The organism is Pseudomonas azotoformans (assembly GCF_900103345.1).
In the GTDB taxonomy this organism is placed as follows: Bacteria; Pseudomonadota; Gammaproteobacteria; order Pseudomonadales; family Pseudomonadaceae; genus Aquipseudomonas; species Aquipseudomonas azotoformans.
The window spans coordinates 5671423-5902108 of record NZ_LT629702.1 but is presented as its reverse complement, the minus strand read 5'-3'; the positions used below and the strand labels follow the sequence as shown (position 1 = coordinate 5902108).

General features: G+C 60.9%; 206 protein-coding genes, 1 tRNA gene, 1 other RNA gene, 3 pseudogenes and 1 riboswitch (2 of these 212 running past the window's edge). Of the genes and pseudogenes, 101 read left to right on the top strand and 110 right to left on the bottom strand.

Features of this window, described 5'->3' with window-relative positions:
* The 5 genes from BLR69_RS26735 to ribD all read left to right on the top strand — a co-directional run.
* Positions 1 to 291: the 3' end of a class I SAM-dependent methyltransferase gene (locus tag BLR69_RS26735; RefSeq protein ID WP_071494067.1), read on the top strand. The gene continues 456 nt to the left of window position 1, outside the view; 291 of the gene's 747 nt are visible here — the last part of the coding sequence; the start codon falls outside the window, past its left edge; the stop codon is at positions 289 to 291.
* Positions 292 to 354: 63 nt separating this feature from the next.
* On the top strand, positions 355 to 1362 hold the full coding sequence (locus BLR69_RS26730; RefSeq protein ID WP_071494068.1) for a formylglycine-generating enzyme family protein: 1008 nt from the start codon (positions 355 to 357) through the stop codon (positions 1360 to 1362).
* A 57-nt stretch (positions 1363 to 1419) separates the two neighbouring features.
* Complete coding sequence (locus BLR69_RS26725) at positions 1420 to 2034, top strand: GTP cyclohydrolase II (protein ID WP_071494069.1); 615 nt, start codon at positions 1420 to 1422, stop codon at positions 2032 to 2034.
* A 40-nt stretch (positions 2035 to 2074) separates the two neighbouring features.
* On the top strand, positions 2075 to 3778 hold the full coding sequence (locus BLR69_RS26720; protein WP_058422909.1) for a WD40 repeat domain-containing protein: 1704 nt from the start codon (positions 2075 to 2077) through the stop codon (positions 3776 to 3778).
* Positions 3775 to 4881: a bifunctional diaminohydroxyphosphoribosylaminopyrimidine deaminase/5-amino-6-(5-phosphoribosylamino)uracil reductase RibD gene (gene ribD / locus BLR69_RS26715; RefSeq protein WP_071494070.1), complete on the top strand. Its 1107-nt coding sequence runs from the start codon at positions 3775 to 3777 to the stop codon at positions 4879 to 4881. Before BLR69_RS26720 ends, ribD begins: the two co-directional genes overlap by 4 nt.
* Here ribD and BLR69_RS26710 read toward each other — a convergent pair.
* Complete coding sequence (locus BLR69_RS26710; RefSeq protein ID WP_058422911.1) at positions 4860 to 5786, bottom strand: LysR family transcriptional regulator; 927 nt, start codon at positions 5784 to 5786, stop codon at positions 4860 to 4862. The two genes, ribD and BLR69_RS26710, sit on opposite strands and share 22 nt — an antisense overlap.
* Before the next feature lie 47 nt (positions 5787 to 5833).
* Here BLR69_RS26710 and BLR69_RS26705 point away from each other — a divergent pair, with 47 nt between their 5' ends.
* Genes BLR69_RS26705 through BLR69_RS26695 form a run of 3 tightly spaced genes read left to right on the top strand, consistent with a single transcriptional unit; the run spans position 5834 to position 10480 of the window.
* Positions 5834 to 6247, top strand: coding sequence for a VOC family protein (locus BLR69_RS26705; RefSeq protein WP_071494071.1), 414 nt, complete (start codon positions 5834 to 5836; stop codon positions 6245 to 6247).
* Between the two features lie 22 nt (positions 6248 to 6269).
* The gene (locus tag BLR69_RS26700) at positions 6270 to 7421 is read left to right on the top strand and encodes an efflux RND transporter periplasmic adaptor subunit (protein ID WP_071494072.1); all 1152 of its coding nucleotides are present in this window, start codon (positions 6270 to 6272) and stop codon (positions 7419 to 7421) included.
* The gene (locus BLR69_RS26695) at positions 7418 to 10480 is read left to right on the top strand and encodes a MexW/MexI family multidrug efflux RND transporter permease subunit (protein WP_071494073.1); all 3063 of its coding nucleotides are present in this window, start codon (positions 7418 to 7420) and stop codon (positions 10478 to 10480) included. Before BLR69_RS26700 ends, BLR69_RS26695 begins: the two co-directional genes overlap by 4 nt.
* A 51-nt stretch (positions 10481 to 10531) precedes the next feature.
* Here the strand turns inward: BLR69_RS26695 and BLR69_RS26690 are convergent, their stop codons facing one another.
* Together BLR69_RS26690 and BLR69_RS26685 are read right to left on the bottom strand one after the other, a co-directional pair.
* Entirely contained in the window at positions 10532 to 11926 is a 1395-nt protein-coding gene (locus tag BLR69_RS26690; RefSeq protein ID WP_071488573.1) for a PhoH family protein, read from the bottom strand.
* A 339-nt stretch (positions 11927 to 12265) separates the two neighbouring features.
* Positions 12266 to 13390, bottom strand: a complete 1125-nt coding sequence (locus BLR69_RS26685) for a polysaccharide deacetylase family protein (RefSeq protein ID WP_071494074.1) — start codon at positions 13388 to 13390, stop codon at positions 12266 to 12268.
* A 241-nt stretch (positions 13391 to 13631) separates the two neighbouring features.
* Between BLR69_RS26685 and yaaA the strand changes: the two genes are divergently transcribed.
* The 15 genes from yaaA (at position 13632) to BLR69_RS26605 (ending at position 33299) form a co-directional block, all read left to right on the top strand.
* A complete protein-coding gene (yaaA, locus tag BLR69_RS26680) occupies positions 13632 to 14411 on the top strand; it encodes a peroxide stress protein YaaA (protein ID WP_071494075.1) in 780 nt (259 codons plus the stop codon).
* 889 nt (positions 14412 to 15300) lie between these two features.
* On the top strand, positions 15301 to 16617 hold the full coding sequence (locus BLR69_RS26675; RefSeq protein WP_071494076.1) for a nucleotide sugar dehydrogenase: 1317 nt from the start codon (positions 15301 to 15303) through the stop codon (positions 16615 to 16617).
* Positions 16618 to 16700: 83 nt separating this feature from the next.
* On the top strand, positions 16701 to 18182 hold the full coding sequence (gene alg8, locus BLR69_RS26670) for a mannuronan synthase (RefSeq protein WP_162276396.1): 1482 nt from the start codon (positions 16701 to 16703) through the stop codon (positions 18180 to 18182).
* 35 nt (positions 18183 to 18217) lie between these two features.
* Complete coding sequence (locus tag BLR69_RS26660) at positions 18218 to 19384, top strand: alginate biosynthesis protein Alg44 (RefSeq protein WP_071494077.1); 1167 nt, start codon at positions 18218 to 18220, stop codon at positions 19382 to 19384.
* Positions 19385 to 19519: 135 nt separating this feature from the next.
* Positions 19520 to 20902: an alginate biosynthesis TPR repeat lipoprotein AlgK gene (gene algK / locus BLR69_RS26655; RefSeq protein ID WP_071494078.1), complete on the top strand. Its 1383-nt coding sequence runs from the start codon at positions 19520 to 19522 to the stop codon at positions 20900 to 20902.
* The gene (locus BLR69_RS26650; protein ID WP_071494079.1) at positions 20899 to 22386 is read left to right on the top strand and encodes an alginate export family protein; all 1488 of its coding nucleotides are present in this window, start codon (positions 20899 to 20901) and stop codon (positions 22384 to 22386) included. The genes algK and BLR69_RS26650 overlap by 4 nt, the downstream gene beginning before the upstream one ends.
* Positions 22386 to 23954, top strand: a complete 1569-nt coding sequence (algG, locus tag BLR69_RS26645) for a mannuronan 5-epimerase AlgG (RefSeq protein ID WP_071494080.1) — start codon at positions 22386 to 22388, stop codon at positions 23952 to 23954. The genes BLR69_RS26650 and algG overlap by 1 nt, the downstream gene beginning before the upstream one ends.
* 11 nt (positions 23955 to 23965) lie before the next feature.
* A complete protein-coding gene (locus BLR69_RS26640; protein ID WP_071494287.1) occupies positions 23966 to 25414 on the top strand; it encodes an alginate O-acetyltransferase in 1449 nt (482 codons plus the stop codon).
* A gap of 8 nt (positions 25415 to 25422) precedes the next feature.
* The gene (locus BLR69_RS26635) at positions 25423 to 26532 is read left to right on the top strand and encodes a mannuronate-specific alginate lyase (RefSeq protein ID WP_122304790.1); all 1110 of its coding nucleotides are present in this window, start codon (positions 25423 to 25425) and stop codon (positions 26530 to 26532) included.
* A 218-nt stretch (positions 26533 to 26750) separates the two neighbouring features.
* Entirely contained in the window at positions 26751 to 28283 is a 1533-nt protein-coding gene (locus tag BLR69_RS26630; RefSeq protein WP_058422924.1) for an MBOAT family O-acyltransferase, read from the top strand.
* An 11-nt stretch (positions 28284 to 28294) separates the two neighbouring features.
* A complete protein-coding gene (locus BLR69_RS26625; protein WP_058422925.1) occupies positions 28295 to 29467 on the top strand; it encodes an alginate O-acetyltransferase in 1173 nt (390 codons plus the stop codon).
* A 16-nt stretch (positions 29468 to 29483) separates the two neighbouring features.
* Positions 29484 to 30140, top strand: coding sequence for an alginate O-acetyltransferase AlgF (locus tag BLR69_RS26620; RefSeq protein ID WP_058422926.1), 657 nt, complete (start codon positions 29484 to 29486; stop codon positions 30138 to 30140).
* 150 nt (positions 30141 to 30290) lie between these two features.
* A complete protein-coding gene (locus BLR69_RS26615) occupies positions 30291 to 31742 on the top strand; it encodes a mannose-1-phosphate guanylyltransferase/mannose-6-phosphate isomerase (protein ID WP_071494081.1) in 1452 nt (483 codons plus the stop codon).
* Between the two features lie 265 nt (positions 31743 to 32007).
* Positions 32008 to 32472, top strand: coding sequence for a multidrug transporter (locus BLR69_RS26610; protein WP_071494082.1), 465 nt, complete (start codon positions 32008 to 32010; stop codon positions 32470 to 32472).
* A 14-nt stretch (positions 32473 to 32486) separates the two neighbouring features.
* Positions 32487 to 33299 carry an SDR family oxidoreductase gene (locus tag BLR69_RS26605; RefSeq protein WP_071494083.1) on the top strand — a complete coding sequence of 271 codons (813 nt, stop codon included), beginning with the start codon at positions 32487 to 32489 and terminating at the stop codon, positions 33297 to 33299.
* On the opposite strand, the gene BLR69_RS26600 is transcribed toward BLR69_RS26605, so the two are convergent.
* Positions 33296 to 34153 carry a LysR family transcriptional regulator gene (locus tag BLR69_RS26600; protein WP_071494084.1) on the bottom strand — a complete coding sequence of 286 codons (858 nt, stop codon included), beginning with the start codon at positions 34151 to 34153 and terminating at the stop codon, positions 33296 to 33298. The genes BLR69_RS26605 and BLR69_RS26600 overlap by 4 nt on opposite strands.
* 111 nt (positions 34154 to 34264) lie before the next feature.
* Here BLR69_RS26600 and BLR69_RS26595 point away from each other — a divergent pair, with 111 nt between their 5' ends.
* The 3 genes from BLR69_RS26595 to BLR69_RS26585 all read left to right on the top strand — a co-directional run bounded on the left by BLR69_RS26595 (position 34265) and on the right by BLR69_RS26585 (position 36880).
* On the top strand, positions 34265 to 35449 hold the full coding sequence (locus tag BLR69_RS26595) for an MFS transporter (RefSeq protein ID WP_071494288.1): 1185 nt from the start codon (positions 34265 to 34267) through the stop codon (positions 35447 to 35449).
* On the top strand, positions 35446 to 35847 hold the full coding sequence (locus BLR69_RS26590) for a DUF4440 domain-containing protein (protein ID WP_071494085.1): 402 nt from the start codon (positions 35446 to 35448) through the stop codon (positions 35845 to 35847). Before BLR69_RS26595 ends, BLR69_RS26590 begins: the two co-directional genes overlap by 4 nt.
* Positions 35848 to 35953: 106 nt before the next feature.
* Complete coding sequence (locus BLR69_RS26585) at positions 35954 to 36880, top strand: NAD synthetase (RefSeq protein WP_071494086.1); 927 nt, start codon at positions 35954 to 35956, stop codon at positions 36878 to 36880.
* Between the two features lie 454 nt (positions 36881 to 37334).
* On the opposite strand, the gene BLR69_RS26575 is transcribed toward BLR69_RS26585, so the two are convergent.
* From BLR69_RS26575 to BLR69_RS26560, 4 genes are read right to left on the bottom strand one after another with little or no spacing between them, the layout of a single operon-like run.
* A complete protein-coding gene (locus BLR69_RS26575; RefSeq protein ID WP_071494087.1) occupies positions 37335 to 38198 on the bottom strand; it encodes an efflux RND transporter periplasmic adaptor subunit in 864 nt (287 codons plus the stop codon).
* Positions 38199 to 38208: 10 nt separating this feature from the next.
* On the bottom strand, positions 38209 to 38409 hold the full coding sequence (locus tag BLR69_RS26570; RefSeq protein WP_058422933.1) for a DUF1656 domain-containing protein: 201 nt from the start codon (positions 38407 to 38409) through the stop codon (positions 38209 to 38211).
* On the bottom strand, positions 38399 to 40576 hold the full coding sequence (locus tag BLR69_RS26565) for an FUSC family protein (protein WP_071494088.1): 2178 nt from the start codon (positions 40574 to 40576) through the stop codon (positions 38399 to 38401). Before BLR69_RS26565 ends, BLR69_RS26570 begins: the two co-directional genes overlap by 11 nt.
* A 10-nt stretch (positions 40577 to 40586) precedes the next feature.
* On the bottom strand, positions 40587 to 42122 hold the full coding sequence (locus BLR69_RS26560) for an efflux transporter outer membrane subunit (protein WP_071494089.1): 1536 nt from the start codon (positions 42120 to 42122) through the stop codon (positions 40587 to 40589).
* 182 nt (positions 42123 to 42304) lie between these two features.
* On the opposite strand from BLR69_RS26560, the gene BLR69_RS26555 reads away from it, so the two are divergent.
* The 5 genes from BLR69_RS26555 (at position 42305) to BLR69_RS26535 (ending at position 46870) form a co-directional block, all read left to right on the top strand.
* Positions 42305 to 43273 carry a LysR family transcriptional regulator gene (locus tag BLR69_RS26555; RefSeq protein WP_058422937.1) on the top strand — a complete coding sequence of 323 codons (969 nt, stop codon included), beginning with the start codon at positions 42305 to 42307 and terminating at the stop codon, positions 43271 to 43273.
* A 213-nt stretch (positions 43274 to 43486) separates the two neighbouring features.
* Positions 43487 to 44461 (top strand): 2-hydroxyacid dehydrogenase, encoded by a 975-nt coding sequence (locus BLR69_RS26550; RefSeq protein ID WP_071494090.1) that lies wholly within the window; start codon positions 43487 to 43489, stop codon positions 44459 to 44461.
* A 175-nt stretch (positions 44462 to 44636) separates the two neighbouring features.
* On the top strand, positions 44637 to 45539 hold the full coding sequence (locus BLR69_RS26545) for a chemotaxis protein CheV (RefSeq protein WP_071494091.1): 903 nt from the start codon (positions 44637 to 44639) through the stop codon (positions 45537 to 45539).
* Positions 45536 to 46018, top strand: a complete 483-nt coding sequence (locus BLR69_RS26540) for a GNAT family N-acetyltransferase (protein WP_071494092.1) — start codon at positions 45536 to 45538, stop codon at positions 46016 to 46018. Before BLR69_RS26545 ends, BLR69_RS26540 begins: the two co-directional genes overlap by 4 nt.
* Before the next feature lie 108 nt (positions 46019 to 46126).
* On the top strand, positions 46127 to 46870 hold the full coding sequence (locus BLR69_RS26535) for a YkgJ family cysteine cluster protein (RefSeq protein ID WP_071494093.1): 744 nt from the start codon (positions 46127 to 46129) through the stop codon (positions 46868 to 46870).
* On the opposite strand, the gene BLR69_RS26530 is transcribed toward BLR69_RS26535, so the two are convergent.
* The 4 genes and pseudogenes from BLR69_RS26530 to BLR69_RS26520 all read right to left on the bottom strand — a co-directional run bounded on the left by BLR69_RS26530 (position 46848) and on the right by BLR69_RS26520 (position 49708).
* Complete coding sequence (locus tag BLR69_RS26530; protein ID WP_371858634.1) at positions 46848 to 47954, bottom strand: methyl-accepting chemotaxis protein; 1107 nt, start codon at positions 47952 to 47954, stop codon at positions 46848 to 46850. The two genes, BLR69_RS26535 and BLR69_RS26530, sit on opposite strands and share 23 nt — an antisense overlap.
* A gap of 195 nt (positions 47955 to 48149) precedes the next feature.
* Positions 48150 to 48431 (bottom strand): annotated as a pseudogene (locus BLR69_RS31620) (PAS domain-containing protein); the annotation flags it as partial.
* 107 nt (positions 48432 to 48538) lie between these two features.
* The gene (locus tag BLR69_RS26525) at positions 48539 to 49309 is read right to left on the bottom strand and encodes a transporter substrate-binding domain-containing protein (protein ID WP_071494095.1); all 771 of its coding nucleotides are present in this window, start codon (positions 49307 to 49309) and stop codon (positions 48539 to 48541) included.
* A 165-nt stretch (positions 49310 to 49474) separates the two neighbouring features.
* Positions 49475 to 49708, bottom strand: a complete 234-nt coding sequence (locus BLR69_RS26520) for a hypothetical protein (protein WP_010213018.1) — start codon at positions 49706 to 49708, stop codon at positions 49475 to 49477.
* A gap of 214 nt (positions 49709 to 49922) precedes the next feature.
* On the opposite strand from BLR69_RS26520, the gene BLR69_RS26515 reads away from it, so the two are divergent.
* The 6 genes from BLR69_RS26515 to BLR69_RS26490 all read left to right on the top strand — a co-directional run bounded on the left by BLR69_RS26515 (position 49923) and on the right by BLR69_RS26490 (position 59464).
* Positions 49923 to 51089: an efflux RND transporter periplasmic adaptor subunit gene (locus BLR69_RS26515; RefSeq protein ID WP_071494096.1), complete on the top strand. Its 1167-nt coding sequence runs from the start codon at positions 49923 to 49925 to the stop codon at positions 51087 to 51089.
* The gene (locus BLR69_RS26510) at positions 51086 to 54175 is read left to right on the top strand and encodes a multidrug efflux RND transporter permease subunit (protein WP_071494097.1); all 3090 of its coding nucleotides are present in this window, start codon (positions 51086 to 51088) and stop codon (positions 54173 to 54175) included. The genes BLR69_RS26515 and BLR69_RS26510 overlap by 4 nt, the downstream gene beginning before the upstream one ends.
* A gap of 25 nt (positions 54176 to 54200) precedes the next feature.
* Positions 54201 to 54878, top strand: coding sequence for a heavy metal response regulator transcription factor (locus tag BLR69_RS26505; RefSeq protein WP_071494098.1), 678 nt, complete (start codon positions 54201 to 54203; stop codon positions 54876 to 54878).
* Positions 54868 to 56232 carry a heavy metal sensor histidine kinase gene (locus BLR69_RS26500; protein ID WP_071494099.1) on the top strand — a complete coding sequence of 455 codons (1365 nt, stop codon included), beginning with the start codon at positions 54868 to 54870 and terminating at the stop codon, positions 56230 to 56232. The genes BLR69_RS26505 and BLR69_RS26500 overlap by 11 nt, the downstream gene beginning before the upstream one ends.
* Before the next feature lie 333 nt (positions 56233 to 56565).
* A complete protein-coding gene (locus tag BLR69_RS26495; protein WP_071494100.1) occupies positions 56566 to 57888 on the top strand; it encodes an OprD family porin in 1323 nt (440 codons plus the stop codon).
* Between the two features lie 82 nt (positions 57889 to 57970).
* Entirely contained in the window at positions 57971 to 59464 is a 1494-nt protein-coding gene (locus BLR69_RS26490) for a sensor domain-containing diguanylate cyclase (protein ID WP_071494101.1), read from the top strand.
* 132 nt (positions 59465 to 59596) lie between these two features.
* Here the strand turns inward: BLR69_RS26490 and lpxC are convergent, their stop codons facing one another.
* The 18 genes from lpxC to rsmI form a co-directional block, all read right to left on the bottom strand.
* Positions 59597 to 60508, bottom strand: coding sequence for a UDP-3-O-acyl-N-acetylglucosamine deacetylase (gene lpxC, locus BLR69_RS26485; protein ID WP_003171886.1), 912 nt, complete (start codon positions 60506 to 60508; stop codon positions 59597 to 59599).
* Between the two features lie 112 nt (positions 60509 to 60620).
* Positions 60621 to 61826, bottom strand: a complete 1206-nt coding sequence (gene ftsZ / locus BLR69_RS26480) for a cell division protein FtsZ (RefSeq protein ID WP_017526184.1) — start codon at positions 61824 to 61826, stop codon at positions 60621 to 60623.
* Positions 61827 to 61899: 73 nt separating this feature from the next.
* The gene (ftsA, locus tag BLR69_RS26475) at positions 61900 to 63162 is read right to left on the bottom strand and encodes a cell division protein FtsA (RefSeq protein WP_010213031.1); all 1263 of its coding nucleotides are present in this window, start codon (positions 63160 to 63162) and stop codon (positions 61900 to 61902) included.
* A gap of 15 nt (positions 63163 to 63177) precedes the next feature.
* Entirely contained in the window at positions 63178 to 64047 is an 870-nt protein-coding gene (locus BLR69_RS26470; protein WP_058422950.1) for a cell division protein FtsQ/DivIB, read from the bottom strand.
* Positions 64048 to 64051: 4 nt separating this feature from the next.
* Positions 64052 to 65008, bottom strand: a complete 957-nt coding sequence (locus tag BLR69_RS26465) for a D-alanine--D-alanine ligase (protein WP_071494102.1) — start codon at positions 65006 to 65008, stop codon at positions 64052 to 64054.
* Positions 65005 to 66450, bottom strand: a complete 1446-nt coding sequence (murC, locus tag BLR69_RS26460) for a UDP-N-acetylmuramate--L-alanine ligase (RefSeq protein ID WP_071491186.1) — start codon at positions 66448 to 66450, stop codon at positions 65005 to 65007. The genes BLR69_RS26465 and murC overlap by 4 nt, the downstream gene beginning before the upstream one ends.
* Positions 66443 to 67513, bottom strand: a complete 1071-nt coding sequence (gene murG / locus BLR69_RS26455) for an undecaprenyldiphospho-muramoylpentapeptide beta-N-acetylglucosaminyltransferase (protein ID WP_071494103.1) — start codon at positions 67511 to 67513, stop codon at positions 66443 to 66445. The genes murC and murG overlap by 8 nt, the downstream gene beginning before the upstream one ends.
* A complete protein-coding gene (gene ftsW, locus BLR69_RS26450; RefSeq protein WP_071494104.1) occupies positions 67503 to 68726 on the bottom strand; it encodes a putative lipid II flippase FtsW in 1224 nt (407 codons plus the stop codon). The genes murG and ftsW overlap by 11 nt, the downstream gene beginning before the upstream one ends.
* The gene (gene murD / locus BLR69_RS26445; protein ID WP_071494105.1) at positions 68723 to 70069 is read right to left on the bottom strand and encodes a UDP-N-acetylmuramoyl-L-alanine--D-glutamate ligase; all 1347 of its coding nucleotides are present in this window, start codon (positions 70067 to 70069) and stop codon (positions 68723 to 68725) included. Before murD ends, ftsW begins: the two co-directional genes overlap by 4 nt.
* 6 nt (positions 70070 to 70075) lie before the next feature.
* A complete protein-coding gene (gene mraY, locus BLR69_RS26440; protein WP_058422956.1) occupies positions 70076 to 71158 on the bottom strand; it encodes a phospho-N-acetylmuramoyl-pentapeptide-transferase in 1083 nt (360 codons plus the stop codon).
* Positions 71158 to 72528 (bottom strand): UDP-N-acetylmuramoyl-tripeptide--D-alanyl-D-alanine ligase, encoded by a 1371-nt coding sequence (locus BLR69_RS26435; RefSeq protein ID WP_071494106.1) that lies wholly within the window; start codon positions 72526 to 72528, stop codon positions 71158 to 71160. The genes mraY and BLR69_RS26435 overlap by 1 nt, the downstream gene beginning before the upstream one ends.
* A complete protein-coding gene (locus BLR69_RS26430; protein WP_071494107.1) occupies positions 72521 to 73984 on the bottom strand; it encodes a UDP-N-acetylmuramoyl-L-alanyl-D-glutamate--2,6-diaminopimelate ligase in 1464 nt (487 codons plus the stop codon). The genes BLR69_RS26435 and BLR69_RS26430 overlap by 8 nt, the downstream gene beginning before the upstream one ends.
* Positions 73984 to 75726, bottom strand: coding sequence for a peptidoglycan D,D-transpeptidase FtsI family protein (locus tag BLR69_RS26425; RefSeq protein WP_166794330.1), 1743 nt, complete (start codon positions 75724 to 75726; stop codon positions 73984 to 73986). Before BLR69_RS26425 ends, BLR69_RS26430 begins: the two co-directional genes overlap by 1 nt.
* Complete coding sequence (ftsL, locus tag BLR69_RS26420) at positions 75726 to 76019, bottom strand: cell division protein FtsL (protein ID WP_010213047.1); 294 nt, start codon at positions 76017 to 76019, stop codon at positions 75726 to 75728. The genes BLR69_RS26425 and ftsL overlap by 1 nt, the downstream gene beginning before the upstream one ends.
* A complete protein-coding gene (gene rsmH / locus BLR69_RS26415; protein WP_071494109.1) occupies positions 76016 to 76963 on the bottom strand; it encodes a 16S rRNA (cytosine(1402)-N(4))-methyltransferase RsmH in 948 nt (315 codons plus the stop codon). The genes ftsL and rsmH overlap by 4 nt, the downstream gene beginning before the upstream one ends.
* Positions 76960 to 77415 carry a division/cell wall cluster transcriptional repressor MraZ gene (gene mraZ, locus BLR69_RS26410; protein ID WP_003171868.1) on the bottom strand — a complete coding sequence of 152 codons (456 nt, stop codon included), beginning with the start codon at positions 77413 to 77415 and terminating at the stop codon, positions 76960 to 76962. Before mraZ ends, rsmH begins: the two co-directional genes overlap by 4 nt.
* Before the next feature lie 354 nt (positions 77416 to 77769).
* Positions 77770 to 78123, bottom strand: an RNA gene (gene rnpB / locus BLR69_RS26405) — RNase P RNA component class A.
* A 96-nt stretch (positions 78124 to 78219) separates the two neighbouring features.
* Entirely contained in the window at positions 78220 to 79125 is a 906-nt protein-coding gene (gene rsmI / locus BLR69_RS26400) for a 16S rRNA (cytidine(1402)-2'-O)-methyltransferase (RefSeq protein ID WP_166794329.1), read from the bottom strand.
* A gap of 176 nt (positions 79126 to 79301) precedes the next feature.
* Between rsmI and BLR69_RS26395 the strand changes: the two genes are divergently transcribed.
* The 4 genes from BLR69_RS26395 to BLR69_RS26380 all read left to right on the top strand — a co-directional run bounded on the left by BLR69_RS26395 (position 79302) and on the right by BLR69_RS26380 (position 82748).
* On the top strand, positions 79302 to 81113 hold the full coding sequence (locus BLR69_RS26395) for a penicillin-binding protein activator (RefSeq protein WP_071494110.1): 1812 nt from the start codon (positions 79302 to 79304) through the stop codon (positions 81111 to 81113).
* On the top strand, positions 81113 to 81484 hold the full coding sequence (locus BLR69_RS26390; protein WP_071494111.1) for a YraN family protein: 372 nt from the start codon (positions 81113 to 81115) through the stop codon (positions 81482 to 81484). Before BLR69_RS26395 ends, BLR69_RS26390 begins: the two co-directional genes overlap by 1 nt.
* A gap of 92 nt (positions 81485 to 81576) precedes the next feature.
* Positions 81577 to 82170, top strand: a complete 594-nt coding sequence (locus BLR69_RS26385) for a phosphoheptose isomerase (protein WP_007904374.1) — start codon at positions 81577 to 81579, stop codon at positions 82168 to 82170.
* On the top strand, positions 82167 to 82748 hold the full coding sequence (locus BLR69_RS26380) for a BON domain-containing protein (protein ID WP_016974948.1): 582 nt from the start codon (positions 82167 to 82169) through the stop codon (positions 82746 to 82748). The genes BLR69_RS26385 and BLR69_RS26380 overlap by 4 nt, the downstream gene beginning before the upstream one ends.
* A gap of 62 nt (positions 82749 to 82810) precedes the next feature.
* On the opposite strand, the gene BLR69_RS26375 is transcribed toward BLR69_RS26380, so the two are convergent.
* From BLR69_RS26375 to BLR69_RS26345, 7 genes are all read right to left on the bottom strand, one after another.
* The gene (locus BLR69_RS26375) at positions 82811 to 83578 is read right to left on the bottom strand and encodes an OmpA family protein (protein ID WP_071494112.1); all 768 of its coding nucleotides are present in this window, start codon (positions 83576 to 83578) and stop codon (positions 82811 to 82813) included.
* 193 nt (positions 83579 to 83771) lie between these two features.
* Positions 83772 to 84416, bottom strand: coding sequence for an MBL fold metallo-hydrolase (locus BLR69_RS26370; RefSeq protein ID WP_071494113.1), 645 nt, complete (start codon positions 84414 to 84416; stop codon positions 83772 to 83774).
* An 86-nt stretch (positions 84417 to 84502) separates the two neighbouring features.
* Positions 84503 to 87232: a LuxR C-terminal-related transcriptional regulator gene (locus BLR69_RS26365; protein ID WP_071494114.1), complete on the bottom strand. Its 2730-nt coding sequence runs from the start codon at positions 87230 to 87232 to the stop codon at positions 84503 to 84505.
* 163 nt (positions 87233 to 87395) lie between these two features.
* Positions 87396 to 88760: a DUF1329 domain-containing protein gene (locus BLR69_RS26360; RefSeq protein WP_071494115.1), complete on the bottom strand. Its 1365-nt coding sequence runs from the start codon at positions 88758 to 88760 to the stop codon at positions 87396 to 87398.
* Between the two features lie 29 nt (positions 88761 to 88789).
* Complete coding sequence (locus tag BLR69_RS26355; RefSeq protein WP_071494116.1) at positions 88790 to 90652, bottom strand: DUF1302 domain-containing protein; 1863 nt, start codon at positions 90650 to 90652, stop codon at positions 88790 to 88792.
* 331 nt (positions 90653 to 90983) lie between these two features.
* Entirely contained in the window at positions 90984 to 92666 is a 1683-nt protein-coding gene (locus tag BLR69_RS26350; protein ID WP_071494117.1) for a fatty acid--CoA ligase, read from the bottom strand.
* A gap of 131 nt (positions 92667 to 92797) precedes the next feature.
* Positions 92798 to 93430 (bottom strand): LysE family translocator, encoded by a 633-nt coding sequence (locus BLR69_RS26345; protein WP_058422966.1) that lies wholly within the window; start codon positions 93428 to 93430, stop codon positions 92798 to 92800.
* A gap of 85 nt (positions 93431 to 93515) precedes the next feature.
* Between BLR69_RS26345 and BLR69_RS26340 the strand changes: the two genes are divergently transcribed.
* The 3 genes from BLR69_RS26340 (at position 93516) to BLR69_RS26330 (ending at position 96355) form a co-directional block, all read left to right on the top strand.
* A complete protein-coding gene (locus tag BLR69_RS26340; RefSeq protein WP_071494118.1) occupies positions 93516 to 94481 on the top strand; it encodes a 2-hydroxyacid dehydrogenase in 966 nt (321 codons plus the stop codon).
* A 30-nt stretch (positions 94482 to 94511) separates the two neighbouring features.
* A complete protein-coding gene (locus tag BLR69_RS26335) occupies positions 94512 to 95510 on the top strand; it encodes a class I SAM-dependent methyltransferase (RefSeq protein ID WP_058422968.1) in 999 nt (332 codons plus the stop codon).
* A 50-nt stretch (positions 95511 to 95560) separates the two neighbouring features.
* Positions 95561 to 95682, top strand: a riboswitch (yybP-ykoY riboswitch).
* 88 nt (positions 95683 to 95770) lie between these two features.
* Positions 95771 to 96355: a TMEM165/GDT1 family protein gene (locus BLR69_RS26330; RefSeq protein WP_004372026.1), complete on the top strand. Its 585-nt coding sequence runs from the start codon at positions 95771 to 95773 to the stop codon at positions 96353 to 96355.
* A gap of 113 nt (positions 96356 to 96468) precedes the next feature.
* On the opposite strand, the gene BLR69_RS26325 is transcribed toward BLR69_RS26330, so the two are convergent.
* A complete protein-coding gene (locus tag BLR69_RS26325) occupies positions 96469 to 97287 on the bottom strand; it encodes a M48 family metallopeptidase (protein ID WP_071494119.1) in 819 nt (272 codons plus the stop codon).
* Positions 97288 to 97467: 180 nt separating this feature from the next.
* Here BLR69_RS26325 and BLR69_RS31615 point away from each other — a divergent pair.
* Both BLR69_RS31615 and BLR69_RS31610 read left to right on the top strand, forming a co-directional pair.
* A pseudogene (locus BLR69_RS31615) lies at positions 97468 to 98811 on the top strand (HAMP domain-containing protein); the annotation flags it as partial.
* 15 nt (positions 98812 to 98826) lie between these two features.
* On the top strand, positions 98827 to 99669 hold the full coding sequence (locus BLR69_RS31610; RefSeq protein WP_371262124.1) for a methyl-accepting chemotaxis protein: 843 nt from the start codon (positions 98827 to 98829) through the stop codon (positions 99667 to 99669).
* Between the two features lie 125 nt (positions 99670 to 99794).
* Here BLR69_RS31610 and BLR69_RS26315 read toward each other — a convergent pair whose 3' ends face one another.
* From BLR69_RS26315 to BLR69_RS26305, 3 genes are read right to left on the bottom strand one after another with little or no spacing between them, the layout of a single operon-like run.
* Positions 99795 to 100415 (bottom strand): SOS response-associated peptidase, encoded by a 621-nt coding sequence (locus tag BLR69_RS26315; RefSeq protein WP_071494121.1) that lies wholly within the window; start codon positions 100413 to 100415, stop codon positions 99795 to 99797.
* A 36-nt stretch (positions 100416 to 100451) separates the two neighbouring features.
* Complete coding sequence (locus BLR69_RS26310) at positions 100452 to 100712, bottom strand: putative signal transducing protein (protein WP_071494122.1); 261 nt, start codon at positions 100710 to 100712, stop codon at positions 100452 to 100454.
* A gap of 11 nt (positions 100713 to 100723) precedes the next feature.
* Positions 100724 to 100906 (bottom strand): CPXCG motif-containing cysteine-rich protein, encoded by a 183-nt coding sequence (locus BLR69_RS26305; RefSeq protein ID WP_071494123.1) that lies wholly within the window; start codon positions 100904 to 100906, stop codon positions 100724 to 100726.
* Positions 100907 to 101038: 132 nt separating this feature from the next.
* On the opposite strand from BLR69_RS26305, the gene BLR69_RS26300 reads away from it, so the two are divergent.
* Positions 101039 to 102202: a 1-acyl-sn-glycerol-3-phosphate acyltransferase gene (locus BLR69_RS26300; RefSeq protein ID WP_172832140.1), complete on the top strand. Its 1164-nt coding sequence runs from the start codon at positions 101039 to 101041 to the stop codon at positions 102200 to 102202.
* 135 nt (positions 102203 to 102337) lie between these two features.
* Here BLR69_RS26300 and BLR69_RS26295 read toward each other — a convergent pair whose 3' ends face one another.
* Positions 102338 to 102595: a hypothetical protein gene (locus BLR69_RS26295; protein WP_071494125.1), complete on the bottom strand. Its 258-nt coding sequence runs from the start codon at positions 102593 to 102595 to the stop codon at positions 102338 to 102340.
* Between the two features lie 183 nt (positions 102596 to 102778).
* On the opposite strand from BLR69_RS26295, the gene BLR69_RS26290 reads away from it, so the two are divergent.
* Complete coding sequence (locus tag BLR69_RS26290; protein ID WP_071494126.1) at positions 102779 to 102988, top strand: hypothetical protein; 210 nt, start codon at positions 102779 to 102781, stop codon at positions 102986 to 102988.
* Positions 102989 to 103047: 59 nt separating this feature from the next.
* Here BLR69_RS26290 and BLR69_RS26285 read toward each other — a convergent pair whose 3' ends face one another.
* Positions 103048 to 103635, bottom strand: a complete 588-nt coding sequence (locus tag BLR69_RS26285) for a YajG family lipoprotein (protein ID WP_071494127.1) — start codon at positions 103633 to 103635, stop codon at positions 103048 to 103050.
* A 194-nt stretch (positions 103636 to 103829) separates the two neighbouring features.
* On the opposite strand from BLR69_RS26285, the gene BLR69_RS26280 reads away from it, so the two are divergent.
* Both BLR69_RS26280 and mqo read left to right on the top strand, forming a co-directional pair.
* Positions 103830 to 104063 carry a hypothetical protein gene (locus BLR69_RS26280; protein ID WP_071494128.1) on the top strand — a complete coding sequence of 78 codons (234 nt, stop codon included), beginning with the start codon at positions 103830 to 103832 and terminating at the stop codon, positions 104061 to 104063.
* A 718-nt stretch (positions 104064 to 104781) separates the two neighbouring features.
* On the top strand, positions 104782 to 106290 hold the full coding sequence (gene mqo, locus BLR69_RS26275) for a malate dehydrogenase (quinone) (protein ID WP_071494129.1): 1509 nt from the start codon (positions 104782 to 104784) through the stop codon (positions 106288 to 106290).
* Positions 106291 to 106353: 63 nt separating this feature from the next.
* On the opposite strand, the gene BLR69_RS26270 is transcribed toward mqo, so the two are convergent.
* The 3 genes from BLR69_RS26270 to BLR69_RS26260 form a co-directional block, all read right to left on the bottom strand.
* Positions 106354 to 106641, bottom strand: a complete 288-nt coding sequence (locus tag BLR69_RS26270) for a PA4642 family protein (protein ID WP_071494130.1) — start codon at positions 106639 to 106641, stop codon at positions 106354 to 106356.
* A gap of 191 nt (positions 106642 to 106832) precedes the next feature.
* A complete protein-coding gene (locus BLR69_RS26265; RefSeq protein WP_071494131.1) occupies positions 106833 to 107318 on the bottom strand; it encodes a hypothetical protein in 486 nt (161 codons plus the stop codon).
* Positions 107319 to 107378: 60 nt separating this feature from the next.
* On the bottom strand, positions 107379 to 107936 hold the full coding sequence (locus tag BLR69_RS26260) for a hypoxanthine-guanine phosphoribosyltransferase (RefSeq protein WP_025856323.1): 558 nt from the start codon (positions 107934 to 107936) through the stop codon (positions 107379 to 107381).
* Between the two features lie 164 nt (positions 107937 to 108100).
* On the opposite strand from BLR69_RS26260, the gene upp reads away from it, so the two are divergent.
* Positions 108101 to 108739: a uracil phosphoribosyltransferase gene (upp, locus tag BLR69_RS26255; protein WP_024073483.1), complete on the top strand. Its 639-nt coding sequence runs from the start codon at positions 108101 to 108103 to the stop codon at positions 108737 to 108739.
* A gap of 2 nt (positions 108740 to 108741) precedes the next feature.
* Positions 108742 to 110016: a uracil-xanthine permease family protein gene (locus BLR69_RS26250; RefSeq protein WP_071494132.1), complete on the top strand. Its 1275-nt coding sequence runs from the start codon at positions 108742 to 108744 to the stop codon at positions 110014 to 110016.
* Positions 110017 to 110142: 126 nt separating this feature from the next.
* Here the strand turns inward: BLR69_RS26250 and hisC are convergent, their stop codons facing one another.
* The 10 genes from hisC to BLR69_RS26200 all read right to left on the bottom strand — a co-directional run bounded on the left by hisC (position 110143) and on the right by BLR69_RS26200 (position 118191).
* On the bottom strand, positions 110143 to 111195 hold the full coding sequence (gene hisC, locus BLR69_RS26245) for a histidinol-phosphate transaminase (RefSeq protein WP_071494133.1): 1053 nt from the start codon (positions 111193 to 111195) through the stop codon (positions 110143 to 110145).
* Positions 111196 to 111198: 3 nt separating this feature from the next.
* Positions 111199 to 112518: a histidinol dehydrogenase gene (gene hisD, locus BLR69_RS26240; protein ID WP_071494134.1), complete on the bottom strand. Its 1320-nt coding sequence runs from the start codon at positions 112516 to 112518 to the stop codon at positions 111199 to 111201.
* 128 nt (positions 112519 to 112646) lie between these two features.
* Positions 112647 to 113282, bottom strand: a complete 636-nt coding sequence (gene hisG, locus BLR69_RS26235) for an ATP phosphoribosyltransferase (protein WP_071494135.1) — start codon at positions 113280 to 113282, stop codon at positions 112647 to 112649.
* A gap of 231 nt (positions 113283 to 113513) precedes the next feature.
* Positions 113514 to 114779 (bottom strand): UDP-N-acetylglucosamine 1-carboxyvinyltransferase, encoded by a 1266-nt coding sequence (gene murA, locus BLR69_RS26230; protein WP_071494136.1) that lies wholly within the window; start codon positions 114777 to 114779, stop codon positions 113514 to 113516.
* A gap of 23 nt (positions 114780 to 114802) precedes the next feature.
* The gene (locus tag BLR69_RS26225; RefSeq protein WP_003188597.1) at positions 114803 to 115042 is read right to left on the bottom strand and encodes a BolA family protein; all 240 of its coding nucleotides are present in this window, start codon (positions 115040 to 115042) and stop codon (positions 114803 to 114805) included.
* A 114-nt stretch (positions 115043 to 115156) separates the two neighbouring features.
* Positions 115157 to 115462, bottom strand: coding sequence for an STAS domain-containing protein (locus BLR69_RS26220; protein ID WP_058422986.1), 306 nt, complete (start codon positions 115460 to 115462; stop codon positions 115157 to 115159).
* Positions 115459 to 116106 (bottom strand): MlaC/ttg2D family ABC transporter substrate-binding protein, encoded by a 648-nt coding sequence (locus tag BLR69_RS26215; protein WP_058422987.1) that lies wholly within the window; start codon positions 116104 to 116106, stop codon positions 115459 to 115461. Before BLR69_RS26215 ends, BLR69_RS26220 begins: the two co-directional genes overlap by 4 nt.
* 11 nt (positions 116107 to 116117) lie before the next feature.
* Positions 116118 to 116585 carry an outer membrane lipid asymmetry maintenance protein MlaD gene (gene mlaD, locus BLR69_RS26210; protein ID WP_003171814.1) on the bottom strand — a complete coding sequence of 156 codons (468 nt, stop codon included), beginning with the start codon at positions 116583 to 116585 and terminating at the stop codon, positions 116118 to 116120.
* Positions 116585 to 117382, bottom strand: a complete 798-nt coding sequence (gene mlaE, locus BLR69_RS26205) for a lipid asymmetry maintenance ABC transporter permease subunit MlaE (protein ID WP_028618862.1) — start codon at positions 117380 to 117382, stop codon at positions 116585 to 116587. The genes mlaD and mlaE overlap by 1 nt, the downstream gene beginning before the upstream one ends.
* On the bottom strand, positions 117382 to 118191 hold the full coding sequence (locus BLR69_RS26200; RefSeq protein ID WP_003171811.1) for an ATP-binding cassette domain-containing protein: 810 nt from the start codon (positions 118189 to 118191) through the stop codon (positions 117382 to 117384). Before BLR69_RS26200 ends, mlaE begins: the two co-directional genes overlap by 1 nt.
* A gap of 298 nt (positions 118192 to 118489) precedes the next feature.
* Here BLR69_RS26200 and BLR69_RS26195 point away from each other — a divergent pair, with 298 nt between their 5' ends.
* The 10 genes from BLR69_RS26195 (at position 118490) to BLR69_RS26150 (ending at position 125500) form a co-directional block, all read left to right on the top strand.
* Positions 118490 to 119464, top strand: a complete 975-nt coding sequence (locus tag BLR69_RS26195) for a KpsF/GutQ family sugar-phosphate isomerase (RefSeq protein ID WP_071494137.1) — start codon at positions 118490 to 118492, stop codon at positions 119462 to 119464.
* A complete protein-coding gene (locus tag BLR69_RS26190) occupies positions 119465 to 119989 on the top strand; it encodes a KdsC family phosphatase (RefSeq protein WP_071494138.1) in 525 nt (174 codons plus the stop codon).
* An 8-nt stretch (positions 119990 to 119997) separates the two neighbouring features.
* Positions 119998 to 120570 carry an LPS export ABC transporter periplasmic protein LptC gene (gene lptC, locus BLR69_RS26185; protein WP_071494139.1) on the top strand — a complete coding sequence of 191 codons (573 nt, stop codon included), beginning with the start codon at positions 119998 to 120000 and terminating at the stop codon, positions 120568 to 120570.
* Positions 120557 to 121090 (top strand): lipopolysaccharide transport periplasmic protein LptA, encoded by a 534-nt coding sequence (gene lptA, locus BLR69_RS26180; RefSeq protein ID WP_032893554.1) that lies wholly within the window; start codon positions 120557 to 120559, stop codon positions 121088 to 121090. The genes lptC and lptA overlap by 14 nt, the downstream gene beginning before the upstream one ends.
* On the top strand, positions 121090 to 121815 hold the full coding sequence (gene lptB / locus BLR69_RS26175) for an LPS export ABC transporter ATP-binding protein (protein ID WP_016974288.1): 726 nt from the start codon (positions 121090 to 121092) through the stop codon (positions 121813 to 121815). Before lptA ends, lptB begins: the two co-directional genes overlap by 1 nt.
* 184 nt (positions 121816 to 121999) lie before the next feature.
* Positions 122000 to 123493, top strand: a complete 1494-nt coding sequence (locus tag BLR69_RS26170) for an RNA polymerase factor sigma-54 (protein ID WP_016974289.1) — start codon at positions 122000 to 122002, stop codon at positions 123491 to 123493.
* A gap of 75 nt (positions 123494 to 123568) precedes the next feature.
* Complete coding sequence (gene hpf / locus BLR69_RS26165; protein ID WP_017138237.1) at positions 123569 to 123874, top strand: ribosome hibernation-promoting factor, HPF/YfiA family; 306 nt, start codon at positions 123569 to 123571, stop codon at positions 123872 to 123874.
* A 12-nt stretch (positions 123875 to 123886) separates the two neighbouring features.
* The gene (ptsN, locus tag BLR69_RS26160; RefSeq protein ID WP_068936525.1) at positions 123887 to 124351 is read left to right on the top strand and encodes a PTS IIA-like nitrogen regulatory protein PtsN; all 465 of its coding nucleotides are present in this window, start codon (positions 123887 to 123889) and stop codon (positions 124349 to 124351) included.
* 2 nt (positions 124352 to 124353) lie between these two features.
* Positions 124354 to 125211: an RNase adapter RapZ gene (gene rapZ / locus BLR69_RS26155; RefSeq protein WP_065900719.1), complete on the top strand. Its 858-nt coding sequence runs from the start codon at positions 124354 to 124356 to the stop codon at positions 125209 to 125211.
* Positions 125212 to 125227: 16 nt separating this feature from the next.
* A complete protein-coding gene (locus tag BLR69_RS26150) occupies positions 125228 to 125500 on the top strand; it encodes an HPr family phosphocarrier protein (RefSeq protein ID WP_058422993.1) in 273 nt (90 codons plus the stop codon).
* 116 nt (positions 125501 to 125616) lie between these two features.
* Here the strand turns inward: BLR69_RS26150 and BLR69_RS26145 are convergent, their stop codons facing one another.
* The 6 genes from BLR69_RS26145 to pmbA all read right to left on the bottom strand — a co-directional run bounded on the left by BLR69_RS26145 (position 125617) and on the right by pmbA (position 130875).
* A complete protein-coding gene (locus BLR69_RS26145) occupies positions 125617 to 126510 on the bottom strand; it encodes a ZIP family metal transporter (protein WP_071494140.1) in 894 nt (297 codons plus the stop codon).
* Between the two features lie 33 nt (positions 126511 to 126543).
* Positions 126544 to 127155 carry a superoxide dismutase gene (locus tag BLR69_RS26140; protein WP_033899365.1) on the bottom strand — a complete coding sequence of 204 codons (612 nt, stop codon included), beginning with the start codon at positions 127153 to 127155 and terminating at the stop codon, positions 126544 to 126546.
* A gap of 1 nt (position 127156) precedes the next feature.
* A complete protein-coding gene (locus BLR69_RS26135; protein ID WP_071494141.1) occupies positions 127157 to 127585 on the bottom strand; it encodes a hypothetical protein in 429 nt (142 codons plus the stop codon).
* A 27-nt stretch (positions 127586 to 127612) separates the two neighbouring features.
* A complete protein-coding gene (locus tag BLR69_RS26130; protein ID WP_071494142.1) occupies positions 127613 to 128989 on the bottom strand; it encodes a class II fumarate hydratase in 1377 nt (458 codons plus the stop codon).
* Entirely contained in the window at positions 128982 to 129377 is a 396-nt protein-coding gene (locus tag BLR69_RS26125) for a FagA protein (RefSeq protein ID WP_071494143.1), read from the bottom strand. Before BLR69_RS26125 ends, BLR69_RS26130 begins: the two co-directional genes overlap by 8 nt.
* Positions 129378 to 129528: 151 nt before the next feature.
* Positions 129529 to 130875: a metalloprotease PmbA gene (gene pmbA / locus BLR69_RS26120; RefSeq protein ID WP_058422999.1), complete on the bottom strand. Its 1347-nt coding sequence runs from the start codon at positions 130873 to 130875 to the stop codon at positions 129529 to 129531.
* A gap of 108 nt (positions 130876 to 130983) precedes the next feature.
* Between pmbA and yjgA the strand changes: the two genes are divergently transcribed.
* On the top strand, positions 130984 to 131505 hold the full coding sequence (gene yjgA / locus BLR69_RS26115; protein WP_058423000.1) for a ribosome biogenesis factor YjgA: 522 nt from the start codon (positions 130984 to 130986) through the stop codon (positions 131503 to 131505).
* Positions 131506 to 131550: 45 nt separating this feature from the next.
* On the opposite strand, the gene tldD is transcribed toward yjgA, so the two are convergent.
* The 8 genes from tldD to mreB all read right to left on the bottom strand — a co-directional run bounded on the left by tldD (position 131551) and on the right by mreB (position 142741).
* Complete coding sequence (gene tldD, locus BLR69_RS26110) at positions 131551 to 132993, bottom strand: metalloprotease TldD (protein WP_071494144.1); 1443 nt, start codon at positions 132991 to 132993, stop codon at positions 131551 to 131553.
* A gap of 16 nt (positions 132994 to 133009) precedes the next feature.
* Positions 133010 to 133858 (bottom strand): carbon-nitrogen hydrolase family protein, encoded by an 849-nt coding sequence (locus BLR69_RS26105; protein ID WP_071494145.1) that lies wholly within the window; start codon positions 133856 to 133858, stop codon positions 133010 to 133012.
* 48 nt (positions 133859 to 133906) lie between these two features.
* A complete protein-coding gene (locus BLR69_RS26100; RefSeq protein ID WP_071494146.1) occupies positions 133907 to 137722 on the bottom strand; it encodes a YhdP family protein in 3816 nt (1271 codons plus the stop codon).
* Between the two features lie 76 nt (positions 137723 to 137798).
* On the bottom strand, positions 137799 to 139256 hold the full coding sequence (rng, locus tag BLR69_RS26095; protein WP_071491141.1) for a ribonuclease G: 1458 nt from the start codon (positions 139254 to 139256) through the stop codon (positions 137799 to 137801).
* 70 nt (positions 139257 to 139326) lie between these two features.
* The gene (locus BLR69_RS26090; protein ID WP_071494147.1) at positions 139327 to 139923 is read right to left on the bottom strand and encodes a Maf family protein; all 597 of its coding nucleotides are present in this window, start codon (positions 139921 to 139923) and stop codon (positions 139327 to 139329) included.
* 51 nt (positions 139924 to 139974) lie between these two features.
* Positions 139975 to 140463: a rod shape-determining protein MreD gene (mreD, locus tag BLR69_RS26085; RefSeq protein ID WP_058423006.1), complete on the bottom strand. Its 489-nt coding sequence runs from the start codon at positions 140461 to 140463 to the stop codon at positions 139975 to 139977.
* The gene (mreC, locus tag BLR69_RS26080; RefSeq protein ID WP_076955285.1) at positions 140463 to 141563 is read right to left on the bottom strand and encodes a rod shape-determining protein MreC; all 1101 of its coding nucleotides are present in this window, start codon (positions 141561 to 141563) and stop codon (positions 140463 to 140465) included. Before mreC ends, mreD begins: the two co-directional genes overlap by 1 nt.
* Positions 141564 to 141703: 140 nt before the next feature.
* Entirely contained in the window at positions 141704 to 142741 is a 1038-nt protein-coding gene (mreB, locus tag BLR69_RS26075) for a rod shape-determining protein MreB (protein WP_002555108.1), read from the bottom strand.
* A 210-nt stretch (positions 142742 to 142951) separates the two neighbouring features.
* Here mreB and gatC point away from each other — a divergent pair, with 210 nt between their 5' ends.
* The 6 genes from gatC to BLR69_RS26045 all read left to right on the top strand — a co-directional run bounded on the left by gatC (position 142952) and on the right by BLR69_RS26045 (position 148192).
* Positions 142952 to 143239 carry an Asp-tRNA(Asn)/Glu-tRNA(Gln) amidotransferase subunit GatC gene (gene gatC, locus BLR69_RS26070; RefSeq protein ID WP_071494149.1) on the top strand — a complete coding sequence of 96 codons (288 nt, stop codon included), beginning with the start codon at positions 142952 to 142954 and terminating at the stop codon, positions 143237 to 143239.
* Positions 143240 to 143255: 16 nt separating this feature from the next.
* Positions 143256 to 144707, top strand: coding sequence for an Asp-tRNA(Asn)/Glu-tRNA(Gln) amidotransferase subunit GatA (gatA, locus tag BLR69_RS26065; RefSeq protein WP_071494150.1), 1452 nt, complete (start codon positions 143256 to 143258; stop codon positions 144705 to 144707).
* A gap of 10 nt (positions 144708 to 144717) precedes the next feature.
* A complete protein-coding gene (gene gatB, locus BLR69_RS26060) occupies positions 144718 to 146163 on the top strand; it encodes an Asp-tRNA(Asn)/Glu-tRNA(Gln) amidotransferase subunit GatB (RefSeq protein WP_071494151.1) in 1446 nt (481 codons plus the stop codon).
* A 172-nt stretch (positions 146164 to 146335) separates the two neighbouring features.
* Complete coding sequence (locus BLR69_RS26055) at positions 146336 to 146707, top strand: septal ring lytic transglycosylase RlpA family protein (protein ID WP_071494152.1); 372 nt, start codon at positions 146336 to 146338, stop codon at positions 146705 to 146707.
* A 58-nt stretch (positions 146708 to 146765) separates the two neighbouring features.
* Positions 146766 to 147812, top strand: coding sequence for a calcium/sodium antiporter (locus BLR69_RS26050; RefSeq protein ID WP_076955286.1), 1047 nt, complete (start codon positions 146766 to 146768; stop codon positions 147810 to 147812).
* Positions 147809 to 148192 (top strand): carboxymuconolactone decarboxylase family protein, encoded by a 384-nt coding sequence (locus BLR69_RS26045; RefSeq protein ID WP_058423012.1) that lies wholly within the window; start codon positions 147809 to 147811, stop codon positions 148190 to 148192. The genes BLR69_RS26050 and BLR69_RS26045 overlap by 4 nt, the downstream gene beginning before the upstream one ends.
* A 57-nt stretch (positions 148193 to 148249) precedes the next feature.
* Here the strand turns inward: BLR69_RS26045 and BLR69_RS26040 are convergent, their stop codons facing one another.
* The 5 genes from BLR69_RS26040 to kdgD form a co-directional block, all read right to left on the bottom strand.
* On the bottom strand, positions 148250 to 149191 hold the full coding sequence (locus BLR69_RS26040; protein WP_071494153.1) for an AEC family transporter: 942 nt from the start codon (positions 149189 to 149191) through the stop codon (positions 148250 to 148252).
* 164 nt (positions 149192 to 149355) lie between these two features.
* Positions 149356 to 150909 carry a galactarate dehydratase gene (gene garD / locus BLR69_RS26035; RefSeq protein WP_071494154.1) on the bottom strand — a complete coding sequence of 518 codons (1554 nt, stop codon included), beginning with the start codon at positions 150907 to 150909 and terminating at the stop codon, positions 149356 to 149358.
* Between the two features lie 11 nt (positions 150910 to 150920).
* Positions 150921 to 152285 carry an MFS transporter gene (locus tag BLR69_RS26030; RefSeq protein WP_071494155.1) on the bottom strand — a complete coding sequence of 455 codons (1365 nt, stop codon included), beginning with the start codon at positions 152283 to 152285 and terminating at the stop codon, positions 150921 to 150923.
* A gap of 196 nt (positions 152286 to 152481) precedes the next feature.
* Positions 152482 to 153927, bottom strand: coding sequence for an aldehyde dehydrogenase family protein (locus tag BLR69_RS26025; RefSeq protein WP_071494156.1), 1446 nt, complete (start codon positions 153925 to 153927; stop codon positions 152482 to 152484).
* 54 nt (positions 153928 to 153981) lie between these two features.
* Entirely contained in the window at positions 153982 to 154893 is a 912-nt protein-coding gene (kdgD, locus tag BLR69_RS26020) for a 5-dehydro-4-deoxyglucarate dehydratase (RefSeq protein WP_016976228.1), read from the bottom strand.
* A gap of 234 nt (positions 154894 to 155127) precedes the next feature.
* Between kdgD and BLR69_RS26015 the strand changes: the two genes are divergently transcribed.
* Positions 155128 to 156285, top strand: a complete 1158-nt coding sequence (locus tag BLR69_RS26015) for a phospholipase (RefSeq protein WP_071494157.1) — start codon at positions 155128 to 155130, stop codon at positions 156283 to 156285.
* 123 nt (positions 156286 to 156408) lie between these two features.
* Here the strand turns inward: BLR69_RS26015 and BLR69_RS26010 are convergent, their stop codons facing one another.
* The 8 genes from BLR69_RS26010 to rplM all read right to left on the bottom strand — a co-directional run bounded on the left by BLR69_RS26010 (position 156409) and on the right by rplM (position 162206).
* Positions 156409 to 157158 carry a FadR/GntR family transcriptional regulator gene (locus BLR69_RS26010; RefSeq protein ID WP_071494158.1) on the bottom strand — a complete coding sequence of 250 codons (750 nt, stop codon included), beginning with the start codon at positions 157156 to 157158 and terminating at the stop codon, positions 156409 to 156411.
* A 158-nt stretch (positions 157159 to 157316) separates the two neighbouring features.
* On the bottom strand, positions 157317 to 157736 hold the full coding sequence (locus BLR69_RS26005) for a ClpXP protease specificity-enhancing factor (protein ID WP_071494159.1): 420 nt from the start codon (positions 157734 to 157736) through the stop codon (positions 157317 to 157319).
* A 17-nt stretch (positions 157737 to 157753) separates the two neighbouring features.
* Positions 157754 to 158371 (bottom strand): glutathione S-transferase N-terminal domain-containing protein, encoded by a 618-nt coding sequence (locus tag BLR69_RS26000; protein ID WP_024073431.1) that lies wholly within the window; start codon positions 158369 to 158371, stop codon positions 157754 to 157756.
* A gap of 149 nt (positions 158372 to 158520) precedes the next feature.
* Positions 158521 to 159300: a cytochrome c1 gene (locus tag BLR69_RS25995; RefSeq protein WP_071494160.1), complete on the bottom strand. Its 780-nt coding sequence runs from the start codon at positions 159298 to 159300 to the stop codon at positions 158521 to 158523.
* Positions 159300 to 160511 (bottom strand): cytochrome b, encoded by a 1212-nt coding sequence (locus tag BLR69_RS25990; RefSeq protein WP_003171746.1) that lies wholly within the window; start codon positions 160509 to 160511, stop codon positions 159300 to 159302. Before BLR69_RS25990 ends, BLR69_RS25995 begins: the two co-directional genes overlap by 1 nt.
* Positions 160511 to 161104 carry a ubiquinol-cytochrome c reductase iron-sulfur subunit gene (gene petA, locus BLR69_RS25985; RefSeq protein ID WP_016976232.1) on the bottom strand — a complete coding sequence of 198 codons (594 nt, stop codon included), beginning with the start codon at positions 161102 to 161104 and terminating at the stop codon, positions 160511 to 160513. The genes BLR69_RS25990 and petA overlap by 1 nt, the downstream gene beginning before the upstream one ends.
* Before the next feature lie 266 nt (positions 161105 to 161370).
* A complete protein-coding gene (rpsI, locus tag BLR69_RS25980; RefSeq protein WP_002555064.1) occupies positions 161371 to 161763 on the bottom strand; it encodes a 30S ribosomal protein S9 in 393 nt (130 codons plus the stop codon).
* A gap of 14 nt (positions 161764 to 161777) precedes the next feature.
* Positions 161778 to 162206 (bottom strand): 50S ribosomal protein L13, encoded by a 429-nt coding sequence (gene rplM, locus BLR69_RS25975; protein WP_003188508.1) that lies wholly within the window; start codon positions 162204 to 162206, stop codon positions 161778 to 161780.
* A gap of 248 nt (positions 162207 to 162454) precedes the next feature.
* Between rplM and BLR69_RS25970 the strand changes: the two genes are divergently transcribed.
* Positions 162455 to 163495 carry an NADP(H)-dependent aldo-keto reductase gene (locus BLR69_RS25970; RefSeq protein WP_058423021.1) on the top strand — a complete coding sequence of 347 codons (1041 nt, stop codon included), beginning with the start codon at positions 162455 to 162457 and terminating at the stop codon, positions 163493 to 163495.
* Positions 163496 to 163608: 113 nt separating this feature from the next.
* On the opposite strand, the gene BLR69_RS25965 is transcribed toward BLR69_RS25970, so the two are convergent.
* Positions 163609 to 164745 (bottom strand): acyl-CoA dehydrogenase family protein, encoded by a 1137-nt coding sequence (locus tag BLR69_RS25965; RefSeq protein ID WP_071494161.1) that lies wholly within the window; start codon positions 164743 to 164745, stop codon positions 163609 to 163611.
* 220 nt (positions 164746 to 164965) lie between these two features.
* Between BLR69_RS25965 and BLR69_RS25960 the strand changes: the two genes are divergently transcribed.
* A complete protein-coding gene (locus BLR69_RS25960) occupies positions 164966 to 165886 on the top strand; it encodes a GlxA family transcriptional regulator (RefSeq protein ID WP_172832166.1) in 921 nt (306 codons plus the stop codon).
* 111 nt (positions 165887 to 165997) lie between these two features.
* On the opposite strand, the gene zapE is transcribed toward BLR69_RS25960, so the two are convergent.
* The 3 genes from zapE to BLR69_RS25945 all read right to left on the bottom strand — a co-directional run bounded on the left by zapE (position 165998) and on the right by BLR69_RS25945 (position 169181).
* On the bottom strand, positions 165998 to 167092 hold the full coding sequence (zapE, locus tag BLR69_RS25955) for a cell division protein ZapE (protein ID WP_071494163.1): 1095 nt from the start codon (positions 167090 to 167092) through the stop codon (positions 165998 to 166000).
* Positions 167093 to 167171: 79 nt separating this feature from the next.
* Positions 167172 to 168527: a tryptophan--tRNA ligase gene (locus BLR69_RS25950; protein ID WP_071494164.1), complete on the bottom strand. Its 1356-nt coding sequence runs from the start codon at positions 168525 to 168527 to the stop codon at positions 167172 to 167174.
* Between the two features lie 24 nt (positions 168528 to 168551).
* Positions 168552 to 169181: an alpha/beta hydrolase gene (locus BLR69_RS25945; protein ID WP_038850899.1), complete on the bottom strand. Its 630-nt coding sequence runs from the start codon at positions 169179 to 169181 to the stop codon at positions 168552 to 168554.
* Positions 169182 to 169328: 147 nt separating this feature from the next.
* Here BLR69_RS25945 and BLR69_RS25940 point away from each other — a divergent pair, with 147 nt between their 5' ends.
* Positions 169329 to 169766: a YhcB family protein gene (locus tag BLR69_RS25940; RefSeq protein WP_003171734.1), complete on the top strand. Its 438-nt coding sequence runs from the start codon at positions 169329 to 169331 to the stop codon at positions 169764 to 169766.
* A gap of 188 nt (positions 169767 to 169954) precedes the next feature.
* Here the strand turns inward: BLR69_RS25940 and BLR69_RS25935 are convergent, their stop codons facing one another.
* The 3 genes from BLR69_RS25935 to BLR69_RS25925 all read right to left on the bottom strand — a co-directional run bounded on the left by BLR69_RS25935 (position 169955) and on the right by BLR69_RS25925 (position 173700).
* Positions 169955 to 171679 (bottom strand): ABC transporter ATP-binding protein/permease, encoded by a 1725-nt coding sequence (locus BLR69_RS25935; RefSeq protein WP_071494165.1) that lies wholly within the window; start codon positions 171677 to 171679, stop codon positions 169955 to 169957.
* A 205-nt stretch (positions 171680 to 171884) separates the two neighbouring features.
* Positions 171885 to 172445 (bottom strand): response regulator transcription factor, encoded by a 561-nt coding sequence (locus BLR69_RS25930; RefSeq protein ID WP_003171731.1) that lies wholly within the window; start codon positions 172443 to 172445, stop codon positions 171885 to 171887.
* The gene (locus tag BLR69_RS25925) at positions 172438 to 173700 is read right to left on the bottom strand and encodes an ATP-binding protein (RefSeq protein ID WP_058423028.1); all 1263 of its coding nucleotides are present in this window, start codon (positions 173698 to 173700) and stop codon (positions 172438 to 172440) included. Before BLR69_RS25925 ends, BLR69_RS25930 begins: the two co-directional genes overlap by 8 nt.
* A gap of 205 nt (positions 173701 to 173905) precedes the next feature.
* Here BLR69_RS25925 and BLR69_RS25920 point away from each other — a divergent pair, with 205 nt between their 5' ends.
* The 11 genes from BLR69_RS25920 (at position 173906) to BLR69_RS25870 (ending at position 190574) form a co-directional block, all read left to right on the top strand.
* Positions 173906 to 174616, top strand: coding sequence for an SIMPL domain-containing protein (locus tag BLR69_RS25920; RefSeq protein ID WP_071494166.1), 711 nt, complete (start codon positions 173906 to 173908; stop codon positions 174614 to 174616).
* A 368-nt stretch (positions 174617 to 174984) separates the two neighbouring features.
* Positions 174985 to 177831: a dermonecrotic toxin domain-containing protein gene (locus BLR69_RS25915; protein WP_134434983.1), complete on the top strand. Its 2847-nt coding sequence runs from the start codon at positions 174985 to 174987 to the stop codon at positions 177829 to 177831.
* A 132-nt stretch (positions 177832 to 177963) separates the two neighbouring features.
* Positions 177964 to 179565: an ABC transporter substrate-binding protein gene (locus BLR69_RS25910; protein ID WP_071494168.1), complete on the top strand. Its 1602-nt coding sequence runs from the start codon at positions 177964 to 177966 to the stop codon at positions 179563 to 179565.
* Positions 179566 to 179823: 258 nt separating this feature from the next.
* Entirely contained in the window at positions 179824 to 181452 is a 1629-nt protein-coding gene (locus BLR69_RS25905; RefSeq protein ID WP_071494169.1) for an ABC transporter substrate-binding protein, read from the top strand.
* A gap of 305 nt (positions 181453 to 181757) precedes the next feature.
* Entirely contained in the window at positions 181758 to 183362 is a 1605-nt protein-coding gene (locus BLR69_RS25900; RefSeq protein ID WP_071494170.1) for an ABC transporter substrate-binding protein, read from the top strand.
* 170 nt (positions 183363 to 183532) lie between these two features.
* Entirely contained in the window at positions 183533 to 184939 is a 1407-nt protein-coding gene (locus tag BLR69_RS25895) for an OprD family porin (RefSeq protein WP_071494171.1), read from the top strand.
* A gap of 80 nt (positions 184940 to 185019) precedes the next feature.
* The gene (locus tag BLR69_RS25890) at positions 185020 to 186615 is read left to right on the top strand and encodes an ABC transporter substrate-binding protein (RefSeq protein ID WP_071494172.1); all 1596 of its coding nucleotides are present in this window, start codon (positions 185020 to 185022) and stop codon (positions 186613 to 186615) included.
* Between the two features lie 76 nt (positions 186616 to 186691).
* Entirely contained in the window at positions 186692 to 187702 is a 1011-nt protein-coding gene (locus BLR69_RS25885; protein ID WP_017739471.1) for an ABC transporter permease subunit, read from the top strand.
* Positions 187703 to 187712: 10 nt separating this feature from the next.
* Positions 187713 to 188624 carry an ABC transporter permease subunit gene (locus BLR69_RS25880; protein ID WP_010213191.1) on the top strand — a complete coding sequence of 304 codons (912 nt, stop codon included), beginning with the start codon at positions 187713 to 187715 and terminating at the stop codon, positions 188622 to 188624.
* Between the two features lie 10 nt (positions 188625 to 188634).
* A complete protein-coding gene (locus BLR69_RS25875) occupies positions 188635 to 189603 on the top strand; it encodes an ABC transporter ATP-binding protein (protein ID WP_017739469.1) in 969 nt (322 codons plus the stop codon).
* The gene (locus tag BLR69_RS25870; protein ID WP_016976250.1) at positions 189603 to 190574 is read left to right on the top strand and encodes a peptide ABC transporter ATP-binding protein; all 972 of its coding nucleotides are present in this window, start codon (positions 189603 to 189605) and stop codon (positions 190572 to 190574) included. The genes BLR69_RS25875 and BLR69_RS25870 overlap by 1 nt, the downstream gene beginning before the upstream one ends.
* Positions 190575 to 190777: 203 nt before the next feature.
* On the opposite strand, the gene BLR69_RS25865 is transcribed toward BLR69_RS25870, so the two are convergent.
* The 3 genes from BLR69_RS25865 to BLR69_RS25855 form a co-directional block, all read right to left on the bottom strand.
* The gene (locus tag BLR69_RS25865; RefSeq protein WP_071494173.1) at positions 190778 to 191023 is read right to left on the bottom strand and encodes a hypothetical protein; all 246 of its coding nucleotides are present in this window, start codon (positions 191021 to 191023) and stop codon (positions 190778 to 190780) included.
* A 97-nt stretch (positions 191024 to 191120) separates the two neighbouring features.
* A complete protein-coding gene (locus BLR69_RS25860; protein ID WP_071494174.1) occupies positions 191121 to 191366 on the bottom strand; it encodes a hypothetical protein in 246 nt (81 codons plus the stop codon).
* Between the two features lie 212 nt (positions 191367 to 191578).
* Entirely contained in the window at positions 191579 to 193162 is a 1584-nt protein-coding gene (locus BLR69_RS25855; RefSeq protein WP_071494175.1) for a peptide chain release factor 3, read from the bottom strand.
* A 331-nt stretch (positions 193163 to 193493) separates the two neighbouring features.
* On the opposite strand from BLR69_RS25855, the gene BLR69_RS25850 reads away from it, so the two are divergent.
* The 5 genes from BLR69_RS25850 to BLR69_RS25830 all read left to right on the top strand — a co-directional run bounded on the left by BLR69_RS25850 (position 193494) and on the right by BLR69_RS25830 (position 198576).
* Positions 193494 to 194210 carry an ABC transporter permease gene (locus tag BLR69_RS25850; protein WP_038850881.1) on the top strand — a complete coding sequence of 239 codons (717 nt, stop codon included), beginning with the start codon at positions 193494 to 193496 and terminating at the stop codon, positions 194208 to 194210.
* Positions 194211 to 194219: 9 nt separating this feature from the next.
* Positions 194220 to 195116 carry a glycine betaine ABC transporter substrate-binding protein gene (locus tag BLR69_RS25845; protein ID WP_071494176.1) on the top strand — a complete coding sequence of 299 codons (897 nt, stop codon included), beginning with the start codon at positions 194220 to 194222 and terminating at the stop codon, positions 195114 to 195116.
* 11 nt (positions 195117 to 195127) lie between these two features.
* Positions 195128 to 195781 (top strand): ABC transporter permease, encoded by a 654-nt coding sequence (locus BLR69_RS25840; RefSeq protein WP_058423040.1) that lies wholly within the window; start codon positions 195128 to 195130, stop codon positions 195779 to 195781.
* Positions 195778 to 196935, top strand: coding sequence for an osmoprotectant ABC transporter ATP-binding protein OsmV (locus BLR69_RS25835; RefSeq protein WP_058423041.1), 1158 nt, complete (start codon positions 195778 to 195780; stop codon positions 196933 to 196935). Before BLR69_RS25840 ends, BLR69_RS25835 begins: the two co-directional genes overlap by 4 nt.
* A gap of 477 nt (positions 196936 to 197412) precedes the next feature.
* The gene (locus BLR69_RS25830) at positions 197413 to 198576 is read left to right on the top strand and encodes a type III PLP-dependent enzyme (protein ID WP_016976256.1); all 1164 of its coding nucleotides are present in this window, start codon (positions 197413 to 197415) and stop codon (positions 198574 to 198576) included.
* Positions 198577 to 198625: 49 nt separating this feature from the next.
* On the opposite strand, the gene BLR69_RS25825 is transcribed toward BLR69_RS25830, so the two are convergent.
* A complete protein-coding gene (locus BLR69_RS25825; protein ID WP_071494177.1) occupies positions 198626 to 199375 on the bottom strand; it encodes a tetratricopeptide repeat protein in 750 nt (249 codons plus the stop codon).
* 1 nt (position 199376) lies between these two features.
* A complete protein-coding gene (locus BLR69_RS25820; RefSeq protein ID WP_071494178.1) occupies positions 199377 to 200057 on the bottom strand; it encodes a Fe2+-dependent dioxygenase in 681 nt (226 codons plus the stop codon).
* 205 nt (positions 200058 to 200262) lie between these two features.
* On the opposite strand from BLR69_RS25820, the gene BLR69_RS25815 reads away from it, so the two are divergent.
* On the top strand, positions 200263 to 202548 hold the full coding sequence (locus tag BLR69_RS25815) for a TonB-dependent receptor (protein ID WP_071494179.1): 2286 nt from the start codon (positions 200263 to 200265) through the stop codon (positions 202546 to 202548).
* Between the two features lie 136 nt (positions 202549 to 202684).
* Positions 202685 to 205210 carry a PepSY domain-containing protein gene (locus tag BLR69_RS25810; RefSeq protein ID WP_071494180.1) on the top strand — a complete coding sequence of 842 codons (2526 nt, stop codon included), beginning with the start codon at positions 202685 to 202687 and terminating at the stop codon, positions 205208 to 205210.
* Positions 205211 to 205333: 123 nt separating this feature from the next.
* Here the strand turns inward: BLR69_RS25810 and BLR69_RS25805 are convergent, their stop codons facing one another.
* From BLR69_RS25805 to ptsP, 4 genes are all read right to left on the bottom strand, one after another.
* A complete protein-coding gene (locus BLR69_RS25805; RefSeq protein ID WP_071494181.1) occupies positions 205334 to 206875 on the bottom strand; it encodes an alkaline phosphatase D family protein in 1542 nt (513 codons plus the stop codon).
* A gap of 183 nt (positions 206876 to 207058) precedes the next feature.
* On the bottom strand, positions 207059 to 208762 hold the full coding sequence (locus BLR69_RS25800; RefSeq protein ID WP_071494182.1) for a PTS fructose-like transporter subunit IIB: 1704 nt from the start codon (positions 208760 to 208762) through the stop codon (positions 207059 to 207061).
* 11 nt (positions 208763 to 208773) lie between these two features.
* Positions 208774 to 209694 (bottom strand): 1-phosphofructokinase, encoded by a 921-nt coding sequence (gene pfkB / locus BLR69_RS25795; RefSeq protein WP_071494183.1) that lies wholly within the window; start codon positions 209692 to 209694, stop codon positions 208774 to 208776.
* Positions 209695 to 212553 (bottom strand): phosphoenolpyruvate--protein phosphotransferase, encoded by a 2859-nt coding sequence (ptsP, locus tag BLR69_RS25790; RefSeq protein ID WP_071494184.1) that lies wholly within the window; start codon positions 212551 to 212553, stop codon positions 209695 to 209697.
* A 294-nt stretch (positions 212554 to 212847) separates the two neighbouring features.
* On the opposite strand from ptsP, the gene cra reads away from it, so the two are divergent.
* Positions 212848 to 213843, top strand: a complete 996-nt coding sequence (cra, locus tag BLR69_RS25785) for a catabolite repressor/activator (RefSeq protein WP_071494185.1) — start codon at positions 212848 to 212850, stop codon at positions 213841 to 213843.
* 2 nt (positions 213844 to 213845) lie between these two features.
* Complete coding sequence (locus BLR69_RS25780; RefSeq protein ID WP_071494186.1) at positions 213846 to 214622, top strand: TatD family hydrolase; 777 nt, start codon at positions 213846 to 213848, stop codon at positions 214620 to 214622.
* On the opposite strand, the gene BLR69_RS25775 is transcribed toward BLR69_RS25780, so the two are convergent.
* The 5 genes from BLR69_RS25775 to BLR69_RS25755 form a co-directional block, all read right to left on the bottom strand.
* Positions 214569 to 215000 carry a hypothetical protein gene (locus BLR69_RS25775; RefSeq protein ID WP_071494187.1) on the bottom strand — a complete coding sequence of 144 codons (432 nt, stop codon included), beginning with the start codon at positions 214998 to 215000 and terminating at the stop codon, positions 214569 to 214571. The genes BLR69_RS25780 and BLR69_RS25775 overlap by 54 nt on opposite strands.
* A gap of 126 nt (positions 215001 to 215126) precedes the next feature.
* Positions 215127 to 217157, bottom strand: coding sequence for a methyl-accepting chemotaxis protein (locus BLR69_RS25770; RefSeq protein WP_071494188.1), 2031 nt, complete (start codon positions 217155 to 217157; stop codon positions 215127 to 215129).
* 156 nt (positions 217158 to 217313) lie between these two features.
* A complete protein-coding gene (ampE, locus tag BLR69_RS25765; protein ID WP_071494189.1) occupies positions 217314 to 218150 on the bottom strand; it encodes a regulatory signaling modulator protein AmpE in 837 nt (278 codons plus the stop codon).
* The gene (ampD, locus tag BLR69_RS25760; RefSeq protein WP_071494190.1) at positions 218147 to 218710 is read right to left on the bottom strand and encodes a 1,6-anhydro-N-acetylmuramyl-L-alanine amidase AmpD; all 564 of its coding nucleotides are present in this window, start codon (positions 218708 to 218710) and stop codon (positions 218147 to 218149) included. Before ampD ends, ampE begins: the two co-directional genes overlap by 4 nt.
* A 61-nt stretch (positions 218711 to 218771) precedes the next feature.
* Positions 218772 to 220922, bottom strand: a complete 2151-nt coding sequence (locus BLR69_RS25755; RefSeq protein ID WP_071494191.1) for a DUF1631 domain-containing protein — start codon at positions 220920 to 220922, stop codon at positions 218772 to 218774.
* A gap of 190 nt (positions 220923 to 221112) precedes the next feature.
* Here BLR69_RS25755 and nadC point away from each other — a divergent pair, with 190 nt between their 5' ends.
* On the top strand, positions 221113 to 221961 hold the full coding sequence (gene nadC / locus BLR69_RS25750; protein WP_071494192.1) for a carboxylating nicotinate-nucleotide diphosphorylase: 849 nt from the start codon (positions 221113 to 221115) through the stop codon (positions 221959 to 221961).
* Positions 221962 to 222080: 119 nt separating this feature from the next.
* Here the strand turns inward: nadC and BLR69_RS25745 are convergent, their stop codons facing one another.
* The 4 genes from BLR69_RS25745 to BLR69_RS25730 form a co-directional block, all read right to left on the bottom strand.
* On the bottom strand, positions 222081 to 222386 hold the full coding sequence (locus BLR69_RS25745; RefSeq protein WP_033903347.1) for a DUF6388 family protein: 306 nt from the start codon (positions 222384 to 222386) through the stop codon (positions 222081 to 222083).
* 144 nt (positions 222387 to 222530) lie between these two features.
* Positions 222531 to 222603 (bottom strand) — tRNA-Thr (locus BLR69_RS25740).
* A 48-nt stretch (positions 222604 to 222651) separates the two neighbouring features.
* The gene (locus BLR69_RS25735) at positions 222652 to 224052 is read right to left on the bottom strand and encodes an O-antigen ligase family protein (RefSeq protein WP_071494193.1); all 1401 of its coding nucleotides are present in this window, start codon (positions 224050 to 224052) and stop codon (positions 222652 to 222654) included.
* A 35-nt stretch (positions 224053 to 224087) separates the two neighbouring features.
* Positions 224088 to 224501, bottom strand: coding sequence for a pilin (locus BLR69_RS25730; protein ID WP_071494292.1), 414 nt, complete (start codon positions 224499 to 224501; stop codon positions 224088 to 224090).
* A gap of 202 nt (positions 224502 to 224703) precedes the next feature.
* Here BLR69_RS25730 and BLR69_RS25725 point away from each other — a divergent pair, with 202 nt between their 5' ends.
* The 4 genes from BLR69_RS25725 to yacG are packed head-to-tail and all read left to right on the top strand — an operon-like array spanning position 224704 to position 227592.
* On the top strand, positions 224704 to 225912 hold the full coding sequence (locus tag BLR69_RS25725) for a type II secretion system F family protein (RefSeq protein ID WP_071494194.1): 1209 nt from the start codon (positions 224704 to 224706) through the stop codon (positions 225910 to 225912).
* On the top strand, positions 225909 to 226775 hold the full coding sequence (locus BLR69_RS25720; protein WP_071494195.1) for a prepilin peptidase: 867 nt from the start codon (positions 225909 to 225911) through the stop codon (positions 226773 to 226775). Before BLR69_RS25725 ends, BLR69_RS25720 begins: the two co-directional genes overlap by 4 nt.
* Positions 226772 to 227395 carry a dephospho-CoA kinase gene (gene coaE / locus BLR69_RS25715; protein WP_071494196.1) on the top strand — a complete coding sequence of 208 codons (624 nt, stop codon included), beginning with the start codon at positions 226772 to 226774 and terminating at the stop codon, positions 227393 to 227395. The genes BLR69_RS25720 and coaE overlap by 4 nt, the downstream gene beginning before the upstream one ends.
* Positions 227392 to 227592, top strand: a complete 201-nt coding sequence (gene yacG, locus BLR69_RS25710; RefSeq protein ID WP_003188437.1) for a DNA gyrase inhibitor YacG — start codon at positions 227392 to 227394, stop codon at positions 227590 to 227592. Before coaE ends, yacG begins: the two co-directional genes overlap by 4 nt.
* On the opposite strand, the gene BLR69_RS25705 is transcribed toward yacG, so the two are convergent.
* A complete protein-coding gene (locus BLR69_RS25705; protein WP_003171680.1) occupies positions 227589 to 227804 on the bottom strand; it encodes a hypothetical protein in 216 nt (71 codons plus the stop codon). The genes yacG and BLR69_RS25705 overlap by 4 nt on opposite strands.
* Before the next feature lie 66 nt (positions 227805 to 227870).
* A pseudogene (locus BLR69_RS25700) lies at positions 227871 to 228559 on the bottom strand (energy-coupling factor ABC transporter permease).
* Between the two features lie 101 nt (positions 228560 to 228660).
* Between BLR69_RS25700 and BLR69_RS25695 the strand changes: the two are divergent.
* The 3 genes in view from BLR69_RS25695 to BLR69_RS25685 are tightly spaced (at most 60 nt apart) and all read left to right on the top strand, a layout consistent with a single transcriptional unit that may run on beyond the window.
* A complete protein-coding gene (locus tag BLR69_RS25695; protein ID WP_010213242.1) occupies positions 228661 to 229290 on the top strand; it encodes a DUF1780 domain-containing protein in 630 nt (209 codons plus the stop codon).
* A 55-nt stretch (positions 229291 to 229345) separates the two neighbouring features.
* Complete coding sequence (locus tag BLR69_RS25690; RefSeq protein ID WP_046034083.1) at positions 229346 to 229519, top strand: DUF3094 family protein; 174 nt, start codon at positions 229346 to 229348, stop codon at positions 229517 to 229519.
* A 60-nt stretch (positions 229520 to 229579) separates the two neighbouring features.
* Positions 229580 to 230686: the 5' portion of an NAD(P)/FAD-dependent oxidoreductase gene (locus BLR69_RS25685; RefSeq protein WP_058423065.1), read on the top strand. It continues 192 nt past the right edge of the window; 1107 of the gene's 1299 nt are visible here — the first part of the coding sequence; it begins with the start codon at positions 229580 to 229582; its stop codon lies beyond the right edge, outside the window.

Sequence of the window (230686 nt, the reverse complement as noted above, 5' to 3'; positions counted from 1 at the left end):
CAATTGAAACGTGGCAACTTCACCAAATACGGCGTGCACGTACTCACCGAAGAACCCCACGAAGGCGGCTTCCGTCACCACGCCGAATTCGTCACCACACCGCCCAGCGCCTTCACCTTCCATCGCTGGAGCCGCGAGCGCTATGAGCTGGCAATCATGAAAGCCGGCTTCTCCCGCCTGCAGTGGCAAAAACCGATTATTTCCGAGGCCGAGCGGGCCAAGCACCCCAAGGGCTACTGGGATGACTTCGAACGCAACTGCCTGCAAACCGGACTGATCTGCACCCTCTGAAGGCCGGGCACGTGCGCCTGGGTGTACGTGCCTTTTCTCCCACGCAGTAGGAAAACGAGCGTTATGACTTCCAAGGGTTTCAACCATTGGCCCGTGTTCGACGGCCCCCTGACCGCCGAAATGACAGACCGTTTCTTGATGGGCCTGCCTGAGCACTTCCACGAAGCCGTCAACCTCAAGTTGCCGCTGGCAGCCTGGCGCCTGGTTTCGGAAGAGACCAGCGAACAGTTGGCCAACCGCGTCGAAAACCCTGTCTCGCCGCTGGCCTGGCGCTATGCCGCCGCCCAACTGCTGGCACTGACCAACGACCCCAGGCTCGATGTACTCAACCCTACGATGATTCACATCAGCGCAGGCACCGTCGAGATCGGTTTGGCCGAATCGGCGGTCGACCAGGTGATGCACGACATGCGCGGCCTGGGCCTGGATCGGGACTGGATCGCCAAGGAAGTCCCTCGTCATCGCGTACACCTGCAGCCCTACGCCATCGGTAAATACCCGGTGACCAACCTCGAATACCGAGCCTTTCTCGAGGCCAACACGCAGGCACGGATCCCCGAAAGCTGGGCCTTCGGACAGTACCCTCACGAACGCGCCAACCATCCGGTCTACGGGATCACTGCCGATGACGCCGACGCCTACGCTGCCTGGCTCAGCGAAGCCAGTGGCCGCACCTTCCGACTGCCCACCGAGGCTGAATGGGAATACGCCGCCGCCGGCCCGGAAAACCTCGAATACCCTTGGGGCGATACCTTCCTGCCCGAGCGTGCCAACACCGCTGAACTGGGTCTGTTCGATACCACTCCGGTCGGCCTTTTGGTCGAGGGTGCATCGCCATTTGGCTGCCTGGACATGGCCGGTAACGTCGAAGAATTCGTCGCTGACGACTACGCCCCCTACCCCGGCGGGACCGCCATCACCGATGACCTCGTCACTGTGGTCGGCACCCACCGCATAGCCCGTGGTGGCAGCTTCACCAGGTTTCGCGACCTGACCCGCAATTGCCGGCGTCACGGCAAGTATCCACGACAGATTTACGTAATGGGTTTTCGCCTCGCACAAACCCTGTAACCCCTCCCTGTACCAAAACAATAACGCGTTGATCATTCAAGCACGGAAGGAACCGCCATGAACCGCCTTAGCGTACGCAACCACGTTGATATCCCCCTGGACGACCATTCCAATCCTGGAACTTTCTACACGTTCAGTGGCTTGGACACAGCACACGAACATATCGTGATAAAGCTTGGCCCCGCCAATCCCATCAGCCCGTTGGTGCGTATTCATTCCGAATGCCTGACCGGCGATGTATTCAGTTCGCAGCGCTGTGACTGCGGCCCGCAATTAAACGAGTCGATCCTGCGCATGCAGGAAGTGGGTGGCTATCTTATTTACCTGCGACAAGAAGGCCGCGGCATCGGCTTATATGCAAAGTTGGACGCCTACCGCCTGCAAGATTCGGGCATGGACACATTCGAAGCCAATACCCACCTGAACTTTCCTGAAGATGACCGCGACTTTTCCATGGCCGCTGGCATGTTAAAAGCGTTGAACATCAAACAGTGCCAATTGATCACCAATAACCCGGACAAAGTTCAGGCCCTGGTGGATAACGGCATTGTGGTGGACAACGTTATTCCGACTGGCGTGTTTGTCACCCGGCACAACACTCATTACCTGCAAGCGAAAGTCGATAAGAAAAATCACGTGATCAACCTGATGAAACAACCGAAGCGCGCCTGAGCACTTTCTTTCGCCCACACTACATTAAGGATGATGACGCATGAGACACTTTGGCCCTATTAGCGGTATTGCAACATTCAACGATACGTACGTTGCAACCGCCGGTTATGACAACCAGGTTATTTTGTGGGATGCAAAAACCAAGACGCCGATCCAGCGCGTGCTCCACGACCACCTGGCCAACCAATGCGCGTTCAACGCCAGCGGCACCCTGCTGGTCAGTGCCAGCAGCGACTACACTGCCCGCGTCTGGGAAATCCCTTCGCTGCGCTTGAAAAGCGTGCTGGTGGGTCACGATGACGACATCGAAATGGCCGCCTTCTCGCCGGATGGCCAGACCATCGCCACCTGCTCGCGGGACCACAGCATCCGCCTGTTCGACCTCAGCGGGCGAACCCTGCGGATCCTCAGCGGTCACGATGCCGACGTGATTTCGGTGTGCTGGGCCGCCGATGGCAAGACCCTGGTTTCCAGCAGCGATGACGGTTCGATCCGCCGTTGGGACGCTGCCAGCGGCGAACAACTGGACCTGATCGACCTGGGCGGCGTGGAAACCGACACCGTGGCCCTGTCCCGTGAGGGCATCATTTTCGCCGGTGACGACGAAGGCAAAATCTCCGTGATCAGCAGCAGCGGCACCTACCTGCAAGCTGCCCATGCCGCCGGAATCAAGCGCATCGTATGGAACGACGCACAGCGCCTGCTGGTTAGCCTCAGCTACGACCGTTGCGTCATGCTGTGGGCGTTGACGCCCGATAACCAACTGGTGAAAACCGCCCAGACTTCACTGCCAAGCATCATCTGGCCACGCAGCTGTGCATTGCTGGGCAACCATCGCATCGCCTTCGTGACCTTCGGCTCAACGTACGCCACCTGGGATTTCACCACTCAGGAATGGGACGTGGGCGGCATCGAGCCGGCCATCAGTTTGAACGCAGTCACGGTGGTCGGTGACGACATCTACAGCATCGGTGATGCCGGCATCCTGCAGATCAATGGCCAACCCAGCACCAAGGCCGGCAGTCTGTGCAACTTCCTGCTGCCCTTCGGTGACAGCGTGTTGACCGGCGGCCAGATGGGCACGGTGTTCGACGCCAAGACCGGCGACGTCATCTACCAGCACCGCTCACCGCTCAACTGCGGCACCACCTTTGAAAAAGATGGCCAGTTGCACGCCGCAATCGGTACGTACACTGGCGAAGCCTTGATCTTCAACCTGGAAAACCAGCAGCCGCGTTTCCTGCGCGAAGTGCGCATGCACGAGAACGCCATCAAGGGCATCGCCGCCGATGAACAGTACCTGTTCAGCGTATGCGCGACTGCGGCTGCGGCGTTCTTCCGGATCGCAGACTTCGAGCTGGAAACCTACCTGGACAAGGCCCACGACCGTATTTCCAACGGCTGCACGCAGATCCAGGGCGGCTTTGCCAGTATCGGGCGCGACCTCAAGCTGCGCCTGTGGCAAGCCGGCAACAGCGAGGTGTATGACACCCCTCACAGCCACTCGATCAAGTGCATTGCCATCTCCAAGGACCGCCAGATGATCGCCACCGGCAGCTACGGCGGCACCGTTGCGGTGTTCGACCTGGCCAAGCGCAAATGGGCAAAGGTGGAGAAGATCACCGCCAGCGGTATTTCATGCCTGACCCATGACGCCGAAGGCAGTGGCTTCCTGGCCAGCGCCTACGACGGGCGTATCTACCCGATCACCGCCCACGCTGTGGCAGGGCAACGCCGCCCATGACCCACTTCAGCGAAATCGACTTTCAACATATGCACCATGCATTGTCGTTGGCCGAGCGCGGCAGTCACTCCACCTGGCCCAATCCACGGGTCGGGTGCGTCATCGCCCACGGTGCACACATCGTGGGCGAGGGCTGGCATCGGCGTGCGGGCGGTCCGCACGCCGAGGTCTTCGCCCTGCGCCAGGCCGGTGCCCTGGCCAAGGGCGCCACGGCCTATGTGACGCTGGAACCCTGCAGCCATGTCGGGCGCACCGGCGCCTGTCACCTGGCGCTGATCGAGGCTGGCGTGGCATGTGTGGTCGTCGCCCATGAAGATCCGTTCGAGCAGGTCGACGGTCGTGGGATCGCCGAACTGCGCGACGTCGGGATCGAGGTGCGCGTGGGCTTGCTCAATGCGGCCGCCCGCGAGTTGAACCGTGGCTTCTTGTCCTCGGTCAAGCGTCAGCGGCCGTGGGTGCAGTTGAAGATGGGCATGAGCCTGGATGGCCGCACCGCGCTGAACAACGGGCGCTCGCAATGGATCACCGGCGCCAGGGCGCGCGCCGATGTGCAGTATTGGCGAGCGCGCAGTGCGGCGATCCTCACCGGCAGCGGCACGGTGCTGGCCGACAACCCCTCGTTGACCGTACGTGAGATGGCGTCTGCCGAAGCCATCGCGCCGCTGCGGGTGATCCTCGACAGCCAGGCGCGGGTGCCCGGTACCGCGAGGGTGTTCGACGACCAGGCGCCAAGCCTGCATGTGGTGCACGAGCAACATCTGCCGCCAGGCGCCAACGCTGAGCGCTTGCTCGGCCTGCCGGGCAACCAGAGTGGCCTCGATCTGCATGCCTTGATGGTCCATCTGAGCCAGCGCGGTTTGCATGATGTGATGGTCGAAGCCGGACCGACCCTGGCAGGCAACCTGCTGCGCGCCGGGCTGGTGGATGAGCTGTTGCTGTACGTCGCGCCGCGCCTGCTCGGCGACCTCGCACGGCCGCTGGTGCATTTGCCGGAGCTGGAAAACCTCACCCATTCCCTGGACTTCACCCTGTACGAAGTGACCCAGTTGGGCCAGGACTTGCGGTTACGCCTGCGCCCCGATCAGTCGACCTGCACGGTATGAGCCACCACTTGCTTGACCTGTTCGCGCAACCACGCATGTGCCGGATCGTCACAGAATCGCTGGTGCCAGATCTGCACAAAGGGAAAGCGCGGAATGCTGAACGGTGGCGGCAACTGCACCAGGTCCGGGTTGAGCAACGTGTCTTCCAGCGTGCGGGTGGCGACGGTAAGGATCAGGTCGGTGTTGTGCAACAGGCTCGGCGCCGTACGCCAGTGCGGCACACTGACGGCGATACGACGGCGCAAGCCTTCGGCACGCAACAGGCTGTCTACTTCACCATTGGCACCACCATCCATGGACACCTGGATATGCGGACGATCCAGGTAGCTCTCCAGATCGAGCATGCCGTCCTTGGACAGGGTCCGCCGGTCGAGGAGGCAGGAAAACGTTTCCTCGAACAACACTTCCATCGACACATCGGGCGTCAGGCTGGGGAACACCCCCAGGGCCAGGTCGATCTTGCCCTGCGCCACTTGCTCGAACATCGCATGCCGGCTGCCCTGGGTCACCACCAGCGTGGTGTTCGGCGCCTCGCTGCGCAGTCGCACCAGCAACTTGGGCAGGATAATCGCCGCGCCGTAGTCCGACATCGCCAATTGGAAGGTTCGTTGGGAACTGGCCGCGTCGAAGTCGATGGACTTGCCGAACAGTGTTTCGATCTGGCTGAGGATGTCGCGCAACGGCACCTGGATATTCTGCGCCAGGGCGCTGAGCACCACTTCATTGCCCTCGCGGATCAGGATCGGATCGTCGAGCAGCACCCGCAACTTACTCAAGGAATGACTGATCGCCGGTTGGCTCAAATGCAGTCGCGCACCGGTGCGGGTGACGTGTTTTTCAGTCAGCAGTGCATCGAGCACCACCAACAGATTCAAATCGATATTGCGCAGTAGGACCGTGACCATGCTGTGAATTCCATCTCAGGGAGCAACCTTCAACAAGGAGCAAAACCATGCCTCAACTCAAACGAATCATTGAGACCGCGCTGTACGTAGACGACCTCGACCGCGCCAAAGCGTTTTACGCCCGGCACCTGGAGCTTGAGACGATGGTCGAGAGCAACGTGCTCGTCGCGTTAAACGTCGGTCAGCAGAATACTCTCTTGCTCTTCAAACGGGGCGCCTCTCTTCAAACCAAATACTTGAGCGGCGGCGAGATCCCGCCCCATGACGCCAACGGGCGCATTCATATCTGCTTTGCCATCGACGCCGACGACCTGCCGACCTGGGAGGCGCGCCTGGGCAACGCGGATATTGCCATCGAGGGGCGCACCCACTGGCCCAAGGGCGGATCGAGCATCTATTTCCGTGATCCGGATGAGAACCTCGTCGAACTACTGACGCCGGGCTGCTGGCCCATCTACTGATTGCCATCAAGGAATGAAGCTTATGTCACACGTCAGTCGATCCGGACGTGCCGTCTCACGAACCACCGTGGCGTTGTCGATTGCCGTGGTCATCCTTATTGCATTGGCGTGGGCATTGTGGCGCTGGAACCATCCGGCTGCCGCTGCCTACGCGCCCGCGCCGATCAAAGTGGCGGTGGCGCCGGTCAGTGACGCCCCCTTTACCCGCTACCTGGAAGCCATCGGTGAGCTGGAAGCCGTGCAACAGGTCAGCGTACCGGCTGAAGTCGGCGGGCGTGTGGTGCAGTTGCCAGTGGAGTCAGGGCAACGCGTCGAGCGCGACCAAGTGCTGGTCAGGCTCAACGATGCGCCCCAACGCGGCAACCTGATGCGCCTGCAGGGTGAATTGGAAAATGCCAAGGTCAAGCTGGAACGCTCGCGCACCCTGGTCAAGGTGAACGCCACATCCCGCGAAGCCTTCGACAATGCCCAGACCGAATACACCACCGCTCAAGGCGCCCTGCAGGAGCTGAAGGCGCAGATCGACCAATTGACCATTCGCGCACCGTTCGCCGGCACCCTCGGGATTCGCAAGGTTCACCTGGGCCAATTTGTGAACCCCGGCGACAGCCTGATCAACTTGGTCGGCGACAAGGGCTTGTACGTGAACTTCAGCGTGCCGGAGCAAGCCCTGGCACAACTGAAGGTCGGCAATACCCTGGATGTACAACTCGACGCCTTGCCGGGGCAAAGCTTCAGCGCACGCATCAGCAGTATCGACCCGTTCCTCGACCGCTCGCGCACCCTGAGTGTCCAGGCGCTGTTGCAGGCCCCCACCGACGGCGCCCTGCCGCGCATGTTCGCCAAAGTGCGCCTGCCACAGTCATTGCCCGGCAACACCTTGAGCGTGCCGGAAACCGCCATCACTTATAACGCCTACGGTGAAGACGTATTCGTGGTACAGCCATCGGCCGATGCCAATACCCCGCCCATCGCCCGCCGCGTATTGGTCAAGACCAGCGAGCGGCGCAATGGCTGCGTGGTGATCGATGCGGGCTTGAATCCGGGTGACCAGGTGGTGATTTCCGGGCAGATCAAGCTCAGTGACGGTGCCGCTATCGAGCCCCTCGAACGCACGGTGTTGACCGACGCCCACCCGCCCTCGGGGATGACCATGGCCGGAGAAAACCCGTGAAATTCACCGACCTGTTCGTACGTCGCCCGGTACTGGCCCTGGTGGTCAGCCTGCTGATCGTACTGGCCGGGCTCAAGGCCTACCTCGACCTGCCTGTGCGCCAATACCCGCTGCTGGAAAGCTCGGTGATCAGCGTGACCACCGACTACCCCGGCGCCCCCGCCGAGCTGATGCAAGGCTTTGTAACCCAACCGATCAACCAGTCCCTGGCCTCGGTGGAAGGCGTGGACTATGTGAGTTCCTCATCGGTGCAGGGCCGCAGCCAGATCACCCTGCGCATGGCACTCAACCAGGACTCGGCCAAGGCGTTGAGCGATGTGATTGCCAAGGTCAACCAGGTCAAATACCGCCTGCCTGAACAGGCCTATGACCCGGTGATCGAGCGTTCCGCCGGCGATGCGACAGCGGTGGCGTACGTGGGGTTTTCCAGTGATGCGCTGTCGGCCTCGGCCTTGAGCGATTACCTGAGCCGCGTGGTACAGCCGTTGTTTTCGACAATCGACGGCGTGGCCAAGGTGGAGACCTTCGGCGGCCAGCGCCTGGCCATGCGCCTGTGGCTCGATCCGCAACGCATGGCAGGCCACGGCATCAGTGCCGCCCAGGTGGAACAGGCGATCCGCGACAACAACTTCCAGGCAGCACCGGGGCAGATCAAGGGCCACTATGTGATCTCCTCGATCCAGGTCAACACCGACCTGAGCAGCCTCGATGAGTTTCGCAACATGGTCATCAGCAACAACGGCGACCACCTGCTGCGCCTGCGCGATATCGCGACCGTCGAGCTGGGTTCGGCAGCCTACGAAACCAGTGCGCTGATGGACGCCAAGCCCGCGGTGCACCTGGGTCTCTATGCAACACCCAAGGGCAACCCGCTGTTGATCGTCGCCGACATCAAGCGCTTGTTGCCGAACATCGAGAAAACCCTGCCGCCAGGGGTCAAGGTGGCGCTGGCGTTCGAGACTGCGCACTTTATCGAAGCCTCGATTATCGAAGTGATCGAAACGCTGATCGAGGCCATCCTGATCGTGGTGGTGATCATCTACCTGTGCCTGGGCTCGGTGCGCAGCGTGATCATCCCCATCGTGAGTATTCCGTTGTCGATGCTGGGTGCCCTGGGCTTGATGACGTTGTTCGGCTTCAGCATCAACCTGCTGACGTTGCTCGCAATGGTGTTGGCGATCGGCCTGGTGGTGGATGACGCCATTGTGGTGATGGAGAACATCCACCGGCATGTCAAGGAAGGACGCAGCGCGCTGCAGGCTGCCTTGTTCGGCGCGCGCGAGATCGCTTCGCCGGTGATCGCCATGACCATCACCCTGGCAGCGGTGTACATGCCCATCGGCCTGATGAACGGTCTGACAGGCGCGCTGTTCAAGGAATTCGCCCTGACCCTCGCCGGCGCCGTGCTGGTCTCCGGGGTGATCGCCCTGACCCTGACCCCGGTCATGTGCGCCAAGCTGCTACCGGGCCAGGAGCACGAAGGCACCATGAGCCGCCTGGCCGAGCGCTTCTTCCACCGCCTTGCACGCCTGTATCAGCGCGCACTGCTGGGCTCGCTGCGCAAGCGCGGGTTGATCCTGTTGTTCGGCGCCCTGGTGCTGCTCAGCCTGCCCTGGCTGTATGGCCATGCCAGCAAGGAACTGGCGCCCAACGAAGACCAGGGCAACCTGCTGCTGGCGATCAAGTCACCGCAGCACGCCAACCTCGATTACGTAGAGCGCTACGCCTATCAGTTGAGCGGGATTCTCGGCCACTTGCCGGAGACCGTGAGCACCTGGATCATCAACGGCAATGACGGCGTCGCCGCGAGTTTTGCCGGGGTGAACTTCACCGAATGGTCGCAGCGTCAGCGCAGTGCCGCGACGATCCAGGCCGAGCTGCAACAAAGCGTCGACGCCGTGGAAGGCAACTCGATCTTCGTGTTCCAGCTGCCGCCACTTCCCGCCTCCACCGGTGGCTTGCCGGTGCAAATGGTGATGCGCAGCACGGAAGACTACCGCTCGCTGTACCAGGCCATGGAAGCGCTGAAAACCCAGGCGCGGGCCAGCGGGCTGTTTGCGGTGGTCGACAGTGACCTGGCGTTCAATAACCCGGTGACCCAAGTGCGCATCGACCGCAGCAAGGCCAACAGCCTGGGGATTCGCATGCAGGACATCGGTAGCACCCTGGCGGTGTTGATCGGTGAGAACTACACCAACCGGTTCGCCCTGCAAGGCCGCTCCTACGATGTGATCCCCCAGAGCCAGGCCTCGCGGCGCCTCACGCCCCAGGACCTGAATGGCTTCTACGTCGACACCGACACCGGCCAGCAGGTGCCGCTGTCCACCGTGGTCAGCCTGCACAACGTGATCGAGCCGAACAAACTCAAACAGTTCAACCAACAGAACAGCGCGACCTTCCAGGGTATTCCGGCACCCGGCGTCAGCCTCGGCCAGGCAGTGGCTTTCTTGCAGGAACAGAGCCGCCAGTTGCCCGCCAGTTTCAGCCATGACTGGCAGGCCGATTCGCGGCAGTTCATCCACGAGGGCAATGCGTTGATGCTGACCTTCCTGTTTGCGCTGATCGTGATCTACATGGTGCTGGCCGCGCAGTATGAAAGCCTGACCGACCCGCTGATCATTCTGATCACGGTGCCGCTGTCGATCTGCGGCGCGTTGATTCCCCTGGCGCTGGGGCTGGCGACCATCAATATCTACACGCAGATCGGCCTCGTCACCCTGATCGGCCTGATCAGCAAGCACGGGATCCTGATGGTCGAGTTCGCCAACGAGCTGCAGGTGCTGTACCGCTGCACGCCGGCCCAGGCGATCATGCGGGCGGCACGCATTCGGCTGCGGCCGATCCTGATGACCACGGCGGCCATGGTGGTGGGCCTGGTGCCGATGCTGTTCTCGTCGGGTGCCGGTGCCAGCAGCCGCTTTGGGTTGGGGCTGGTGATCGTGATCGGCATGCTGGTGGGCACGCTGTTTACCTTGTTTGTACTGCCGTCGGTGTACACCCTGCTGTCCAGGGCACACAAACCGGCGATCGATTGGGCGCTGGTCGAGCGGTCGGCCTGAACACAAAAAACGGGCGTCCCATGGGGCGCCCGTTTTAGTAGGTGCTGACGGTCAGAGATGGGATTCGGCGTATTCGGCCAGGATCGAACGTGGAACACCCTGCAGCGCAATGTGCACGCCGTTCGGGAAGTCTTTGAAGCGTTCAGTCAGGTACGTCAGCCCGGAGCTGGTCGCGGACAGGTAAGGGGTGTCGATCTGTGCCAGGTTGCCCAGGCACACCACTTTGGAACCGGCGCCGGCACGGGTGATGATGGTTTTCATCTGGTGCGGCGTGAGGTTCTGGCATTCATCGATCAGGATCAGGCTCTGCTGGAAGCTGCGACCTCGGATGTAGTTGAGGGATTTGAACTGCAACGGCACTTTGCTGAGGATGTAGTCGACACTGCCATGGGTGTTTTCATCATCCATGTGCAAGGCTTCGAGGTTGTCGGTGATCGCCCCCAGCCAAGGCTCCATTTTTTCCGCTTCGGTACCGGGCAGGAAACCGATCTCCTGGTCCAGGCCCTGCACGCTGCGGGTGGCGATGATGCGGCGATAGCGCTTGGTCACCATGGTCTGCTCGATGGCGGCAGCCAGGGCGAGGATGGTTTTCCCCGAGCCTGCGGCGCCGGTCAGGTTGACCAGGTGGATGTCCGGGTCGAGCAGCGCGTACAGTGCCAGGCTCTGGTAGATATCCCGCGGTTTCAGGCCCCAGGCTTCCTGGTGCAACAGGGGCTCCTGATGCAGGTCGAGGATCAGCAGCTTGTCGACCTGGATCTCTTTGATCCAGCCCACGAAGCCCTGTTCGTCGACGATGAATTCATTGATATGTACGGCCGGCAGGTTTTCGATCAACTGCACCTGGTGCCAGGTACGGCCATGGTCCTGCCGGGTTTCGACCTTGCTGACGCGGTCCCAGAACGAGCCGGTAATCATGTGATAACCACGGGACAGCATCGACACGTCGTCGACCAGTTGGTCAGTGCTGTAGTCCTCGGCCGCGATCCCACACGCTCGGGCCTTGAGGCGCATATTGATGTCTTTGGTCACCAGCACCACGCGCAGGTCCTTGTCACGGGCGTGCAGGTCGATCAATTGGTTGATGATCTTGTTGTCGTTCAGGTTTTCCGGCAGCAGGCTGTTGGGCTCGCTGCGCTTACTCATCAGAATCGACAGCAAGCCCTTGGGTCCGCTTTTGCCGCGCTGGATCGGCACGCCGACTTCAACATCTTCAGGCGAGGCTTCGCCCAATGTCTTGTCGATGAGACGGATGGCCTGGCGGCATTCGGCGGCCACGCTGTGGTGCCCGCTTTTGAGTTTGTCGAGCTCCTCAAGCACGATCATCGGGATGGCGACGTGGTGTTCTTCGAAGTTGAGCAGTGCGTTTGGATCGTGGATCAATACGTTGGTATCAAGCACATAAAGGATTGGCTGGTCGGAAGAAGGGTTACGTCCATGATCATCCATACTCGGTCACCTTTGTGGGAGCCAGTCGACGCAATACCTGGGCGGTGCTGCGCCTCGATTCGACCACCGACTGCACCTGAGTGACGTCAAGCGCAGTGCCCACATGAGGAGTCTTGGAAGACGCCACCTGTGCTGCAGGTTTCGGCGATCTGACTTCGTAATACCGCAAAACGTGTGACAGGAAAAAGCACTTTGACGCTTTTTTGAAGTTTATTTTTCAGGATGACGAATAGCACTAGCCGAGTGCCACATACCCCGCTAAAGTCGGAAGTCCGCCTGCATCGAAATGTCGCACGAAATCACCCCGAAACTGCCAAAAACCCAACAGTTACGGGCACTTCAGCGAAACGCTTCCCGGCAGTCCTGCCAACCCAGACCACTCTGCGCCGTTGCCTGTAACAGCATGGGTAAAGCGACCCGCGCCTTGTCCTGGGTGTCGTGAAACACAATCACGCCTTTGCGCCACAACAGCATCAAGGTCAGCACCCGTTGCGCCGACTCATCGGCCTTGAGCTTGCCCGGTTCATCCTGGGAATCGATATCCCACAACGCCACCTGCAAGCCCTGGGCTTGAAAGAAACCCTGGCTGTCCGCGCGGCGCTGGCCATAGGGCGGACGGAACAGCGGCACGTAGTTTTCCGGCATCAGGTTCTGCGCCAACGACGCGCTGCGGGTGATCGAACTCTGCCAGTCCACCCAATGGCTGTGGGAACGGTACTGCCAACCCTGGGTGCCAACACACTGGCCCTGGTACAACGCCTGCACATCGGCAACCGAGCTGCGCTCGACCCGGGCCTGCAGGCTGCTGCCGAGGGCGAAGAAGGTCGCGTTCATCTTTTGCTTGCGCAGGTAGTCGGCGAGCCAGTCGGTATTGCCGCTGACGGGGGCCGGGCCGCCATCGAACGTCAGCAGGAACAGGCGATCGTTGAACTCGTCGCCATTGCGCTCATGGTCGCCGAAACGCGCGATTTCGCTGCTGATCTGCGGAAACAGCGCCGCCTTGCGCAGCAATTCATCCAGGTAGCGCTCATGGAAAATATGGCTCGGACCGGCCCAGCCTATATAGAAGGAGTTTTCGCTGACCTCGAACTTGCCGGCCTGCTCGCGCAGGTCGTCCATGTTTTCCACCAAATAGCAGAACGACGCGTCTTCCTCACAGCTCTGCTGGGCGAAGGTGTAGTTCTCCAGCAGGCGCTGCCAGAGCTGGCGGCGCAGGTCGTCGATGGCGGCCAGGTTGATGATCTTCAGGCCCAGGCGTTGCTTGAGCGCCGTTTCGTCCTGGTTCTCACTGGCCAGCAGGCTGTGGGCGAACATCAGGATTTCGGCGCGTGAAGCCACATCGAACAGCGCCGGGCTGCCGAGTTTTTCGGGCCAGGTGCCACGGTCCAGGCTGGCCACATCCACGGGCGCGGCCTGGGCATTCAGGCACAGCAGGCATGCCGACAACAAAAGTGCTATTCGCACACGGGGTCTCCCTCTCCAGAGTCACCGGCCATCATAGCGGACTGGCCGCCGATTATTGTAGGAGCGAGCTTGCTCGCGAAGGATGTTAACGATGACGCGGTTCCTCCTGAATGAAAGCGGTGACTGTGCGTTTTTCGCGAGCAAGCTCGCTCCTACAGAAATCGGGCATCTATGGGCTTCATAGGTGGAGTCAAACTGCCCAACCCCCTAGAATCGCCTCACGTTTACAGGAGACGACTTCATGCTGATGGTGATTTCCCCCGCCAAGACCCTCGATTTCGAGACCGCGCCGGCAACCCAGCGCTTTACCCAGCCGCAGTACCTGGACCATTCCCAGGAGCTGATCGAGCAACTGCGTGAGTTGAGCCCGGCGCAAATCAGCGAATTGATGCACGTATCCGACAAGATCGGCGGCCTCAACGCCGCCCGTTTCGGCAGCTGGACCCCGGCGTTCACCCAGGACAATGCCAAGCAGGCGCTGCTGGCGTTCAAGGGCGACGTGTACACCGGCCTGAATGCCGAGACGTTCAGCGATGCCGACTTCACCTACGCCCAGGACCACCTGCGCATGCTCTCGGGCCTGTACGGCCTGCTGCGCCCCCTGGACCTGATGATGCCGTACCGCCTGGAGATGGGCACCAAGCTGCCCAATGCCCGTGGCAAGGACCTGTACGCCTTCTGGGGCACGCGTATCAGTGAATGGCTCAACGAAGCGCTGGCCGCACAAGGCGACGACGTGCTGCTCAACCTGGCCTCCAACGAGTACTTCTCGGCGGTCAAGCGTACGGCGCTGACCGCGCGGATCATCAACACCGAGTTCAAGGACCTGAAGAACGGCCAGTACAAGATCATCAGCTTCTACGCCAAGAAAGCCCGGGGGATGATGAGCCGCTTTGTGATCGAGGAACGCATCAACGACCCGGCGAAGCTCAAGCAGTTTGATGTGCAGGGCTATCGCTTCAATGCCGAGCAGTCCAAGCCGGACAACCTGGTGTTTCTACGCGATCACGCACCGGAATAAAGCCCTAATAAGCGCTGATGTACAAATGTGGGAGGGGGCTTGCCCCCGATGGCAGTGCATCAGTCGATACATTCGTGACTGAACCACCGCGATCGGGGGCAAGCCCCCTCCCACATTTTTGACCGCATTTTAATTCATGAATCGTCATATTTTTGGCGTCAAAAAATATCCTGACGCATCTCTAACAATTCTTTCACTCGACATTCGTCGATTTTTTTCGTAGTGGCACCACTTTTTTCAAACACTAGTGGCACAAAACTATCCCCGCGCGCCAACTCCCTATAACTACTGGCCCAAATAGCAAGTGCTATCAATATACTACCAGTGCCATCTTTCCTAATATTTCAAGAAATTTCAGGAAACAGGATGAGTGGCCCGGAACTTCGCCTAAACCCACGGCTCATACCACCGGTAACGAAATTCTCTGTTTCTGTAAGAGATGACTTACATGACGACCCAAGGAAGTAGCGAAGTTGCCTCATCAACTTTGACTCACGGGTCATATCATCAACTGATATGAGTTGAGGGCGGCGATAAGGATCCATTGCTATCCCCTATAGGCCAAGGCAGCGCTTACCCAAATGTGTCAGTGATGACACCCAAGACGTTGATAAATAAAGGCTAAAAGCCTCTATCAGGGTCTTGCGGCACTGGCGTCGGCACCTTTCCCCAGAAAGGCCGGCTGCATTTCAGGGCAAGCCCCAATAACAAGGCCAAGTTGCGCACAACTTGAGTGCAATAGTTAGTCACTCACTAATTAACATGCCTGTACGCGGTAAGTCGGCGTCTATTCGCCCAACTTCCGTGGCATCAGTGACGCTTGCAAACATGAACTCCGGCCAATTATTGGCATGATTAATACGGTCTTGAAGACGAAGAGGTAAATGCGATGCGCATCAGCATATTTGGTTTAGGTTACGTTGGCGCAGTCTGTGCCGGTTGCCTGTCTGCCCGTGGCCACGACGTGGTCGGCGTAGACATCTCCAAGGACAAGATTGACCTGATCAATGCAGGCAAATCGCCAATCGTTGAGCCCGGTCTGGGTGAGTTGTTGAGCCAGGGTATCGAAACCGGCCGGCTGCGTGGCACCACCAACTTCGCCGACGCCATCCGTGATACTGACCTGTCGATGATCTGCGTCGGCACGCCGAGCAAGAAAAACGGCGACCTGGAACTGGACTACATCGAAGCCGTGTGCCGCGAGATCGGTTTTGTCCTGCGTGACAAAACCACCCGCCACACCGTGGTCGTACGCAGCACCGTACTGCCGGGCACCGTGGCCAACGTGGTGATCCCGATTCTCGAAGACTGCTCCGGCAAAAAAGCCGGCGTCGACTTCGGTGTCGCGGTCAACCCGGAATTCCTGCGTGAATCCACCGCCATCGCCGACTACGACCTGCCACCGATGACTGTCATCGGCGAGTTCGACAAAGCCTCCGGCGATGTCCTGCAGTCGCTGTACGAAGAACTCGACGCACCGATCATCCGCAAGGACATCGCCGTTGCCGAAATGATCAAGTACACCTGCAACGTGTGGCACGCCACCAAAGTGACCTTCGCCAACGAAATCGGCAACATCGCCAAGGCCGTCGGCGTCGACGGTCGCGAAGTGATGGACGTGGTGTGCCAGGACAAGACCCTCAACCTGTCCCAGTACTACATGCGCCCAGGCTTCGCCTTCGGTGGTTCGTGCCTGCCTAAAGACGTGCGTGCCCTCACCTACCGCGCCGGTTCACTGGACGTGGAAGCGCCGCTGCTCAACTCGCTGATGCGCAGCAACGAGTCCCAGGTACAGAACGCCTTCGACATCGTCTCCAGCCACGACAAGCGCAAAGTCGCCCTGCTGGGCCTGAGCTTCAAGGCCGGCACCGACGACCTGCGCGAAAGCCCGCTGGTCGAACTGGCCGAAATGCTGATCGGCAAGGGCTTCGACCTGAGCATCTACGACAGCAACGTCGAGTACGCCCGTGTCCACGGTGCGAACAAGGACTACATCGAAGGCAAGATCCCGCACGTGTCGTCCCTGCTCAATTCGGACTTCGACGCCGTGATCAACAACTCCGACGTGATCATCCTGGGCAACCGCGATGAGAAGTTCCGTGCCCTGGCGCAGAACGCACCGCACGGCAAGCAAGTGATCGACCTGGTGGGCTTCATGTCCAAGGCCACCTGTGCCACAGGTCGCACCGAAGGCATTTGCTGGTAACAGCAACGGCAAGTTCCGGGCTGCAAGCGTTCCCATCCCCAGCGCTTGCAGCCGGGAGCCTTCTTCACCTTCGGATGACGCTTATGTCCAAGTTAAAACACGTACTGCTCCAATCCGCCGGCTGGCTGTTCTTTTTGAGCCTGCTGATGGGACTCGCCCTGCTCTTGCCGGCGAGTACGTTCGACTCCGAGTCGAAGAATTTTATTTTCCTGATTGGCGCCGTCGGCATCTGGCGCTACTCGATGGGTGCTACGCATTTCTTTCGCGGCATGCTGTTCCTGTATGTGGTCTACCCGCACCTGCGCCGCAAAGTGCGCAAGCTGGGCAAGGCTGCCGACCCGTCCCATGTGTTCCTGATGGTCACCAGTTTCCGTATCGATGCGCTGACCACCGCGCAGGTCTACAGCTCGGTGATCCGTGAAGCCATCGAATGTGGCTTCCCCACCACCGTGGTCTGCTCGCTGGTGGAAATGTCCGATGAGCTGCTGGTGAAGAGCCTGTGGGAACGCATGAACCCACCCGAGCATGTGAAGCTCGACTTCGTGCGTATCGCCGGCACCGGCAAACGCGACGGCCTGGCCTTCGGTTTCCGCGCCATCTCCCGCCACCTGCCGGATGACCGCGCCGTGGTTGCGGTGATCGATGGCGACACCGTGCTCGCCGAAGGCGTTGTACGCAAGACCGTGCCGTGGTTCCAACTGTTCGGCAATGTCGGCGGCCTGACCACCAACGAGTTCTGCGAAGTGCGCGGCGGCTACATCATGAGCGAGTGGCACAAACTGCGCTTCGCCCAGCGCCACATCAACATGTGCTCCATGGCCCTGTCCAAGCGCGTGCTGACCATGACCGGCCGCATGTCGGTGTTCCGTGCCAGCGTGGTCACCGACCCGGGCTTTATCGCCGACGTGGAAAGCGACTCGCTGCAACACTGGCGCCTGGGCCGCTTCAAGTTCCTCACCGGTGACGACAAGTCCAGCTGGTTCAGCCTGATGCGCCTGGGCTACGACACCTTCTACGTGCCGGACGCCGCGATCAACACCGTGGAACACCCGCCGGAAAAGAGCTTCATCAAGGCCAGCCGCAAGCTGATGTTCCGCTGGTACGGCAACAACCTGCGCCAGAATTCCCGCGCCCTGGGCCTGGGTGTGCGTCGGCTGGGCCTGTTCACCAGCATCGTGCTGTTCGACCAGCGCGTGTCGATGTGGACCTCCCTGCTCGGCCTGACCGTGGCGATCATCGCCACCTTCAAATACGGCGGCGCCTTCATCCTCGCGTACTTGCTGTGGATCGGCATCACTCGCCTGATTCTCACCCTGCTGCTGTCGTGCTCCGGCCACAAGATCGGCCCCGCGTACCCAGTGATTCTCTATTACAACCAGATCATGGGCGCGCTGGTGAAGATCTACGTGTTCTTCCGCCTCGATCAACAGTCCTGGACCCGCCAGGACACCAAACTGACCCGCGATTTGGCCAGCTTTCAACGTTGGTTCAACACCTGGTCGTCTCGGACCATGACCTTCTCCGCCGGCAGCATCTTCGTTGCCGTGTTGCTGATGATGGTCTGACCCTGCCAAGCCTGAATTAACTAGGAAACCGAACTATGAACAGCCCAGTAAACGCCAACGTTGTCCACGAATCCGAAGCCCAGCGCCAACATGCCCGCGTGAAAATCCCGGCCAAACTGCGCTTTTTCAACACCGACCGCACCCAGACCGAAGCACGGGTGATCGACCTGTCCGCCGGCGGCCTGGCGTTCACCGCCACCCAACCGTTGACCGTCGGCGAAGTGCACAAGGGCCGCCTGCAATTTGTCATCGACAACCTCGGCCTGGCCATGGACGTAGAACTGCAGATTCGCTCCTACGACCGCCAGAGCGGCCGCACCGGTTGCCAGTTCCAGAACCTCGACGCCCAGGACATTTCCACCCTGCGCCACCTGATCACCTCGCACCTGTCCGGCGACATCGTGACCATGGGCGACGTGCTGGCAACCCTGCAACGCGACAACTTCACCAAGGCACGCAAGGTCAAGGATAGCGGCAGCAACATGAGCGCCGCCGGCCGCCTGCGCGCCGTGGTGTTCAGCGCGGGTATCTTCATCGTCGGCCTGGCGGCTTTCGGTTTCATCTTCAAGTCGGTGTACGGCATGTACTTCGTCAGCCATGCCCAGGCCGGCCTGGTGAGCGTGCCCGGCATGAACGTGACCATGCCACGCGACGGCACCGTGCAGAGCCTGCTCAAAGGTGACGCGGTCGCCGCCAAAGGCGCGCCACTGGCGACCTTCAGCACCAGCATGCTCGACGTGCTCAAGGGCCACCTGGACGAAGACCAATTGCAACCGGCCAAGGTCGAAGAGCTGTTCGGCAAGCAAATGACCGGCACCCTGACTTCGCCGTGCGATTGCGTGGTGGCGCAGCAACTGGTGGCCGATGGTCAGTACGCCAGCAAAGGGGACGTGATCTTCCAACTGGTCCCACGTGGCAGCCAGGCCAACGTGGAAGCGCGCTTCACCTATCGCCAGTTCGCTGACGTTCGCCCAGGCACCCCGGTGAGCTTCCAGGTCGCCGACGAAGAACAGATCCGCACCGGCACCATCGTCAGCAGCACCAGCCTGAACAGCGCCGACCTGTCCTCCGACATCCGCGTGCAGATCAAGCCGGACGCACCGCTGGACAGCACCTACGCCGGGCGACCGGTGGAAGTCACCAGCGACCGTGGCCCATCGCTGAACTGGCTGATCGATAAAGCCATGGCCCACGGCCTGTAAGCAGAGGACATGCCTGTGATGACTCTCCCAAACACACCGCGGACCCTGTGGGAGCGGGCTTGCTCGCGAAAGCAGTGTGTCAACCAGCACATTCATCAACTGACAGGGCCCCTTCGCGAGCAAGCCCGCTCCCACATGGGATCTTTGTGCACATTGGCACTGGCCGTCAGCCTCGCCGGTTGCGCCGGCCTGCCCGACCAACGCCTGGCCAATGAAGCGTTCAAGCGCGGCGACACCGTCACCGCGCAGCAGAATTACCAGCAACTGGCAGACCTGGGCTACAGCGAGGCCCAGGTGGGCCTGGCCGACATCCAGGTAGGCACCCGCGATCCGGCGCAAATCAAACAGGCCGAAGCCACCTACCGTGCGGCAGCGGATACCTCGCCCCGCGCCCAGGCGCGCCTCGGTCGCCTGTTGGTGGCCAAGCCTGGCAGCACCGAAGCCGAACACCATGAAGCCGAAGGCCTGCTGAAAAAAGCCTTTGCCAATGGCGAAGGCAACACCCTGATTCCACTGGCGATGCTGTACCTGCAATACCCGCACAGCTTCCCGAATGTGAATGCCCAGCAGCAGATCAGCCAATGGCAGGCCGCCGGTTACCCGGAAGCCGGCCTGGCCCAGGTCCTGCTGTATCGCACCCAAGACACCTACGACCAGCATCTGGATGACGTGGAGCGCATCTGCAAGGCCGCGCTGAATACCACCGACATCTGCTACGTCGAACTGGCCACGGTCTACCAGAAAAAAGCCGAGCCGGAAAAACAGGCCGAGCTGCTCAAGCAAATGGAAGCCGGCTACAGCCGTGGCACCGTCACCGCACAACGTGTTGATAGCGTGGCGCGCGTACTGGGTGACGCAACCCTCGGCCAGCCGGACGAAAAAACCGCCCAGGCCCTGCTGGAAAAAATCGCCCCCGGCTACCCGGTTTCGTGGGTCAGCCTGGCGCAACTGCTCTACGACTTCCCCGAACTCGGCGACGTCGACCAGATGATGAAGTACCTGGACAACGGTCGCGCCGCCGACCAGCCGCGCGCCGAGCTGTTGCTGGGCAAGCTCTACTACGAAGGCAAGTGGGTGCCGGCGGATGCCAAGGCAGCCGAAGCGCACTTCGAAAAAGCCGTGGGCAAGGAAGTGGCCGCCGATTACTACCTCGGCCAGATCTACCGCCGTGGCTACCTGGGCAAGGTCTATCCGCAAAAAGCCCTCGACCACTTGCTGACCGCTGCGCGCAACGGCCAGAACAGCGCCGATTTCGCCATCGCCCAGTTGTTTTCCCAAGGCAAGGGCACCAAGCCCGACCCATTGAACGCCTATGTCTTCAGCCAGTTGGCCAAAGCCCAGGACACCCCGGAAGCCAATGACCTGGCGAACCAGCTCGAAGCGCCCTTGACGCCGGAGCAACGCGCCCAGGGCCAACACCTGGTGCAACAGGAACTGGCCGCCCGCGGCACCCTGGCCCAGAGCACGTTGCAACTGCACGCCCTGGATGAAGAAGACGACGGCGAGGAATCCCTATGAAGCTCAACCCATTCGTCAAGGCCGGCATCGGCCTGACCTTCGCCCTGCTGTGGTCGTGCCCGACCCTGGCCGCGCTGACCGAAGCCAAGAACTTCGGCCTGGAAGTCAAAGCCACCGCACAGTCCGAAGATGACCGCGACCTCGGCACCCAGAAAGGCGGCGACGTCAACGGCGTCGGCCTCGACCTGCGCCCGTGGATCTACGGTGAAAGCGGCGCGTGGAGCGCCTACGCCATGGGCCAGGCGGTGGTCTCCAGCGACATCATCGAGACCGACCCACTGCAACAGTCAGCCGATGACGCGAACCAGCAGACCACCAACAACGACCGCAAGGCCAAGAAAAACTACCTGGCCATGCGCGAGTTCTGGGTCGGCTACAGCGGCTTCACGCCCTACCCCGGCGAGATCCTCAAGCTGGGTCGCCAACGCCTGCGCAACGACGACGGCCAATGGCGCGACACCAATATCGAAGCGCTGAACTGGACTTTCGACACCACCCTGCTCAAGGCCAATGTCGGCGTCGCCGAACGTTTCAGCGAGTACCGCACCGACCTCAAGGAGCTGTCGCCCAAGGACAAGGACCGTCAGCACCTCTACGCCGACGCCGCCTACCAGTGGACGCCCGGCCAGTGGATCGGCCTGCGCGGTCACCACACCCATGACAACGGCAAGCTCGACTACCCGGAACCCGGCGTACCGACCGACTCGTTGGACAAGCGCGAAAACGGCGACCTGAGCTGGCTCGGTATCGAAGCCAACAGCGACGCCTACAACTGGCGCAACACCAACACCGTCAACTACTGGGCCAGCGTCACCGGCATGCGCGGCGACCGTGATTCGGTCAACGCCCTGAACGCCGACGGCACTCGCCCGACCAACGCCAAGCGCAGCGACGATGTCAGTGGCTGGGCCACCGACCTCGGCGTGCGCCTGCGCCTTGACCCGCAGTGGCAAGTGGGTGCGGCCTACTCCCGCGCCAGCGCCGAGTACGAGCAGAACGGCCTGCAAAGCAACCGTTCGAACTGGACCGGCACCCAGTCCCGCGTACACCGCTTCGGTGAAGCCTTCCGTGGTGAGATGAACAACATGCAAGCCATGAGCCTGTTCGGTTCCTGGCAGTTGCGCGAGGACTACGACGCCAGTCTGGTGTACCACAAGTTCTGGCGTGTCGACGGCAACAAGCCGGTGGGCAGCAACGGTATCGATGCGGTGCAGAACAACACCGACGACGTCACCGGCGCGATCCTGTCCAGTACTTCCCTGCCGCTTGAAGATGGCAAGAAAGACCTGGGCCAGGAAATGGACCTGGTGGTCACCAAGTACTTCAAGACCGGGCTGTTGCCGGCTGCGCTCAGCCAGTCGATTGATGAGCCATCGGCGCTGGTGCGTTTCCGTGCCGGCGTATTCAAACCGGGCGATGCCTATGGCAGCAACGTCGACTCGTACATGCATCGCGCGTTTGTCGACGTGATCTGGAGATTCTGATGGGAGCCCGCCCAATGAATGCTCAAAGCCTACTCGTCGCGGCAATGCTGTTGGCCAGTGCCACAGCGTTTGCCGACACGACGGCCAAGGCGCCGACCATCGCCAAGGAACTGCAGCAGGCCAAGACCTACACCATCTCCAGCCCGCCGACCGCGCCGCTGGAAATGGCCAAGCCGGCCCTGCCGGACCTGTCGGGCTACACCGCCGCGGCAATGGAAAAAAAGATCGTAAGGACCAAGCCAGGCAAAATCAGCATCCGCCGCATGATGCAGGAAGACGCCCTCAAGGACTTCATCGGCGGTGACAACAAGATGGCCGAGTGGGTAGTGCGCCAGCACGGTATTCCCCAGGCGATCTTTGTCGACGACGGCTACATGAACCTCAAGGACTTGCTCGGCAAAGTGCCCAAGCAATACCTGAGCGAGACCTCGCCGGGTGTGATCGTGGCCAAATTGCCGATCGTGGTCGGGCGCAAGGGCATCCTGGAAATTGACAAGAAGACCCAGGAGCTGCGCCTGTCCCAGGAAGCCGGTTCGTTCCTGATCAACGACGGCCAGCTGTTTGTGCATGACACCAAGGTCACCGGCTGGAGCGAAAAGGCCAACGGCCCGGCGCTGTTCAAGTCGCCCAAGGAATTTCGCCCGTTCCTGCTGGCCTGGGGCGGCACCGAAACCTACATTTCCAACACTAAGATGGCCAGTTTCGGTTACGCCAACAGTAAGTCGTACGGGGTGAGTATTTCCCAGTACACGCCGAACATGGCCAAGGTGCTCAAGCGTCCGGAGCCGACCGGTTGGATCATCGACTCCGAGTTCTCGGACATGTGGTACGGCTTCTACTGCTACGAGACCACCGGCTTTGTGATCAAGGGCAACACCTACAAAGACAACATCGTCTACGGCATTGACCCCCACGACCGTTCCCACGGCCTGATCATCGCGGACAACACCGTCTACGGCACCAAGAAGAAGCACGGCATCATCATTTCCCGTGAAGTGAACGACAGCTTCATCTTCAACAACCGCAGCTACGACAACAAGCTTTCGGGCCTGGTGATCGACCGTAACAGCGTGAACAACCTGATCGCCGACAACGAGATCTACCGCAACCACACCGACGGCATCACCCTCTATGAGAGCGGCGACAACCTGCTGTGGGGCAACAAGGTGATCAGCAACCGTCGCCACGGCATCCGCGTGCGCAACAGCGTGAACATCAAGCTCTACGAAAACACCGCGATGGCCAACGGCCTGACCGGCGTCTACGGCCACATCAAGGATTTGACCGACACCGACCGCGACATCGCCCTCGACCCGTTCGACGCCAAGGTCTCGCTGATCGTGGTCGGCGGTGAACTGGCGGGTAACGGCAGCGGGCCGCTGTCCATCGACTCGCCGTTGAGTATCGAGCTGTACCGCGTGTCGATGCTGGCGCCGACCAAATCCAGCGGCATCAGCTTCTCCGGCGTGCTTGGCGATCGCCAGGAAGAGATTCTCGACCTGCTGGTGCGCCAGCAGAAAGCCGTGCTGATCGACCCTGTCGAACGCCAGACCGAAATGCAGGACTGAGGATGACCCTTATGCACCCACACATGATCAAACTGCTGAGCCTCTCGGGTCTGACCCTCGGCCTGCTCGCGGCCAGCCAGGGCGTACGCGCCGATGAAGTCAAGGCGCCGACCTTCACCGCCGAGCCATGCTGCAGCCTGTGCCCGGCCGCCCATGATGCGCGCAACTACACCACGCGCTATCAGCAGAACTTCACCACCCTGGTGCAAGCCCAGGGCGACTGGTTGTTCCGGACCCAGGAAGACCTGCGCACCGAGTTCGACACCACCCCGTCCGGCTACAAGCGCATGCAACAACTGCACGACGCGTTCAAGGCCAAGGGCGTGGAACTGGTGGTGGTCTACCAGCCGACCCGTGGCCTGGTGAACCGCAACAAACTCAACCCGGAAGAGAAAGCCAAGTTCGACTTCGACAAGGCCCTGGGTAACTACAAGACCATGCTCGGCCGCTTCGCCAAGATGGGCTACGTGGTACCGGACCTGTCGCCGTTGACCAACGAGCAACTGCCGGATGAACTGCCCGCCCACGACTTCTACTTCCGTGGCGACCAGCACTGGACCCCGTACGGCGCCCAGCGCACCGCGAAAATCGTCGGCGCCAAAGTACGCGCCATGCCTGAGTTCGCCGATATTCCCAAGCGCGAATTCGAAACCAAGCGCTCCGGGCGCATGGGCAAGACCGGCACCCTGCACAACATGGCCGGGCAACTGTGCGGCACCAGCTACGCGATCCAGTACATGGACCAGTTCACCACCGAGCCCAAGGGCGAAGCGGGCGACGGCGACCTGTTCGGCGATTCGGGCAACCCGCAGATCACCCTGGTGGGCACCAGCCACAGCGGCAAGAACTACAACTTTGCCGGCTTCCTGGAACAGGAAATCGGCGCCGACATTCTCAACGTCGCCTTCCCCGGCGGTGGCCTGGAAGGTTCGATGATCCAGTACCTGGGCAGCGACGAATTCCAGAAGAGCCCGCCGAAAATCCTCATCTGGGAGTTCTCGCCGCTGTATCGCCTGGACCAGGAGACCATCTACCGCCAGATGATGGCCCTGCTCGACAACGGCTGCGAAGGCAAGACCGCGCAGATGACCGCGAGCACCACGTTGAAACCCGGCAAGAACGAATTGCTGGTGAACAGTTCGAACAAAGACCTGCGTAATGCCAATCACCAGGTTGATATCCGCTTCGCCGACCCGTCGGTGAAAACCCTGCAAGCCACCCTCTGGTACATGAACGGGCGCCACGAGGACATCAAGATCGAGAAACCCGAAACATCCGATACAGACGGGCGTTTCGCCTTTGAACTGCGCACCGATGAAGACTGGGCCTCGCAGAACTTGCTGGCCGTGGAAGTGCAGGGTCCCGAAGCGGGCGCTGCCGCGCAGAAGGTCGAAGCGAAAATTTGCACACGCAACGTATTCCCAGCTGGTGGTCAGCAGACCGCCTCAACTGGGCAATGAGGTTACCTATGCAGAAGTTACTGATCCCTACGTTACTGGGCCTGGCGATGTTCGCAGGCTCCGTCAACGCCGCCGCACCGCTGCGTCCGCCACAAGGCTATTTCGCACCGATTGAAGCGTTCAAGACCGGCGACTTCAAGGAAAACTGCGACACCATGCCGGCGCCGTACACCGGGCCGTTGCAGTTTCGCAGCAAGTACGAAGGCTCGGACAAAGCCCGGTCCACCCTGAACGTGCAGTCGGAAAAAGCCTTCCGTGACAGCACCGCCGACATCACCAAGCTGGAAAAAGACACCAGCAAGCGCGTGATGCAGTTCATGCGTGACGGTCGCCCCGAACAGCTCGAATGCACCCTGAACTGGCTGGTGTCGTGGGCCAAGGCGGATGCGTTGATGTCCAAGGACTTCAACCACACCGGCAAGTCCATGCGCAAATGGGCGCTGGGCAGCATGGCCTCGGCCTATGTGCGCCTGAAGTTCTCCGACTCGCACCCGCTGGCCAATCACCAGCAGGAATCGCAACTGATCGAGGCCTGGTTCAACAAGCTTGCCGATCAAGTGGTCAGCGACTGGGACAACCTGCCCCTGGAAAAAACCAACAACCACTCCTACTGGGCCGCCTGGTCGGTGATGGCAACGTCCGTCGCCACCAACCGTCGCGACCTGTTTGATTGGGCGGTGAAGGAATACAAGGTCGGCGTGAACCAGGTCGACGACCAAGGGTTCCTGCCCAACGAATTGAAGCGTCAGCAACGCGCCCTGTCGTACCACAACTACGCCCTGCCGCCGCTGTCGATGATCGCCAGTTTTGCCCTGGTCAACGGTGTGGACCTGCGCCAGGAAAACAACAGCGCGCTCAAGCGCCTGGGCGACAAAGTGCTGGCCGGGGTCAAGGATCCCGAGATCTTCGAACAGAAGAACGGCAAGGAACAGGACATGAAGGACTTGAAGCAGGACATGAAATTCGCCTGGCTCGAACCCTTCTGCACCCTCTACACCTGCGCGCCGGACGTGATCGAGCGCAAGCATGGGATGCAACCGTTCAAGACTTTCCGCCTCGGCGGCGACCTGACCAAGGTCTACGACCCGACGCATGAGAAAGGCAATAAAGGTTCTTGACGGAACACGGTGAAAAAATGTGGGAGGGGGCTTGCCCCCGATGGCGGTGTAACAGTCGCCATCTGTGTTGAATGACACACCGCTATCGGGGGCAAGCCCCCTCCCACATTTGATGCCGGTTCCATCAGTAAGAATGTTGTACCGCCCTCCTCCGAAATCGTGGGGGGGTTTGGGGGGGCTCTGGCCCTTGACTGTTGGTTAAACATGGAGAGATCGGGATGGTTTTCTCGTCCAATGTGTTCCTGTTTCTGTTCTTGCCGATCTTTCTCGGCTTGTACTACTTGAGCGGGCAACGCTATCGCAACCTGCTGCTGCTGATTGCCAGCTACGTGTTCTACGCCTGGTGGCGAGTGGACTTCCTGGCGCTGTTCGCCGCCGTGACGCTGTGGAACTACTGGATCGGCCTCAAGGTCGGTGCGGCCGGCGTGCGCACCAAGCCGGCCCAGCGCTGGCTGCTGCTCGGCGTGGCAGTCGACCTATGCATCCTCGGCTACTTCAAGTACGCCAACTTCGGCGTCGACAGCATCAACGTGATGATGAAGTCGGCGGGCCTTGAGCCGTTCATCCTGACCCACGTGCTGTTGCCGATCGGTATCTCGTTCTACATCTTCGAGTCCATCAGCTACATCATCGACGTGTACCGTGGCGATACCCCGGCGACACGCAACCTGATCGACTTTGCGGCGTTCGTGGCGATCTTCCCGCACCTGATTGCCGGCCCGGTGCTGCGTTTTCGCGACCTGGCCGATCAGTTCAACAACCGCACCCACACCCTCGATAAGTTCTCCGAGGGCTGCACGCGGTTCATGCAGGGTTTCATCAAGAAGGTCTTCATCGCCGACACCCTGGCGGTAGTGGCCGACCATTGCTTCGCCCTGCAGAACCCCACCACCGGCGATGCCTGGTTGGGCGCGCTGGCGTACACCGCACAGCTGTACTTCGACTTCTCCGGCTACAGCGACATGGCTATCGGCCTGGGCTTGATGATGGGTTTCCGCTTCATGGAAAACTTCAAGCAGCCGTATATCAGCCAGTCGATCACCGAGTTCTGGCGGCGCTGGCACATCAGCCTGTCCACCTGGCTGCGTGACTACCTGTACATCACCCTGGGCGGCAACCGTAAAGGCACGCTGACCACCTACCGCAACCTGTTCCTGACCATGCTGCTCGGTGGCCTGTGGCATGGTGCGAACATCACCTACATCGTGTGGGGCGCGTGGCACGGCATGTGGCTGGCGATTGAAAAAGCCATCGGCCTCAACACCGCGCCACGCAGCTTCAACGTCGTGCGCTGGGCCTTCACCTTCCTGCTGGTAGTGATGGGCTGGGTGATCTTCCGTGCCGAAAACCTGCACGTCGCCGGCCGTATGTACGGTGCGATGTTCAGCTTTGGCGAGTGGTCGCTGTCGGAACTCAACCGCGCCAACCTCACCGGCCTGCAAGTGGCAACCCTGGTGGTGGCCTACGCAACCCTGGCGTTCTTCGGCTTGCGCGACTTCTACACCAATCGCCCTGCCGAGAAGACCAAGCCGGCCGACCCGAGCCTGATCAAGGCCGTACCGGGCGACAACCCCGGCAGCATCCACCAGCCCGGCTTCACCGTGGGCCAGGATGCCGCTGTGCAACCGGCCTACTGGACCGCTGACTGGCCACGCTACGCCATGCGCGCTGCGGTGCTGCTGCTGTTCGTAGCGTCGATTCTCAAACTGTCGGCGCAGAGTTTCTCGCCGTTCCTTTACTTCCAATTCTGAGGGAGCCGACCATGACCCGTTCATTACGCGTCCTCTATATCGGCCTGTTCCTGGTGGTGCTGCTGGCCCTGGGCGCCTGGTCGCTGCGCAGTTTCTTCGGCTTCAGCACCAATGCCGACGCCACCGTGCTCAACGGTCGCTGGACCAAGGCGGTCGAGACCCACTACGACGACCAGTTCCCGATCAAGCGCCTGGGCACCAACCTGTGGGCGGCGCTGGACTACAAGCTGTTCAATGAAGGCCGCCCCGGCGTGGTGCTGGGCCGCGATCACTGGTTGTACAGCGACGAGGAGTTCAACCCCGCCGTCAACGAAGACCAGAACCTGGAAGGCAACTACGCGCTGGTCGAAGGCGTACGCCAGAAGCTCAAGGCCCAAGGCATCCAACTGGTGATGGCAATCGTGCCGGCCAAGGTGCGCCTGTACCCGGAACACCTGGGTGAAGTGAAACCGGCGAGCATCCACGCCAACCTCTACCAGGACTTCCACGCCCGTGTCGCTGCCGACAAGATCATCGCCCCGGACCTGCTCGGCCCGCTGCAACAGGCCAAGCTCGGCGGCAAGCAGGTGTTCCTGCGCACCGACACTCACTGGACGCCGGACGGTGCCGAGATCGCCGCCAAGCAGTTGGCCAAGACCATTGCCGCCAAGACCCCACTGAGCGGCGAGCCCCAGCGTTTTGTCACCGAGGCCGAGAGCACCACACCGCACAAAGGCGACCTGCGTCTGTTCCTGCCGCTGGACCCGCTGTTCGAAAACCTGATGCCACCGCAAGAGCCGCTGCAAAAACGTGTCACACACCTGGCCGAAACCAAAGGCGACGACGCGCTGTTCAGCGACAGCGAAACCCCGGTGGCCCTGGTGGGCACCAGCTACAGCGCCAACCCCAACTGGAACTTCGTCGGTGCCCTCAAGCAAGCCCTGGGCAGCGACGTGGTCAGCTACGCCGAAGACGGCCACGGCCCGATCCTGCCGATGCTCAGCTACCTGAAAAGCGATGACTTCAAGAACAGCCCGCCCCAGGTGCTGATCTGGGAGTTCCCTGAACGCTATCTGCCCGTAAACAACGAAATCGGTGATGCCGACCCCGCGTGGGTTGCGCAACTTAAACAAGCCGGTTCGCGCCAACAGAACATGGCTTTGAACACTCAAAAATCCGAGACGCCCGACCGGGCGCAAAACTGAAAGAGAGGTAACTCACATGACTTTCACTACAACTCCGCGTCGTCTCGCTAAAACCCTGGCCATTGCAGCCGGTTTGAGCTTCGTATCGATGTCCGCCTTCGCCGGTGGCGACGCCGCCCTGTACGGCCCTACCGCGCCAAAAGGCTCGAGCTTCGTGCGCATCTACAACGCCAGCAACCAGGAAGTCAGCGCTACCGTTGGCGCCACCAACCTGAGCGACGTGGCCCCACTGGCCAGCAGCGACTTCAGCTTCATGCCCGGCGGTGACTACAGCGCCAAGGTCGGCAGCCAGACCGTACCGGTCAAGCTCGCCCCGGACCACTACTACACCCTGGTCAACAGCGGCAGCGGCCAGCCACAGCTGATCGAAGAACCACCGTTCAAGAACAAGCAGAAGTCCCTGGTGCGCGTGCAGAACCTCAGCGACAAGGCCCTGACCCTGAAGACCGCCGATGGCAAGACCGATGTGGTCAAGTCGGTGGCAGCCAAGGGCCGTGGCGAACGTGAGATCAACCCGGTGAAAGTAAGCCTGGCGTTGTATGACGGTGACAAGAAAGTCGGCGATGTGAAGCCGGTTGCGTTGGAACGCGGTGAAGCGGCGGTGCTGTATGTGACGGGCTCCGGTTCGAGCCTCTCGCCAGTCTGGGTCAAACGCCCAGTGTCGACCCGCTGATTAGATTCTGAAATTGACGCTCCCCCTGTAGGAGCGGGCTTGCTCGCGAATGCGGTGGTTCATCAGCAGATGTGCCGACTGACACACCGCTTTCGGGAGCAAGCCCCCTCCCACAGGCTCTGACCCAAATCGATTCAAGGAGAAACCCCCATGATTCCAGTTATCCTTTCCGGTGGTAGCGGCTCACGTCTTTGGCCGCTTTCCCGTAAACAGTTCCCTAAACAATTCCTGGCCCTGACCGGTGAGCACACACTGTTCCAGCAAACCCTGGAGCGCCTGGTGTTCGAAGGCATGGACACCCCGATCGTGGTCTGCAACAAGGACCACCGCTTTATCGTCAACGAGCAACTGGCCGCACGCAAGCTGGAAAGCCAGCGCATCCTGATGGAACCGTTCGGCCGCAACACTGCGCCGGCCGTGGCCCTCACCGCGATGATGCTGGTCAACGAAGGCCGTGACGAGCTGATGTTGGTGCTGCCCGCCGACCACGTGATCGACGACCAGAAAGCCCTGCAACGCGCCCTGGCCCTGGCCACCGTGGCTGCCGAGCGTGGCGAGATGGTGCTGTTTGGCGTGCCGGCCACCCGTCCGGAAACCGGTTATGGCTACATCAAGTCCACCAACGATTCGCTGCTGCCCGAGGGCGTGAGCCGCGTCGAACAGTTCGTGGAAAAACCCAATGAAAAACGCGCCATCGAGTTCGTCAAAAGCGGCGGTTACTTCTGGAACAGCGGCATGTTCCTGTTCCGCGCCAGCCGCTTCCTCGAGGAGCTGAAAAAGCACGATCCGGACATCTACGACACCTGCCTGCTGACCCTGGAACGCAGCGAACAGGATGCCGACACCGTGTCCTTCGACGAAGCCACCTTCGCCTGCTGCCCGGACAATTCCATCGACTACGCCGTGATGGAAAAAACCCAGCGCGCCTGCGTGGTGCCACTGAGTGCCGGTTGGAGCGACGTGGGTTGCTGGGCCTCGCTGTGGGCGGTCAACGATAAAGACATCCACGGCAACGTCAGCAAAGGCGACGTGGTGATCCAGGACAGCCGCAACTGCATGATCCACGGCAACGGCAAACTGGTGTCGGTGATCGGCCTGGACAACATCGTGGTGGTGGAAACCAAGGACGCGATGATGATTGCCCACAAGGACAAGGTCCAGGGCGTCAAGCAGATGGTCAGCACCCTCAACGACCAGGGCCGCAGCGAAACCCAGAACCACTGCGAAGTCTATCGTCCGTGGGGCTCCTACGACTCGGTGGACATGGGCGGCCGCTTCCAGGTCAAGCACATCTCGGTCAAGCCGGGCGCGTGCCTGTCGCTGCAGATGCACCACCACCGCGCCGAACACTGGATCGTGGTCAGCGGCACGGCCGAAGTGACCTGTGACGAGAACGTGTTCCTGCTCACCGAGAACCAGTCCACCTACATCCCGATCGCCTCGGTGCACCGCCTGCGCAACCCGGGCAAGATCCCGCTGGAGATCATCGAAGTGCAATCGGGCAGCTACCTGGGTGAAGACGATATCGAGCGCTTCGAAGATATCTACGGTCGCTCCACACCGGTTGAACGTGGCGTGTCGGTGAAAACTATCGCGCAGTAAAACAGTCGTACAAGAAGCCCTCGCCCAGCCCATTGCGTCCCCTATCCGCAGTGGGTTGGGTGGGGGCTTTTTTCTTTGGGCTTTTGCTATGACTGTGATGGTCTCATCGGGGGCAAGCCCCCTCCCACCCTTGATCTGTGAACACATTCAACTGTGGGAGGGGGCTTGCCCCCGATGAGGCCATCACAGTCACCACAGCACTCAAGGTCGCCAATCCCACCTACGCTTAAGTTAGGATGCTCGTTCCCAATTCGAGGTGGTCTCCATGTTCTTCGGCGTTCTCCTGATCATCACCTGGCTGATCCTGCTGCTGCGCTACCCCGCCAAGGCGCTGCCCGTGTCCCTCGCCGCCGCCGTGGGCCTGGGTTTCGTGGCGATCTGGGTGGTGTGGCTGGACAATCGCGAAGCCTCGCAACTGGCCCGCCTGGAACTGCGCATCAGCTACGCCCCCCAGGAATGCCCCGCCGACCGCCCGCTGAAACTGGTCCTGAACAACGGCAACGATGTGCCCCTCACCGAGTTGCGCTGGCGCGTCGCCGCCTATGCACCGGGCGACACGGTCAACCTGGCCGACAACGTCTACGCCGCCCCCCGCTATCGCGGCCCCGGCGAGTTGCAGGCCGGGGCGACGTGGGATGACTGCTTGCCCACACCGCCGCTTCGCCCTGGCTATCGCCCGCAAACCCTGGAATTTCGTGCCGAGCACCTGCAAGGCAGTTTCTCGGACTGACAAAGGACTGACCCATGCCCAACGTACTCATCACCGGCTGCTCCAGTGGTATTGGCCGTGCCCTTGCTGACGCGTTCAAAGCCGCCGGCTACAGCGTGTGGGCCAGCGCCCGCCGCCCGGAAGATGTCGCCGCCCTTGCCGCTGCGGGCTTCAATGCGGTCGAGCTGGACGTTAACGACAGCACCGCCCTGCAACACCTGGCCGAACAGCTGGGCGATCTGGATGTGCTGGTCAACAACGCCGGATATGGCGCCATGGGGCCATTGCTCGACGGCGGCACCGAGGCGATGCAACGGCAGTTCGAAACCAATGTGTTCTCCCTCGTCGGCGTGACCCAGGCGCTGTTCCCGGCGCTGCGCAAGCGCAAAGGCCTGGTGGTGAATATCGGCAGCGTGTCCGGTGTGCTGGTGACGCCGTTCGCAGGTGCCTACTGCGCATCAAAAGCGGCCGTACATGCCTTGAGCGATGCCCTGCGCATGGAACTCGCGCCGTTTGGCGTGCGGGTCATGGAAGTGCAGCCGGGTGCGATCAACACAAGCTTCGCCAAAAATGCCGGTGCCCAGGCCGAACTGTTGATCAACGAGCAATCGCCCTGGTGGCCATTGCGCGACGGCATTCGCGCACGCAGCCAGGCGTCACAGGACAAGCCGACCCCCGCCAGCGAGTTTGCAGCGGATGTACTCAAAGCCGTGCAACAGTCGCAACCGCCGCGCCTGTTGCGTTCGGGCAACGGCAGCCGCGCGTTGCCGCTGATGGCAGCGCTGTTGCCCAAGGGGTTGCTGGAGAAGGTGTTGATGAAACGTTTTGGTTTGAGCGGCTCACTCTAGGCCTTCATGAAATCAATAAACGCCCGCACCTTCAGCGGCAAATGCCGGGTATCCGGATACATCGCGTAAACCCCTTGCGGGGCGAAACGATGGCCCGGCAACAGGCGCACCAACCTCCCGCTGTCCAGATCGTCCTGCACCAACCACTGCGGCAACACCGCCACGCCATGCCCGCGTATGGCGAAGGCTTGCAGGACCGCCGCGCTATCGGCCACCAGCGAGGCGTTGCCGGGACGGTACTGATGTTGGCCGCCTTCGGGGTCGGTCACGCTTAACTCAGTCAGGCGGCCATGTCCCAATTTGGGCAACGGCTCCAGCGCTTCCAGCGTGTCAGCCCCGGCAAACGCGGGTGCCGCCACGGCGAACACGTCGAACGTCGACAACTGCACCGCGCGGTGATTGGAGTCCAGCAAGCGTCCCAACCGAATCGCCACGTCGAAACGCTCGGAGATCAGGTCCGCGTGAGTGGAGGATGTGGATAAGTGAATGTCCAGGTCCGGATGCAGGCGGCGGAAGGCTTCAACCGCCGGCGCGACCACGGCCAACGCGTATTCGACGGTGGTGGTGATGCGCAACGTACCTTTGAGTTGGGCATGCTCCGAGCGTGCTTCTTCCACCGCTAGCCGGGCTTCTTCGAGCATGCGCGTGCAACGCAGGTAGAAGCGCTCGCCAGCATCGGTCAGCGACAGTTGGCGGGTGTTGCGGGTCAACAGGGTGACGCCGAGCTCCGCCTCCAGGCGCTTGAGGTTAAAACTGACCACGGCACGGGTCTGTCCCAGCAGCTCGGCGGCCGCCGTGAGCGAGCCGGCCTCGACCACGGCCTTGAAGGTGTCGAATCGGTCCAGGCTGACCATCGGTTGCAGACCTCTTTGTCAAAATATTTTTGACAAACTAGCAGGCAAACCCGCGTAGCCCAAATGGTGCGTGCGGCCTACCCTGCCCGCTTCATTCGCAGGATTGCGTTCATGACCTACCGCTCGAAAGTGGCCTGGATCTTTTTGCTGGGCTTCGCCCTGGACCTGGTGAACATGTTTGTCGCCACCGTCGCCTACCCGGACATTGCCCGCGAACTGCACGCCTCGGTCACGCAACTGGCCTGGATCAGCAATGCCTATCTGCTTGGTTTGACGGTGATCATCCCGTTCAGTGTGTGGCTGGCCGCAGTGGTAGGTGAGCGAACACTGATCGCGGCCAGCCTGCTGCTGTTCGCCGGAGCCTCGGTGATGGTGGGCCAGGCGAGTACGATTGAAACGCTGATCGGCTGGCGTGCCTTGCAGGGGCTGGGTGGCGGCTTGCTGATCCCGGTGGGGCAAGCCATGGCTTACCGACACTTCCCTGCGACTGAGCGCAGCCAACTGACAGCGCGGGTCATGTCGGTGGCGTTGCTGGTCCCGGCACTCTCCCCGGCGCTGGGCGGGCTGCTGGTCGACAGCGTGTCGTGGCGCTGGATCTTCCACGCCAACCTGCCCCTGGCGTTGATCACCCTGCTGCTGGCAGTGCTGTGGATAAAACCCGACGCGCCTGCGCCTGTCCGCCCCGCCCTGGACGTGGGGCGTATTTTCAAACAGGCCCACAACCCGATGCTGCGCACTGCGATGCTGATCTACCTGTGCGTTCCCGGTATTTTTATCGGCGCCAGCCTGATCGCCCTTCTCTACCTGCGTGGCCTCGGCTACGACGCGAGCCAGACCGGCGCACTGATGCTGCCCTGGGCGCTGGCGTCGGCGCTGGCGATTTTCCTCAGCAAGAAACTGTTCAATCGCTGTGGGCCGAAGCCGTTGCTGCTGGCGGGGATGGCGCTGCAATGCGTCGGCATCCTGTTGCTCAATACGCCTGCGCTGATCGTGCCAGCCTATCTGCTGATGGGGTTGGGCGGCAGCCTGTGCAGCAGCACCGCGCAGACCCTGGCCTTTCTCGACATCCCTGCTGAACGCATGGGTCACGCCAGCGCCTTGTGGAATATCAATCGCCAAGTCAGCTTCTGCCTGGGCGCCGCTGCACTGAGTGCGCTGTTGTCAGCCTTGGATTCCTTCGCCATAACCTTCACGATGGCGGCAGCCCTGACCCTGCTGCCTCTTTTGGCGGTGCTGCGCCTGGATGCGTCCAGGCTCCGTGCACTGCTTCACCCTGCCAGCGAGCCCGACCGATGATCGACTACAGCGATTTTTTTGAAGAAGTGATCCAGACCCACGTCGAGATCGAGCAATGGTTTGCCGGTGTCGCCCCCGAAGGCACCTTGCAGACGTTGCTCGCCCGCTTTTCGCCGGCGTTCAGCATGATCGCCCCCGCTACCGGCGCCCGGGTGAATGCGGCCGGGGTCAATGCACTGTTCACGCGTTTGGGCGGCATGCGCCCAGGGTTGAAGATCACCTTGAGCGAGATGGCCGGGATCGACCGGCATGCCCGTGGGGCGACAGTGACTTACCGTGAACATCAGGTGGATGCCAGCGGCACGCAGACGGATCGCCGCGCTACGGTGGTGTTTGAGAAGCAGGCCAGTGGCGCGCTGTTGTGGCGCCATTTGCATGAAACGTTTATCGCGCAATGACATAGCGACTCAGGCAGCGTCCTACAAAAAACAGCGAACGGCCTGACATCACTACAAGGAAACAATCCCCAGGCTCTTTCACCTCTGTCGACTCACAGGTGAAAGGATGCCCAGGGATTTTCTACAAAGCGGTGTGCCGCAAGCGCACACCACCACGCGCCAGCGCCTGACCAGCCTGCTGGATCTGCCCAAACTCTATCGAACCCTAGACGCCGACCCGGCCATCGTCGGGGCGGGAGTGGTGCATATCGGCAGTGATTATCAGGTGACGGTGCTGCGTGAGTTTGTACCGCTGTGCAGTATCCGACCCAAGCGCGTGATTTTGCGAGAAATGGCGGGGCCGATCAGGGCGGCAGAAGAATATGCGCAGCTGGCGGCCAGTTCGGCGCGGGAGTCGCAGGTGTGGAAAGAGGCATCGGGAGTCGTGAGTTCCTGCGGCGGGGCTGTAATAGGCATCATAATTGCGAAGGCAGGAATCGCGGCGGCACCGTTCAGCGCAGGTACCAGTCTTGCTTTGTCCTACGTTGCTTTGGCCGGCACGGCTGCCAGCGGCGTGCAGTGCCTCAACAGTCTATGGCGGACCTACAATGAGTTCGTCAACCCCGCCGAGAACGACTACTACGACTCGTTAGGTTGGTACCAGGCAATGACCGTCGCTCTAGACGGAATCTCACTCGTCGGTGCGGGAAGCACTACGTTTGCCACGGTAAAAACGATTATGGCGATCAAACATTCGACGGGGCGCGAAGTCACTGATGTCTTGAGGCATATGAGTCGTCAGGAACGCGCAAAGCTAACCACCGAAGTATTACGCCTGAAAAACCCTCGTCACCCCAGTGCAATGGTTCGCCTGAAACAGTTGTCTGGGCAGCTGCCCAGACGCTTCAGCAATTCCCAGATACGCCTAAGCATCATGACTCAGATCCAAGACCAAATCGGCGCCACTTTGGCTGTCGCGGGCAGCACTCTATCCGGAAACGTCAATCACGTGATCGTTGCACTCTACGAGGAGTTCGACAGCCATGAAATATAGCGTCGACCCCTTTCGGGAGTATCTAATTTGGCGACGTTATGCGTACCGTTTTTTACCGGTATGGGGTGGCGCCTTACTGCTTTGCTTGAATACGATTGCCGGCAACATGACGCATAGCCTCTCGTACTACGCAGCGCTCTATCATCTATCGACCGAGTATTCTTTCGGAACCGGCGTAGCACTCTGCTTGATCGTCTACCTGGGCCAAGCGATGTTGTGGGAAGGATCCCGTCATGCATTTCGAGTACTTTTACCTGTGATCATCGCGAATATCTTGCTCTCGATCGCCTATCTACAAAACAACCCTGTGACATTGCTCAACCTATTGCCGCTATTCTCGGCTCTGCTTTACATCTTGGTTCTCAACTCAAAAAGACATCGCCGGTTTACCAGCATCTTGAGAGTGAAACGCCGTCGCAAAGTGAGGACCAACGCACTCTTTCAATAGCCGACCTCAACCTCCCGACAACTCCCGCACAATCACCGTGCACGTAATCCCCGCCGCCAACAACACCCCATCCGGCACTTCATCAATGTGAATCCGCACCGGCACCCGCTGGGCCAGGCGCACCCAGTTGAAGGTCGGGTTCACATCGGCAATCAACTCGCGGCTCTCGGGGTTGTCGCGGTCGTAGATGCCGCGCGAGATGCTTTCCACATGGCCCTTTAACGTCTCGCCGCTCATCAACTGCATATCGGCTTTGTCACCGACTTTCACACGGGGCAATTTGGTTTCTTCGAAGAAGCCGTAGACCCAGAACGAGTTCATATCCACCACGGCCATCTTCGCCTCGCCAATGCGTGCGTAGTCACCACGGTGCACATTGAGGTTGGTGACATAGCCATCCACCGCCGCTAGCACTTGGGTGCGTTTCAGGTTCAGCTCAGCGGCTTCCAGTTGCGCCTGCGCGTGCTGGTAATCGGCCAATGCCGAGTCGGCGATGTTGCTGGCGTCGTCGCGGTTTTCTTTCGAAATCACCAGCGCATCCAGGTCCGCCCGGCGATGGGCGTTGACCTTGCGCATTTCCCAGGTGGCTTTGCGCGACGCGACCAGGGACTGCGCCTGCTTGACCGCAATGCGGTAGTGCTCGGGGTCGATCTGCATCAGCAGGTCGCCTTTTTTGACAAGTTGGTTGTCACGCACCGGCACGTCGACCACTTCGCCGGTGACGTCGGCCGCCACGTTGATGATGTCGGCGCGCACACGGCCGTCGCGGGTCCACGGGGTTTCCATGTAATGCACCCACAGCGTGCGGCCTATCCAGATCGCCAGGGCCAGTACCAGCAAGGTCGCGAGCAGGCTGAAAAACTTTTTCATCGGGGCATTCTCAACGGTAGACGGTCAGCGCCAGGGCGCCGAACAGGCAGACGAACAGGCTCAGGCGCAGCAACGCCGGGTGCCAGAAAAAACGGTACAGGTCGAACCCGGCCAGGAAGCGATCCACACCCCAGGCCAGCCCCGCCGCGATCAGGAACATCAGGGTCATGGTCGGCATGTAGATGCCGTGGAAGGCGATTTCACGGGGCATGCGCAGCTCCTTTAAAGGCAGCGAGTGGCGATTGCGGGTCGAGCAATGAAGTGCGGATAAAGTGCAGGTAGCTTTTCACCCGGCGCAGGGCCGAGGTGTCGAAGTGCGGGGCGAAGGGTTCGTCGGTGGCCTGCACGCGGCTGATCGCATGGTCGACGGCAATCAGGCCGCGCTCCAGGTTGCTCGCGCTGGGTTGCAGGAACAGCCGCACTAGCGAACGCCCCATCACGCGGATCGCCTGGCGCCACGGCTGGGACTCGGCATACGCCGGGTGCACCGGCAGGATCGCCTGTTCCTTGCGCAACTCGATGATCGCGTGGCCGACTTCCAGCACCACGAACATCCAGCGCAGCAGGTCGCGTTGCACTTGCGGCTGGCCGACGGCAAGGCCGTAGGCCTGGTGCAGCAGGTCGCGGGTGCGGCTTTCGAAGCTCGAAGCCAGGCCCTTGAGCTTGCCGCTGATCGCATACACCACCTGTTCGCGCAGGTCCTGCTCCAGGCGGCGCCACAACCAGCGGCTGTTGGGCGGCAGGATGATCGCCCCGGCCGCCGCGCACACCAGCATGCCGATGATCATGGCGATGTAGTCGTTGATGAAGGTGTAGGGGTTGTAGACCGTGAGGTTGTCCGGCACCGAGCCGGTGCTGAAAAAGATCAACAGGCCCACCCCGACGCCCGCGTATTGCGGGCGTGAGGCGAGGAACGCGCCGAAGATGATCACCGGCGCGAGCATCACGCACAGCAGCGGGAAGCCGTCGATCCAGGGGAACACGAAGAACATTTCGACAAAGCCCACCAACGCACCGATCAAGGTGCCGCAGGCCATCTGGAACGCCATGCGTTTCGGGTTCGGCGTGGCGGCGGACAGGCCCACGGTGGCGGCGGCAATCAAAGTCATGGTGGCGCCGCTGGGCCACGCGGTGGCCACCCAATAGCTGCCGAGCACAATCAAGATAAACGACGCGCGAATCCCCGACGCGGCGCAGGCCAGCCAGTTGGTTTTCGGGATAAAGGTTTCGTCCCACTGCTCACGCGCATGGCTGTGATCGGCCAGGGAGGCATGGGTTTGCGCATAATTGTGCAGGTCGTCGACGAAACGGTAGAGCAACTCGTAGGCGGTGTGGAAATCCAGCTGCTCGGCTTCGGTGGGGTCGCCTTCCTGAAAGGCCGCGCGCAGGCTGCGGACCTTGGCGGGTAAAGCGTCCTTGTAGGCACTCAGTTGATTGACCAGGCTCGCCGCGTCGGGGCTGGTGAGCGCTCGACCCGAGAAACCATCGAGCACTTCGGCGAGGTCTTGCAGGCCGGGTTTGATCGCGGCGACAACGTGGTCGGCGGCATCGGTGCGCAGCCGTTCAAGCAACTGGTGCAAGGCATTGAAGCGCGTGGTGAGGCTCATGAACTCGCTGTTGAGGCGACTGAGCCGACCATTGCGCCGCCGCATGTGCGGGTCTTCAAACACCGTGACACTGCGCAGCCCTTCCAGGCCCACGGCTTCGGCAATAAACCGCACGTTGCTGGCCTCGAATCCTTCGCGCTGGCTGCGCCCGCGCAGGCCATCGGTAACGAACAGCGCGAACACGCCAAAGCGTTGATACAAGGCATTGCGCATGGCGGCGCTGGAGGTTTGCGGCAGGATCGCGGCGCTGACCAGCGTGGCGCACAGGATCCCCAGGGAGATTTCCAACACCCGCCACACCGCCGCCATAAAGGCACCCTCCGGATGCGCCAGCGCAGGCAAACCGACCATCGCCGCCGTGTAGCCGGCCAGCACAAAACCGTAGGCGCGGAAGTTGCGATTGCGCGTGGCACCAGCGGTGCAAATACCTACCCAAATCGCCAAGGCACCGAGGAACAACTCGGTGTTCTGCGCAAACAAGGCGATCAACAGCACCATCACCGCCGACCCCGCCAGGGTGCCGAGGAAGCGATAGAAGCTCTTGGCAAATACCTGGCCGCTCTGCGCTTGCATCACGATAAACACCGTGATCATCGCCGTGCGCGGTTGCGGCAATTCCAGGCGCATGGCCAACCACAGCGTGAGGAACGCGGCGACCAGCACCTTGAAGATATACACCCAGGTCACGCCGTCGCTGCGTACCCAGTCGAAAAAACCACGGCGCCACTCAAGGGCATGCAGCCAGCGCAGCGGTGCAGGCAAGGGAGTCATCAAATCCTACTCAGTGATCGAACACGGCCAATGCCGCTGGGGTCTTGCTCGGGAGGGTCTTGGTGTCTTGCGGTGCGTCGCTGCCGGCACCGAGGCCGCCGCCCAGGGCGGTGACCAGTTCGGCGTGGGCACTCAAGCGGGCGGCCTGCACCTGTTGCTGCACCTGTTGCTGGCGGAACAGCAACGTCTGCGCATTCAGCACATTGAGGTAGTCGGTGAGGCCGCGCTGGTAGGCGATCATCGCGATGTCATAGGTTTTCTGCGCCGAAGCCACCGACTGCGCGGCGAAGGACGCTTGTTTGTCCATGGACGCGCGACGGATCAACTGGTCGCTGATGCCCTTGAGCGCGTTGACCAATGTCTGGTTGTACTTGGCGACCGCGATGTCATAACCGGCGCTGGCTTCACCCAGTTCCGCACGCAGGCGCCCGCCGTCAAAGATCGGCAGAGTGATCGCCGGACCGACGTTGTAATTGAATTTCTTGCCCGCCAGGAACTCCAGCATGCCGCCACCGGTGGCCATGTAGCCGAGGCTGCCGACCAGGTCCACGTTGGGATAAAAACCGGCGTGGGCCACATCGATGCCACGGGCCTGGGCCGCGACTTGCCAGCGGCTGGCGACCACATCCGGGCGCTGGCCGAGCAATTGCGCCGGCAGGCTCGATGGCAGCTTCAAGGGTGCGGCGAGGGACAGGCTCGGGCGTTGCAATTGCGCGCCCTCACCCGGACCTTTGCCCGCCAGGGCCGCCAGTTGGTTACGGCTCAGGGCGATTTCTTCGTCCAAGGCATCCAGTTGGCGGTGGGTTTCCGGCAACGGGGTTTCAGCCTGGCTCACATCGAAGTGGGTGCCGATGCCCGCGTCCAGGCGTTTGTTGGCCAGGTCGAGAATCTGCTGTTGTTGCGCCAGTGTCGCCGCGACGATATCGCGGTTGGCGTACTGCAACGACAGCTGGATATAGGCGCGCACCACATTGTTCTGCAATTCGAGCTGGGCCTGGCGCGCCTCGGCGGCGCTCATGTGCGCCAGGTCAACGGCACGCTCGGTGGCATTGCTTTCACGGCCCCACAGGTCGAGGGCGTAGCTCAGGCCCAGGGACGCATTGTTGTCCCAGGTGTTGGCACCGCTCAGCTCGCCGGGGCCATAGAACTGATCCTTGGGCCAGTTATGGCGCTTGAGGGTGGTGTCGCCGTTGATGTGCAATGACTCGGCCGACTCGGCAACCCCGGCCATGGCCCGCGCTTCACGCACCCGCGCAGCGGCCATGGCCAGGCTCGGGCTGTGTTGGGTCGCGAGGTCGACCCAGCGGTTCAATTGGGGATCGCCGAAGGCTTGCCACCAGTGTGCGGTGGGCCAGTGGGCGTCGTGTGCGGCGCTCTGGATAGCGTCGTCGGTGGCCAGGTTATTGGCGTTCAGGGACTGGCCTTGTGGGGCGATTCCTCCGGTTCCGATGCAGCCGCTGATTGCTAACGATAAGGCCCAAACACTGAGAGCCTTCAGCCCTCTGTCAATGAGAGTCTTCAGCTCTCTGCTGATGCGACGCGGCACGGCAAGCGACTTCCTGAGGTGGTGGTGCGGGGTAGGTGGCGCAATTCTAGGGGGCGATATGAAGGACGATAAGCTGGTATTCCTGTGAATCTTTGTTACCGTTCAGGCGATAATCCGTTGGTAGGGATCACTGGACGGCGTAACTTTCTGTCACAATTTGTTATCTCCCCTGAGAACACTCCATGGACACTTTGCAAAACATGCGCGCCTTCAGTTGCGTGGCCGAAGCCGGCAGCTTCACCGCCGCCGCCGTGCAACTGGATACCACCACTGCCAACGTGTCGCGCGCGGTCTCCAACCTTGAGGCCCATCTGCAAACCCGCTTGCTCAACCGCACCACTCGGCGCATTGCACTGACCGAGGCGGGTAAACGTTACCTGCTGCGCTGCGAACAGATCCTGGCCTACGTCGAAGAAGCCGAAGCCGAGGCCAGTGATGCCCACGCACGCCCCGCCGGGCAGTTGAAAGTGCACACCATGACCGGCATCGGCCAGCATTTCGTCATCGACGCCATCGCCCGCTATCGCCGCACCCATCCGGACGTGACCTTCGACCTGACCCTGGCCAACCGCGTGCCGGACCTGCTCGACGAAGGCTATGACGTGTCCATCGTGCTGGCCAGCGAACTGCCGGACTCGGGCTTTGTGTCCCAGCGCCTGGGCATCACCTACAGCATCGCCTGTGCCTCGCCGGACTACGTCAAGGCCAAGGGCTGCGCCCATCGCCCCAATGACCTGCTCAACCATGCCTGCCTGCGCCTGGTCAGCCCGGTGATCCAGCTCGACAAGTGGACCTTCAACGGCCCCGAAGGCCAGGAAAGCGTGGCGATCAACACTTCGCCGTTCCTGGTGAACTCGGCGGATGCGATGAAAACCGCGATCACCAGCGGCATGGGCATTGGCCTGTTGCCGGTGTACGCGGCGATCGAAGGCCTGCGCAACGGCACCCTGGTGCGGGTCATGCCCAACTACCGCTCCCAGGAGTTGAACCTGTACGCCATCTACCCCTCGCGCCAGTACCTGGATGCGAAGATCAAGACCTGGGTGGAATACCTGCGCGGCTCGTTGCCGGAGATTCTGGCGGCGCACCAGGCGGAGCTGGTGGCGTATGAATTGAGTGGCAGCCTGAGCGGTGCGCGCCTGGCGAACTGATCTCTCCCAGGTGTTACAGATCAAATGTGGGAGGGGGCTTGCCCCCGATAGCGGTGCGTCAGTCACCCGATGTGTTGACCGATCCACTGCCATCGGGGGCAAGCCCCCTCCCACATTTTTCTCTGCCCACTTTAGGTCTGCCGTCCCCTGACAACAGTGGCAAGGAATGTTAGCGTGCTTGGCATTCTCCCGTAGTCGATGAGCCCGCCTGCAATGAAAAAGACTGTCCTCGCCTTCAGCCGCGTCACCCCGGCAATGATCGAACGCCTGCAACAGGATTTCGAAGTGATCGCGCCCAACCCCAAGCTGGGCGACATCAATGCTCAATTCAATGAAGCCCTGCCCCACGCCCACGGCCTGATTGGCGTGGGTCGCAAGCTGGGCCGCGAGCAGTTGCAGGGCGCGAGCAAGCTGGAAGTGGTGTCCAGCGTGTCGGTGGGCTACGACAACTACGACGTGGCGTACTTCAACGAACGCGGGATCATGCTCACCAACACCCCGGATGTACTCACCGAAAGCACCGCCGACCTGGCCTTTGCCCTGCTGATGAGCAGCGCTCGCCGGGTGGCCGAACTGGATGCCTGGACCAAGGCCGGCCAGTGGAAAGCCAGTGTCGGCGCGCCGTTGTTCGGTTGCGATGTGCACGGCAAGACCCTGGGTATCGTCGGCATGGGCAATATCGGCGCGGCGGTGGCGCGGCGCGGACGACTGGGTTTCAACATGCCGATCCTGTACAGCGGCAACAGCCGCAAGCCGGCGCTGGAGCAGGAACTGGGCGCGCAGTTCCGCAGCCTGGACGCGCTGCTGGCCGAGGCTGATTTCGTGTGCCTGGTGGTGCCGTTGAGCGACAAGACCCGGCACCTGATCAGCACCCGCGAGCTGGGGCTGATGAAGTCCAGCGCGATCCTGATCAATATTTCCCGCGGCCCGGTGGTGGATGAACCCGCACTGATCGAAGCCCTGCAAAGCCAGGGTATCCGTGGCGCCGGGCTGGATGTGTATGAACAGGAGCCGCTGGCCGAATCGCCGCTGTTCCAACTGAGCAATGCCGTGACCCTGCCGCATATCGGCTCGGCCACCCATGAAACCCGCGAAGCCATGGCCAACCGCGCCCTGGACAACCTGCGCAGCGCGCTGCTGGGCCAACGCCCGCAGGACCTGGTGAACCCGCAAGTCTGGAAACACTGAACAGCCCCCCTCTGTAGGGGCGAGCTTGCTCGCGAAGAACGTCAACGATAATGCGTGCATCCTGGATACACGCGGCGCCCTTGAGTTTTTCGCGAGCAAGCTCGCTCCTACAGTTTTTGGCGTGCTCGTCGATAACTCTGTATAGATCGTCATCCCTGATCCACAGAAGGTTTTTATGTCCACCACCAAAGCCCGCGCAGACTCACTCTCGCTTCTGCTCTTTACCTTGCGCAGCGGCAAGCTGATGGCGATCAACCTGCTGAAAGTCAGCGAAATCATCCCGTGCCCGCCGCTGACCAAGCTGCCGGAGTCCCACCCGCATGTGAAAGGCATCGCCACCCTGCGCGGCAATTCGCTGGCGGTGATCGACCTGAGCCGCGCCCTCGGCGAAATGCCCCTGGCAGACCCGGACGGCGGCTGCCTGATCGTCACCGACGTGAGCCGTTCCAAGCAGGGTTTGCATGTGCAGGCGGTGAGCAAGATCGTGCATTGCCTGACCACCGACATCCGCCCGCCGCCCTATGGCTCCGGCGGTAACCGCGCGTTCATCACCGGGGTGACCCAGGTGGAAGGCGGGCTGGTGCAGGTGCTGGACATCGAGAAAGTCATCCACGGCATCGCACCGGCACCGATCGAAGCGGCGCCCACCGACTTGACCATGGAAGAGGCCGAAGTGCTGGGCAATGCGCGCATCCTGGTGGTGGACGACAGCCAGGTCGCGCTGCAGCAATCGGTGCATACCCTGCGCAACCTTGGCCTCACGTGCCACACCGCGCGCAGCGCCAAGGAAGCCATCGATGTGCTGCTGGAGCTGCAAGGCACGGCGGAGCAGATCAATGTGGTGGTGTCGGACATCGAGATGTCGGAAATGGACGGCTACGCCCTCACCCGCACCCTGCGCGAAACCCCGGATTTCCAGCACCTCTATATTTTGCTGCACACCTCCCTGGACAGCGCGATGAACAGCGAAAAAGCCCGTCTGGCCGGCGCCGACGCGGTGCTCACCAAGTTCTCTTCGCCCGAGTTGACCAAGTGCCTGGTGGTGGCCGCTCAAAGCGTGGCGCAAAAAGGCCTGTGAGCGAATACTTCCAACTGCTGCGCCGCGACCTCACCGGCAGCCTGCCCGCCCCGCAATGGCCGGCGGGTACACAGTTGGATCATTACCATGACGCGCTTGCACCCGCGATTCATGCGGTGTTGCGCATGACCCAGGACCAGGGCGGCGGCCGCGTCCCCCACCTGGAAACCTGGCAACACCAATTCACCACCGACGCCGAGTTCGACCCCACGCTGTGCCTGGTGGCGAGCAACCACGACGGCATTCTCGCCGTTGCGCAATGCTGGACCAGCGCGTTCATCAAGAACCTCTCCGTTCACCCTTGCGCCCAGGGCCAGGGCTTGGGCCGCGCGTTGTTGCTGCACAGCTTCCACACCTTCAAGCAGCGCGGCGAGCCCTATGTGGACCTCAAGGTATTGGAAAGCAACCTGCGCGCTCGGCAGCTGTATGAGAGCGCAGGCATGAGATTTGTCCTACGCGATGTAGTGACAGAGGACTGACAGGCACTGGCGTGTAACTTGCTTCCAGAGAGACAAAACGGTGAACAGAGGTAAAAACCCGTCACCGTTCTTGCGTGCCCTCTGACCTAGCCTGGTGACAGATCTGCCATGAACACTCAATTTTCCTGCGTAGGTTGCGGCAAATGCTGCTCCGATCATCACGTCCCCCTGACCCTCGAAGAAGCCCGCCAGTGGGCGGCCAACGGCGGCAACGTCATCGTCCTGGTGGAAGGTTTCCTCGGTAACGGCCTGGGCCTGCCGCCGCAACAACGCGAACATGCCGAACGCCGTTCGGTGGTCGTGCCCAGCGGCAACACCGAGGCGTTTGTGGCAATCACCTTTGCCGCCTACAACGCCGGCCCCTGCCGGAATCTTGACGAAGACAACCGCTGCCGTATTTACGAGCGCCGCCCGCTGGTGTGCCGCATCTACCCGATGGAGATCAACCCGCATATCCCGCTGAACCCCGCCGCCAAGGATTGCCCGCCGGAGTCCTGGGAACAGGGGCCGGAGCTGATCGTGGGCGGCCAGTTGATGGACCCGGAACTGGCGCAGTTGATCCAGCGCTCACGCCAGGCCGACCGTGATGATGTGCAGACCAAGGAAGCGGTGTGCGCCTTGCTCGGCATTCGCACCACAGCACTCAAGGGGGATGGGTTTACCGCTTACCTGCCGGACATGGGCGCGTTTGCCCAAGCGATCGAGTTGGCGATGGGTCAGCCGTCCGTGGCCAACGAGTGGGTGTTCCATGTCTCGGGGATGGACATCGCCGAGCAAGTGCTGGATGCCGGGGCGCAGATTGCCACCGAGGTGCCGGCCAACTACGCGTTTATCTCGTTGCGCTCGGCCTAGACCAGAATTCCCGCGCCAGCTGGCGCAGATCCTCCGCCAGTGAGGCCACGTCGCTTGAACTGAGCCGGCTTTGCTGCCCGGCACTGACGGTGGCCTCCCCGGCATCACGGATGCCGACGATGTTGCGATTGATGTCCTCGCTCACCGTGCTCTGTTCTTCCACGGCGGTCGCAATCTGCTGGCTCATGGCAGTGATTTGCGTGACGCGCTGGCTGATGCCATCCAGCGCGGCGGCGGCCCGCTGGGCCTGTTTGACACTGGCGTCGACATGCTCGCCGCTGTGCGCCATGGCCTGCACCGCGTCCCGTGCGCCGCCTTGCAGGGTGCTGATCATGCGCTGGATTTCATCGGTCGATTGCTGTGTACGCTGGGCCAGGCCACGCACTTCATCGGCCACCACCGCAAACCCTCGACCCTGCTCACCGGCCCGAGCCGCTTCGATAGCCGCGTTCAGGGCCAGCAGGTTAGTCTGCTCGGCAATCGTGCGGATCACTTCCAGCACGCCGCTGATTTCACCGCTGTGGTTTTCCAACTGGTGGATGACTTCAGTGGCCCGCGCCAGCTCCTGGGACAAGCGCAACACCGCATCACGACTTTCATCCACACGCAGGTGACCTTCACGGGTTTCGTTGCCGGCCTGCTCGGCCGCCCTGGACGCCTGCTGGGCATGGTTGGCCATTTCGGCCACGCTGACGGCCATCTGGTGAATGGCTGCTGCCACCTGGTCGGTCCGGGTCTGCTGGCCCAGGCTGCTGGCGTGACTGCTGTCGAGGTGCTGCACCAACCGTGCAGCGTGACCAGACAGTCGCTGTGAGGCATCACCGATGCGCCCGACCACCGCGCCCACCTGGGCTTCGAGCATGTGCAGGGCGAACTCGATCTGCCCGCACTCGTCGCGGCGCCCGGTGTAGATCGCCTGGCTCAGCGGGTTGTCGGCCACCCGGCGCGCCCGCTGTTGCAGTTCAGCCAAGGGCCGCAACATCAGCCGCACGCCAGCCGCCCCCACCGCACACCCCGCCACCAACGCCAGTAACTGCCAGACCAGCGCGTAACCCGTCAGGCCCAGGCCCAAGGCCCAGGTCACCGCGCAAGTGGCGATGACCCATGCCGACAGTTTCACGCCCATGCCAACGACCGGCCAGGACAGCCGCTTGCCCGCTCGCAAGCGCGCATACATCCGCTCCGCCACTGCGATCCTGCGCGCGTCCGGCTTGGTACGCACCGACTGATACTCCACCGTCGCGCCCTCTCGGGTCACCGGTGTGGCATACGCGCTGACCCAATAGTGGTCACCGTTTTTGCAGCGGTTTTTCACCATGCCCATCCACGACCGGCCGCTCTTGAGGGTTTGCCACATATGGGCGAACGCCTCGGCTGGCATGTCCGGATGCCGCAGGATGTTGTGCGGCGCACCCAGCAACTCGTCGCGGCTGTAGCCGCTGATATCGATGAAGTCCTGGTTGGCGTAGGAAATCGCGCTGGTCAGGTCGGTGGTCGAAAGGATGTTGGCGTCGGGGGCAAAGTCCACATTCCGACCGGTGACCGGCAGATTGATCTTCATGGAGAAGCGCGCTCGTGATTGTTAGGGGAGTCGGCAGGGCGTCGACTCTAAGCGCACCGAGGGGGCAAATACTGATCCAGCTCATGTTCCGCGCAATTAATTAGCCATCACGGCGCGTCCAGGCGATAAGGCTCGACGATCCGCTGGTACTCGCCGTTGTGCTTGAGCTGCTCAAGCGCACGGTTAAGCTCGACACGCAGCGCCGTGTCGGTATTGCGCAGCGCAATCGCAACACCATTGCCCAACAGCTCGGCACAAACGGCTGGCCCCAGGAAGTCGAAGTCCTGGCCGGCAGCCGTGTCGAGCAGGGCCTCGCGAATTTCCACAGTGCCCTGCAGGGTAGCATCGATATCGCCTGCCACCAGGCTGCGGACCAGTTCGTCGTTGAGCCAGAAACTCTTGATAATCACGCCTTTGCGCGCCCATTGCGAACGAACAAAGGCTTCGCGATTACTGCCCAGCAGTACGCCAACTCGCTTGCCCTTGAGCGAGCCTGGCATCGGCATCAGGCCCGAGCTTCGACGTGCGACCAGGCGCGTGGTGAAGGGGTAGAGGTTCTCGGTGAAACTGACCCTGCGCCGGCGTAGTGGTGTCGGAGCAATGCCCATGATTGCATCGAATTGCCGCGCTTCAAGACGTTCGAAGTTTTCGACCAGCACCTGGTCGACCCAGGTACAGCGCACATTCAACTGCTGGCAAAGGGCGTTGCCCAACTCGATATTCAAGCCGACCAACTGCCCTTGCGGGTTGCGGCTCTGGAAGGGGGGAAATTGCGCGGCAACGGCGAAGCGGATTTCGCGTCGAGGTTGATCAAGGCCTGCAACGGCATCCACCGCCAGCAACAGGACAAACGCTACACAGAGGTGTATCAAGGCCACAGGAAACGTCCTTTTCCGGAAAGAGCGCCCGCCGCTGCTCCCTGTGGAAAAACCAGGGGTGCAGCGGAAGCTGTGCAAGCTTTCAAGAAACGGTCGCGGGCCTACAAGAAGAAATATCGACTGGAGCTGTAGGCAACATCCCGCAAATATTACAGCGGATTAATCTTAACGTTTACCCATGGAACGGCGAGTGCCCGGTGGCGCCATGCCCGGGGTCTTGGTGTGGCCATTCTTGGCACCGTTCTTGTACCAAGGCTGGGCGGCATTCTTGGCCCCGGCCAGCTCACCCGGCTTGAAGGGGAATTTGAACGCCGGGATCTCGGCTTTTTCAACGCCTTCGGCGCTGGCCGGATCGACGAGGTCGGCCGCTTCAACAGGGGGTTGTGTCGGGGAAGTCATGGAAGCTCCGGAGCGTGCAAGAAATGACGCGGGGCCGGCTTGCGGGCCACGCTGGCGCGCAGTATACCTGCCCGCCTCGGATCTTTAACCACCACCTGTACGAATGGTCTGCCTTTACTGACAGCGCCGTCAGTTAGCAGTCACCTTGCTGACCGGGTTGGCAGGCTATAAAGGCCTCACACACTTCCAATCCTTTACCCTGGCGCCTCACCCCATGCACATTCAACGCAAAACCGCCCTGATCGTGGCTGTCCTCGTGGTGTTGGCCGTTGCAGCCTGGGCCTTGACCCGTCCAGCCAAGGCCAGACTGGCGGCGCCCACGGCGATTCCGGTGCGGGTGGTGAGCGTGGCGCAACAGGATGTTCCGCGTTTTGTCAGCGGGATCGGTTCGGTGCTGTCACTGCACAGCGTGGTGATTCGCCCGCAAGTGGACGGCATCCTCACTAAATTGCTGGTCAAGGAAGGCCAACGGGTCAAGGTCGGCGACCTGCTGGCGACCATCGATGACCGCTCGATACGCGCCAGCCTCGACCAGGCCAGGGCGCAACTGGGCGAAAGCCAGGCGCAGTTGCAGGTGGCGCTGGTCAACCTCAAGCGCTACAAGGCATTGAGCGTCGACGACGGCGTGTCCAAGCAGACCTATGACCAACAACAAGCGTTGGTCAACCAGCTCAAGGCCACGGCCCAAGGCAACCAGGCCGCCATCGATTCGGCGCAAGTGCAACTTTCCTACACCCAGATTCGCTCACCGGTCAGCGGCCGCGTGGGTATTCGCACCGTGGATGAAGGCAACTTCCTGCGCACAGCCGATACCCAGGGCCTGTTTTCCGTGACCCAGATCGACCCGATTGCCGTCGAGTTCTCCCTGCCGCAACAGATGCTACCCACCCTGCAAAGCCTGATCGCAGCGCCCACCCCAGCCAGCGTCGACGCCTATCTGGGCGCCAACACCGACGGCCAGACCGGCGATTTGCTCGGCGAAGGCCACTTGAGCCTGATCGACAACCAGATCAGCTCCACCACCGGCACCCTGCGCGCCAAGGCCGAGTTCAACAACGCCTCGCAACGCCTGTGGCCGGGGCAACTGGTGACCATCAAGATCCAGACCGCCCTCGACAAAAACGCGCTGGTGGTGCCGCCGACCGTGGTGCAACGCGGTCTGGATTCGCACTTCGTGTACAGGGTCAACGGTGACAAGGTCGAGGTGGTGCCGGTGCAGGTGACGTACCAGGACAGCGACCTCAACATCATCAAGGGCGTGCAGGCCGGGGATGTGCTGGTCAGTGACGGCCAGTCGCGGCTCAAGGCCGGTGCGCAGGTGGAGGTGCTCAAGGAGCCGCCGCAGGTCATCCAGACCGTCGATGCCAAGGTGCAGCCATGAGCCGTTCGCCATCAGCCTGGTGCGTCGACCACCCGGTCGCCACCCTGCTGCTGACCTTCGCCCTGGTGCTGCTTGGGCTGATTGCCTTCCCGCGCCTGGCCATCGCCCCACTGCCGGAAGCGGAGTTTCCGACAATCCAGGTCACCGCCACCCTGCCCGGCGCCAGCCCGGACACCATGGCCTCGTCCGTGGCCACGCCATTGGAGGTGCAGTTCAGCGCCATTCCCGGCATGACCCAGATGACCTCCAGCAGTGCCTTGGGCTCCAGCCTGCTGACCCTGCAGTTCACCCTGAACAAGAGCATCGACACCGCCGCCCAGGAAGTGCAGGCCGCGATCAACACCGCGTCCGGCAAGCTGCCCAGCGATATGCCGAGCCTGCCGACCTGGAAAAAGGTCAACCCGGCGGACAGCCCGGTACTGATCCTCAGCGTCAGTTCCAACAGCATGCCCAGCACCGAACTGAGCGACTATGTGGAAACCCTGCTGGCCCGGCAGATCAGCCAGATCGACGGCGTTGGCCAGATCAACATCACCGGCCAGCAACGCCCGGCGATCCGCGTGCAGGCCTCGCCGGACAAACTCGCCGCCATTGGCCTGACCCTCGCCGATATCCGCCTGGCCATCCAGCAATCGAGCCTCAACCTGGCCAAGGGCGCGATCTACGGCGAGAACAGCGTGTCGACCCTGTCGACCAACGACCAGTTGTTCCACCCGGAGGACTACGCGCAGTTGATCGTGTCCTACAAGGACGGCGCACCGGTTCAACTGCGCGATATCGCCAAAGTCATCAACGGATCAGAAAACGCCTACGTGCAGGCCTGGTCCGGCGACACGCCCGGGGTCAACCTGGTGATCTCACGCCAACCCGGCGCGAACATCGTCGAGACCGTCGACCGTATTCAAGCCGAACTGCCGCGCCTGCAAGCCATGCTGCCGGCGTCGGTGCAGGTCAGCGTGTTGACCGACCGCACCAAGACTATCCGCGCGTCCCTGCATGAAGTGGAAGTGACCCTGCTGATTGCCATCCTGCTGGTGGTGGCGGTGATGGCGCTGTTCCTGCGCCAGTTGTCGGCGACGATGATTGTGTCCAGTGTGCTCGGCGTGTCGCTGGTCGCCAGTTTTGCGCTGATGTACCTGATGGGCTTCAGCCTGAACAACCTCACGCTGGTGGCAATCGTGATTGCCGTGGGCTTTGTGGTGGACGATGCGATCGTGGTGGTGGAGAACATTCACCGTCATCTGGAGGCGGGCCTCGACAAGCGCGAAGCGGCGATCAAGGGCGCCGGTGAAATCGGCTTTACCGTGGTGTCCATCAGCTTCTCGCTGGTGGCGGCATTCATTCCGCTGCTGTTCATGGGCGGCGTGGTCGGGCGGCTGTTCAAGGAATTCGCGCTGACAGCCACCTCGACCATCCTGATTTCGGTGGTGGTGTCACTGACCCTGGCGCCGACCCTCGCCGCGCTGTTCATGCGCGCCCCCACCCATCACGCTCACGACAAACCAGGTTTCAGCGAGCGCCTTTTGGCCGGCTACGCACGCAACCTGCGCCGCGCCCTGGCCCATCAACGCAGCATGGCGGCGATCTTCGTGGTGACCCTGGCCCTGGCCGTGGTCGGCTATGTGTTTATCCCCAAGGGCTTCTTCCCGGTGCAGGACACCGGCTTTGTACTCGGCACCAGCGAAGCGGCGGCCGACGTGTCGTACCCGGACATGGTCGCCAAGCACAAGGCCCTGGCCGAGATCGTCAAGGCCGACCCGGCGGTGGAAGCGTTTTCGCATTCGGTGGGGGTGACCGGTAGCAACCAGACCATTGCCAACGGTCGTTTCTGGATCGCCCTGAAGGATCGAGGTGATCGCGATGTGTCCGCCAGCCAGTTCATCGACCGCATTCGACCGAAACTGGCCAAGGTGCCGGGCATCGTGCTGTATCTGCGTGCCGGTCAGGACATCAACTTGAGTTCCGGCCCCAGCCGTGCCCAGTACCAGTACGTGCTCAAGAGCAATGACGGCCCGACGCTGAATACCTGGACCCAGCGCCTCACCGAAAAACTGCGCGCCAACCCGGCCTTTCGCGACCTGTCCAACGACCTGCAACTGGGCGGCAGCATCACCCACATCAACATCGACCGCCAGGCCGCCGCACGCTTCGGCCTGACCGCCACCGATGTGGACCAGGCGCTGTACGACGCGTTCGGCCAACGCCAGATCAACGAGTTCCAGACCGAGATCAACCAGTACCAGGTGGTGCTGGAACTGGACACGCAACAACGCGGCAAGGCCGAGAGCCTGAACTATTTCTACCTGCGCTCGCCGTTGACCAACGAGATGGTACCGCTGTCGGCGCTGGCCAAAGTCGACCCACCGACGGTGGGGCCGCTTTCGATCAGCCATGACGGTATGTTCCCGGCCGCCAACCTGTCGTTCAACCTGGCGCCGGGCGTGGCGTTGGGCGACGCGGTGATCATGCTCAACCAGGCCAAGAATGAAATCGGCATGCCGACTACCATCATCGGCAACTTCCAGGGCGCGGCCCAGGCGTTCCAGAGCTCCCTGGCCAGCCAACCGTGGCTGATCCTGGCGGCGCTGGTGGCGGTCTACATTATCCTCGGCGTGCTGTACGAGAGTTTCGTGCACCCGCTGACGATCATCTCGACCTTGCCATCCGCCGGGTTGGGCGCGCTGATCATGCTGTCGCTGATGGGCCAGGATTTTTCGATCATGGCCTTGATCGGCCTGGTGCTGTTGATCGGCATTGTGAAGAAGAACGGCATCCTGATGATCGACTTCGCCCTCGACGCCCAACGCGTGCGCGGGTTGCCGCCCGAGGAGGCGATCTATGAAGCCTGCGTCACGCGGTTCCGGCCGATCATCATGACCACCCTCGCTGCCCTGCTCGGCGCGGTGCCGCTGATGCTCGGCGCCGGTCCCGGTGCGGAAATGCGCCAGCCGCTGGGCATCGCGGTGGTCGGCGGCCTGCTGGTGAGCCAGGCGCTGACGCTGTTCACCACGCCGGTCATATACTTGTACCTCGAGAAGTTTTTCCACCGGCCTAAACCAACGCCTGCGCTGGCGAGCACACACTGAGGCCCGGCCCTGGAGCACAAGACTCATGCGCGTCCTGATTATTGAAGATGAAGAAAAAACCGCGGACTACCTGCATCGAGGCCTGACCGAGCAAGGCTATACGGTCGATGTTGCCCACGAAGGCGTCGAAGGCCTGCACCTGGCGTTGGAAAACGACTACGCGGTGATCGTGCTCGACGTGATGCTGCCCGGCCTCGACGGCTTCGGCGTGTTGCGTGCGCTGCGTGCGCGCAAGCAGACACCGGTGATCATGTTGACCGCCCGTGAGCGCGTGGAAGACCGCATTCGCGGCCTGCGCGAAGGCGCCGACGATTACCTGGGCAAGCCGTTTTCGTTCCTGGAACTGGTGGCGCGCCTGCAAGCCCTGACCCGCCGCAGCGGCGGGCACGAACCGGTGCAAGTCACGGTCGCCGACCTATGGATCGACCTGATCAGCCGCAAGGCCAGCCGCAACGGCCAGCGCCTGGACCTGACTGCGAAGGAGTTCTCGCTGCTCAGCGTGTTGGCACGGCGCCAGGGCGAAATCCTCTCCAAGACGGCGATTGCGGAAATGGTCTGGGACATCAATTTCGACAGCGATGCCAACGTGGTGGAAGTGGCGATCAAGCGCCTGCGCGCCAAGCTCGACGGGCCGTTCGATACCAAGCTGCTGCACACGATCCGCGGCATGGGCTATGTGTTGGAGAGTCGCAGTGTCGGCTAACTCGATTGCCTTGCGCCTGAGCAGCATGTTCAGCCTGGTAGCGCTGCTGATCTTCCTATTGATCGGCGGCGCGCTGTATCAGCAAGTGGACCGCAGCCTCGGCCTGCTGCCGGGCGCCGAACTGGAGGCGCGCTACAGCGTGCTCGAATCATCGGTGAATCGCTTCGGTACACCGGACCATTGGGTAAAGATGCAGGCCAAGCTCAAGTTGCTGAGCGAGGAAGACAAACGCATCCGTTTCTGGGTGGTGAGCAGCGACCCGAACTACGAGTATGGCAACCCCGATGCGCAGATCCGCGCCTTCGCCGAAGGGCGCACAGGTAAGCGCGACTTGCGCCTGGCCGGCCACAAACACCCGTTCAAGGTGCTGGTGAGCCAGTTCCCGGCCAAGGATCAACGCCCGCCGCTGCGCTTCATGATCGCTATCGACACCGAAAACTTCCGCGCCACCCAGCATCATTTGCTGGTGGCGTTGATCAGCCTGGCCATGGTCGGTGTGGTACTGGCGTCGTTGCTGGGGTTCTGGGTCGCGCGTATCGGCCTCAAACCACTGGGCAAACTCTCGGACGAAGCGCAGAAACTCGCGCCGCCGAAGCTCTCCGGGCGCCTGCAACTGTCGCCGCTGCCCCCCGAGTTGAGCCAGTTCGTCAACTCGTTCAACTCCACCCTGGACCGCGTCGAGCAAGCCTATTCGCGCCTGGAGTCGTTCAACGCCGATGTGGCCCATGAACTGCGTTCGCCGCTGACCAACCTGATCGGCCAGACCCAGGTGGCGCTGACCCGAGGACGCTCGGCCGAGCATTATTTTGAAGTGCTGCAATCGAACCTCGAAGAGCTGGAGCGCCTGCGCTCAATCATCAACGACATGCTGTTCCTCGCCAGCGCCGACCAGGGCAGCAAGGCCACCAAGCTGATCGAAAGCGCCCTGGCCGATGAAGTGGCCACTACCCTCGACTACCTCGACTTCATCCTCGAAGACGCCCAGGTCCAGGTGCAGGTCCACGGTGACGCCCTGGTGCAGATCGAGAAGGCCCACCTGCGCCGCGCACTGATCAACCTGCTGAGCAATGCAGTGCAACACACCGCGCCCGGGCAGGTCATCGCCGTGAACATCGAGGTGCATGAGCATCAGGTCTCGATCGGCGTGACCAACCCCGGCGACGCGATTGCCAGCGAGCACCTGCCACGCCTGTTCGAACGTTTTTATCGGGTGGACGCGTCGCGCAGCAACAGCGGCGCGAATCACGGGCTGGGGCTGGCTATCGTCAAGGCGATTGCGTTGATGCATGGCGGGGATGTGTTCGTGCGCAGTGACGGCGGTGGGAATACCTTCGGTATTACCCTGCCCCTCTGAATATCCCGAGAACACGGCAGTCAAGCTGTGGGAGGGGGCTTGCCCCCTCCCACATTGCCCTTCACACCTTCACTGTTGCGATTTGGGCAACAGTAATTATCTTGTTACACTCTGTATCGCACCGCTCGCCTGCGTTAATTTGACGCATCGATGAGCGTGACGGCAAAGACAGCTTTCCCGCTTACCCGAATTTCCCTCGACTTTTTTCCAGGGCTCTACACTGGGAATCTGTCTTAAAGCCGCTGACTTTCAGCGGCTTTTTTTTGCCGTCAAAAAAGGCCAGGCACCCCCAACGACACTGGCTGTTTCCGATTGACCAAAGGAGCTCCACCGGTGAAGAACTCGCTGACGTTCACCCCGTTATTCCTCGCAGTAGCCGCAACGATTTCCCCCCTTGCCCACGCGGCAGACACCACCCCCGCCGACGGTTTCGTCGAAGGCGCGCACCTCAACATCAACACCCGCAACTACTACATGAACCGCGACCGTCGCGACATCCACACCGATGACAGCAAGGAGTGGGGCCAGGGTTTCATCGGCATCTTCGAATCCGGCTACACCCAAGGCACCGTCGGCTTCGGCCTGGACGCCCATGCCATGCTCGGCCTCAAGCTCGACGGCGGTGGCGGCACCGATGGTTCCAGCATCCTTCCGTATGGCGGTGGCAACGGCAAGGCACCCGGCTCGTTCTCCACGGCAGGCGGCACCTTGAAAATGCGCGCATTCGATACCGAGCTGAAGGCCGGCGACCTGTTCCTCAATAACCCGGTGATCGCTGGCGGCGCGACACGCATGCTGCCGCAGACCTTCCGTGGCGTGAGCCTGACCAACCTCAGCCTCGACGGCTGGATGTTCGAAGGCGGCCAGGCCAGTTTCACCAAGCTCTACAACCAGAGCGGCCATCGCCGCATCGGCACCAGCTACGGCGCGCTGCCCAACACTGCCGACAGCCAGCACATGAACTGGGCCGGCGTGTCGTTCAGCGGCATTGATGGGCTGACCAGCAACCTCTACGCCGCCGAACTCAAGGAAGTGTGGAACCAGTACTACTACGACCTGGACTACACCTACGCACTGAATGACCTGGTCAGCCTCAACCCGGGCCTGCACTACTATCACACTCAGGACACCGGCCAGTCGTTGCTCGGCAGCATCGACAACAACACCTACAGCTTGCACTTCACCGTGGGCGTGGGTCACCACAGCGTCACCGCCGCCTACCAGCGGGTCAACGGCAATACGCCGTTCGACTACATCGCCCAAGGTGACAGCGTCTACCTGGACAACTCCCAGCAGTACTCCGACTTCAACGGCCCCAACGAACGCTCGTGGAAGCTCAAGTACGCATACGACTTTGCCGGCCTCGGCCTGCCAGGCCTGACCTCGGCGGTGTCCTACATCAGCGGCAAGACCGACCTCACCAAGGTCGACCCGCAAAGCCGTGGCTACAGCGCCTGGTACAGCGCCGATGGCAAGGACGCCAAGCACTGGGAACGCGACATCGACCTGAAATACGTGGTGCAGGGCGGCAAGGCCAAGGACCTGGCGGTGCGCCTGCAATGGGCGACCAACCGCGGTGGCAATGGTTACGCGGCGGTGGATCGGGACGTGGATGAGTACCGGGTGATCGTCGACTATCCGATCAACGTGTTCTGATCTGCGATTTTTTTTAACCAAGCATTTAATTTTCATCGGGTAGAACTAAACTGCCAGCATCGTCACCGCTGAAGTCTGCCCGATGAGTCAACCCCGTTCTCGCACTCTGCCGGCACGCCCGGAGCTGTTACTGATTCTGGGCAGTGGCCTGACGGTCGCCCTTATCGTGGTGATTATCGCGGCGCTGCTGATCCGCGAACACGCCAGCACCCTCCAGGCCGCCCAGCGCGCCACCAGCAACATCACACAACTGATCAATGCCGATGTACTGCGCAACGTCGAGTTGTACGACTTGGCCCTGCAAGGGCTGATCGCCGCCACCACACGCAAGGACTTGGACCAGGTGTCACCGGACATCCGCCACCTGGTGCAGTTTGATCAATCCACCGCAGCGCCCTTCAAAGGTGAAGTGTTGTTGCTGGATGCCAACGGCGCAGTGATCGCCGACTCGTCAACGCTATGGCCGACGCCACGCAACTTCGCCAAGCGTGATTACTTCCAGATCCATCAACGCACGTCCCAGGCGGGGTTGTTCATCAGCCGGCCGTTCAAGATCCACTGCGCCTGTGACCAGGTGTGGCGCATTGCATTCAGCCGCCGGGTCACCGGGCCCAATGGCGAGTTTGCCGGCGTGGCTGTGGCGACCATGCGCCTGGCTTACTTCGATCAGTTGTTCAACCGCCTGGCGATCGGCAATGGCAGCTCGGTCAACCTGTTGAACACCCACGGCATCCTCCTGGCCCAGCAACCGCTGCTGGAGCGCGACATGATCGACAAAGACCTGAGCGATCGCCCCAACTTCAAACGCATGCTGCGCGAGGGCGCAGGCAGTTTCCGGGCGATTTCCGCCATCACCGGCCAGGAACGGCTGTATACGTTCAGCAACGTCGGCGAGCTGCCGCTGATTGTGGTAGTGGCGTTGGCTGCCGATGACGTGTTCGCCCCCTGGCAACGCGCCGCGCTGCTGACCAGTGGCGCTACCGGCATCCTCTGCATTGGCTTGCTGTGGCTGACCTGGATGCTGCGCCGGGAACTGCGCCGGCGTTACCGTACCGAGCGCGTGCTGTCAGAACTGGCAGCCACCGACGCCCTCACCGGCCTGGCCAACCGCCGCGTGCTGGACGAGCGCCTGCGCCTGGAGTGGGACCGCGCCCAGCGCTCGACCGAGCCGCTGACGGTACTGATGATTGACGTGGACCACTTCAAGGCCTTCAACGACCGCCATGGTCATCACGGCGGCGATGAGGCGCTGCGTAGCGTAGCCCAGGTCATCGGCACCAATATCCGCCGCCCGGCCGACCTGGCGGCGCGATATGGCGGCGAAGAGTTTGCGGTGGTGCTGCCGGTGACCGACGCCAAGGGCGCCTGGGTGATCGCCGAGCATATTCGCAGCGGCGTCGAGCACTTGCCGAGGGTGGCCGGCGATGAGCGGCCGATTACGGTGAGTATCGGCTTGAGTACGTGGGACAAGCGCAGTCGACAATCACTGGAGGCGTTGCTGTTGAGTGCGGACCAGGCGTTGTATGAGGCCAAGCACAGCGGAAGAAACCGAATTGTCGATGCCGCAACCCTCTAAATAATGAACCGGACCTAATGTGGGAGGGGCAAGCCCCCTCCCACACTTGAACAGTGGCAGAGTCAAAAATAGTGGGCATAAAAAAAGGCCACCCGAAGGCAGCCTTTAAAACTAAAGAAAGAGAGTTGTTACTTACACCGCCGCAACGGGACGCATGTAAGAGATCGGTGCGGTGCTGGCATCTTCGAAGGTCACGACTTCCCAAGCGTCTGTCTGCTCAATCAACTTGCGCAGCAGCTGGTTGTTAAGGGCGTGGCCCGACTTGAAGCCTTTGAACTCGCCTATCAGGCTATTGCCCAGCAGGTAGAGGTCACCGATTGCATCGAGGATCTTGTGCTTCACGAATTCGTCTTCGTAGCGAAGGCCGTCTTCGTTCAGTACACCATCCGCGTCGACCACAATGGCGTTTTCAACGCTACCGCCGAGTGCGAGGTTGTGCTTGCGCAGGTACTCGATGTCACTCATGAAGCCAAAGGTACGGGCGCGGCTGACTTCTTTTACGAACGAAGTACTGGAAAAATCCACGCTTGCACTTTGGGTGCGGTCACGGAATACCGGGTGATCGAAATCGATCTCAAAGCTCACTTTAAAGCCTTCGAACGGGACGAAGGTGGCGCGCTTGTCGCCGTCTTCTACTGTCACTTCCCGCAGAATGCGAATGAACTTCTTGGCTGCGTCCTGTTCTTCCAGGCCGGCAGATTGAATCAAGAATACGAAGGGTCCAGCGCTGCCATCCATGATCGGGACTTCGGACGCGGAGAGCTCGACGTAGGCGTTATCGATGCCCAGGCCAGCCATGGCCGAGAGCAAGTGCTCCACCGTGTCCACTTTGACGTCACCGTTGACCAATGTGGTCGACATAGTGGTTTCGCCAACGTTTTCCGCGCGAGCAGGAATCTGCACCACAGGGTCCAGGTCGGCACGCACAAACACGATGCCGGTGTCGACAGGTGCAGGCTTGAGGGTCAGGTATACCTTCTCCCCGGAGTGCAGACCTACACCTGTGGCACGAATAATATTCTTCAGGGTGCGTTGTTTAATCATGGCTTGGACCGCTTCAGCGCAAATTGCGAACTGGTATCAACAAAGGCTGGCGATAATAGCAGACCAGACCTTTGCTGAACACCAATCACCTTCATAGCCCTGATACATTCCATCAATCGGCCTGACGACGCAGGAATGCCGGGATGTCCAGGTAGTCCAGGTCATCTTGCGGATTCGGGCTACGGGACGCCGCAGCACCGGCCTGAGCCTGGTTGCGCATCACGGTCGGACGGTCCAGGTCACGGTAGTTCACCGACGGCAGTTCCTGGCGCGAAGGCGCTGGAGCGGCAGCCGCCTGGCTGGCGTGGCTGGCTTGGCTGTTGTGCAGGGTGTTGTCGATGACCTTCACAGGCTTCTCGATTTTCGCGCCCAGGCCGGTAGCGACCACGGTCACGTGCAGCTCGTCGCGCATGTCCGGATCGATAACGGTACCGACCTTGACCATGGCGTGCTCGGAAGCGAAGGCTTCGATGATGCTACCCACGTCGGAGTACTCACCCAGGGACAGGTCAGGACCGGCGGTGATGTTCACCAGGATGCCGCGTGCGCCTTGCAGGTTCACGTCTTCCAGCAACGGGTTGCGGATGGCTGCTTCAGTGGCTTCACGTGCACGGTTCGGACCGCTGGCGCAGCCAGTGCCCATCATTGCCATGCCCATTTCGCTCATCACGGTACGCACGTCGGCAAAGTCGACGTTGATCATGCCTGGACGCTTGATGATGTCGGAGATACCGCGAACGGCACCGGCCAGTACATCGTCAGCCTTGGCGAAAGCGGACAGCAGGCTCGCGTCCTTGCCCAGGATGGTCAGCAGCTTCTCGTTGGGGATGGTGATCAACGAGTCGACGCTTTCAGACAGCAGACGGATGCCTTCGTCGGCGATCTGCATGCGCTTGCGACCTTCGAACGGGAACGGACGGGTCACCACAGCGACCGTCAGAATGCCCATTTCCTTGGCCACTTCGGCAATGATCGGCGCAGCACCGGTACCGGTACCGCCGCCCATGCCGGTGGTGATGAACACCATGTTGGTGCCTTGCAGCACTTCAGCGATACGCTCGCGGTCTTCCAGCGCGGCTTGACGGCCGACTTCCGGGTTGGCGCCAGCGCCGAGGCCCTTGGTCACCGCAGTGCCCAATTGCAGGATGGTCCGCGCGCCGATGCTTTTCAGCGCCTGGGCATCAGTGTTGGCGCAGATGAATTCAACGCCTTCAATGTTGCTCTTGACCATATGATTGACAGCGTTGCCGCCGCCACCGCCGACACCGATCACTTTGATGACCGGGCTTGCGGGGATGTTGTCTACGAGTTCGAACATGTTCCCTCTCCTTTCATTTCTCTAGTTTTTTCGCCTACTGCTTACAACGGTGTTGCGGTGTCGCGGTAAATCGTTAGAAGTTGCCCTTGACCCATGCCTGCAACCGCTCGAACAACGGCGCCTTGGCCTCGTCGTCGCTGCGGTAGCTGTCACGGTTGCTCGGGCCCGACAGGGAAATGCCGTCGGTCTGCTTTTGCAGCCCGTACAACAGCAAGCCCACACCGGTGGAATAAATCGGGTTGCGTACCACGTCACCCAGGCCTTTCACGCCATGGGGCACGCCCAGACGGACCGGCATGTGGAAGATTTCCTCGGCCAGCTCGACCGCGCCTTCCATTTTCGAGGTACCACCGGTCAGCACGATGCCGGCCGGGATCAAATCTTCGTAGCCGCTGCGGCGCAGTTCAGCCTGGATCAGGGTGAACAGCTCGTCGTAGCGTGGCTCGACCACTTCGGCCAGGGCCTGGCGCGACAGTTCGCGCGGTGGACGATCGCCCACGCTCGGCACCTTGATGGTCTCGCCGGCACCCGCCAGCTTGGCCAAAGCGCAGGCGTAGCGGATCTTGATTTCTTCGGCGTACTGGGTCGGTGTACGCAACGCCATGGCGATGTCGTTGGTCACCTGGTCACCGGCAATCGGGATCACGGCGGTGTGACGGATCGCACCCTCGGTGAAGATCGCGATGTCGGTGGTGCCGCCGCCGATATCGACCAGGCACACGCCCAGTTCTTTTTCGTCGTCGGTCAGTACCGAGTAGGCCGAGGCCAGTTGCTCGAGAATGATGTCGTCGATTTCCAGGCCGCAGCGGCGCACGCATTTTTCAATGTTCTGGGCGGCGTTGACGGCGCAGGTGACCACGTGGACCTTGGCTTCCAGGCGCACGCCCGACATGCCCAGGGGCTCGCGCACGCCTTCCTGGTTGTCGATCACGTAGTCCTGCGGCAGGGTGTGCAGCACGCGCTGGTCAGCCGGGATCGCCACGGCCTGGGCAGCGTCAAGCACGCGCTCGAGGTCGGCCGAGCTGACTTCGCGGTCGCGGATCGCCACGATGCCGTGGGAGTTCAGGCTGCGGATATGGTTACCCGCCACACCGACGAACGCCGAGTGGATCCGGCAACCGGCCATCAGCTGCGCTTCTTCGATGGCGCGCTGGATCGATTGCACGGTGGACTCGATGTTCACCACCACGCCCTTCTTCAGGCCCCGGGACGGATGCGTGCCAATACCGACGATTTCGATTACACCGTCTTCCCCGACCTCGCCCACCAGCGCCACCACCTTGGAGGTGCCGATATCGAGACCGACGATCATTTTGCCGCTTTGCACGTTTGCCATGGGTCCTGCCTCTTCTTAATTCTTCGCGACAGCGGGTTGCGCTGCCGTGGGCGCTGCCGGTTCACGCCAGCCGACGGCAAGGCCGTTGGCGTAACGCAGGTCGACGCTCGCAATGTTCGTAATCTGTTCTTTCAAGGTCTTGTCGTAGATGGCAATGAAGCGGCGCATCTTTTCCACCAAGCGGTCGCGTCCCAGCAACAACTGGATGCCCGGGCCGGAACTGCCTGCCCCGGTCGTCAAAAACCAGCTGCCCCGTTCACGCAGTTCCAGGCGTGCAATGGAGAAGCCCAGCGGCCGCAGCATCTGGCTCAAGGCCTGGTACTGCTGCATCACTTGCTGCTGCGCCCGCTGCGGCCCGAACAACTGCGGCAGGTGTTCGTAGTTGGCCAGCTCACGCGGGGTGAACGCCTGGCCCTGGTTGTTCAACAGCGCTTCGTCACCCCAACGGGCCACGGGCAGTTGTTCTTCCAGGCGGATCGTCACCTGGTCCGGCCATACGCGACGGACTTCGGCGTGGGCGATCCACGGCATCTGTTCCAGCTCCGAGCGCATGCCGGCCAGGTCGATGGTAAAGAAGCTCGCCGCCAGGTACGGGCCGATACGCTGCTGGACCGCTTGCTGGCTGATGTAGCTCAGGTCGCCCTGCACGCTGATCTTGGTGATCGGCCGGTCGGCATACGGCAACAGACGCTGCGCGCCTTCGTAGGTTCCGAAGCCAAGCACCACCAGCAACACCGGCCAGTACAACGCCTTGAGGAAACCAAAGTTGGCTTTCGGCAGGCGCGCCGACATCGGCTCTTTAGCCACCATTCGGCTGGCACCCCGTGGCACCGGCTTGCGGCTCGGTGCTTGTGGGGGCTGATGACGAAGCGATGCGCCTTTCATGTCCTTAGCCTCGTTGCTCGATGCTTGCAGCCAGGATCGCCAGCACCAGTTGCTGGAAGTCCAGGCCCGCAGCGCGAGCGGCCATAGGTACCAGGCTGTGGTCGGTCATGCCCGGTGCGGTATTGACTTCCAGGAACCAGAAATTCCCTTGGTCATCCTGCATCACGTCTGCCCGTGCCCAACCGGCGATACCCAGCGCCTCACAGGCTTTCGCCGTGAGGTCCATCAATTCCTGTTCCTTGGCTGCGTCGAGGCCGCACGGGATCCGGTACTGGGTATCGGAAGCCAGGTACTTGGCGTCGTAGTCGTAAAAGGTGTGGGGCGTGCCTAGTGAAATGGGCGGCAGGATCTGGCCCCGAAGTGTTGCAATAGTGTACTCGGGACCCTGGATCCACTGTTCCACCAACACTTGCGAATCGTAGGTACTTGCCGCTTTCCATGCGTCGATCAATTCGGCGGCCGAGTTCACTTTGGCCATGCCGATACTGGAGCCTTCATGGGCAGGTTTGACGATCAAAGGCAGGCCCAGTTCCTTGGCTGCAGAAATACAATCGTCTTCGCTGCACAGCACACTGTGACGCGGGGTCGGAATACCGAGGCTGTGCCACACCTGCTTGGTGCGCAATTTGTCCATCGCCAGCGCCGAAGCCAGGATGCCGCTGCCGGTGTAAGGAATGCCGGCGCACTCCAGCAGGCCTTGCATGCTGCCGTCTTCACCGCCACGGCCGTGGAGGATGATGAAGGCGCGGTCGATCTTCTCGGCCTGCAGGCGGGCGAGGAAGTCATCGCCCACATCGATGCCGAACGCGTTCACGCCGGCACTTTGCAGCGCTTCGAGCACGGCGTTGCCGGACTTGAGCGAGACTTCGCGCTCGGCGCTCTTGCCGCCGAATAGTACGGCTACGCGACCGAAGTCGGCAGGCGTGATCGTGGAAAACAGGGAGGCGTAGTCAGTGATCATTTCGCCGCTCCCTTTTTTGCCGCAAACAGCGGGCTCGCCAGCAATTTCGGCGCAAGGCCACCGATGTCACCGGCGCCCTGGCACAGCAGGATGTCGCCGGCCCGCAGCAGCGGCTTGACGATTGGCGCCAGGTCCACGCCACGCTCGATGTAGATCGGGTCCAACTGGCCGCGCTGACGGATGCTGTTGCACAGCTTGCGGCTGTCGGCGCCCGGGATCGGCTCTTCGCCGGCCGGGTAGACTTCCATCAACAGCAGCACGTTGGCATCGGCCAGTACATTGACGAAATCGTCGTACAGGTCGCGGGTACGGCTGTAGCGGTGCGGCTGGTACACCATCACCAGGCGGCGCTCCGGCCAGCCACCGCGCACGGCTTTGATGACCGCAGCGACTTCAGTCGGGTGGTGCCCGTAGTCGTCCACCAACATCACGTCACCGCCCTCTACCGGCAGTTGGCCGTAGACCTGGAAGCGACGGCCCACGCCGGCAAAGCGTGACAGGCCTTCGACGATGGCTTCATCGCTGACGCCCTCGTCGGTAGCGATGCAGATGGTCGCCAGGGAATTGAGTACGTTGTGGTTGCCCGGCATGTTCACCGAGACATCCAGCGGTTCACGGTCCGGACGCAGCACGGTGAAGAAGGTTTGCATGCCTTCCTGGCGCACATTGATCGCACGCACGTCGGCGTCTTCGCTGAAGCCGTAGGTCACGGTCGGGCGCTTGACCAGAGGCAGGATTTCGCGCACCACCGGATCGTCCAGGCACACCACCGCCAGACCGTAGAACGGCAGGTTGTGCAGGAACTCGACGAAAGTTTTCTTCAACTTGTTGAAGTCACCGTCGTAGGTCGCCATGTGGTCGGCGTCGATGTTGGTGACCACAGCCACCAACGGTTGCAAATGCAGGAAGCTCGCATCGCTTTCATCGGCTTCGGCGATCAGGTAGCGGCTGGTGCCCAGTTGTGCATTGGTGCCGGCTGCATTCAGGCGGCCACCGATGACGAACGTCGGGTCCAGGCCACCGGCGGCGAACACCGAGGCGATCAGGCTGGTGGTGGTGGTTTTGCCGTGGGTACCGGCGACGGCGATGCCGTGGCGATAGCGCATCAGCTCGGCCAGCATCTCGGCGCGAGGCACCACGGGAATGCGGCGCTCAAGGGCGGTGGCCACTTCCGGGTTGGAGGTGTTCACGGCGCTGGACACCACCAGCACATCGGCCTCGGCGGCGTTCTCGGCACGGTGGCCGATAAAGATCTGCGCGCCGAACGACTTCAGGCGGTCGGTGACCGGCGACTCTTTCAAGTCGGAGCCGGACACCTGGTAGCCCAGGTTCAGCAATACTTCGGCAATGCCGCACATGCCCACGCCGCCGATACCGACGAAGTGGATGCGACGGATGCGGCGCATTTCCGGTTGCGGCATGGCTTTCTGATTCTCAACCATGGGCCACCTCCAGGCAGATATCGACCACGGTGCGGGTTGCGTCAGGTTTGGCCAGGCGGCTTGCGGTGCTCGCCATGCTGTTGAGTCGTTCCGGTTGCATCAATACCTCAGTCAGGCGTGCGGCCAAGTCGGCGGCGCCAGTCGTTCTTTGCGGCAGCAGGAAGGCAGCGCCCTCCCCGGCCAAATATTCAGCGTTGCGAGTCTGGTGATCGTCGATCGCATGGGGCAAAGGCACCAGCAAGGACGGCAGACCGGCGGCGGCCAGTTCACTGACGGTCAGCGCACCAGAGCGGCAGACCACCAGGTCGGCCCAGCCATAGGCATGGGCCATGTCTTTGATGAAGGGCTGTACGTTCGCCTCCACACCGGCCTCGCGATAGCGCGTGGCGGTGACTTCACCGTGGTTCTTGCCGGCCTGGTGGAAGATCTCCGGACGCATCTCCACAGGCAGTTGTGCCAGGGCTTCCGGCAGCAGTTTGTTCAAAGGCTCGGAGCCCAGGCTACCGCCCATGACCAGCAGGTGCGCCTTTCGCCCGGCCAATGCTTCACGGGCGATGCCCATGAACAGTTCGGTACGCACCGGGTTGCCGGTGGTGCGCAGCTTGTCCGATGCAGCAAAAGTCTTCGGGAAGGCCTCGCACACCCGCGCCGCCAGAGGCACCAGCAGGCGGTTGGCGGTGCCGGCGACGGCGTTCTGTTCGTGCACGATCACAGGCACGCCAGCGAGCTTGGCGGCGACGCCACCCGGGCCGGTCACATACCCACCAAAACCGAGCACACACACCGGCTTCAGTTCACGAATGATCTTGCGCGCCTGCCACACCGCCTTGAGCAACACGAACGGCGCCTTGAGCAGGGACAACTTGCCCTTGCCACGCAGGCCGGTGACGTTGATCAGGTGCAGCGGCAAACCAGCATTCGGCACCAGCTCGTTTTCGATGCCGCGCGGCGTGCCCAACCAGTGCACGGTGTAACCACGGTTCTGGAATTCCCGCGCACAGGCCAGGGCCGGGAACACGTGGCCCCCAGTGCCGCCCGCCATGATCAGCACGTTAGCGCCCATGGGTCGGCTCCTCGGCGAAGTCGCTCTCGCTGAACTCCATCTCTTCGCTGCCCAGATGGGTCCGACTCTCCCACTCGATGCGCAGCAACAAGCCCAGGCATGCGCAGCAGATCACCAACGAACTGCCGCCATAACTGAGGAACGGCAAGGTCAAGCCCTTGGTCGGCAGCAGACCGACGTTCACACCGATGTTGATCAGGAACTGGCCGATCCACAGGAACGACAAGCCGTACGCCACATAAGCGGCGAAATACTGTTTGGCCTTCTCGGCCCACAGGCCGATGTACATGCCGCGTACACACACGAACACGAACAGCGCGACCGTGCACAGCGAACCCACCACGCCGAGCTCTTCGGCCAGTACCGAGAACACGAAGTCGGTGTGCGCTTCCGGCAGGTAGAACTGCTTCTGCACACTGTTGCCCAGGCCCACGCCCAGCCACTCGCCGCGACCGAAGGCAATCAGCGCCTGGGTCAACTGGTAGCCGGAACCGAACTGGTCGGCCCAGGGGTCGGTAAAGGTGATCAGACGCGCCATCCGGTAGGGTTGTGCCTGCACCAGGACGGTCACCGCCGCCACGGCCAGCACCACCATCAAGGTGAAGCGGAACAGCCCCACACCGCCAAGGAAAAGCATCGCCGCAGCAGCGCCCATCATCACGACGGTGGCACCGAAGTCGGGCTCCATCAGCAGCAGGCCAGCCATGGGCAGCAGCACGATGAACGGCTTGAAGAAACCCATCCAGCTCTCGCGCACTTCCTTCTGGCGGCGTACCAGGTAGCCGGCCAGGTAGATCACCACGAACACCTTGGCGATTTCCGACGGCTGCACGTTGAACGCGCCAAAGCCGATCCAGCGCATCGAACCGTTCACCTCGCGGCCGATGCCGGGCAGGATCACCATGATCAGCAAGCCGAACGCCCCGATCAGCATCAGCCAGCCCAGGCGTTGCCAGGTGGCGATGGGGATCATCATGGTGACGATGCACGCGCCGAGGCCGATCACCAGGTACACCAGGTGACGGATCATCATGTACAGGGTATTGCCCGACTGCACCGCAGCCACTTCGGACGACGCCGAGGTGATCATCACCAGGCCCAGGCCCAGCAAGGCGAGGCAACCGGCGAGCATCGGGAAATCGAGGTCGATACCGCGCCCGGTAATGATCGGCGACGGGTACGGCTTGATGATGTTTCTAAAGTTGATGCTCATGCCAAGGCCTCCACGGCGCGAGCGAACAGCTGGCCGCGCTCTTCGTAGTTCTTGAACATGTCGAAACTGGCGCAGGCTGGCGACAGCAGCACGGCATCGCCGGACTGGGCCAGGGCCTTGCAGTGGGCGATGGCGTCGTCCAGGGATGTGGCGCGCACTTGCGGCACCGCGTCACCGAGGGCGGCGGCGATCAAATCGGAATCGCGGCCCATCAGCACCACGGCGCGGCAATGTTCAGCCACCGGGCCTTTAAGGTCCTTGAAGTCGGCACCCTTGCCGTCGCCACCGGCGATCAGCACCAGCTTGCCTTCGATATCGGCGCCAAGGCCTTCGATGGCTGCCAGGGCTGCACCGACGTTGGTGGCCTTGGAATCGTTGTAGTAGCTCACGCCGTCGAGGTCGCGCACCCACTGGCAGCGATGTTCAAGACCGCCGAAACTGCGCAACGCCGAGAGCATCGCGTCGAACGGCAGGCCGACCGCATGCCCCAGCGCCAAGGCCGCCAGGGCGTTGGACTGGTTATGGGCGCCACGGATTTTCAGCTCGCGCACCGGCATCAGGTTCTGGAATTCGAAGGCCAGGTATTTCTCGCCGTTCTCTTCGCGGATGCCGAAGGCTTTGAAATCGGGTTTGCCGAGGCCGAAGGTCCAGCAGGGCAGGCCCTCGCCCATCAGCGGACGGCTCAGGGCATCCTGGCGGTTGACCACCACTTGCCGTGCACCGCGGAAAATCCGGTGCTTGGCCAGGTGGTACGCCGGCAGGCCGCTGTAGCGGTCCATGTGGTCCTCGCTCACGTTCAACACGGTCGCCACTTCGGCACCGAGGTCGTGGGTGGTTTCCAGTTGGAAGCTCGACAGCTCCATCACGTACAACTCGATGTCGTCGCTGAGCAGGTCCAGCGCCGGTGTGCCGAGGTTGCCGCCCACGGCCACGCGTTTGCCGGCCGCAGCCGCCATCTCGCCGACCAGGGTCGTCACGGTGCTTTTCGCGTTGGAACCGCTGATGGCCACGATCGGCGCCTTCGCGTTACGCGCAAACAGGTCGATATCGCCGGACAGCTTAACGCCACGCGCAGCGGCGGCTTGCAGGGCCGGAGTCGCCAGGGCCAGGCCGGGGCTCACGTAGAGCTCGTCGGCACGGCACAGAAACTCGACATCCAGCTCGCCACAACGCACTTCCACGTGCGGGTAGTCACGGCGCAGCGTGACCAGCTCCGGTGGATTTTCCCGCGTATCGGCCACGGCAAACGACGTGCCCCGGTTCGCCAGGAAGCGAACCAGGGACATGCCGCTCTTGCCGAGGCCGACAACGATGCGGAAGTGGTCTGAAGCGATCAGGGACACTCGTTTCTACCTCAGTTTCAGGGTGGCAAGGCCGATCAGCACCAGGATCACGGTGATGATCCAGAAGCGGACAATCACGCGTGGCTCGGGCCAGCCCTTGAGTTCAAAGTGGTGGTGAATCGGCGCCATGCGGAACACACGACGCCCGGTCAATTTGAAGGACGCCACCTGGATGACCACCGACAGGGTTTCCATCACGAACACACCGCCCATGATGAACAGCACGATTTCCTGGCGAACGATCACCGCGATGGTGCCCAGGGCCGCGCCCAGCGCCAGTGCGCCGACGTCGCCCATGAACACTTGTGCGGGGTAAGTGTTGAACCACAGGAACCCAAGGCCGGCGCCGATCAGTGCGCCGCAGAACACAATCAACTCACCCGCGCCCGGCACGTAAGGGATCAGCAGGTACTCGGCGAATTTCACGTTACCCGACAGGTAGCAAAAGATGCCGAGCGCGCCGCCCACCATCACCGTCGGCATGATCGCCAGGCCGTCGAGGCCGTCGGTGAGGTTGACCGCGTTGCTGGAGCCGACGATCACGAAATAGGTCAGCACCACGAAGCCGATGCCCAGGGGAATGCTGGCGTCCTTGAGCATCGGGATGATCAGGGTCGTTTCCACTGCGCTTGGCGCAGTGGTGTAGAGGAAAATCGCCGCGGCGAGGCCAAACACCGACTGCCAGAAATACTTCCAGCGGCTTGGCAGGCCCTTGGAGTTCTTCTCGATCACTTTGCGGTAGTCATCCACCCAGCCGATGGCGCCGAACAGCAACGTCACCAACAACACAGTCCACACGTAGCGGTTGTGCAGGTCGGCCCACAGCAACGTGCTGACGCCGATGGAGGACAGTATCAGCGCACCGCCCATGGTCGGGGTGCCGGACTTGGACAGGTGCGACTGCGGGCCGTCATTACGAACCGATTGACCAATTTGCAGGTTCTGCAGGGTGCGGATCATCCACGGTCCCAGGAACAGCGACAAACACAACGCGGTCAGCACACCCAGGATCCCGCGCAGGGTCAGGTACTGAAAGACCGCGAAGCCTTTGTGGAACTGTTGCAGATACTCAGCCAGCAGCAGCAGCATTAATGTTTCTCCGTACTTGAGCCACACAAGGCCGCGACGACGTTTTCCATCACCGCGCTGCGCGATCCCTTGATCAAAATGGTTGTATGTTTGTCGTGTTCAGACGCCGTCAGCGCCTGGATCAGCTCGGCCTGGGTCGCGAAATGACGTGCACCGGGGCCGAACGCATTGACGGCATGGGCCATGTTCGGGCCGACGGCGTACAGCGCGTCGACGTTGCCGGTGGCGTAGGCACCGACCTCACGGTGGGACTGTTCAGCCCAGTCGCCCAGCTCGGCGATATCACCCAGCACCAGTACCTTGCGGCCATCGAAGCCTTTAAGCAGGTCGATTGCGGCGCAGACCGAGGACTGGTTGGCGTTGTAAGTGTCATCGATCACGCGCATGCCGTTGCTCGCCAACTGCGCCACGGTGCGGCCCTTGACCGGCTGCACCGCGCCAAGCCCGGTGGCGATGCCGAACAACGACACGCCCAGGGCGTAGGCGGCAGCGGCGGCGGCCAGGGCATTGGCGACGTTATGGTTGCCCAGCAGGTTCAACTGCACGTGCTCATTGCCCTGCGGGGTGTGCAAGGTAAAGGACGGGCAACCACGGGCGTCGACGGTAATGTCGGACGCATGGAAATCAGCCGCAGCGTTGCGCACGGCAAACGTCAGGACCTTGCGCCCGGCGGCGCGTACACGCCAGGTTTCGAAGGCCTTGTCGTCAAGATTCAGTACAGCAGTGCCGGATGCATCGAGACCTTCGAGGATTTCACCCTTGGCTTCGACGATTTTTTCCGGGCCGCCGAACTCGCCGACGTGGGCAGTTCCGGCATTGTTGATGATCGCCACGTGGGGCTTGGTCAGTGCCACGGTGTAGGCGATTTCACCGATGCGCGACGCGCCCAGCTCGATCACCGCCGCGGTGTGTTCCGGGGCCAGTTCGAGCAGGGTCAGCGGTGCGCCGAAGTCATTGTTCAGGTTGCCACGGGTTGCGAGCACCGGGCCGCGAGTGCGCAACACACCGGCGAGCAGTTCCTTGACCGTGGTCTTGCCGCTGGATCCGGTGATGGCCGCAACGGGGTTGGTGAACGCGGCACGGTTCAACGCACCCAATTGGCCAAGGGCCAGGCGGGTGTCGGCGACCAGCAATTGCGGCAGTGTGGAATCCGCGACTTCGCGTTGCACCAAGGCACCCACGGCGCCTTTGGCGGCGACTTCATTCAGGTAGTCGTGACCATCGAAACGCGGGCCAGCCAGGGCGACAAACAGTTGCCCCGGCTTGATGTTGCGGCTGTCGATACTCACGCCGTCGAAGCGGCAATCGCTGGACAGTACACGGGCCGACAGGGCCTGGGTCAGTTCGCTGAACATCATCGGTTTAAGCATGGGCAACCTCCCAGGCGGTCAAGGCGTGATCGGCCTCGACCAGATCGGAGAAGGCATGGCGCTCGCCGTTGATTTCCTGATAGTCCTCGTGACCTTTACCGGCCAGCACCACCACGTCGTCAGCACTGGCGCTGGCGATCAATTGGGCAATGGCTGCGCCGCGACCGGCGACGAACGTAGCCTTGGACACATCTTTGAAGCCGACGCGGATATCGTCGAAAATCTGGCTCGGGTCTTCGCTGCGTGGGTTGTCGTCGGTGACGAGCACGCCATCGGCCAGGCGCTCGACAATCTCAGCCATCAACGGGCGCTTGCCGCGATCACGATCACCACCGCAGCCAAACAGGCACAGGAGCTTGCCCTTGGCGTGTGGACGCAGGGCCACCAGGACTTTTTCCAGGGCGTCCGGGGTGTGGGCGTAATCGACCACCACCAACGGCTGTTTGCCGCCACCCAGGCGCTGCATGCGACCGACCGGGCCTTCCAGCTTGGGCAGCACACGCAGGATTTCATCGAGAGCGTAATCCAGGCCGAGCAATGCGCCGACGGCCGCCAGGGTGTTGCTCAGGTTGAAACGACCGAGCAAGGTGCTGCGCAGATGATGTTCGCCCTGAGGCGTCACCAACGTCGCGCGCACGCCTTCGTCATTGAATTGGGCATCGCGGCAATACAGGTACGCGCTGGCGTCTTCCAGGCTGTAGCTGATCAGGCGCGACTCACGCTCTTCGGCGGCCAGTTGGCGACCGAATTCGTCGTCCAGGTTCACTACGCGGCACTTCAAGTCATTCCAGGCGAACAGCTTGGCCTTCTCGGCAGCGTAGGCTTCCATGGTGCCGTGGTAGTCGAGGTGATCGCGGGACAGGTTAGTCATCACCGCCACATCGAAGGCCAGGGCAGCAACGCGACCCTGGTGCAGGCCGTGGGACGACACTTCCATCGCAACCGCCTTGGCACCGGCCTTTTTCAGGTCGGCCAGGGTCGCCTGCACGGCAATCGGGTTCGGCGTGGTGTGCAGGCCGCTTTGCAGCGCGCCGTAGAAACCGGTGCCCAAGGTGCCGACAATGCCGCAGTGCTGGCCGAGCAGGTCAAGGGCCTGCGCGACCAGTTGGGTCACGCTGGTCTTGCCATTGGTGCCGGTAACGCCGATCAGGTTGACATGCCGACTTGGCTCGCCATAGAAACGCCCGGCGATGTCCGAGAGCTGTTTGGCCAACCCCTTGACCGGAATCAGCGGAACATCGGTGATCGGCAACACGGTGGCGCCTTCCACTTCGTAGGCCACGGCAGCCGCGCCGCGTTGCAGGGCGTCGGCGATATGTGCACGGCCATCGAACTTGCCGCCAGGCACCGCCAGGAACAGGTCACCGGCGCGCACATTGCGGCTGTCCAGGCTCAACTCGCGGATCAGCAGATCGCGGCCGGCGTGGGCAAAAATCTTGTTCAGGCTAAGAGACATCAGCCGCGCCCTCCATTGGCTTTTGCAGCAGTGGCCGGTGGGCCGGCGTTCGCTTGTTGAGTCGGCGGCAGGTTGTCCGGCGTGATGTTCATCAGGCGCAGGGTGCCGGACATCACTTTGCTGAACACCGGCGCCGAGACCAGGCCACCGAAGTAACCGGCTTTGCTCGGCTCATCGATCACCACCACGATGGCGTAGCGTGGGTCGCTCATCGGGCCGAAGCCAGCGAACAGCGAACGGTAGGAGTTTTCGGCGTAGCCCTTGGTGCCCACGGACGTCTTACGCGCAGTACCCGACTTGCCAGCCACGTGATACGCCGGCACCTGGGCACGAAACACACCGCGTGGCGCTTCGATCACTTGTTGCAGCATGCCTTGCATGGTCTTGGCGACGTTTTCCGGGATCACCTGGGTGGCTTTCGGCGCTTCGTCGACATGGATCAGGCTCAGCGGAACCATGCGGCCGTTATTTGCCAATACAGAGAAAGCATGGGCCAGTTGGATCGCCGTCACCGACAGGCCGTAACCATAGGAAAGCGTGGCGGTCTCGGCCTTTTTCCAGTCGCGGTAGTTCGGCAGGTTGCCCACGCGCTCGCCGGGGAAATCCAGGCCGGTGGGTTGGCCCAAACCGATTTTCTGCGCCAGGTGGTAAATGGTTTCGCCGCCGATATCGAAGGCGACCTTACTCATGCCCACGTTACTGGAGTTAATCAGGATACCTGTCAGATCCAGCACCGGGCCCTCGGTACGGGACACGTCACGAATGGTGTATTTGCCCAGTTGTAACGTACCCGGATACACCTCGACCTTGTCGCTGGGTTTCCAGCGCCCGGTTTCGAGAGCGGCACTCATGGAAATGGCTTTCATGGTCGAACCCGGCTCAAACACGTCGATCATGGCGCGGTTGCGCATCATCGCCGGCTGCAGGTTGCGACGGTTGTTGGGGTTGTAGGTCGGCTGGTTGACCATGGCGAGGATTTCGCCGGTCTTGACGTCCATGATCACCAGGCTGCCGGCCTTGGCGCCGTTCTCGATGATCGCGTTACGCAGCTCGCGGTTGGCCAGGTATTGCAGGCGCAGGTCAATCGACAACGCCAAGGGCTTACCGGCCTTGGCGTTTTTGGTGACTTGGACATCCTTGATCAGTCTGCCGCGCCGATCCTTGATGACTTGTCGTTTGCCGGGAACCCCGGCGAGCCATTCATCGTAGGCGAGCTCCACCCCTTCGCGGCCGTGGTCATCGATATCGGTAAAGCCGACCATATGCGCAGTGGTTTCACCAGCCGGGTAGAAACGACGGAATTCCTCGATGCCGTAGACACCGGGGACTTTAAGGTCGAGCACTTGCTGGCCTTGTTCGGGGGTAAGGCCTCGAACCAGGTAGATGAATTCTTTGTTGGCCTGGGCTTCCAGGCGCTCGGCCAAGGCTTTCGGGTCTTGCCCCAGCGCGGCGGCAAGCGCCGGCCAGCGATCCTTGGCGACCTGCAATTCTTTGGCGTTGGCCCACAAGGTGGTGACCGGCGTACTGACGGCCAGCGGCTCGCCGTTACGGTCGGTGATCAGGCCGCGGTGCGCAGGAATCGGGATGTGGCGCAGGCTACGGGCATCGCCCTGGCCAATCAGGAAGTCACGGTCGACCACTTGCAGGTCGATGATCCGCCAGGCGATCGCCCCCACCATCAATGCCAGCAAACCGAGCATCAGGCGGAAGCGCCATGGATAGAGTGCGCCTTCGAGTTTCATCATGGCGCCACCATGCGAACTTCGGCCGCGCCCGGGATGTGCATTTTCAACTGTTCAGTCGCCAGCACTTCGATGCGGCTGTGGGCTGTCCAAGTGCTTTGCTCCAGGATCAACCGGCCCCATTCCGCCTGGGCTTTGTCACGCACGCTCAATTCCCCGTACAGGGTATTGAGCAGTTGGCGGTTGTAGTGGGCGCTGTAGGACACCGCAATCGCGGATATCAGCACGCCAACAAACAGCAGCAACATAAAGAAGCTGCCGCCCGGGAGGGGCTTGGCGAAAAGCTTGCTCACCGCAACTTCTCCGCGACGCGCATGACGGCGCTACGGGAACGTGGGTTGGCCTTGAGCTCGGCTTCGGAGGCGAACTGCGCTTTGCCATGGATTTTGATTTTCGGCACAAAGGCTTCGAACCGTACCGGCAGGTTGCGCGGCAGGTTGTCGGACTCACCCTTGACCAGGCGGCGCATGAACAGTTTGACGATACGGTCTTCCAGGGAGTGGAAGCTGATCACCACCAGGCGACCGCCCACTTCCAGCGCCTCGAAGGCAGCCTCGAGGCCGGCCTCCAGGTCGCCCAATTCGTTGTTGACGTGAATACGCAGACCTTGGAACGCACGGGTCGCCGGGTTCTTGCCCTTTTCCCACGCAGGGTTGGCGACCTTCAGCACTTCGGCCAGGTCGGCAGTGCGCTCGAACGGCTGGATTTCGCGACGCTCGACCACGGCACGCGCCATGCGGCCGGCGAAGCGTTCTTCACCGTATTCCTTGAACACACGGGCGATTTCTTCCACCGGCGCGGTGGCAATGAACTGTGCGGCGCTGACGCCACGGGTCGGGTCCATGCGCATATCGAGCGGACCGTCGTTCATGAAACTGAAGCCGCGCTCCGGGTCATCGAGTTGCGGCGAGGACACGCCCAGGTCGAGCAAAACCCCGGCCACCTTGCCCGCCATGCCGCGCTCGGCGACTTCGGCACCCAGCTCGGCAAAGCTGCGCTGCACAACGACAAAGCGGCCGTCTTCGGCCGCTAGCGCTTGCCCGGTGGCAATCGCTTGGGGGTCTTTGTCGAATCCGAGGAGTTTGCCGTCGGACCCGAGCTGGCTGAGTATCAACCGGCTATGCCCGCCCCTGCCGAACGTGCCGTCCAGATAGCAGCCATCCGCGCGTACGGCGAGAGCCTCAACGGCTTCGTCAAGCAGTACGGTGATGTGGTTAAAGCCGCTATCAATAGTCACAGGATCAAATCACGCAGTTCATCAGGCATGGCGCCCGGTTGTTGAATAGCAGCCAGGTCAGCTGCAGAAACAGCATCCCAGGCATCTTCGTCCCACAATTGGAACTTGTTCAGTTGGCCAACCAGCATTGCGCGCTTATCCAGCTTGGCGTACTCGCGCAGACGCGGCGGCACCAGGAAACGACCGCTGCCATCCAACTCGAGGTCGACGGCATTACCAATCAGCAAACGCTGAAGGCGACGGTTCTCTTCACGCAATGAAGGCAAGGCGCGCAGTTTGGTTTCAATCAACTCCCACTCATCGAGCGGGTAAACACATAAACAAGGGTCAACGGCATCGATGGTGATGATCAACTGTCCGGAACTTCGCGAAATGAGCTCGTCACGATACCGGCTCGGCATGGCGAGACGGCCTTTTGCATCGAGACTGATAGCGTTAGCTCCGCGAAACACAGATGCGTTTCTCCAAATTTTAGCGTTTTACGTTCAAAAAACCCACTTTGTGCCACTTTCCGCCACTTGCGCACACTATAGGAATGCGCCCACCACACCGTCAAGGCGCGGATTCAAGGAAAAGCCTTACAGAACGGAGATTTAGGAGCGTAAAGGGAGGAGAAACCAGAGTTCGGCGATGTTTTTGGCCCAACAAGCACAAATAGCTCAAAGAGCTATAGGCTGAACTTAAAGTAATTTATTAAGAGTAAGATTTTTTTGGTATTACGAAGATGCATCTGCCAATGATTCGGCAGGGAGGGATTCTTGCGTTACTACCGGGTTTCTGCTCGAGATTCGGACAGAAGGAAAAAGGTGGAGAGTCGATCTATAAGCCGGGTTCTGTCTTGAACAGTCATTCGTCTACGATGGCCATCACTGGACATCTTTAGCAACCTACCCGGTCCCAGCGCGGGCCACGCCTTGGGACCCTATTTGGTCTTGCTCCAAGTGGGGTTTACCTAGCCACGAACTGTTGCCAGTCGTGCGGTGCGCTCTTACCGCACCTTTTCACCCTTACCGGCACCGAAGTGCTTAGGCGGTTATTTTCTGTGGCACTTTCCGTAGGCTCACGCCTCCCAGGCATTACCTGGCACTTCGCCCTATGGAGCCCGGACTTTCCTCCCCCCCCTAATTTTCATAGAGGGCAGCGACTGTCCAATCGACTCTCCGCCGCGCAGGTTAACGGCACGGCGGACTTAGGACAAGTAATAAAAGTTCAGAATTGCCATCACGTTCAGACGGAATACCGGTTCAACCCCGGAACTATTCGGCTTTCTGTTTATCCAGCGCAGCTTGATACAAGAGGTTCTTGCGCACCCCAGTGATTTCCGCCGCCAGGGCGGCCGCACGCTTGAGGGGCATCTCCTTGAGCAGCAGGTCAAGGATGCGCATGGCCTCGCTGCCCACCGCATCTTCGTCCTCAGGCGCGGTCCAGCCTGCCACCAGCACCACACACTCGCCGCGCTGCTGATTGCTGTCACCTTCGACAAACGCACGCAGCTCTTCCAGCGGCAAGCCCTTGAGGGTTTCGAAGGTCTTGGTCAGCTCACGGGCCAGCAGTGCCAGGCGCTCGCCGCCAAACACCAGCTCCATGTCCTGCAGGCATTCGAGGATGCGATGAGGAGCTTCATAGAAGATCAAGGTGCGCGGTTCTTCCTTTAACGCTTGCAGCCGTGCGCGCCGCCCGACGGCCTTGGCCGGCAGGAAACCCTCGAAAATAAAACGATCCGACGGCAGGCCCGCCGCCGACAATGCCGCAATCAGCGCGCACGCGCCCGGAACAGGCACTACATTGATACCAGCGGCCCGCGCTTGGCGCACCAGATGGTAGCCAGGGTCGGAGATCAGTGGCGTGCCCGCGTCGGAGATCAGCGCCACATCGTCGCCGGCCAACAGGCGCACGATAAAACGGCTGCCTTCTTCGCGTTCGTTGTGTTCGTGGCAGGCGGCTAATGGCGTGCTGATACCAAAATGCTGCATCAAACGCTGGGAGTGCCGCGTGTCTTCAGCCGCGATCAATTTAACCTCGCGCAACACTTTCAGTGCCCGCGCACTGATGTCGTCCAGGTTGCCAATGGGCGTCGCCACGACAAAAAGCGAGCCTGCAGTGGAATTCAAAGGACCTGGAGCAGTCAAAACGCACACCTCGATGGTTGGCAAAAGCGACATTGTAGCGCGTAGGCGCCTTGAAAATATGCCATCACGGCCGATGCCTTTTCAGCCGTTTGGAGCCACTTGCAACATTTGCACGACCTAAATCGATGGTTTCACGCCAGTAACATCGCGCCTGGGCCAGTGCTTGGGTACAATTCCACGCTAATTTGATCGGTATCAGGAACACTTACATGATCGCTTGCCTGCGGCTGCTCTCCGCCCTCTGCCTCGCTGCCTTGTTGGCCGCGTGTGCCAGCTCGCCCTCGTCCAGCCTTGGCGACCTTCCACGGACCCCGGACGCCAGTATCGAGCAACTGCTCGAACAGGCCACCACCGCCAAAACGCCAGAAAAGGCCGCGTTGCTGCGCCTGAGTGCGGCAGACATGGCCTACAAGCAGAACAACCCCGGGCGCTCGTCGCAGATTCTTGCGCAAGTGCCCCTGGATGTCCTCAAGCCTGCCGCGCAAGTGTTTGCCAGCACCCTGGCCGCCGAACTGGCCATGGCGCGCAACCAGCCCAAGGCTGCGCTGACCGCATTGAACCACCCGAGCCTGCAAAGCCTGAAGGAGCTACCGCCTGAACAGCAGATCCGTACCGGCAGCGTGCACGCCCGCGCTTATGAGGCCGACGGACAGACCCTGGCTGCCGCCCGGGAACGTGTCGCCATGGCCCCACTGCTCACGGGTGATGCCGCCAAAAGCAACCACGAAGCCATCTGGGCCTTGATTGCCGCCGTGCCGGCCGAACAGCTGCAAGCCAGCGGCAATCCGGTGCTGGACGGTTGGATCACCCTGGCCCAAGCGGTCAAGGGCGCCGGTACGCTGGAGCAGCAACAGGCTGCCATCGACACCTGGCGCGCCCAGAATCCAGGTCATCCGGCTGCCGTGCAATTGCCCACGCCGCTGACCAAGCTCAAGGAACTGGCCAGCCAGCCCCTGAACAAGATCGCCCTGCTGCTGCCACAGGACGGCCCGCTGGCGTCCGTCGGCAAGGCGCTGCGCGAAGGTTTCATGGCGGCGCACTACCAGGCCGAACAAGCCGGGCAGAAGCCACCAGTCATCGAGTTCTATGACAGCTCGCGCCTGACCTCCCTCGACGACTTCTACGCCAAGGCCCAGGCCGCCGGTGTGCAACTGGTGGTCGGCCCGCTGGAGAAGCCGCTGGTCAAGCAGCTCAGTGCCCGCCCGCAGTTGCCTATCACCACCCTGGCTTTGAACTACAGCGAGACTGATCGCAGCCCGGCGCAACTGTTCCAGTTCGGCCTGGCCGCTGAAGACGAAGCCCGCGAAGTATCGCGCCGCGCCCGTGCCGACGGCCTGCATCGTGCCGCTGCCATGGTCCCGCGTGGCGAGTGGGGCGAGCGTGTGTACAAAGCTTTCCGCCAGGATTGGGAAGCCAATGGCGGCACCGTTGTTGGCGTCGAGTACGTCGACCAACCGGTCGCCCTTGCCCAACAAATTGCCGACATGTTCCAGCTGCGCAAAAGTGAAGGTCGCGCCAAGAGCCTGCAAAGCACCGTCGGCACCGATGTAGCCGCGCAGCCTTCGCGCCGCCAGGACATCGAGTTCATTTTCCTGGCTGTAACCCCGCAACTGGCCCAGCAGATCAAGCCGACCCTTAACTTCCAATATGCCGGCGACGTGCCCGTATACGCCACGTCCCACGTGTTCAGCGCCAGCGGCGACAAAAACCAGTACCTGGACATGACCAACGTGATGTTCTGCGAAACGCCTTGGCTGCTCAATACCACCGACCCGCTGCGCAACCAGGTAGCCGCACAATGGCCACAAGCCAACGGCAGCCTCGGCCGCCTGTATGCGATGGGCGTCGACGCCTACCGCCTGGCGCCGCGCCTGGGGCAACTCAAGGCACTGCCGGATACCCGTGTTGACGGTCTGTCGGGCAACCTGGGTATCAGCGCCAACCAGCGCGTTGATCGCCAGATGCCATGGGCCAAGTTTGTCGGTGGCGAGATCCAGCGCCTGCCGGACACTCCGCGCTGATGCCCGAGCGGTCCAGCGCACAAAGCGGCAAGGACGCCGAACTGCAAGCCCTGAAGTACCTGCAACAACAAGGTCTGCGCCTGTTGGCGCAGAACTGGTTATGTAAACGCGGTGAGCTTGATCTGGTCATGCTTGACGGCGATACAGTAGTATTCGTCGAAGTCCGCTACAGAAAACACGCACAATGGGGTGGCGCGCTCGCCAGTATCGACGGGCGCAAGCGTCAGAAGCTGATACTCGCCTCGCAGTTCTTCCTGCAAAAAGAGCATCGCTGGGCCGACGCCCCCTGCCGTTTCGATGTGGTTGCCATAGAAAGCACACCGTCTGGTCAGGCTGATCTGAACTGGCTCAAGAATGCCTTCGACAGCTGATTCGCCGGACATCTTCACCACACACTTTTGCTCTTTGCTTTGCGGGCTGCACATTCCTGTGCCATACAGCCGCGCTACTTAAGGTCACACAGATGGACATGCAATCCCGAATTCGCCAGCTTTTCCAGGCCAGTATCGACACCAAGCAACAGGCGATGGACGTACTTGCACCGCACATCGAGCAAGCCAGTCAGGTCATGGTCAACGCCTTGCTCAACGAGGGCAAAATGCTGTCGTGCGGCAACGGCGGTTCGGCTGGCGATGCCCAGCATTTCTCTTCCGAGTTGCTCAACCGCTTCGAGCGTGAGCGCCCGAGCTTGCCGGCCATTGCCTTGACCACCGATTCGTCGACGATCACCTCGATTGCCAACGACTACAGCTATAACGAAATCTTCTCCAAGCAGATTCGCGCCCTGGGCCAACCAGGTGACGTGCTGCTGGCGATTTCCACCAGCGGCAACTCGGCGAATATTATTCAGGCGATCCAGGCCGCACATGATCGCGAAATGATTGTCGTAGCATTGACCGGGCGCGATGGCGGCGGCATGGCCTCATTGCTGTTGCCTGAAGACGTGGAGATTCGCGTCCCGGCCAATGTCACCGCACGTATCCAGGAAGTCCACCTGCTGGCGATCCACTGCCTGTGCGATCTGATCGACAGCCAACTGTTTGGGAGTGAAGAATGACCGTTAACCGCCTCAGCCTTTTGGCCATCACCCTGTGCCTCGCTATCAGCGGCTGCAGCACGGCCATCACTGCAACACGCGACACCCCTATCCAGGATGACAAGGGCACCCGTACCTTCGGCAGCAAAATCGATGACTCGCTGATCGAAACCAAGGTTGAAGTCAACGTCGCCAAGGCCGCGACCGACCTGGGCAACGGTGCATCGCGCATCGTCGTGACCAGCTTCAACGGCGTTGTTTTGCTCGCCGGCCAGACACCACGCGCCGACCTCAAGGCCCAGGCCGAGCAAGCCGCCGCTGCCGTACAGCGCGTGAAGAAAGTGCATAACGAATTGCAGGTGATGGACCCGATCACCCTGCTGGCCATCAGCAATGACGCCCTGCTGACCACCAAGATCAAGGCTCAGATGCTCACCGATAATGCGATCCCTGGTTCGCGCATCAAGGTCGTGACCGACAATGGCATCGTCTACCTGATGGGTCTGCTGACCCAGGCCGAAGCCACGCGTGCAGCCAATCTGGTGCAAGGCGTGTCTGGCGTGCAGAAGATCGTGAAGGTGTTCGAATACATCGACTGATGTAATCACGCAGCCACAAAAAAGGGCGCCTTACACAGGCGCCCTTTTTTATCAGCGAATGTTTACTGGTACTGCGAGTACGGGTTGCCCTGGAACTGGTTGTTCTGCTGCGGTGCCTGTGCGCCGGGCTGGCCGTACTGCTGGCCAGGAATCGGGCCGAGGTTGACTTCTACACGACGGTTCTGGGCACGGCCATTGACGTCAGCGTTGCTGGCAATCGGGTTATCCGGGCCGGCACCGCGTGCGCTCAGGTTGGCACCGTTGACGCCCTGGGACGTCAGGTAGTTGGCCACGCTCTGCGCGCGACGCTGGGACAGGTCCATGTTCAACTGGCGGCTGCCCGTGCTGTCGGTATAACCAACGATCTGGATCGTGTTCTGGTTGAACTGCTTGAGCGAGTTGGCCAGGTTGTTCAGCGGCTGGTAGAAGCTGCTGGAGATCGCATCCGAGTTGGTCGCGAAGGTGATGTTGCCCGGCATGATCAGCTTGATCTGGTCGCCCTGGCGCTGAACTTCAACACCGGTATTGGCCATGCTTTCGCGCAGTTTCTTTTCCTGCTGGTCGGCGTAGTAGCCGTAACCGGCTGCGCCGGCACCTGCAACGACCGCACCGATCAATGCGCCCTTGCCACGGTTGTTATGGTCGATGGCTGCACCCGCCAGTGCACCGGCCAGGGCACCCAGGCCGCCGTACTTGGCGGTCTTGCTCATACCGCCGGATTCATTACTCGCCTGTCCCTGGCTGCTGCCGTCATAAGGGTTAGGGGATGCGCAGCCGGATAACAGGGCTACGACGGTAGCGACAACAAGCAGACGACGCGAAGTGAACATGAAGGAAGCTCCTACTTTTGCATTCTAAGGTGCAAAGGACATTGGCAATGGACCTGTGCCGAGTTTGGAACACGACAAACGGCAAAAATTCCGTCACTACAGAAACCGTAGCAGACACACGCTGAACCCGACCTGAGTTTTTTGCTACAACGCTTGCCTGTTATAGAACAGCTTCTGTCCGGCAATTATTCCTTCACGCCCGTACAAATGGGTTCTCACGCATTTCATCGCCCAATCGGGTATCCGGGCCGTGACCGGTCACCACGGTCGCGCCCTCATCCAGCGTGTATAACCGCTGCTTGATCGAACGCACGATGGTCGCCTGATCTCCACCCCACAAATCCGTACGCCCGATACCGCGGCGAAACAGCGTGTCGCCAGCAATCAGCAGCTTGGCATCGGCAAACCAGAAGCTCATCGACCCCGGCGTGTGGCCTGGTGTGTGCAATGCCACGCCACATCCGCAGGCCAATTCCTCATCATGTTCCAGCCAGCGGTCTGGCGAAGGCACCGGGGTATAGGGCACACGAAACATCTGGCATTGCATTTCCAGATTGTCCCAGAGGAATTGATCCTCTTTGTGCAGGTGCAGCGTGGCGCCGGTCTTCTCCTTCAACTGGCCGGACGCCAGAAAATGATCCAGATGGGCATGAGTGTGGATGATGCTGACCACCTTGAGGCCTAGAGCATCGAGCCGCGCCAGGATCAGCTCATGGTTGCCGCCAGGGTCGACCACGACGGCCTTTTTGCTGATGGGGTCGCCGATGATGGTGCAGTTGCACTGCAAGGGGCCGACGGGGAAGGTTTCGCGGATAAAGGTCGGCTGGGCGGTTTCCATTCAGGGGTCCTGTCGTGCAAATGAAATGTCGTTTCCGGGCGAATACCGCCAGAATAATTGCACTATTAAAACAGACTGGGACATCCCTAGCCGATCAACCTCAGCTCCTGCGCCCGTGCCACCGCCTGAGTGCGCCGCTCGACGCCCAGCTTGCTGTTGATGTGGCTGGCGTGGGTCTTCACCGTATGCAGGGAGATGAACAGCCGATTGCTGATCTCCTGATTGGAACAGCCCTGAGCGATCAGTTGCAGCACGGCCAGCTCCCGTGCACTCAAGGTTTCGTGGGTCGACACCGCCTCCACCACCAAGGCGGCAGGTAACAGCGCCAGCAGGCTCTCGTTCAAAAGGCCATGGGGATCTTTGGCGAGTTGCTCGCGCATCCAGTCCGGGTGGTTTTCCAGCAGACGCTGGAAGGGTTGCAGCGCGCCACCGCCACCCGCCTCCAGCGCCTGGGCCAGCACCGGACGCGCCTTGGCCTCCTCACTGTTCTCCAGCAGCAACTGCGCCTGCTGGGTCAGCGCCATGAGGGCGATCATCTGTCGCCCACTGTGATGCGCCTGCTGCGCCAGTTCATCAAGGCGTTGCAGCGCCGCAGCCGATTGGTGGCGCGTGGCATCCAGTGCAGCCTGTTGCAACTCGATATGCTGCGGCAGGTGCGGGTGGAATTCCGGCGCGGCGGCGGCGTGTTCGCCGTTGTAGGTCTGCCCCAGGCGGGTCAGCCAGGCGTCGGCCAGGTCGGTACGGCCCTGGGCCAACCACAGCTCGCACTTGATCAGGGTAATCATCGCCAGATAGTAGATCGGCGGCACATCCCAGATATGCATCAAGCGCTCGGCCTCGGCAAGTTCGGCGAAGGCCTTGGCGAAGTCACCCCGGCGCCCCTCGAAATTGGCGATCACGCAATGACCGATCAACACACTGATATCGCGGCAAGCACGGGCCTCGGCGAGACCGGCGCGCAAGCGAGCGAGACCGGCTTCAGGCTGGAGCCGCACCAGCAGCAAAAAACCTTCGTAGAGCGACAACCGCGCACGCACCGCGTACAAGCGCTGCGGCGCCAGGCCATGCAGGCGCTGCAATCCCTGGCGCACTTCATCCAGGGAGCGCAGGATCTCGCCGCGCGCCTGCAACACCCGCGCACGGTCGTAATGGGCCAAGGCTTCGAACAAGGGGTTGCCGACGCGCTGCGCCAGTTCCAGGGATTCGCGATTCAAGCCACGTGCACGCCACAGGTCGGCATCGACAATGGCCAGGTTGGAGAGCGTCGACAGACACATCAACCGCTGGCCGTAACGCCGTTGCGGCAGACTTTCCAACGCCTCGCTGCAATAGCGCTGGGTCAACTCGCGATCGCCCCGGCCCCGGGCGATGATCCCGCTCAACGCCAGCCACTGGGCCAACATCGATTTTTGCGCGGTAGCCGAGGGCGCCGGCAGGAAGCGGCTGAGGTAGCTGGACAGTTCCTCGGCCGCATCCAACTGGCAGGCCAGGCCCAAGGCCCAGCTGTAGAGCACGATCAAACGCGGTGTGCTGATCAACAGGCTGTCGGGCAAGTCCATTTTCCAGCGCAGCAACATGCCGACATTCTGTTCGGCGAGCAGCTGTTCTTCGGACAGGTTCTGTACCAGGTTCGCCGCCACATCCAGATGACCGGCGCGCAACGCCTGCTCCACCGCCTCGTCGATCAACCCCTGGGCATTGAACCAGCGACAGGCGCGCAAGTGCAGGCTGGCCGCCGGCAACACGTTGCTGCTGGCGCGCCGTGTACGCAGCAGATCCGAAAACAGATGGTGATAACGATACCAATGCCCCTGTTCGTCCAGGGGCACGAGGAACACTTGGTGCGCCTGCAGGTAACGCAGGATTTCGGTGCTGTCGTGGGCTTCACGCACCGCATCGCAAAGTTCGCTGCAAAATCGGTCCTGAGGGGCGGTGTCGTACAAAAACGCCTGCACTTCGGTCGGCAGGCAGTCGATGACCTCTTCCAGCAGGTAATCGCGGATCAACCCTTCACCGCCGTGCAGGCTCTGTGGCAAGGCGCCGTCGCTGCCGGCCTCGGAGGCGGCCAGCAACCAGAAGCGCAGGCCGGCGACCCAGCCTTCGCTGCGGCGGATCAAATTGTCGAGCGCTTCACCGCGCAGGGAACTGCTGTGGCGATCCAGCACTGCCAGTGATTCGTCGTGCGTCAGGCGCAAATCCTGTTCGTGCAGTTCCAGCAGATGACGCGACAGCCGCAGCCGCGCCAGATGCCAGTCCGGACGCTGCCGGCTGGTGACCAGTACCACCAAGCCATCGGGTAAATGGTTGAGGAAAAACTGCAGGCAACGGTCGAGCACAGGCCCTTGGGCCAGATGGTAGTCATCCAGCACCAGCAACAGCGGCGCACGCATGGACAGGTGCGCAGCCAGCTCGTCGAGCAGGCCATCGAGCCATTCTTCAAAGGCAAAGGGCTGGTGACGCTGGCGCATTTTCAGCAGGCCCAGGGACTGGGCGCCGAGTTGCGGGAAGAATTGCTGCAGACCGTCGAGCAGGCGCTCGAGGAAACGCCCGGGATCGTTGTCCCGTGGACTCAGGCCCAGCCACAGGCTATGCCAATGGGTCGGCAGGCTCTGGCAGAACTCCACCGCCAGCGAACTCTTGCCGAACCCGGCCGGCGCGCTGACCAGCAACAATCGCCCGTCCAGCCCGGCACTCAGGCGTTCGCACAGGCGCGGCCGCAGCACATAGCCGTCAGGCAGCGGTGGCCTGTAGAAGCGACCTTCCAGGGTCGGGATTACCGCACTGGCAGGCCCTTGGATTCGGGACAGATCAGTCATCGCCGGGCTCTTGTAGAAGGCTGTTGTCGGCATTGCAGATGTCCGCAGACTAGCGGTAAAAGCGGCAGGGTTGTAGATCTTTGCAACATTTGCCTGAAAAAGAACTGCGACAAAAAATGTGAGAGGGGGCTTGCCCCCTCCCACATTGAGTTACGCGTGCAGCTTAGCGAACACCATCCTGGCGCAGGGCTGCCGGAGTGAAGTCGCTGGTGGTGGCGGTGAAGCCGAAGTCATACGCCTGCTTCTCTTCGTTCTTCATGCCCAGTGCCAGGTAGCGGCCGGACTGCAAGTCGTAGAGGGTCTCCAGGGCGTACCACGGCACTTGCTTGTCGTAGTAGTTCTCGGCATGGGCCTCCGCTACGCGCCACAGTTGGCCACGACCGTCGTAGTGGTCGATCACTGCCGCTTGCCAGGTGTCTTCATCGATGAAGAAGTCACGCTTGGCGTAGATGTGGCGTTGGCCTTCCTTCAAGGTGGCGACCACATGCCAGACACGGCGCAGCTCGTAGCGAGCCAGGTCCTGGTTGATGTGGCCAGCCTTGATGATGTCGGCGTACTTGAGCTTCGGATCGTCGATCTTGTAGCTGTTGGAGGCGATGTAGATTTCCTTCTTGCCCTCCAGCTTCCAGTCGTAGCGATCCGGTGCGCCGTTGTACATGTCGAGGTTGTCGGATGTACGCAGGCCATCGGCCGCAGTACCTGGGCCGTCATAAGACACTTGCGGCGCCCGGCGCACACGGCGCTGGCCGGCGTTGTAGACCCAAGCCGAACGCGGTTCCTTCACTTGGTCCAGGGTTTCGTGCACCAGCAGCACACCACCGGCCAGACGCGCCGGCGCGGTCACTTGCTGTTTGAAGTAGAACAGCACGTTGCCCGGGTTTTTCGGATCGTAATCCTTCATCTTGTCGCGGAACACGAACTGATCGCGGAAGTACACCAGGCTGTAGGAACCGTTGGTTTGCGGCGTGGCCTGGGTCACCAGGCGAGTCACGCTGCCGCCGCGATAGCGGGTGATGTGGTTCCAGATGACTTCAACGCCGCTTTTCGGAATCGGGAACGGGATAGCGGTCTCGAAGTTCTCCAGGCCGTTGCCGCCGGACACCAGGTTGGTGTTGGTGGCGTTCTTCTTGATGGCCGCAAACACATCAGCCGGCACGGTGGCACCGCGATGGGTCGGATAGACCGGCATCTTGAAGGTGTCCGGGTAGCGCTTGAACATCGCGTACTGACCCGGCGCCAGCTTGTCCTTGTACTGCTCGACGTTCGCCGCCGTGATGGTGAACTGTGGTTGTTCGCTGGCATAGGGGTTGGCCAGGAAACCACGGGCGTCAACGGCGCCGGCGTTGGTGGGCAGTGGCGACCATTTTGGAATGGTGCCTGCGGCGTTGCCGGCCATTTCGGCGCCCATCGGGGTCAGGGTCGTGCCCAGCTTGGCGGCTTCATCCGCCGGCACTGCCGCCATGACGTTGCTCGCCAGGATCGACAGCCCAAGCACACCCACGTGCAACAGATTTTTAGTTATTTTCATGCTCTGGTTCTTCCTAGAAATACATTCGCTTAGAAGTTGGCGCCGACACTGAGCGCGATGAAATCGCGGTCATCAACGGTGGAATACTTGCCGCCGAAGAAGTTGGTGTAGGCCAAGCTCGCGGTGTAGGTATTCTGGTATTCCGCATCCAACCCAAGGCTGACCGCCTTGCGACCTTCTTCAAAGTTGCCGCCAGGGCCAGGCGAATAACCACTGACGTCATGGGACCAGGCTACGTTGGGCTTGAGGTTCACACCGGCAAAGACGTCCGGGTACTCCCAGATAGCCCGGCCACGGTAGCCCCAGGAGTTGGCCGTGGTGAAACCGTCATTGTTGCAGTTGGTAGTCAAGTTGCTGCGGTCGGTGCCCGGGCCGGCACCGTTGAACGTACCGGTGTTAAGCGCCGTACACATTGGCCCGCGACCCGGACCAAATACCGGGTCGCGCCCGTAACGTGCCTTGTCACTGCTTTCCAGGCCGCCTACGTGAGTCAGCCCGATCTCACCGACCAGCGTCAGGCGGCTTGCGCCCATGACCTGGTCGAAGAAGTGCGTGAAGGTCGTCTGGATCTGGGTAATTTCCTTGCGGTTATACCCGTGCAAGTCCTGACCCTCGACGCCTTTGAGCGGAGAGGCATTGGCATAAGCAGCTAGAGGGGTTACACCTGCGTAAAGAATATCGGTGGTATTGAGCTGCACCGGCGCATTGGGCCGGTAACTGATCTCCCCGCTCCATGCGGTACCGGTAGGCAGCGTCGTGGAGAAGCTCAAACCATAAAGGCGAATATCTTCCGGGTACTCGATGAAGTATTTGGAATTACCTGCCACCGCGAGCGGTTGCAGGGTGGCCGGCAAACCTGCCCGAGCCGCCGCATAGATCGAAGGTGGAGCCCCAGTCGCGCTGAAGATCGGAGCACGGCTGTGGTAATTCATGAAGTAGGCGCCAAACTCTGTGTCCAGCGGCTCATAGTTGTAGTGGAACGCCACACCGAACTGGCCGCCGTCACGCGCCTCACGATCCTTGCTGCGCTGAACCAGCACGCCTTCCTCGTTGATGTTGACCCCGAATCGGTTCAACGCAGGCAAAGCACCTGCACCCGCCATCACTGAACGCTTGCTGAGCAACCGAAGGTTGTCATCGCACCCTTTGGAGATCACATCCGCCTGTGAGAAGAACGTTCCGCAGTTGTCGGTAACCGTCTGCTGCCAATCCAACTGATAGAAGGCTTCCGCCGACAAGTTATCGGTGAGCGTCTGTGATACGTAGAACATGTTGACCGGAATCAAGCCTTCCTTGATCTCAGCACCAGGACGGCGGAACGCAGCCACATCGATCGGGTTGATGGAGTTGACACCACCACCGATGAAGGTACTTTCACCCCAGCTCACTACTTGCTTGCCGAACCGCACAGACCCCGGCTCATCCGCGATCGAATAGTTGTGGTAAATGAATGCGTCGAGTATCTGCCCGCCGGAAGACCGTGCGCCTTCTTGGCGGCCTTTGTCGCTGATGTCCTTGAACTGACGGCTTTCATCCTTCAGTTCAAAGTCGTACCAATACTTGCCTCGCACGAACACACCGGTGTCGCCGTACTTCAGTTCCAGGTCATGGATGCCCTTGAAGATCTTCGAGAAGGTCTCCCCACGCTTGAAGTTCAAGTGACCGTCATCGGAGGTCTGCGACAACCCTTTGCCACCGTTGTTGACGCCGATCAGGTCGCGATTGGGTTTAGCTGTGCCCCAACTGGCCCCCACGGAAAGCGACGAGTCAAAACTCCCTTCGATTTCACCAATGTTGAAACTGACGCCGAATGCGGGCCCGGCGAGCGTAGAAGCGAGACTGACGGCCAGGGGCAGTCTTGCCCGGCGCCAGAACTGGTTTACTGAGGTCATCGACGCTACTCCATGTGCATTATTGTTATGGCAGTGAGTTTTTTCCTACAGATGCATGTAACGGCCGGAATACAACGATTCCAATGCCGCTCGGCAGCCGAGCCCCCATGGCCCGAAGCGGAACATCTGTGAAAACTCTGGGAGGGACTATAGCCAGCAGGGGGTAGTGCTTGATCCCTCTAAAGTGTGATTTGCATCACCGACCCGTCTGCCACGACCCTTTCGCCATGTCGGCGAAGGCCGACGCGGCAAGGATGGCTGATAATCGGAAAATCACAAGTAAAGGCGCGAGATAGAGCATTGCCGTGCCACAACGGCACGGCGAATCAGCTCACAGAGTGGACAGGAACGTACTGTTGTTGGCTTGCCATTCGATGATGTCGATACGGATACGTTTTTTGTCGAGTTTTCCTACACTCGTCTTGGGAATTTCAGTAACAACGGCAATCTGGCTCGGAATCGCCCACTTGCTCAGATGGCCCAGTTCCACGAACGGCTTGAGGTGTTCCTTGAGCTCGCGAGCGCCTATCACATGGCCATCACGCACCACCAGCAGGGCAAATGGGCGTTCGCCCCACTGCGGGTCGGCAATGCCCACCACCGCTACTTCGCGTACCGCCGGGTGACGGCTGACCAGGTCTTCGAGGGCCAGGGACGAGATCCATTCGCCGCCGGTCTTGATCACGTCCTTGATGCGGTCGCGAATGTCGATGACGCCAAACGCATCCAGGGTCGCCACGTCGCCGGTGTGCATCCAACCGCCGGCCCACAGCTCGGCGCCCTTCTGTGGTTCGTTGAAATAACCTTCGCTGAGCCACGGCGCACGCAACACCAGCTCGCCCTGGGACTCGCCATCGGCGGGCAGGAAGTTGCCGTCGCCGTCGATGATCGCCGCCTCCACCAACGGGCCAGGCACGCCGGCCTTGATGCGGTAAGTGGTGCGCTCATCCTCGGTGCCGGCCATCAGTTCTTCATTGAGGTGGGCGCAGGACACCAGCGGCCCGGTCTCAGACATCCCATAGGCCGCAGTCAACTGAATGCCACGGGCCTTGGACGCTTCGTACAACGAACGGTTAAGCGCACTGCCGCCGATGACGATTTTCCACCCTTCAAAATCCACACCCTGGGCGGCCTTGGCGTTGAGCACCATCTGCAGGATGGTCGGCACGCAGTGGGAGAAGGTGACCTTTTCCTTGCGCCACAGCTCCACCAGGTATTCCGGGTCGTAGCGACCTGGGTAGACCTGTTTCAGACCGAGCATAGTCGCCACATACGGCAGGCCCCAGGCGTGTACGTGGAACATCGGCGTAATCGGCATGTACACATCGTTGGTGCCCAGCAGGCGCACGCTGTCGACGCTGCCCATGATGGTCGCCACGCCCATGGTGTGCAGCACCAGTTGGCGATGGGTGAAGTACACGCCCTTGGGATTACCGGTGGTACCGGTGGTGTAGAAGGTGGTGGCGACGGAATTTTCGTCGAAGTCCTGGAAGTCGTACTTCGGACTGGCGGCGGCCAGCAGGCTTTCGTACTCGCCCACCAGGTTGGGCAGCTCGGCGGTCTTGGCCTCGCCATCGGTGAGCAACAGGGTCTTGTCTACGGTGGTGAGGTGCCCGGCAATCGCCTGGTAAAGCCCCACGAACTCACTGTTGACCAGCACGAAGCGGTCCTCGGCGTGGTTCATGGTGTACAGAATCTGTTCTGGCGACAGGCGCACGTTGATGGTGTGGATCACCGCACCGATCATCGGGATGGCGAACATGCATTCCAGGTAACGGTGGCTGTCCCAGTCCATTACCGCCACCGTGTCACCGGCCTTGACCCCGGCCTCGGTCAGTACATTGGCCAGGCGGGCGACGCGCTCGATCAGGGTCGGGTAGGTGTAGCGCAGTTGATCACGGTAGACGATTTCCCGGGTCTTTTCATAGCGGGTGCCGGACATCAACAGGCGTTTGATCAACAGTGGGTATTGGTACGCACCTTCGGCGGGCGGGATAACACGGGTCTGCAACATACGAATCCCTTTTCTGACTGCACGGTCTTGGCTTGAAGACCTGCACTTTAGAGACCTTATGTTTCAGCCAAATCAGCCAAAGGAATGATTTGCAGCCCCCAGTGAATGCTAGCTTTGCGCCAGCATCCAGCTTATTTCATGCTGGTGAAGGCCAGCTTGACCCCAATGGCGATCAGCACCGCGCCCATGGTGCGGTCAAACCAATGCCCCATCCGCGCAAACCCCGCACGCACGCGCTGCTGGCTGAACAACATCGCTACCAGGCAGAACCACAGCGCCGTCGCCACCGCCAGGTACACACCGTAACCGGCCTGGATCGCCAGCGGCGTGTGCGGGTTGATCACCACGGTGAACAACGACAGGAAGAACAGCGTGGCCTTGGGGTTCAAGCCGTTGGTCACAAAACCGGCAGTGAACGCCCCACGCGGGGTGCGTTCGCCCGCTTCGCGATGCAACTCACCTTCAACGGGTGGCTTGGCCGGTTGCGCGCGCAGGGCCTTGAAGCCGATGTACAGCAGGTAGGCCGCTGCCGCCCACTTGAGTGCGTTGAACAACACGATGGACTGGGACACGATCAAGCCGATCCCTAGCAACGAGTAACCCACGTGCAGGAAAATCGCCGAGCCCACGCCCAGTGCGGTCCAGGTGCCAGCGCGGCGGCCGTGGGTCACGCTTTCACGCACCACTACGGCGAAATCCGGGCCGGGACTGGCCACCGCCAACAAGTGAATCAGGGCTACGGTCAAGAACTCGGCGGCGTACATGCTCACTCCCATTAAGTAACGGATTATTTCATCTGATAGGCTCGGCAGATTACGCCTTCGAACCCTGTCGCAAAAGGTACAGTTGATGACGAACAATCGCCGCGCCGTCTTCCTTGATCACCCGTCCCTGGACCTGGGGGACCTTGACCTCAGTGAACTGCGCAACAGCTTCAGCGAGTTGCAGTTGTTTACGGACACCACACCGCAGAACGTGGTTGAACGCGTGCAAGGCGCCCACGTGGTGATCAGTAACAAAATCGCCCTCAACACCGCAACCCTGGCGGCCTGCCCGGAGCTCAAGCTGATTCTGGTGTCGGCCACCGGCACCAACAACGTCGACCTCGACGCCGCCCGCGCCCACGGCATCACCGTGAGCAACTGCCAGGGCTACGGCACGCCGTCGGTGGCCCAGCACACGATCATGCTGCTGCTCAACCTGGCGACGCGCTTGAAGGATTATCAACGGGACGTCAGCGCCGGCCAGTGGCAGCAGGCCAAGCAGTTCTGCCTGCTGGACCACCCGATTGTCGAGCTGGAAGGCAAGACCCTGGGCCTGCTCGGCCACGGTGAACTGGGCGGCGCGGTGGCGCGCCTGGCCGAAGCCTTCGGCATGCGTGTGCTGCTCGGTGCGATTCCGGGACGCCCTGCCCGCGCCGACCGCGTGCCATTGGATGAACTGCTGGCGCAGGTCGACGCGCTCACCCTGCACTGCCCGCTCAACGAACACACCCGCGACTTTATCGGCGCCCGCGAACTGGCGTTGCTCAAGCCCGGCGCGTTTGTGGTCAACACCGCGCGCGGCGGTTTGATCAACGAACAGGCCCTGGCCGATGCGTTGCGTAGCGGCCACTTGGGTGGCGCGGCTACCGATGTGCTGAGCGTGGAACCGCCGGTGAATGGCAACCCACTGCTCGCCGGCGATATCCCGCGGCTGATCGTCACCCCGCACAACGCCTGGGGCAGTCGCGAAGCGCGGCAACGCATCGTCGGCCAACTGGCGGAAAACGCCCGGGGCTTTTTCAGCGGCGCCCCGCTGCGCGTCGTCAGTTGATAAACTGCGCCCCTTTTCAAGGAGCAGACCATGGATCCGCGCAGTGAAGTACTGCTTCGCCAGGCCGAACTTTTTCAAGGCAACCTGCTGTTGGTGGGCTTGCCCGCCGACGACCTGCTCGGTCGCCTGCCCAACGCCCACGGCTGGAGCTGGCATGCCGGCGACCAGGCGGCGCTCGATGCACGTTTTGCCGAGCGCAGCCAGTTCGGTGTGAATGTGCCCGAGCGGGCGTTCGATGCGGCGGTGATCTTCCTGCCCAAATCCAAGGACCTGACCGACTACCTGCTCAACGCCGTGGCTGCACGCCTGCCCGGCGCCGAGCTGTTCCTGGTTGGCGAGAAAAAGGCCGGTATCGAAAGCGCGGCCAAGCAGATGATCCCCTTTGGCAAGCCGCGCAAGCTCGACAACGCACGGCATTGCCAGCTGTGGCAGGTCACCGTGGCCAATGCGCCGCAAGCGGTAGAACTGGAAAGCCTGGCGCAGGTCTTCGAGGTGCCATTGGCCGAAGGCCCGCTGAAGGTGGTGAGCTTGCCTGGGGTGTTCAGCCACGGTCGCCTGGATCGCGGCACCGAGCTGTTGCTGGAGCACCTGGACAAACTGCCGAGTGGGCATCTGCTGGATTTTGGCTGCGGTGCCGGTGTACTGGGGGCTGCGGTCAAACGTCGCTACCCGCATAACAGCGTGACGATGCTGGACGTGGACGCCTTTGCCGCTGCCAGCAGCCGCCTGACCCTGGCTGCCAACGGTCTGGAAGCCGAAGTATTGACCGGTGACGGTATCGACGCGGCGCCGATGGGTTTGAACGCGATTCTGAGCAACCCGCCGTTCCATGTCGGGGTGCATACCGATTATTTCGCCACCGAGAACCTGCTGCGAAAAGCGGCGAAACACCTGGCAAAAGGTGGCGAACTTCGTCTAGTCGCCAACAGCTTCCTGAAGTACCAGCCGCTGATCGAAGAGCACCTGGGCGTGTGTGCAGTGAAGGCTGAAGGCAACGGTTTTCGCATCTACCGTGCCAAGCGCGGCTGACGGCCGTTTGAAAAAGAAGGCTTGCCGAATGGATTTTGCCTAGGCAGAATCCGCTCCGTCCTAGGGGAGTAGTCTCCCACGAGCGCCACGCTCGTCCGGCATACGTCAACATACTTGGTCAGCAGACCATGGCGTATGCGACCCAGGAGTCCGCACAGACGGACCGGGGTTTGACAAGACCTATGACACGCACACCTTACCCGGGGCGGGAAGGCTGTACGTGTCATAGCCGTGTCGACCCGCCCCTGGAAACCTACCTGATGCTGGATTCATTGCTCGTTCCTACCGCAATCGTTGCCTTGGCCGAAATCGGCGACAAGACGCAACTGCTCGCGCTCATCCTTGCCGCACGTTTTCGCAAACCCTGGCCGATCATCGCCGGCATCGTGGCTGCGACCCTGGCCAACCATGCGGCCGCCGGTGCGGTGGGCGCATGGTTCGGAAGTTTCTTCTCGGACGCAGTGCTGCACTGGATTCTTGCGGCAAGCTTCTGCGCCACGGCGCTGTGGACCCTGGTGCCGGACAAACTCGACGATGACGAAGCCAGCACCACACGCAAGTTCGGGCCGTTCCTGACCACGCTGATCGCGTTCTTCCTCGCGGAAATCGGTGACAAGACGCAAATCGCCACGGTGATGCTGGCGGCGCAGTACCCGGAGTTGTGGCTGGTGATTATCGGCACCACCTTGGGCATGCTGATTGCCAACGTGCCGGTGGTATTGGCGGGGAATTTCGCGGCGGAGAAACTGCCGTTGACGTTGATTCGTCGGTTGGCGGCGACGGCGTTTTTCATTCTGGCCATTGTCGCCGTGTACAAAGCCATGCAAAGCAGCGGCTGGATCTAAAGGGGCCCTGTGGGAGGGGGCTTGCCCCCGATGGCGGAGTGTCAGTAGGCATCTAATGGGCTGACCCAGCGCATCGGGGGCAAGCCCCCTCCTACACTTAGATCTTCACAACGTCAGGACTTTTTGGCCTGCTGGTAAAGCGGCATCACCTTCGGAATCGCCGCCTGCAACGAGGCGATTCGGCTGTCGGAGGCCGGGTGAGTACTCATGAACTCCGGCGGTGCACCTTCCGACGCCTTGGCCATCTTGTTCCACAGCGTAATGGCCGCGTTCGGGTTGTAGCCGGCACGGGCCGACAGTTCCAGGCCGATCAGGTCCGCTTCGTTTTCATTGCTGCGGCTGTTGGGCAAGGTCATGCCATAGTTGGCCACGGTATCAGCCAGCGCCAGGCTGTCCTGGCCGAGGCCGAACAACGCGCCGGCACCCTGCTTGGCCATCTCGATCCCGTAGGCCTTGGACATGGCTTCGCGCCCATGCTCACGCAAGGCGTGGGCAATTTCATGGCCCATCACCGCAGCCAGCTCGTCATCGGTCAGCTTGAGATTGTCGATCAACGCGCTGTACACGAAGATCTTGCCGCCAGGCCCGCAGTTGGCGTTCATCTCGTCGCTCTTGATCAGGTTCACTTCCCACTTCCACTGCGCCGCATCCGCACGGAACGTCGGCGCCTGGGCGATCAAGCGGTTGGCAATGGCCTGCACGCGCTTGGCGTTGGCGCTGGTCTTGTCCACCAGGCCCTTGCCACTGGCTTCACCCAACGTCTGCTGGTAGGACTGCGCATACATCTGGTCGACTTCCTGACTCGACAGCATGCTGAACATGTACTGCTTGCGCTCTACCCCAACGGCGCCGCCGCTGGTGGTGTTGACCGACTGACACCCAGCCAGCAGCATCGCCGCAACCAACCCGCTTATCACCAATGACTTCTTCATCAACACTCTCCCTGAAAACACGCCCTTAAAACATGGCGCGTATCGTAGGCGCACATTTGTATCGACGCCAGATACACCAGACGTGTAACCACTCAATTTCAGATACATCCCACCTGCCCCAACAACGGCGGCGGGCATTCCATTCGCGACATACCGAACAATTTTGCAGAACAACCCCTAATGCCCCGCGCGCCGGTGGCCGATACAAAAAGGCGGACTCTCTCCCCTGCGCCCGGAGCTTTCATGAAATTCAAGTCGATTCAATTTTCTGTCGCGGCACTGGCCGGGGCCATTGTCCTGAGCGTAGTGGCGGTGTTGGTGCTCTACGCCTTGTTTGCCGGCGCACGCACCCAGGAAATGGTGCAGGAGCGCACCCAAGTGCAGTTCGAACAGATTATCGAACAGCGCCTCACCGCCCTGGCGCAAACCCAGGCCACCTTGATCCAGCGCGAACTGGAAGCGCCACTGGTGACCGCCAAGAGCCTGGCCACTGCCAACGCCCTGCTCGGCATGAAAGACGCGAAGGGTGAACCCGCCCTGCAGCTCGGCCGCGAGCAACTGATCAACCTGCTGCACGAAACCGTGGTGCGCAACCCCAAAATCCTCGGTGCCTATATCGGCTGGGAACCCAACGCCATCGATCACAACGACGCGGCCTACGTGAACAGCCCGATTGTCGGCATGGGCGCCGACGGACGTTTCCTGCCGTGGTGGTACCGCAACGCAGATGGCAGCCTGGGCCTGGATAAGCTGGCGGACGTGGCCGACCAGAAAATCCTCTCTACGGGCGTGCGCGCCAGCGAGTACTACCTGTGCTCCAAGGAAAGCAAAAAGGCCTGCGCCATCGATCCGGCCCCTTACAAGGTGGGCAACGCGATGGTGATGCTGGCGTCGTTTATCGAGCCGATCATGATCGACGGCACGTTCCAGGGCATCGTCGGTGCCGACCTGTCGGTGAACTTCATCCAGGACATGCTCACCAGCGCCGACCAGAAACTCTACAACGGTGCCGGTGAACTGGCGCTGATCTCCAGCAACGGGCGTTTGGTGGCTTATACCAAGGACCCCAGCAAGCTCGGCGAAAAGGCCAGCGACCTGCTCGATGGCAACGAACTGACCAACCTGGGCCAACTGAAAATCGGCGAAGTGCGCTACGACATCGACAAGGAACACGGGCATATCGAGTTGTTCCTGCCGTTCAACATCGGCCAGACCGATGCACGCTGGACCCTGATGATGCAGCTGCCTTTGAGTGCGGTAATGGCGGACTCGCAGAAACTGCAAAGTGACCTGGAAACCCAGCGCAAGACCGACATCTTCGGCATGACCATCGCCGGCCTGCTGATCGCCGGTATCGGCCTGCTGGTGATCTGGCTGGTGGGCCACGGCATCGCCCGGCCACTCAAGCAAATGGTCGCGATGCTCAATGACATCGCCCAGGGCGAAGGTGACCTGACACGACGCCTGACCAGTGATCGCGCCGACGAACTGGGCGCGATTGCCAACGGCTTCAACACCTTCCTGATCAAGCTGCAAGGCATGATCACCCAGGTGGTGAGTTCGGTGCAGAAGGTCAGCGACTCGTCGGAGCACACCGCTGATATCGCGATCCGTACCAACCAGGGTGTACATAAACAGATGGTGGAGATCGACCAGGTCGCCACCGCCGTGCATGAGATGACCGCCACTGCGCAAGACGTTGCACGCAACGCCACCCAAGCCGCACAGGCCGCCAGCCATGCCGACCAGGCCGCGAGCCAGGGCATGCGCATCGTGCGTGACACCTCCACCTCCATCGGCGCGCTCGCCGAGGAAATCGGCAAGGCCGTCGGTGTGGTGCAAACCCTGGCCAAGGACAGCGAGAACATCAACGCTATCCTCACGGCAATTCGCGGGATTGCCGAACAGACCAACCTGCTGGCGCTCAACGCCGCCATCGAAGCTGCGCGGGCCGGCGAGCAAGGCCGTGGTTTTGCCGTGGTTGCCGACGAAGTGCGCAACCTGGCGCAGAAAACCCAGAAGGCCACCGAAGAAATCCAGACCATGATCCAGCAACTGCAACAAGGCACGCGGGATGTGGTGCGGGTGATGGAGGACAGCCAGAACCGCACCGATGAAAGCGTGCAACACGCGGCCAAGGCGGCCGAAGCGCTGGAAACCATCACCCAGGCAGTCTCGGTGATCAACGACATGAACACCCAGATCGCCAGTGCCGCCGAGGAACAGAGCGCGGTGGCCGAGGACATCAATCGCAACGTGATCAATATCGGCCAGGTGGCCAATGAAGTGGCGGGCGGCGCGGATGAATCCAGCGCGGCCAGTGCGGACTTGACCAAGTTGGCCGAGCAGCAGCGCCGATTGATCAATCAGTTCAAAGTTTAAAGAGCTGCGGCGTTCATCAGGCCGCCTTCGCGAGCAAGCCCGCTCCCACATTTTGATCTGTGAATGCCTTCAAAATGTGGGAGCGGGCTTGCTCGCGAAGAGGCCAGAACAGACAACAGAGAGATTCAAGCCGGGGTCAGGCACTCCGGCCCATTGAGCTTGGGATCATTGACCATGTTGGCCAGGACCCGCTCGCGCAACGCGGTCGGCTCACTGGCCAGCAGGCCTTGCAACACATGCAACGGCGTCTCGGGGTCGAGCCAGGCTGCCTGCCCGGCCTCATCCAGAATCAATGGCCGACGCTGGGCCTGCGCGGCCTGGGTCACTACCGCCGTGCTCAGCCACACCTGTTCCTGCACCGGGTAGGCTTCCCAGATCGCGGCAAAAAACACCGTGGAGCCCTCCCCCGGTGTCAGCCAATACGGACGTTTGCGTTGCGTGCCACGCCATTCGTAGAACCCATTGGCCGGTAACAGGCAACGGCGCTGGCGGAATGCTTCACGGAACATCGGCTGTTCGGCCAGGGTTTCGGCACGGGCGTGAGCGGGGGTGCGGGAAAGATCGGTCAACCAGGGCGGGGTGAGGCCCCAGCGGGCGCGGGCCAAAGTGCGCTGGCCGTCGGCGGCGCGCTGGATCAGCACCGAATCATTCGGGGAGATGTTCCACTGGGCCTGCTGGTCGGCCGGAAAGCCCGGCAGGGCAGCAAAAGCGGGGGTCCAGCGAAACAGGGCATAACGTCCACACATGGGGCAACACGACTCTTGGGTAAACCGACCGACAGCCTAACAGACCAGCACGTCGGGGAAGCTGTCAGGTTCATCGCCGGGCAGCGGTTGTGCACCGATATAGGCAGTGATCAGCTCGCGGGCGTCCATGGCCCGGTCATTGTCCACTTCCAGGCCCAGCAGGCCGAAGATCGGCAACTCGCCGGTGCCACCGAGCAAATGACGGCCCACCAAGTGCGCCTCGATACCCTCGCTGGCGAGCATCTGTTGCAGCAACTCGCCTTCCATCAGGTTTTCCGGTTCGTAGATTCGCAGCATCGGCGTACCCGTTATTCGTTTTCGCTCCGGGTTTCGAGCATCCACTCTTCCCCATGCACCTGCAGGTCGAAAATGATCGGCCTGCAACACACCTGGCAGTCTTCTATATAGGTCTGGTCACCGCCAGACAAATCCACCGTTGTTTCGACCGCTTCACCACAATAAGGACAATCGTACGTCGCGTTTTCCAGCATCGCAGCCTCCAAGGTGACTTGTGCGTATAATCGCCGGTCTATTTACAGGGCCATTTTCGGCTGAGGCCATTACTCAGTCCGCCCCCTGGTACTTCCTTTACTTACCCTAGCCGTTTCTAACAAGAGAGCATGATGGGCGAATTCGATACCATCCGACCTTACAACGACAGCGAAGTCCCGGCAGTGCTGGCACGTCTGTTCAGTGACAAGGCCTTTCTGGACATCCTGACCCACTTCCGCTTCCCGCGCTTTGCCGGCGCCCTGGGCTGGCTGCTAAAGCCGATGATCGCCCGCAAACTACGCCGTGAATTCGCCGGCGTCACCACCGTGGCCACGCTGCAGGATAAAGTCGAGTACTACGTCGACCACACCATTGACCGGGCGACCGACGGCGTGACCTACACCGGGGTCGAACAGCTCAAGTCCGGCACCGCCTACCTGTTCCTGGCCAACCACCGCGATATCGTGATGGACCCGGCCTTCGTCAACTATGCGGTGTACCACGCCGGCCTGCCGACACCACGCATCGCCATTGGCGACAACCTGCTGCAAAAGCCGTTTGTCAGCGACCTGATGCGCCTGAACAAGAGTTTCATCGTGCACCGCTCGATCACCGGGCGCAAAGAGAAGATGGCGGCGTATCAGCTGCTGTCGGCCTACATCAACCATTCGATCCGCAACGACGGTGCGTCGATCTGGATCGCCCAGGCCGAAGGGCGCGCCAAGGATGGGGATGACCGCACCGAGTCGGCAATCCTCAAGATGTTTCACGTCAGCCGCAAGGACGAGCCGTTCGCCGAGGTGATCCAGTCGCTGAACCTGACGCCGGTGTCCATCAGCTACGAATACGACCCGTGTGATTCAGCCAAGGCCCGTGAGCTGTACATCCGCGCGACCACCGGCACCTACGTCAAGGCGCAGGGCGAAGACGATGTGAGCATTGCCCTGGGCATCACCGGTTACAAGGGACGCGTGCACATTAACTTCGCGCCGCCGATTACCGAGCGTTTCGAAGACACCAAGTTGCTGGCCGCAGAAATGGACCGGCAGATTCTGGGGGGTTACCGGTTGTTCCCGGTGCATTACCTGGCCTACGCCCAGTGGAGCGACGCCGACCCGCAATTGCAGGTGCCGACGGCGGCCGAAGTGTTCCCGGCCGATGAACTGGCCAAGGCGAAGGCGGAGTGGGAGCGGCGTTTGAGTGAATGCCCGGTGGAGCACCGGCCATTCCTGGTGGTGCAATATGCGACGCCGGTGCGTAATCAGTATCGGGTCAAGGCCGGCATCCCTCTGTAAAACACCGATCCAAATGTGGGAGGGGCGGTGCGACGATTCGACTTGCCCCCGATGACAGAGCTTCAGTCGACATCCGATTGACTGATACACCGCTATCGGGGGCAAGCCCCCTCCCACATTTGTTTTGTGGTGTTCTTAAAGGCGGGTGCTGAGCCAGGAGATGGTCAGCGCCACGCCCAGACAGGCAAACCCGATGCGGTAAGCCAGACGATGCGCCCGTTCGGTGCGCACATCCAGAAACAACATCGGTTGGTCGATCGCGCGATCTTCGCTTTGCGCGGTCAGGTCGGCCATTGCGCGCTGTTCGCGCAAGCGGGTAATGAACAGCAGCGCCGCACCCGGGCAGGCCACCGCCAAAGCAACAACATTGATCACTAGTGCGGGCAGCGCCATCGCAGACCTCGGTAGAACAGTATTTTGGTATCGGTTCAGATACAAACCTGAACGATAGTGGCCTCCGGCGCCTGAAATGCTCCCTCCCCCATTGACGGCTAATGTATCCAGTAATTTACGGCGTCACCTGAACGTCACCTTAACAAGCCACTCTGTTGCCCTTCGACGCTTTAGGAGCTTGTCATGCTGCACGCGAACAACCAGGATCGGCTGTACCTGATCGCCCAGAGCGATGAGCAGGAAGCGCTGATCGGCGGCCTGGCCTTCAACGTCCAGGACCGCCACTGGCTGGTGTATTGCGCCCTTGGCGGACACCAGCATGCCGACCTGCCGGAGGCCGATCTGTTGACTGGCGTGAGCCTGCTGGATTTCTGTATCGACATGGCTGCCTGAAACGGAAGACGAAAAAAAACCGGGCTCATCACTGAGCCCGGTTTTTTGTAGAGAATCGGTTATTGCGCGCTGAGCAACGAACCGATGCTTGGGTCCTTGAACAGACGGGTCAGGGCGTCACTGAGGACATCGCTGACCAGCTTGGTGTTGGTTTCCTGGTTCGGCGCCATGCCGAAGCGCTGGTTCAGGGAAGCACCGTAGCGGCCGCTGTAGCGACGGGTGCCGGCGCTGACATCGGACTTGAAGGTCGCGCCGATGGACGCTTCGGTCACGTACAGGCCGTCTTTAGGCGACTGGTACTTCAATTCGGCCAGGGTGATCGTCAACTGCGGAGCGCCCGGCGCGTTGGCGCTCGGGGTGAAACCCAACAGGCGCACGGCCGCTTCGGCCTGGGCCTGCAGCTTGGGCAGTACGTCTTGCGCATTCACCGAGACCAGGGCGGTTTCCGGATACAGGCCGCCGCGCGAACCGAGCGTAGGCGACGGACGACCATCCACCACACGCACCGACACCGGCTGGCCGTGGCCCACTGGCGCCAGTTGCGTGGTGATTTTCGGTTCCGGGGTCAGTTGTTGCGGGCTGTTGGCGCAGCCAACCAGGGTCAAACTGGTCACAGTGATCAAACCGAACAACAGGCGTTGCAACATGCTCTTCTCTCCAGAAATCAGGTACCGACAGGCCGGCAGTATAGCGGGGCGCCACTGCCGGGAACTAGCATCAGTTACAACCTGAGACCCCTTGCCTGGAACGCGGTTCGATGTCACTGAGATGTCACACCCGTTACACAGGCTCGTCATCCCGGGCAGGCATGCTTGGCCTCAATCTCAGGAGGTTGATCGCCATGCATTTTCTCTGGTCGTTGTTCACGCGCAAACCCGCCCTTCGCCAGTTCGCCCTGCTCGATGTGCAAGGTCGCTGCCAGGCCTTCAAAGAGTGCTGCCAGCCTCCCGTCGGCGATGGCTGGGTGGAAATCGAGGAAATCCGCCTGAGCTGGATGCACCACCCGCTGCCGGCCAGCGCCCGTGTCAGCCCGCGTGCAGCGCAGTCGCCCCGTCACCAACCGTTGGCCGCCTGACCGAACACCTAATAAAAGTCATAAAACACGCCCATTTCCCTGGCGTTCTTCGCTACAATCTCCCCCCGATTATAAGGACGTCTCCTGATCGGGCCTCGCAGCATCGTTAATGCCTCGGCATTAACCCCCAAATCGCCCACAGAGAGCCGCCCACACAGATCGAGTGAAGCTGGCGTGCTTGCTGTCTTGGTTGCAAACCACCCGCCTTTACCGAATCTGCCAGAGCTGCCATTGCGCTCGGCCACTTGAGTTGTTTGCCCGTTTTGCCGCGTGTCGGCTAGGGGCCAGGTGCCAGGCTGGGGCAGCCCTTTTTTGAGGTTCACGTCTTCAAAAGAGCGTGAAAAAACGGGTTTTCACAACTTCACAAGAGTGTGGCGAGCAAATGAATAGTTTGGCGTTTGTACAAGCACCATCAGCGTCTGGAACAGCCCAACCACACAGGACCGAGCACGCCTTAAAAACCGGAGCTTGAGCCTGTCCGCTACGGATTGGTTGCACGAATCGCACGCTTTGACCATAAGTCGAATTGCCACAGGTGCCCATGAATGCGTTCATAGGCAGATTAGCCCGGCAGGAAGCGTGCGCTGAACATGCAAAGAATTGCGAATCGGACATGGCGATCCTGGCCATGGGTAACCTGGGGCAACACGTGAATCGCCCCGTCACTCCTGGCAGCCATGCCGTCAATTTGGTGCTGCAGATTTTGGAGACGCGTTAAATGGCGCATAACGAAGCAGTCGATGTAGTACTGGTAGGGGCCGGCATCATGAGTGCCACCCTGGCCGTACTGCTCAAAGAGCTCGACCCCGGCCTGAAGCTGGAAGTCGTTGAGCTGATGGACTCGGGTGCCGCGGAAAGTTCCAACCCGTGGAACAACGCCGGTACCGGCCACGCCGGGCTGTGTGAGCTGAACTACACGCCGCAGGCCGCCGATGGCTCCATCGACATCAAGAAAGCCGTGCACATCAACACCCAGTTCGAGGTGTCGAAGCAGTTCTGGGCGTACCTGACCAAAAAGGGCACCTTCGGCTCGTCCAAGTCCTTTATCAGCCCGGTGCCGCACCTGAGCTTCGTGCAGGGCGAAAAAGGCGTGTCCTTCCTCAAGAAGCGCTTTGAAAGCCTCAGCCAGCACCATGCGTTCTCGGACATGCACTACACCGAAGACCGCAGTGAGATGGCCGAGTGGATGCCGCTGATGATGCCGGGCCGTCCGCTCGACGAAAAAATCGCGGCCACCCGTGTGATGAACGGCACGGACGTGAACTTCGGCGCCCTGACCAACCAACTGCTCAGCCACCTGACCAGCTCGGCAGACGCCCAGGTCAAGTACAGCAAGCGTGTCACCGGCCTCAAGCGCAACGGCGCCGGCTGGACCGTGAGCATCAAGGACGTCAACAGCGGCAACAGCCGTGAAGTCGATGCCAAGTTCGTCTTCCTCGGCGCCGGCGGCGCGGCCCTGCCGCTGCTGCAGGCCTCGGGCATCGAAGAAAGCAAAGGCTTTGGCGGCTTCCCGGTCAGCGGCCAGTGGCTGCGTTGCGACAACCCGGAAGTGGTCAAGCATCACCAGGCCAAGGTCTACAGCCAGGCCGCCGTGGGTTCGCCACCGATGTCCGTGCCGCACCTGGACACCCGCGTGGTCGATGGCAAGAAGTCCCTGTTGTTCGGGCCTTACGCCGGTTTCACCACCAAGTTCCTCAAGCACGGCTCGTTCCTCGACTTGCCGCTGTCGGTTCGCGCCGGCAACATCGGCCCGATGCTGGCCGTGGCCCGCGACAACATGGACCTGACCAAGTACCTGGTCAGCGAAGTGATGCAGTCCATGGAACAGCGCCTGGAATCCCTGCGCCGCTTCTACCCTGAGGCGAAAGCCGAAGACTGGCGCCTGGAAGTGGCCGGCCAACGGGTGCAGATCATCAAGAAAGACCCGAAAAAAGGCGGCGTGCTGCAATTCGGCACCGAACTGGTCGCGGCCAAAGACGGCTCGCTCGCGGCGCTGCTGGGCGCGTCCCCGGGTGCTTCGGTGACCGTTTCGATCATGCTGGAACTGATCGAGAAGTGCTTCCCGGAAAAAGCCGCCGGTGAGTGGGCTGCCAAGTTGCACGAGATCTTCCCGGCCCGTGAAAAGGTCCTGGAAACGGATGCCGAGTTGTATCGCAAGATCAACGCGCAGAACAACATCAGCCTGGAACTGGTTGAACCTGCCGCCGAGACCGAAAGCTACGCTTGAGGCGCCATGAAAAACGCCCCGCTCTCAACCGGAGGACGGGGCGTTTTTTTGTGTCTCGGATAATCAGCCGCGAGCTTTTTCCATCAGTTCGATGTACTCGTCCGCGTTGCGCTGGTCCTTGATCAGATCGACGAAGGTCTGGCCATGCTCATCCTTGCCGTCGAGGTCCAGGCCGGCTTCCTTGAAGAAGCCCAGGAACCGCTCGAAATCGTCGATACGCAGGCCACGGTAGGCCTTGATCAGCTTGTGCAGGGACGGGGAAGTCGCGTCGACCGGCTCGAAGTCCAGGAACAACTTGATTTGATCGTCGCCGATCTCGTCACCAATCACCTGTTTCTTATCTTTACGCATTACCGACTCCAGCCTGCAGACATTTACACGGGGTTTGAAGTCTACCTGTGCGACGCAGGCTTCGAAAGCGCTGGAGATTCAATGCGGGAGGGGGCTTGCCCCCGATGGCGGAGTGTCAGGCGACATCAAATTGACCGACCCACCGTAACCGGGAGCAAGCCCCCTCCCACATTATCTTTTCAGTGTTCTTGCTATTGGGTACGCACCGCACCAGTGTGCAAATCCGCCCAGATATGCCCGTTGGCATAACTGAGGAACTGCACATACACCGTGTCATTGCGCAACAGGTCAACAATCACACGGTATTGGGCCACCGGGTAGGACAAGGTCAAAGTCTTGCTCTTGTCATCGTAGGCCGGCTTTTTCAAGCTTTTGCTTTCGGCGTCGAAATTGAGCACCACCTGGGCAATGGTCGCGCCTTTGTTCAGCGACTTGCCCTTCAGGCGAATCATCAACGGCGCAGTCACCGGGATCGGTTGTTGGTTGGACTGGCGCTGGTTGCCTACCACCACCGCGTACTCGGTGACTTGCAGCAACTGCTGCTGGTCCGGCGCTTCAGCGCGCAGAGTCAGGTCGTCCGAAGGCAGGAATTGGCTGTGCATCGGCGCAGGCGCGGCGGCCAGCGGCAAACTGACGATCAGCGCCAGGGCGGCGCAGGTGCGTATCAACAGGCTCATGAAAGGCTCCAGACGCAGGGCCAGGCACTCTAGCATGCCGGCCCTGCACCTCAAGCGCGTTTACATGCCTTTGACGGCGAAAATCCCATTGGCGTTGCGCCAGTAGCCTTTGTAGTCCATGCCGTAACCGAAGATGTAACGGTCGATGCATGGCAGGCCGACGTAATCGGCTTTCAGATCCGGACGCGCCTTGCGGTCGTGGTCCTTGTCGATCAGTACGGCGGTGTGCACTTTGCGCGCGCCGGCGTGTTTGCAGAAGTCGATGATCGCACCCAGCGTGTGACCTTCGTCCAGGATGTCATCGATGATCAGCACGTCGCGGTCGATGAACGAGACTTCCGGCTTGGCCTTCCAGAACAGGTCGCCGCCGCTGGTTTCGTTGCGATAACGGGTGGCGTGCAGGTAGGACGCTTCCAACGGGAATTGCAGGTGGGTCAGCAATTTGCCGGCGAAGATCAGACCACCGTTCATCACGCAGAAAACCACCGGGTTGGTGTCGGCCATTTCGCGGGTGATGTGTGCGCCGACCTTGGCGATCGCTTCTTCGACTTGCGCTTCGGTGTACAGGCAGTCAGCCTCGCGCATGATTTGACGGATATGCTCGAGATCAGCGGACATGGCGCTCTCCAAGGGGGTGCTGTGGCAAGAAAAGCGGGCGAAGGTACGCTTCTCGTGCGCTCCGAGCAAGCCTTAATGGACTAACGTACTAGATGTCTATAGGACAACACCCTCGGATAGATTAATCTAGGCCGGTTTTTTTGCCCGCCGCCGGAGCCTTTCCCATGCCCACTCGCGAGATCCGCCACCCGCTGATCCGACACAAGCTCGGCCTTATGCGCCGCGCCGACATTAGCACGAAGAACTTCCGTGAGCTCGCTCAGGAAGTCGGAGCGTTGCTCACCTACGAAGCGACCAAGGATTTACCCTTGGAGAGCTATGAAATCCCTGGTTGGGCCGGTCCCGTCCAGGTCGAGAAAATCGCCGGTAAGAAAATCACCGTGGTGCCGATCCTGCGCGCCGGTATCGGCATGCTCGAAGGCGTGCTCAGCCTGATCCCGGGCGCCAAGGTCAGCGCCGTAGGCGTGGCCCGCAACGAAGAAACCTTGCAGGCCCACACCTACCTGGAAAAACTCGTCCCGGAAATCAACGAGCGCCTGGCGATGATCATCGACCCGATGCTCGCCACCGGCAGTTCCATGGTTGCCACCATCGACCTGCTGAAAAAAGCCGGCTGCAAGGACATCCGCGCCATGGTGCTGGTGGCTGCGCCCGAAGGCATCGCTGCCGTCGAGAAGGCTCACCCGGATGTGCAGATCTACACCGCCTCCATCGACGAGCGCCTGAACGAACACGGCTACATCATCCCAGGCCTGGGCGATGCCGGTGACAAGATCTTCGGCACCAAGCAGAAGGACGCGTGAGCATGCAGGATGAATTCAACGACCCGCTTTGGCGCCAGATCCTGTCTGGCGCACAAATGCTCTTCGTGGCATTTGGCGCGCTGGTGTTGATGCCGCTGATCACAGGTCTTGATCCAAACGTTGCACTGTTCACCGCGGGCCTGGGCACGTTGCTGTTCCAGGTGGTGACGGGGCGGCAGGTGCCGGTCTTCCTGGCGTCGAGCTTTGCCTTCATTACCCCGATCATTCTCGCCAAGGGCCAGTTCGGCCTCGCGGCGACCATGGGCGGGGTGATGGCGGCCGGTTTCGTTTATACCTTCCTGGGCCTGGCGGTGAAGATCAAAGGCACCGGGTTTATCGACCGGTTGCTGCCGCCCGTGGTGATCGGGCCGGTGATTATTTCCATCGGCCTGGCCATGGCGCCGATTGCCGCGAACATGGCAATGGGCAAAGCCGGTGATGGCAGCGAGCTGATCCATTACCAGACCGCGATGATGATCTCGATGCCGGCACTGCTGACTACCTTGATCGTGGCGGTGTTCGGCAAGGGCATTTTCCGCCTGGTGCCGATCATCTCCGGCGTACTGGTGGGCTTTGCCATGTCGTTCTACTTTGGCGTGGTCGACACGGCGAAGATTGCGGCGGCCCCCTGGTTCGCCCTGCCCCACTTCACCGCGCCGGAATTCAACTGGCAGGCGATCCTGTTCATCGTCCCGGTGGCCCTGGCCCCGGCGATCGAACATATCGGCGGTGTAATTGCGGTGGGCAGCGTGACCGGTCGCGACTACCTGAAGAAGCCCGGCCTGCACCGCACCTTGCTGGGTGACGGCATTGCCACCACGGCTGCCGGTCTGTTCGGCGGCCCGCCAAACACCACCTACGCCGAAGTGACCGGAGCGGTGATGCTGACCAAGAACTACAACCCGAAGATCATGACCTGGGCGGCGGCGTTTGCCATCAGCCTGGCGTTTATCGGCAAGTTTGGCGCATTGCTGCAAAGCATTCCGGTGCCGGTGATGGGCGGGATTCTGTGCCTGCTGTTCGGCTCGATTGCCGCGGTGGGGATGAACACGCTGATCCGCCACAAGATCGACCTGGGCGAAGCGCGCAACCTGGTGATTGTGTCGGTGACGTTGGTGTTCGGGATTGGCGGTGTGCTGGTCGGTACCGGCACCGGCCCGGATGACTTCGGCCTCAAGGGCATCGCCCTGTGTGCGGTGGTGGCGATTGGGTTGAACCTGCTGCTGCCGGGTAATGATGGCTGGAAGAACAAGAAGTCTGACGAGCCGTTGATCTAACCAACACTGCAAAACCGAATGTGGGAGGGGGCTTGCCCCCGATAGCAGTGTGTCAGTCAATGCATTAGCTGGCTGATACACCGCAATCGGGGGCAAGCCCCCTCCCACATTTGATTTCAGCGTTTGTTAGAGCTGGCCCAGCCCATCGATCAACGCCTGGTTCTGCTCAGGCGTGCCGACACTGATCCGCAGGAACTGGGCAATCCGTTCCTGCTTGAAGTGCCGCACGATCACCCCTTGCTCACGCAGCTTGGCCGCCAGGCCAGCGGCGTCGTGCCGTGGGTGACGGGCAAAGATGAAGTTGGCAGCCGACGGCAGCACCTCAAAGCCTTTCTCCTCCAGTTGCGCAACCATCTTGTCGCGACTGTCGATCACCAACCGGCAAGTCTTCTCGAAGTACTCGCGGTCCTCGAACGCCGCCGCCGCGCCAACAATCGCCAGGCGATCCAACGGGTAGGAGTTGAAGCTGTTCTTGACCCGCTCCAGCGCCTCGATCAGGTCCGGCTGCCCCACGGCCAGGCCCACACGCAAACCGGCCAGTGAGCGCGACTTGGACAGGGTCTGGGTCACCAGCAGGTTCGGATAGCGATCCACCAGGCTGATGGCGGTTTCGCCGCCGAAGTCGATATAGGCTTCATCGACCACCACCACCGAATCCGGGCTGGCCTTAAGAATCTGCTCCACCGCGTCCAGCGCCAGCACGCAACCGGTCGGCGCGTTCGGGTTGGGAAAGATGATCCCGCCGTTGGGCTTGGCGTAGTCCGCCACGCGAATCTGGAACCGGTCATCCAGTGGCAGCGGGTCGGATTTGATGCCATAAAGGCCGCAGTACACCGGATAGAAGCTGTAGCTGATGTCCGGGAACAGCAGCGGCAGGTCGTGCTGGAACAAGCCATGGAAGATGTGCGCCAGGACTTCGTCGGAACCGTTGCCGAGGAACACGGTGTTGGCGTCGATCCCGTAGTACTTGGCCACAGCCTGCTTGAGCAGGTCGCTGTTGGGGTCCGGGTACAGGCGCAGGTTGTCGTTCAACTCGGCCTGCATCGCCGCCAAGGCTTTGGGCGATGGGCCGTAGGGGTTTTCATTGGTATTGAGCTTGACCAGTTTGGTCAGCTTTGGCTGCTCGCCGGGCACGTAAGGCACGAGGTCCTTGACGAAAGGGCTCCAGAATTTGCTCATGTCTCACTTCCCCTCTTCAAGGATGCGGTATTCGGCGCTGCGGGCGTGCGCGCTCAAGGATTCACCACGGGCCAGCACCGATGCGGTCTTGCCCAACTCGGAAGCACCCTGCGGCGAGCAGAAAATGATCGACGAACGCTTCTGGAAGTCATAAACCCCCAGCGGCGACGAGAAACGCGCGGTGCCGGAGGTCGGCAGTACATGGTTCGGGCCCGCGCAGTAGTCGCCCAGGGCTTCGCTGGTGTGGCGGCCCATGAAGATCGCACCGGCGTGGCGAATCGATGGCAGCCAGGCTTGCGGGTCGGCCACGGACAACTCCAGGTGCTCCGGCGCGATGCGGTTGGCCACCTCGATAGCCTGCTCCATGTCGCGCACCAGGATCAACGCACCACGGCCATTGATCGACTTCTCGATGATCTCGGCGCGGTCCATGGTCGGCAGCAGTTTATTGATGCTGGCGGCGACTTTGTCGAGGAACCCGGCGTCCGGGCTGACCAGGATCGCCTGGGCGTCTTCGTCGTGCTCAGCCTGGGAGAACAGGTCCATGGCGATCCAGTCCGGGTCGGTTTGGCCGTCGCACACCACGAGGATTTCCGAAGGGCCGGCGATCATGTCGATACCGACCTGGCCGAACACATGGCGCTTGGCAGTGGCGACGTAGATGTTGCCGGGGCCGACCACTTTGTCGACCTTCGGTACGCTTTCAGTGCCATAGGCCAAGGCCGCTACCGCTTGCGCGCCACCGATAGTGAACACGCGATCTACACCGGCAATACAGGCAGCGGCCAGCACCAGTTCGTTGATGTCACCACGCGGCGTCGGCACCACCATGACCACCTCGGTCACGCCCGCCACTTTGGCCGGAATCGCGTTCATCAGCACGGATGAAGGGTACGAAGCCTTGCCGCCCGGCACGTACAAACCGGCGCGGTCCAGCGGCGTGACCTTCTGCCCCAGCACGGTGCCGTCGGCCTCGGTGTAGCTCCAGGAGTCCTGTTTCTGTTTTTCGTGGTAGCTGCGCACACGCGCCGCCGCCACTTCGAGGGCTTCGCGTTGCGGCGCGGTGATGCGCGTCAGGGCCAGTTCCAGGCGTTCGCGGGGCAGGATCAGGTCGGCCATGGACTTGACGTCCAGACCGTCGAACTGGCGGGTGAAGTCCACCAGCGCCGCATCGCCGCGCTCGCGCACGGCCTTGATGATGTCGAGCACCCGCTGGTTGACCGAATCGTCGGACACGCTTTCCCAGCTCAGCAGATGATCCAGATGATGGGCGAAATCCGGGTCGGCAGCGTTGAGTCGGGCAATTGCAGTGGACGTGGTCATAGCGAGGGCCTCAATAGAATTGGCAAAAACTCAGGCGCCCTAAACTAGCAGTCGTTTCCGCTTGGGCACCTGAGAATTCTGGCTATGAGGCGGATAGACGGGCGCAGCTTTTCAGCTACGCAGGTAGGTCAACCGCGGTGTCGCGACTCCACTGCCGTGCGCAGGGTGTCGATCAACGCCTGGATACGGGCGTGCTGCATCTTCATCGATGCCTTGTTGACGATCAGGCGCGAGCTGATGTCGGCAATGAATTCTTGCGGCTCAAGACCGTTGGCGCGCAGGGTGTTGCCGGTGTCGACCACGTCGATGATCTTGTCAGCCAGGCCGATCAGCGGCGCCAGCTCCATCGAGCCGTAAAGCTTGATGATGTCGACCTGGCGGCCTTGCTCGGCGTAGTAGCGCTTGGCGACGTTGACGAACTTGGTCGCCACGCGCAGGCGGCCCTTCGGCTCCACATCACCGACACGGCCGGCGGTCATCAACTTGCACAGGGCGATACGCAGGTCCAACGGCTCGTACAGGCCCTGGCCACCGTATTCCATCAGCACGTCTTTACCGGCGACGCCGAGGTCGGCCGCACCATGTTCAACGTAGGTCGGCACGTCGGTAGCCCGTACGATCAACAGGCGCACGTCGTCCTGGGTCGTGGGGATGATCAGCTTGCGGCTCTTGTCCGGATTCTCGGTCGGCACGATGCCCGCTTCAGCCAGAAGCGGCAATGTGTCGTCAAGGATGCGGCCCTTGGACAGTGCGATGGTCAACATGGGAAACGTCAGTCCTTCATCAGGCTATTGCGGCCCGGTCGCAAACGGCGCCGGACACAGATCGAGGCCATTACAGCCTCGATTTTAAACAAGTTCAGCATACTGCTTATTCAACGGCAGGCACCTTCTTGTGGTGAGCGGGCTTGCCCCGCGCTGGGTTGCGTAGCGACCCCAAAAAAGGGACGGCTGCGCAGTCCAGCGCGGGGCAAGCCCGCTCACTACAAGCAGCAACTAGCCCGGTACGCGGCGGATTTTCGCGCCGAGCATCTGCAGTTTTTCTTCGATGCACTCGTAACCACGGTCTATGTGGTAGATGCGGTCGATCAGGGTGTCGCCTTCGGCGATCAGCGCCGAGATCACCAGGCTGGCCGAAGCCCGCAGGTCGGTGGCCATGACTGGCGCGCCCTTGAGTTTCTCGGTGCCGGTGACAATGGCAGTGTTGCCTTCAACCTGAATCTTCGCGCCCATGCGGTGCAGTTCGTACACGTGCATGAAGCGGTTTTCGAAGATGGTCTCGATCACGGCACCGGTGCCTTCGGCAATCGCGTTCAGGGAGATGAACTGCGCCTGCATGTCGGTCGGGAACGCCGGGTACGGAGCGGTACGCACGTTGACGGCCTTGGGACGCTTGCCGTGCATGTTCAGTTCGATCCAGTCTTCACCGGTGGTGATTTCCGCACCGGCTTCACGCAGTTTTTCCAGGACCGCTTCCAGGATGGTCGGATCGGTATCCTTGACCTTGACGCGGCCACCGGTGACGGCGGCGGCAACCAGGTAGGTGCCGGTCTCGATGCGGTCAGGCATCACCTTGTAGGTGGCGGTGTGTAGACGCTCTACGCCATCGATGGTGATGGTGTCGGTGCCGGCACCGGAAACCTTCGCGCCCATGGCGTTCAGGAAGTTGGCCAGGTCGACCACTTCCGGTTCGCGCGCGGCGTTTTGCAGGACGCTACGGCCTTTGGCCAGGGCAGCGGCCATCATGATGTTCTCGGTACCGGTCACGCTGACGGTATCGAAGAAGAAGTTGGCACCACGCAGGCCGCCTTCCGGCGCCTTGGCCTTGATGTAGCCGCCTTCGACGTCGATAACGGCGCCCATGGCTTCGAGGCCACGGATGTGCAGGTCAACCGGACGCGAGCCAATGGCGCAACCGCCAGGCAGGGCAACTTCGGCTTCGCCGAAACGGGCAACCATCGGGCCGAGCACCAGGATCGACGCACGCATGGTTTTCACCAGTTCGTACGGGGCGATCAGGGTCTTGATGGTGCGCGGGTCGATTTCGACGGACAGCTTCTCATCGATCACCGGCTCGATACCCATGCGACCGAACAGCTCGATCATGGTGGTGATGTCGTGCAGGTGCGGCAGGTTGGCCACGGTAACCGGGCCATCGCACAGCAGGGTCGCTGCCAGGATCGGCAAGGCGGAGTTTTTTGCACCGGAGATGCGAATCTCGCCATCAAGGCGGGCACCGCCGGTAATAATCAATTTATCCATAAGAATCTCGACGCCTTGGGGGCTCAGGTGCGCTCGGCCCAGGCCGCGCGGCTGAAAAATTTCATAGTGACCGCATGGATGCTGCCATCGGTGATCCACGGGTTCAAATGGGCATAGATCTGCTGCTGACGCTTGACCGGGCTGAGTGCCGCCAGTTCATCGCTAATCACGTTCAGCTGGAAGTTGCAGCCTTCGCCTTCAACTTCAACGGTCGTTTCCGGCAGCTTTCCTTCAAGAAAGCTCTTAACTTCTAGGGCCTGCATGCTCAACCTCTATCGGCGCCCAGTGCGCGCGGGTCGCACATCATACAAAAAAGCCCCGCGCCTGCGAACCCCGCATAGCAGGACTCTGACGGGGGGCTTCTCTAATAATGTGTATTAAGGATGCGCCAGTAGCTCGGTCAAACCGGAAACTTCGGCGATTTCGCGCATGTCTTCGGGCAATGCCCGAATGCTGACCGGTTTTTTTGCCGCTTCGGCGTCACGCATGAAGCACAGCAGCAGCGACAAGCCGACGCTGCTGGACTTGGTCACGGCCGAACAATCCAGCACCAGCGCGGGCGCAGTGCTGGTCTTGATCAGCGCCTGACCCTGCTTGCGCAGCTCAGGCCCGGTGCGGTAATCCAGCACGCCGCTGAGAAACAACTCACCGGCGTCGCCAAGACGAACAGCCGACTCGGTCATTGCGCAGACTTCCCGGCTTCTTTATCGGATGTTTCCTTGGCTTTGGCGACTTCACCGGCCCAACCGTTGATGGTTTTGTCCAGGTCGTTGCCATTACGCTGCATCGCATCAGCGAACTGGTCACGGAACAGCTTGCCGATGTTGATGCCGTTGATGATCACGTTGCGCAGCTTCCACTCGCCATTGACCTTCTCCAGCGTGTACTGCACAGGGTAAACGGCACCGTTATTACCCTTGACGCTCATGTTGACGCTGGTGCGATCACCCGACTCGTCACCGGCAGGCGCTACGGTAATGCCCTGGTTGTTGTACTCGAGCAGCGCGTTACCGTAGAACTGGAACAGGCCTTTCTTGAAGTTTTCCTGGAAGGTCTGCATCTGCGCAGGGGTCGCCTTGCGCGAATACTTGACCGTCATGATGCTACGGGAAATGCCTTCAGCATCGACCACCGGGCCGACAATGGTGTTGAGCGCGTTGTAAAACTTACTCGGATCTTGCTTGTACTGCTCTTTATTGGCAGTCAGGTCAGCCAGCATTTTGCTGGTCGTGTCCTGCACCAGATCGTGCGCAGAACCTGCCGCGTTAGCCATCAGCGGCAGCGCTGCCAACAGCACCAGCAGGCCACGTCGCAAGGTAGAGATCATGAACAGATTCCTCATTTGGCGTCTTTATTGACCGTATTAAGCAGGAATTTACCGATCAGGTCCTCAAGTACCAGCGACGACTGTGTGTCGTGGATTGTCGAGCCATCCTTGAGCAGGGCTGTTTCCCCACCCACGCTGACACCGATGTATTTCTCGCCCAGCAGACCCGCAGTGAGGATAGATGCAGTTGAGTCAGTCGGCAGATTATCTACCTTCTTGTCCAGCTGCATCGTCACTCGGCCGGTGAAGCTGTCGCGATCCAGATCGATTGCCGTGACCTTGCCGATGGTCACACCGGCCATGGTCACTTTAGCTCTGACAGTCAAACCGGCGATATTGTCGAAGTACGCGTAAAGTTTATAAGTGTCGGCGGTGGGGCTGGCCGACAGGCCGCTGACGCGCAGGGCCAACAAGAGTAAAGCCAGGATGCCAGCCAGCAAGAAAAGGCCGACACCGATTTCCACAGTGCGGTTTTGCATCAGAAATCTCCAAACATCAAGGCGGTCAAAATAAAGTCAAGGCCCAGTACCGCCAGCGAGGCGTACACAACGGTCTTGGTGGTGGCGCGACTGATCCCTTCTGAAGTGGGCTCACAGTCGTAGCCTTGGAATACGGCGATCCAGGTCACCACAAAGGCGAAGACGATGCTCTTTATGATGCCGTTGAGCACGTCACCGCTGAAGGTCACGCTGTTTTGCATGTTGGCCCAGTAGGAGCCGTCGTAGACGCCCAGCCAGTCCACCGCCACCCACGAACCGCCCCAGATCCCGACCACGCTGAAGATCATCGCCAGCAGTGGCAGGGAAATGAAGCCGGCCCACAGGCGCGGGGCAACAATGTACTTGAGCGGGTCCACGCCGATCATTTCGAGGCTGGACAGTTGCTCGGTGGACTTCATGTTGCCGATTTCGGCGGTCAGCGCGGAACCCGCGCGCCCGGCGAACAGCAAGGCGGTCACTACCGGCCCCAACTCGCGCAATAGCGTCAGGGCGACCATCTGCCCCACTGCCTGCTCCGAACCGTAGCTGGAAAGAATATTGAAGCCCTGCAACGCCAGCACCATGCCGATGAACACCCCGGAGACCACAATGATCACCAGGGACATCACGCCCACCGAATGCAGCTGCTTCACCAGCAGGCCGAACCCGCCGCCAATACCGCCGCGGCCGAGCAAGGCGTGGAACAGGAAAATCGTCGAACGACCCAGCACTTCGACGATGTCGATGCCCGAGCGACCGAAAAGGCGAACCTTCTCGATAAGAGATGTCTTGCGCATCAGCGCTTCCCCAGAAGATCTGAGCGGTAATCCGCTGCCGGAAAGTGAAAAGGCACCGGGCCATCAGGATCGCCGGTCATGAATTGGCGAATGCGCGGGTTGTCGGCGTTCATCAGCTCTTCGGGCGTGCCCTGCCCCAGCACCTGGCCATCGCCCACTACATAGAGGTAATCGGCAATGCTCGCGGTTTCTGCAAGATCGTGGGAGACCACGATGCTGGTGATGCCCAGTGCATCGTTTAGCAGGCGGATCAGACGCACCAGCACGCCCATGGCGATGGGGTCCTGGCCGACAAAGGGCTCGTCATACATGAGAATCTGCGGGTCGAGGGCAATGGCGCGGGCCAGCGCTACGCGGCGCTTCATGCCGCCGGACAGCTCGTCAGGCATCAGGTCGATGGCGCCGCGAAGGCCTACGGCCTGCAGTTTCAGCAACACAATGTCACGAATCATCTCATCGGACAGTTGGGTGTGCACCCGCAGCGGAAAGGCCACGTTCTCGAAAACATCAAGGTCGGTGAACAGCGCACCGCTCTGGAACAGCACGCCCATGTGCTTGCGTGCATCAAACAGATCGCTGCGCGACAGCGTCGGCAGGTTCTGGCCGTTGACCCACACCTCTCCCGCACTGGGGCGCAATTGCATGCCCATCAGGCGCAGCAGGGTAGTCTTGCCGCAACCGGAAGGCCCCATGATGCCCGTGACCTTGCCGCGCGGAATGCGGATATCGACGTTATTGAAGATGCTGCGCGTCCCGCGCTTGAAGGTCAGTCCCTTCAGCTCGACCGCGTAGGCGTTATCGGCACTCATCTAAACTCCTTGGGATGCAGCCTCTCACTCAGACACCACGCTTGCGACAAACGTTTGCAACCGTTGCGCAATAGTTGGCCACGTGGGCTGGGCGGACCGAACTGGCGGCGAACTATATCACTGCTGGTACAAGGCGCCCAAGGCCGGAACAGCGCTTGTTCAGATTGGAGACAGGGAAAAATCGTGGCTTGGGTTGAATCTCAGGCGCATTGCGAACAAACCCTGACGAACTAGCGTGAGGGAATTGATCATTACCGCTATAATCGCCGACTTTTCGTCAGGCTATACGATTTCAGACATGAGCCAATCCAGCGACCTTATTCAATCCGCACAACGCACCATCCGCCTCGAGCTTGAAGCCGTAGAAGGCTTGCTAGCGCATATTGACGCGGATTTCGTACGCGCCTGCGAAATGATTCTGGCCAGCAAGGGCCGCGTTGTGGTGGTCGGCATGGGCAAGTCCGGCCACGTCGGTAACAAGATCGCCGCCACCCTGGCCAGCACCGGAACCACCGCGTTTTTCGTGCACCCGGCCGAAGCAAGCCACGGCGACATGGGCATGATCACCAAGGATGACATCATCCTTGCGCTGTCCAACTCCGGCACGACCAACGAGATCGTGACCCTGTTGCCACTGATCAAACGCCTGGGCATCAAGATGATCAGCGTCACCGGCAACCCGGAGTCGACGTTGGCCAAGGCTGCCGAGGTGAACCTGAACGTTCACGTGGACCACGAGGCCTGCCCGCTGAACCTGGCGCCGACCTCCTCCACCACAGCCGCACTGGTCATGGGCGATGCCCTGTCCGTGGCACTGCTGGAAGCCCGGGGATTTACCGCTGAAGACTTCGCATTTTCCCATCCGGGTGGCGCCCTGGGCCGCCGCCTGTTGCTTAAAGTGGAAAACGTCATGCACTCGGGCGATGAACTGCCCCACGTCCAACGCGGCACCCTGCTGAAGGACGCGTTGATGGAAATGACCCGCAAGGGCCTGGGCATGACGGTGATCCTGGAAGCCGATGGCCGTCTGGCCGGGGTCTTCACCGACGGCGACCTGCGCCGCACCCTGGACCGCACGATTGATATCCACACCGCCACCATCGATGCGGTGATGACGCCCCACGGCAAGACCGCGCGCCCAGAAATGCTCGCTGCAGAAGCCCTGAAGATCATGGAAGACCACAAGATCGGCGCACTGGTGGTAGTTGATGGCGACGACCGCCCGATTGGCGCCCTGAACATGCACGACTTGCTGCGTGCAGGAGTGATGTAGATGACCAGCGACCTGCTGCAACGCGGCAAAAATATCAAACTCGCGATTTTCGACGTTGACGGTGTGCTGACCGACGGCCGCCTGTACTTCCTCGAAGACGGCAGCGAATTCAAGACATTCAACACGCTGGACGGCCAGGGCATCAAGATGCTGATGGCGTCGGGCGTGCAAACGGCGATTATCAGCGGCAGAAAAACCCCCGTTGTGGAACGTCGCGCACAAAACCTGGGGATTCCTCACCTGTATCAGGGCCGCGAGGATAAACTGGTGGTTCTGGACGAGCTTCTTGGCCAACTCAACCTAAGCTATGAGCAGGTCGCCTACTTGGGCGATGACCTGCCAGACCTGCCGGTGATTCGTCGAGTAGGCCTGGGCATGGCGGTCGCCAACGCGGCAGCCTTTGTTCGCGAGCACGCCCATGGCATCACCAGTGCCCGTGGTGGCGAAGGTGCCGCCCGCGAGTTCTGCGAGCTGATCCTGCGAGCCCAGGGTAGCCTTGAAGCGGCCCACGCCGCCTACTTATAGAGCGTTTTATGCTGAGCAAAAAGATTCGCAACTTCCTGTTATTCGGAGTCATCGCCGCGCTGTTCCTGGCGGTGGGCTACTGGAATATCAGCCCGGAGCGCTTTCTCGACCAGCCTGCTGCGCAGGTTGACGAAGGCGCTATCGACTATTACGCCATCAATGCCAAAAGCGTGCAGTTCCTGCCTGACGGCAAGGTGCAGTACGAAATGACCTCGGACAAGGTCGAGCATGTGAAGACGACCGAAGTCACCCTGTTGACCAACCCGGACATGAACATTTACCGCGGCACCGAGTTCCCATGGCACGTCACCAGCAAGCGTGGCGAAGTCAACCCGGACGGTACCGAGGTGGAACTGATCGACTCGGTGCGCATTGCGCGCACTGACGATAAAAGCCGTGAGACCGTGATTACCAGCAGTCGCATGACCGTATTCCCGCAGAAGCAATATGCGCAGACCGAGCAAGACGTTAGAATCGACGGCGCTGGCGGTGTATCGACTGGCAAGGGAATGAAAGCGTATTTGAAAGAAAGCAGGATACACCTGCTATCGAACGTAAGAGGACAGTATGAGGCTCGTTAAAACTCTCCCTATTTTGCTCGGTCTGGGCGCAGCACTGGGAAGCGTGAGCGCCTGGGCTCTGCCGAACGATAGCCAGCAACCGATCCACATTTCAGCTGACGATGCGCAACTGGATGACAAGCAAGGCGTCGCAACCTACACCGGTGGCGTGATCATCACTCAGGGCTCGATGAAAATCACCGGTAATACCGTGACGCTAACGCGCACCAAAACCGGCGACATCGATGTCGTGACCTCGGTGGGCAACCTGGCTTACTTCGAACAGAAGCAGTCCGCGACCGACACCGGCCCGATGAAGGGCTACGGCAAGACCATCCAGTACCACGCCCAGCAGAACCGCATCGTACTGATTGACCAGGCCAAGGTACTCAGCCCCGATGGCAACTCCACGGAAGGTGAGAAGATCACCTATGACACCGTGAAACAGATCGCTAATGCCGGTCGTGCCAATGGCAACAAGGTCACCGCGCCTCGTCCACGCATCGACATGGTTATCCAGCCGAAGAAGAAGGCCGAGTAATGGCAACCCTGAAAGCCCAGCATCTGGCCAAGGCCTATAAAAGCCGTCAGGTCGTGCGCGACGTCAGCCTGTCGATCGACAGCGGCCAGATCGTCGGCTTGCTCGGCCCCAACGGCGCCGGCAAGACCACTTGCTTCTACATGATCGTCGGTCTGGTCCAGGCGGATCAGGGCCGTGTCCTGATCGATGACCTGGACGTGAGTCACCAGCCAATGCATGGCCGCGCCCGTGCCGGTATCGGCTATCTCCCGCAGGAAGCGTCGATCTTCCGCAAACTGTCGGTGTCGGACAACATCATGGCGATCCTCGAGACCCGCAAGGAACTCGACCGTGACGGCCGTCGCAAAGAGTTGGAAAGCCTGCTGCAGGAGTTCCACATCAACCATATCCGCGACAACCTCGGCATGAGCCTGTCCGGTGGTGAGCGCCGCCGCGTGGAAATCGCCCGCGCCCTGGCCACTGCGCCCAAGTTCATCCTGCTGGACGAACCGTTTGCCGGCGTCGACCCGATCTCGGTCGGCGACATCAAGCAGATCATCCATCACCTCAAGGCCAAGGGCATTGGCGTGCTGATCACCGACCACAACGTCCGTGAGACGCTCGATATCTGCGAAACCGCCTATATCGTCAATGACGGCCAACTGATTGCCGAAGGTGATTCCGCGACTATCCTGGCCAATGAACTGGTCAAGGAAGTGTACCTGGGTCACGAGTTCCGCCTGTAAACACCGTGGTGTCACGGCGTTCGCCAAGGTGCGCGGGAGTCAATGAAAACCTCCGGATTTTTATTGTTACCGCGCTCTAGGCAAAGCACCCGACATCAGGCATATAATTTGCTTATGTTTGGCGCTCACGCGCCCTGTCGTGGATGGCGCATTGCGCCGGCGAATAAGGTGTTAAGCCCCTGCCATGAAACCATCGCTAGTCCTGAGAATGGGCCAGCAGCTGACGATGACACCGCAGCTGCAACAGGCCATCCGCCTGCTCCAATTGTCGACCCTGGACCTGCAACAGGAAATCCAGGAGGCCCTGGAGTCCAATCCGATGCTCGAACGCCAGGAAGAAGGCGACGACTTCGATAATGCAGACCCGCTGGCCGATAACATCGAGCAAAAACCCAATTCCGACGTGCAGGAACCCTCCTACCAGGAAACCGCCCCCACGGTGGACAACCTCGAGGAAGGCGAATGGAACGAACGCATTCCCAACGAGCTTCCGGTCGACACCGCCTGGGAAGATGTCTACCAGACCAGCGCCAGCAGCCTGCCGAGCAATGACGATGACGAGTGGGACTTCACCACCCGCACCTCCGCTGGCGAGAGCCTGCAGAGCCATCTGCTGTGGCAACTGAACCTGGCACCGATGTCGGATACCGATCGCCTGATCGCCGTAACCCTGATCGACTGCATCAACAATCAGGGTTACCTGGACGAGACGCTTGAAGAAATTCTTGAAGCCTTCGATCCCGAACTGGATATCGAACTGGACGAGATCGAAGCCGTCCTGCACCGCATCCAGCAGTTCGAGCCTGCCGGTATAGGCGCGCGCACCCTCAGCGAATGCCTGCTGCTGCAATTGCGCCAGCTGCCGGCCAAGACCCCATGGCTTGCCGAGGCCCAGCGCCTGGTCACCGACTACATCGACCTGCTGGGCAGCCGCGACTACAGCCAGTTGATGCGCCGCATGAAGCTCAAGGAAGACGACCTGCGCCAGGTCATCGAGCTGGTGCAGAGCCTTAACCCGCGCCCCGGCTCGCAAATCGAGTCCAGCGAAGCCGAATACGTCGTCCCCGACGTGATCGTGCGCAAGGACAACGAGCGCTGGCTGGTGGAGCTGAACCAGGAGTCGGTGCCACGCCTGCGGGTCAACCCGCAATACGCTGGGTTCGTGCGCCGCGCCGACACCAGCGCCGATAACACCTTCATGCGCAACCAGTTGCAGGAAGCCCGCTGGTTCATCAAGAGCCTGCAAAGCCGCAACGAAACCCTGATGAAAGTCGCCACCCAGATCGTCGAGCACCAGCGCGGCTTCCTGGAATATGGCGACGAAGCAATGAAACCGTTGGTGCTGCATGACATCGCCGAAGCGGTGGGCATGCATGAATCGACGATTTCGCGGGTGACTACGCAGAAATTCATGCATACCCCACGGGGTATTTATGAACTGAAATACTTTTTCTCCAGCCACGTCAGTACCTCCGAAGGCGGTGAATGCTCGTCCACGGCGATCCGCGCGATCATCAAAAAACTGGTTGCTGCGGAAAATCAGAAAAAGCCATTGAGTGACAGTAAGATCGCTGGTTTACTGGAGGCACAAGGCATTCAGGTCGCCCGTCGAACCGTCGCCAAGTACCGCGAGTCCCTCGGGATCGCGCCTTCCAGCGAGCGTAAGCGTTTGATGTGACGGGCGGGCCATAGCGTTCCAGTGGTGGGTATTTCTGCCCACCGCTTTATGCACTGGCAACGAAGGAGAAGCTGTATGCAAGTCAACATCAGTGGACACCATGTAGAAGTCACCCCTCCCCTGCGCGAATACGTCGAGCAGAAGCTGAAACGGCTTGAGGGTCATTTTGACAAGATCACCAATGTGCAAGTGATCATGAAGGTCGACAAGCTTCAGCAGAAAATCGAAGCGACCCTACAGATTCCCGGTGGCGAAGTAGTCGCCAATGCCGAGCATGAAGACATGTATGCATCAATCGATGCCTTGACTGACAAGCTTGACCGCCAACTTAAAAAGCATAAGGAAAAGCAGCAGAGCCTTCTCCAGGGCACAGGCCGCTAACACTCCCCACCCATGATTCGACTTGAAACCATCCTGACCCCCGGCCGTTCCCTCGTGAACGCGCCGGGCGGCAGTAAAAAGAAAGCCCTCGAACAAATTGCCAACCTGATCAGCAGCCAGGTGCCTGATCTGGAGATGCAGGATGTCTTCGAGGCTCTGATTGCCCGTGAAAAACTCGGTTCGACCGGTTTTGGTAACGGCATCGCCATCCCTCACTGCCGCCTCAAAGGCTGCGAGACACCTGTCAGCGCCTTGCTACACCTGGAAAAACCCATTGATTTCGATGCTATCGATGGTGCACCGGTCGACCTCCTGTTCGTACTGCTGGTCCCGGAAGCCGCCACCGATGCGCACCTGGAACTGCTCCGGCAGATCGCCAGCATGCTCGACCGCAAGGAAGTACGCGACAAACTGCGCAGCGCCAGCAGCAATGAGGCGTTGTACCAGGTTGTCCTGGATGAACAGAACGGGCAGTAATCATGCGTTTGATCATCGTCAGCGGCCGTTCCGGCTCGGGTAAAAGCACCGCCCTCAACGTTCTTGAGGACAACGGTTTCTATTGCATCGACAACTTGCCTGCTGGCCTGCTGCCGGAATTGGCGGAACGCGCGTTGATCCATACCGAATTGGCGCAACCGCTGGTCGCCGTTTCGATTGATGCCCGCAACCTGCCCAGCCACCTTGAGCGATTCCCACAATTACTCGAGGAAGTGCGGGCCAAGCACATTCACTGTGATGTGCTGTACCTGGACGCTGACGAAGAGACCCTGCTCAAGCGTTTCTCCGAAACCCGCCGACGTCACCCCCTCAGCAGCCCCCATCGCTCACTGGCCGAAGCCATCGAAGACGAAACCAAGCTGCTGGGCCCGATCATTGACCTCGCCGACCTCAAGATAAACACCACCAGCCTCAACCTGTACCAGTTGCGCGATGCCATCAAGCTGCGCCTGCTGAACCAGCCGGAGCCGGGCACGGCGTTCCTCGTGGAGTCGTTTGGGTTCAAACGCGGCATGCCAGTCGACGCCGACCTGGTGTTCGATGTGCGCTGCCTGCCTAACCCTTACTGGAAACCGGAACTGCGTGACCAGTCCGGGCTGGATCAGCCCGTGGCCGATTACCTGGCCGCTCAACCGGATGTGGAAGAGATGTTCCAGGACATTTCCAGTTACTTGCTCAAATGGCTGCCGCGCTTTGCTGCAAGCAACCGCGCCTATGTCACCATTGCTATCGGCTGCACCGGCGGCCACCACCGCTCCGTCTACCTGACCGAGCGCCTGGGCCAGGTGCTGCAACAAACCCTCAAGAACGTCCAGGTCCGCCACCGCGACCTTAGCTGAAAGGAACACCCCCGCGATGCCCGCTCTGGAAATTGAAATCATCAACAAGCTGGGCTTGCATGCCCGGGCGTCTGCCAAGTTCGTGGGTGTGGCCGGGCAGTTCCCTTGCCAGATCCGTGCCGGGCGTACACCGGAATCCATGGTCGACGGCAAGAGCATCATGGCCATGATGATGCTGGCGGCCGGCAAGGGCACCAGGATTCACTTGAAGACGGAAGGCGAGCAGGAAGACGAAGCGATGGCAGCGCTGGTGGCGCTAATCAACAATTACTTCGACGAAGGTGAATAACCCCCTGTAGGAGCGAGCTTGCTCGCGAAGGTTGCATCGGCAACGCGTCAAACCAGACTGCCCGCGTTATCGTTTACCTTCTTCGCGAGCAAGCTCGCTCCTACAGTAGACTTTATCTACCCCAAAGCGGTGTCCATCACCATCATCAAGCAAAAACCGATGCACAGGCCCAGGCTGGCAAGCTTTTCGTAACCATTGCGTCGCGACTCGGGGATGACTTCGTGGGTCACCACTAACAGCATCGCGCCAGCAGCCAGGGCCAACCCCAAAGGCAACAGCACTTCGGCCAGGCTGACCAGCCAGGCGCAGAGTACAGCGAATACGGGCTCCACCAGGCCTGATGCAGCACCGATCAGGAACGCCTTGACCCGCGACATCCCCGCCCCGGCCAACACCAACGCAATCACCAGGCCTTCGGGTACGTCCTGTAACGCAATGCCCATGGCCAAGCTGTCAGCATCCGGCATACCGCCGCCGGCGGAGACGCCAACCGCCATGCCTTCAGGAATGTTGTGGGCGATGATGGCAAACACAAACAGCCAGATGCGCGGCGGGATCACCGGTTTATCTGGCGTCCCCATCAGCATTTCCGGGCTGGCACCGGAGACCTTGCGGTCAACCAGGTACAACCCGAATGCCCCCAGCATGATGCCAAAGCTGATCAAGCCGCTGGCACCCCACGGCGAAAGCCCGAGGCTTTCAGCCGCGGCGATGCCCGGCACGATCAGCGAAAACGCCGTCGCCGCCAGCATCACCCCGGCACCAAAACCCAACAATGTGTCGCTCAGCGCCAGCGGCATGCGTCGGATCACCAGTACAGGGACCGCGCCCAGCGCCGTACCCAGCGCGCAAATGGAGCCGCCTTGCAGGGCCCGCAGGATGCGTGGCTCCAGGTTCAGCCAGGCCAGCCCGTGGGCCACCAGCAAGGCAGTACCTGCCAGTAGCAGCAGCGAGCCAAACGCATAACGAAACATTCGTCCGCTGCTGATCGCCAGTATTTCAGTGCCCATAGTCGGCCTTAGATCTTGTTATGAAGGTGAATGTCAGGCCACCGCAGCCTGATAGCGGGCAGCAACTTCCGGCCAGTTAATGACGCTGTAGAAAGCGTTGATGTACTCCGGGCGACGGTTCTGGTACAGCAGGTAGTAGGCGTGCTCCCAGACGTCTAGGCCGAGGATCGGGGTATTGCCGTTCATCAATGGACTGTCCTGATTTCCACTGCTTTCAACCACCAGGGTCTTTTGCGGGGTAACGCTCAACCAGGCCCAGCCGCTGCCGAAGCGAGTCAACGCAGCCTTGGTGAAAGCTTCCTTGAAGCTGTCGAAACCACCCAGCTGTTCGTCGATGGCTTTACCCAGCACGCCTTCGGGCTTGCCACCTCCCTTGGGCGACATCACCGCCCAGAACAACGAATGGTTGGCATGGCCGCCGCCTTGATTGATCACCGCTGCGCGCAGTTTTTCCGGCAGTTGCTGCACGCTGGACACCAGTTTCTCGACCGGCCAGCCCGCGAACTCGGTGCCTTCGACCGCTGCGTTGAGGTTATTGATGTAGGTCTGGTGGTGCTTGGTGTAGTGAATCTCCATGGTTTGCGCATCGATATGCGGTTCCAGGGCGTCATACGCGTAAGGCAAGGCAGGCAGGGTGTAAGTCATATCAATGGGCTCCGTAGTGGGGCGTGGCGGGCTGCACTGCAGTACTGCCCAGCAAGCGATGAGTGCGAGGGTATTCGCCGTGATCGCTGATGAAATTCAACAGTTCGACGTAAGTCTTGCTGCTCTGGCGCAGCGCCGCCTCCCGCAACTGCGGGCTCAGGCGCGGGTCCTGCATGGTCTGCAAAAGACGCTGGTGGATAGCGCAAAGGTATTCCGCGCTTTCTTCCGGCTGGTTCAGCCGCAGGTGCAGGTCCGCCAGGTTGTGATGGGAAATGACGCAAGCCGCCACCGCTTCGTCGGCATCCGCCCAGCGCTCGAACAGCACTAGGGCCAGGGCCAGGGCTTGCAAGTAAGCCTCGCGAGCGTCAACCAATTCACCCGCCATAAAGCAGCGATTGGCCCGTTCGATCGTACGTTTCCAGTGCTCCATGGTGAGCCTCCAAAGCAGGGTCGGTGATTACACGCCACCAGCCGTAAGCTTTTCCGGATCCAGCAGGATCTCCAGTTGGCTGCGCGGCAAGTCGGTGTGCTCAAGGGCAACATCAATCACCGGACGGCCCTGTTGATAGGCCTTCTTGGCGATTTCAGCGGCCTTCTGGTAACCGATGATCGGGTTGAGTGCGGTCACCAGGATCGGGTTGCGCGACAGCGCTTCCTTGAGCTTGGCTTCATTGACCTTGAAGCTGGCGATGGCTTTATCGGCCAGCAGACGGCTGGAATTGGCCAGCAACTCAAGGCTGCTGAGCAGGTTCTGCGCAATGATCGGCAGCATCACGTTCAGTTCGAAGTTGCCCGACTGGCCGGCGACGGTGATGACTGTGTCATTACCGATGACTTGCGCTGCCACCATCGCAGTCGCTTCAGGGATAACCGGGTTGACCTTGCCGGGCATGATCGACGAACCAGGCTGCAAGCCTTCCAGCTCAATTTCACCGAGGCCGGCGAGCGGGCCGGAATTCATCCAGCGCAGGTCATTGGCGATTTTCATCAGCGACACGGCGGTGGCTTTCAACTGGCCGGAGACAGCGACGGCGGTGTCCTGGGAGCCAATCAGGGCGAACAGGTTCTTGCCCGGAGTGAATTTCACACCGGTCAGGCTGCTCAACTGCTGGCTGAAACGCACCGCGAATTCCGGGTGAGCGTTGATTCCGGTGCCGACCGCAGTACCGCCCTGGGCCAACGCCTGCAAACTCGGCAGAAGGTCCTGCAAATGCCCGATATTGGCCTTTAGCTGCTGCGCCCAACCGCTGAGCACCTGGCTCATGCGCACCGGCATGGCGTCCATCAGGTGCGTGCGACCGGTCTTGATGAACGGGTGAACCTCTTGCGCCTTCTGCTCGATGACTTGCACCAGATGCAGCAGGGCCGGCAGTGTTTGCTCATGCAGGACCAACGCGGCGCTGACGTGAATGGTGGTCGGGATGATGTCGTTGCTGCTCTGACCGCAGTTCACGTGATCGTTGGGGTTGACCGGTTCGCCGAGCAAGCGGGTGGCCAGGGTGGCAATCACTTCGTTGGCGTTCATGTTGGAACTGGTGCCGGAACCGGTCTGGAAGATATCCACCGGGAAATGCTGCATGAAGTCGCCTTCCAGCAAGCCTTGGGCGGCATCGACAATCGCCTTGCCCTGCCCTTCGCTGATCTGTTTGAGGTCGACGTTGACCTTGGCCGCCGCAGTTTTGGCCAGGATCAGGGCACGAATGAATTGCGCCGGCATGCGTTGGTGGCTGATCGGGAAATTGTTCACCGCGCGCTGGGTCTGTGCGCCATACAAGGCCTCGGCAGGCACCTGCAGTTCGCCCATGCTGTCGCGTTCGATACGGGTGTTACTCATCGGAAGATCCTTGCACCAGGTCAGAAACAGAAATGGAAGGCAGCAATTCGCAGGTCGCCAATTGCCAGGCAAAGCTCTGCCAGCGCTTGAGGCGGCAGGCACAGTGGGAGAGTTTTTCCAGGTCACGCAGCGGGCGCCAGGCCTGGTCCAGGCACAGGGAGCGCCAATGCCAGGGCAGCGCGATATCGCTGGCGGTGTCGAGCAAGAGGCGGAATGAGGTTTCAGCGATCGTCCACGGATGGGTCGCGGTGCAGCACGCCAGGTATCGACCCTCGTTGAGGTAGTGTTCGATCAGGCGCGGCTCGTTAGGGTCGAGGCCGCAACGAATCTGGCGACTCATCCAGCGCCAGCTCTCCAGATAAGGATCCTCATGCAGGACAGAACTCATGATCCACACTCATTCGGTAATGATATTTATTATTAAATGATATTGAGAATCAAAACAAGAGTGGCACGATAATCCTCCTGAAACACGGCCACAAAAAAGGCGCGCCATCTTTATAGATGGCGCGCCTTTTTGTTGAAGCGCGTTTGAAGAATCAGCTGCCGGCGACGGTCATCCGTTCGATCAACACCGAACCTGTGCGGATATTGCTGCGCAACTCCAAGTCATTTCCGACGGCAACGATCTGCTTGAACATGTCGCGCATGTTGCCGGCAATCGTCACCTCTTGAACGGCAAACTGAATCTCGCCGTTTTCCACCCAGAAACCCGCCGCGCCACGAGAGTAATCACCAGTGACCATGTTCAGGCCATGGCCCATCAACTCGGTCACCAGCAGGCCACGCCCCATGCGCCGCAACAACGCCGCCTGGTCTTCGTCGCCGTGGGTAACGAACAAGTTGTGCACGCCACCGGAGTTTGCGGTGCTTGGCAGGCCCAATTTACGACCGGCGTAAGTACCCAATACGTAGGACACCAACTCACCCTTCTCGACAAACGGCTTGGCATAGGTGGCCAGGCCATCACCGTCGAACGCCGAACTGCCCATGGCGCGCATCAGGTGCGGACGCTCGTCGATGGTCAGCCATTCGGGGAACAGCTTCTGGCCGATCGCACCTTCAAGGAACGACGACTTGCGATACAGGTTGCCGCCGGAAATCGCTCCAAGGAAACTGCCGAACAAGCCTCCGGCCAACTCCGCCGAAAACAACACCGGCACCTCGCAGGTCGGTACCGGGCGCGCGCCCAGGCGGCTCGCCGCCCGCTGCGCCGCACGCTGGCCAATACTGACCGGGTCGGCCAGCAAATCGCCCTGGCGGTTCACGTCATACCAGTAATCGCGCTGCATCTGGCCATTCGCTTCGGCAATCATCACGCAGCTAAGGCTATGCCGCGTGGACGCGTAGCCACCGATGAAACCATGGCTGTTGCCGTATACCCGGCAGCCCTGATGCGTGCTCAACGTGGTGCCATCCGCGTTCTTGATGCGGGCATCAGCGTCAAATGCGGCGGCTTCGCAGGTCAGCGCCTGCTCGATGGCCTGTTCCGGTGTGATGTCCCAGGCATGGAACAGATCAAAGTCTTTCAAGTCCTTGGCCATCAACGCCTTGTCGGCCAGGCCCGAGCTTTCATCCTCGGAGGTGTGCTTGGCAATCGCCAACGCAGCCGCGACCGTCTCGCGAATCGCTTCCGGACCACTGGCCGAAGTACTGGCCGAACCTTTGCGCTGCCCCACATACAAGGTGATGCCAAAGCCCTGGTCGCGATTGAACTCAACAGTTTCCACTTCTCGCTGGCGCACCGACGTCGACAGCCCCTGCTCCAGCGATACCGCCACTTCACAGGCACTGGCCCCCTGGCGCTTGGCCTCGGCAAGGATCTGCTCGACTTGTTCCTGCAGTGCCGGTAACGCTTGCGGACCGACGCTTTGGGCTGCACTCATGGTTTTCTCCACTCAAATTCTGCTTTCGGTTAAGGCCATCGAGCGACCGGGCCGGACAAGCGGCCCCCGACTGGTTATCATGGCGGCGTTTCTTTGCGGACTGCCACCATGGTTGATTCTTACGACGACTCCCTCGATGGGGAGAAAAGCAAAACCCAGGTCAAACGCGAGCTGCATGCGCTGGTTGACCTCGGCGAGCGCCTTACAACGCTCAAAAAAGATTTGATTGCAAAACTGCCTTTGACCGACGAAATGCGCCGGGCCCTGGCCGATGCGCCCAAGCACACCGCGAATATCGCGCGCAAACGGCACATCATGTTTATCGGCAAGCTGATGCGCGACCAGGACATCGACGCCATTCTGACTTTGCTTGATCAAACCGATGCCTCCACTCGCCAGTACAACGAACGTTTCCATAACCTGGAACGTTGGCGTGACCGCCTGATCTCGGGCGATGACGCGGTGTTGGAGAAATTCGTGCTGGACTACCCGGACGCGGACCGCCAGCAACTGCGCTCCCTGATCCGTCAGGCCCAGCACGAGCTGGCGCATAACAAGGCACCGGCCACCAGCCGTAAAATCTTCAAGTACATCCGTGAGCTGGACGAGACCCAACGCGGCCTGCGTTGATCCTCTTCCCCGGGTGGCGACCCTCGCCACCCGAAGCTCCAGCGCTTACGACCCCGTGCCACCCACGGTGATCGCATCAATCTTCAGCGTTGGCTGGCCGACACCCACCGGCACCGACTGCCCATCTTTCCCGCATGTACCCACGCCGCTGTCCAGCGACAGGTCGTTACCGACCATCGACACCTTACTCATGGCTTCCGGACCGTTACCGATCAAGGTTGCGCCTTTGACCGGCGCGGTGATCTTGCCGTCTTCGATCAGGTACGCCTCGCTGGTGGAGAACACGAACTTGCCGCTGGTGATATCCACCTGGCCGCCACCGAGGTTGGCGCAGTAGATACCGCGCTTCACCGAGGCGATGATTTCAGCAGGATCGCTTTCGCCACCCAGCATGTAGGTGTTGGTCATGCGTGGCATCGGCAGGTGCGCATAGGATTCACGACGGCCATTACCGGTACGCGCGACACCCATCAGACGGGCGTTGAGCTTGTCTTGCATGTAGCCCTTGAGCACACCGTTTTCGATCAGGGTGGTGCACTCGGTCGGGGTGCCTTCGTCGTCGACGCTCAGCGAGCCACGCCGTCCGGCCAGGGTGCCGTCATCGACGATGGTGCAGAGCTTGGACGCAACCATCTCGCCCATGCGCCCGCTGTAGGCCGAACTGCCCTTGCGGTTGAAGTCACCTTCCAGGCCGTGGCCGACCGCTTCGTGCAGTAACACGCCGGACCAGCCCGAACCCAGCACCACCGGCAATGTACCCGCCGGTGCCGGAATGGCTTCCAGGTTGACCAGCGCCTGGCGCAGCGCTTCACGCGCATAGCCCATGGCACGGTCGTCGGTGAGGAAATAGCGGTAGTCGGTACGCCCGCCGCCACCATGGCCACCGCGCTCGCGACGGCCGTTCTGCTCGACGATCACACTCACGTTGAAACGCACCAGCGGCCGCACATCCGCAGCCAGGCCGCCGTCGGTGGACGCCACCAGGATGCGCTCCCACACGCCGGCCATGCTTACGGTGACCTGCTGGATACGCGGGTCCAATGCACGGGTCGCGGCATCGACACGCTTGAGCAAGTCGACTTTTTCGGCACGGGTCATCACTTCCAACGGGTTATCCGGCCCGTACAACTGGGTCACGTCCTGCGTGCTGAACGCCTGCACCGTGCCGTTCTGCCCGGCGCGGGAAATCGAGCGTGCGGCACGTGCGGCCAGGCCCAAAGCCTCCAGGGTGATCGCGTTGCTGTAGGCAAAACCGGTTTTCTCACCGGATTGCGCCCGCACGCCCACACCCTGGTCAAGGTTGAAACTGCCTTCCTTGACGATGCCGTCTTCCAGGGCCCAGGACTCGGAAATCTGCCCCTGGAAATACAGGTCGGCCGCGTCGATGCCCGGCCCGGCGAGGTCGCCCAGCACGGTTTGCAAGCTTTCGATGGTCACGCCACCGGGTGCCAGGAGGTGTTCACTGACTGAGGACAACAACTCGCTCATAGGTATGGCCTTAAATTCATCGTTCCGAAGCAGGCCGCTGTGCGCCCTGCGAGAAAAAGCGCCGATGGCTGACCACCGGCATGCGCGCCCTAATCGACGCCTGTTCACTGCTATCACGTTCGGCCAGCAACACCGCTTCGCCTTGATCCTGTTGTGTCAGCACGCGCCCCCAAGGGTCGATAATTGCCGCGTGACCGTAGGTTTCCCGTGGCCCCGGATGCACACCACCTTGGGCGGCCGCCAGCAGGTAGCACTGGGTCTCGATGGCCCGTGCGCGAATCAGCACGTCCCAGTGCGCGGCACCGGTCACTGCCGTAAACGCCGACGGCGCCGTAATCAATTCAGCCCCCGCAGCACGCAATTCGCTGTACAGCTCGGGGAAGCGCAGGTCGTAGCACACCGTGAGGCCCAAGCGGCCGACCGGCGTGTCCGCCACCACCACGTTACCTCCGAAAGCATAGTCGTCGGATTCGCGATAACGACCGCGAGCATCGGCGACATCCACATCGAACAGGTGCAGCTTGTCGTAGCGGGCGACGATTTCGCCCTGATCATCGATCAGCAGCGAACAGGCGTTGGACTTGGCGTGCGGTTGGTCCTTAGGCGGCAACGGCAAAGTGCCAGCCACTATCCATAAGGTGAGGTCGCGAGCGGTCTGTTTCAACCACGGCAGGATCGGGCCTTCGCCCAGCGCTTCGGCGCGGCCGATATCGGCAATGTCACGACGGCCCATGGCGGCAAAGTTTTCCGGCAACACTGCCAGTTTCGCACCACCGGCCGCGGCTTCTTCCAGCAAGCGACGGGCCTGGGCCAGGTTGGCCAGCACGTCACTCTGGCTGACCATTTGAATTACCGCAAAGGACATGGGCCAACACTCCATAAAGGGCATGGCACCATGCTACTCCACAGCCTCTCAGTTTGGCTTTTCAAATGGCTTGTCGAAGGTGATTTTCGGGTCTTTCCACGGGCCTTCGACCTTGTATTGGACACTGGCGAAGCGTGAAACACGGTCACCGATCAACTTGTCGATCAGGAACAACGCACCACCAATGGCCGGCGCACCCACAATCAACGCCGCAATCGGCAGGTTATTCGTCACCGGCAGCGTCACCAGCAACTTGGCATCGACACGATCTGCCACCAGGTCCAGGGTGCCGTTGAGCTCGAGGTTGCTCGAAGGCCCCGTCATAGTGATCGGCTCGCGGGTCACGAACACGCCATTGCTGGCGGCCAGCAGGCCTTTGACCCGGTCATAGCTCAAGCCCTTGCCGAGCAGGTCGGAGAAGTCCAGACGCAACCGCCGCCCGATGGAGTTGAAGTTCAGCAGGCCGAATACCCGCAGGGCCTGGGCGCCCCCTTCCACTTCGACGAACTGGCCGTTGCGGAACGCTGCATCCAGGCTGCCGGAGAAACGCTTGGGTCCTACATAAGCCGGAGAACCAGGCCAACGCCCGTCCACATCCAGATGGAAATCCTGGCTGGTGACGGTAGGCGCATACCCCCACCCCTTGAGTACATCGCCAATATTCTTGCCGTCCAGGCGCCCCTTGTACCAACTGCTGCTGTCACCTGCCGCGCCTTCCCAGCCCCCCGCGCCCTTGAGCTGCATGCCCTTGAGGCCCAGGTCCAGGCTGCTGAAGGCGAGGCCCTTGGCGGTGGGGCGGAGTTTCAGCGACCAGGCGCCTATCAGGTCCGGGCCCTGGAACAACTGGTCGATGGCGATATCCAGCGCTGGAATATCCTTGGGGTCGATGTTCGCCAACGGGTCCGGCGCGTTTTCATCCGCCTGCACCGTGGGGTCCACCGCCGGCAGCTTCACGTATTGCAGGTTGATCGCAATCGGTGCGCCCTTGGCGTCCGGCAGGTTGACCGTGCCCTTGGCCTGCTGGCTGTCGAGCTGCAAGGCCCACGCGGCTGGCTTGCGGTCCAGTTGCAAATTGACTTGATCGAACTGCGTGCCAAAACCGGTCAGCTTGCCTATCTTGAAGTCGGCGCCGCTGAGCAATTGCTTGGCACTGCCGCCCGGGTCATTACCCGCATAGCGATCCACCAGTTTTTTCCACGGATCAATATCCAGCTCCGACAACACCCCACGAATGCGCAAGCCCTTGGCACCCGGCAGCACGGCATCGCCATCACCGAGGAACAACTCACCACGGCCATCATTGAACTTGTCCGGGGGCGCGGCAAACGTGAAGTTGGCCAGCTCGCCATAATCAAACCAGTATCGGCGTTCGGCGCCCTGCAAGGTCATGCGGAACACACTGTCACGCCCCTGGCTGGCCGGCATGCCGAACGGCGCCGGCAGGTCAACGGCCACGCCCTTGAGGTTGGAGCTGACCATCAGTTGGCTGTCGGCGCCATCCAGGGTCAGTTGCAACTGGTACGGAATATCGCCGGACACCGGTAACGGCTGGCTGATTTTCAACCAGTCCGTCAGCCGCTTGACCGTAACCTGGCCCTTGGCATTCACACGGGTGCTGATATTGCCCGGCTTGCCATCGGCAACGATCTGCGCAGTGATCGGCCGATCAAACGCCTGGGCGGTGATGTTCTGGCCACTGAGGCCCTTGGCGCTGTCGAAACGGAACTCGCCCTTGAGCTGGGTCAGGTCCAGTGGCGGCTCGGCCAATTGCAGGCGCGCCTTGTCGGTCTTGAAGTCCACCACGATTTTCGGTTCGGTGCCCTTGGCCAACGGAATATCCAGGTCAAGGCTGCCTTGCAGGTCGCCCTCACCCTTCCAGCCGGCAAAGGTCGATGCAGTGCCGATCGGCGCTTCCTGGAGAATTTTCAGGCCATCGCCCAAGCCTCCGGCAAAACCGCCCGTGAGCAACAGATGGCTGTCTTTGCCCGCAGGTGCGTGGGGAATATTGACGTAGATGTCCTTGACCTTGGTGTCGAGCAACTGGCCCTTGCTGGCCAGGATGCGCACGCCACTCTCCTCGACAAACACTTCGCCGTTGACCTTGCTCACATGGGGCCAGCCCGGCTGGAACGCCAGCTCGGCATCGTGCACCTTGAAGAACAGGCTGATATTGCGTGCAGCCGGCAGCGCATCGTGGTTCAACGACCCCTGATACTGGAAGAAGCCTTGGTCCACCGCCCCCTTGAGGATCGCGGTGCGCAGCCACTCATCCAAAGCGGGGCTCAACACCGCCGGCAGGTACTTGGGGGTGAAGCGTCCATCGCCATCAACCATGCCGACCCGCAGGTCCATGTAGTCTTCCTGGTTGTGGTCAAAATGCAGGCGAATCAGGAAGTCGGCGGCAATCTTGCCCTCCTCGCCCAGCACCTTGATATACGGGGCGATCAGGGTGAAACCTTCTTTGTCCAACTTCCACGTCAGGCGTGCATTGGCCTGGAGGTACTGCCAGGGCTTGGCGAAGATCGGGTCCAGGTGCAGGGAAAAGTCCTTGCTGTCCATGCGCAACTCGCCCTGGCCCAGGTCACCGCTGATGCTGCCGGATACATTACGCGCAGCCGGTGCGCCGAAGTAGGCATCGAAGCCGATACGTTCGAGGTTGGCGGCAAAGCTGACTTTTTTATCGGTCGTGTCCTGGGGGCGGAAATCCACCAGCACGTTGCGCAGCAGCCCAGTGGCCTTAAGGTGCTCGACGGTCTTGGCAAAGCCTTCCGGCAGCGGCGCCAGGGCGTTGAGCAGTGGCGTGATCGGCGTCAGGTCCAGGCGGTCGGCCTGGAGCTTCCAGACTTCCAGGTCCTTGTCGGTGGCCAGGGTCTGCTGCAATTGCAGACGAGATTCCCAGCGGGTCTCGCCCAGGTTCATCGCCAGCGAGTCGAACAGCACGCCAAGGCCGGTGTCGCTGCGTTGCAGGTAGGCCGTAAGCGCGAGGTTTTCAATGTGCACCGGCTTGCGCTCGGCATAGCGGCCCTTCAACTGTGGCGAGTTGAGGCGCACTACTGCGCTTTGCACAGTGCCTTTGGCCCAGGTCAGCCAGAACTCACCGCCCGCCTTGAACTGCGTGAGCTTCCACTGTTGAGTCAGTTTTGCGGGGATCCACTTGGCCCAATCACTCTGGGGCAGGCTCAGATAAGCCTGGACTTCACCGTCCTTCCACTGGCTGGCGCGAATGCGGGTGCGCAGGCTCATGGCGAGGGGCTGGCCGTCAGGCAGGGTCAGGCGTGCATCCAGGCGTTGGCGGGTGACGCCGGTGTGCAGGCTCAAGCCGACGTACGTCATGGTCACCGGCGCCTGGTCGAACGGTTGCAGCGTCACTTGGCTGTCGAGCAGCGACACGCGCTTGACCTTCTGCATGTGCGTGAGCAACTGCTCCGGGTCCAGCGGCTGGTCGTCCTGCACCGGCAGGCCTTGCAAGGCCCACTTGCCGTCCTTGTCTTCCTTGATGCTGAGTTGCAGGCCACTGACTTGCAGGTGGGCAATGCGCACTTCGCGGGCCATCAGGCTGGCCCAGACATCGGGCACCACTTCGACCTGGTCCAGGCGCAAGGCACTGCTGCCCTCGCCCAGCATCACATCATGGGCCAGCAATACCGGCGCAAAGCCGCTCCAGCGGCCTTCGAGGCTGCCGATATGCAAAGGCATTTCCACGGCTGCCTGGGCCTTGGCCTCGACTTCGGCGCGGTACTCGGCCACCAACGGGGTCAATTCACGCCCCAGGCTCACGTACACCGCCGCCAGCACCAGCAACAAGGCACAGAGGCCCAGCCCCCAACGGGTCAAAGCGGCAAAAAAGCGTATCAGACGCTCCATGTCAGGCGACCCTCAAGGCAGTAGTCGGACGGCAGATCAAGGCCTGCCTGTCTTTTAAAAAGAAAGCGAATGGGGATCAGAGCAGCACCACGTCGTATTGTTCCTGGGAATACATGGTTTCAACCTGGAAGCGTATCGTGCGTCCGATAAAACCCTCCAGTTCGGCAACGTTGCCGGACTCTTCGTCCAGCAGCCGGTCGACCACTTTCTGGTTGGCGAGCACTCTATAACCTTCGGCCTGGTAGGCACGCGCCTCGCGCAGGATTTCGCGGAAAATCTCGTAGCAAACCGTTTCCGGGGTCTTCAACTTACCGCGTCCCTGGCAACTGCTGCACGGCTCGCACAGCACTTGCTCAAGGCTTTCGCGGGTGCGTTTGCGGGTCATCTGCACCAGGCCCAACTCGGTAATGCCGATGATGTTGGTCTTGGCGTGATCACGCTCCAGCTGTTTCTCGAGGGTCCGCAGCACCTGGCGCTGGTGCTCTTCGTCTTCCATGTCGATGAAGTCGATGATGATGATGCCACCCAGGTTGCGCAGGCGCAGTTGGCGAGCAATCGCAGTCGCGGCTTCGAGGTTGGTCTTGAAGATGGTTTCTTCGAGGTTGCGATGGCCCACGAACGCGCCGGTGTTGACGTCGATGGTGGTCATGGCTTCCGCCGGGTCCACTACCAGGTAGCCGCCGGACTTGAGCGGCACCTTGCGTTCCAGGGCTTTCTGGATTTCATCTTCGACGCCATACAGGTCGAAGATCGGCCGCTCGCCGGGGTAGTGCTCCAGGCGGTCGGCAATTTCCGGCATCAGTTCGGCAACAAATTGTGTGGTGCGCTGGAAGGTTTCCCGCGAGTCGATGCGAATTTTCTCAATCTTCGGGCTGACCAGGTCGCGCAGTGTGCGCAAGGCCAGGCCCAGGTCTTCATAGATGACGCTGGGCGCACCGATGGTCTTGATCTGGGCGTCGATCTGGTCCCACAGACGTCGCAGGTAGCGGATGTCCATGAGGATTTCATCGGCGCCGGCGCCCTCGGCAGCGGTGCGCAGGATAAAGCCGCCCGCCTCCTTGATGCCTTCAGCTGCCACGCAATCACTGACCACCTTCTTCAGGCGCTCGCGCTCGGCTTCGTCTTCGATCTTCAAGGAGATGCCGACATGCGCGGTACGCGGCATATACACCAGGTATCGCGAAGGAATCGACAACTGCGTGGTCAGGCGCGCGCCCTTGGAGCCGATAGGGTCCTTGGTGACTTGCACCACCAGGCTCTGCCCTTCATGCACCAGCGCGCTGATGCTTTCCACTGCTGGGCCTTCACGCAGGGAAATTTCCGAAGCATGGATAAATGCCGCACGATCCAGGCCGATATCGACGAATGCCGCTTGCATCCCCGGCAATACGCGCACCACCTTGCCTTTGTAGATATTGCCGACGATCCCGCGCTTCTGGGTACGCTCAACGTGCACTTCTTGCAGAACACCGTTCTCTACCACCGCCACGCGCGATTCCATCGGCGTGATATTGATCAGAATCTCTTCACTCATGGCTGGGTCTCGTTCAGGCGTTTTCACAATAGTGACCGATCGCTTAAGGCTGGGCGCTGGGGAACGGCGATCAGCGCGCGGTAAGATTTTGCCAACAGGGTATGCCGAATTGGTGGAGCAGTTGTGCGGTTTCGCACACCGGCAGGCCGACTACCGCCGAATAACTGCCATTGAGCCCGGCCACAAACACCGAGCCCAGGCCTTGGATAGCATAGCCGCCCGCCTTGTCCTGGGGTTCGCCACTGTGCCAGTAGGTTGTAGCCTCCTCGACAGAAATATCGCGAAAACGTACACGACTGCTTACACAAACAATCTCGCAGTGCTGGCCGTCGGTGAGGGCAATGGCGGTGAGCACCTCGTGCTCACGCCCCGCCAGGGCCATCAGCATCGCCAAGGCATCGGCCTGGTCAACGGGCTTACCGAGGATCTGACCATCAACGATCACAGCCGTATCAGCCCCCAGCACACAGGCGCCAGACGTATTTGAGAGCACAGCAAAACCCGCCGCAGCCTTGCCCCGCGCCAGGCGCTCGACGTAGGAAACGGCGGATTCATTTGTAAGAGGGGTTTCATCAATAGCGGCGCTGACCACGGTGAAGGGCACACCGATCTGGGTCAACAGTTCACGCCGCCTCGGAGAACCCGAGGCCAGGTAAAGCGAATTCATTGCAGACTCTCCCTGTAGGGCTCGATAACCAGGCAGAGCCTCGCAATCCATTCAATTGATTTTGTAGCGACGACGCAACCCACGCAGACCGAAGCTGATCCATGGCCACAGCAACGCACTGACCAGGGCCGGCAAGACCAACGCCAGGGTCGGTTGGCGATTACCGGTCAAGGCACTGAGCCACAGCTGAACCAGCTGTGCCAGGCCGAAGATCACCAGGATCACCAGGCACTGTTGCCACATCGGGAACATGCGCAAACGTTGCTGCAACGACAGCACCAGGAAGGTGATCAGGGTCAGGATCAACGCGTTCTGACCCAGCAAGGTGCCATAGAGCACATCTTCCGCCAAGCCCAGGAACATCGCCGTGACCATGCCGACTTTGTGCGGCAGGTTCAGCGCCCAGAACGCCAGCAACAACGCCAGCCAGAGCGGACGCAGGATTTCCATGAACTGCGGCAGCGGCGATACGCTGAGCAACAAACCGATGGCAAAGGTCAGCCAGACGATCCAACCATTACGCGAATGAGTACCGGCCATTATTCTTCCCTCTGCCGCGTGGTGGCCGTGGCGGCCGCTGGAGGCTTGGCCGCAGGCGTGGCAGCCGGTGGCTTGGTCGCCGTCGGCTTGGCCGGGCGAGCGTTGTGGGCGGCCGGCTTGACCGGCGTGGCCACGGGTGCGGCCTGCGCAGCGGCGGGTGCGGGCGGCCCCACGAATGCAGGCTTGGGCACCGTTGCAGGAACGACCGGTGCTGTACCGTTTTGCTTATCTTCCGCTTCCTGGGCCTGGGCGGCGTCGTTGGCGCGCTCTTCCGGGGTACGGTTGTCGCTGAATACCAATAGCAGGTAGCGGCTGCGATTCAGGGCGGCGGTCGGCACGGCACGTACAATGGCGAACGGCTGGCCGGAATCGTGGATCACTTCCTTGACCGTCGCCACCGGGTAGCCGGCCGGGAAACGCTGACCGAGGCCGGAGCTGACCAGCAGGTCGCCCTCCTTGATGTCGGCAGTGTCGGCCACATGGCGCAATTCCAGGCGCTCAGGATTGCCGGTGCCGCTGGCAATCGCGCGCAGGCCGTTGCGGTTCACCTGCACCGGGATGCTGTGGGTGGTGTCCGTCAGCAACAACACCCGTGAGGTGTAGGGCATCAGCTCGACCACTTGGCCCATCAGCCCACGGGCATCGAGCACCGGCTGGCCGAGGACCACACCGTCGCGTTCACCCTTGTTGATGATGATGCGATGAGTGAAGGGGTTGGGGTCCATGCCGATCAACTCGGCCACTTCGACCTTTTCATTGACCAGTGCGGAAGAATTGAGCAACTCGCGCAGCCGAACGTTCTGCTCGGTCAGGGCCGCCAGCTTCTGCATGCGCCCCTGCAACAGCAGGTTTTCGGTCTTGAGTTTTTCGTTCTCGGCGACGAGCTCGGTGCGGCTGCCGAACTGGCTGGCCACGCCCTGGAACAGACGTTGCGGCAGGTCGGTGATCCAGTAGGTCTGCATCAACACCAGCGACATCTGGCTGCGCACGGGCTTGAGTAGTGCAAAGCGGGCATCGACCACCATCAGCGCGACCGAAAGCACGACCAGCACCAACAGGCGCACGCCCAATGAGGGGCCTTTGGCGAAAAGCGGTTTAATAAGCCGCTCCTCCCAGGCAAATGTTCTCTTTATTCATACGGCATCTAACCGGCCTGGATGCAGATTGAAGAAGATAAACGCCAACAGGCAGCACTGCAAAGTGCTGCCTGCGGGCGAAACATGGGCTCACCAGCAAAGGCTTATTCGCTGGAAAGCAGGTCCATGGTGTGTTTATCCATCATTTCCAGTGCACGACCACCGCCACGGGCAACGCAGGTCAGCGGGTCTTCGGCGACGATCACCGGCAGGCCAGTCTCTTGGGCCAGCAGCTTGTCGAGGTCACGCAGCAAGGCGCCACCACCGGTCAGCACCAGGCCACGCTCGGCGATGTCGGAAGCCAGTTCCGGCGGCGATTGCTCCAGGGCACTCTTCACGGCCTGAACGATGGTGGCCAGGGACTCTTGCAGAGCTTCCAGCACTTCATTGGAGTTCAGGGTAAAGGCACGTGGCACGCCTTCGGCCAGGTTGCGACCGCGCACATCGACTTCGCGTACTTCGCCGCCCGGGTAGGCGGTGCCGATTTCCTGCTTGATGCGCTCTGCGGTGGATTCACCGATCAGGCTGCCGTAGTTACGGCGTACATAAGTGATGATCGCCTCGTCGAAGCGGTCGCCGCCTACGCGGACGGATTCGGCATACACCACACCGTTCAGGGAAATCAGGGCGATTTCAGTGGTACCACCACCGATATCCACCACCATCGAACCGCGCGCTTCTTCTACCGGCAGGCCGGCACCGATCGCAGCCGCCATCGGCTCTTCGATCAGGAACACTTCACGAGCACCGGCACCGAGTGCCGATTCACGGATGGCGCGACGCTCAACCTGGGTGGATTTGCATGGAACACAGATCAGCACACGAGGGCTGGGCTGCAGGAAACTGTTTTCGTGAACCTTGTTGATGAAGTACTGCAGCATCTTCTCGCAGACACTGAAGTCGGCGATCACGCCGTCTTTCATCGGACGAATGGCAGCAATATTGCCTGGTGTACGGCCGAGCATGCGCTTGGCCTCGGTGCCGACGGCAACGACACTTTTCTGATTACCATGGGTCCGAATGGCCACAACCGATGGCTCATTCAGGACGATACCGCGCTCGCGCACGTAAATAAGGGTGTTGGCAGTGCCCAGGTCAATGGAAAGATCGCTGGAAAACATGCCACGCAGTTTCTTGAACATGGGAAAGGGACCCTAGGCAACGCGTGGGTAAAAAAGTGCGGCAAACTCTAACAACGACAGGGATTTTGGGCAAGGCGCCAATGTGCTAAATTGGCCGACTTTCTGTGCACCTAACCCCACAATCGCGGCCGTAAGACCGTAGAAATGCGGTAGTGTTCCGACAATCTAACACACGGACAGCCTCCGTTCTGTTTTCCACTGGAGATTCCCATGACGCTTGAACGCTCCGACGTGGAAAAAATCGCTCATTTGGCCTGCCTGGGCCTCAATGAAGGCGATCTTCCACAGACCACCGCCGCCCTGAACAGCATTCTCGGGCTGGTCGACCAAATGCAAGCCGTGAATACCGACGGCATCGAGCCCCTGGCTCACCCGCTGGAAGCCAGCCAGCGCCTGCGCGCAGACGTCGTGACCGAGAGTAATAATCGCGAGGCCTACCAGTCCATCGCGCCAGCGGTCGAAAACGGCCTGTACCTGGTTCCGAAAGTCATCGACTAAAGGGAAAGAGCCTGCAATGCATCACATGACTCTGGCCGAGATCGCCCGCGGTCTCGCCGACAAAAAGTTTTCTTCCGAAGAGCTGACCAAGACCCTGCTGGCGCGTATCGCCGAGCACGACTCGAAGGTCAACAGCTTCATCAGCCTCACCGAAGAGCTGGCCTTGAGCCAGGCCAAGGCCGCCGACGCACGTCGCGCCAACGGTGAAAATGGCCCACTGCTGGGCGCGCCGATTGCCCACAAAGACCTGTTCTGCACCCAGGGCATTCGCACCAGCTGCGGCTCGAAGATGCTCGACAACTTCAAGGCACCCTACGACGCCACCGTGGTGTCCAAGCTGGCTGCCGCTGGGGCCGTGACCCTGGGCAAGACCAACATGGACGAATTCGCCATGGGTTCGGCCAACGAGTCGAGCTACTACGGCGCGGTGAAAAACCCGTGGAACCTGGAGCACGTGCCCGGCGGTTCGTCCGGTGGTTCGGCTGCAGCTGTTGCTGCGCGCTTCCTGCCGGCCGCCACGGCCACCGATACCGGTGGTTCGATCCGCCAGCCTGCCGCGTTCACCAACCTCACCGGCCTGAAGCCGACCTACGGTCGCGTTTCCCGCTGGGGCATGATCGCCTACGCGTCAAGCCTCGATCAGGGCGGCCCACTGGCCCGCACCGCTGAAGACTGCGCGATTTTGTTACAAGGTATGGCCGGCTTCGATAAACAGGACTCCACCAGCATCGATGAGCCGGTGCCGGACTACAGCGCCAGCCTGAACACCTCGCTCAAGGGCCTGCGCATCGGCGTGCCGAAGGAATACTTCAGCGCCGGTCTGGACCCCCGCATCGCCGAACTGGTGCATAACAGCGTCAAGGAGCTGGAAAAGCTCGGCGCCGTGATCAAGGAAATCAGCCTGCCGAACAACGGGCACGCGATTCCTGCGTACTACGTGATCGCCCCGGCTGAAGCGTCCTCCAACCTGTCGCGTTTCGACGGCGTGCGTTTCGGCTACCGCTGCGAAAACCCGAAAGACCTCACCGACCTTTATAAGCGCTCCCGTGGCGAAGGTTTCGGTGCCGAAGTACAGCGCCGCATCATGGTCGGCGCCTACGCCCTCTCGGCCGGTTACTACGACGCGTACTACCTCAAGGCGCAGAAAATCCGCCGCCTGGTGAAGAACGACTTCATGGCCGCCTTTGAACAAGTTGACGTGATCCTCGGCCCGACCACGCCGAACCCGGCCTGGAAACTCGGCGCCAAGAACGGCGACCCGGTGGCTGCGTACCTCGAGGACCTGTACACCATCACCGCCAACCTCGCGGGCCTGCCGGGCTTGTCCATGCCTGCCGGTTTCGTCGATGGCCTGCCGGTCGGCGTGCAATTGCTTGCCCCGTATTTCCAGGAAGGCCGCCTGCTCAATGTGGCGCACCAGTACCAGTTGAACACTGACTGGCACACTCGCACCCCTACCGGCTTCTGAGGAGAACACTATGCAATGGGAAGTCGTGATCGGGCTGGAGATTCATACCCAGCTCGCCACCCAATCGAAGATTTTCTCCGGTAGCGCCACCACGTTCGGCTCCGAGCCCAACACCCAGGCCAGCCTGGTCGACCTGGGCATGCCCGGCGTATTGCCGGTGCTGAACCAGGAAGCGGTGCGCATGGCGGTGATGTTCGGCCTGGCGATTGACGCCGAGATCGGCCAGCACAACGTGTTCGCGCGCAAGAACTACTTCTACCCGGACCTGCCCAAAGGCTACCAGATCAGCCAGATGGAATTGCCGATCGTCGGCAAGGGCCACCTGGACATCCCGCTGGAAGACGGCACCATCAAGCGCGTCGGCGTAACCCGTGCGCACCTGGAAGAAGACGCCGGCAAGAGCCTGCACGAAGAATTCCCGGGCGCGACCGGTATCGACCTGAACCGTGCCGGCACACCGCTGCTGGAAATCGTCTCCGAACCGGACATGCGCAGCGCCAAGGAAGCCGTAGCCTACGTCAAGACCATTCACGCGCTGGTGCGCTACCTGGGTATTTGCGACGGCAACATGGCCGAAGGCTCGCTGCGTTGTGACTGCAACGTATCGATCCGTCCAAAAGGCCAGGTCGAGTTCGGCACCCGCTGCGAGATCAAGAACGTCAACTCGTTCCGATTCATCGAGAAGGCGATCAACAGCGAAGTGCGTCGCCAGATCGAACTGATCGAAGACGGCGGCAAGGTCATCCAGCAAACCCGCCTGTACGACCCGAACAAAGACGAAACCCGCGCCATGCGCAGCAAGGAGGAAGCCAACGACTACCGTTACTTCCCCGATCCGGACCTGCTGCCGGTAGTGCTGGAGGACGCGTTCCTCAACGATATCCGCGCCACCCTGCCGGAACTGCCGCAGCAGAAACGCGAGCGCTTCCAGGAACAGTTCGGCCTGTCGGTCTACGATGCCAGCGTCCTGGCGTCCAGCCGTGAGCAAGCCAACTACTTCGAAAAAGTCGTGAGCATTGCCGGTGACGCCAAGCTGGCGGCCAACTGGGTCATGGTCGAGCTGGGCAGCCTGTTGAACAAGCAAGGCCTGGAAATCGACGAAGCCCCGGTCAGCGCCGAGCAGCTGGGTGGCATGCTGCTGCGCATCAAGGACAACACCATCTCCGGCAAAATCGCCAAGACCGTGTTCGAAGCCATGGCCAGTGGCGAAGGCAGTGCCGACGAGATCATCGAGAAGCGCGGCCTCAAGCAAGTCACCGACAGCGGCGCGATCTCGGCCGTGCTGGATGAAATGCTCGCAGCCAACGCCGAGCAGGTCGAGCAGTACCGCGCGGCAGACGAAGCCAAGCGCGGCAAGATGTTCGGCTTCTTTGTCGGCCAGGCGATGAAAGCCTCCAAAGGCAAGGCCAACCCGCAACAGGTGAACGAACTGCTGAAAAGCAAGCTCGAAGGCTGATAGCGATGAAGGGTCCGAGTCAGGTTTCATGCTCGGCTCGGACCAATGTGCGAGGGGGCTTGCCCCCGATTGCAGAGTGTCAGCTGACGAATGTCTGGCTGATGCACCGCTATCGGGGGCAAGCCCCCCTCCCACATAAGTTCATTCTACCTTTGACATGGGGAAACCTTGCATGAAGCGTCTACTCGGCCTCCTGGCCCTGTTCTCCCTGTTGGCCGGCTGCGCCAGCGGCCTCATCGACCCCAACGGCTACGACGAAACCGGCACCGCCTCCTATTACGGCGCAAAGCACCACGGCAAGAAGACTGCCAGCGGTGAACCCTTCAACCAGAACGCCCTGACCGCTGCCCACCGGCGCCTGCCCTTCGGCACCCAGGTCAAGGTCACCAATCTCGACAACGACAGATCCGTGGTTGTCCGCATCAATGATCGCGGCCCGCATACCCGTGGGCGCTTGATCGATCTTTCACGCAAGGCTGCCGAACAGCTGGGTATGATCGGCAGCGGTACGGCGCGAGTTCGCGTGCAAGCCCTGAACAATTGAAGACGGAGCCCTGGCCATTTTCGGATTAACCGCCCTCTCGCCCTGGAGCCTGCTGGAATTGGTCAGCGGCCTGGTGCTGCTGATCCTCGGTGCCGAAATCCTGGTGCGCGCCTCCGTGCGCCTGGCCGCGAGCCTCAAAGTGCGGCCACTGATCATAGGCCTGACCATCGTCGCCTTCGGCAGCAGCGCGCCGCAGATGACCGTCAGCCTGCAAGCCACCCTGGCCGGTAATACCGATATCGCCGTGGGCAGCGTGATCGGCAGCAGCATCTTCAACATCCTGGTGACCCTGGGCCTGTCGGCGTTGATTGTTCCGTTGCGGGTCTCACGCCAATTGGTACGCCTGGACATCCCCGTGATGATCCTGGCCGGGCTGCTGGTGTTCACCCTGGCGGCCAACGAAGAACTCACGCCCAGCGACGGCCTGATGCTGCTCGTTGCCCTGCTCGCTTACCTCGGCGTATTGCATTACCAGACGCGCCACTCCCGCCGCCCGCGCACCCTGGACACGGTGGCCAGGGCTCCCTGGCTGAGCAGCGTGCTGCTGATGCTCGGTGGTTTTCTGATCCTGGTGCTGGCCGGGCATTTGCTATTGGGCGCGGCAGTGGACGTGGCGAGCGACCTGGGCCTGTCAGAACGTGTGATCGGGCTGACCCTGATCGGTGTCGGCACCTCCCTGCCCTGCCTGGCGACGTCGCTGATCGCCGCCTTGCGCGGCGAGCGGGACATTGCCGTGGGCAACGTGATCGGCAGCAACCTGTTCAATCTGCTCGGCGTGTTGGGGCTGACTGCCCTGCTTGCCCCTTCTCCGCTGTCAGTATCGCCCAATGCCCTGGATTTCGACCTGCCGGTGATGCTCGGCGTGGTGGTGCTGTGCCTGCCGGTGTTCTACACCGGTTACCGCGTGACCCGCGCCGAAGGCCTGGTGCTGCTGGGCCTGTACCTGGCGTATGGGCTGCACGTGATGGCGTTCACCACGGGCATGCCGCTGGCCACCAAGCTTGAACACCTGATGCTGTATTACGTCCTGCCAGTGCTGGTGGCTTTTCTGTTGTTCAGCACGCTGCGAGCCTGGCGCCGCCAACACAAGAGGGAACCGCAATGACCGATCAGAAGAAGCCCGGGGTGGAAATGCGTCGCCAGGTCATGGGCGACGCGTTCGTCGACCGCGCCCTGGGCAATGCGACCGAGTTCAGCCAGCCGTTGCAGGACTTCGTCAACGAACATGCCTGGGGCAGCGTGTGGAACCGCGAAGGGTTGCCGCTGAAGACCCGCAGCCTGATCACCCTCGCCGCCCTGACCGCGCTCAAGTGCCCACAGGAACTGAAGGGCCACGTGCGCGGCGCACTGAACAACGGTTGCACCGTGGAGGAAATCCGCGAAGCACTGCTGCATTGCGCGGTGTATGCCGGTGTGCCGGCGGCGATTGATGCGTTCCGTGCCGCCCAGGAAGTGATCGACGCGTATCAGACAGATCAGCAGTGACGGTCAGATAGCTATCGGGGGCAAGCCCCCGATTGGCCCTCACAGGCACCCGAGCGTTCAGATCCAACCACCCGCCTGCAACACAAAGATCCCGATATTCGTGGTCACCGCCGCCATCAAGGTGGTGATCACGATAATCGCCGCCGCCAGTTCATGATTGCCCTCGGCAGCCCTGGCCATCACGAAGCTCGCAGCGGCCGTCGGTGCGCCGAAGTACAGGAACAGAATCCCCAACTCCGGCCCGCGAAAGCCCAGCAGCCACGCGCCCAGGGTGGCGATCACCGGCAGCCAGACCATCTTCATCAGGCTCGCGCTCAACGCCATGTTGCCGCTCTTGCGCAAAGCCGCCAGTGACAAGGTGCCGCCGATGCAGATCAACGCCAGCGGCAAGGTGGTGTCCGCCAGGTACTGCATGGACTTTTCCAGCCAGCCGGGCAGGCCGATCTGGAAATAGGCGAACGGCGCCGCCGCGATCACACTGATGATCAACGGGTTGGCCAGCACACTCTTGCAGATGCTCCATGGGTCGGACTTGATCACCGGGCTGTACACCGCCAGCACAATGGTCGACAGCGTGTTGTAGAACAGGATCACCAGCGCCGCGAGGATCGCGCCGAGGGAGATGCCGTAGTCGCCGTACATGCTGGCGGCCAGCGCCAGGCCGATCACACCGTTATTACCGCGAAACGCCCCCTGGGTGTAGATGCCCCGGTCTTCACGCGGGCAACGAAAGATCGCCCAACCCCAGGCCAGGGCAAAGCTGAGCAAGGTGGCGACGGCAAAATAGATCAGCAAGCCCGGCTTGAGTGCCGAGTGCAGGTCGGCATGCAGAATGCCGAGAAACAGCAACGCCGGCATGGTGACGTTGAACACCAGGGACGAGGCCGTGTGGATAAAGTTATCGTTGATCCAGTGGATGCGCTTGAGCAACACACCCAGGAACAGCATGGCAAACACCGGCGCGGTGATGGTGAGGGTGGAGAGGAAAATTGCCAGCATGCCGGGGAGAACCTTGGTGAGCGTCGTTAGGTGGCTAATGATAAGCCAGTGTAGGCCGCTTCGTCTGGTCTACCGCCATCGGGGGCAAGCCCCCTCCCACCTCTGACGGTGCTCACCGTTCAAAATGTGGGAGGGGGCTTGCCCCCGATGCAGGCGACTCGGTCTCAGGTAATGGGCGCCGGGTTGAACAAGGTAATGTCGTTGTGCAGCTTGTGGTGCTCCGCCCACGTCTGCTTCTTGCCGCTGGCCACATCCAGATAGAAGTGGAACAGCTCCCAACCCAGCTCCTCGATGGTCGCACGCCCGGTGGCAATGCGCCCGGCGTCGATATCGATCAGGTCCGGCCAGCGCTGCGCCAGTTCCGTACGCGTCGACACCTTCACCACCGGCGCCATCGCCAACCCGTAAGGCGTGCCACGCCCGGTGGTGAACACATGCAGGTTCATCCCCGCCGCCAGTTGCAAGGTGCCACACACAAAGTCACTGGCCGGCGTCGCGCAAAAAATCAGGCCTTTGCCCTTGAAACGCTCACCCGGCCCAAGCACGCCGTTGATCGCGCTGCTGCCGGACTTGACGATCGAGCCCAGGGACTTCTCGACGATATTCGACAACCCGCCCTTCTTGTTACCCGGCGTGGTGTTGGCACTGCGATCCGCCTCGCCCTTGGCCAGGTAACGGTCGTACCAATCCATTTCCCGAACCAGCTCCTGGGCAACTTCCTTCGTCTCTGCACGCGAAGTCAGCAAGTAGATGGCATCCCGTACTTCAGTGACCTCGGAAAACATCACCGTCGCCCCGGCCCGCAGCAACAAGTCCGAGGCATAACCCAGCGCCGGGTTGGCGGTGATGCCGGAAAACGCATCACTGCCGCCGCACTGCATGCCCAGGATCAACTCGGACGCCGGCACGGTTTCGCGGCGGCGCTGGTCGAGTTTCTTCAAGCGCGTCTCGGCCAGTTCCATGATCTGCTCGATCATTTCGGTAAACCCATGGCTGGAGTCCTGCAAGCGATACAGCCAGGGCTCACTCAGGTCGACCGAGCTGTCGTTGTCGTGCATCACCTGCCCGGCCTGCAATTTCTCACAGCCCAGGCTGATCACCAGGGCTTCACCGCCCAGGTTCGGGTTGCGCGCCAGGTTGCGCACGGTGCGGATCGGGATGTAGGCGTCCGTCGCGGTGATCGCCACGCCGCAGCCATAGCTGTGGGTCAGCGCCACCACGTCATCGACGTGCGGGTACTTGGGCAGCAATTCATCCTTGATGCGCTTGACCGCATGGTCCAGCACGCCCGTGACGCACTGCACCGTGGTGGTGATCCCGAGGATGTTGCGCGTACCCACGGTGCCGTCGGCGTTGCGATACCCCTCGAAGGTAAAGCCCTCCAGCGGCGCCTGGGTCTCAGGCACCTCGGTGGACAGCGGCAAGCTGTCCAGTGGCGGCGCGGTGGGCATGCGCAGTTGATCTTCCTGCACCCAGCTGCCGCGTGGAATCGGCGCCAGGGCGTAACCGATGGTCTGGCCGTAACGAATGATCTGGCCGCCTTCGGGGATATCTTCCAGGGTCACTTTGTGGCTCTGGGGGATGAAATCCACGGTCACCAGGCCATCCGGGAACTCGGTCCCGGCCGGGACGCCCTGGTCATTGACCACGATCACTACGTTGTCGCGCTCGTGCAAACGAATCGAGCGCGGCGAGTCGGCATGTTCAATCAACTGCATTACATCGCCCCTCAGGAATGCGCTTCGGTTAGGTTGGTCAACTCAGGCCCCTTGCTTGGTGGCTCTTTGAGTACTACGCGCTTGATCGGGCCGACGATAACCAGGTAGCTGAACACTGCCACCAGGGCGTTGGCACCCACAAACACCAAGGCCCACTTGAACGAGCCGGTGGTGCTGATGATGTAGCCGATGACGATTGGCGTGGTGATCGACGCCAGGTTACCGAAGGTGTTGAACAAGCCGCCACTGAGGCCGGCGATTTGTTTCGGCGAGGTGTCGGACACCACCGCCCAACCCAGTGCGCCAACGCCCTTGCCGAAGAAGGCCAGGGCCATGAAGCCCACCACCATCCATTCGATATCCACGTAGTTGCAGGCCACGATGCTGCTGGAGATCAGCAGGCCACCGATGATAGGCGCCTTGCGCGCGAAGGTCAGGGAATGGCCCTTGCGCAGCAGGTAATCGGAAATCACCCCGCCGAGCACGCCACCGATAAACCCGCAGATCGCCGGCAACGAGGCAATGAAACCGGCCTTGAGGATGGTCATGCCACGGTCCTGCACCAGGTACACCGGGAACCAGGTGAGGAAGAAGTAGGTGATGCCGTTGATGCAGTACTGGCCCAGATAGACGCCGAGCATCATACGGTTGGTCAGCAACTGGCGGATGTAATCCCACTTCGGGCCGTCGGTTTTCTTGCCCTTGCCTTTGTCCTGGTCCATATCGACCATGGCGCCATTGGCCGCGATGTGGTTGAACTCGGCTTCGTTGATCATCGGGTGCTGGCGCGGGCTGTGGATAACTTTCAGCCAGATCAGCGAGAAAATGATGCCGATCACGCCCATCACGATAAACACGTGCTGCCAGCCGAAGCGGTAGACGATCCAGCCCATCAGCGGCGCAAACAATACGGTGGCAAAGTATTGCGCCGAGTTGAAGATCGCCGACGCCGTACCGCGCTCGGCGGTCGGGAACCAGGCGGCCACAATCCGAGCGTTGCCGGGGAAGGACGGCGCTTCGGCCAGGCCCACCATGAAGCGCAGCATGAACAGTGCAACCACGGCGGTGGAGACCCCGAATTCACCGACATAGCCTTGCAGCACGGTGAACAGGGACCAGGTGAAGATGCTCAGGGCATAGACTTTTTTCGAGCCGAACCGGTCCAGCAGCCAGCCACCGGGGATTTGCCCGGCCACGTAGGCCCAACCGAATGCGGAGAAGATATAACCGAGGGTGACCGCGTCGATGCCGAGGTCTTTTTGCAGGCTGGAGCCCGCGATGGCGATGGTGGCCCGGTCGGCGTAGTTGATCGTGGTCACCAGGAACAGCATGAGCAGGATCAAATAGCGGACGTGGGTCGGCTTGGTCGCTTGCATGTAGAAGTACTCCCACTAATTATTTTTTTTGCGGGTAATTGTCATGTTGTGTGTGGGGCTGCCCCCTGTAGGAGCGAGCTTGCTCGCGAAAAACTTCTGGGCAACGCGTTCCGCCTGGATGCGTGCGTTATCGTTGACGTTCTTCGCGAGCAAGCTCGCTCCTACATAGAGCGGTCAGGCCCACAGGTACCGCGTGTTACGAACCGATGTAACTGGTCTTCACCACGGTGTAGAACTCTTGCGCATAGCGACCTTGCTCACGCGAACCATAGGATGAGCCTTTACGGCCACCGAAAGGAACGTGGTAATCCACACCGGCAGTCGGCAGGTTGACCATCACCATCCCGGCCTGGGAGTGGCGCTTGAAGTGGTTGGCGTACTTGAGCGAGGTGGTGGCAATGCCCGCCGACAGCCCGAACTCGGTGTCGTTGGCCATGGCCAGCGCCGCTTCGTAGTCCGCCACGCGCACCACGTTGGCCACCGGGCCGAAGATCTCTTCACGGCTGATACGCATCGCAGCTTCGCTGTCGGCAAACAGCGTCGGTGCCAGGTAGTAGCCTTCGGTGTCGCAGGTCACCAGGCCGCCACCGCTGACCAGCCGCGCACCTTCGCTTTGGCCGATGTCGATGTACTTGAGGTCCTGGTCCAACTGGGCCTGGGAAACCACTGGGCCGATGTCCGTGCCGCTCTTGAGGGCGTGGCCGACCTTGATCGACTTCATACGCTCCGCCATGGCCGCGACGAACTGGTCGTGGATACCCGCGGTAACGATCAGGCGGCTGGAAGCAGTGCAACGCTGGCCGGTGGAGTAGAACGCGCTCTGTACCGACAGCTCGACGGCCTGCTTGAGGTCGGCGTCGTCGAGGATGATCTGCGGGTTCTTGCCGCCCATTTCCAACTGCACTTTGGCCTGGCGCGAGACGCAGCTGACGGCGATCTGACGACCCACACCAACGGAACCAGTGAAGCTGATGCCATCGACCTTCGGGCTGTTGACCAGCACATCGCCAACCACGCGACCGCTGCCCATCACTAGGTTGAACACACCAGCGGGGAAACCGGCGCGGGAAATGATTTCGGCCAAGGCCCAGGCACAGCCCGGCACCAACTCGGCGGGCTTGATCACCACGCAGTTACCGTAGGCCAGGGCCGGGGCGATCTTCCAGGCGGGGATGGCGATCGGGAAGTTCCACGGCGTGATCAGCCCAACCACACCCAGGGCTTCACGGGTGACTTCAACGTTGACGCCCGGGCGTACCGACGGCACGTAGTCGCCGGACAGGCGCAGGCATTCGCCGGCGAAGAACTTGAAGATGTTACCGGCGCGGGTCACTTCGCCGATGGCTTCGGGCAGGGTCTTGCCCTCTTCACGGGCCAGCAGGGTGCCGAGTTCTTCACGACGAGCGAGGATTTCGCTGCCGACTTTATCCAGGGCGTCATGACGCGCCTGGATGCCGGACGTCGACCAGGCCGGAAATGCAGCACGGGCAGCATCGATGGCAGCGTTGACCTGGGCAACATCAGCCTTGGCATATTCGCCAATGACATCGGACAACTCCGACGGATTGAGGTTGACGCAATAGTCGGCACCGGCCACCCACTGGCCATTGATGTAGTTATCGAAACGTTGGGCTTTGGACACAAATCTTCTCCTGACGCAAAAGGCCGCTGATTGCTCAGCGGCCTTGTAGATAGGTTATTGCGCGCCTTGCTTGTCGATCAGCGCGGCCAGGGCTTCGTATTCTTCCGGCAGCAGGTCGGTCAGCGGCGTGCGCACCGGGCCTGCGTCGTAGCCGGCGATTTTTGCACCGGCCTTGACGATGCTCACCGCGTAACCGGCCTTGCGGTTACGGATGTCCAGGTACGGCAGGAAGAAGTCGTCGATGATCTTGGAAACAGTGGCGTGATCGTCCTTGGCAATCGCGTGGTAGAAGTCCATCGCGGTCTTGGGGATGAAGTTGAACACCGCCGAGGAGTACACCGGCACGCCCAGGGCCTTGTAGGCAGCGGCGTAAACCTCTGCCGTCGGCAGGCCGCCGAGGTAGCTGAAACGGTCACCCAGGCGACGGCGGATCGACACCATCAACTCGATGTCACCCAGGCCATCCTTGTAACCGATCAGGTTCGGGCAGCGCTCGGCCAGGCGTTCCAGCAGCGGCGCAGTCAGGCGGCAGACGTTGCGGTTATAGACCACCACACCGATCTTGACCGACTTGCACACCGCTTCAACGTGGGCAGCAACGCCGTCCTGGCTGGCTTCGGTGAGGTAGTGCGGCAGCAGCAGCAGGCCCTTGGCGCCGAGGCGTTCGGCTTCCTGGGCGTACTCGATGGCCTGACGGGTCGAACCGCCGACACCGGCGAGGATCGGCACGCTGGTGGCGCAGGTATCAACAGCGGTTTTCACCACCTGGGAATATTCGCTGGCTGCGAGGGAGAAAAACTCACCGGTGCCGCCAGCAGCGAACAAGGCAGTGGCGCCGTAAGGGGCGAGCCATTCCAGGCGCTTGATGTAGCCCGCCTGGTGGAAGTCACCCTGGGCATTGAAATCGGTCACCGGGAAAGACAGCAGACCGTGGGAGAGGATGGACTTCAGTTCTTGTGGATTCATTATTCGAACACCCTGGGCGAAGACTTTCTATCGAAAGGTTGTTGTTGGTTTTGATGATGTCGTACGTCATCGTACAACTATAAAAAGATTCGTCAACTGCAATTCATCAGACTTCATTCGGTCACCTGTTTAGAGGTGCGTTCTTGACGTAGAAAGTTTTTCCTCTATGCTCGCCATAACTGTATATACATACAGTTATTAAGGAAGATTCCTACGACATAGCAAGGAGCTAACATGTCAGATCTTGATCTCGCAGTATCCGAAAAAAAACCAACTGTCCTGCGTTTCGAAGGGGGTGAACACACCGCCATCGGCGACGACACGCTACTGCGCTTCGCCAAGGACGCCCCGGCGATTCCCGCCCGCCAAGTCGAGCTGCACCTGCCCAACGGGCTGGCGCTGACCTATGGCCAGGTCATTGCCTTGGGCGGCGACTTCTATGGCATCCCCGGCCAGCCCATCAGCGATGGCGCCTCCCCGGTCGAACGCGTGCAACGCTTTACCGCTGCTTTCAACACGCTCGCCACGCTACCCGCCTCGCGGGAAGAAGCGCACAAGATCCTCGCGGTGATGCAAAAGGAGATCAATGCAGTCAAGCAAGCGATCAAGGATGGCAAGCAGGCCCATGAAGCCTATGACGCCTTGGGTGATACGTTGTCTGAGGAATGGAACCGCATCACCGGCGGTGGCAGTGCGGTGTCAGCACTGATCCCACTGGGCCGCTACCTGAAACTGGCGGCGGACAACGCCGACCACTTCGGCGAGTGGGCGCTGTCCGCCTACCTGGCCGGGCATACAGCGGCACTGCAACAAGCGGTAGTCGCCCACCAGACCGGCACCGACCAGGCGCTGGAGCTGGCCTATGCCATGAACAGTTTCGCTGATCACTTTTTGACCGATCTGTTTTCCGCAGGCCACCTGCGGGTCCCGCGCAAACAACTGGCGGCGGTGGTGACGCCCGGAGAACTGGGCTCGCTGATCAGCCGTTTCATGCACGACGAAGACAGCAAATTCGGGCTCAAGGTGCGCAATGCCATGGGCGATCAATGGCACGCCTATGGCGACAAGCGCTACTTCGACGCTATCGATGCGGACAATCGACTGCAGGTCAAACGCGCGGTGCAAGCCTCGGCCGATGAGATCTTCGATACCTTTATCAGCGGTGTTGTGCCCTCCCCGGCCAACTTCAAGGCACCGTTGTATGTGCCGGACCTGAATGCGGCCCAGAACCCGGCGAATAACTTCTCGCCGCTGTTCAAAATGGAGGGAGACAAGGTGCTGCGCCGCAAGGATGTGAATGACCTGAACGACAAGCACTGGACCAACGATTGGTGGGGGTGGAGTACATATTTGCTGCTTAAGGACTACAAGCCAAACACCCCGACAAACTGACAACTGCGCCAGTTTGTAGGAGCGAGCTTGCTCGCGAAGAGCCTGAGATCAACGCGTACATTCTGAATACACGCGGTGTTCTTGAGTCTTTCGCGAGCAAGCTCGCTCCTACAGACGCCACGTCTAGTTGCGCTGCGCCTCCGCCTCTTCATGGGCATGGCGCAGCCGCTCCCGGCTATTGGTCAGGTGCAAGCGCATCGCCGCCCGCGCCGCATCCGAATCCTGGCGGGCAATCGCTTCGTAGATTTCTTCGTGTTCACGGCTCAGACGGCTCATGTAGTGCTGCTGGTCATCATGAGCCAGGCGCGCCGAATTCAGGCGGGTGCGCGGAATGATGCTGGTGCCCAGGTGGGTCATGATGTCGGTGAAGTAGCGGTTGCCAGTGGACAGCGCGATTTCCAGGTGGAAGGCAAAGTCAGAAGCCACCGCATCGCCGGCGTGGGCCGCGCTTTCATTCAGGGCGTCTAACGCCGCACGCATGGCGGCCAGTTGTTCATCGCTGCGGCGCAAGGCGGCCAGGCCGGCGGATTCCACTTCCAGACTGATCCGCAATTCCAGAATCGCCAGCACGTCACGCAGGGTCACCACGGTAGCCGGGTCGATGCGAAAGCCGCTCGGGCTCGGCGTGTCCAGCACAAAGGTGCCGATACCATGACGGGTTTCCACCTGCCCTGCCGCCTGCAAGCGTGAGATGGCTTCACGCACCACCGTGCGGCTGACGCCATGGGCGTCCATGATCGCCGACTCGGTGGGCAGCTTGTCGCCGCGCTTGAGCTGGCCGTCGCGGATCTGCTCGGACAACACCGTGACCAATTCCTGGGCAAGGCTGCGGCGCTTGCGGGGAAGACGAGGGGCGGTGTTGGCGTTTTCCATGATGAATCATCTTTCTCGGTGAGCTTGAGCACGCATCATAGCCCATGGTGGTTGTACGATCACCGTCCGGGTGCGACTTTCATCTATATCCTTCGCGCAAAAAAATGCCCCGACACAGGTCGAGGCATTGTTTCGGCTAACCCCGAGGGGAATGCCGGTTATTTCACCACTTTCAGGCTCGGCCGGCCGCTGGGACGCGGTGGCTCGGAGTCCGGTGGCGGCTGATCATCGCCCTCTTCGCTTTCGATCGATTCGTCCTCCTCGAAAGGCGACTCCAGATCGAACACCATGCCTTGGCCGTTCTCCCGGGCATAGATGCCGAGGATGGCGCCAATCGGCACGTACAGCGTATGCGGCACACCGCCGAAACGCCCTTCGAAGCTGACCGCTTCATTGTCCATGTGCAGGTGGCGCACGGCACTGGGTGATACGTTCAGCACAATCTGCCCGTCGCTGGCAAAACCCTGCGGTACCTGAACCGCAGGAAATTCGGAATTGACCAGCATGTGCGGGGTGCAATCGTTGTCCACAATCCACTCATAGAGCGCGCGGACCAGGTAGGGTCGACTGGAGTTCATCAGCGGCTCCTTAAGCCTTAGCGCATATCGCGTTCGACACCAGACAGACTCGCCTGGAAAGCCTCACGCGCAAACTGGCGCTCCATGTAATCAAGCAGCGGCTTGGCCGGCCGCGGCAGTTCAATACCGAGAATCGGCAAACGCCAGAGTATCGGTAATAGGCAGCAATCCACCAAACTTTGTTCCTCACTGAGGAAAAAAGGCTTATCGGCGAACAGCGGCGAAACGCCGGTCAGGCTCTCGCGCAATTCCTTACGCGCCTGTACACGTGCCGCTTCTTTGCTGCGGGTATCCAGGATCACATCCACCAGCCCGCACCAGTCACGCTGGATCCGATGGATCAGCAGGCGGCTGTTGGCACGCGCCACCGGGTACACCGGCAGCAAGGGTGGATGCGGGTAACGCTCATCCAGGTATTCCATCACGACGGTCGACTCCCACAACGCCAGGTCACGATCGACCAGGGTGGGCAAGCTGCCGTAGGGGTTCACTTCGATCAGTTTGGGTGGATGACGACCTGCTTCCACACTGATGATCTCGGCGCTGACACCCTTCTCTGCGAGCACGATACGTACTCGGTGGGAATAGTGGTCGGCGGGGTCGGAGTAACAGGCCAACCGGTTGGTCACGCCCATGGCGGTCCTCCTCGCTTGTTGAAATTATCGAAAGCTCAAAAACGAGCGCGCCCAGAGAGCATCTCTGTAACGCCTGGTACAACCAGACCGCTACGTATTCAGAGATGCCGCTGGGCGCGCAAGATTAACAGCAATTGCTTACGGTTGGATCAATGCACATCCTTCCAGTATTCGCGTTTGAGCAGATAGGCGAATACGAAGAAGAACGCCAGGTACAGCAACACATAGGTACCGATGCGCTGATGCTGCAGTTTGACCGGGTTGGCCGAGTAGGCCAGGAAGGTCACGAGGTTCTTGACCTTCTCGTCGAACTGCTCGTCTGTCAACGAACCTGGGGTTTCTATCTTCAGTTGATCGCACGCTTCATGAGTCAAAGGTGTGCCGGTCAACGGATCGTATTGCTTCTTGCCGTCTTCAACGACCTGAATCTGCTTGCATCCTACCACTTGCTTGCCTTGCAGGCCGACCAGAACGTTAGGCATGCCGACGTTCGGGAACACACGGTTGTTCACGCCATAAGGGCGCGCCGGGTCTTCGTAGAAGGATTTCAGGTAGCCGTAGAGCCAATCGGTGCCGCGTACACGTGCCACCAGGGTCAGGTCGGGCGGTGCCGCGCCGAACCAGGTCTTGGCGTCGGCGGGCTTCATTCCGATGGTCATGTGGTCGCCAATCTTGGCACCGGTGAATACCAGCTTCTCCAGCATCATTTCATGGGGGATACCGAGGTCATCGGCCACCCGCTCGTAGCGCTGGAACTTGGCGCTGTGGCAACCCATGCAGTAGTTGGCGAACGTACGCGCGCCGTCTTGCATGGCTGCCTTGTCAGACACGTCGATATCGACTTTTTCCAGCGCCGGGCCACCGTGCTCGGCGGCCAATGACAGGAGCGGCAGGGCCGCAAGCATCAAAGCAACAAATAACTTTTTCATCAGCCAGTCACCCTTTCCGGAACCGGTTTGGTCTTCTCGAGCCGGGTGTAGAACGGCATCAGAATGAAGTAGGCGAAGTACAGGAAGGTGCAGACCTGCGACAGCAACGTACGCTCAGGGGTCGGCGCCAATACGCCCAGTACACCCAGGATCACGAACGCAATGCAGAACACCCACAGCCAGATCTTGCTCAGCCAGCCCTTGTAGCGCATGGACTTGACCGGGCTTCGGTCGAGCCAGGGCAACACGAACAGCACAGCAATGGCCGCGCCCATGGCGATCACGCCCATGAGTTTGTCGGGGATCGCGCGCAAGATCGCGTAGAACGGCGTGAAGTACCAGACCGGGGCAATATGCTCAGGCGTCTTGAAGGCGTTGGCCTGTTCGAAGTTGGGCTTCTCCAGGAAATAACCGCCCATCTCCGGGAAAAAGAACACGATCGAGCAGAACACGAACAGGAACACCACCACGCCGACAATGTCTTTCACGGTGTAGTAAGGGTGGAACGGAATGCCATCCAGCGGGATGCCGTTCTCGTCCTTGTGCTTCTTGATGTCCACTCCATCCGGGTTGTTGGAGCCGACTTCGTGCAACGCCAGGATGTGCAGCACCACCAGGCCCAGGATCACGATCGGCAAGGCCACCACGTGCAGGGCGAAGAAGCGGTTCAGGGTGATGCCGGAGATCAGATAGTCACCCCGGATCCATTGGGTCAGGTCGTTGCCGATCACCGGGATCGCACCGAACAGCGAGATGATCACCTGGGCACCCCAGTACGACATCTGGCCCCACGGCAGCAGGTAGCCCATGAAGGCTTCGGCCATCAGCGCCAGGTAGATCAGCATGCCGAACACCCACACCAGCTCGCGAGGCTTCTGGTACGAGCCGTAGAGCAGGCCACGGAACATGTGCAGGTAGACGACGATAAAGAACGCCGAGGCGCCGGTGGAGTGCAGCAGGCGCAGGATCGAGCCGTACTCGACGTCACGCATGATGTACTCGACGGAAGCGAACGCCTCTTCCGCCGACGGGGTGTAGCTCATCGTCAGCCAGACGCCGGTGACGATCTGGTTGACCAGCACCAGCAGGGCCAGGGAGCCGAAGAAGTAGAAGAAGTTGAAGTTTTTCGGCGCGTAATACTTGCTGAGATGGTCTTCCCACATTTTAGTGGCGGGGAAGCGAGCATCCACCCAATCCATGAACTTGCTCATCACGCGTTCTCCTTATCGAGGCCAATGACAATGAGGTCGTCAGTTTCGTAGGTATGCGGTGGCACGGGCAGGTTCAGCGGAGCAGGCTGGGATTTGTAGACACGGCCAGCGAGGTCGTAGTGGGAGCCGTGGCAGGGGCAGAAATAACCGCCAACCCAATCCTTGCCCAGATCGACAGGGGCCACTTCCGGGCGGAAGGTCGGCGAGCAACCCAGGTGGGTACAGAGACCGACCAGCAGCAGGATCTCTGGCTTGATCGAACGCACTTCGTTCTTGGCGTAGGCGGGTTGGTCGGACTTCTCGGATTTGGGGTCAGACAACTGGCCTTCGATCTTTTTGAGATTCCCCAGGATTTCCTCGGTACGACGAACAATGAAAACCGGCTGGCCGCGCCACTCAGCAATCATCTGCTGGCCTGGCTCGATCTTGCTGATATTCACCTTCACCGGTGCACCTGCGGCTTTCGCCTTGGCACTGGGAAACCATGACCCCACGAACGGGACCGCAGCCCCCACCGCTCCTGCAGCACCCACCACGGATGTGGCTGCTACCAAGAAGCGACGCCGGCCTGCATTCACGCCGTCATTGCTCATTCAGTCCTCTCCCATCAGCTTTTTGGCCTGTTAAATCAGGCGTCTACTAAGTGTTGAATCTTTACTTATAAAAATTTTGCCGAATGGTAATGAAAAGCCCCACGTATGACAAGGGAATTGCCCGGGGCTCAGCCTCCAGGCCTTGTAGTATAGGGGGTCTACGGATGTGGCAAGTTGTCACGGCGATTTTTCTGCATAAATCGCAGGCAATAAAAAACGCCCAGCTCCGTGAGGAGGCTGGGCGTTTTTGTGGAACGTAAAGCGAATTAACGCTTCGAGTACTGCGGACGCTTACGCGCTTTACGCAGACCGACTTTCTTACGTTCAACTTCACGAGCATCGCGAGTCACGAAGCCAGCTTTGCGCAGAGCGCCACGCAGGGTTTCGTCGTACTGCATCAGAGCGCGAGTGATACCGTGGCGGATTGCGCCAGCTTGACCACTTACACCGCCACCGATAACGGTGACGTAGATGTCGAACTTTTCAACGGTCTCGGTCAGTTCCAGCGGCTGACGAACTACCATGCGGGCAGTTTCGCGGCCGAAGAAGTTGTCCAGGGAGCGGTTGTTGATCGAGATGTTACCAGTACCCGGACGCAGGAAAACGCGAGCGGTTGCGGTTTTGCGACGGCCAGTGCCGTAATTTTGAGTCGCCGACATAATGAACTATTCCGTTAAAACTTCAGTTCTTGGGGCTGCTGAGCAGCATGAGGGTGTACAGCGCCCGCATAGACTTTCAGCTTGCGAAACATATCGCGACCCAGTGGGCCCTTAGGCAGCATGCCTTTGACCGCGATTTCGATCGGGGCTTCAGGCTTCTTGGCAATCAGGCCTTCGAAGTTGGAAGACTTGATACCGCCTGGGAAACCGGAGTGACGGTAGTACATTTTGTCGCTTGCTTTGTTGCCGGTTACACGAACCTGCTCAGCGTTGATGATCACGATGTAGTCACCGGTGTCAACGTGAGGGGTGTACTCAGGCTTGTGCTTGCCACGCAGACGGCTGGCGACTTCAGTGGCCAGACGACCCAGGGTCTGACCAGCGGCGTCGACGACAAACCAGTCGCGCTGAACTGTTTCCGGTTTTGCAGTAAAAGTTGTCATTCTTTAATAGCCTCAGGGGCCGCCCTGTAAATTAGACGGCGGATCTTACTGAATAGTGCGTACTTTGACAAGTCAAAGGCAGCCGGATACAGACGCTATCGGGGGCTCGGGTCGGCGCGTCCGTTCAACGGCAAGATTCTTCGGCAGGCGGCGCATCACTTCCACTGCAGAAAGAGGTGGGCAATTATGCAGATTGCGAAAAAAAATTCAACCTGCTTTTATGATTGTTTTCCCTGAAGGAGTACCCGATGGATTATCGACAGCTGGGCCGTACGGATCTGAACGTGAGCGCGATAGCCTTGGGCACCATGACCTGGGGCGAGCAGAACAGCGAGGCAGAGGCCTTCGCGCAGATCGAGCGAGCCAAAGGCGCGGGGATCAACTTCCTCGACACCGCCGAAATGTACCCGGTGCCACCCAAGGCCGACACCTATGCCACCACCGAACGCTACATCGGTAATTACTTCAAGAGCCGTGGCGACCGCGCCGACTGGATCCTCGCCAGCAAGATCGCCGGCCCCGGCAACACCATCGACTACATCCGCGACGGCCACCTGCGCCACAACCGCAAGCACATCGTCGAAGCCCTGGATGCCAGCCTCAAACGCCTGCAGACCGACTGGATCGACCTCTACCAGTTGCATTGGCCGGAGCGCAGCACCAACTTTTTCGGCCAACTGAGCTACAAGCACAAGGACGAAGACAACCTCACCCCGCTGGAGGAAACCCTCGAAGCGCTGGACGAGCAAGTGAAGGCCGGCAAGATCCGCCACATCGGCCTGTCCAATGAAACGCCATGGGGCACCATGAAATTTCTGGCCCTGGCCGAAGCCCGTGGCTGGCCGCGTGCGGTGTCGATCCAGAACCCCTACAACCTGCTCAACCGCAGCTTTGAAGTGGGCCTGGCGGAAGTCGCGATTCGCGAGCAATGCGGCCTGCTGGCGTACTCGCCCCTGGCGTTCGGCATGCTCAGCGGCAAATATGAGAATGGCGCCCGCCCAGCGAAAGCGCGACTGACGGAATACAGCCGCTTCAGCCGTTACTTCAACCCGCAGTCGGAGGCGGCATGCAGCCGTTACGTTGCACTGGCGCGGGAACATGGGCTGGACCCGGCGCAGATGGCGCTGGCGTTTGTGACACAGCAGCCGTTTGTGACCAGCAACATCATTGGCGCCACATCGCTGGAGCAGCTGGATAGCAACATTGCCAGTGCTGACCTGAAGCTGTCGAAAGAGGTGTTGGAGGGGATTGAGGCGATTCAGAAGGATCACCCGAACCCAGCGCCTTGATTGATCTTAAGACCGCTATCGGGGGCAAGCCCCCTCCCACATTTTGATCTGTGAATACATTCAAGTGTGGGAGGGGGCTTGCCCCCGATTTGGCCATCAGCAGAACCGCCCAATCAAAGCGCCCGCGCAATGATCTCCTTCATGATCTCGTTGGTCCCCGCATAAATCCGCTGCACCCGCGCATCCGCCCACGCCCGTGCGATCGGGTACTCCCACATGAAACCGTAGCCGCCATGCAACTGCACGCACTCATCGAGCACCTTGCATTGCAGGTCCGTGGCCCAGTACTTGGCCATCGCCGCCGTGGGCACGTCCAGTTTGCCTTCCAGGTGCAACGCCATGCACTTGTCGACAAATACGCGGCCGATCTGAATCTCGGTGGCCATCTCCGCCAGCTTGAAGCGGGTGTTCTGGAAATCCGCAATCGCCTTGCCGAACGCCTTGCGCTCGCGGGTGTATTCCAAGGTCCACTCAAGCGCCGCCTCAGCTGACGACAAGGCGCCAATCGCCACGGTCAGCCGTTCCTGAGGCAGCTCCTGCATCAAGTAGGCGAAGCCCATGCCAGCCTGGCCCAGCAGGTTTTCCTTGGGCACCCGCACATCCTGGAAGAACAGCTCCGAGGTGTCCTGGGCCTTCATGCCGACCTTCTCCAGGCGCTTGCCCTTGTCGAAGCCCGGCGTGTCGGCCTCCACCAGGAACAGGCTGGTGCCCTTGGCGCCGGCCTTGGGATCGGTCTTGGCGACCACGATCACCAGCTCGGCCAGGTAACCATTGGTGATAAAGGTCTTGGAGCCGTTGATCACATACTCATCGCCGTCCAGCACCGCGGTGGTCTTCACACCTTGCAGGTCGGAACCAGCCCCCGGCTCGGTCATGGCAATCGCCGTGACCATCTCGCCGGAGATCAACTTGGGCAGGTATTTGTGTTTCAGCGCTTCACTGCCGTAATGCAGGATGTAAGGCGCAACAATGTCCGAATGCAGGGAAAAACCGATGCCGGTCAGGCCCAGCCGGCTGATCTCTTCGATTACCACCGCGCTGTATAGAAAGTCCGCACCCAGCCCGCCATATTCCTCCGGCAGGTGAGAACACAACATGCCCGCCTCCCCCGCCTTGCTCCACAAATTGCGATCGATATAGCCCTGTTTCTCCCATTGCCCATGGAACGGCGCGGCGTCCTTTTCGAGGAAGGTGCGCACGCTCTCGCGGAAGAGTTCGTGTTCCGGGCTGAACAAGGTGCTGGGAATCATGGGTCACCTGCGTGGATTGTCGGACAAGGGCGAGCCCACAGAGACTATGCCGCGAAAGCAGCACGGGACACTGGACACATGCGACAAAAAATAAGACGATCCAGCCGTCTGGTGACCACTTTCCCCTATAAGAATAAATGAAATTATGTCTAACCAAATCTCCACGCCCTTGCGGCGCGTCAGCATTTTGGCCATTGATCGGGTATTCGCTTCCACCCTCATGCAAGCCAAGGATTTCTTCCACCTCGCCAGCCTGCGTTACGGCAAGCAACAAGGCCTGGGCCTGACGCCCGGGTTTGAAACACGCCTGGTCAGCCCCGATGGACAATCGGTGTGCAGTTTCAGTGATGTGATCATGCCGGTGGACGGCGGCCTTGAAGACGCCGACATCATTGTGCTGCCGGCCTTCTGGGATGACTTCGACACCTTGTGCACCCGCTACCCGCAAGTGTTGCCGTGGCTGCGCGAACAGCACGCACGCGGCGCAGTGTTATGCGGCGAAGCCACCGGGGTGTTCTGGCTGGCCGAAGCCAGCCTGCTTGATGGCAAGGAAGCGACCACCTACTGGCGCTTCTTCAATGCCTTCAGCGAACGCTTCCCCAAGGTCCAGCTCAACCAGGACAAGCACCTCACCGACGCCGACAATCTGTATTGCGCCGGCGGCACTACCTCGGCGTGCGACCTCTACATCTACCTGATCGAACGCTTCTGCGGCGCCAACATCGCCCAAGCCGTAGCCCGCGACATTCTTTACGAAGTGCAGCGCAGCTATTCGCCGGGACGTATCGGGTTTGGTGGGCAGAAGCTGCACCAGGACGTGATCATCCTGCAGATCCAGCACTGGCTCGAAGAGCATTTCGCCGACAAGTTCCGCTTCGAAGACGTCGCCCGGGAACACGGCATGAGCATCCGCAACTTCATGCGCCGCTTCCAGACCGCCACCGGCGACAAGCCGCTGCATTACCTGCAACGCCTGCGGATCGAGACGGCCAAAGGCCTGCTCTCGGGCAGCCGCAAGAGCATCAAGACCATCAGTTATGAGGTGGGTTACGACGATGCGAGTTTCTTTGCGCGGTTGTTCAGGCAACACACGGAGCTGTCACCGAACCAGTACCGCCAACAGTTCCAACAGGCTGCGTAAGCAAATGTGGGAGTGGGCTTGCTCCCGATAGCAGTGTGTCAGTGAGTACATCTTGCACTGATAGACCGCTATCGGGGGCAAGCCCCCTCCCACCCTTGATTTGTGTTGCTGCTAAGGTTTGTGGCCGCGCGAGAGGAATTCGTGGGACTGCATCTCCAGCAAGCGGCTCAACGTGCGCTGGAACTCGAAGTTCAAGCGCCCGCCGGTGTACAGGTCCTTGAGCTCGACTTCCGCCGAGATGATCAGCTTCACGTTACGGTCGTAGAACTCGTCGACCATGTTGATAAAGCGTCGCGCGATGTCGTCGGTGGTGACGCTCATCTGCTCCACGCCGCTGAGGATCACCGCGTGGAAGATCTTGCCCAGCTCGATGTAGTCGTTCTGGCTGCGTGGGCCGTCGCACAGCTGGCGGAACTCGAACCAGGCCACGTCATCGCAAGTGCGCAGCGCGATGATTTCGCGGTTCTCGATCATCAGCTTGTCGTTTTCCACCGCCTGGGTGCATTCCGGCGTGAGGGCGCGGAAGCTCTTTTTCAGGCTGTCGTGGGCCGCCTCATTGAGCGGAAAGTGGAACAGCTCCGCTTGCTCCAGGTGACGCAGGCGGTAGTCGACGCCGCTGTCGACGTTGACGATCTCGGTGTGCTGTTTGATCAGCGCAATGGCCGGCAAAAAGCGCGCACGTTGCAGGCCGTCCTTGTAGAGGCCGTCGGGCACGATATTCGAGGTCGCGACGAGGGTCACGCCATTCTTGAACAGCTCTTCCATCAGGGTGCCGAGGATCATCGCGTCGGTGATGTCGGAGACGAAGAATTCATCGAAGCAGATCACCCGCGCTTCTTCGGAGAAACGCTTGGCGATGATAGTCAGCGGGTTTTTCTCGCCCGGCAGGGTCTTCATCTCTTCGTGCACGCGCTTCATGAAGCGGTGGAAGTGCGTCCGTACCTTTTCCTTGAACGGCAGCGCTTCGAAGAAGGTGTCCACCAGGTAAGTCTTGCCACGCCCCACGCCGCCCCAGAAGTACAGGCCTTTGACCGGCGTGTGGTCTTTCTTGCCAAACAGCTTGCTGAACATCCCTGGCTTGCTTTGCGAGGCCGCGAGCAGATCGTCGTACAGGCGCTGCAAATGACGCACCGCATTTTCCTGGGCCGCGTCATGGAAGAATTCAGGGCGTTTCAGATCAGCTTGATATCGTTCTAGGGGCGTCATAATTTCGTTAGCAAGGCAACAAAAACGGGCCGTCACTGTAACGACGGCCCTGGATAATGGCAATCAACCCTTGGTCGGGTTAATCCTCGAGAGGGGTCAACGCAACGCGCAGGGCGGCGATGGCGGCATCGCGCGACGCTTCGTCGGCGAATTCGGCGCTGTCGGCCACAGGGGCACCGTCCAGCCATACGCTGAAGCCCAGGGCCTCGGTGCGCAGGTCCAGCGCGTCGCCGCTTTGCAATTGCTTGGTCACCGCGCCAGCCGCTTTACCGTCAGCGAAGTTGCGCGACAACAGCAGTTGCTCGCCATCTGCGGCCAACAGGCGGAAGCGGAAACTGCCATCGTCTTCACGGAAGCTCACGAAGCGTGCAGCCTTCGCCGCTTTCTTCTTGGTCGCGACCGGCGCCGCAGCCTGGTTGACGAACGAACGCAGGCCCACCGCCTCACGCAGCTCGGCCAGGAACGGCGCCGCCACGGCACGGGCCTTGTTGGCGCCGACCAGCAGCAGGTCTTCCATGTCCGATGGGCGCGACATCAGTTGATGGTAACGCTCGCGGGCTTCAGCCAACTGGCCGTCCAGCAGTTGGAACAGACGGTTCTTCGCCTCGCCCCAGCCCAGGCCTTGCAGCAATTCGGCACGGAATTCTTCTTCCTGCGCCTTGGTTGCAAACGCCTGGTACAGGGTGAACAGGTGCGAATTGTCCGGGTCCTTGGCTTCGCCCGGCGCGCGGGAGTCGGTGACGATCCGCGAGATCGCGTCCTTCATGTCCTTGGCGCTGGTGAACAACGGGATGGTGTTGTCGTAGCTTTTCGACATCTTGCGGCCATCAAGGCCCGGCAAGGTGGCGACGCTTTCTTCGATCAAGGCCTCGGGCATGGTGAAGAATTCTTTACCGTTGCCGAACAGGTGGTTGAAGCGCTGGCCGATATCACGGGCCATTTCCACATGCTGGATCTGGTCGCGCCCCACCGGCACTTTGTGTGCGTTGAACATCAGGATGTCCGCCGCCATCAGCACCGGGTAGCTGTACAGGCCCATGCTGATACCCGCATCAGGGTCTTCGCCGGCTTCCACGTTCTTGTCCACCGAGGCCTTGTACGCGTGGGCGCGGTTGAGCAGGCCCTTGGCGGCCACGCAGGTCAGCAGCCAGGTCAGCTCGGGGATTTCCGGGATGTCCGACTGGCGATAGAACGTCACCCGGTTCACATCCAGGCCACCGGCCAGCCAGGTCGCGGCGATTTCCATGCGCGAGCGCTGGATGCGCTGCGGGTCATCGCATTTGATCAGGGCGTGGTAGTCGGCCAGGAAGTAGAAGGAGTCGGCATTCGCGTCCTGGCTGGCGAGGATGGCCGGGCGGATCGCACCGGCGTAGTTGCCCAGGTGCGGCGTGCCGGTGGTGGTGATGCCGGTGAGGATACGGGTACGAGTCGTCATGGGTAATCGCTTATCAGACTGCTATCAATTCGAGAGGCGCGGCAGCACCAGATCCTTCAGATCGGTGAGCTTGCCGTGAAAAAAGTGTCCGCATTCTGCCACTTTCAGCAGCTCATGGGGGCGATTCAAGGCCGCGGACCAGTCGTAGACGGTCTGCGGGTCGACCACTTCGTCGGTTTCCGGCTGGATCAGGGTCAATGGGCAGCCTTGTGGCAACGCATCGGTATCGCGAAGGCGCATCACCGCCGCAGCGACCATGAACAGGTGCGAGAGTTTTTCGCCCTTGGCCTCAAGGCGCCCACCCAGGCTGGCGGCCACGTAGCCACCGAAGGAGAACCCGAGCAAGGTGATCGGCAGGTCGGGGTGTTTTTCCCGCAGCCAGGTGGCGGCCGCTTCGGCATCGTCCACTTCACCGGTGCTCATGTCGTGGGTGCCGGCACTCGCGCCGACGCCACGGTAATTGAAACGCAAGGTGATCAAACCGGCATCGCGGGCGGTGCGTTGCAGGGTAGATACAACTTTATTGAGCATGGTCCCGCCCTGCACCGGGTTAGGGTGACAGATCAGCGCCAGGCCACGTGGCTCGGGGTGATCCAGATACAGGGCTTCCAATTGACCTACCGGGCCATCGATCAAAACGGGGGTTTCACGCATGAGCAAGGAATGAACTCCGTGACCTCTCAAAGGGTCGACTCGTCTAGCTAAAAGTCTGTGCATGGCATCATTGCGAGCTTAATCGCGGTATACAGCGCAGGTTTGAGCCGTTAACGTAAAGCAAAGCCGTTTATAGAGGAAGGACTCGTGGAACACTCGCTCTTAGTTTGGTTGTTGCCGACTCTTGCCCTGGTTGCCGGTGTCGCCATTGGTTTCCTGGTTGCTCGCTTGCTGCCGAATGCCGCGCCTAACCGCACGCAACGTCAGCTGGACGACATTCAGGAACGTTTTGACAGTTATCAGAACGAGGTTGTTACCCACTTCAACAGCACCGCGACCCTGGTCAAGAAGCTCACCCAGAGCTACCAGGAAGTACAGGATCACCTCGCCGATGGCGCCAACCGCCTCGCCCTCGACGACATCACCCGCCAGCGCCTGCTGGCCGCGCTGCATTCCGATGCACCGCAAACCCCACGGGAGCGCCTGACCCCACCCCGGGAAAACCAGGAGCCACCACGGGACTACGCGCCAAAAACGCCGAACGCCCCCGGCATGCTGGATGAGCATTACGGTTTGAAGAAGTAATTTAATCTTCAAACGCTAAAAAGCCCGGCTGATCGATGATCAGCCGGGCTTTTTGTTGGGTCTTACAAACCACATCAATCAAATGTGGGAGCGGGCTTGCTCGCGAAGGCGGTGGGTCAGTCTGCACATCGGTAACTGATAGTCCGTATTCGCGAGCAAGCCCGCTCCCACAGTGACCGAGTCTGAACTTAAGCCAATTGTTGTTCCTGCAACATCCCACCCTCGATCCGCACATGCCGCCCATGGAAACGCTTGAGGCTACTGCGATGCCCGACGCTGACGATGCTCAGCCCCGGCAACTGATCGATCAACGCTTGATACAGCGTTGCCTCATCCTCTTCATCCATCGCCGACGTCGCTTCGTCCATGTACAGCCATTGCGGCGCAAACAACAAGGCGCGGGCAAAGGCCAGGCGTTGCTGTTCGCCCGGCGAGAGCATGCGCTGCCAGTGGTTCGCTTCGTCCAGTCGCCCGATCAGATGGGGCAGGCGGCAGGTTTCCAGGACCTGAGCATAACGTTCTGCCGGGTAGACGCTGTCGTCCTGCGGATAACTCAGCACCGCCTTCAGGGTGCCAATCGGCAAGTAGGGTTTCTGCGGCAGGAACAAGTAACGCTCGGCCGGCAGGCGGATATTGCCGTGACCGTTGGGCCACAGGTTGCCCATGGCCCGCAGCAAGGTCGACTTGCCGCTGCCGGAACGACCGCTGAGCATCAGGCGCTCGCCCTCGGCAACGGTCAGGTCGGCGCCTTGCAGCAGGTGACGGCCGTCGGCCAGGTCCAGGTTCAGATCCCTGACCTGCAAGTCAGCGCCCTGATGCTGCAGGCCAATGCCCATGGTGCGCGTTTCGTTGTCTTGCATGGCCTGACCGAAACTCAGCAGACGATCACAGGTGGCGCGCCAACTGGCCAGCAACGTATAGGCGTCGACAAACCAACTGAGGCTGCCCTGCACGCTGCCAAACGCCTGGGCCACCTGCATCAGCACACCCAGTTCGATCTTGCCGGCGAAGTAACGCGGCGCCGCGACGACAAAGGGGAAGATGATCGCGATCTGCGAGTAACCACTGGTGAAGAAATTCAGGCGCTTCTTGAGCTGCATGATGCTCCAGAAGTTGCTCCACACTCGCCCGAAGCGCGCGCTCAATTGCTGGCGCTCGTTGGGCTCGCCGTTGAACAGCGCGATACTTTCCGCGTTCTCCCGTACCCGCACCAGGCTGAAACGCAGGTCCGCCTCAAACCGTTGTTGACGGTTGCTCAGGCCGATCAGTTTTCGACCAATCAAGTGCGTCAGCCAACTGCCGATCACCGCGTACACCAGCGCGGCCCAGAACATATAGCCGGGAATCGTGATGCCCCATACCTCGATGCTGCCGGACACGCCCCACAGGATCACCGAGAACGACACCAGGCTCACCAGGTTGCTGATAAGGCCCAGCCCCAGGGTCAGGGTGCTGGCGGTAAAGGCGTTGAGGTCTTCGGAGATACGCTGGTCGGGGTTATCGGTGTAGCCGCCGTATTCCAGGTGGTAATAATTTTTGTGGCCCAGCCATTGGGCGAAGTAGGTTTCCGTCAGCCAACGGCGCCAGCGGATGGTCAGCATCTGCTGCAGATAGGAGGTGAACACACCGGTCACAATTGCCACCACCGCAATCACGCTGAAGTACATCAGCAGGTGGGTAAAAGCGTCGTAGTCTTTATGCTCCAGCGCATTGTAGAAATCGCGGTTCCAGCTGTTGAACCACACCGACACGGCGACACTGAACAGCGACAGCCCCAACACCACCAACAGCAGCAGCCAGGCCATGCCCTTTTCTTCACTGCGCCAGTAGGGCGTAATCAACCCCCACACCCGCCGTAGAAATTGCCCACGCACCGCGTCGTTGACCGCGGAATACTCAGCGTTCTGATTCATTGTTCAGGCTCGGTAGGGAAAAGAGGGTGCCCCCCATTGTAGGAGCGAGCTTGCTCGCGAAAAACCTGAGAGCGCCGCAGGCATCCAGCGCACCCCGTCATCGTTGACGATTTTCGCGAGCAAGCTCGCTCCTACAGGGGTTGAGTTGATCATAGGGGATCAGCCCAGGCTTGGTGCGCCCTGCCGCAGATTGTTCAGCCGGCGTTCAGCGACGTACCGGGCGCTTCTGCAGCTTGCGCTGCAAGGTACGGCGGTGCATGCCCAGGGCCCGCGCCGTGGCGGAGATATTGCCTTCGTGCTCGGTCAGCACGCGCTGGATGTGTTCCCACTGCAGGCGGTCCACCGACATCGGGTTTTCCGGCACCAGGGTGTCGAGGTCGGCGTGTTCGGAGAGCAGGGCGGCCAGCACATCGTCGGCGTCCGCCGGCTTGCACAGGTAGTTGCAGGCGCCGCGCTTGATCGCCTCGACGGCCGTGGCAATGCTGGAGTAACCGGTGAGGATCACCACGCGCATTTCCGGGTCGAGTTCCAGCAGCTTGGGCAACAGCACCAGGCCGGAGTCGCCGTCCATCTTCAGGTCGAGCGCGGCGTAGTCCGGCAGGTCGGCCTGGGCGATGGTCAGGCCCTCTTCGGCGGAACCAGCGGTGCTGACGCGGAAACCGCGCCGGCTCATGGCACGCGCCATCACGCGGGTAAAGGTGGCGTCGTCATCTACCAGCAGCAGGTGCGGCAGTTCTTCGCCTTCGACTTGGATCTCGTCACTCATCGATATCTCCTCGTGCGACACGGGGCAGGCGCAGCTCGGTGAGCGTGCCACCTTCCTCATGACTATAGAGCTTCACTGAGCCGCCCGCGCGGGTCACGCTGGCCTTGCTCAAAAACAGGCCCAGGCCGAAGCCTTTGCCCTTGGTGGTAAAGAACGGCTTGCCGATCTGCTCGGCAATGGCCAGCGGCACGCCCGCGCCGTGGTCGCGAATGCTGATCGTCACGTCTTCGGCATCCCAGTCCAACTGCACGCCCAGGCCTTCAGGGCAGGCGTCGGCGGCGTTGTTCAGCAGGTTGAGCAAGGCCTGGGTCAGATCCGGCGGCGGCGCCATGCGCGGCACCGTGCCCTGCCCTAATAGATGAAAACGGTAACTGGCTTCGGGACGCATCAGGTGCCAGCGGTTCAGGGCTTCGTCGAGCCACTGGGTCACATCCTGCATCTCCACCGCCAGGCGGCGATTGGCCTCGGCGGCGCGTACCAGTTGTTGCAAGGTCTGCTTGCACTGCTTGACCTGCTCGCGCAGCACGCCGAGGTCTTCCTGCAACGCCGGGTCGTGATGGTCCTGGGTCATCTCATTGAGCAGCACGCTCATGGTGGCCAACGGCGTACCCAGCTCATGGGCGGCGCCGGCGGCCTGGGTGGCGACAGCCAGCAGTTGCTGATCGCGCAAGCCTTCTTCACGGCGAATGGCGCGCAGTTCTTCCTGGCGGCGCAGTTCTTCGGCCATGCGTGCGGCGAAGAAGGTGATGACGGCGGCGGACAGCGCAAAACTCAACCACATCCCGTAAATCTGTAGGTTTTCCCGGGCGATGGGGAAGGTTTGCAGCGGGTAGAAGCGCGCCAGCAGCAGGGTGTAGAGGGTCAGGGCGATGCCCGACAGCACCACCGAATAACGCCATGGCAGGGTCACGGCGGCGATGGTCAAGGGCACCAGGTAATAAGAAACGAACGGATTGGTGGAACCGCCGGAGAAATACAGCAACACACTGTGGATAAACAGGTCGCAAGCCAATTGCAGGGCATATTCCAGCTCGGTCACCGGCCACGTGGTGCGCAACCGGATAGCGGTGAACACACACAACACGATGGAGAAACCCAGGGTCACGCCCAGTTGCAGCCACGGCAGCGGCAGCAGATCGAACCAATAGGCGAGCCCGACGGAGCCAGCCTGTGCGGCCAGCACCAGCGTGCGGATGAACGTCAGGCGCCAGAGGTTCTGGCGGGTGGCGGAAGTCAGTTTTACGGCGGCGAGCATGAGCTCTCCCGGTGAGCGCTGCAGGCGGATCGGCAGGAGTATAAACGAAGCGGACCCACCGGCACGGCGCGTGTGGCTCTTTGCCGCAGGCCGGGCAAATGACCGTTCGTCGGCATCGCTACAACATGTAGGTAATGTGTAAACCCGAAGAACCTGGTGCCACCGTCTACAGTCATACCGAACACGATCACCTCAAGGAGCTTTCATGTCTCGTTTCACTCGCAGTGCACTCGTTCTCACCCTTGGCGCCAGTACCCTGGCCAGCCTCCCTGCCCTGGCCGCCGATGCGCTGAACTACAACCAGATTTCCCTGCGCGCCGAGGTCAGCCAGGAAGTGGCCCGCGACAAGATGATCGTCACCCTGTACACCGAATCCCAGAACAGCGACCCGGCCAAGCTCGCCGCCGAAATCACCACCACCATGAACAAGGCCCTGGGCCAGGCCCGCGAAGTCAAAGGCGTGACCCTGCGCCAGGGCAGCCGCAACAGCTACCCGATCTACGACAACAAGAACCAGAAGATCACCGGCTGGCGTGAACGCGCCGAGCTTCGCCTGGAAAGCGCGGACTTCCCTGCGCTGTCCAAGCTCACCGGTGAACTGCTGAATACCCTGAAAATGGACAGCATGGACTTCGCCATCGCCGACGCCACGCGCAAGGCAAGCGAAGATGCATTGCTCAAGGAAGCCGTCGCCGCGTTCAGGGCTCGCGCACAACTGGCCACCGACGCGTTGGGTGGCAAGGGCTACAAGATCGTCAACCTGAACTTCAACACCAATGGTTATCCACAACCCTATGCCCGTGGCGGGATGATGATGAAGGCCGCGATGGCGGACTCGGCTCCCACGCCCGAAGTGGAAGCCGGCACCAGCCAGGTCAGCATGAGTGCCGATGGCGTGATCGAAGTGCTGCAGTAAGGCGCTGAACGGGGCAAACGGGGCTGTAACCACTGAATCAGCACTCATTTTGCCACCTGACGCTATGGCATCTGGCGCGTCCTTAATGGACGCGCCTTTTTTATGGATGCAATTGTAATTATATAGAGCCGCACTCTTCTCGCGTTATAACGCTATCGCTTCCCCCGTCCCTCCCTCTAGTGCGATTGAAACGCGTCCTAGCTCATCGCAGCAAAGTTGCTATCCAAGAGTTTTATTCAAAACATGTACGTTGTAATAACAATGTGAAAAGAACAAAACGCAAGGCCGGAACGTCCCCACGATCATTTCCCACGCATCTATCTGAAAAATAGCTGCCAGGGAGGCTCACTTGAAAAGAGCGAGATCAAATGATAAAGACATCCTTAAGCCCTGCCTCGACATCTGTGCCCGAGTCACCCAGCAACTCGGCAAACCTTGCCACACCGCCTGCTCCCGGCGCTGAGCATGAGCCCCGCCAGAAAAGCGCCAAACGCCGCAACCATCACGAAACACTCATTCCGGGCCTGCCCTATAACCCTGGGGTTGAAAGGTACATCTGGAAAGCCGCCGAAGGGTTCAAGACTCCAAGCCAGAGTACCGCTGAGATTATCAAGGCCGACTTGAAGAAGCGCTGGGGCAAGGATATTGATCCGGATAACACGTTTATCGTGACGTTGAACTATGACCCCAAGCGACCAAAACCCAAGAATGGCAAAGTCTTAAATAAAATATCACTGACTCAGGCCGCGCTGCATAACGTCCAGAGCGCTAATAAGGAAGACGAGCACCAGACGTCGTCCGAAAAGCTGCGATCAACCCTGCACACCTGGCTAGAGCGCATCGCGCCCGCGCTCCCTTTGCCCGCGGTGGTTGATAAGGTTGCTTCGATCGCACACCCGCAGAAGACCTACGAAGGCATATACGTGGGGCCGCAGCCCGGCCAACCAGAGGTATACAACGGTACAAACCTGCTACCCCAAACACCTGAGGGATTTCGTAGCATCGTATGGAACACCGACTTCAGCAAACCGTATACGCAATTCCTGAATGAGTTCTGGCCCGCGCATGAGCGCCAGTACGAACAAATGAGCAAAGCATCCTTCGTGGGAGGTGCTTTGCGTCAATTTGAAAACGACAGCTTGAGCGAAAGTGATACGGACTTGGCCATGCGCGCCGCCGGCCTGCCGCTGAGCACGACCTGGGAGAAGCTTAAACTTGATGATCTTTCGCCCGCTATCATCAAGGATCCCAACATAGAAGTTGGCCTGCTGAGCATCAATGGCTACAAGTCGACAGACCTGCTTTACATCACCGACAAGACAACACGCGTCGATGCCGAAGGTAAACCTTTCAACCGTACGTTGCTGTATATCCCCGGCAACTCCTCGCCGATTCATTCGTTCAACAGCCAGGCCGAGATGAAGAACTGGCTGGCTGAACAGGCGGCTGATCCGGTCAAGCGTGAAGCCCTGTCGATGCACTTTCCGTTACGTGACCAGGCCAATCGCTTTTTCTCTGACGGCGTCAATCAAACGCTGGCCGGGCTCGGCGGCTGGTCGAAAAAAGACGCACCCGATGCCGGCCCTCTGGAACGTCTCAATGAATTTGACCCACAACGGTTCATTACTACCGAACCGCTGTCCGATGACCCATTCACAACCATGACCCGGCGGCAGAAAGAGCGCTCATACGCCGATGCCGAAACCGAAATAACCACCGATGGAGATGTCACCAAAGCCACGATCCTTGAAGTGTTGGAAACCACCACAAAGATCGCCTTGATGATGACCCCGCTGGCTATCGTCATGCCCGAGGTCGCAGTGGGACTGGAGGTATTTTATGCCGCTGCCGGTGCGTTGGAAGCAGGGATAGGCGCGGACCAACTCAAGCATGGCAAGCCAGGTGGCGCGGACCATATTGTGTTTGGCGTATTGAATGCGGTGCCCGTTGTCGCTGGTGAGGCGAGCAAATTAATAAAAGGCGAGCAAGGGGCCGTCACCACGGTCAGCGAGAGCATAGAGGACACCGTCAAAGAGCCAGTGGTGCCAGACACCGACGCACCGACAACGCCCATCGTCGAAGAGCCCTCCGTCAATCGACTCAAGCCGACTCAGGCAGCCAATATCAGTCAGCACGCAGTGCCCAACGGCGAGCAACTGATCGAAGGCGCGACCCGCAATTCAAAAGGGATCTATCAAATCAAAACCCCCGATGGCACGGACCAATGGTTTATCCGCTATACCGATGCTACCGGCACGCCTCAGGTGTACGAGATCAAAAGCGATTTCAAACTGAGCAACGATTATGTACAGATCATTGATCGTGCAACACGCAAGCCGGTGATGACCGCTCATTCCACGCTGGACGGCGAATGGGCCCGTGAAATCGGCCCAGGAGGCGCACGCAAGTGGCCATGGCAACGTACGCCATCGCCAGCCCCCAGTGACGAATCAAGCATACCGCCTAAGTTCTCCGATCAGTTCGTGACACTTGACGGCTCAAAAATGCAGGGGACCGAATCGTTTGATAACTACTTTGATTTCGGCAAAAACACGGACTATGTCTTGTCCACGAGCAACTTCGAAGAAAACGGTGCAATCAAGCACAAACTCAACGTTTCCTGGACGCTGGAAGAACCAAACTTTGAGCTTCTGCCAGAAGAAAAAGCCACGCATTGGGAAGGTGACAACGACTACTCCAAAAACTTTGTGCTCGATATCAATCGCGGAAACTACAACCTGAGAACAACCACGCCCGACGGAATCACTGAACAGACCTTACACAGTACAGGGAGCAATGGTCAGGAAATACAGGCTGAAAAAATCAAACAGTTTGAACAAATCATTCCCGATCCAGAATTGCGCGCCCGTATTTCCGAAGTGGCTCACCAAGGTTCAATGGGACCTGCCATGGAATCTTTTCTCCTGCACCGAACACCCTCTGGCGAATTGAAGGAAGGCGTATTGGTCGAGGGCGTATCGATCTCCAATAATGACTCGACCTATCACATCGACTACGACCCGTCGAAAAACATTACCCGTGTATCGGCCACCGGCGACTATCGCCTCAGACACGTAGAAGAGGGATACCTGGACAACATCAACGTCAAAATCAGACGCACGTTTACCATTCACCACTCCAGCTCAGCGGGCAGCCGCTTTACTATCGACAAAAATGCGCCAACCTACGTGGAAGTATCGGTCAAAACGCCGTAACCATCGATCAACAATGAGGCCGTGACCAGCACCACCAGCCTTCCACCTACCTGAAAATGCTTAACGGCGGTAACCTCGGTAACCGCCGTTTTTTCGTTCGGACAGTGATCAACTGCCACTTCAGGGGTCTCCATGGAAAGAATTGCCTTAAAACCGCTCCTCCTCGCCGCAGGCCTGCTCGGCTTCATGCCAATGGCCCAGGCAGCCAGCACCCTGGTCTACTGCTCCGAAGCCAGCCCTGCCGGCTTCGACCCCAGCCAGTACACCAGCGGCACCGATTTCGATGCGTCGGCCGAGACCGTGTTCAACCGCCTCACGCAGTTCAAGCGTGGCGGCACCGAAGTCGAACCTGGCCTGGCGACAAGCTGGGACATCTCCAAAGACGGCCTGACCTACACCTTCCATCTGCGCGATGGCGTCAAGTTCCACACCACCGATTTCTTCACGCCTACCCGCGATTTCAACGCGGATGATGTGTTGTTTACCTTCAATCGCCTGCTGGATGCCGACAGTCCATTCCGCAAGGCGTACCCATCCGAGTCGCCGTACTTCACCGACATGGGTTTGAACACCACGATCAAGAGCGTCGACAAACTCGACGACCACACCGTGCGCTTCAACCTGAACAACGTCGATGCGTCGTTTGTGCAAAACCTGGCCATGAGCTTTGCCTCGGTGCAATCGGCCGAGTACGCGGCGCAACTGCTCAAGCAGGGCAAGGCCGAAGAGATCAACCAGAAACCCGTAGGCACCGGGCCGTTTGTGTTCAAGCGCTACCAGAAGGATTCGCAGATCCGCTACGTGGCCAATAAACAGTACTGGAAACCCGAGGATGTGAAACTCGACAACCTGGTGTTCGCCATCACCCCGGATGCCGCGTCACGCCTACAGAAGCTCAAGGCCGGCGAATGCCAGGTCAGCGGCTACCCGCGCCCTGCCGATATCGAAGTGATGAAACAGGACCCGAACTTGCGCGTGCTGCAGCAGGCTGGTTTCAACCTGGGCTTCCTGGCCTACAACGTGACCCACCCGCCGCTGGATCAGCTCAAGGTGCGCCAGGCCCTGGACATGGCGATCGACAAGCCGGCGATTATCAAGGCGGTGTACCAGAGTGCCGGACAATTGGCGCAGAACGCCCTGCCTCCGGCGCAGTGGTCTTATGACCCCACCATCAAGGACGCGCCCTACGATCCGACCAAAGCCAAGGCGCTACTAAAAGAAGCAGGGGTTGCACCAGGAACTGCCATCAACCTGTGGGCAATGACCGTGCAGCGTGCTTCAAACCCGAACGCGCGCATGTCGGCGCAAATGATCCAGCAGGATTGGGAAAATATCGGGATCAAGGCCAATATCGTCAGCTACGAATGGGGCGAGTACATCAAGCGCGCCAAAAACGGCGAGCATGACGCGATGATTTATGGCTGGACCGGCGACAACGGCGACCCGGATAACTGGCTGGGCGTGCTCTACAGTTGTGCCGCGGTCAAGGGCAGCAACTACGCGAAATGGTGTAACCCGGCCTACGACAAACTGGTGCAGCAGGCCAAGGTCAGCAACGACCGTGAACAGCGCATCAAGTGGTATCAACAGGCACAAAAAATCCTTAAGGAACAAGTACCTATAACGCCTATTGCGAACTCGACGGTTTTCCAGCCCCTGCGCAAGGAAGTACGCGACTTCAAGATCAGCCCCTTTGGCCTGACACCGTTCTACGGCGTGAGTCTAGATAAGTAACAGCAACGCCCCAACCGAGTGCGCCAGACGCCTCGGCTGGGCTTTTTTGGTGCGACGAATGCACCGAAAAAACCCTCGAAATATGCGCAAATATGTCAAAACTTTCATAATTGCGACATTCCTGTACGTTCGTACCACTGTTTCACCCTCCCAACGGTTCAGCATCTTGCAATGGGTATGGCGCCTGCGTAAGTATCCGCAGGCCGACTCACGAGGTCGCCCTCACCACCAAAAATGACAACAAATCATGAGGCCAACATGCTTAAACACGCAGTCATTCCGTTAATTGTTAGCGCTGGCCTTATGGCCGCAGCTCCTTTCGCCCAAGCGGCGACTAACCTGGTGTTCTGCTCCGAAGGGAGCCCGGCCGGTTTCGACCCAGGCCAGTACACCACCGGAACAGACTTCGATGCCTCGGCCGAAACCATGTTCAACCGCCTGACCCAGTTCGAACGCGGCGGCACCGCCGTGATTCCTGGGCTGGCCACCAGCTGGGACGTGTCCCCGGATGGCTTGACCTATACCTTCCACCTGCGGGATGGCGTCAAGTTCCACACCACCTCGTACTTCAAGCCGACCCGTACCTTCAATGCCGATGACGTGCTGTTCACGTTCAACCGCATGATCAACAAGGACGATCCGTTCCGCAAAGCCTACCCCACCGAGTTCCCGTACTTCACGGACATGGGGATGGACACCAACATCAAGAACATCGAGAAAGTCGATGACCATACCGTCAAGTTCACCCTTGGCACTGTGGACGCCGCCTTCATCCAGAACCTGGCGATGAGCTTCGCTTCGATCCAGTCGGCTGAATACGCCGCCCAACTGTTGAAAGAAGGCAAGGCCGCGGACATCAACCAGAAGCCAATCGGCACTGGCCCGTTCGTGTTCAAGAGCTACCAGAAAGACTCGAACATCCGTTACACCGGCAACAAGGACTACTGGAAACCTGAAGACGTGAAGATCGACAACCTGATCTTCGCCATCACCACCGACCCGTCGGTGCGCATCCAGAAGCTGAAGAAAAACGAATGCCAGATCACCCTGTTCCCACGTCCGGCCGACCTCAAGGCGCTGGGCGATGACAAGGACCTGAAACTGCCGCATCAAGCCGGTTTCAACCTGGGCTACGTTGCCTACAACGTCATGGACAAGATCAAGGGCAGCGATCAGCCTAACCCGCTGGCTGACCTGCGCGTACGCCAGGCGCTGGACATGTCGGTGAACAAGCAGCAGATCATCGACTCCGTGTACCAGGGCGCCGGCCAACTGGCCGTCAACGCCATGCCACCGACCCAATGGTCGTATGACACCACCATCAAGGATGCCAAGTACGATCCGGAGAAAGCCAAGGCGCTGCTCAAGGAAGCCGGCGTCAAGGAAGGTACCGAAATCGTTCTGTGGGCCATGCCGGTTCAGCGTCCGTACAACCCGAACGCCAAGCTGATGGCTGAAATGCTGCAGAACGACTGGTCCAAGATCGGCCTGAAGGTCAAGATCACCAGCTACGAATGGGGCGAGTACATCAAGCGTTCCAAAGGCGGCGAGAACCAGGCCATGATCATTGGCTGGAGCGGCGACAATGGTGACCCGGACAACTGGCTGAACGTGCTGTTCGGCTGCGACTCGCTGGCCGGCAACAACTTCTCCAAGTGGTGCGACAAGAAATTCGACGGCATCGTGAAAGAAGCCAAGGCAACGTCGGACGTCGCCAAACGCACCGAGCTGTACAAGCAGGCGCAACATATCCTCAAAGATGCAGTCCCGATGACACCTATCGCGCACTCGACGGTGTATCAACCCATGCGCAACACCGTGCAGGACTTCAAGATCAGCCCGTTTGGCTTGAACTCCTTCTACGGCGTGAGCGTCAGCGGCAAGTAAGGATCACTGGCGGCGACGTTGCATAAACGTCGCCGTTATTGCATCCGCCTTGGCCGTAGGACATGGACCACACTCGAAACCGTTGCTTCCTACAGCAATGAACTGCGAGGTGCGACTCCATTGCCTACAAGGTCAGTCCGATTTGGCGCATTTACTGCGAAGTCCGCGACCCATAACGTCGTAGGACAGCAGAGGCTCCCAATTCGGAAAGGCACTTGCTGCGTGTGGGATCAGTGATGTCCCCCTGGCTGAACGCCGGGGTGATTGCTCGCTGATGACAACTACAAACAAGGATCGGGATCGTCATGCGCCATACCACCGTTCTATCCGCAATTTTTGGCACCAGCCTGCTGGCTGCGGCCACGATGGGTCACGCCGCCGACAAGCAGAGCCTGGTGTTCTGCTCGGAAGGCAGCCCGGCCGGCTTCGACACCGCGCAGTACACCACCGCCACCGACAACGATGCAGCCGAGCCGCTGTACAACCGCCTGGTTGAATTTGAAAAGGGCGAAACCGGTGTCGTGCCTGCGCTGGCAACCAAGTGGGATATTTCGCCAGACGGCCTGACCTACACCTTTCACCTGCGTGAAGGGGTGAAATTCCACAGCAACAAGGAATTCAAGCCGACCCGGGACTTCAACGCCGACGACGTGCTGTTCACCTTCAACCGCATGCTTGACCCCGACCATCCGTTTCGCAAGGCCTACCCCACCGAGTTTCCGTACTTCAACGGGATGAGCCTGAACAAGAACATTGCCAAGGTCGCCAAAACCGACCCGCACACCGTGGTGATCACCCTGAACACGGTGGACGCCGCGTTCATCCAGAACATCGCCATGAGCTTCGCCGCGATCCTGTCGGCCGAATATGCCGAGCAACTGCTCAAGGCCGGCAAACCCAGCGACATCAACCAGAAGCCGATTGGCACTGGCCCCTTCGTGTTCCAGCGTTACCAGAAGGATTCGCAGATCCGCTATGTGGCCAACAAACAGTACTGGGACCCGAGCAAGGTCAAGCTCGACCAGCTGATTTTCGCCATCAACACCGACGCCTCGGTGCGCGTGCAAAAGCTCAAGGCCGGCGAATGCCAGGTGACCCTGCATCCGCGCCCGGCTGACGTCGACGCCCTCAAGGCCGACCCGAACCTGCAACTGCTCACCAAGCCCGGTTTCAATCTGGGCTACATCGCCTACAACGTGCGCCACAAGCCGTTCGACCAGCTCGAAGTGCGCCAGGCGCTGGACATGGCGGTGAACAAGCCGAGCATCCTGAACGCCGTGTACCAGGGCGCGGGGCAACTGGCGGTCAACGCCATGCCGCCGACGCAGTGGTCCTACGACGACAGCATCAAAGACGCCGCCTACAACCCGGAAAAAGCCAAGGAACTGCTCAAGGCCGCCGGCGTGAAGGAAGGCACCGAAATCACCCTGTGGGCGATGCCGGTGCAACGGCCGTACAACCCCAACGCCAAGCTGATGGCCGAGATGCTGCAAAGCGACTGGGCCAAGATCGGACTCAAGGTCAAGATCGTCAGCTACGAATGGGGCGAATACATCAAGCGCACCAAGAACGGTGAGCACGATGTGAGCCTGATCGGTTGGACCGGCGACAACGGCGACCCGGACAACTGGCTGGGCACCCTCTACAGCTGCGACGCCATCGGCGGGAACAACTACTCCATGTGGTGTGACCCGGCGTACGACAAGCTGATCAAGCAAGCCAAGGTCGTGACCGACCGCGAACAACGGACTGTTCTGTACAAACAGGCGCAGCAACTGCTCAAGCAGCAGGTGCCGATCACGCCAGTCGCCCACTCGACGGTCAACCAGCCGTTAAGCGCCAAAGTCGAAGGGTTCAAGGTAAGCCCCTTCGGCCGCAACGTGTTCTCGGGCGTCAGTATCACCCCATAAGAAAATAACCGGATTGCGCAGGGCGGCCCCCGCCTTGCTGCAAACGCGCGGCCTTTTGTTGGGAATTTTCCTACGCCAAACGTTTGCAATGGCTTGAACGAGTTACACACCCAATAGCCGGATCACCAAAAAAGACCGGCATTAAAAAGAGAACCAAAGGAGCTTCATCCATGAAACTGAGCAGCAAAGCGCTTCTGGCCCTGGCCATCAGCAGCATCACGGCCACCGCCTACGCTGAAACCCAAAGCCAGGACTTCGTTCCGACCACACTGGCCGGCACCAGCGCCCAAAGCGAGGCCAAGGGCTTTATCGACGGCCAGAGCCTGGGCGGTACCACGCGTAACTGGTACTCCAACGAAATGAAGTTCCGTGGCGACCGTTTCGGCTACTTTAAAAACGAAGGCGACAAGGTCAAGACCACCACCTCCCGTCGTTACAACTGGGCTCAGGGCACCATCCTCAACTACACCTCGGGCTTTACCCAAGGCACTGTAGGTGTCTCGACTGAAGTCGCGGCATACAACGCCATTGCACTGATCCGCGGTCAAAAAGACATCGCCGGCGGCTCCAACCGCACCCTGGCCCATTCCTACGGCGACGCCGTGGACCAGTGGAGCAAACTGGGCCTGGCCAACGTCAAGTTCCGTGTGTCGAACACCACGTTGACCGCCGGTCGCCAAAACTTCAGCAGCGGCATCGTCGACACCATCGGCAACCGTGCATTGCCTTCGAGCTTCGAAGGTGTGAGTTTCAACAGCGAAGAATTCAGCAACCTGTCGTTCCAGGGTGGCGTGTTTGACCGCGTTTCGCCACGTACCGAACAGAGCCTGTCGAAATTCCGCACTGAATACGGCAATGGCAAGCAGGAGACCGACAAGGTCAGTACCCTCGGCGTCAACTACCAGCCATTCAAGAGCCTGAAGACCAGCCTGTTCGCCGCCAACGTGGAAGACTTCTGGAACCAGTACTACTTCGGCGCTACCCATGAGCTGGGTGACAGCCAGGTACTGAGCCTGACCACCGGCCTGAACTACTACAAGACCGTCGACGAAGGCAAAAAGTTGATGGGCAAGATCGACAACGACACTTACTCGCTGTCGTTCGGCCTGACCCACCAGGCTCATAGCCTGACCTTCTCGTACCAGGAAGTGAACGGCAACGAGTACTTCGACTACCTGCACGAAACCAACGGCATCTACCTGGCCAACTCCCTGACTTCCGACTTCAACGGTCCGAACGAGAAGTCCTTCCAGGTTGCCTACGGCATCAACATGGCCGAATACGGCATTCCAGGCCTGAAGTTCAACATCTACTCGGCTCGCGGCTGGGGTATCGACGGTACTCACTACCGTGGCGACAACGGTGTGAAAGACTTCGCCTACAACGGCATTCAGGCCCAGAACGGCGAGCACCACCAGGAATACGGCATTGGTACTTCCTACGCCGTCCAGAGCGGCCCTCTGAAAGCCTCCACCGTTCGCGCCACCTACGTGACGCACCGCGCCAGTGAGAACCAGGCTGACGGCAACCTGCGCGAATTCCGCCTGGTCACCACCATCCCGTTCAACATTCTTTAATCAGCGCCAAGTAAGCGGCGGGCTCAGGACGAGCCCGCCGTCTACGCTTGTCTGGTCCCATCGATTGCAGAGGGCTCCGAATGAAATTGCTCCCACTACAAGCCGCCGTGGCTGCCGCGCTGTTGAGCGTGGCCATCGGCGTTTCGGCCAAACCACTGGTGGTCTGCACCGAAGCCAGCCCGGAAGGTTTCGACCCGGTCCTGTACACCACGGCCGTGACCGCTGACGCCGCTGCTGAAACCATGTTCAACCGTTTGGTGGACTTCAAGCCAGGCACCACTGAAATCGTTCCCGCGCTCGCCAAGAGCTGGGAAATCAGTGACGACGGCCTGACCTATACGTTCCACCTGCGCGATGACGTCAAGTTCCACACCACCGACTATTTCAAACCCACGCGTAACTTGAATGCCGATGACGTGCTCTGGAGCTTCCAGCGCCAGTTGGACCCGAAACACCCTTGGCATAACAAATCCACCACGGGTTTCCCCTATTTCGAAAGCATGGGCTTCAAGGAACTGCTCAAAAGTGTCGAGAAGACTGATGACCACACGGTGGTCTTCACCCTGACGCGCCCTGAAGCACCGTTCCTGGCCGATGTTGCGATGCCGTTTACCGCCATCCACTCCGCTGAATACGCCGACAAACTGCTCGCCGCCGGTAAGACCGATGAGCTCAATAGCAAGCCGATCGGTACCGGCCCGTTCATCTTCATCCGCTACCAGAAAGATGCCCAGGTGCGCTTCAAGGCCAACCCGGAGTACTTCCGTGGCAAGCCGCCGGCCGATCCGTTGATCCTGGCCATTGCGGTCGACAACAACGTGCGCCTGCAGAAGCTCAAGGCCAACGAATGCCAGGTCGCGCTATATCCCAAGCCCGATGACCTGCCCAGCATCAAGAAAGACCCGAACCTGAAGGTCGATGAACTGGCGGCGATGACCACCGCCTACACCGCACTGAACACCACCCACAAGTACATGAGCGACGCGCGGGTACGTCACGCGATCAACATCGCGTTCGACAAAAAAGGCTACAACGAATCGCTGTACGGCAAAGGCAACGCTGTCGATGCCACCGGACCTTTTCCCCCCACGCTGCTGGGCTTCAACGACAAGCTGAAAAACCCACCGCGCGACCTCGACAAGGCCCGTGCCCTGCTCAAGGAAGCGGGAGTGCCGGAAGGCACCGAGTTCACCCTGTTCACCCGTAACGGCGGCGGCCCGACCAACCCTAACCCGATGCTCGGCGCCCAGCGCATGCAGGCGGATCTGGCGCAGATTGGCCTGAAGGTGAATATCAAAGTCATGGAATGGGGTGAAATGCTCAAGCGTGCTAAAAACGGTGAGCACGACATGGTATCCGCCGGATGGGCGGGGGATAACGGCGACCCGGACAACTTCCTCACGCCGAACCTGAGTTGCGATGCAGCGAAAAACGGCGAAAACTACGCGCGCTGGTGTAACAAAGAGTTTCAAGACTTGATCGACAAGGCGCGCGCTGTGGCTGAACCCGCACAACGCGCTGCACTCTATGAACAAGCCATGGACGTTTTCGACAAGGACCAACCATGGATCCCCATGGCTTACCCGAAAATGTTCACCGCTATGCGCAAGAACGTCGAGGGTTATACCCAAAGCCCTCTGACGAACAATAACTTCGCCACCACCCAGGTGAAGTAAATAAGAAAAACGCTCGGCGCCGTCGACATTGACGGCGCCGGACCTGCCTAACCGGCTGATTGAGGTACACGACAAGATGTTTAGTTTTATTGCCCGCCGACTGGGGTTATTGATCCCCACGTTCTTCGGCATCACGTTGCTCACGTTTGCGTTGATTCGCATGATCCCTGGCGACCCCGTCGAAGTCATGATGGGCGAGCGGCGCGTCGACCCCGAGATGCACGCACAGGCAATGGAACGCCTTGGCCTTAACAAGCCGCTGTATGCGCAATACCTGGATTACGTCGGCAAGCTTGCCCAGGGTGACCTTGGCGAATCGCTGCGTACCCGTACCAGCGTGTGGACCGAGTTCACCGCCCTCTTCCCCGCGACCCTGGAACTGTCCATGGCCGCCCTGTTGTTCGCCGGTATTCTGGGCCTGTTGGCCGGGGTGATCGCGGCATTGAAGCGAGGATCCCTGTTCGACCATGGGGTGATGGGCATCTCCCTGGCGGGATACTCGATGCCAATCTTCTGGTGGGGCCTGATCCTGATCATGTTCTTCTCGGTCAGCCTGGGCTGGACCCCGGTTTCCGGGCGTATCGACCTGCTCTACGACATTGAGCCGCGCACCGGCTTCATGCTGATCGACACGCTGCTGGCTGACGAGCCGGACGCGTTCTTCGACGCCCTGCACCACCTGATCCTGCCGGCCATCGTGCTCGGCACCATTCCGCTGGCGGTGATCGCGCGGATGACCCGTTCGTCGATGCTCGAAGTGCTGCGCGAAGACTACATCCGTACCGCCAAGGCCAAAGGCCTGTCGCCGGCGCGCGTGGTGTTCGTGCACGGCCTGCGTAACGCGCTGATCCCGGTACTGACCGTGGTCGGCCTGCAAGTCGGTACCCTGCTGGCCGGTGCGGTCCTGACCGAAACCATCTTCTCGTGGCCCGGCATCGGCAAATGGCTGATCGAAGCCATTGGCGCGCGGGACTACCCGGTGGTGCAGAACGGCATCCTGCTGATCGCCTGCCTGGTGATCCTGGTGAACTTCGTGGTGGATATCCTCTACGGCTTCGCCAACCCACGCATCCGTCACCAGCGCTGAGATCATGACCATGACCACACCTACTCCAGTGTCAGCAGTCGATCAAAGCCTGCTGTACCCGTCCCCGTACAAAGAATTCTGGCAAGCCTTCTCCAAGAACAAAGGCGCGGTTGCCGGCCTGCTGTTCATGTTGCTGATCGTGTTCTGCGCGATCTTCGCTCCGTGGGTTGCGCCGCATAACCCGAGCGAGCAATACCGCGACTTCCTGCTGACCCCACCGGCCTGGTTGGAAGGTGGGCAGATGCAATTCCTGCTTGGCACCGACGAACTGGGCCGTGACCTGCTGTCGCGCCTGATCCAGGGCTCGCGCCTGTCCTTGCTGATCGGCTTGTCGTCGGTGGTGATGTCGCTGATCCCGGGGATCCTGCTGGGTCTGTTCGCCGGGTTCTTCCCGCGCTTGCTCGGCCCGACCATCATGCGTCTGATGGACATCATGCTGGCCCTGCCGTCGCTGCTGCTGGCTGTCGCCATTGTGGCAATCCTCGGCCCAGGCCTGATCAACACCGTGATCGCCATCGCCATCGTCTCGCTGCCGTCCTACGTGCGTCTGACCCGTGCTGCGGTGATGGGCGAACTGAACCGCGACTACGTGACCGCCGCGCGCCTCGCCGGTGCCGGCCTGCCGCGCCTGATGTTCATCACCGTGCTGCCCAACTGCATGGCACCGCTGATCGTCCAGGCCACCCTGAGTTTCTCTTCGGCGATCCTCGATGCCGCGGCCCTCGGCTTCCTCGGCCTTGGCGTACAACCGCCAACCCCTGAGTGGGGCACCATGCTGGCTTCGGCCCGTGACTACATCGAACGCGCCTGGTGGGTGGTGAGCCTGCCTGGTTTGACCATTTTGCTCAGCGTGCTGGCAATCAACTTGATGGGCGACGGCCTGCGCGATGCGCTGGACCCGAAACTCAAGAACGCCGCCTGAGGAGATTCCCATGTCACTGTTAGAAATCAAGAATCTCAACGTGCGCTTCGGCGACAAGACTGCCGTACCGGTGGTCGATGGCCTCGACATTTCCGTCGACAAAGGCGAAGTACTGGCCATCGTTGGCGAGTCGGGCTCGGGTAAATCCGTGACCATGATGGCGCTGATGGGCCTGATCGAGCACCCCGGCATCGTTACTGCCGACGCCCTTAACTTCGACGGTAAGGACATGCTCAAGTTGAGCAACCGCCAGCGCCGTCAGATCGTCGGCAAAGACCTGGCGATGGTGTTCCAGGACCCGATGACCGCGCTGAACCCCAGCTACACCGTGGGCTTCCAGATTGAAGAAGTGCTGCGCCTGCACCTGAAAATGTCCGGCAAACAAGCGCGCAAACGCGCCATCGAACTGTTGGAAAAGGTGGAAATCCCGGGCGCTGCCAGCCGTATGGATGCCTACCCGCACCAACTGTCCGGCGGTATGAGCCAGCGTGTGGCCATCGCCATGGCGATTGCCGGCGAGCCGAAACTGCTGATCGCGGACGAACCGACCACGGCGTTGGACGTGACCATCCAGGCGCAGATCATGGAACTGCTGCTGGCCCTGCAGAAAGAGCAGAACATGGGCCTGGTGCTGATCACTCACGACCTTGCTGTCGTGGCGGAAACCGCTCAGCGCGTGTGCGTGATGTACGCCGGCCAAGCCGTGGAAGTCGGCCAGGTGCCGCAGTTGTTCGACATCCCGGCGCACCCCTACAGCGAAGCGCTGCTCAAGGCGATCCCCGAGCACAGCCTCGGCGCCACTCGCCTGGCCACGCTGCCGGGTATCGTTCCAGGTCGTTATGACCGCCCGCAGGGTTGCCTGCTGTCGCCGCGCTGCCCGTACGTGCAGGAAAGCTGCCGTGCCCAGCGTCCGGGGCTTGATCCAAAAACCAACAGCCTTGCGCGCTGCTTCTACCCCTTGAACCAGGAGGTGGCGTAATGGCCGTCGTTCTTACCGCCCGCGACCTGACCCGTCACTACGAAGTGTCCCGTGGCCTGTTCAAGGGCCACGCGCTGGTGCGCGCCCTCAATGGCGTGTCCTTTGAATTGGAAGCCGGCAAGACCCTCGCCGTCGTGGGCGAGTCGGGTTGCGGCAAATCCACCCTGGCCCGCGCCCTCACGCTGATTGAAGAGCCGTCGTCGGGCTCCCTGAAAATCGCCGGCCAGGAAGTCGCCGGTGCCGACAAGGCCCAGCGCAAGCAATTGCGCAAAGACGTGCAGATGGTGTTCCAGAGCCCGTATGCGTCGCTCAACCCACGCCAGAAAGTCGGTGATCAACTCGGCGAGCCGCTGTTGATCAACACCAACCTGTCCGCCGCCGAACGCCGCGAAAAAGTGCAGGCGATGATGAAGCAAGTGGGCCTGCGCCCCGAGCATTATCAGCGCTACCCGCACATGTTCTCCGGCGGTCAGCGCCAGCGCATCGCCCTGGCCCGCGCGATGATGCTGCAACCGAAGGTGCTGGTGGCGGATGAACCGACCTCGGCACTCGACGTGTCGATCCAGGCCCAGGTGCTCAACCTGTTCATGGACCTGCAGCAGGAATTCAACACGGCCTACGTGTTCATCTCCCACAACCTGGCGGTGGTGCAGCATGTCGCCGATGACGTGATGGTGATGTACCTCGGCCGCCCGGTGGAAGTCGGCCCCAAGGAAGACATCTACGCCCGCCCGCTGCACCCGTACACCCAGGCGCTGCTGTCGGCCACCCCGACCATCCACCCGGACCCGAACAAGCCGAAGATCAAGATCGTCGGCGAGTTGCCCAACCCGCTGAACCCGCCACCTGGCTGCGCCTTCCACAAGCGCTGCCCGTATGCGACGGCGCGGTGCAGCACCGAGGAACCGCAACTGCGTGCCCTGGATAACCGTCAGGTGGCATGCCATTACGCGGAGCAATTCGTGGCTTGAGGCCGGCACCGCGCCCTGTAGGAGCGAGCTTGCTCGCGAAAAACGTCAACGCTGACGCGGGCATCCTGGTCTAACCCAGTGGCCTTGCGTTCTTCGCGAGCAAGCTCGTTCCTACAAGGGGTCAGCAGCGGTAATGTGTTTTACAGCCCTTCCCACCCGGTTGCGCATCAGCCGGGTGGGAGGGGCTTTCTTTTGGCTAAGACCTACGTTTGGCTGTCGCCTTCATCGCCGTCCGGGTCGTCGGTGTCTGGCTCCTGGCTGGTGGAGTCATCGTCCTCCTTGTCTTCACCCTGCGCCTCAGACTTAGCCAGTAACAGCCCATTGTCATGCGACGCCGAAAAGCCCGCCTGACCGCTGTGCACCGGGTTATGCGCCCAGGCCGCCGACATACCCAAAGACATCAGCACCAGCACTTTTATCAACAGCACGACTCGTTGAAAAATACTCATGGTCGATTTCCGTCCAGTCAGTAAATGAATCCGTACGACAGCGATTTACCGTCGCCAGTCCTTGAAGCTAGTTGTGATAGAGGGTTTGCGCCAGCTATCAGGTGTCACCGTCATCATAGGTTTCGCTGTCTTCCCCTTCGTTGTAGGGGTTTTCGGCGTCTTCCTTGGGCGCAGGCTGCGCCTGGGGTTGCCAACTGCCAGAGTTGACCTCCTGCTGCTTCTTCTTGGTAACAGGGCCCGTGTCCTTCCATTGGGGCGTTCCGGCGCCAGCCAGCGCCAATGAGGCGGACAACCCCAAAGCCCCGAGCAGCACCAGTTGAAAGGCGCGTTGAGTTATACGCACGGTGGCCTCCTATTCCGTCGATGGGTGAGTGAAATACCTGAAACGCTAGACGGGATGTGGGTTTCTCGCCAATGGCCCTGATCGATGAAGATCAAAATGTGGGAGGTGCGGTGCGACGATTCGACTTGCCCCCTCCCACATTTTAATTTGTGTTTGGCCAATAAAAAGGGTGAAGCCATCACAGCTTCACCCTTCTATTTACCGCTCAGCCCTTAATGGTGCTCGCGGGTCGCGCGGAATTTCACATCCGGCCAGCGCTCTTCCATCAGCGCCAGGTTCACTCGGGTCGGCGCCAGGTAGGTCAAGTGACCGCCACCGTCCACCGCCAGGTTTTCCACGGCCTTGTTGGAGAATTCTTCCAACTTCTTCTTATCGCTGCACTCGATCCACCGCGCGGAGTACACGGTGATCGGCTCATACGAGCACTCCACCTTGTATTCCTCTTTCAGGCGGCTGGCGACCACATCGAACTGCAGCACACCCACAGCGCCGAGGATGATGTCGTTGCTGCGCTCGGGGAAGAACACCTGGGTGGCGCCCTCTTCCGCGAGTTGTTGCAGGCCTTGGCGCAGTTGCTTGGATTTGAGCGGGTCACGCAGGCGCACGCGGCGGAACAGTTCCGGGGCGAAGTGCGGGATGCCGGTGAAGCCCAGGGTTTCGCCTTCGGTGAAGGTGTCGCCGATCTGGATGGTGCCGTGGTTGTGCAGGCCGATGATGTCGCCGGCAAACGCCTCTTCCAGCTGTTCACGCTCGGAGGAGAAGAACGTCAGGGCGTCGCCGATGCGCACGTCCTTGCCGGTGCGCACGTGGCGCATCTTCATGCCTTTTTCGTACTTGCCGGAGCAGATGCGCATGAAGGCGATACGGTCGCGGTGCTTGGGGTCCATGTTCGCCTGGATCTTGAACACGAAGCCCGAGAACTTCTCTTCCACCGGTTCCACGGTGCGTTCGTTGGCCACCCGTGCCAATGGGCGCGGGGCCCAATCCACCACGGCGTCGAGGACATGGTCGACACCGAAGTTGCCCAGGGCGGTCCCGAAGAACACCGGAGTCAGTTGGCCGTCGAGGAATTCCTGCTGGTTGAACTCGTGGCAGGCGCCCTGCACCAGTTCCAGCTGATCGACAAAGCGGTCGTACTCGTCACCCAGGTGGGCGCGGGCTTCGTCGGAGTCGAGCTTCTCGATGATCTTGGTTTCGGTGCGCTCGTGACCGTGGCCGGCGGTGTAGACAATGATGTAGTCGTCGGCCAGGTGGTACACGCCCTTGAAGTCGCGGTAGCAACCGATCGGCCAGGTGATCGGCGCGGCCTTGATCTTCAGGACGGCTTCGATTTCATCCAGCAGCTCGATGGGGTCGCGGATATCGCGGTCGAGTTTGTTGATGAAGCTGACGATCGGCGTGTCACGCAGACGGCACACGTCCATCAGCGCGATGGTGCGTGGCTCGACGCCTTTACCGCCGTCGAGGACCATCAACGCCGAGTCCACCGCGGTCAGGGTGCGGTAGGTGTCTTCAGAGAAGTCTTCGTGGCCCGGGGTGTCGAGCAGGTTGACCATGTGGTCGCGATACGGGAACTGCATGACCGACGTGGTAATCGAGATACCCCGTTGTTTTTCCATTTCCATCCAGTCGGAGGTGGCATGGCGGTCGGATTTGCGGGATTTCACCGTGCCGGCCACTGCGATTGCCTTGCCCATCAGCAAGAGCTTCTCGGTGATGGTGGTTTTACCGGCATCGGGGTGGGAAATAATGGCGAAAGTGCGGCGTTTCGCGACTTCGGCGGCCTGGTGGGTCATGGGAAATCGCCTGGCAGGTGAGTCAAAAAAGGGCGGCGAGTATAGCGCAAACCCCAGGTTCCGGACCACTGTTCACCCGATTGGGGGTGGCTAAATGCTGCCAAGTGTGGAACCTTTTAAAAGGTCGAGACGTCCACTCCCCTGCTACCGCACTCGGAACAGGGGCTGATAAATCAGCAAGTTAGCCTGACGAGGCTGCGCTCATGGCTCGGATTTTTACCGCGTTGCCGGTATCGACGAGCTGCATTTCGCGACCACATTCAGAGGCAGCCAGGAATGGCATTGCCGCTCGGAAATGTGTTCGCCGACAAAAGAAAAAAGGAGTCCGCCTGTGGCTATTCGCTATGGCAAAGGGCTGATAGGAGGCGCGGTTGTCGTCGCGCTCCTGGCCCTGCTGGTCCACTGGATCGGCATCAACACGATCGAACTGTACCGCGACGATTTGTTGTTTTACCTGCAAGCACACCTGATCCTCGTTCTAGTCTCCATGCTGGCCGCCCTGATTGTGGGCATCCCCGCCGGTATCCTGCTCAGCCGACCGCACATGGTCGGGCGCGCAGAACGCTTCATGCAGATCTTCAACATCGGCAACACCGTCCCGCCCCTGGCCGTACTGGCCATCGCCCTCGGCGTTCTTGGCATCGGCAGCGGCCCGGCCATCTTCGCGCTGTTCCTCGCCTCCCTCCTGCCCATCGTGCGCAACACCTACGAAGGCCTCAAAAACGTCCAGGGTTCCCTGAAAGAAGCCGCCACCGGCATCGGCATGACGCCGCGCCAGGTGCTGTTTCGCGTGGAATTGCCCAACGCCGTGCCGATCATCATCGGCGGTGTGCGCGTGGCCCTGGCGATCAACGTCGGCACCGCGCCGCTGGCGTTCCTGATCGGTGCCAACAGCCTGGGCAGCCTGATCTTCCCCGGCATCGCCCTGAACAATCAGCCGCAATTGCTGCTCGGCGCTGCGTGCACCGCGCTGCTGGCGTTGTTGCTCGACGGCCTGGTGACCCTGGCCAGCCGCCTCTGGCTGGAACGCGGGTTGCGTGCGTCTTAAGGAACCGACATGAAAAAACTGACCTTGATACTGAGCTGCGTCCTGCTCTTGGCAGGCGTTGCACAAGCCGCCGAAAAACCGGTAATCCGCATCGGCGCCCGGGTGTTCACCGAACAGACCCTGCTCGCCGAAATCACTTCCCAATACCTGCGCACCAAGGGCTATGACACCCGCGTGACCGGCGGATTGGGTAGCAACCTGGCGCGCAGCGCCCAGGAAAGCGGGCAACTGGACCTGATCTGGGAGTACACCGGCGTGTCGCTGGTGGCCTACAACCATGTCGACGAGAAGCTCGACAGCGAACAGTCCTACGCACGGGTGAAAGAACTCGACGCGAAAAAGGGCCTGGTCTGGCTCTCCCCGTCGCGTTTCAGCAACACCTACGCCCTGGCGCTGCCAGAGAAAGTTGCCGCTGAGCATCCCGAGATCAGCACGATCAGCGACCTGACCAAGGCCGTGGCGCAAGATGCCAAGAGCAACCGCCTGGTCGCCCTGGACACCGAGTTCGCCAACCGCTCCGACGGCCTGGCTGGCATGGTCAAGCTGTACGACATGAACCTGACCCGCAAGAACACCCGGCAGATGGACGCAGGCCTGGTCTATACCGCCTTGCGCAACGGCCAGGTGTTTGCCGGCCTGGTCTACACCACCGACGGCCGCCTGAACGCCTTCAAGCTCAAGCTGCTGGAAGACGACAAGCACTACTTCCCGGACTACACCGCCGCACCGGTGATCCGCCAGGAATACCTCGACCAGCACCCAACCCTCGCAGCTGAACTCAAACCGTTGGCTGAACTGTTCGACGACGAAACCATGCGCCAGCTGAATGCGCGGGTCGACGTCGACCATGAAAGCCCTTCCGCTGTTGCCGCCGATTTCCTGCGCCAACATCCGATCAATCAATAAGAGGAGAAGACATGGAATTCCTGAACGCCTTTTCCCATCTTGATTGGGCCCAAGTCCTGCACCTGACCGGGCAGCACATCACCCTGGTCGGTATCGCCGTGATCCTCGCGATCCTGATCGGCGTGCCCCTGGGCATTCTGATGACGCGTTTCCCGACCCTCGCCGGCCCATTGCAGGCCAGCGCCACGGTGCTGCTGACCGTGCCGTCCATCGCGCTGTTCGGCCTGTTGCTGCCGTTCTACTCCAAATTCGGCCAGGGCCTGGGGCCGATGCCGGCGATCACCGCCGTGTTCCTCTACTCCCTGTTGCCGATCATGCGTAACACCTACCTCGCCCTCACTGGCGTGGAGCCGGGCATTCGCGAAGCCGCCAAAGGCATCGGCATGACCTTCGGCCAGCGCCTGCGCATGGTCGAGTTGCCCATCGCCGTGCCGGTGATCCTCGCCGGCGTGCGCACCGCCGTGGTGATGAACATTGGTGTGATGACCATCGCCGCCACCATCGGCGCCGGTGGCCTGGGTGTACTTATTCTGGCTTCCATCAGCCGCAGCGACATGTCGATGCTGATCGTCGGCGCCGTGCTGGTCAGTCTCCTGGCCATCTTCGCCGACCTGCTTCTGCAATGGCTGCAACGCTCGCTGACTCCAAAAGGACTGCTCAAATGATCGAACTTCAAAACCTGTCCAAGACCTTCCAAAGCAACGGCAAGACTGTAACGGCCGTGAACGATGTAAGCCTGACCGTCAACGAAGGCGAGATTTGCGTATTCCTCGGCCCCTCGGGTTGCGGCAAAAGCACCACGCTGAAAATGATCAACCGCCTGATCAAACCCACCTCGGGCAAGATCCTGATCAACGGTGAAGACACCACCGACCTCGACGAAGTGACCCTGCGCCGCAACATCGGCTATGTGATCCAGCAGATCGGCCTGTTCCCCAACATGACCATCGAGGAAAACATCGTGGTGGTGCCCAAGCTGCTCGGCTGGGACAAGCAGAAATGCCACGACCGCGCCCGCGAGTTGATGAGCATGATCAAGCTGGAGCCCAAGCAGTACCTGCATCGCTACCCGCGTGAGCTGTCCGGTGGTCAGCAACAGCGCATCGGCGTGATCCGCGCACTGGCGGCCGATGCGCCGCTGCTGCTGATGGACGAGCCGTTCGGCGCAGTCGACCCGATCAACCGCGAGATGATCCAGAACGAGTTCTTCGAGATGCAGCGCGCGCTGAACAAGACCGTGATCATGGTCAGCCACGACATCGACGAGGCCATCAAGCTGGGTGACAAGATCGCCATCTTCCGCGCTGGCAAGCTGCTGCAGATCGACCACCCGGACACGCTGCTGGCGCACCCGGCCGACGAGTTCGTGAGCAACTTCGTGGGCCAGGACAGCACCCTCAAGCGTCTGCTGCTGGTGAAGGCCGAGGACGCTGCGGACAACGCGCCGTCGGTGAGCCCGGAAACCCCGGTGGCCGATGCCCTGGAATTGATGGATGAGCATGACCGCCGCTATGTGGTGGTCACCTGCTCCGAGAACAAGGCGCTGGGTTATGTACGCCGTCGCGACCTGCACCGTCAGACCGGTACGTGCGGCCAGTACCTGCGCGAGTTCAACGCCACGGCGGCGTACGACGAGCATTTGCGCATCCTGCTGTCGCGCATGTACGAGTTCAACCGCTCGTGGTTGCCGGTGATGGATGCGGAACGGGTGTTCCTGGGGGAAGTGACCCAGGAGTCGATTGCCGAGTACCTGAGTTCCGGTAAGTCCCGTGGCGGCAAGACCAGTATTGTCTCGCCGGCTGAAACCGCGTTGGCTTGATCTGACACTGCTCGGTTAAAAATGTGGGAGGGGGCTTGCTCCCGATAGCAGGGTGTCAGTCAGCCTATGTATGGCTGACACTCCGACATCGGGGGCAAGCCCCCTCCCACATTTGCCCTCTGGGGTGTCAGGGAAATCCCGCCAATTTGCCCCATCCAGGGAACATCAATCCGTCACACCGGTCGGTTACATAAGTAGCTGCACGCGGCTGTGCGACGAGCGCGTGCAAAAACGCGACATTTTTAGTTGATCTATGGCCCCTCACGTCCTAAAGTTCGCGCCGAACGTCCATGCTGGAAACGATCCATCCGGCTCAAGTACTGACGACGAGACAGCAAGGCCAAGGGAAGCGGTTGATCCCATGGCCTTTTTGCTTTCGGCGACATGCCTTGGGAAGTAGGCGAACCAAAGTGGGGATACGGAGGACGTTCATTTGCACCCATTGACTAAATCAGTTTGCCCTTAGGAGTTCCCAGCATGTCGATCAACGTCGAAGATTATTTCGCGCGCGCCACTTTTGACAAAATGAAGGCGTTCGCCGACAAGCAAGAAACCCCGTTCGTGGTGATCGACACCGCGATGATCAGCCAGGCCTACGATGACCTGCGCGCCGGTTTCGAATTCGCCAAGGTCTATTACGCCGTCAAGGCCAACCCGGCCGTCGAGATCATCGACCTGCTCAAGGACAAGGGCTCGAGCTTCGACATCGCCTCGATCTACGAGCTGGACAAGGTACTGGGCCGTGGCGTCAGCGCCGACCGTATCAGCTACGGCAACACCATCAAGAAGTCCAAGGACATCCGCTACTTCTACGAGAAGGGCGTACGCCTGTTCTCCACCGACTCCGAAGCCGACCTGCGCAACATCGCCAAGGCCGCTCCGGGTTCTAAAGTGTATGTACGTATCCTCACCGAAGGCTCGACCACGGCTGACTGGCCGCTGTCGCGCAAATTCGGCTGCCAGACCGACATGGCCATGGACCTGCTGATCCTCGCCCGTGACCTGGGCCTGGTGCCGTACGGCATCTCATTCCACGTGGGCTCGCAACAGCGCGACATCAGCGTGTGGGACGCGGCGATCGCCAAGGTCAAAGTGATCTTCGAACGCCTGAAAGAAGAAGACGGTATTCACCTGAAGCTGATCAACATGGGCGGCGGCTTCCCGGCCAACTACATCACCCGCACCAACAGCCTGGAAACCTACGCTGAAGAAATCATCCGCTTCCTCAAGGAAGATTTCGGCGACGACCTGCCGGAAATCATCCTGGAGCCGGGCCGTTCGTTGATCGCCAACGCCGGTATCCTGGTCAGTGAAGTGGTATTGGTTGCACGTAAATCCCGTACCGCCGTCGAGCGCTGGGTGTACACGGACGTGGGCAAGTTCTCCGGCCTGATCGAAACCATGGACGAAGCCATCAAGTTCCCGATCTGGACCGAGAAGAAAGGCGAGATGGAAGAAGTGGTCATCGCAGGTCCCACCTGCGACAGCGCCGACATCATGTACGAAAACTACAAATACGGCCTGCCGCTGAACCTGGCGATTGGTGACCGCTTGTACTGGCTGTCGACCGGTGCGTACACCACCAGCTACAGCGCGGTTGAGTTCAATGGCTTTCCGCCACTGAAATCGTTCTACGTGTAAAACGGCTGCACATAAAAAACCCATGACATGTCATGGGTTTTTTTACGCCTCAAGAAAGGCTTACCGCGCGTTGTTGATAGGCATCGGCCATCGCCCGGATCCGCGGATCATTCGCCGCTACCAGGGCCTTGTGCGCCACCCGTAAGAACTTCAGGTTCCCGCCCGCCAACGCCTTGCGCAACCATTCCAGCGCCGCGTCGATCTCACCTCTGTCGGCCAGCACCGCCGCATAGCTGAACTGCCCGCGAAAATCACCGGCCTCGGCTGAGCGTCGATACCAGTCCACAGCAGCGTCCAGGTCCTGTGGGCAGAACCGGCCATCTTCCAGGTAACGCCCCAGCAGGTTCATCGACTTGGCATGCCCCTGCTCGGCCGCCCGGCGATAACAGGCCAATGCTTGTGGTTGGTCCTCGGCGACACCGCGCCCCGTGGCCAGCAGATTGGCGTAGTTGTACTGCCCCCAATCCAACCCTGCCTCGGCAGCCACCCGGTATTCCCGTGCAGCCGTCGCCTCGTCGACATCACATCCCCAGCCATGCTCGCGGCAACGCCCAGCCATGTTGCGGGCCATCAAATGCCCGCTGTGCGCAGCGATCTGGAACCAGCGCAAGGCCAATGCTTCATCGCGTGCAATGCCGCGCCCTTCGAGCAGGATTTGCCCAAGCAGCGCCTGGGCATCGACCACGCCCTCCTTCGCCGCCATCAGGATCGCCTGGGCCGCGCGTACGGGGGAATCGTCGAGCATCGCTTGCAGTTGCTCGACGTTGAGCAGCTCTTCCCGGCGCAATAAAAAGCCCATGTCAGACCTCGACCCAGCGGCGCAGCAGATTGTGATACGTGCCGGTGAGTTGGATCAGCGCGGGGTGGTCGGGGACGTCGCGGGTCAGTTGCTGGATCGCACCGTCCATTTCAAACAGCAGGGTGCGCTGGCTGTCTTCGCGCACCAGGCTCTGGGTCCAGAAGAATGAGGCATAGCGTGCGCCACGGGTCACTGCGTTGACTTTGTGCAGGCTGGAGCCGGGGTACAGCACCATGTCGCCAGCCGGCAACTTTACGCGCTGCAGGCCGAAGGTGTCCTGGATCTCCAGTTCGCCGCCGTCGTATTCGTTCGGGTCGCTGAAGAACAGCGTCGATGACAGGTCGGTGCGCACACGCTCGTGGCTGCCCTTGCATTGGCGCACGGCGTTGTCGATATGAAAGTCGAAACTGCCGCCCGCCGTGTAGCAATTGAGCAGCGGCGGAAACACCTTATGCGGTAACGCCGCTGACATAAACAACGGGTTCTGCCACAGCCGTTCAAGCATCGCCGCGCCAATTTCCTTGGCCAGTGGGTGGCCCTCGGGCAATTGCAGGTTGTGCTTGGCCTTGGCGGACTGGTGCCCGGCGGTGATTTTACCGTCGGCCCAATCGGCGTTTTCCAGGGCCTGGCGAATGCGCTGCACCTCCTCACGAGAGAACAGGCCGGGGATGTGCAGCAGCATGGGGCAGTACCTGAGTTCAGAGAGGCGCCAATGGTATTGATTCTTATCCGCCCTGTAAAACGCCAAGACGAACGAGTTCGTAAAAACCGTAAGCCAAAAGTGTAAAGAATGTAAATTCAGTGCAATTAGCAATGTATCGCAATTGATAGAAAGTCTTGTTCGCCCTATATTCCGCGGCCTCACATCCTTGGGGAAAGGACACGTCATGTCGCGCACCACTACAAAAATACCTGCCGGTTCACCACGCATGCTGGCTTCAGCCATCGGCGTTGCCCTCAGCGCCAGCTCTGTCGCCCATCTGGCACAGGCCGCCGAAGAGACTGAACAAAAAGGCCAGCGCAACAGCATTTCCCTGGGCGCCACCAGCATCACCGGGGAAGCGCAGGACAACACCTCCTACCAGGTCGAAAAAGCCTCGTCGCAGAAATACACCGCACCGCTGGTGGATACCCCGCGCTCGGTCACCGTGGTGCCGCAACAAGTACTCAAGGACACCGCCGCCACCTCGTTGCAGGATGCCTTGCGCACCGTGCCGGGCATCACCTTTGGTGCGGGCGAAGGCGGTAACCCCCAAGGCGACCGCCCGTTCATCCGCGGTTTTGACGCCCAGGGCGACACCTACCTGGATGGCGTGCGCGACACCGGTGGCCAGAGCCGTGAGATCTTCGACATCGAGTCGATTGAAGTCAGCAAAGGCCCGAACTCTTCGTTCGGCGGTCGTGGTTCTGCCGGTGGCAGCCTCAACCTGATGAGCAAGACCCCACAAGCGCGAGACTTCACCAACGGCGGCTTCACCTACGGCTCCGACCAGACCCGCCGCTACGTGCTCGACGTGAACCGCCAGTTCCTCGACGACAGCGCCGCGTTCCGCCTGAACCTGATGAGCCATGAACAGAACGTCGCCGGACGCGACGCGGTCAATTACGACCGTTGGGGTGTAGCGCCGTCGCTGACCTTCGGCCTGGGCACCCCGACCCGCGTCAACCTCAGCTACTACCACCTGGAAAGCAACGACCTGCCGGATTCGGGGATTCCCTACGGCTATGGTTCGTCGACCGCCACCGCCCATGTGCATGACAAACCCACCGACGGCGGCGACAGCAACAACTTCTACGGCCTCAAGGATCGCGACTTCCGCAAGACCCGCGCCGATATCAGTACGTTCTCCATCGAGCACGACCTGAACGACACCATGACGCTGAAAAACACCCTGCGCCATGGCAGCACCGGCCAGGACTATGTGCTCACCCAGCCGGATGACAGCAAGTTCAACGTCAACCGCTATGGCACCGTATGGCGTCGCGCCAACACCCGGGTCTCGACCACGACCACCACCACCAACCAGACCGACCTGTTCGGCAGCTTCCAGGCGCTGGGCTTCAAGAACACCTACTCCACCGGCCTGGAATTCACCGGTGAAGAAACCCGCGTCAGCAGCTACACCGTCAGCCCCAACGCCAACCCGACCTGCACCGTGGCCAAGGGCAGCCTTGGCGGCCAATGCACCTCGCTGAGCAATCCGAACCCGGATGACGCCTGGACCGGCAGCATTGCGCGCAACTACTACGGCACCAACACCAAGGCCACCAGCCGCGCCGCGTATGTGTTCGACACCATCGAACTGGACCCGAAATGGCTGCTGAACGTCGGCTTGCGCTACGACACCTTCGACACCGTCGCCAACACCGATTCCGCGACTGGCCGTAGCAAAATCAAAGAAGACAGCCAGTTCTTCAACTGGCAGGCCGGCCTGGTCTGGAAGCCACTGGATAACGGCAGCATCTATGCCTCCTACGCGACCTCCGCATCGCCAGCCGGTGGCCTGGTGGGTGAAGGCGCCGATGGCAACCCGCTGTCCGCCGGCGCTGCGTCCAGCGACCTGCAGCCGGAAGAAACCGTCAACTACGAACTCGGCACCAAGTGGGACCTGTTCCACGACCGCCTGTCCCTGACCGCCGCGGTGTTCCGCACCGAGAAGAAAAACACCCGCATCCTCGTGGACGCGCTCACCTACCAGAACGCCGGCGAATCCCAGGTCGACGGCCTGGAACTGTCCGCCAGCGGCAAGCTCACCGATCAATGGCAGGTGTTCGCCGGCTACAGCTACCTCGACAGCGAACTGGTCAAATCCGGCCTGAACGGCCGCAACGGTGTGGTCAGCGCAGGCTCCAGCAAAGGCAACCAAATGCCGAACACGCCGAAGAACACCTTCAGCCTGTGGACCACCTACGACATCACTTCGAAGCTGACTGTTGGCGGCGGCGCGTTCTATGTCGACGACGTGTACGGGGACGCCGGCAACACCGTGTACGTGCCGTCCTACACCCGCTACGACGCCATGGCCAGCTACAAGCTGACCAAGAACGTCGACCTGCAACTGAACGTGCAGAACCTGACCGACAAGACCTACTACGACAAGGCCTACGCCTCACACTTCGCCAACCAGGCGGCCGGTCGTACGGCGCTGTTGACCACCAGCTTCCACTTCTAAACAGCAGCGTCACGCAGCAAAGAGCCCCACGCATCGGATGCGTGGGGCTTTTGCGTGTAAAACAGAATGTTTCTCGACAAGCCACGGCATAATGCGCGCCGTGCCCTACATATCCGGATAGACGAGGCGGTCAGACGTGTTGAAGAAAACCCTGTTCCAGTTGCACTGGTTCTTCGGCATTACAGCCGGGCTGGTGCTGGCCTTGATGGGGATCAGCGGGGCTGCGGTCTCGTTTCAGGATGAAATACTGCGGGCGCTCAACCCCAGCGTGCTGACCGTGGAAAAACGCGAAGCCGGTGTGCTGCCGCCCGCCGAGCTGGTGCGCAAGCTGGAGGCCACCGAAGGCCAGACCGTGGCCATGCTGTTCGTCGAAAGCGAAAGCGGCAACGCCGCCCGCGTGTTCTTCACCCCGCCACCCGGCGAGCGCCGTGGCCAGTTGCGCTATTTCGATCCCTACACCGGCGACTACATGGGCGACGTGGTCGGCCAGGACGTCTTCGGCTTCCTGCTGCAGTTCCACCGCTTCCTGGTGATGGGCGACACCGGGCGCAACATCACCGGCGCATGCACGCTGATCCTGGTGTTCTTCTGCCTCTCCGGCCTGTACCTGCGCTGGCCGCGCCAAGTGGCGAGCTGGCGCGCCTGGCTGACGCTGGACTGGCGCAAAAAAGGCCGGGCCTTCAACTGGGACCTGCACTCGGTGTTCGGCACCTGGTGCTTGTTGGCCTACCTGCTGTCGGCGCTGACCGGCTTGTATTGGTCCTACGATTGGTACAGCCAGGGCCTGACCAAACTGCTGTCCGACGCCCCGCAAAACGAACGGGTGCGCAAGCGCGGCCCGGCGCCCGAGGGTGCGGCGCCGGTGGCCAACTACGACGCGATCTGGAGCAGCATCTACAGCAACGCCGGCCCCGGCTTGAGCGCCTATAACATCCGCATGCCAGCGGTCGCCGGGCAGCCGGCTACCGTCTATTACCTGCTGAAAAACTCGCCCCATGACCGGGCACTGAACCAGATCAACCTCGACCCGGCCACCGGCGAGGTCAAGTCCCACGATCAGTACGCCAGCAAAAGCCTCGGTTCCAGACTGCTGACCAGCGTCTATGCGCTGCACACCGGCAGTTACTTCGGCTTGATCGGACGGATTGTCCTCACGCTCAGCTCGGTGCTGATGCCGCTGTTTTTCATCACCGGCTGGCTGCTGTACCTGGACCGCCGGCGCAAAAAACGCCAGGTGCGTGAGGCGCGCAAGGGTCTTACAGACAACCGCAGTGACGCCCCGGCCTGGCTGATCGGCTTCGCCAGCCAGAGCGGTTTCGCTGAGCAGCTGGCCTGGCAAACGGCTGGGCAATTGCAGGCGGCCGGCCTGCCGGTGAAGGTGCAGCCCCTGGGCAGCGTCAGCCAGGACGACCTGCGCCAGTCGGAAAACGCGCTGTTTGTGGTCAGCACCTTCGGCGACGGCGAAGCCCCCGACAGTGCCCGTGGTTTCGAGCGCAGCGTGCTCGGCCAGGACCTGCCCCTCAAGGGCCTGAACTACTCGGTGCTGGCCCTGGGTGATCGCCAGTACGAACATTTCTGCGGCTTTGCCCGCCGCCTGCATTTCTGGCTGACCCACCAGGGCGGCAACCCACTGTTTGCGCCCGTGGAAGTCGACAGCGGCGACACCACCGCCCTGCTTCACTGGCAGCAGCAACTCGGCCAACTGACCGGCCACGCCCCAGCATCCGCCTGGCCAACGGCCCAGTATGAAAACTGGACGCTCAGCCAGCGCTCATTGCTCAACCGTGACAGCAGCGGCTCGAACGTCTATCTGCTGGGCCTCACCTCGCCGTCGCCACAAAGCTGGCAAGCCGGCGACCTGGTGGAAGTGCTGCCGCGCAATTGCCCCTGGGCGATCGAGCACTTCCTCGAAGGCCTGGGCCTGGCCGGCAGCGACGGCGTGTTGATCGACGGCATGGCGCATACGCTCGACCAGGCCCTGGCCACCCGCCAACTGCCGACCCATCGCGCACACCTGGTCGGCCTGCACGCCCAGGCACTGGTGGACGCGCTGGTGCCGCTGGGCATGCGCGAGTACTCCATCGCCTCGATTGCCAGCGATGGTGTGCTGGAGTTGATCGTGCGCCAGGAACGCCACCCCGATGGCAGCCTGGGCCTGGGCTCAGGCTGGCTGACCGAGTACGCCGCCCTCGGTTCGAACATCAGCCTGCGCCTGCGCCGCAACAGCGCGTTCCACCTGCCGCAGGCGCCGGTGCCGCTGATCCTGCTGGGCAACGGCACCGGCCTGGCGGGCCTGCGCAGTCTGCTCAAGGCCCGCATCGCCGATGGCCAGCAACGCAACTGGCTGCTGTTTGGCGAGCGCAATATCAAGCATGACTTCCTCTGCCAGGACGAGCTGCAAGGTTGGCTGGCCAGTGGTGATCTGGCGTTGCTGGACCTGGCGTTTTCCCGCGATCAGGAGGAGAAGATCTACGTGCAGGACCGCCTGCGCGAGTCGGCGGATGTGCTGCGCAAATGGCTGGCCGACGGCGCGGCGATTTATGTGTGCGGGAGTCTGCAGGGGATGGCCACGGGGGTGGATCAGGCGCTGGTGGATATACTCGGCAGTGAAGCGGTGGAGCGGTTGATTGAGCAGGGCCGCTATCGCCGCGACGTCTACTGAATGCAACAATCAAACTGTGGGAGGGGGCTTGCCCCCGATGAGGGCGTGTCAGTCAAGTAATGAGCCACTGATACACCGCTATCGGGGGCAAGCCCCCTCCCACAATTTCTAATACATTCCAAGTCAGGTGGGCTGGAGTTTTTGTTCGAACACCGAGACGCCATCCAGGTCCCGCAGCACCACAGTCAACTCCGCCGTCTGCCCATCGATGTTCACCTCCCCAAAAAACTGAAACCCCGCCAGCGGCGAAGTGTTCTGCGCCGGTGGTGCCTTCTCGAACACCACCTCAGGCCCAAAGGTCTTGTCCAGCGGATTAGGCCCGAAACTCCCGGCGTTCAACGGCCCGGCGACAAACTCCCAGAACGGTTCGAAGTCCTGGAACGCCGCCCGATCCGGGTGGTAGTGGTGCGCCGCGCAGTAGTGCACATCGGCGGTCAGCCATACGTGGTTGCGCACGTTTTGTGCCCGTAGAAAGCCCAGCAGCTCGGCGATTTCCAACTCGCGACCTTGCGGCGCACCGGGGTCGTTGTTGGCGATGGCTTCCCAACGCGGCACGCCGGGGCTGACTTCACCGTCGGGCACGCCGAGGCCGATGGGCATGTCGGCAGCGATGACTTTCCACTGCGCCTGGGAGCCCTTGAGTTCACGCTTGAGCCAGTCCAATTGCTCACGCCCGAGGAAGGGTTTTTCGCCGCCCAGGTTGTCATCGTTGGGCCCGCGATAACTGCGCATGTCCAGCACGAATACATCCAGCAGCGGACCATAGCTGAGCTTGCGATAGATCCGCCCGCCGCCGTCCGCCGCCTGCCGGCGCATCGGTGAGTATTCCAGCCAGGCCTGGCGCGCACGGCCGACCAGGGTATTGATGTCCTTGACCCGATAGCGCTCATCCAACTGCTTGCTCGGCGACCAGTTGTTCACCACTTCGTGGTCGTCCCACTGCCAGATCTGCGGCACCTCGGCGTTGAAGCGGCGCACGTTTTCATCCATCAGGTTATAGCGGTAATTACCGCGATACTCGTCGAGGGTTTCGGCGACTTTGCTCTTGGCCTCCGTGGTGATATTGCGCCAGATGCGCCCGTCTTCCACGGTGAGCTGCGCGGGCACCGGGCCGTCGGCGTAGATGGTGTCGCCGCTGTGGATAAAGAAGTCCGGCAGGCGCAGGCGCATGGCTTCGTAGATGCGCATGCCGCCGATGTCCGGGTTGATGCCGAAGCCTTGGCCCACGGTGTCGCCGCTCCACACAAAACGAATGTCGCGGCGCTGTTGCGGCACGCTGCGCAGATGGCCGAACCACGGCTCGCTGGCGACGCCGGTCTGGGCATCCTCGAAGTGCACGCGGTAGAAGATCGCCTGGTCGACGGGCAGCCCGGTGAGTTCGACGCGGGCGGTGAAGTCGCTGCGCTGGTCGGCCAGCGGGGATACAAACCGACGAGGGTTGCTGAACACACTGCGGGTGTCCCACTCCACCACCATCCTGGCCGGGCGGTCGCTGCGGCTCCAGATCATGGCGCGGTCGCCGAGCAGGTCGCCGGACTGCACGCCATCGGTGAGTTGCGGCCGATCCTTGACCGAAGCGATCACCGCCGGGGCCAGGCCCGGCAACAACAGGCCGGCGCCGACGGCTTGCATCACGCGGCGGCGGCCGAGATCGAAGTGGCTCATGCAGGTGCCCTCTTGAGTATCAAAAGGGCCACTAAAGCACGCCCCGATGAAGCAGAGATGACACCTATACAGCGATCAACGGTGGGAGGGGGCTTGCCCCCGATGGCAGAGTGTCAGCCAGCACATTTATGGCTGACCCACCGCTATCGGGGGCAAGCCTCCTCCCACATTTTCTGCACCGCGTCAGACCGTCACAGTCAGCTCTTGCGCTTCGGGGCGCTTGATCAACGCGTAGACCAGGCCGGTCAACAGGCTGCCGGCGACAATTGCCAACAGGTACAGCAGCGCATGGTTCATCGCATTCGGGATCACCAGCACAAACAGGCCACCATGGGGCGCAGCGAGCACGCAGCCGAAGTACATGGACAGGGCACCGGTCAATGCACCGCCGGCGATACTGGACGGGATCACGCGCAACGGGTCTTTCGCGGCAAACGGGATCGCGCCTTCGGAAATGAAGCACAAGCCGAGGATCATCGCCGCCTTGCCCGCTTCGCGTTCGGTCTGGGCGAACTTGCGGCGTGCCAGGAACGTGGCGATGCCCATGCCGATCGGTGGCACCATGCCGGCCGCCATGGTCGCGGCCATCGGCGCGCCGCTGTGGGCCGCCAGCAGGCCGACAGAAAATGCATAGGCCGCCTTGTTGATCGGTCCACCGAGGTCGACACACATCATGCCGCCCAGCAAGATGCCCAGCAGTACCGCATTGGTCGTGCCCATGGTGCTGAGAAAATCCGTCAGCCCCACCAGCATGCGCGCGACCGGCGGCCCCACCAGGTAGATCATCGCCAGGCCGGTGAACAGACTCGCCAGCAACGGGATGATCAGGATCGGCTTGAGCGCCTCCAGGCTCTGCGGCAACTTCACTGCGCGGGTGATCAACTTAACGCAGTAGCCGGCGAGGAAACCGGCGAAGATGCCGCCGATAAAACCTGCACCCAGGGTGCCGGCCAACAGGCCGCCAATCATGCCCGGCGCGATGCCCGGACGGTCGGCAATCGAGTAGGCGATGTAGCCCGCCAGCAGCGGCACCATCAACATGAAGGCGCGGTCGCCGACGGTTTTCAGCGCGGCGGCCAGGGTGCCCTCCTGTTCAAAGGCGTGAATGCCGAATACGAACGACAAGGCGATCAACAACCCACCCGCCACCACCATCGGCAACATGAACGACACACCGGTGAGCAGGTGTTTGTACACGCCGGTTTTTTCCGGCTTGGCCACCGCACCGCTGGCCGCGCTTTCCACCGCACCTTCGGCAAGGGCCTTGTTGAGGGTGGCTTCGGACTGCTTGAGGGCAATGCCGGTGCCACACCGGTAGATCTTCTTGCCGGCGAAGCGCTCGGTGGCGACTTCGATATCGGCGGCCAGCAACACCACATCGGCATTGGCGATCGCTTCGGCGCTCAATGGCGTACGTGCCCCCACCGAACCCTGGGTCTCGACCTGCAAGTCATAGCCCAGGCGTTTGGCCGTCTGCTGCAACGCTTCGGCGGCCATGAAGGTATGGGCGACGCCAGTCGGGCAGGCGGTGATCGCGACGATGCGCGGCGCGTTCCTGGCCGGGGCCTCAGCCGCGACATACACCTGCGCCTCTTCGGCGCCACGGCGCAATACGGCGTCGACATCCGCCAGCGCCTGGGCCGGTGTGCTCTGGAACACGCGCTTGCCGACAAAGCGCTGCATGTCCACCGGGGTGCTGCTGACCAGCAACACCCATTCGGCATCGTCGATGATCGCCTGGGACAATTGGCGCTCCGGGCGCTGTACGTCCACCACTTCGACACTGGTGCTCCAGCCCTGGCGCTGCGCGGCGGCGTCCAACAAGCGGGCGCACAGCACACTGGTGACCATGCCGTTCGGGCAGGCAGTAACAATGGCTAACTTCATCACAAACCCTCTTATTGTTCTGTCAGCGTGCGTACGTGGACGCCGCTTTCGAGGCGCGCCAACTGCGCGTCATCGCTGATGCCAAAACCGATCTGCGTCACCGCCATGGCGGCAATCGCCGTGGCACGGCGCAAGGTCTGTTCCGGGGTATCGCCGCTGAGCAGACCGTGCAGCATGCCGGCCAGCAGCGAGTCGCCGGCGCCGACGGTACTGGCCACCGTCACCTTCGGCGGCGTGGCCTGCAGCGCCGCACCTGAGCGGTACCAGGTGACGCCGGCAGCGCCATCGGAAACCACCACATGTTCCACGCCTTGCCGATGCAGTTGGCTGATTGCATCCGTGACGTTATCCAGGACTTCAGCCAGCTCTTCGGTATTGGGCTTGACCATCCACGGCCCCGCTTTCAAACCGGCGCGCAGCGCTTCACCGCTGGTGTCCAGGGCGACTTTCAACCCGAGGTTTTTCAGTTGATCCAACAGCCCCTGGAACCACTGCGGGCTGATGCCACGCGGCAAACTGCCGGCGACCACCACCGCATCGAATTGCGCGCCGATGTCAGCGATGCGCGTGAGCAGCGCGGCTTGTGCCGCGTCACTGACCACCGGCCCCGGCGCATTGATATCGGTGACCCGGCCGTCCTGTTCGGCAATCTTGATATTGCTGCGGGTTTCGCCCGGCACGCGAATGAACGCGTCACCAAACCCACGGCGGGCGATCAGTGCCTCGAAGGCCTGGGGGTTTGCCTCGCCGAGGAAACCGCCCACGCTCACCTGATGGCCCAAATCCGCCAGCACCTGCGCCACATTCACACCCTTGCCGGCTGCATGGGTCAGCAGGGTTTCGCTGCGGTTCACTTCACCCGGTTCCAGGTGCGCCAGGCGCACCGTCAGGTCCAACGCCGGGTTCAGCGTCAGGGTCAGAATCCTTGCCATCTACACGGCCTCCACTAGGGCACGCACTTCGGCGGGCGAACCCACCGCCAGTGCTTGTTGCGCCAGGCCCTGGGCCTCGCTCAGACTGAATTCACGCACCCGCGCCTTCACTTCCGGAATGCTGCGGGCCGACACGCTCAACTCATCCACACCCAGGCCGATCAGCACCGGCACCGCCAGCGGGTCCGCCGCCAACTCGCCGCACACCCCCACCCATTTGCCATGGGCATGGGCGGCGCGCACGGTGATGTCGATCAGTTGCAGCACCGCCGGGTGCAGGCCATCGGCCTGGGCGGACAACGTCGGGTGGCCGCGGTCGATGGCCAGGGTGTACTGGGTCAGGTCGTTGGTGCCGACGCTGAAGAAGTCCACTTCCTTGGCCAGCACCGGCGCGAGCAAGGCCGCCGACGGCACTTCGATCATGATGCCCAGTTGCAGGTCCGCCACCGGGATTTCCAGGCGCAGGCGCTCGGTCATGTCGCGGGCGGCGCGCCATTCATCGACGCTGCCGACCATGGGGAACATGATGCGCAGCGGGCGGCTGTCCGCAGAACGCAACAGCGCGCGCAGTTGCGCTTCCATGATCTGCGGGCGTTGCAGGGTAAGACGGATACCGCGCACACCGAGGAAGGGGTTTTCTTCTTCGGCAATCGGCCAATACGGCAGCGGTTTGTCGCCGCCTACATCAAGGGTGCGCACCACCAACGGACGACCATCGAGGCCGTCGAGCACGCGGCGGTATTCGGCTTCCTGGGTGGCTTCGTCCGGCGCTTGCGGGTGGGCCATGAAAATCAGTTCGGTGCGCAGCAGGCCAATGCCTTCGGCGCCCTGCTCCACCGCGCCGGCGACACCGGCGCTTTCACCGATATTGGCGAACACTTCCACGGCATGGCCGTCGCGGGTCAGCGCCGGTTCATGGCGTTGCGCCGAGGCGGCTTGCAGGCGTTGTTCGCGGGTGTCGCGCTCGACTGTAGCGCGTTGCAGGGTGGCGGCGTCGGGGTCGACATGCAGGCGACCGCGCTGGCCATCCAGCAACAGGGGGGTGCCGGAGGCCAGCAGCAATACCGCCGGGCCAGCGCCGACCAGCGCCGGGATACCCAGGGCACGGGCGACGATGGCGCTGTGGGCCGTCGCGCCGCCACGGGCGGTGAGGATGCCGGCGACGCGCGCGGGATCAAGACGCGCCACGTCCGACGGCCCGACCTCGTCCATCACCAGAATGTAGGGCTCGCTCGGCTCCTGGGCGGTTTCGACGCCGCACAGTTGCGCCAATACACGGCGGCCGATGTCACGCAGGTCGGCAGCGCGCTCGGCGAGCAAGGCGTCCTGCAACGACTCCTGCTGCTTGGCAGCGGCTTCGATCACACTCATCCACGCGGCTTCGGCGCTCTCGCCTTGCTTGAGGCGGGTGTCGACTTCGTCGGTGAGCTCCGGGTCGTCGAGCATCTCCTGATGGGTGATGAAAATCTCGCGGATCGCCTTGGATGGGCTGCGCTCGATCAGGCCCTGGATGTCACGGCGCACTTCGCCCAGGGCGCTGTGCAGGCGCTGGCGCTCAATAGCGGAGGACTCGCCGCGCAGGGGGTAATCGAACGTTTGCTGAACCTGGATATGCGCGGGGCCAATAGCGATGCCCGGTGCGGCGGCGATAGCCTGGATCTGGCTGCCGCTGGTCGGCGCACTGACAACCGGCTTGATATCCAGGGCGGCAGGTTGGGGGCTGATCGTCGGCAGCGGCTCGACTTCCTCGCCCAGGCCTTCCTCTACAGCGGCGAGCAACGCGGGCAATGCATCGCCGGCAATCGTCGGCTCGGCGACGAACTCCAGCACCTGGCCACGCCGTGCGCCGAGGCTCAACAGCTTGCTCAGGCTTTTCACCGACACGGCGCCGACCGGGCCATCGACGATGCGTACACGGATGTCGCCGTCAAAACTTTTCGCCAACTGCGCGAGGATCTTCGCCGGGCGCGCATGCAAGCCGTGGGCGTTGGCCAGGGTGATGCGGGCGCTGGGCCAGTCCGGGGGCAGTTCGCCGCCAAGGACTTCGAGCACCGCACGGCTGCTGGTGGCGCGACCCAGTTCCTGGCCGCGACCTTCGATGAGCAAGGCACACAGGCGCTCCAACAGCGTTTGGTGGGCTTCACCCAGGCTGGCCAGGCAGAACAGGCCATGGAGCGGCTGGCCGAGGTAGCGCATGGGTTTGTCCGGAGTGACAAACGCCAGGCCCGGGCGCTTGACGGTCTGTTCACTGTGCAACCACCACAGGCCATCGCCCAGGGGCAGCGCGTCAACCTGCTGCAACACGGCGGCGAAACCATTGCTCACACAATCGGCCTGGCGCAACAGGCGTGCGCCGCGCCAGACCAACTCTTCGAAGTCGTCGGCGGACACACCCAGGCTGATCATCTGTGCATCCAACGCCAGTTCCTGCGGCGCACCTTGCAGCAGTTTCAGCAGGGCTTCGGCGCTGCCGGCACGGCGCAACGCCTGGCCCAGGTCGGTTTCGCCGAGGGCACGGGTGAGCAGTTGCAACAGGCGCAGGTGTTCGTCGGATTTGGCGGCAATGCCGATGGCCAGGTACACGATCTGGCCGTCGCCCCAGTCCACCCCTTCGGGGAACTGCAGCAGGCGCACGCCGGTGGAGAACACCTGGTCGCGGGTTTCGGGGGTGCCGTGGGGGATGGCAATACCTTGGCCGAGAAAGGTCGAGCCCTGGGCCTCACGGGCTTGCAAGCCACTGAGATAACCCTCGGCGACCAGGCCGTCGGCCACCAGTTTGTCAGCGAGCAGGTGCAAGGCAGCAGATTTATCCACAGCCACCTGGCCCATGGAAATCTGCTCTACAGTGAGCTCAAGCATGCCGTTCTCCTAGTTAGTGCGGTGGCCGCACTAGGTATTGTTTTAAACAAACAGTGTAATGGTTGTGCATCAATAGCTGACTGAGCAGTCAATTGGCAGTAGTTACTCAGTCGCGAACGTCGTAAAAATACGCTGGCTGAAACGTTTAATCTAGAATTTATGGCAGATTACGCGTTAATTGCGCATCCTTGAACAACCGCTCGGCACTTGAGCTGAGACATTGGTCGAGTCCTGGAATCGGTTACGATTGGACAAAATGTCGGGGCAAGCTCCAGAAAACAAGGAAATCCCGGTTTGAAACTCAGTGATATCGCCCGCCTGGCCGGTGTGTCCGTGACCACCGCCAGCTACGTCATCAATGGCAAGGCCGAACAGCAACGCATCAGCAACGCCACCGTCGAACGGGTGCGGGCTGTCGTCGAAGCCCATGGCTTTACTCCTAACCCACAGGCCGCCGGGCTGCGCAGTCGGCACACGCGTACCTTGGGTTTCATCCTGCCTGATCTGGAAAACCCCAGTTACGCACGCATCGCCAAGCTGCTGGAACAAGGCGCACGGGCGCGCGGCTATCAGTTGCTGATCGCCAGCTCCGACGACGACGCCGACAGCGAACGCCAGTTGCTGCAACTGTTCCGCGCACGACGTTGTGATGCGCTGTTCGTCGCCAGTTGCCTGCCCGCCAGCGATGACAGTTACCGTGAGCTGCAAGCCAAGGGGTTGCCGGTGATTGCCATTGACCGGGTGATGGGCGCGGATCAGTTCTGTTCGGTGGTCAGCGATGACCGCCAGGCGTGCCAGCAGTTGACCAGCAGCCTGCTGCAACCGCTGCCAAAGCAGATCGTGCTGATCGGCGCACGACCCGAACTGAGCATCAGCCAGGAACGCGCCGCCGGTTTCCGTGAAGCCCTTGCGGGGTTCACCGGCGAGGTGATCGTCGAACACGCAGAAGCCTTCAGTCGCGACTGCGGCCGACAGCTGATGGAGCAACTTCTACAGCAACTGGGGCATTTGCCTGACGCGCTGGTGACCACGTCCTACGTGCTGCTGCAAGGCGTGTTCGACGCGCTGCATGACTTCCCGCTCAAGTCGCGCCCGCTGCGCCTGGGCACCTTTGGTGATACCCAGTTGCTGGACTTCCTGCCGTTGCCGGTCAACGCCATGGCCCAGCAACACCAACTGATCGCCGATACCGCCCTGCGCCTGGCCCTGGCCGCGATCGAAGAAGAACAGTATCAACCCGGCGTGCACGCCATCGGCCGGACGTTCAAGCAGCGTATTCACGAGGCTTGAGCGTGGAGCTGATCGACACCCATACGCATCTGGACTTCCCGGATTTCGATGATGATCGCCGGGAAGTCCTCACCCAGAGCCGAGCGCTGGGCGTGCGGCGCATGGTGGTGTTGGGGGTGTATCAGCAGAATTGGCAAAGGCTGTGGGACCTGGTGCAAGCGGACGAAGGTTTGTTCGCCGCCTTTGGCCTGCACCCGGTGTACCTCGATGACCACCGTCCCCCCGACCTGACGGCGTTGGGCGACTGGTTGACGCGCCTGCGTGGCCATCGGCAACTGTGTGCAGTGGGCGAGATCGGCCTGGATTACTTCCTCGAACAGTTGGACCGCGAGCGCCAGCAAAGCCTGTTTGAAGCCCAGCTCAAACTGGCCGTGGAGTTCCAACTGCCAGCATTGCTGCACGTGCGCCGCAGTCACGCCGCCGTGATCGCCACCCTCAAGCGCATCCGCCTGCCCCGCGGCGGCATCATCCATGCGTTTGCCGGCAGCCACGAAGAGGCTCGCGAGTACATCAAGCTCGGCTTCAAACTGGGGTTGGGCGGCGCCCCCACCTGGCCCCAGGCCTTGCGCATGCACAAGGTGCTGGCGCAACTGCCGTTGGAATCGGTGGTGCTGGAAACCGATTCACCGGATATGGCGCCTGCCATGTTTCCCGGCCAACGCAACAGCCCCGAACACCTGCCGGCCATCTGCACCGCCCTGGCCGAGCGCATGGGCATCAGCCCGCTATCGTTGGCTGAGGCGAGCACACGCAATGCGTGCGAGCTGTTCAATTGGTAACACTGGCGTGACCACTTGCAGGTCCAACGTGATCCGCTGCCGGTAACGGGCATAACGCAGCGCCAGAAAATGCACCAGCAGCACCACCAGTGACACGTTGAACTGCCCGATCACCGTGATCAGCCCCACCCATTCCGTGACCAGAGCCACGATCAGCACCATGCAGGTGAACACCGCCATGCTCGGCTGCACCAGCGCCCAGTGACCCAACACCTTGAGCGCCCGTAATTGCCGAGGGCAACTCAATTGCAAGAACTGCTGGCAATACGGGCAATCGAAGGGCTCTTCGATGGCGATGGCATTCAACTGCCAGGGCTTGAGTTCAAACCTGATATCACAATGGGCGCAATGCCCTTTGATGCCGACTGCAATGGTCATCGTCGTGCTCCCCTGAACGTGAATTTGTCTGAAACAAATTCTCACCCATTCACGCCGCCAGAAAAGACACGCGGGGAAATCAGGACAAGCACTACAGCCGCAAGCAAGACAACCTACACACAATTCCTACACTCGAAACGCACCGATCAATTGCTTCAACTCAATCACCTGCATAGACAGCTGCCGGCTCGCCGCTTCGGTCTGGTGTGCGCCCTGGGCCGCATGCTCGCCGGCGCGGTTGATTTCGACGATGTTCTGGTCGATGTCATGGGCGACAGCGGTCTGTTGCTCCACGGCGGCAGCGATCTGCTGGTTCTGGTCGACGATCATTCCCACGGCGCCAAGAATGTTTTCCAGTGCCTGCTGGACCTTTTCCGATTGCCCTACCGTGCCATTCGCCATGGCATGGCTGGTACCCATGGCCTTCACGGCGGCGGCCACACCGCTGTGCAAACGGCTGATCATCTGTTCGATTTCTTCGGTGGAATGCTGAGTACGCCTGGCCAGGGTGCGCACCTCGTCGGCCACCACTGCAAAACCGCGCCCCTGCTCACCGGCCCGGGCAGCTTCGATGGCGGCATTGAGTGCCAGCAGGTTGGTTTGCTCGGCGATGCTTTTGATCACCTCCAGCACGCTGCTGATGGACTGGCTGTCGGTGGCCAACTGGTTGATCACCTGCACCGACTGATCGATTTCCGAGGCCAGCCGCGCAATGCTGCCCTGCTGGGATTGCACCAGGCCGCGTCCACTGACGGTTTCGTCATTGACGCTGTGGGCACTGCTGACGGCCGCTGCCGCACTGCGTGCGACTTCCTGGGCGGTGGACGACATCTGATTCATGGCCGTCGCCACCTGCTCGATCTGGCTACGCTGCCCGGACACCGCCTGGTTGCTCTGGGCCGAGACCGTTTCCACCTGGCCGGCCTGGAGTTCGACCTGGCTGACGGTGTGCCCGACGCGCTCGATCAAGTCATGGATCTTCGCCACGGTGCCGTTGAACACCTGGCCCAGGTCACCCAACTCGTCGCGACTATGGGCAACAAAGGTGACGGTCATGTCACCGGCCGCCACTTTGTCCATCATCGCACCCAGACGTCGCAGCGTGGTGCGGGTGGACGCGTAGAAACCGGCGTACAAATAGAAGATCAGCAAAAACACCGCGCTCAGGGCCGAGACCAGCACCACCATGTGCGTGCGGTTCTGCGCCAGGCGTTGCTCCAACTGCTGCCCGAGGAAGGCCAGGGTGGCGTCATCCAACTGATAAGTCTGGGCCATGAGTTGGCTGACGCTGTCGTAGAAACCCTGCCAGGGCGCGTCGAGGGTTTCGGCCATCACCACCTGTTCTTCAAACAACTCACTGCCATGCTTGAGGCTGGCATTGCTGGCTTTGGCCAGGGTGTCGAGTGCCGCGTGCGCCGCTGCGCTGGAACCCAGGGCATCCTGCAACTTCAGGCCATATTCGGCCTGGAGTTTTTCCAATTGCTGCAACAGCTCGTCAAACCGCGTGCTGGACGAAGAATTGAGAAACCCCTGGCCCAGGGAATACGCGCCCATCGCCCGGCCTTCACCCAGAGCCTGGGTGACTTGTGGGGTGACGCTGGTGATCAGCTCGCTGAGTTGACGCAGGTCGCTCTGAGAGTCGCGGCTCAGCCCGGATTGGCTGGCGATGATCTGGCTGAGCATCTGCGATTTGTTGAGCAACTTGCCGATCAGTGCACTTTTGCTCAGCAGCGACGTTTCCTGTTGCTGGGCCTGGAAGGCCGCGATCATCTCGTCGCGCTTGGCGTCAAAAGCCGCAATCTGCTCAGGCTCGGTAGCCATGGCGTCGAGGCCTTGCAGGCGGCTGAGCACACTGGCTTCAAGGGCACTGATCTTGCCTTCAAGGTCGCCGGCTTTGCCGGACTGGCCGAGGGTGGCGTTGATCTGCACCTGGTTATTGAGGGTTTCCAGGTCGCGGCGCAGGGTCAGGCTGCTGCCGAGTAAATCGAGGCTTTGCAGTTCCACGCGGGTGCCTTGGAATTCACGCCACGAATCACGTACCAGGTAATAGTTGGTCGCCAGCATCGGCAGCAGGAACAACACACTGATCAGGCTGAACTTCATGCCGAAGCTCAGGCGATTCATCAGGGCGACGGCGGGATAGAGCAAGCTCTTCACAGGTGAACTCCCTTTCTTTTATTTTTATTGAGGTGCAGGGCGGCAGTTAGCCAGCATCTGTATAGCTCAATTTGAAAGGGAGTTTTGTAACTTAAGGTTAATGGGCAGGGGGGCTGCGTTGCAGCCCGGCGCGGGGCAAGCCCGCTCGCTACAAGGTCAGGGGAGGACGGTCCAGATGGCGAAGCCGGCGTACCACAACACCGCTGCGCGCAGCAGCAGTTCCCAGAGTCGGTCCAGGCTGTTGATGCCCTCGGGGCCGACCGCCGGTGGCGGGATTTCGGCGGCGACCAGGCCGACTTTTTCCACCAGTTGGGCGGCGCTGATATCCCAGCTCAGCAACTCATGGAGCATTACACGGCTGACGGCGACGAAGTTGCCGACCAAGGCAAAGCTGGCCGCCAGCAGGCGAACCGGCAGCCAATCGAACGCGTGGCGCAGTTGGCTGGCGCGCTCGGCTACCAAAGGGTTCTTGCTGTGCTCGCTGGCCAGTGCGAGCAGGCGATAAGCCAGGGCGGCAACCGGGCCGAGCAGAAAGTACCAGAAAATCACTGCGAAAAAGCTCTGGTAGGCCTGCCACAACAGATGGCCCTGGACGCGCTCGAGCAATTGCTCGCCGCTGTCGGCGCTCAGGCTAAGGTCACGTTCGGCCACATGCTCAGCGGCCTGCAGGTCACCGCGTCGCCAGGCATCGCGGAACGGACCCAGCCCGGCGAGCAGATCACCACGGCCCAGGCTGTAGATCACCACCAGCAAGTGCACCGGTAACGCCAAGAGTCCGTAGGCCACCGGCTCCAGCACCAGCAGCAACAGCGCCAGCAAGGCCACCGGCAACAACACCAGCAACGTCAGAATCAGCCAGGGCTGCTTGCCCATGCGCGGGCTCGATTCCAGCTTGGCCAGTTCGCGCAACCAACCGCCATCTCGCTGCAACCGCTGGCGCAGGGCCGAAAACTTCTCGATCCATACGGCCAGCACCAATACCAGGAAACTCATCGTGCGTGTCCTCCATCCTGCAGGGCGCTGCGAAAGCGCGTCCAATCAAAAGCGGGGCCGGGGTCGGTCTTGCGTCCCGGAGCAATATCGCTGTGGCCACAAATGCGCTGGGGGGTGATGCCCGGGTAAGCCACCAGCAACTGGCGGGTCAGGTCGATCAGTGCGGCATATTGAGCGTCGGTGAACGGCAGGTCATCCGTGCCCTCCAGCTCTATCCCCAGGGAAAAATCATTGCAGGTGTCGCGCCCCTCGAAATACGACACCCCGGCGTGCCAGGCGCGGTCAATGCAGGATACAAACTGCGTCAATGCGCCATCACGTTCAATCAGAAAATGCGCAGACACCCGTAGGTCGGCAATCCCTTCAAAGTAGGGATGTTCCGTGACATCCAGGCGATTCTGGAAAAATTCCTGCACTTTGCCGGTGGCGAACTGCGCCGGTGGCAGGCTGATGTTATGCACCACCAACAGTGAGATTTCGCCGGCGGGGCGCTCGTTGAAGTTGGGCGAAGGGCAATGACGGATGCCCTGGCACCAACCGCTGGTGGGGTCCAACTGCATATAGGTTCCTTGAGCGATACAAAGTGTGACCAGTATGCCGCGTTCGACCCTCCGGTTGCGATCACTTGCCGCAGTCGAGTTGACGCAGCTTGCCCACCACGGCCATCAGGGCGCGCTCGAACAATGGCCCGTCTTCCAGCGTATGCAGTGCGCCACACTTGAACGCCATTGCCAATTGACCGGCACTTTTCTCCAATACCTTGAGCCCCGTGCGGCTGATGAACACATAAGTGTTGGCCGGTGCCATGATCGCTGTCAGCTTGCAGCGCAGCGTGCTGGCCTGGCCTTCCTGGAATACTACCCAGTCGCCCACTTTAAGTTGGAGAGCCTTGTACAGGTCAGGGTCGTCACCCGGCAGCTCGGTGACCGGGTCGGGTGACCCCGTACTCAGCACAAATGGCTCACGCACCTCGATCAGCTCATCAACACCTTCAGGCGCCTGGATATGCAACGCCTGCAAGCGCACAAAAAATTCGCGGGTGCTGAAGGGGTCGAACGCGGCACTGGTCAAGCCGTCGCGCAAGGCCTTGAGCAAGCCTGGTAGCTGGTCCAGCAAACGCCGCCCGGCCTCGGTGTCCTGCTGCAGGCCGACGCTCCAGATCAGTTCGTCCATGGTGCGCAGCCCAGCTTGCCATTGCACCGACTGCTCGCCGTGCTTGAGGCTCGCCAACAGCAACACCTGGCTCCAGGCCTGTTGCAGGAACTGCACCACAGGACGGGGCAGGACTTTGCCCAACAGCCGTTTATTCAGCACATCGGCCACGCGCTGACGGGCGGCTTCAGTGCGCACGCGCCCGGCTTCGGCATCCCGGGTGTGTTGTTCGAGCAAGTCGCTGCGCCGCCGCTCATCAGCGGTAAACGCGCTGAACTCAGCGAGTAACTGGGAAAAAATCACCGGATCTTCGACATATTCGTTGAGCAAGCGCTGCACCACCTGCTCGATGCGCAGGTAAAGATGGTCGCGTTGGTAGTCATCCAGCGGGCTGCAGCCCATGGCGGCGGCCGAGATTTCATTGAGCAGACCCCGCGCCGGGTGGCCATTGCGACTGAAAACACTCTTGTCCAGCAACGCCACTTTCAGCAGGGGAATCTGCAAGCGGCCGATCAAGGCCTTGAAGGCATCGGGCACGCTCCGGTCATTGAGGATGAACTCAAACAGCAGCGCGACCAGATTGATCACGTCTTCGTCCGCGTCCTCCACCACCCGCGACTTACCACTTTTGACGCTGACGCGGGTGAGCAACTGCTCAAGCTGGCTGCGCAGGTCGAAATCGTCCTCAGACTCAGGCTCCGGCACGTACTGCTGCAAATGGGAGAGCAGGCGCAGCAGGTCCTGGGTGGAAATGGGCAGCGGCTCGGCGCTGGCCTCAAGCGTCGGCGCCACGCTGCCACGTACCGCCGTCAGCAACGGCTGCAGCGCGGCGAAGGCTTCCTGGCCATTTTCGTCACCGGACCGGTCGGCGACTGGCGAAGTTGCTTCGCGCGGATGCTCAGGTGCCGCACGCCCATCGATGCGCCGTGATGGTACGGCCTTGAGTTCAGGCAAGACGCCGGTTGCGACCAGCAGCTGATTGGCTTCACCGTATAGCTGATCGGCATCACTGAGCACGTATTTTTCAAAGAGCTTGAGCATGACCAGTTTGACGCGGATCTCCACGCCCAGGCTGCGCCCCGCCCGCAGGAAAAACTCACACAGCAGCGCCGGCCCCAGCGGGTTCTCACGATCATCCAGGCGGTTGCCCAGTAAAGCGCTCAAGCGTGCCGTAAGTTGTGCGAGAGCCAGGCCGTCACGGTGGCGTACCCGACCCAGCATGGCTTCAAGCGCCACGGCTTTTTCCAGGTCGTCCCTGGTTGAACCCGGCACCCCGTCGTAGGAAACCACCGGCACCAATTGCAGCTCGCCCCGCCCTGCCTGGCCCAGACCGGCGAAGGCATCGAAAAGACGCTCCATGAACACACGCTCGAAATTCTTGCGCTTGAGGCGCAGATCACGCATGGCTTCAAAGAAAATGTGGTGGTCAAGATTGTTTCGCGCCTTATCGGCCATTTCGAACAGCGTGTCGTCGGCGTTATCGAACAGCTCCTGCAACCCTTGCTGCAACTGTTGCGCCGCTTTGTCGCGAACCTGCAGCAACACCACCGGCAGTCGGGCGAGCGGCGATGGCGTGGCATGCGCCTTCTTGATTGGCACCACCTTTCCGTCATTGTGCATCCTGGCCTCCTGAAACGGCGGTATTTAGCGAGACGTCAAAGCTATGACGCCAATTGCAAGGCGCGAGATTATCTTGCAAACAAGGGGGTTTGCGCTAGCACACTCTGTCATTTGCCGGTAAATGAGCAGGTCGCTGGGTTCAGACGCGCACTGCCCCTATAATCGGGTCACTTTGTCTGTGGAGCCTGTTATGCCGAATCTCCGTCTTGCCGACCTCACCGCCGAAATCGAAGCCAACGTGCGCCGCGCACTGCTGGAAGACATCGGCAGCGGCGACATCACTGCGCAGTTGATCCCGGCCGAACGGCTGGCCACGGCCACCATCATTACCCGCGATGCAGCAGTGATCGCCGGCACCGCCTGGGTGGATGCGGTGTTCCGCCAGCTGGACCCACGGGTCGCCGTGCATTGGCAGGTGGCCGACGGGGAGCGCGTCAGCCCCAACCAAGTGCTATTTCACCTTGAAGGGCCGGCACGTTCGCTGCTCAGCGGCGAACGCTGCGCACTGAATTTCCTGCAATTGCTGTCCGGCGTCGCTACGCGTGCCCAATTTCTGGCGGACTTTGTTTCCAGCACCCAAGTCAAGCTGCTGGATACCCGCAAAACCCTGCCGGGCCTGCGCCTGGCGCAGAAGTACGCAGTGACCTGCGGCGGCTGCCACAACCACCGTATCGGTTTGTATGATGCGTTCCTGATCAAGGAAAACCATATTGCCGCCAGCGGTGGCATTGCCCAGGCGATTGCGGCCGCGCACCGGATAGCTCCCGGCAAGCCGGTGGAAATCGAAGTGGAAAGCCTGGATGAACTGCGCGAAGCCCTGGCCGCAGGTGCGGACATCATCATGCTGGATGAGTTGAGCCTGGAAGACATGCGTGAAGCCGTACGCCTGAACGGCGGCAAGGCCAAGCTGGAAGCCAGCGGCGGGATCAACGAAAACACCCTGTTGCCGATCGCTGAGACCGGGGTGGACTACATCTCGATTGGTGCGATGACCAAGGATGTGAAGGCGGTGGATTTGTCGATGCGCCTGAGTATCTAAGGATTCTTGACTGTAGGAGCGAGCTTGCTCGCGAAAAGCGTTAACGATAACGCGTGAACGCTAACTGCACGCGGTGCCCTTGAGTTCTTCGCGAGCAAGCTCGCTCCTACAGACTGCTTCTAAACTACCAGGTCATTCATCTCGCAGTACTCTTCCCATTCGACACCCAGCACTTCGGCCGCCTCTTTGTGCAAGGCCAGTCGTGCCGCTTCGAATTCTTCCGGTGTCGAGGTGTACTTGAGGGTCAGCTCCCAAGGCTGATAGCCCTGGCTCTCGGCCTCGTCCTCGAATGCCCACTGAATCTGGTCGCGCTGATCATCGGCGCTCAGGTCCTTGATCTCTTCTTTAAGCTGCGGCGATTCCTCGAGGTATTTTTCGAGGGCTGCTTGATGCCGAACTTCCTGGGTCATTTCAGTCGTGGTCATGTTGTTCTCTTAGATCGAGGAATGGGGATGCATCTGGGTCATCAAGGTTGCGCAGATACAAGAGAGCAGGCTCAAATGCCGGCTCGTCTGGCCTTAAGAACCATTCTGGGATCATCTGAAAACGGTGTTGCCATGGTGCCTTTTTGCCCGAGACAGGAATCGAACCTGCGACCTTCGCGTTACGAGTGCGCTGCTCTACCGGCTGAGCTACACGGGCGGTGGGCTAAAGCTAGCACCGCATTGTGAGTCCGGCAACTTGCGACCTTCAGCGTGCAATCACTCCCTGGGCCCAGAAACGTGGTTGCAGCAGGCCATCATGAGTATCCAGGTACTGCTGCTGGGCTTGCTTGATGTGAGGCACATCGCGAGCAGCGATAAAAACCAGCAGACCGACGGCCAGCAAACTCAGCACGTTCCAGGCAGCCCAGGCCATTGGCAGCCCGACGATTTTCGGAGTTTTCCACATATGCAGCGCCATCAGCCAGCCCACCACCAGCGCCAGCCAGACCTGGGAGTTGGGCATCACCATCACACCGTCGACCATGGACTGCACCAACACCCCTAACAAAGCCGCAAACAGGCATAGCCGCAACAGATCAGCGCGAGTGTTCGAGAGCGCTCGTTCGCGCAACACGCCGAACGTCGCCCAGCCGCCACGCCACGCCAGAGCCATCACGCACACGGCCGATGGCACCCCCCATTCACTGGCCCATTGCAGGATGGCCTGGTGCGGATGAGCGGCGATTTCATTGGCAATATCGGCGAAATGCATCGGCCCGAAGCCCAACCATGGACGCTCGACGAGCATATGCCAAGCCTGCCACCAGATCGGGCCACGCCCCGACAGGGTGGTGGTGAGGCGGTCACTGGCACCCTTGGATATCTCGATCCCCAAGTAACCCGCCCCGACCGTAAACACCAGCCAGTACAACAGCACCCCGCCAAACACTGCCGCCAGTTGCCAACCCAGCCATCGTCGCCCCAAGGGACCCAGTACCGCCAGCCCACCACCGGCCACGCACATGCCAAGCCAGGTACCGCGCGTACCGCCGGCGATCACGATCATCCACCACACGCACAGCAACGCAAACACCGCACCCTTGAGCGGACGCGAAATAGCAGGAATCAACAAAGGAAGCGCCAACAGCGGCAGAGTGAACGTCTGGAATTGCCCGTAGAAGCGCTTGTTGGAAAAGCCGGACAGCAGCAGGTCAGGGTCCAGCGTGTGTTCAGCGCTGATGAACACTTGTGCGCCCGCATACAGGTACTGAATCGACTTGATCAGGCATAGCAGCAGCACCACCATGATCAAAGCGCGATCCAAAGGCTCACCGCCATGACGACGCAGCAAAGCGAACGCCACGGCAATCGCCCCACAACTGACAAACAGCGCCATTTCGGCAAGTGCCCAGAGCGGCTGATGGGCCAACGCTGATGACACCAGACCCAGTACGATAACCAGCACCAGGCCCAGGGCGGTCGGCCGATCGACCAGTCGGCCAACAGGGGCGACCGACAACCCGTACAGCACGGCGCAAGCCCCGATGGCAATCTGCATTACCCGCTGAAAATCATGCCCACTGAACGGCGCACAAATGCCGACCACCATCAGACACACCACTGCCACCAGGAAAACATTGCCACGCTGCTGTATGGATACCGCCATCGGCCACCTCAACTTCCCTGTGGATGGTGTAGCAGCTACGCCCCGTCGGCGCCGCAGCCCTTGGCAACATACTTCGCGTCGGCGGTGGTGGTGCATTTCCAACCGGTGGTGGCGTTGCGCGTCAGGCTGATGATCTTGCCCAGCACCGGCGCAGGGGCGTCGAGTATGTCGCAACTGATGGTGCCCGCACCCGTTGCCACATCCCCTGTCACGTTGATCGTGCAATTGGCGGTGGGGCTGGCGCCACCGACCAATGCCAAGGTCGGCACGGTGCCCTGGTTGAGGGTGTCTTCATACCCAGGCTTCAACGCGGTGATTTCAGCCAGGCCGGCGGTGAACTTGGCCTTGGCCTGATGAGTGGTGTACATGGGCAGGCCGATGGTGGCCAAAATGCCGATGATTGCCACGACGATCAACAGCTCGATCAGGGTAAAACCTTTTTGACGTATCACATTCACTCTCCAGGATAGATCTCATGACAAGGCGCTTCCTGCGCCCCGTGTTGTGCAGCGGCGCCAGTGTACTCATCCGCAGGCGGTCAATCGCGCACAGGACGCACATTCTGACATTTTATCCGCCGCCGCCAGCCTGTCCGAATCCGTCACCTGACTAAGCTATAAATCTTCAACGACCTCTGTGCGGAACGGTGACATGGACAACGCTTCAACGATCTACGCCTGGGAAGGCATCAACCGCAAAGGGCGCAGGGTGTCCGGGCACAGCACCGGGCACAACCCTGCCCTGGTCAAGGCTCAGTTGCGTCGGCAAGGCATCAGCCCAGGGCTTGTGCGCAAGCATTCTCCGGCGCTGGCGGGCCTCAAGCCGTCTGTCAAATCAGCGGACATCACCCTGCTCACGCGGCAACTGGCCACCTTGCTGAAGGCCGGGATTCCTCTGCTGCAAGCCTTCGACATCATCGGCGAAGGCTTTGACAACCGCACGCTGCGTGAATTGATAGAGGGGTTGAAACAGTCCATCGCCGCAGGCGCCGGCCTTGCCGACACGTTGCGCAAGCATCCACGCTATTTCGATGAGCTGTATTGCAACCTGGTGGCGGCTGGCGAACAGGCCGGGGCCCTTGAAACCTTGCTGGAACGCGTTGCGATTCATCGGGAAAAGAGCGAGCAGTTAAAAGCCAGGATCAAAAAAGCCATGACCTATCCGATCACCGTACTGATGGTCGCCAGCCTGGTCACCGGCGTGCTGCTGGTCCACGTAGTGCCGCAGTTCCAAAGCCTGTTCGCCGGGGTCGACGGCGAACTGCCCGGCTTCACCTTGCAGGTGATCGCTTTGTCCGAGTTCATGCAGCGAGCCTGGTGGGGCGTGGCACTGGGCCTGCTTGCCGCAGGTTTTGGGTTGCGCCACGCCTACCATGCCTTACCGGCTTTTCGGCTGTGGCTGGACGCTGGTTTGTTGAAAGCGCCCGTGGCAGGCAAACTGCTGAGAAAATCAGCCGTGGCCCGTTACGCCCGTACGCTGTCCACTACCTTCGCCGCCGGTGTTCCGTTGGTGCAGGCGCTGGACTCGGTGGCCGGGGCCGCCGGTTCTGGGCCGTTCAGACAGGCAATCGAGCATATGCGACACGATGTATCCACTGGCATGCAACTGAATCAATCCATGGCCGTCAGCGGCCTGTTTCCCGGCATGGCCATCCAGATGACGGCCATCGGCGAAGAGTCGGGCACGCTTGACCGCATGCTGGAGAAGGTCGCCAACCATTACGAGGCCGATGTGGACAACCTGGTCGATCACCTCACCAGCCTGATGGAACCTCTGATCATGGTGGTACTGGGCGGCATCGTCGGTGCGCTGGTGATCGCCATGTACCTGCCAGTGTTCCAGCTGGGTAGCGCATTTTGAGCCTGCTGCTGGAGGAACACCCCTGGGCGTTTATTGCGATGGCATCGGTGCTGGGGCTGATCGTCGGCAGTTTTCTCAACGTGCTGGTGTGGCGCCTGCCGAAAATGCTCGAGCGGGAATGGCGCGCCCAGGCCCATGAAGTGCTCGGCTTGCCCGCGGCACCCGCCGGGCCGACCTACAACCTGATGCAGCCCAACTCTTGCTGCCCGCACTGCAACCATCCCATACGCCCATGGGAAAATATCCCGCTGCTCAGCTACCTGTTTCTGCGCGGTCGCTGCGCGCATTGCCAAGGGGCGATCAGCATCCGCTACCCCCTCACGGAACTGGCGTGCGCTTTGATCTCGGCCTGGGTGGCCTGGCATTTCGGCTTTGGCTGGCAGGCGGGAACGGTGATGGTGCTGAGCTGGGGATTGTTGGCGATGAGCCTGATCGACGCCGACCATCAACTGCTGCCGGATGTGCTGGTAATGCCGCTGCTGTGGCTGGGACTGATCGTCAACAGTTTCGGCCTGCTGACGACATTGGCCGACGCCCTGTGGGGCGCCGTGATCGGGTACATGAGCCTGTGGAGCGTGTTCTGGCTGTTCAAGCTGGTCACCGGCAAGGACGGCATGGGCCACGGCGACTTCAAGTTGCTGGCGCTGCTCGGTGCCTGGGGTGGCTGGCAGATCCTGCCGATGACGCTGTTGATGTCGTCACTGGTCGGGGTATTCGTCGGCTTGATCCTGATGCGTCTGCGCAAGCCCAAGGCGTCGGCACCGATGCCATTTGGTCCGTATCTGGCGATTGCCGGCTGGATTGCATTGCTCTGGGGTGGTCAAATAACCGACTTCTATTTGCAGTCTGTCGGTTTCAGATGACCACTCGTGTTGCAACACCCTGGATTCTCGGCCTTACCGGCGGCATCGGCAGTGGCAAAAGCGCGGCGGCCCAGCACTTTATCGACCTGGGTATCGACCTGGTGGACGCCGATCACGCCGCCCGCTGGGTGGTCGAGCCTGGTCGGCCAGCATTGGCGCGCATCGCCGAGCACTTTGGTGCCGGCGTGCTGCAACCTGACGGCCAGTTGGATCGCGCCGCATTGCGCAAGCTGATCTTTGAAGTCCCCGAAGAGCGCCGCTGGCTCGAAGCCCTGCTGCATCCGTTGATTGGCGAAGAGATCCGCAGCCACCTGGCGCGCGCGACGTCACCTTACGCGATCCTGGTGTCGCCACTGCTGATCGAGTCCGGCCAGCACAGCATGACCCAGCGCATCTTGGTGATCGACGTGCCGCAATCGCTGCAGATTCAGCGTACCCTGCAGCGCGACGGCATCAACGAGCAACAGGTGCAGGCGATCCTCAAGGCCCAATCCAGCCGCGAAGACCGCCTGAAACATGCCGATGACGTACTGGTCAATGACCAGGACCTTGCCTGGCTGCACAGCGAGGTCGAGCGACTGCACCACTTTTACCTTACTTTGCGTGGAGGCCGATCATGAGCCAACCCTTGACCGTCGACTGCCCAACCTGCGGTGCACCCGTGGAATGGAAAGCGACCAACCTCAACCGGCCGTTCTGCTCGGACCGCTGCAAACTCATCGACCTGGGCGCCTGGGCCGCTGAAGAACACAAGATCCCCGTAGCGCCGGATGCTGAAGACGAGCTGTTTTCCGAAGACCTGCCGCCGCGCCACTAAGGGCGCATGAAGGCGTATTCCTGCTGGTCGTCGAGGTTTTCTGCGAGGTATTGCAGCTCGTCGGCCAGGTCTTCGAAACTGCGCACGCCTTTGCTCTGTTGCACCACCGCGCTGAGCATGGCGCGCAGGGTCAGGCCTGGGTCAAAACCGATTTCCTGCGCCGCATCCTGGCTTCTGCGTAACTCCTGCCGTGCCCATTCGTACACACTCATGATCCGCGCTCCTGGAAAAATTTCGCAGAGCATGGGCCTGCTCGGCGACGCGGGATTTGATCCAGGTCAACGCTGCGAATCGTCGTCCTTCCAGGGCGCCGAGAGGTAGCGCGTGCGGTTGAAGGTCTCCAGCCATTCAGGGCAAAACACCACCAGGGCACTGATGACCATGCCGTTGATAAAGGCCTCGGGGAAGATGATCAGCCACAGGTAGCCGACAAAATCCGCCAGCCATTCCGGCATGGCGAAACGCCCGTCGAACCACAACAGCCCCAGCCCAAACAGCAGGCACAACAGTGCCGACATGGCTGCCGCGAAAAAACCGGAACAGAAGATATACACAAAGGGATTGCGCGGTTGCGCACGCTCGACCAGCAGCGCGCAGGCTTCAGTGACCAGCACCGGCAGCCCGATAAGCAACAGGCCATTGACGCCCAGGGCAGCGAGGTCCTGGCGCCCCAACAGCTCAAGCCCAACTGGGCGGCAAAACCGCCGACGATTGCCAGAGGCCAGTCCAGTAACAGGGTCACGGCCGTCATACCGATGAAGTGGTAGGACACGCCGGTATCAAAATCCCGCCGCACCAGCCACAGCATGAACAACGCGAACACGGTGCCGAACAGCAAATGCTGGCGGCGCCGGTCGGCGAACAACTCGACCCACGGCGAACGCAGGATCGCCCACAGTACCACCGGCGCGTACAAGAGCCAGCCGATGCCCATGGTTGTCGGCGCCAACGGGGCGGCACTGATCACGGCGATAATCCCCGGGTCGAATTGAGTCGGATGATCAGTCTACACCGACGTTTCGCAGGGGTACTTCCTGCGGTCATCATTTGGGCGCTAAGCTGCTAGCTATGGATGACTCAGATTACTTGCGCCTGCTCACCGTAGCGGCCGAACAAGCCAACGCGTTTTTGTCCAATGCCCGCAAATGGGAGCGTGAGCGTTGGGTCTGCCAGCGCCTGCTGCAAGGCTTGAACGTGCCCTACCGTGCCGAAGAATTCCACGCCGCCGGGCAAGAGCCGCCGGACGTGCTGTTTCGCGACGCCAGCTTCGAGGTATTTTTTGTGCTGGACGAGGGCCGTCGCCTGAATGACGAATGGCGCGACGAGTTGCTGCGCCGGCGCAGTGCGTTTTCCCTGAGCCAACTGGTACGACGCGAAGCCAAGCCGCGACGGATCCCGGCCCACGAGTTTCTGCTGCGCCTGGCGCCCACGCTGCGCAAGAAGGCGCACAACTATAAAGAACGCGGGATGGACCTGGGTGAGTTGGATATCGTCGCCTTCACCAGCCTCAAGCGCGAAGTGCTCGACCTCAACAGCCATTTTCCGCCGCCGACCGAATACCTGCGCCAGGGCTGGCGCTCGCTGTCGCTGGTAGGGCCGACCTTTGCACGGGTGCTGTTCGCTCACCCGGACGCACCGGATTTCTTGCGCAACAACCTGGGCCGCAGCATAGTGTTCGACGTGGGTATCAGCCTCTAAGCCCCCCGGACTGTAACGTGGCGCCCTTTTGCAACGTCTACCTGACGAGGCCTTTATGACCAGCCGCCTGAACCCCGATGACCAACAGCATGTCGAAGAGTACCTGCAACTCTCCCAGAACCGAGTCGAGCGCAAGCCTTTCCGGCCGTGGCTGCTCCTCGGCGTGGTGCTTGCCGTGGTCATCGGCCTCGGCTTGCTGAGTCGCCTTTTGAGTTACCTGACGCTATGAGCTGCCTGGCGCTCGCGGGGGTAACTGCTCCGATTTCTTTTAGCCTTGCGAGATATTCCCATGACCCATCGTATTATTATCGTCGGCGGCGGCGCCGGCGGCCTGGAGTTGGCTACCCGCCTGGGTAAGACTCTGGGCAAGCGCGGCACCGCCAGCATCACGCTGGTGGACGCCAACCTGACCCATATCTGGAAACCGCTGCTGCACGAAGTCGCGGCCGGTTCGCTGAATTCTTCGGAAGACGAACTCAATTATGTCGCCCAGGCCAAATGGAACCACTTCGAGTTCCAACTGGGGCGCATGAGCGGGCTTGATCGTGAACAGAAGAAGATCCAGCTGGCCGCCACCCTCGACGAAGAAGGCCGTGAACTGGTGCCCGCGCGCGTGCTGGGCTATGACAGCCTGGTGATTGCGGTCGGCAGCACCACCAATGACTTCGGCACCGAAGGTGCAGCGCAGCATTGCCTGTTCCTCGACACCCGCAAGCAGGCCGAGCGCTTCCACCAGCAGTTGCTCAACCACTACCTGCGCGCCCATGCCGGGCAGACCGATGTGGTGGAAAAGATCAGCGTCGCCATCGTCGGTGCCGGTGCTACCGGGGTCGAGCTGGCCGCCGAGCTGCATAACGCCGCCCACGAGCTTGCCGCCTATGGTCTGGACCGCATCAAGCCGGAAAATATGCACATCACCCTGATCGAAGCCGGCCCACGGGTACTGCCGGCCCTGCCGGAGCGTATCGGCGGGCCTGTGCATAAAACCCTGGAGAAGCTCGGGGTGACGGTGCTGACCAACTCGGCAGTCAGCGAAGTGACGGCCGATGCGCTGATCACCAGCAGTGGCCAGGTGATCCCGGCCAGCCTCAAGGTATGGGCCGCCGGCATTCGCGCGCCGGGCTTCCTCAAGGACATTGATGGGCTGGAAACCAACCGCATCAACCAGTTGCAGGTTTTGCCGACGCTGCAAACCACCCGCGACGAGAACATCTTTGCCTTCGGCGACTGCGCCGCGTGCCCGCAACCGGGCACCGACCGCAACGTGCCTCCACGGGCCCAGGCGGCTCACCAACAGGCCTCGTTGCTGGCCAAGTCGCTGAAGCTGCGTATCGAAGGCAAGGACCTGCCTTCTTACAAATACACTGACTACGGCTCGTTGATCTCGCTGTCGCGA

Excerpts from the sequence above, each read along its gene's own strand:
- BLR69_RS26730 (WP_071494068.1), top strand. The coding sequence starts at position 355 with ATGACTTCCAAGGGTTTCAACCATTGGCCCGTGTTCGACGGCCCCCTG.
- BLR69_RS26725 (WP_071494069.1), top strand. The coding sequence starts at position 1,420 with ATGAACCGCCTTAGCGTACGCAACCACGTTGATATCCCCCTGGACGAC.
- BLR69_RS26720 (WP_058422909.1), top strand. The coding sequence starts at position 2,075 with ATGAGACACTTTGGCCCTATTAGCGGTATTGCAACATTCAACGATACG.
- ribD (WP_071494070.1), top strand. The coding sequence starts at position 3,775 with ATGACCCACTTCAGCGAAATCGACTTTCAACATATGCACCATGCATTG.
- BLR69_RS26710 (WP_058422911.1), bottom strand. The coding sequence starts at position 5,786 with ATGGTCACGGTCCTACTGCGCAATATCGATTTGAATCTGTTGGTGGTG.
- BLR69_RS26705 (WP_071494071.1), top strand. The coding sequence starts at position 5,834 with ATGCCTCAACTCAAACGAATCATTGAGACCGCGCTGTACGTAGACGAC.
- BLR69_RS26700 (WP_071494072.1), top strand. The coding sequence starts at position 6,270 with ATGTCACACGTCAGTCGATCCGGACGTGCCGTCTCACGAACCACCGTG.
- BLR69_RS26690 (WP_071488573.1), bottom strand. The coding sequence starts at position 11,926 with ATGGATGATCATGGACGTAACCCTTCTTCCGACCAGCCAATCCTTTAT.
- yaaA (WP_071494075.1), top strand. The coding sequence starts at position 13,632 with ATGCTGATGGTGATTTCCCCCGCCAAGACCCTCGATTTCGAGACCGCG.
- BLR69_RS26675 (WP_071494076.1), top strand. The coding sequence starts at position 15,301 with ATGCGCATCAGCATATTTGGTTTAGGTTACGTTGGCGCAGTCTGTGCC.
- alg8 (WP_162276396.1), top strand. The coding sequence starts at position 16,701 with ATGTCCAAGTTAAAACACGTACTGCTCCAATCCGCCGGCTGGCTGTTC.
- BLR69_RS26660 (WP_071494077.1), top strand. The coding sequence starts at position 18,218 with ATGAACAGCCCAGTAAACGCCAACGTTGTCCACGAATCCGAAGCCCAG.
- algK (WP_071494078.1), top strand. The coding sequence starts at position 19,520 with ATGGGATCTTTGTGCACATTGGCACTGGCCGTCAGCCTCGCCGGTTGC.
- BLR69_RS26650 (WP_071494079.1), top strand. The coding sequence starts at position 20,899 with ATGAAGCTCAACCCATTCGTCAAGGCCGGCATCGGCCTGACCTTCGCC.
- algG (WP_071494080.1), top strand. The coding sequence starts at position 22,386 with ATGGGAGCCCGCCCAATGAATGCTCAAAGCCTACTCGTCGCGGCAATG.
- BLR69_RS26640 (WP_071494287.1), top strand. The coding sequence starts at position 23,966 with ATGCACCCACACATGATCAAACTGCTGAGCCTCTCGGGTCTGACCCTC.
- BLR69_RS26635 (WP_122304790.1), top strand. The coding sequence starts at position 25,423 with ATGCAGAAGTTACTGATCCCTACGTTACTGGGCCTGGCGATGTTCGCA.
- BLR69_RS26630 (WP_058422924.1), top strand. The coding sequence starts at position 26,751 with ATGGTTTTCTCGTCCAATGTGTTCCTGTTTCTGTTCTTGCCGATCTTT.
- BLR69_RS26625 (WP_058422925.1), top strand. The coding sequence starts at position 28,295 with ATGACCCGTTCATTACGCGTCCTCTATATCGGCCTGTTCCTGGTGGTG.
- BLR69_RS26620 (WP_058422926.1), top strand. The coding sequence starts at position 29,484 with ATGACTTTCACTACAACTCCGCGTCGTCTCGCTAAAACCCTGGCCATT.
- BLR69_RS26615 (WP_071494081.1), top strand. The coding sequence starts at position 30,291 with ATGATTCCAGTTATCCTTTCCGGTGGTAGCGGCTCACGTCTTTGGCCG.
- BLR69_RS26610 (WP_071494082.1), top strand. The coding sequence starts at position 32,008 with ATGTTCTTCGGCGTTCTCCTGATCATCACCTGGCTGATCCTGCTGCTG.
- BLR69_RS26605 (WP_071494083.1), top strand. The coding sequence starts at position 32,487 with ATGCCCAACGTACTCATCACCGGCTGCTCCAGTGGTATTGGCCGTGCC.
- BLR69_RS26600 (WP_071494084.1), bottom strand. The coding sequence starts at position 34,153 with ATGGTCAGCCTGGACCGATTCGACACCTTCAAGGCCGTGGTCGAGGCC.
- BLR69_RS26595 (WP_071494288.1), top strand. The coding sequence starts at position 34,265 with ATGACCTACCGCTCGAAAGTGGCCTGGATCTTTTTGCTGGGCTTCGCC.
- BLR69_RS26590 (WP_071494085.1), top strand. The coding sequence starts at position 35,446 with ATGATCGACTACAGCGATTTTTTTGAAGAAGTGATCCAGACCCACGTC.
- BLR69_RS26585 (WP_071494086.1), top strand. The coding sequence starts at position 35,954 with ATGCCCAGGGATTTTCTACAAAGCGGTGTGCCGCAAGCGCACACCACC.
- BLR69_RS26575 (WP_071494087.1), bottom strand. The coding sequence starts at position 38,198 with ATGAAAAAGTTTTTCAGCCTGCTCGCGACCTTGCTGGTACTGGCCCTG.
- BLR69_RS26570 (WP_058422933.1), bottom strand. The coding sequence starts at position 38,409 with ATGCCCCGTGAAATCGCCTTCCACGGCATCTACATGCCGACCATGACC.
- BLR69_RS26565 (WP_071494088.1), bottom strand. The coding sequence starts at position 40,576 with ATGACTCCCTTGCCTGCACCGCTGCGCTGGCTGCATGCCCTTGAGTGG.
- BLR69_RS26555 (WP_058422937.1), top strand. The coding sequence starts at position 42,305 with ATGGACACTTTGCAAAACATGCGCGCCTTCAGTTGCGTGGCCGAAGCC.
- BLR69_RS26550 (WP_071494090.1), top strand. The coding sequence starts at position 43,487 with ATGAAAAAGACTGTCCTCGCCTTCAGCCGCGTCACCCCGGCAATGATC.
- BLR69_RS26545 (WP_071494091.1), top strand. The coding sequence starts at position 44,637 with ATGTCCACCACCAAAGCCCGCGCAGACTCACTCTCGCTTCTGCTCTTT.
- BLR69_RS26535 (WP_071494093.1), top strand. The coding sequence starts at position 46,127 with ATGAACACTCAATTTTCCTGCGTAGGTTGCGGCAAATGCTGCTCCGAT.
- BLR69_RS26520 (WP_010213018.1), bottom strand. The coding sequence starts at position 49,708 with ATGACTTCCCCGACACAACCCCCTGTTGAAGCGGCCGACCTCGTCGAT.
- BLR69_RS26515 (WP_071494096.1), top strand. The coding sequence starts at position 49,923 with ATGCACATTCAACGCAAAACCGCCCTGATCGTGGCTGTCCTCGTGGTG.
- BLR69_RS26510 (WP_071494097.1), top strand. The coding sequence starts at position 51,086 with ATGAGCCGTTCGCCATCAGCCTGGTGCGTCGACCACCCGGTCGCCACC.
- BLR69_RS26505 (WP_071494098.1), top strand. The coding sequence starts at position 54,201 with ATGCGCGTCCTGATTATTGAAGATGAAGAAAAAACCGCGGACTACCTG.
- BLR69_RS26490 (WP_071494101.1), top strand. The coding sequence starts at position 57,971 with ATGAGTCAACCCCGTTCTCGCACTCTGCCGGCACGCCCGGAGCTGTTA.
- lpxC (WP_003171886.1), bottom strand. The coding sequence starts at position 60,508 with ATGATTAAACAACGCACCCTGAAGAATATTATTCGTGCCACAGGTGTA.
- ftsZ (WP_017526184.1), bottom strand. The coding sequence starts at position 61,826 with ATGTTCGAACTCGTAGACAACATCCCCGCAAGCCCGGTCATCAAAGTG.
- ftsA (WP_010213031.1), bottom strand. The coding sequence starts at position 63,162 with ATGGCAAACGTGCAAAGCGGCAAAATGATCGTCGGTCTCGATATCGGC.
- BLR69_RS26470 (WP_058422950.1), bottom strand. The coding sequence starts at position 64,047 with ATGAAAGGCGCATCGCTTCGTCATCAGCCCCCACAAGCACCGAGCCGC.
- BLR69_RS26465 (WP_071494102.1), bottom strand. The coding sequence starts at position 65,008 with ATGATCACTGACTACGCCTCCCTGTTTTCCACGATCACGCCTGCCGAC.
- murC (WP_071491186.1), bottom strand. The coding sequence starts at position 66,450 with ATGGTTGAGAATCAGAAAGCCATGCCGCAACCGGAAATGCGCCGCATC.
- murG (WP_071494103.1), bottom strand. The coding sequence starts at position 67,513 with ATGGGCGCTAACGTGCTGATCATGGCGGGCGGCACTGGGGGCCACGTG.
- ftsW (WP_071494104.1), bottom strand. The coding sequence starts at position 68,726 with ATGAGCATCAACTTTAGAAACATCATCAAGCCGTACCCGTCGCCGATC.
- mraY (WP_058422956.1), bottom strand. The coding sequence starts at position 71,158 with ATGCTGCTGCTGCTGGCTGAGTATCTGCAACAGTTCCACAAAGGCTTC.
- BLR69_RS26435 (WP_071494106.1), bottom strand. The coding sequence starts at position 72,528 with ATGCTTAAACCGATGATGTTCAGCGAACTGACCCAGGCCCTGTCGGCC.
- BLR69_RS26430 (WP_071494107.1), bottom strand. The coding sequence starts at position 73,984 with ATGTCTCTTAGCCTGAACAAGATTTTTGCCCACGCCGGCCGCGATCTG.
- BLR69_RS26425 (WP_166794330.1), bottom strand. The coding sequence starts at position 75,726 with ATGAAACTCGAAGGCGCACTCTATCCATGGCGCTTCCGCCTGATGCTC.
- rsmI (WP_166794329.1), bottom strand. The coding sequence starts at position 79,125 with ATGTCGCTTTTGCCAACCATCGAGGTGTGCGTTTTGACTGCTCCAGGT.
- BLR69_RS26395 (WP_071494110.1), top strand. The coding sequence starts at position 79,302 with ATGATCGCTTGCCTGCGGCTGCTCTCCGCCCTCTGCCTCGCTGCCTTG.
- BLR69_RS26390 (WP_071494111.1), top strand. The coding sequence starts at position 81,113 with ATGCCCGAGCGGTCCAGCGCACAAAGCGGCAAGGACGCCGAACTGCAA.
- BLR69_RS26385 (WP_007904374.1), top strand. The coding sequence starts at position 81,577 with ATGGACATGCAATCCCGAATTCGCCAGCTTTTCCAGGCCAGTATCGAC.
- BLR69_RS26380 (WP_016974948.1), top strand. The coding sequence starts at position 82,167 with ATGACCGTTAACCGCCTCAGCCTTTTGGCCATCACCCTGTGCCTCGCT.
- BLR69_RS26375 (WP_071494112.1), bottom strand. The coding sequence starts at position 83,578 with ATGTTCACTTCGCGTCGTCTGCTTGTTGTCGCTACCGTCGTAGCCCTG.
- BLR69_RS26370 (WP_071494113.1), bottom strand. The coding sequence starts at position 84,416 with ATGGAAACCGCCCAGCCGACCTTTATCCGCGAAACCTTCCCCGTCGGC.
- BLR69_RS26365 (WP_071494114.1), bottom strand. The coding sequence starts at position 87,232 with ATGACTGATCTGTCCCGAATCCAAGGGCCTGCCAGTGCGGTAATCCCG.
- BLR69_RS26360 (WP_071494115.1), bottom strand. The coding sequence starts at position 88,760 with ATGAAAATAACTAAAAATCTGTTGCACGTGGGTGTGCTTGGGCTGTCG.
- BLR69_RS26355 (WP_071494116.1), bottom strand. The coding sequence starts at position 90,652 with ATGACCTCAGTAAACCAGTTCTGGCGCCGGGCAAGACTGCCCCTGGCC.
- BLR69_RS26350 (WP_071494117.1), bottom strand. The coding sequence starts at position 92,666 with ATGTTGCAGACCCGTGTTATCCCGCCCGCCGAAGGTGCGTACCAATAC.
- BLR69_RS26345 (WP_058422966.1), bottom strand. The coding sequence starts at position 93,430 with ATGTACGCCGCCGAGTTCTTGACCGTAGCCCTGATTCACTTGTTGGCG.
- BLR69_RS26340 (WP_071494118.1), top strand. The coding sequence starts at position 93,516 with ATGACGAACAATCGCCGCGCCGTCTTCCTTGATCACCCGTCCCTGGAC.
- BLR69_RS26335 (WP_058422968.1), top strand. The coding sequence starts at position 94,512 with ATGGATCCGCGCAGTGAAGTACTGCTTCGCCAGGCCGAACTTTTTCAA.
- BLR69_RS26330 (WP_004372026.1), top strand. The coding sequence starts at position 95,771 with ATGCTGGATTCATTGCTCGTTCCTACCGCAATCGTTGCCTTGGCCGAA.
- BLR69_RS26325 (WP_071494119.1), bottom strand. The coding sequence starts at position 97,287 with ATGAAGAAGTCATTGGTGATAAGCGGGTTGGTTGCGGCGATGCTGCTG.
- BLR69_RS31610 (WP_371262124.1), top strand. The coding sequence starts at position 98,827 with ATGATCACCCAGGTGGTGAGTTCGGTGCAGAAGGTCAGCGACTCGTCG.
- BLR69_RS26315 (WP_071494121.1), bottom strand. The coding sequence starts at position 100,415 with ATGTGTGGACGTTATGCCCTGTTTCGCTGGACCCCCGCTTTTGCTGCC.
- BLR69_RS26310 (WP_071494122.1), bottom strand. The coding sequence starts at position 100,712 with ATGCTGCGAATCTACGAACCGGAAAACCTGATGGAAGGCGAGTTGCTG.
- BLR69_RS26305 (WP_071494123.1), bottom strand. The coding sequence starts at position 100,906 with ATGCTGGAAAACGCGACGTACGATTGTCCTTATTGTGGTGAAGCGGTC.
- BLR69_RS26300 (WP_172832140.1), top strand. The coding sequence starts at position 101,039 with ATGGGCGAATTCGATACCATCCGACCTTACAACGACAGCGAAGTCCCG.
- BLR69_RS26295 (WP_071494125.1), bottom strand. The coding sequence starts at position 102,595 with ATGGCGCTGCCCGCACTAGTGATCAATGTTGTTGCTTTGGCGGTGGCC.
- BLR69_RS26290 (WP_071494126.1), top strand. The coding sequence starts at position 102,779 with ATGCTGCACGCGAACAACCAGGATCGGCTGTACCTGATCGCCCAGAGC.
- BLR69_RS26285 (WP_071494127.1), bottom strand. The coding sequence starts at position 103,635 with ATGTTGCAACGCCTGTTGTTCGGTTTGATCACTGTGACCAGTTTGACC.
- BLR69_RS26280 (WP_071494128.1), top strand. The coding sequence starts at position 103,830 with ATGCATTTTCTCTGGTCGTTGTTCACGCGCAAACCCGCCCTTCGCCAG.
- mqo (WP_071494129.1), top strand. The coding sequence starts at position 104,782 with ATGGCGCATAACGAAGCAGTCGATGTAGTACTGGTAGGGGCCGGCATC.
- BLR69_RS26270 (WP_071494130.1), bottom strand. The coding sequence starts at position 106,641 with ATGCGTAAAGATAAGAAACAGGTGATTGGTGACGAGATCGGCGACGAT.
- BLR69_RS26265 (WP_071494131.1), bottom strand. The coding sequence starts at position 107,318 with ATGAGCCTGTTGATACGCACCTGCGCCGCCCTGGCGCTGATCGTCAGT.
- BLR69_RS26260 (WP_025856323.1), bottom strand. The coding sequence starts at position 107,936 with ATGTCCGCTGATCTCGAGCATATCCGTCAAATCATGCGCGAGGCTGAC.
- upp (WP_024073483.1), top strand. The coding sequence starts at position 108,101 with ATGCCCACTCGCGAGATCCGCCACCCGCTGATCCGACACAAGCTCGGC.
- BLR69_RS26250 (WP_071494132.1), top strand. The coding sequence starts at position 108,742 with ATGCAGGATGAATTCAACGACCCGCTTTGGCGCCAGATCCTGTCTGGC.
- hisC (WP_071494133.1), bottom strand. The coding sequence starts at position 111,195 with ATGAGCAAATTCTGGAGCCCTTTCGTCAAGGACCTCGTGCCTTACGTG.
- hisD (WP_071494134.1), bottom strand. The coding sequence starts at position 112,518 with ATGACCACGTCCACTGCAATTGCCCGACTCAACGCTGCCGACCCGGAT.
- hisG (WP_071494135.1), bottom strand. The coding sequence starts at position 113,282 with ATGTTGACCATCGCACTGTCCAAGGGCCGCATCCTTGACGACACATTG.
- murA (WP_071494136.1), bottom strand. The coding sequence starts at position 114,779 with ATGGATAAATTGATTATTACCGGCGGTGCCCGCCTTGATGGCGAGATT.
- BLR69_RS26225 (WP_003188597.1), bottom strand. The coding sequence starts at position 115,042 with ATGCAGGCCCTAGAAGTTAAGAGCTTTCTTGAAGGAAAGCTGCCGGAA.
- BLR69_RS26220 (WP_058422986.1), bottom strand. The coding sequence starts at position 115,462 with ATGACCGAGTCGGCTGTTCGTCTTGGCGACGCCGGTGAGTTGTTTCTC.
- BLR69_RS26215 (WP_058422987.1), bottom strand. The coding sequence starts at position 116,106 with ATGATCTCTACCTTGCGACGTGGCCTGCTGGTGCTGTTGGCAGCGCTG.
- mlaD (WP_003171814.1), bottom strand. The coding sequence starts at position 116,585 with ATGCAAAACCGCACTGTGGAAATCGGTGTCGGCCTTTTCTTGCTGGCT.
- mlaE (WP_028618862.1), bottom strand. The coding sequence starts at position 117,382 with ATGCGCAAGACATCTCTTATCGAGAAGGTTCGCCTTTTCGGTCGCTCG.
- BLR69_RS26200 (WP_003171811.1), bottom strand. The coding sequence starts at position 118,191 with ATGAGTGCCGATAACGCCTACGCGGTCGAGCTGAAGGGACTGACCTTC.
- BLR69_RS26195 (WP_071494137.1), top strand. The coding sequence starts at position 118,490 with ATGAGCCAATCCAGCGACCTTATTCAATCCGCACAACGCACCATCCGC.
- BLR69_RS26190 (WP_071494138.1), top strand. The coding sequence starts at position 119,465 with ATGACCAGCGACCTGCTGCAACGCGGCAAAAATATCAAACTCGCGATT.
- lptC (WP_071494139.1), top strand. The coding sequence starts at position 119,998 with ATGCTGAGCAAAAAGATTCGCAACTTCCTGTTATTCGGAGTCATCGCC.
- lptA (WP_032893554.1), top strand. The coding sequence starts at position 120,557 with ATGAGGCTCGTTAAAACTCTCCCTATTTTGCTCGGTCTGGGCGCAGCA.
- lptB (WP_016974288.1), top strand. The coding sequence starts at position 121,090 with ATGGCAACCCTGAAAGCCCAGCATCTGGCCAAGGCCTATAAAAGCCGT.
- BLR69_RS26170 (WP_016974289.1), top strand. The coding sequence starts at position 122,000 with ATGAAACCATCGCTAGTCCTGAGAATGGGCCAGCAGCTGACGATGACA.
- hpf (WP_017138237.1), top strand. The coding sequence starts at position 123,569 with ATGCAAGTCAACATCAGTGGACACCATGTAGAAGTCACCCCTCCCCTG.
- ptsN (WP_068936525.1), top strand. The coding sequence starts at position 123,887 with ATGATTCGACTTGAAACCATCCTGACCCCCGGCCGTTCCCTCGTGAAC.
- rapZ (WP_065900719.1), top strand. The coding sequence starts at position 124,354 with ATGCGTTTGATCATCGTCAGCGGCCGTTCCGGCTCGGGTAAAAGCACC.
- BLR69_RS26150 (WP_058422993.1), top strand. The coding sequence starts at position 125,228 with ATGCCCGCTCTGGAAATTGAAATCATCAACAAGCTGGGCTTGCATGCC.
- BLR69_RS26145 (WP_071494140.1), bottom strand. The coding sequence starts at position 126,510 with ATGGGCACTGAAATACTGGCGATCAGCAGCGGACGAATGTTTCGTTAT.
- BLR69_RS26140 (WP_033899365.1), bottom strand. The coding sequence starts at position 127,155 with ATGACTTACACCCTGCCTGCCTTGCCTTACGCGTATGACGCCCTGGAA.
- BLR69_RS26135 (WP_071494141.1), bottom strand. The coding sequence starts at position 127,585 with ATGGAGCACTGGAAACGTACGATCGAACGGGCCAATCGCTGCTTTATG.
- BLR69_RS26130 (WP_071494142.1), bottom strand. The coding sequence starts at position 128,989 with ATGAGTAACACCCGTATCGAACGCGACAGCATGGGCGAACTGCAGGTG.
- BLR69_RS26125 (WP_071494143.1), bottom strand. The coding sequence starts at position 129,377 with ATGAGTTCTGTCCTGCATGAGGATCCTTATCTGGAGAGCTGGCGCTGG.
- pmbA (WP_058422999.1), bottom strand. The coding sequence starts at position 130,875 with ATGAGTGCAGCCCAAAGCGTCGGTCCGCAAGCGTTACCGGCACTGCAG.
- yjgA (WP_058423000.1), top strand. The coding sequence starts at position 130,984 with ATGGTTGATTCTTACGACGACTCCCTCGATGGGGAGAAAAGCAAAACC.
- tldD (WP_071494144.1), bottom strand. The coding sequence starts at position 132,993 with ATGAGCGAGTTGTTGTCCTCAGTCAGTGAACACCTCCTGGCACCCGGT.
- BLR69_RS26105 (WP_071494145.1), bottom strand. The coding sequence starts at position 133,858 with ATGTCCTTTGCGGTAATTCAAATGGTCAGCCAGAGTGACGTGCTGGCC.
- BLR69_RS26100 (WP_071494146.1), bottom strand. The coding sequence starts at position 137,722 with ATGGAGCGTCTGATACGCTTTTTTGCCGCTTTGACCCGTTGGGGGCTG.
- rng (WP_071491141.1), bottom strand. The coding sequence starts at position 139,256 with ATGAGTGAAGAGATTCTGATCAATATCACGCCGATGGAATCGCGCGTG.
- BLR69_RS26090 (WP_071494147.1), bottom strand. The coding sequence starts at position 139,923 with ATGAATTCGCTTTACCTGGCCTCGGGTTCTCCGAGGCGGCGTGAACTG.
- mreD (WP_058423006.1), bottom strand. The coding sequence starts at position 140,463 with ATGGCCGGTACTCATTCGCGTAATGGTTGGATCGTCTGGCTGACCTTT.
- mreB (WP_002555108.1), bottom strand. The coding sequence starts at position 142,741 with ATGTTCAAGAAACTGCGTGGCATGTTTTCCAGCGATCTTTCCATTGAC.
- gatC (WP_071494149.1), top strand. The coding sequence starts at position 142,952 with ATGACGCTTGAACGCTCCGACGTGGAAAAAATCGCTCATTTGGCCTGC.
- gatA (WP_071494150.1), top strand. The coding sequence starts at position 143,256 with ATGCATCACATGACTCTGGCCGAGATCGCCCGCGGTCTCGCCGACAAA.
- gatB (WP_071494151.1), top strand. The coding sequence starts at position 144,718 with ATGCAATGGGAAGTCGTGATCGGGCTGGAGATTCATACCCAGCTCGCC.
- BLR69_RS26055 (WP_071494152.1), top strand. The coding sequence starts at position 146,336 with ATGAAGCGTCTACTCGGCCTCCTGGCCCTGTTCTCCCTGTTGGCCGGC.
- BLR69_RS26045 (WP_058423012.1), top strand. The coding sequence starts at position 147,809 with ATGACCGATCAGAAGAAGCCCGGGGTGGAAATGCGTCGCCAGGTCATG.
- BLR69_RS26040 (WP_071494153.1), bottom strand. The coding sequence starts at position 149,191 with ATGCTGGCAATTTTCCTCTCCACCCTCACCATCACCGCGCCGGTGTTT.
- garD (WP_071494154.1), bottom strand. The coding sequence starts at position 150,909 with ATGCAGTTGATTGAACATGCCGACTCGCCGCGCTCGATTCGTTTGCAC.
- BLR69_RS26030 (WP_071494155.1), bottom strand. The coding sequence starts at position 152,285 with ATGCAAGCGACCAAGCCGACCCACGTCCGCTATTTGATCCTGCTCATG.
- kdgD (WP_016976228.1), bottom strand. The coding sequence starts at position 154,893 with ATGAATCCACAAGAACTGAAGTCCATCCTCTCCCACGGTCTGCTGTCT.
- BLR69_RS26015 (WP_071494157.1), top strand. The coding sequence starts at position 155,128 with ATGTCAGATCTTGATCTCGCAGTATCCGAAAAAAAACCAACTGTCCTG.
- BLR69_RS26010 (WP_071494158.1), bottom strand. The coding sequence starts at position 157,158 with ATGGAAAACGCCAACACCGCCCCTCGTCTTCCCCGCAAGCGCCGCAGC.
- BLR69_RS26005 (WP_071494159.1), bottom strand. The coding sequence starts at position 157,736 with ATGAACTCCAGTCGACCCTACCTGGTCCGCGCGCTCTATGAGTGGATT.
- BLR69_RS26000 (WP_024073431.1), bottom strand. The coding sequence starts at position 158,371 with ATGGGCGTGACCAACCGGTTGGCCTGTTACTCCGACCCCGCCGACCAC.
- BLR69_RS25995 (WP_071494160.1), bottom strand. The coding sequence starts at position 159,300 with ATGAAAAAGTTATTTGTTGCTTTGATGCTTGCGGCCCTGCCGCTCCTG.
- BLR69_RS25990 (WP_003171746.1), bottom strand. The coding sequence starts at position 160,511 with ATGAGCAAGTTCATGGATTGGGTGGATGCTCGCTTCCCCGCCACTAAA.
- petA (WP_016976232.1), bottom strand. The coding sequence starts at position 161,104 with ATGAGCAATGACGGCGTGAATGCAGGCCGGCGTCGCTTCTTGGTAGCA.
- rpsI (WP_002555064.1), bottom strand. The coding sequence starts at position 161,763 with ATGTCGGCGACTCAAAATTACGGCACTGGCCGTCGCAAAACCGCAACC.
- rplM (WP_003188508.1), bottom strand. The coding sequence starts at position 162,206 with ATGACAACTTTTACTGCAAAACCGGAAACAGTTCAGCGCGACTGGTTT.
- BLR69_RS25970 (WP_058423021.1), top strand. The coding sequence starts at position 162,455 with ATGGATTATCGACAGCTGGGCCGTACGGATCTGAACGTGAGCGCGATA.
- BLR69_RS25965 (WP_071494161.1), bottom strand. The coding sequence starts at position 164,745 with ATGATTCCCAGCACCTTGTTCAGCCCGGAACACGAACTCTTCCGCGAG.
- BLR69_RS25960 (WP_172832166.1), top strand. The coding sequence starts at position 164,966 with ATGCAAGCCAAGGATTTCTTCCACCTCGCCAGCCTGCGTTACGGCAAG.
- zapE (WP_071494163.1), bottom strand. The coding sequence starts at position 167,092 with ATGACGCCCCTAGAACGATATCAAGCTGATCTGAAACGCCCTGAATTC.
- BLR69_RS25950 (WP_071494164.1), bottom strand. The coding sequence starts at position 168,527 with ATGACGACTCGTACCCGTATCCTCACCGGCATCACCACCACCGGCACG.
- BLR69_RS25945 (WP_038850899.1), bottom strand. The coding sequence starts at position 169,181 with ATGCGTGAAACCCCCGTTTTGATCGATGGCCCGGTAGGTCAATTGGAA.
- BLR69_RS25935 (WP_071494165.1), bottom strand. The coding sequence starts at position 171,679 with ATGAATCAGAACGCTGAGTATTCCGCGGTCAACGACGCGGTGCGTGGG.
- BLR69_RS25930 (WP_003171731.1), bottom strand. The coding sequence starts at position 172,445 with ATGAGTGACGAGATCCAAGTCGAAGGCGAAGAACTGCCGCACCTGCTG.
- BLR69_RS25925 (WP_058423028.1), bottom strand. The coding sequence starts at position 173,700 with ATGCTCGCCGCCGTAAAACTGACTTCCGCCACCCGCCAGAACCTCTGG.
- BLR69_RS25920 (WP_071494166.1), top strand. The coding sequence starts at position 173,906 with ATGTCTCGTTTCACTCGCAGTGCACTCGTTCTCACCCTTGGCGCCAGT.
- BLR69_RS25915 (WP_134434983.1), top strand. The coding sequence starts at position 174,985 with ATGATAAAGACATCCTTAAGCCCTGCCTCGACATCTGTGCCCGAGTCA.
- BLR69_RS25910 (WP_071494168.1), top strand. The coding sequence starts at position 177,964 with ATGGAAAGAATTGCCTTAAAACCGCTCCTCCTCGCCGCAGGCCTGCTC.
- BLR69_RS25905 (WP_071494169.1), top strand. The coding sequence starts at position 179,824 with ATGCTTAAACACGCAGTCATTCCGTTAATTGTTAGCGCTGGCCTTATG.
- BLR69_RS25900 (WP_071494170.1), top strand. The coding sequence starts at position 181,758 with ATGCGCCATACCACCGTTCTATCCGCAATTTTTGGCACCAGCCTGCTG.
- BLR69_RS25895 (WP_071494171.1), top strand. The coding sequence starts at position 183,533 with ATGAAACTGAGCAGCAAAGCGCTTCTGGCCCTGGCCATCAGCAGCATC.
- BLR69_RS25890 (WP_071494172.1), top strand. The coding sequence starts at position 185,020 with ATGAAATTGCTCCCACTACAAGCCGCCGTGGCTGCCGCGCTGTTGAGC.
- BLR69_RS25885 (WP_017739471.1), top strand. The coding sequence starts at position 186,692 with ATGTTTAGTTTTATTGCCCGCCGACTGGGGTTATTGATCCCCACGTTC.
- BLR69_RS25880 (WP_010213191.1), top strand. The coding sequence starts at position 187,713 with ATGACCACACCTACTCCAGTGTCAGCAGTCGATCAAAGCCTGCTGTAC.
- BLR69_RS25875 (WP_017739469.1), top strand. The coding sequence starts at position 188,635 with ATGTCACTGTTAGAAATCAAGAATCTCAACGTGCGCTTCGGCGACAAG.
- BLR69_RS25870 (WP_016976250.1), top strand. The coding sequence starts at position 189,603 with ATGGCCGTCGTTCTTACCGCCCGCGACCTGACCCGTCACTACGAAGTG.
- BLR69_RS25865 (WP_071494173.1), bottom strand. The coding sequence starts at position 191,023 with ATGAGTATTTTTCAACGAGTCGTGCTGTTGATAAAAGTGCTGGTGCTG.
- BLR69_RS25855 (WP_071494175.1), bottom strand. The coding sequence starts at position 193,162 with ATGACCCACCAGGCCGCCGAAGTCGCGAAACGCCGCACTTTCGCCATT.
- BLR69_RS25845 (WP_071494176.1), top strand. The coding sequence starts at position 194,220 with ATGAAAAAACTGACCTTGATACTGAGCTGCGTCCTGCTCTTGGCAGGC.
- BLR69_RS25840 (WP_058423040.1), top strand. The coding sequence starts at position 195,128 with ATGGAATTCCTGAACGCCTTTTCCCATCTTGATTGGGCCCAAGTCCTG.
- BLR69_RS25835 (WP_058423041.1), top strand. The coding sequence starts at position 195,778 with ATGATCGAACTTCAAAACCTGTCCAAGACCTTCCAAAGCAACGGCAAG.
- BLR69_RS25830 (WP_016976256.1), top strand. The coding sequence starts at position 197,413 with ATGTCGATCAACGTCGAAGATTATTTCGCGCGCGCCACTTTTGACAAA.
- BLR69_RS25825 (WP_071494177.1), bottom strand. The coding sequence starts at position 199,375 with ATGGGCTTTTTATTGCGCCGGGAAGAGCTGCTCAACGTCGAGCAACTG.
- BLR69_RS25820 (WP_071494178.1), bottom strand. The coding sequence starts at position 200,057 with ATGCTGCTGCACATCCCCGGCCTGTTCTCTCGTGAGGAGGTGCAGCGC.
- BLR69_RS25815 (WP_071494179.1), top strand. The coding sequence starts at position 200,263 with ATGTCGCGCACCACTACAAAAATACCTGCCGGTTCACCACGCATGCTG.
- BLR69_RS25805 (WP_071494181.1), bottom strand. The coding sequence starts at position 206,875 with ATGAGCCACTTCGATCTCGGCCGCCGCCGCGTGATGCAAGCCGTCGGC.
- BLR69_RS25800 (WP_071494182.1), bottom strand. The coding sequence starts at position 208,762 with ATGAAGTTAGCCATTGTTACTGCCTGCCCGAACGGCATGGTCACCAGT.
- pfkB (WP_071494183.1), bottom strand. The coding sequence starts at position 209,694 with ATGGCAAGGATTCTGACCCTGACGCTGAACCCGGCGTTGGACCTGACG.
- ptsP (WP_071494184.1), bottom strand. The coding sequence starts at position 212,553 with ATGCTTGAGCTCACTGTAGAGCAGATTTCCATGGGCCAGGTGGCTGTG.
- BLR69_RS25775 (WP_071494187.1), bottom strand. The coding sequence starts at position 215,000 with ATGACCATTGCAGTCGGCATCAAAGGGCATTGCGCCCATTGTGATATC.
- ampE (WP_071494189.1), bottom strand. The coding sequence starts at position 218,150 with ATGAGTTTCCTGGTATTGGTGCTGGCCGTATGGATCGAGAAGTTTTCG.
- ampD (WP_071494190.1), bottom strand. The coding sequence starts at position 218,710 with ATGCAGTTGGACCCCACCAGCGGTTGGTGCCAGGGCATCCGTCATTGC.
- BLR69_RS25755 (WP_071494191.1), bottom strand. The coding sequence starts at position 220,922 with ATGCACAATGACGGAAAGGTGGTGCCAATCAAGAAGGCGCATGCCACG.
- nadC (WP_071494192.1), top strand. The coding sequence starts at position 221,113 with ATGCCGAATCTCCGTCTTGCCGACCTCACCGCCGAAATCGAAGCCAAC.
- BLR69_RS25745 (WP_033903347.1), bottom strand. The coding sequence starts at position 222,386 with ATGACCACGACTGAAATGACCCAGGAAGTTCGGCATCAAGCAGCCCTC.
- BLR69_RS25735 (WP_071494193.1), bottom strand. The coding sequence starts at position 224,052 with ATGGCGGTATCCATACAGCAGCGTGGCAATGTTTTCCTGGTGGCAGTG.
- BLR69_RS25725 (WP_071494194.1), top strand. The coding sequence starts at position 224,704 with ATGGACAACGCTTCAACGATCTACGCCTGGGAAGGCATCAACCGCAAA.
- coaE (WP_071494196.1), top strand. The coding sequence starts at position 226,772 with ATGACCACTCGTGTTGCAACACCCTGGATTCTCGGCCTTACCGGCGGC.
- yacG (WP_003188437.1), top strand. The coding sequence starts at position 227,392 with ATGAGCCAACCCTTGACCGTCGACTGCCCAACCTGCGGTGCACCCGTG.
- BLR69_RS25705 (WP_003171680.1), bottom strand. The coding sequence starts at position 227,804 with ATGAGTGTGTACGAATGGGCACGGCAGGAGTTACGCAGAAGCCAGGAT.
- BLR69_RS25695 (WP_010213242.1), top strand. The coding sequence starts at position 228,661 with ATGGATGACTCAGATTACTTGCGCCTGCTCACCGTAGCGGCCGAACAA.
- BLR69_RS25690 (WP_046034083.1), top strand. The coding sequence starts at position 229,346 with ATGACCAGCCGCCTGAACCCCGATGACCAACAGCATGTCGAAGAGTAC.